Consider the following 230686-nt stretch of genomic DNA (forward strand, 5'->3'; position numbering starts at 1 on the left):
GCGGAGCAAACGCGGCGACCGACACACGCACACCTCGATCACGACAAATCGATCCGGGACCGTCGAGCTTGCCAGCCAAGTCAGGCGCCCGCACGGATCGACGCGCGACCATGTCAAGACATGTTCACACACGTGAACCATCACGCCAGTACGACATACATACATAGGTCGTCCAGAAAACGGGATGAAGGCGCATAACTCGCTGAGCGACCCAGCTGACCTATGCGGGAAAACGCGTGCACAGCCGGGCGGGTCAACGGCGAGCTGCACCGTCGTCTTCAGGACATCGGTGCGTGGCCTGTGGCAGAAGGAGTCGCTGCCAGGCGATATGCGTATATTGGCGACCGTCGTTGGCGATGCCGGTGTTCGTGATAGGCAGGTCTGTGGCTGATGGCGGCATACCGCCCGGCCGGTGCGGTTCCTCCGTAGATGTCGGTGCCCGCGGATGGTGGAAAGGTGTGCGATGGCGTACGACCTGGAGCAGTTGGGTAGCACGGGTTTCCAGGATCTCGCCGCTGCGCTCCTGCTGGATGCGTTCGGTCCGGGTGTGCAGGTGATGGGGTCGGGCCGCGACGGCGGCAGGGACCTCTACTACAAGGGCCAACTCATCTGGAAGGCGACTGAGGACCAGGCCAGCGAGGTCTGGGAGGGGTACACGGTCTTCCAGGTTAAGCACAAGGAGACGCTGGAGTCGCGGCACACTGCTAACGCCGCTTGGTTGTGGTCACAGGTGCGTGAGGAACTCGATGCCTGGGCTGATCCTTCGGGCAGGAGTCCGGTTCCCGACTTCCTGGTCTTCATCTCTAACGTGCCGCTCACGCCGGTGCCGGATTCGGGCGGCCATGACTTCATCAATGCCAGCATCAGCCAGTACGTGGCAAGTCTGGAAGACGGCAGCCGCGACGTCGGGACCGGTGCCGAGCGGCGGGCCCGTCTGCATCGGATTAAACGCATCCGGAAATGGCGCGTGTGGGATGGCAACCAGATTCAGGCTCTGCTGAACACCAGCCTGGCGGTCAGGCAAGCGTTCCCCGGGTTCCTCACCGCGGCCGATGTGTTCGCCAACCTGTCGCAGATCAGCGGGTTTGTCTCGCCAGAGAACCTCGAATCCGCGCTGCGCGCGCACGCCCGTACGACGCTGGTCGGCGAAGGCATGATCTACTTCGACGAGGCTGGCGCCGGCGACACGACCGGGCTGCCCGTCCATCAGGTCGTCATCGACCTGCCGGTCACGCTCGGCCACGACGTCGGCAGCGGAACCGTGATCCAGGACGTACTCGATCGCGGTGAGCGGATGCTGAGACCGAAGCTGACCACGGTCGAAGGCCCACGCCACCTCATCATCGCGGGTGCTCCGGGCAACGGTAAGACCACCATCTCCAAGTTCCTCGTCCAGGCATACCGGGCGGCCATGCTGTCGGGGGCGGAGGACCTGAGCACCCACCATCAGGCACTGATCGGCGGGATGCGGCAGGCGCTTAGCAGGTTCGGGCGGGCTATGCCGCGCCACCGCCGCTGGGCGATGCGCATCGATCTAGCCGAATACGCTCGCGATCACGGCCAGAACATCGACTCCACCCTGATCCGCTACATCGCCGAACGGATCTCCCTGCGCTCGGACGCAGGCAAGGTCCAGCCGAACAACCTGCTGGCGTGGATGAGACGCTGGCCCTGGTTCCTCATGCTGGACGGCTTGGACGAAGTCACCGACCCGATCGTACGTAAACGGCTCATCGAGCGGGTCACCGAACTGGTCACCAACGCCGACGCCGACGACTGCGACCTGTTCGTCGTGCTCACCACCAGGCCCATGGGATTCACCGAGACGATCGCGCCGACCCAGTTCAAACGCATCGACCTGGACTACCTCCAGCCCGCCGAAGCCGTCCGCTACGGCACACTGGTCACCAAGATCAGACTCCGCAATGACCTCGACCGCATTGACAGGGTCACCCGGCAACTGGAGAGCGCCGCAGCCGACGACGCCCTGCGGAACCTGCTGCGCACACCCCTGCAAGTACTGATCATGACGATCATCATCGGCGCGGCAGGCAAGCTTGCCCCCGACCGATTCAGCCTCTTTTGGGGCTATTACGAAACCATCTTCCGGCGCGAGCGGGACAAGCACACCGGGTTCAGCCGGATCCTCCAAGAACACGGGCAGCAGATCCAGCAACTTCATGAACGCATTGGCTTCGAACTGCAGGACCGCAGCGAGGTTGGCGACCGCTCTGACGCCGCCCTCACCGACCAGGAACTGCGCAACATCACCTGGGGGGTGCTCGACCAGGCGGGATTTAAGCCCTCGGGCGCTGACTCGGACCTGCTGACGAAGATTGTCAACGCCGCCACCCGACGCCTGGTGCTGATCGCCCCCCGCGGTGACGAAGGCTACGGCTTCGATGTGCGGTCCTTGCAAGAGCTCATGGCCGCGATGCATCTGACCACCGGTCCGCTGGATGTCATCATCCACCGTCTGCGGATCGCTGCCGCCAGCCCGCACTGGCGCAACACCTGGATCTTCGCCGCTGGCCGTCTGTTCTCCGTGCCGCAAGAGCACCAGCACCAGGCACTGATCGAACTCGTGGAAACGATCGACGAGCGTGCTCACGAACGGCTCGGCAGCATCGTCCCCATCGGCCCAAGACTGGCGCTCGACCTCATCGACGACGGGATGACCCGTTCTCTGCCCAGGTGGCGAGACCGTCTTATCGCCCAGGGCCTGCGGACTCTGTGGGCCCCGCCGTCGACCGACCTCCTCGACACGGTCCACATCCTGGCGCGATTCGCCGACACCGGTGAGCCCCAACGGCACACGGTCGCTGAAGGCCTGCGTGACGCGCTTGCCGGTCCCGCAGTGGCCCGACTGACAACCAGGCTGGTCCAGCGCGACATGAAGGTATACAACAGCGGGAGCGCTCCTTGGCTGGCTACGGTGCGTAAGCGCGAGGGCGCGAACCTGGCTCCCGAAGCCCCTGACGGTTGGGCGGACTTCGCCGAGGAGATCGCTACCTACCCGCTCACCGAAGAGGCCCGCGGCAAGGTGAGCGATGCCGTCGCCGCGATCCATGTGATCCTCCGCCACAACGAGCTACAACGGGCGAAACGACGTAAATCACGCTCAAAGGGGAGCCTGGTGCCGACCGAGCTGGAGGTGTCCGCCATTCTCACCGCTCTCGCAGATGAGCAGGGGGCAGCCGCGCTAGCTTCGGCGCTGCACCATATTGCCGCCCATGAGCCAGTCCTCGTCCAGGCGCTCCAGGAAGAGATCCTGCCGCTCGTTCACCGAGCAGCGATCGGCGAACACCTGCGCTGACCGCGATGCCTTGCTCCCGCGCCTCGTGCCCCGAGGGCCCGACCGGCCGCGGTGAAGTAGTCCATGATCTTGCTGGCCAACATCCTGCGCCGCCTCGACGAAGGCTCCAAAATGGGAACAGGTGCCCGAACCGCTCCGTTGAGCGTCTCTTAGTTCAGAGAAGCCCAGCTCGACCAGGGCGTACGGCACACGATCATCCAACGACTCGAACTCCTCGACCTCGCCACCGGACGGCCTGCGGACTGACCACCACTGCGACCGCCTGATCACGGGCCGATCATGCCTATGGTGAGCGCGAGCCGGCAGGCGGCGGCCAGGCGAACCGCCGGACCGGGGTACCCGCAGTCGTCGAGTTCGGCGTCCAGTTCGAACATCGCAGGAGCCCGCCACGCGGCTTCAGGTACGGGGGCTGCGACCTGATGCATCAGGGCTTCGGTCGGCGGATCGTCAGGTCAGGTCGCGATGCTCGTCTCTGGCGCTGGCCGTTCAGGAGAGGATGATCGGCGTGGACGCCGATACCGTTCAGAGCCTGCTCACCGAACTCACCACCCAGTATTGGGATGACACACGCGTGCGGCGGGAGCCGGTGCGGGCCTGGCGGATGTCAGCCGTCGAGCGTCTCCATCACGGCGCCGGCGGCATCTCCGAGACGGTCATTTTCAAGGTCGCTGAGGCGCCATTGCACGGTGAGGCATGGCTGCTGAAGTACGCCGCCGAGCACGGCGTCCCGACCCCTCGCTTGCTCGCGGTCGCTGAACGGCCTCGCTTCGCGGGGATGTTGCTGGAAGATCTCGGGCCAGCGTTCCGCGAGCCCACACTGGCCGACGCAGCCGCCGCCGCTGTCGCCAGCCATGCCGTCCCCGGCCCATCACTCAATGTCCCGCTCTTGAACGCCGCTGGCCTGGCCGACCTTCCTCAGCAGGCGATGACCAGCCTGTCCGAGCTCGTCAGCTCGGGCCGGTGGGACACCAATGTCCTCGACGTCCAAGACGGACTTCGGGTTCTGCTCGCCTCTGCCGCCGACCTCGCGTATGGGGCGGAGCTGCCGCCGTTCGGGCTCTGCCATTCCGAATTCCACCCCACCTCGCTGCACATCGACGCTGACGGCCAATGGCGGCTGCTGGACTGGGCCCGCGCGTTCACCGGTCCTGGACTGCTCGATCTGATCTCCTGGCAAGGCACCACCACCGTCCCCGACACGGCGAAGTTCCGGGCTCTGCTGGATGCCTATGTCGTCGCTGGAGGACCTCCTGAGGTTCTCGCTGACCGGGGTGGGCTGCCGGTCGAGCGGTGGAGCATCCTCTGGCACCGGATCTGGATCATCGACTGGTACCTGTTCCAGGCCCTCCACGGGCTCAATGATCCCGACACCGACGCGATCAGCCAGCTCGTCATCCGACGCCACCTCACCGAAGCTCTGGAATGTCTGGACACGCCATCGGCCTGACCCCGGGGCACCCGAACGGCGTGGCGGCGGCTGGTGTCTCGGAGGCCGAGGAAGAGCCGGCCGGCTTCGCGTCACTAGCAGCGATCATGCCCGCGGTGGCGTAGTGTCCCCGCCCGAAGGCAGCGGCACGATCGGAGGCGACAGCGATATGGACAACGACAACGAGCCTGCTAACCCCGCTATCGGGTGTCGTGTCGGCGTCTTCACCCTGTGAGCGGGTCCGGCTTAACAGCTCGCCTCGGCTTCTCCGACCCGGTCGCCGCGCATCTGCGGCGGATCACCGGCCCGCTGCGAGACAACCGCCGGTTCCGCCGTTACTTCATCGCGAATCAGGTGAACGCCGCGGGGACGACGATGGAGGTCGGAGCGCTCGCCTTCACCGTGCTGGCCAGCGGTGGCGGCCCGAGTGGGATCGCCATGGTGCTCATGGCGAACATGGTCACCGGAATCCTCCTCAGCCCACTCGCAGGAGTGGTCGCCGACCGGCTGCCCCGCGCGGCGATCATCGCGGTCGTCCAGGCCATCATCGGCCTGGTCACCGTCACCGAATGCGTTGTGATCTTCGCGGGCCGGGCCCAGGTGTGGAACCTGGCGGCGCTGGCCGCCGCGAACTCGGCCGCCGCGTCGTTCTGCTCCCCGGCACAGAGCGGGCTGATGAGCGTCATCGTCCCCAAAGACCAGCTCGGCGAGGCGAACGCGCTCACGCAACTGTCCCGGCACACCATCGTCACCATCGGGCCCGCGATCGGCGGCACCATCGTGGCCACCGCCGGGGCCGGTTACGGCGTCGGGTTGAACGCGATCTCGTTCTTCGCCTCCGCGCTGCTGATCGCCGGGATCCCCGCGCCGCGCATACCGCGTCAGGCGGCCAGCATCCGCACGGACCTGATCGAAGGATGGCGGGCGGTCCGTACCCGCTCCTGGATCTGGACCTGCCTCATCGGTACGGCGGTCATGGTCCCCGCCTGGCACATCGGCTACGGCATCCTCGGCCCACCCTGGGCGAAAGCACACTTCGGAGGGGCGTGGGCGTGGGGTCTCATCGCCTCCAGCCTCGGCTGCGGCATGGCAACCGGCGCAGCAGTGTCACTGCTGTGGCGTCCCCGCCGCGCCGGGTGGGTGAACTGCCTCGGCGCCGCCGCGCTCGCGATTCCGGATCCACTCATGGCCGCCGGCGCGCCGCTACCGGTCGTCATGGCCGCCGTGGTGGTCGCAGCGGCCGGCTTGTCGATTTCGACCGTCGTGTGGCAGACCGCCGTGCAACAACTTGTACCCGTCGACCAGCAGGGCCGGGTCTCGGCCTTCGTCAGCATCGGCGAGATCTCACTCGCACCCGCCGGATACCTGCTCGTCGCACCAGCAACCGGCGCGATCGGCGTACGCGGCACACTGATCGGCTGCGGACTCGTCCTGGCCGTCGCGAACCTCGCACCGCTGTGCAGCCGTGACGTCCGAGCCCTCACGCTGCTCGATGCCCCACCCCGCGAAGACAAAGAGACCACCGACGTCGTGAGCGCCGTGTCCTGATCTCCACGATAGGCCCCGTTGTAAGTCGCCGGCTGTGGTAGAGCCTCCCGCCACGGGTCGTTATGTCATGGGCCGTCAATGACTCGCAGAGTGGCCATGCTGCGTGGATCCGATCCGGCGCGCGGCTGCTTTGATGGATGCCTGGCGCGGCCAGGAGACGATGCGTGCGTATCGAGTCGGGATGATAAGTGATGCCATGACGGCCGGGAGCCAACCAGATACTCGGCCGTCTGGTCATCGAGTCATATGAGGGGAACTCATCGGCTGACGTTGGCGGGTGGCATTCCGGGGCAGAAGCCGATCGGCGCCTGGCAGCGTCGGCCGCTTTCCGCTGGACGTCTTCGCAGTCTTGTCTCCGGCTCACCAACCTTCGCTCACGCTCCCACATGGTGTCCGTCCACCACTCGCCACTCGCCGCGAATTCACCGGTCCGGTACAGCACCGGGCCCTCAACCAGAAGCCGCCAGCGAGCGGTCTCCTGGCCAGGCGTAGCCGCGGCTGGCGTCGGATGGTTGCAGTGACACGAACAGCGCGGATCTTCCATGGCGCAGGTCATGACTTGATCAATACGGCGTACTTGGTAACAGCCGTGATGAGGTCGGGGAGTTCGGCTGGCACCGGGAGCGACGGGACGTCACCGACCGGCACCCAGCGGTACCCACGGGCCTCGGCGGCGTCGAGAGCGATGTCCGTGGTCAGCGTGCGGGCCGCGTAAACGGCGTCGAGATGCCGGTGCGGGCCGATCTTTTTGTCCTGGACGGGCACGTCCATGATGGTGAACGGCAACAGCACCTCCTCGATCTTCGGATGAGAGAACCGCCGTTCGGTGATGAGTTCGATCTCCAGCCCTACTTCCTCACGAACCTCACGAAGTGCCGCCTGCGCAAGGTCTTCGCCCGGCTCAACGTGTCCACCGGGATAGATCCAGCCCTTTCCCTTCGCACTGTTGAGTAGGAGTACGTGGTCGTGGGAGAGGATGATCGCAGAGGCGGTGAAGTGGCGGATCACAGTATCTCCTGAGCGCTCGGCGAGTAGAGGTATCCCAAGTTTGCCTGCTGGCAATGCAACTCACCCGAAGGACAAGCCAGCACGGCCGCAGGAGGGAAGCGACGAGCCGACCGACGATCAGCACCATCCCGAGATGACAGACTGGCGCCCCATGATCCGTACGGTTTCGAAATCCCCGAGTCACCTGTGCCCCGATCCCGGCCGCCGACCAGTTCGGCCTCAACCGGCCCATCATCCCCTCACCGCCGTCTCGGACCGGCGTGGCCCCCGAGCCAGTGGAATCCTCGTGTCTCTGAGCCGTACGGCGGCCCTGGAAGGGTTTGAATAGAGACCGTGGACATGCCCCTGCCCGTCGTGGAACTGGCGCAGCAGGCCGTCGGGGAGATCATCTCGGTGACTGACCGGTCATGGCCACGGGAAAACTCAGCGGTGTGGGAAATCACCACGGCCACGGCCCGCCAATACTTCGTCAAGCGACACCCTTCTCCGCGGTTTCACAAGCGGGAGGTCACCGCCTACCAGGAGATCGTGCCGTTCTTAGGAGGCGGCAGGGCTGCTGAGCTCATCGCCGCCGATCAGAATCTGGCGGCCATCGTGATCACCGGTCTGCCGGGTGCGATCGTGAAAGGCCTTTCGCTTTCGCCCTCGATGGATCTGGAGGTATATCGGCAGGCCGGGGGGCTTCTACGCCGGATACACAGTGCGCCGATCACAGTGCCCGACGTTCGGGGTATCGGGCGTGTCGTGGGGCGGTGCGAGGAACATCTTCGTCGCGCCGATGGACTACTCAGCGCCCGGGAAGTCGCGTTCGTTCGAGCGTGCGCCACGACCTTGTCCGTGATCGAGCCGCGACTATCGGTGACGGCAACACACGGAGACTTCATGCCTCGCAACTTCCTATGGGACAGGCGAACCCGCCGACTGGCACTGATCGACTTCGAACGGTCCGAGCCGGGCCCCGCGGTACGGGACCTGATCCGCCTGGAGTACGGCAGCTGGGACACGCGACCAGAGCTTCGTGAGGCATTCCTGGACGGGTACGACCGGCCCCTTTCCGACGACGAATTGCAGGCGTTGACCTGCCTGGCAGCGCTGGATGCCCTCAGCGGCCTGCAGTGGGGTACCGAGCACGACGACATCGAGGTCACCAGCCGCGCCCGTGCCACCTTCGCCCGGCTGATGAAATGACCGCGCTTGGAGTTGAGCTTACGCCGCGCCGTTGACCGTCTCTGTCCCATGCGATCATGGCTGCTGAAGCTACAACTCCACTTCTGGACGGTAACGACCTGATTCTTTTCAAGCGCACCGTGCCGGACAACCGCCATGCTGGGCCACTCCGGTAACCGTGTCGAGCCTGACGTCACCCGCTGCTCGCGAGAGCTTCCATGAGTCCCTGGACGGCATTCTTACTGCGAGTCGGTACGGGTCATGCCGAAGACATTTCGCCCAAGATATTCATGACCAGCAGGTTCGAGAAGTTTGATGTCACCGCGGCAGATGCGTTTTGCCGTCGACGGCGTCCAGCCAGGTGGTCTCGCTGTCGACGAGATGGTCCACAGGTTATGACGTGCCCAATCGTCCAGCTCCGCAGGCGGCGACCGGGCCAGTTCGCGCCACCCAGCCGTGGACCAGGTCAGCGAGCTCGACGATTGCGGCCGATACCTCCGGCACCCGGCAGGGCCTGAGGACAACAGCGGAGGCGACCATGTCGACCGCCCGTGAAGAATCTGGGAATCCCGACGCCCGGTCGGCCTTACGCCTATCGATGTCGTCGCGGGCGAGGACCACCCACACCGCGATCTGGCCGCCCCAGCGCAGCCGTGGGGAGGCCGCCGCGACAGAGCGCGGGCGATCTGCAGCTCGGCCCGGTATTTGTTGGACACCATCGATTCGACTTCCGGCGCACGACCTGGTGTCCGGGGACCGTAGAAAACGTCCGGGGGTGTCAGGCGCCGCGACACAGATCGGTGTCTGGTGCGCGCCGCCACGACCGCAGCCCCTTCATCAGCCACGTCGTGCACGCGCTCTGGCAGTAAGATCCGCCGCGAGATGTATCCCCAGTCACCAGATCCGACATGGCCGGGCCTGCCTGAGCGGACCGCCCGGTACACCCACTGCACGCCGCCCGACGCGATGATGAGTGAGCCCGCAGGGAACGATCTAGCTGACGCACTCCGGCATACTTTCAGTCAGTTCAGCCTCCGCAAACACGCCTCTAAGGTCGTAGACGGCCAATCACCGAGCGGTCGAGCACTTGATGCGGCGTTGCTATTCGCCGTGGCTCCGGGCGTGGTGCATGTGGTCGGCTCCTCGCCGCTGGCCGAACAAGCCCGCAGCCTGCTCGGCGACGGCGCCGTCAATGCCTGGCAACTTCACAAGCTCCCCGAGACCACCACACCCCTATCCACCCTCCGCCCCCACCTGGAATCGCGGTATTACAACCTGCTCGACCGTCACGGGTTCACCAGCGTCGAAGAAGCCACCGCCACCCCCGACGCCGGACTACTCCAACTCCGCAACGCTGGCCCCCGATTCGTTGAAGCCCTTCGCGCCATCGTCGCCGAACCGGACACCCGCAAAATGGCCGTCACCCGACCGGCCGACATACAGGACGCCCACCAGCGCCGCCACCACCTACTCGGGCGGCTACGCACGGCCGCCGCCGCCCGATACCCCGACCTGGTCGATGCACTCGCCCGCAGCAGCATCCCTCTGGCCGCCCTCGACAAGATCGCCACCGCGCTCAACAACGAACCCATCCCACCTGCCGACCCGACCGTCACTTTGCTATTGGAGACCGCAGGCGAACAGCAGATTCTCGACCACTACCTGAGCACCCACCAAAGCGACGACGCCGACATTTGATCGGGTTCGCCTACGGGCGGATCAGCCCAGCGAACCACCTTCCCGATTCGCCACAGGTCTGCAGGGCTGATCGCCACTGCCGCCGACACCGGTCAGCGAATCGCCGTTCCGCCGTAGCGAAAAGGACGATTTGGTGCCGTACGTGGAGGCGACGACCTGGAGGATCGACTGGCCGACGCCTTCATGCCGCCCCTCAGCCGCATGACCGACGGGCGACTCGCCATCGGCACGTGCGGATGCCCGGCGGGATGAAAGCGCCGAGGCGGCGTCCCTGTCGGTCGGCCTACGACGCTCCTGGCATCGCCAATCCCCGTCCCCGGTTCCGGAACCGCGACGGGATATGGCTGGTCCGGTCCATCCCGGGGCGATATATCACCGTGGGATGGCTTCGCCAACGCCCGACCACGAGGGTGTGTGTGGCGCCTTAGCCTCAAACCGGCCGACGATCCCTGGGAAGGGAGACCAACTTGATGGATCAGTATCCAATCGAGCCGCCTGGAACCGTGGATGACCAGCTCAAGGCCCTGGGCATTACGCTTCAGCCGTGCCCGTCCTGGTGCACTCGCAATCACTTCGGCGCCGAGCCGACGCCGTTGTACGTCGACGACGGCTTTTTCCACTATGGCCCGACAACCACCATCTCCGACAACGCCGCCGGCCTCAGCGACGACGGCCAAGACGCCGACCTGCAACTTGAGCTGACCTCATGGGTGCCCACCCTCGCCGCCGCCCCCGGCCCCACCCACGTTTGCCTGTCGGACGGCGGTGATTCCGTGTACTACTTCACCCCAGACCGAGCCCGCCAGCTCGCCGCGGAACTGACCCGCCTCGCCGATCAAGCTGAGGACCGATCGCAAGCCTGACCGGAACAAGAGGGTGCAATACGGCGTGGACATGCCGCCCCTTCTCTGGATAGGCCTCAGGCGATGGCGGCATCACTGGATGTGGATGAGCCTGTCGTCGAGTCGGCATGTGAGTGCGGTGTTGCGTCGTACATCGGTACGTGCAACGGCATGTCCAGTGCGCTCTGCGGACCGACGATGACGATGGCGTGTTCGGCCTGCGTGTGCGCCTGTGACCCGTGTTAGCGGATGTGAACGATAGATGGCGGACGTTGATCTCGGTTCGGAATCATCGAAGGGGGAGGGACCGCCGGTTTCTGCACGACATCCTGTGCTTTGTCAGTGACCCCGCACGACTCGGGGTTGGTGCGGCCGGATCGCTATGGGCCACCGGGCACTCGGCCCGGCCGGTCACGGGGTGGGCGCCGCGAACCGGCTTACGACCTGGTCGACGCCGGGACGGTTCTGTATTTGAGCGACGACTGCCCGATACTGCTTAGGATCTTTCAGCTTCACTCGGAAGGCGTCCGGAAAGTCCTCGTACCGGAGTTCGCCGATCGAAGGACTGTTCTTGAACAGCTTCCTGGCCTGCTCATAGACCTGCTGTCGATTCAAGAAGTGCACCCACTGGATCTGCGGCATCCGTCGCAGCTCCGACTCGATCTGCCGCTTCTGGTCCGGCGTCGCATCGATACCGTTGCACTTGGCGCTGGACGCGGTCTTGCTGCACAGATAGACCGATACGTCGGCATTGTCGGGCCAAGGGGACGGCGTCGGCGCGGCCGGCGCCGACTTGTGCCCGTTGGAGCCGACCGCCCATCCGACCACGCCACCGCCGAGGAAGATGACAACGGCAACGACCACCAGCACGATCACCAGACGGGAGTCGTTCCGCGTCGGCGGCGGACCAGGAGGTGGACCCGGCGGCTGCAGCCGGCGCCGGTAAGGGGCGTCACCCTGTCGATCGTCCACAGACCTTCACTCCATAGATAGTGGTCGGGCCGCGCTTCCGCACCGGGCCCGTCCGATGGAGCAGCCGCCCCCACCCCTGCGCGTCGTCCGCACCCGACCACGGTATCCACCGGCACCGGGACCGGTCCCGGTGCCGCCAATGCGGTCTCGGGATCCGCGCACACGCCGCTGCGAGCAACAGCCCGGTGCCAACAACCGCGATCACGTTCCAACCGGCGTGAGCCGGCTGATGACGTTGCACGGACCGGGTCAACCAGCGTCCGCCATCTATCGTTCACATCCGCCAATTACGCACGGGTCACAGGCACAGCGTGAGCCACGGCACGCCACAGACGAAATGACCACACGGTCGAACATAGTTTCGACTAGCCTGTGTGTATGCCAGCACTTCTCAACCAAGAGAATCACCACCGAGACGACCTCGGCTGGCCGACCAGCCGTAATCGTCTGGCGCGGAAGTCGCTACCCCCTCCGTGTGCTGTCCAGTTGGGAGGGGCGGCTCTATCGGATCGCTACCACCCTGAACGGCGATCCCGCCATCGCTGAGATCGCAAAGGACGACCGTGGCTGGTGGCTACGTCAGTGGTGGACGTTCTGATCCAGTTGGCGCATGTCTGGCAAGTGGCCGGCGTAGGAGCGCGCATAGGCGGCGGATCTCGTTGGCCGATATCGGGATGAGGTAGTCGCCGGACCGAAGTCGCATCGGGTCCCGCGAGGGTGGCGCGGGTGAGGGCCACCGGTTCCGCCCTGTACGCCGCCGTCGTGGCCCCCGCTCTGGCTCGCCTCCCGCTGTCTGCTCGCCATCCTGATTCCCGTCCACCTGGCGACCTGGCTGTTTTCAGCATCGTACGGATCCGGTCCCGGGCGAACCGCGCCGTATAGGCCACCGGTTTGTGGGAGTGTCTCAAGTACGGACACGGCAGCAGCGTCGACCTGAACGTACGTGCTGTGGTTGACCCGCGCCGGTCGCCCTCCGATCGTTCGGGCGTCTACGACGCGTCAGAAAGGGCCTTCGATGAGCCAGGCCAATTCCCCGTATGGGGTCGCCGCTCCCGGTGATTCGGGAGTGCCGCGGTCGCTCGCGCGGGTGCTGGCGGATGTCGCGGCTGAGCGAGCCGCTCAGGACGAGTTGTGGGGAATCCAGGACTTCCCCGACGGCACGGGCCACGAGCATGCCGCCGCAGCTGAGGCGGCGAAACGTGACTGCGGTGCGGCGTGGGCGGGCGCCCGGCTGACCTGGCGGCACCTCCTGATCGAGGAGTTCTTCGAGGCGCTGGCCGAAACGGACCCGACGGCCTTGCGCACCGAGCTCGTTCAGATGGCCGCGGCCGCGGTGAAATGGGTGCAGGCTCTCGACCGCCGCGATGGCCACCTGACCCATCGCACCAAGCGCGGGCCCGGCAGGCGAGAGAAGCTGGTACGCGACCGCGTCCCAGACCTCATCGGCTCCGCCAGCCGCCGACCCGACGTACGGGTCGCCGGCGACGGCGAGTACACCATGCTGCTGCGCGCCAAGCTGTATGAAGAGGTCGGGGAGTTCATCGCCTCCGGTGAGGTAGCCGAACTCGTCGACGTCCTGGAGGTCGTGTACGCGCTCGCCTCCGCTCAAGGTCTCGGGCAGGGCGAGTTGGAGCGTCTGCGTGCCGCCAAGGCCACCCGCCTCGGCGGGTTTGAGCAGCACTACGTTCTCCGTCCACCCGAAACGCCCGCGCAAGCTCCGTCTCTTCCTCTCGTACAGCGGAGCGTGCGCGCGATCCTGCTGGACGGCGATGACCTGATTTTGTTCAAACGCACTGTGCCAGGACAACAGCCGTACTGGACCACTCCAGGCGGCCGCGTCGAACCGGAGGACACCGGCCTGGAGGCGGCACTGCGCCGGGAACTACTCGAGGAGCTCGGCGCCACCGTCACCGGGCTCCGGCAGGTCTTCACCTTCGCCGAGGAGACTCCAGGCATCGACTACGTGCACACCTTCTATGTCTGCCGGCTGGAATCAATGGATCTGACCAAACGATCTGGCCCGGAGTTCACCGACCCCGCCAAGGGGCGCTACGACATCGAGCGGATTCCGCTCACTCGCGCTACGGTCGACGCCATCCCTCTCAAACCTGCGGCGTTGGCGAACTACCTGGCTGCCCACGCCACTGACATCGCCACGCTTCTGCCACCCATCCCGCCTGCGTAAAGGGAATGTCGGGGAGAAGGGACATACTGGACTGGTCGCCCTGGGCACCTTCCCGTGCTGGATAACGATGCCGAATCCGGATGCTCCTGCCCCGGCCCTGCCGTTGGTCACCCTGGATGAACTGCCGTCGCAGCGCCGAGACGCGCTGCTATGGCGGCACGCACTGGAGCTGGACTACGACGAGGTCGACGCTCTGGTCCGGGAACGCTCGACGAAGTCTTGTCAGTGGCGGTGGCTGCCCCCATCCACGGAGCGGGTCGCGGTCCTCGGGGACGACGGCCGCTACCACCTGCTCATCGACGGGGCTTTCCTGTGCACGCCACGTCGTCGTCCCCGGCAAGCGGCGTTCCGGCGGCGGTGGCGTCCGCCGCCGGATGTCTGGCACGAGCAATGGTGTGGTTGGTGGACCGACGGAAGCCGCTACCGGGTCCAGGCCCCGGCCGACGCCAGGCGTGAAGACCTCGGCCGACCGATCGGATGGGGCGTCCAGCATGTCGGGTGGAGCGTCACACTCACCGAGCAGCGCACCGACCCAAACCTGGTGCCCCGGCGCGAGCGCTGCCCGATCGCAGAACCACGCGGCCAGTGGCCACCGCCCCAGGATCTGACCACACCGCTGGGGCGCACTCGCGCCCGGTTAATCGAAGCACTCGGCGCCGACTGCCACGCCTGCCGGCGATGCCCCGGCACCATGGTCGACCACGATCCGTTCACCGCTTACGCCCGCGGTCTGTTGTGCCGGAACTGCAACACCCATGTCGATGAATGCCCTCACCTGTCCGGCTGCCCGTGGGCGGACTACCTAGCCGATCCACCCGCCGCCCCACTGCGGCTGCTCTACCCATCCTGGCGTTCGGTACTTAACCATCCCTCGACCCGCCGCAAGATCGAGCGACTCGGCATCGACCCATTCGCCGACCTGCGTGTCCACGGACCGCGGTCCGACACGACCCAATACCAACGTTCCGTATGACCAGTGGCCGACACCGGCGCTTGTGGGTGCTCCTGCCGGGGACCATTACGGAGAGGAATTCGGGCGCCGAACCATGCATACGATGCGGAATTGTTCACCGATGTGGTGGTTATCTACTTTGCGGGCTCCGCATACTCAGTGATCAACTGGGGATTGCTGACCTGCGTGTCCGGATTCGATGAGCAAGCGCGGAACGGCGGGTACCGCCGACCTTGAGCAGTCGAGCCTTGCCTCGCCCCAGTAGTCTGCTGCACTCGGTGAAGTTACCCGGTTACGATCGCCGCGTGACGACGCCGCCAACGGTCGGACCGGCAAACACCGCCATCCGGCCGAGCTGGGAGCAACTGCCCGCTTCGCTCCGCGAAGGGCTCGCCGACCTGCTCGGCGAAGTCGCTTTCGCCGAAGTCCAGGGCGGTGGCTTCACCCCGGGCCTGGCCGCGCGCCTGCAGCTGGCCGACGGGCAGCGCGTGTTCGCGAAGGGCATCCCCACCGAGCATCCACTCGCTGGGAAATACCGCGATGACGCCGTGACGACCCGGCTCCTCCCAGCCACGGCACCTGCTCCGCGGCTCCGCTGGGACGGTGACATCGGCGACTGGGTGGTGCTCGTCTTGGACGACCTTGACGCCCGGCATGCTGATCTGTCCGCCGGCTCACCCGATGTGCCGCGTGTGATCGCCACGGTCGCTGGCCTGGCCGACGTGCTGACCCCCTGCCCTTCCGCCAGCGCGGCGCCCGCCGAGATCGACCTCGCCGAGTTCGTCCACGGGTGGCATGAGCTCGCCGAAGCGCCGCCAGCCGATCTGCCGGAGTGGCAACGCCGCCATCTCGATGCGCTGGCGGACCTGGAGACGGGGTGGCTCGCGGCGGCCGCCGGCGAAACTCTCGTCCACGGCGACGTCAACGCCTCGAATCTCCTGGTCGGGGCGGCGGACGTGTATCTGATCGACTGGGCACAGCCAGCGCGAGGCGCCGCCTGGCTCGACGTCACCGACCTCGTCCCGCACCTGATCCTGGCCGGGCACACGCCCGCAGCCGCCGAGGAGACACTCATCGACGTGCCGATCTGGCGCAGCGCCGACCCGGCGGTTATCACCAGCTACGCGACCGCGTTCGCCGGTTACTGGGAGCGCAGCTCACGTCAACCCGCGCCGCCAGACGTACCGTACCTACGCGGCCATCAGGCCCGAGCGGCGCGCGCTGCAATCGCCTGGGTCGCGTATCGAACGGGCTGGGCGTAGCACCAGGTTGTACGTCACATAGGCCGACCGGCGTGCCAGGACGCGATGCTCTTTTTGTAGCCGTCAGGCATCCGGAGCGCTGGCACCTCAGCCTGGGTGAACAGACCGATCTCCTTGTGTTCGTGGCTGAGCACGGGCGGCCGGTCCGCGTCGAGCCGGCACCCGTAGGTGACGATGAGGACGTCCACGCCCTCGGCGATGTGGTACACCCAGCTGTCCAGCATCGCCTGGACCGTCACCGGCCAGGACGTCTCCTCGGCGATCTCTCTCGCCACGCACACGGCCGGGTCCTCACCGAGCTCCAGCTTGCCGCCTGGCAACTCCCACTCATCGCGCTCGTTCCGTAGCAGCAGCACCCTGCCGTCGTGATCGACAACCACGCCTTTCACGCTGACCGGGAAGCGATGCGCCGCGTTATCGGTGGCGGCCACCACCGCCGTGATCTCGCCCATAGCCGCATCCCAACACGCCCCATGGACGCACGCACAGCCACTGGCAACCGCAGACCAGCAACCGAAGGAATCATGACCATTGACCTTCGCGCCCACACCTGGCGCGATACGTCGATCGAGCTTCTCGTCGCCCGCGGGCTCGTCAGGTTCACCGGCCCGCGCGACCGCAGCCACATCCTGGCGCTTGTGCTTCCCCATGGTGGCCGTGCGAGGGGAGGAACGGGCCGCGGGCCACCATTACACAGGCGGCCGATCGCAGGTGCCACGCGGCGTCGAACTCACGCGCGATCCGGCGGCTGTCGGCCGAGGGCGCCCAACATAGCCCATTCCGGGACGCTGTGACCTGCCTGTGCATCACGATTGGACGTGATGTCATACCCGTCGTCATCCAGCGCGCAGGCAGCCCGGCAGCGTCTCGCCACTCAGCTTCGCGAGATGCGGGAGGATGCCGGGATCTCCGGCGTGGAGTTCGCGCGCCGCGCCGGATGGCGATACTCCACCACCGTCAACAAGATCGAGCGTGCGCAGCGGCCGGCGTCTTCGAACCACATACGGCTGTGGTGCCAGATCTGCGGGGCCTCACCTCAACGGGAGGCCGAGCTGCTGGCCGAACAGCGCGATGTCGCCCGCATGTGGGTGTCGTTGCGCGAACACCACGCACTCGGCCTGAACGCGCGGCAGAAGGCCACGGTCGGCGACCTGTACGCGCGGATCAGCGCTGAGCTCAGCTACCAGACGAAGGTGATTCCCGGTCTGCTGCAGACCGAGGACTACATGACCGAGATGCTGCGCGGGGTACGCCGTGACAGGCGGCTGGAGGTGGATGATGTCGCCGAGGCGGTCGCCACTCGCATGCAACGACAGCGGAATCTACGCCGCCCCGGAGCGCGATTCGTCTTCCTGCTGGAAGAGGCCGTGCTGCGGTATGTGTACACCTCTGCGGAGGTGCATCGCGGGCAACTCGAGCACCTCATGGAGGCTATGCGGTTGCCGTCGGTCTTTGCGGTGGCGGTTATCCCCATGGGCATCGACCGTCACGGCATCCGGGCACGTGAGTCATTCGAGATCGACGTGTTCCCGGACGGCAGCGTTGAAGCGCAGGTGGAACTGCTGTCGGGGTTGCTGACACTCACGCACCCGGACGATGTCGCGCTGTACCGGCGAGCGTGGGACGACCTGTTCGACCTCGCCGTGGTGGGGCACGATGCCAGGGCGCTGATCCGGTCGTGTCTGGCGTCGTTGGAGGAGTGAGCCTCACTCCGGTTTGAACTCGGCGTGGGGTGTGGCCCGGTTCCAGGCGAGTTCGAACGCTCCGGCGATGTCGCGGGCGATGCGCGGGTCGGAGCTGAAGGTGTACATGTGCGGGTTGGAGTCGTCGCCGCGTTGGAAGTTCCACCGGATCACGCGGTCGTCGAACACCCAGCAGTCAGCGGCGGGTACCAGCAGATCAGCGGCCTGATCACGCCATAGCCACCGGATGTCTTCACCTACTGCGATGTTCGCATGGGTGACGGCGTGTTCCCACCGCATGTACTCCGACATCGGGCGGGAGATGATACGCACGCGCCGCCAGCGGACCCCACGGCTCACTGCCGACTGCACGATGTCCCCGAACTCTCCGAGATCGTGGTTTGTGGCGTCGCCGGTCTCGCGCCACTTGTCGAATCCGTCCGCCTCGGTGCGGTCGTAGGCGTCCCTGGTCTCAAAGCGGATCACCGATTGCTCGGCCGCCGCCGCGAGGGTCTCGAAATCGTGTGGCCCGCGCCCCTTCCTACCGGGCTCGTAGGTGTCGTTGACCGCTTCCCTGATTGCGGGGAACAGCCGGTCGGGTACCCATACGTCTGTCTCGTCCTCGCCCTTGCCGACGTCCTCACTGAATCTCGCCGTCAGCTGCGGGTCGGTTACGGTCTTGCCCCGGATGTAAGCGCCGCCTGGGGCACGCCATATAGCCGGGCACTCGGCCTTGTCGGAGTTGGGGTCGCCGCCGACGAAGTCCACCATTGGTGTGTCTCCCAAGGAAGTGGTGCCTGAGTCAGCATTGACTTTCACTCCTGGCCTCTCGACCGGTCAAGCGATTTGGGCGCCCAATCACGCCCAATTCATCGACCGGCCGTTACGCCCCTCCCTAGCGTCTCTGCCACACAGCGACGCGAGTCAGGGAGCATCCGGTGCAGGCACACCAGGGCAGCTCGGCCGGTGGTCGGTGGGTCCCGACGTTCGCCACTGACATCGAGCCGGGCGACAAGATCCGCCGAGGTGGTGTCGAGCGGTTCGTGGTGGCCCGCGACTATCCGTCACGGCATCAGCCGACGTACCGCGTCGAGTACACGACGGGCGGCGAGAGCATCGGGAAGCTCGCCATCGTGTCGATCTGGGACCCGGACGGCTCGGTCTCCCAGCGTGTGCAGGACATCAGCGCGGCGGCGATTCGATGACCGGTTCGGGGAGCCTGCCTGAAACCGATCCGCTGGTCCGGCAGCATGGCACGGCGGAAGAGATGACAGATCTCGGATCGCCCGCCGGAGCTGGCCCTCGAGAAGGCCAGGGGCCGCCCAGAGCCGCGGCGGCGCACACATTGGAATCGGAAGAGGACACCTCATGAGCGTCGGCATCACCATGGGCAGCAGCGAGAGTCTCCGCAAAGACATGGTCGACCGGCTGGCCGCCGATCATGCGGCGAAGGGGCTGAGGCTGCGCCCCGACGTGGAGACGGCGATGCGGACCGTGCCCCGTGAGCTGTACACGCCCGGCGTCCCGGTGGAGGAGGCGTATCAAAACACCGCCGTCGTCACCAAACGGCGGGCGGCCTCCGGCGGTCAGGAGAGCATCAGCTCGGTGTCGGCGCCGTTCCTGATCGCGGAGATGCTCGGTCAGGCAGCAGACGCGCTGGATGGCCTGGAAGGCCGTCATGTGCTGGAGATCGGCAGCGGCGGCTACAACGCTTCGCTCCTGCGAGAACTCGTCGGCCCGTCCGGGTCGGTCACTACCGTCGACATCGACCCTGACGTAACCGACCGGGCGGCCGCGTGCCTGGCGGCAGCGGGCTACAACGACGTCACCGTGGTGTGCGCGGACGCCGAGCAACCGGTCGAATCGGGCCGCCGCTATGACCTGATCATCGTCACGGCCGGTGCTTGGGATATCCCGCCCGCCTGGCGCGACCAGCTGACCGAGGACGGTGTCCTCGTCGTACCGTTGCGGACGCACGGGACGACCCGCTCGTGGGCGTTGCGTCGCGCCGGCGATCGGCTGGACAGCGTGAGTCATCGCCAGTGTGGGTTCGTGCCGGTGCAGGGTGCCGGAGCCCACGAGATGCGGTACGTCGACATCGCTGACGGCGTCCACCTGCGGCTCGATGAGGGTCAGCAGGTCGATCCCACCGCCGTCGCCGGTCTGCTCACGCAGCCCCGTCAGGAGGCATGGGCGGGGGTGAGCCTTCCGCCCCGCACGGTTCTGCACGACCTGGACCTGTGGCTGGCCATCCGCCTCACACGCGAGGTGGAGCAGTTCGTCGTGCTGACGGCCCAAGACACGGCGATCAAGGCCGGCACCGTCGCCCCCTCGTGGCAGTTCGGCACGCCCGCGACCGTCCACAACGGCACGTTCGCTTACCGGTCGGAGCTGAGCTGGACCGGGCGAATGTTCGACCTCGGCGCATACGCCCACGGACCGGCGGCCGCCGCGGCGGCCGGGCGGATGGTCGAGCACATGCGCGCGTGGGTGGACGCCGGCAGCCCGTCGCCGGTGTTGTGCGTGCTCCCCGCGCTGACCCCCGCCGGTGACCTGCCGGGCGGGGCAGTCCTGGACAAGCGGCACAGCCGCATCGTCCTGGACTTCACCCCCACTTCCGAGAAGGGAAGCCACTGATGGACGACCTGAACCTGAACCTGAACCTGCGCCTGGTCGACGCCGGGCCGGCCGCGAGCGCGTACGCCACCAACACCGACGACAACTGCGGCTCGGGCAACACCGGCTCGGACGCCTGCACGGGCGGCGGTCGCTGACACCCGGTCCAGCTCGCCGGGCCCGGCCACCTGCTGCGGGGCCGGGCCCGGCCCCTTCGTGACCACCACCCCGAGAACGGTGAACGTATGTTCCACGTCGCCGATGCCGCGTTAATCAGGGCCGCCGCCTACCCCCACGATCTGACCCTGCCCGCCTGGCCCGACCTGACCGCCGACAGGCCCCAAGAGTGGCTGACATGGCTGAGCCAGGTATGGACGCTGCCGGGATTCGCCGCAGCCGTCACGGCCGCGGCGCCGCAGCTGGCCCGGCAGGTCACCTGCGCCGTGGCCGGCGAACCGGTGGCCGACCGCAGGCTCCGGCGCCTGGTCGAGACCGCGGTCCGATATCTGCTGCGGTGGACGACCCGGCCGACCCCGTTCGGGCACTTCGCCGGGGTCGCACCGGTCGAGTTCGGACCGCACGCGAACGTCCGGTGGGGTGAGGCGCATCGCGCCGTAGACCGGCCCGACGAGAAACTCATCGCCGAGTGCGCAGCTCTTACCGAGCGCGATATGGACATCCTCCGGAAAGTCGCGGTGGTGACGAACTCGCTCGGGTATCCACGCGGCGGCACGTGGGTACTCCCTTGTGCCCGCGCCGCGGACAATCGGATATGGGATGTCGAGGTCGACCTGACCGGCCCGGTCCGCCTGGCAGTGGAGGGCGCCGCGTCACCGATCATGTTCACCGACCTCGCCGTGCGGATCGCCACGGGGACATCGGCCGACGTGGCGGAGGCCGAGCGGTTTCTGGCCGCGTCGCTGGAAGCTGGGGTGCTGCTGTCGGCGGCCCGGCCACCGATGACCGCAACCAACCCGGCCGCGCACCTCGCCTGGTACGGCAAGGTGCCCAAGCCCGGCGCGCAGGACGCAATCGATCTGCGGGTCGACTGCTCGGTGACGCTGCCGCCGGCCGTTGTCCAGGAGGCGCGGAAGGCCGCGTCCACGCTCGTCGCCGTAGCGTCACGCCGACCTGGCTGGGTCGACTACCACCGCAGGTTCATCGAACGGTGGGGCCCGGGCGCGGCCGTACCGCTGCGCGAGGTCCTGCGCGTCCTGGGGTTCCCCGCCGGGTACCGGGGCACCCGCCGCGACCCGACGGCGTGCACGGCCCGCGATCGCGTCCTTGCCGAGCTCGCCCAGCAGTCCGCCCTAGACGGCTGCACCGAAGTGATACTCGATGACGAGCTGATCGGCCGACTACGCGACGACGACGACCGGCCGCCGATCCCGCACACCGAGCTCCGGTTCACCCTCGCCGCCGAAACGCCACACGATCTCGACCGGGGCGCGTTCACGTTGACGGTGGTCAGCGGGGCCCGCCACGCCGGGGTCGCGGCCGCCCGGTTCCTGCACCTGCTCACCCCCGCCGAGCTGGACCGTTTCCGCCGCGTCTACGCGAGCCTGCCGACCGCGATGCCCGGCGCGGACACGGTGCAACTATCCGTGCCTCCCCTGGAGACGCGGCTGGCCGCCGTCGCCCGCGCCCCCGAGCTACTGCCCGTCCTGCCGGTCGGCGACGCCTGCCCGGACCCGCAGTTGACGGTGGAGGACCTGGCGGTGGCCGGCGACGGGCAGCGGCTGTGGCTGGTGTCCCGCACCACCGGCCGACCGGTCGAACCGCTGCTGCTCAACTGTGTGCTGCCGGCCATGCAACAGCCCCTCGCCTGGTTCCTGGCCGAAATCTGGACGGCGTGGACGGCTCCGTGCAGCAGGCTCGACTGGGGGCACGCCCGCAGCCTGCCGTTCCTGCCACGAGTACGGCGCGGCCGGTCCATCCTGCACCCGGCCCGCTGGCTGATCAGCCAAGCCACGCTTCCCACCCGCACCGCGACGTGGCCGCAGTGGCTGCAAGCGTGGCAGCGGTACCGCGCGCGTCACCGGCTGCCGCGCGAGGTGCTCGTCGGCGACGACGATGTGCGGCTCCGCCTGGACCTGGACGAGCCCGCTCACCTGGCGGTGCTGCGCAGCCACCTCGACCGGCAAGGTCATGCCGCCCTCACCGAGGCCCCCGGACCGTCCGGTTGGCTCAATGGCCGACCCGCCGAGCTCCTGCTCACCCTCACCGACACCCAACCCCGCCGGTCCCCACGCGCCGCGCGGCCCGCCAGCACTGTGCACCACCGGCCCGGAGCGTCGCCGTGGCTGGACGCACGCCTGTATGGCCGGTGCGACGACATCCTCACCCACCTGGTTAAGCGGCATGAGGACCTACCGGCGGGCTGGTGGTTCCTCCGCTACCCCGACCCCGCTCCCCACCTGCGGCTACGGATCCCGTTGCAGACCGTCACGTTCGCCGACGCTGCCCGTGACCTCGCCGAGTGGGCGGAGCAGCTCTACGCCAGCGGCCTCCTTTCCGACTACGCCCTGCACACCTACCGGCCCGAGACCCGCCACGGGACCGGACGGACCCTCGCCGCGGCTGAGGCGGTGTTCGCCGCCGACTCGGCCGCCGCCCTCCAGCGGCTGTCCAGCGACCGGCAGGCCGCCACAGCTGCGGGCATGATGGCCATCGCCGACGCCTTCACCGGTGGAGAGGGTCTGCGCTGGCTCGCCGAGCACATCCCCCACCGCAGCGGCCCACGGCTGGAAGCCGCCCAGCTCGCCCTCGCCCGCGGCCCCTACGGCGGCGATGACCTGCCCGCGGCTCTGGTCACTTACCGGTCCCTCGCTGACCGCGACGGCCTTGACCCGGACCAGGTGCTGGCGGACCTGCTGCACCTGCATCACGCCCGGGTGATCGGCGTGGACACCGCCTCAGAACGACAGTGCCTACGTCTGGCCCGCGCCGTCGCCCACACCGACCTCGCTCGGGGGAAGTCATGACGGCGGGACAGTCCCTCGCCGACGGGGCGGCGGGTATCGCCCTGCTGCGCCTGGAGACCGGCAGATGGGATGCGGCGTATCAGGCGCTGGAACAGGCGGTCGCCGGTGGTGTCAGCATCGCCGACGGCGCCAGCCTCTACTACGGCGCGCCCGCCCTCGCCTTCGTCCTCGCCGGATCCGACCATCCAAGCCTCGCCCAGGCACGGGCCGTCGCCGCCGCCGGAACCGCGACGGTGACACGCCGCCGGCTGGAGACCGCCCACCGCCGCATCGACCAACACCACCCGCCGCCGCACTACGCCGAGTTCGACCTGATCCGCGGGCTGACCGGACTCGGCGTCTCCCTGCGCCGCATCGGCAACATCGATCTACTCCGAGACGTACTGGACTACCTGGTCCGGCTCACCGAGCCCATCGACGGGCTGCCCGGCTGGTGGTGCCCGACCAGCCCCAACTACCAGCAGCCGCCCCCGATCGGAGGCCACAGCAACCACGGGATCGCCCACGGCATCACCGGCCCACTCGCACTCCTCGCTCTCGCGATGAATGACGGTGCCACCGTCGACGGACACACGGAAGCGATCACACGCATCTGCCAGTGGCTGGACACCTGGGAGCAGCACACAAGCGGCGGCGTCTGGTGGCCGCAGATCATCACGCTCGACGACATACGCCGCGGCGAACCGAGCCAGCAGGGCCCGCTACGGCCGTCCTGGTGCTATGGCACGCCCGGCATCGCCCGCGCCCAGCAACTCGCCGCGCGCGCTCTCGGCGACACCAGCCGGCAGCACAACGTCGAGACCGCGTTCGCCGGTTGCGTGAATGACCCGGCCCAGACGGCCCAGGTCATCGACCGGAGCCTGTGCCACGGCACCGCCGGCCTTCTGGCGGTCGGGCACCGGATCGCCGCCGACGCCCTCATCCCGATACCGCTCACACCGCTGCGGCACCTGCACCAACACGCGGCCGCCGCCGCGGCCGGCGAGCCCGCCGGGTTCCTCGACGGGTCGGCTGGTGCCGCCCTGGCGACCGTCGGCACCTCGACGACCTCGTGGGACGCCTGCCTACTGCTCAGCTGACCCTGCGAAAGGACCCACCGTGGACGAGCCCCTCCGCGAGACCCCCTGGCGGCAGGTGAACATCGCGTACCCCGGCGACCGCGAGGAGCGGGAACGCCGCGCCATCGGTCACCTCGCCCGGGTCCTGCCAGCTGCCGAGGCCGACGGCCTCATCGCCTCATGGTGGTGGATCCGCAAAGGGCCCTGGCGCGTCCGCTACCTCCTCGCCGAGGAGACCGGCGGCCACGACCCGGTGCACCCACTACTCACCGCCGGCGTCCCCTGGATTAGCGACATCTACGAACCCGAAGTCCACGCCTTCGGTGGCGAGGCGAGCATGGACGCCGCCCACGCCCTGTTCGCCCACGACAGCCGCCACCTGCTCTCCTACCTCCGCACCGACCCGGTCGACCGGCGGGAACACTCGCTCGTGTTGTGCACCGCGCTCATGCGCGCCGCAGGCCTGGACTGGAACGAGCAGGGCGATGTCTGGGCCAGGATCGCCGAACAGCGCGACGGACTCCAGCCACCTGCCCCTGACCGCCAGGCGTGGGCCTCCTTCGTCGGCGACGCCCGCCACCTCCTGCTCGGCACAGCCCGCGCGGACACCATCGAGGGCGAATGGCTCGCCGCGTTCGCCGACACCGGCAGAACACTTCGAGCCCTTCGCGAAACCGGCGAGCTCTCTCGAGGTGTACGTGCGGTGGTCGCAACGCACGTGATCTTCCATCTCAACAGGATCGGGATCCCCTCGACCGTCCAGGCTGCCCTTGCCCAAGCGGCGAAGGACGCCGTCTTCGGCACGAGCTCGCGGAGATCCTCGCGCTCGTCGACGCCGAGTCCGCAGTGATGGCCTGGCCGCCCTCGCCGCGTCCCTCCGACTCGCGGCCGACCTCCTCACTGGCGCACTCGCCCACCGAGCGCCCCGATCGTCGGCACGACCATGAGAGCCAGCGCCACCTGTCCACCTCGCCTCGAATACACCCAGAGTGTCGGCGCCATCTCCTACAGTCAGGAACACGGACCCGACAGGGAGCGCCGATGAAACCCAGCATGATCTATGACCTGACAGCCACCACCACCATCGCGAACCAATCTGTAACTGACGCGTTCCGGAGAGGCTCAACAGCCGTCGGCAAGGTGATCTGGTGAAGTTATGGAGATGGCTGCCGTGGTCGCGTTCCGCTCGCGTCAAGACCGCGGCGGACCCACTGGGTCCGCGGCTGGCCGAGCACAAGTGGACCGCCAAGGCCGCCGAGTTGTCGCAGACCGGGCTGGTCACCATGGCGTTGCGGCTGCCTGCGCTGCTCTTGGCGGTGATGCGGCTGGGGCGGCAGGCGGCTCCGCGTGACCTGGCCGTCACGGTCGTCTTCAACGTCGTCTCCGGAGTGTTCACGGCGTTCGGGCTGCTGGCCACCACGGGTGTGCTGTCGGCGTTGTTCGCCGCCGACCCGACGCCAGCGCGAGTGGCCGGCGCCGCGCCGGCCCTGCTGCTGGTCGGGGCGGCCGTTTCGGTGCGCGCTGGGTGCTCGGCGATCGCGCAGTGGGCCCAGGGTCGGCTGCGACCGCAGGTCGAGCAGATCGTCGAGCGGCGGCTGTATGAGGTGACGACCGCGGTGGACCTGGCGGCCTTCGATGATTCGGAATTTCAGGACGATCTGCACCGCGCGCGGCTCCGCGGTATCGAATCGGCTCCGTCCATGGTGGACAACGCGGTCGACTTGTTCACGGCCTCGGTGGGGGTCGTGGCGGCGGCCGGTGCTTTGGGCGTGCTGCACCCGGTGCTGTTGCCGCTGCTGTTGCTGACCGCGCTGCCGGAGGGATGGGCGGCGGTGCGCGCCGCGCGGCTCGGTTACCTGTCGGAGCTGGCGCTGGTCGAGGTCTACCGCCGTAGCTGGATCATGACCGAGCTGATGACCGAGCGCTCCCACGCCGCGGAGGTCCGCTCGTTCACCGTTCGAGGCTTCTTGTTGCGCCGGTACGCTCGGCTGGCCGACCACATCCGCGCCCGGAAGCTGGGGCTGGCGCGCCGCCAGACGCTCGCCAGGATCTACGGGGATGTCCTCAAGGGCGTGGCCACCATGGTGATGTACGCGGCGCTGGGCCTGCTGCTGTGGAGGGGCATCATGCCGCTGGCGGTCGCCGGGACGGCGGTGCTGGCGATCCGGACCGGGCAGAACTCGCTGATCAACCTGGTTCACGCGCTCAACCGCTGCTACGAGGACGGCCTGTACTTCGCCGACTATCTGAGCTACTGCCAGATGGCCGAACAACGCATCCACCGCAGCCGCGCCGCCATCGCCACGTCGACCGATGCTCAGGCGGCAGGCCGGGTCGAAGCGCTGCGACGGTTTCAACAGATCACCGCCGACCAGGTCACCTTCGCCTACCCCGGCAGCGACACCCCAGCCGTGCGGCAAGTGTCGGTACGGTTGGGTCGCGGTGAAATCATCGCGCTGGTCGGTGAGAACGGATCCGGCAAGACCACACTCGCCAAGATCCTGGCGGGGCTCTACACGCCACAGGCCGGCCAGGTCCGCTGGGACGAGACACCCGTGACCGACCTCGAACCGCAGATCGCACGCCGCGCCATCGCCGTCATCGCCCAAGACCACACGCACTGGCCGATGAACGCCGCCGACAACATCGCCATGGGCGACGATCTCACCGCCCCGGGCGTGCGCGAAGCGGTCGAGCACGCCGCCACCACATCCGGAGCCGACCAGGTCATCGCCACCTTGCCGAACGGTCTCGACACCTTGCTGGACAAACGATTCGACGGCGGCCAAGAACTCTCCGGCGGCCAGTGGCAGCGACTCGCGGCGGCGCGCGGGTTCTACCGGGACGCTCCCCTGCTGATCTGCGACGAACCCACCGCCGCACTGGACGCCCGCGCCGAACACCACCTGTTCGAACAGATCCGAGACCACGCGCGCGCCAACGACCGCACCGTCCTGCTGATCACCCACCGGCTCGCCAGCGTCCGGCACGCCGACCGGATCTACGTCCTCGACGGCGGCCAGGTCACCGAACACGGCGACCACCACGAACTGATGAACCTGGGCGGCCTGTACGCCGAGCTGTACACCCTGCAAGCCTCCGCCTACCAACACCGCGGCATCAGCACACACACGGCCGGCGACGAACACGCCACCTCCACGATCGAGCCGTAAGACGAACCATGAACCGAGCATCGCCTGGGAGGCGTGGTGTCCGGCGACGATGAGCGGGAGGGTCCGCCGCGGCCGGACGCCCGGGTGGCGCACCCCGTGCTGGTCTACAACTACTGACTGGGCGGCAAGGACAACTTCGCCGCCGACCGCGTGGCGCCCAACCCCGAAACGAGCGCGAGGTATTGACCCAGCCCGGACCATGTCCGAGGAACTGTCACGCCGCTGCCGAGGCCGGGTCATCTTCGGTCCCTTCACCGCGTTCGACCCGAGGAGGCGTGTGTGGTCGAGGCCGAGATCGGCAGGCCTTTCCCACCTTCGACCTGTCGCCCGAGGGACGCTGTCAAGTCCTGGCCTTCGCCTTTGGATTACCCGAGTGGACGGGGCTGACCCGCAACACCGGAAGCGGTGTACTGCCCGAGAACTTCAATGAGTATCTCGACGCTCTGTTCATCGACGAAGACAGGTCTGACTGGGCCTGGGAATACTACGTCGGCGACGCCCAGCCGACTGATCTGTGGCGACGCACCATCGAGGAATGGCTGGATCCGGGCCTGCCTGGCTGGCGAACACGCCCCTGGGCAAACCGATCCAACGGCTCAGGAACGCCATGAGGCCCGGGGCTTCGACAGCCGCGTGCCTCACGGGTGACGATTCGTCTTGGGGCCGGCTACCTGGTGACGGTCGGCCTACCTCACCGCCGGGGACGACGGCGCCCAAGCCATCGCTTCGGGCCGTCCACCGCGAGCCACCACCACGCCACGCTCAGCACCTCGCCCCACCCGGCCGCCCGCGACCGTTTGCGTTCTTTCACCCTCATCCCCGACGACTCCCATCTCTGATCAAGCCCATCCAACCCCAACACACGCTGCCAGGCCCCTGACCCGGCGTGGCGTGTGGAGCACGCGCCCGCCGGGGATGAGATGATCACGACGCTCCGCGCCGGGCACGCACCTTCCGGCGCGGACCGCGCTATGGGGGAAAGCCGCCGGGGCGTTCGTCCCGATCCACTGCAATCCACCGCCCCGGACGGCGCCCACGCCGCCCCAGGGTTGTAGGGCCTGGGGCCGCTGACCTCACGGGACCGGGGCATGCTTCGGCCGGCCGCGCTGAACGGCCGCTGGCGACGCCGCCGCTGATCAGCGGCTCGGCGCCGTCAAGGACATGACGATCACCTTGACGGTTAGCCGAATTACCCTGGCCAAGGCGTTGCTGGGCGCGGCCGAGACCAACGCTGCGGCTGTCGAGTCCCTTGCTCGAGCACAAGGTGACCACCGAGCAGATCGTCCAAGCCGAGGGACTGGCGCTGCACGCCGCCGCGTTCAGCAGAACGCCCGACCCGGTGATCGCGTGGGCGCGGGCGGGTACGTCCGGGGTCTGTGGGTTCCGGCCCGCGCCCAAGGAAGCCCCCCGCACGTGGTCCCGCCAACCTGGGAATACGGCTCTGGCGGGAGGACCGTGGCCTTCCACTTCATCTGGAAAAGGGCGCAGTGATTGCCGGTGTGCACGGGGAGACATGCCATCACCAGTTAGGTCACCCCGACCAACCGGTGGTACGGAACGCCTAGATGTACTTGGCCACGCTGCGTTCAGAGGGGCGCGGGCAGGCGTTGGGGTCGATGAAATTCGCTCGTCGTCGATGCGCGCAGCGGCGGCTCTGCGGGCTGAGCTCGATGGTGCCGTTTTGGCGTACACCCCAACACCACACGCCGGCGGTTAACGTTCAGGAGGATAGGGATTGTTGGAACGCGTGTCGCCGTCAACGCGGAGCGGCGGGCTGCGGGGCTGCGGGCTTCAAGCGGCAGGAGTACGGACATCCATGCACACAACTTCGGACATCGACACCGGAGCCCAGGCGGGCGGGGGTGTTGAGAATGGATCTTGGTTCTTCAACACACCCCTGTCACTGGTCTGGTGTTCGCTCTACAACCTGTCCTGATGCTGGCCGGTCCACCGGGGACTCTCCACAATCCAGGCAGGCCCGGTCACCAGTGCGCGTCCCGAGATAAAACTCCGCAGCCGTCCGCCGATGATCACACGGCGGGCACCCTGCTTCTTCCCACGCCTTCCGGATCCTTGCCACTTCGCTCATCTGCACACCCATGATCTGAGCGTCACATCGTCTGGCCCGGCGCGAAAGAGTCACCTTGGCCAGAGATCACCTGATGAGCACGTTGCCCGCCCGTCCCATCGATACCTTGCGGCTCGATCTCTCCGCTGGGACTACCCTGATTTTCACAGCCGATTCGGACTGGCCTCACCCTTGTGGCCCTCATGATGATCCTGATTCCCTGAGGGGTCTCGTTAGCGAGCGTCGTCACAACCCACCGTCACCAGGGCGATGACGCCATGGCCACCGAACGTCGGGTCTGTGACATGGCTGGGAGTCGGGCTTAGCGAGATCCTTCACTCGGACTCAGAGTCCGCCGTCTACCGGTCGATACCTCATCGTCAACATCCGTGCCTCGTGGGCGAGCATGAACTTCAGCACACGTAGCACCTTGTCCGCCTTTCCGAGAGCATGGAAGATCTCGCGCGGTAGCGCCCCTGCGTGGTCCGGTGGCCGCCCCAAAATGTCGGCGGAGATACTTATTGTGGATGGGTGACGCACACCGTCTTCCATCGGGGTTATGGCATCGAGCTCAATCTCACCGAAGATGACCTGGGACATCCGGACCGCCCGGGACTACTGGATGAGCTCTACCAGAACTACAAGCCGGACTTGCTGTACTGCGTGGATGCTTACGACCACGGAGGCGTTGCCTGTCCTGGATTCATGACTATCCGAAAGGTCAGCGGGCGTGCGCACGCGATGCATGTCAATATCGGTGAGCTCAAGGAGACCGAGGGTGAGAGCGATCTTCATAAAGCGCTCAAGGAGTACACCGCGCGGACCGCGGACCGCGAAGGTTTTGCGACACGAATCGAGGATCGGCCCAGACACGGCCGCCGGCGTACCGACGTAATCGTCCAAGGCGCCAACGGCAGGGAGCTCGGTTACGAGATCCAGCTGTCTGCTATCGCCACCGGCTCGGTCGATAGCCGTACGCGCATCGCGCGCACCGACGGCCTTACTCCCTTGTGGCTGGTCAACGACGAGAACGCCATCCCGATCGATCGAGCGCCCTGGGCCCGGTTGAACGTCTTCAGCTGGAAGGACGTCGGCCGGCGCGAAGCGCTGCCCGTGCGCGGCGGAGTCAAGACGTTGCGGCTGGCGTCTTGTGACTGGAACAGCCCCGAGCCGTGTCCTAAGCAGGGGCGGGGACGTTGCGGCGGGCGGCACGGCGTTTGGGTGGCGACAACTGGCCTGTATTACGACGACGTGATCTACCGGACCGCCGTTGGCGAACTCGTACCGCTGTACTACGAACGCTCCGACGGCCGCCGCGGGTGGCACATGTGGGTCACGCCCACAGACAAGGAGGAGTTCCTCCAAGGCCGCCCCGAGCCATCCCCGGACGCTGCCCGAGCGCGAGCCGTGGCGCGGGAAAATCGGCCGCTCGTTCCGAAGGCACGCGATCCCGAATGCCACTACGGGCAAGACACCGGAATTCGCGCGGAGCTTGCCCGCCCCCGCGACAGCGGTGATCCGATCGACGCCGCTGACTGGATGTCTGAGCCTCCATCCCCGCAGTTCACGGCAACTCAGGAGGTGGATGGGTTCCGAATCCCCGGCGATCTGATCGCCGCCCAGCGCGCCTACTACATGGCCGAAGCTCGCTGTGAACAAATCTTCTCAGCCCATCCACGCCCCACCGACATCGCAGCTGGCCGGGCAGAGATCACCGATGAGCAGCGCGTCGAACTTGCCGCTGCCCGTGGTGAACGCCTGCGGCTCGTCGAGGCACTCAACGACCACCCGTGGTGGGCCACGGTCGACAACCGTCTTCGGGCCAAGCAAGCACTCCGGACCGCCGCGCAGAAGTGACGACATCGGCTCAGCCGAGCGTCGCCACAGCATCACCCATGCCGGGTGCCTCGGCGGCCAGATGGCCCCAGAACCCCACACCCTTGGCAGACCGGCCTGGTCCGTGGTTGAGCAACGTGGTGCACTGCGACCGGCGCTGCCGCCTATCCTGGGTGCGCTTCCCCAGTCCGCCGAGCGCGTGCGCGCCGCCTACTTGGAGACGAAGGCGTCCGAGCTTGGGGCTGTAATGCGGTGTTGGTTGAGGTGGTGAAGGACGGTGTGGTGGGCTTCCCATCCGTCGGGGAATTTGACGGGAACGTTGAGGTGAATGGGATCGGTGGCGGGGTGTGCATCGAGGAGGTCGGTGATGCCTGCGCGGCTGACGACGATGCAGGCGTGGCGGTGGCGCGTGGTGAGTACGCATAGGCGTCCCGCGTCGAGGTGAAAGGTGGTGGCGTCGCGTCTGCCGGAGAGGGGGTGGGCGACGATGACGACTTCGTATTCGCGGCCTTGGAGGCGGTTGGCGGTATCGACGGTGATGCGTTCGGCTCCGGGTACGCCGGTGCTGGGCAAGGTGCGCCGGATCTGGTCGGCTTGGTCGCGGTGGACGACGCCGATGGCGATGTCTTTGGGGCCGAGGAGCCGTTCCTCGGGGTGGTGCTCGCAGCGTTCAGCGGCGCCGCGGGCGAGGAGGCGGGCTGCGATGTGGGCGGTCGCAGCGGCGATGTGACTGTCGGTGCGTTGGGTGTGGCGAGCGGGGAGTTCGTGGAGCGCCCATCCGGTGCGGCGTGCCTGTTCGAGGGTGTCGTCGAGCGGGCTGGGGAGGGCCGCGGTGGTGAAGGTGAGGGCACGGGCGCTGTGGGAGGTGCCGGCGGCGAAGGGATTGTAGGGGTAGAAGGCGGGGGCGATGAGCGTTGTCGCGGATGGGGGGAGTCTCCAGGAGACGGGGAGCGTGCGTTCAATCACGGTGTCGCGGTTGTGGGCGAGGAGGACGTCGACGGCGTTCTGTCGAGGGTCGTAGGCGAGCCCGGTCCAGCGTTCGGTGTCGGCGATGGTAAAGGGGTCGAGTTGGCCAGGATCGCCGACGAAAAGACCGCAGTCGAACTGGGAGGCCACTAGCAGGAGCGCGTCGGACCGCATCTGGTAGGCCTCATCGACGATCGCCCAGCGTCGGCGATGGTCTTTGACACGGGCCCATTTCGCGGCTGTACCGAGCACGATCTCGCATGCTTGCAGATTGCCGATTTTGGTGTCGATGGTGACGTTGCTCAGGGCCTCGAGTGGGGAGGGTGCATTGGCGTATTCCTCGCCGCTGATCCGGCCGATGCGTAGGGCCGGGTCGTCGGCGGCGAGGAGGGCGGCCAAGTCGTCGATCTGGTTGTTGGTCTGCGCGATGATCATGATCTGTTCGCCTGCGGCGACGAGTTCCTGGGCAGCGCGCCGAACCAACGTGGTTTTCCCGGCTCCCGGTGGTGAGTCGACGACGACCCCGCGACCGCCGTTGGACGAGACGGCCGAGAGGTCGCTCAGGATGGTGCGGACCGCAGCATCGGCGGCCGTAGCGGGGTCGTGGTGTTGTGCCTGTGCGGGATCCGGGAGGGGGGTCATGGTTGTGGGCTTTCGTCTGTTGTCGGCTCGAGGGTCGGGTCGTCGTCGGGTTCGGTGTCGTGGTCAGGCTCAGCCTGGTCGGGTAGCGCGAGCGCGTCGGGTGGGCCTCCGTGGGTCCACGGGGTCTGCTCGCGGCTGGGGAATTCCACCGCTCCCCACTGGCTCGGCCAAGGCGTGTAGCAGACCTGCTCGTTCATTTCGGGGACGCTGCCGGGCCTGGGGTTGTTGACCGATCCCATGCCGGAGACGACCTCGAGGGTGATCAGGTGGGCCGCGGGCGGATCGGGGGTGACGGCGCAGACGCGGACGTGGACCCGCTTGTCGGGGCGTGACCATTCGACGTAGTCCTGGTCGCGGACGAGCGGGGGCGGATCCTGGGTGACGATGGTGAAGCGTGGCCGCAGGACGCGCCGTCCCTTTTTGCTGAGGTCTTGCCGTAGCGGGTTGCGTTCGACGACGGTGCCGGCGAACGCTGCGCCGGTGGTGCGGCGTTCGGCGAGGACGAACGTGTCGTCGAGGGCTTGTTCGTCCTCCAGTATCTTCTGTGCCTGTTCGAGACGGGCCAGGCGGCGGGCGGCGTCGACGGCCTTGTCCCGTGCTGGCTGGGGCGCTCCGCCATCGGCGATGTGGGTGCTGAGTCCGGTGAAGCGGTCTCGATCGTCTTGCCAGCGTCGTTCGCAGCGGGGCGCGCGGGGAATGGTGCGCAGCAACGCTACGCCTTGCCACATCAGATCCCAAACGTGGCGCAGTTGGCTGGCCAACGCCTTGTGGATGTCGTCTGCGGCTTGGCGGGCTGCGGTGATGTCGTGTACGGCGTTGGCTCGGGTGTATGCGCGCATGTGGGGCAGGAGTTCGTAACGGTCGAACAGCGGGTCGGTGACCGGCCCGGCCGGTGGGTTGTCGACCGGGTCTTCGGCGCGCCGTGCGGCCTGAGCGCCAGTCATCCCATCGGGCGGGTCGATCCAGGCGAGGAGGGAGGCGAGGTTTTCGTCTTCCAACCGGCTCTGTCCGGTGGCCCAGTGGGCGGAGAGCTGTTGGGTGAGCGGCAGCAGGAGGGACGAGCCGGGGTATTCGGCACGGTCGGCGAAGAATGTCAGCCACCTGCCGAGCAATTCCACCGTGGGTTCGGGGTCGGGGGCGCCGGGTTGGGGGCGTGGCGGGAATCGGGTGGAGCGGCCAATCCGCGCAAGGTAGTCGATCGTCGCGCGGTTGGCGACGATGATCTGCGGCGCGTCGGCGCAGCGGAGCCGTGGCGGTTTGCCTTCGCGTTCAGGCAACTGTTGGGCGGTGCTTTCTCGCTGCCGGATATAGGGCAGGACGACCTCGGCGAGGCGTAGGTAGAAGTCGCGGCGCTGGTCGCGGTTGCGGGGCTGCGGGACGCTGAGGACGGTGGGACGGTGCCGGTTGGTGCCGACCATGCACGCCAGCGGCGCGACCGCCTCGCCGGCCATCTTGAAAGCGACCAGGATCAGGGGTTCGTCGACCAGATGGTGGTGGCGCATCTGCCGGAGGGGTTCGGCGTAGCCGCTGCGGGCGGCGCGCAGGCGGGCGAGCGCGGTCAGGCTGCTCATGCGACCCGCCCGGGAAGCTGGGAGCGGAGCCGTTCGGCGTGCAGAAGGGTCCGGGCGACGTCGACTTGGTCGTCGCTGGGGGTCTGGCTGCCTTCGGCGAGTGCGAGCGCGGTGTGGGCGTTGTCGACGCCCCCGAGGACATCGGTGACTTCTGCTCCGTACAGGTCGAGGGATCCGCTGGTGCGAGCTTCGTCACGGCACAAGCCGGCGAGCTCGCAGTGCGCTGTGCACCCGGGGCGGTACCGCGCCGGGATCTGCCGCAGATCGCCGGCCAGTTCCTGCGGCGGGCGCGTCGGCGTGTCCTCGACGACGGCCAAGTCGAAACTCAGCCCGGGTGGCAGCAGATCTAGCAGGTCGGCGACACGGTCCATGCGCTGCAGCTGGCGGCGCAGCATGGTGATCTCCTTGCGGGCGTCGATCAAGGTGGCGACCGGGGTGTTACCGAAGCCTTTGGGAGTCACCAGGAACACCGAGGTGGAGATCAGCGCGGGATCGAGGTTGAGGTCGGTGAACATGTCCTGCAGTGCGATCACGTAGGTGGATGCTTGTTTGGTCGCGGCGGCGATCTGAATGCCGTCGGCCCGCCCGTCGATGACGGGGAACGACTTGATCTCTACGACGTAGAAGAGGTCTTCGACCTTGAAAGCGACCAGGTCGGGTTCGAGGTAGACGTACTGGCCGCCGACGCTCAGTCGCAGCATGGGATGGTCATAGAGGGTCGCAGGCGACGGCCTTCTGGTGGCGGCCCGCCACAACGCCGAGCAGGTGTCTCGGTAACGGGCCTGCTGCCCGATGCGATCAGCGACGCTGTCCAACGCGATGTAGGCAACCTCCTCGATCGGCAAACCCAACGCCTGGCGCAGCTGTGCCAGCAGAAGCGAGCCGCCGTGTTCCTTCACGAGGGCTTCGAAGGCTTTGCCGCGGCCCAGCGCGAACGGTGACTGCCCGAACGGCCAGGGGAAGCCGGCGTGGGCGGCGATCTTGCCTTTGTCTGCGCCGCAGGCGTCCAGCAGGGCCCGGCGTGCACAGCCGGGGTTGGCGGCCATGCCGACCAGCGTGCGCGCCGAGTGAGAAAGCGGCTGCTGGCCGCCGCGTAGTGCATCGAGGCGTTCAGTCGTAGATTTCACAATGACGTGACCTTGGAGTGCGCAACAGAGTGGGGAAGGAAGACGCAGTCGACGGTATGCATTAGGCACACCGGTGCAGGAAGGCACCAATCCGATACTTATGGGCCTATGGTCGCCTGCCGCTTCAGCAGGGTGAGCCGTGTTCCGAAAAGACGCTCGGGATCGGCGAGCTGTCGCCGAGCGCGAGTGGCGGCTTCGGCACGTTCGTAATGGTCCGCCTCAGCGTGGATGGTCAGTTCCGTCTGTGCGGCTTTGGCCACGTGCTCGGGGTCCAGCGGTGCGGAGGCTCCATCCGTCGGGGGGAGAGCACCGGGGATGCTGACGGCGAAGCTGCGAAGCAGCCGTTCGGCTTGCGTGGTGGCATCGGTGGCCGACTCTTCCAGTTGCCGGTGTGCGGTAATGGCCGCAGCTATTTTGATCGCGGCGGTGAGGAAGTCCACGCGGGGGCTGTAGGCGCCGATGATCCGCTGTTCCAAAGGCCAGGTGCTCACGGTCAGCAGTGCCCTCGCCGGAGCCAGGTGATCGGCGGTCAGGGCGGGGCACAAATAATATGGGCGGGCGTTCGGCGAGGCGCGGTAGGAGCGTTCCTCGTCGCGTCGCAGGCTCGCCAGCCGGGCCGCCGGGAGGTCACCGGAGAAGAACGCGCCGTGGACTGCGGTGATCAGCTTTGGCGCGGCGGGCACACTGAGCAGGCTCAGTACGTGATGGACCCGTTCACGCGCGGGCAGCAGCGGGCCGACCCGCCCCTCATCACCCAAGGTCGCGCTGCGCTCAGGCGACCTCGCGGCAGCTGACTCGCGGCCGGAGCGCTGATCAGCATCAGCGTCCTGGTTCTCGAGTTCGATCTTTTCTTCCCACAAGCCGTTGAGACGGCGCAGCTGCGACCTGAGCCGCTTTTGCAGTGCCTCGTCACGCTGCCGTGTAGCTGCGCGCAGGGCACGGCGAGTGTCGGCGATCGCAGCCTCGACATCGTCGGCGGTCTCGTAGGTGTCTCCCATGATCCAGACCTTACCAGATTTCCAAAGTCTTCCAAGGAACTCCAAAGTTGCTGTAGCGTTGCGTGCCGCCGGGACTACACCAATGGTCTCGAATGCGACGGGAGCGGATCATGAAGTTGCTGCACACCTCGGACTGGCATCTTGGAAAAGCCGTGTACGGCAACCACGACCGGTACGCCGACTTCCAGGCGGTCCTGTCCGAGATTGGCGACGTCGCCCGCGACACGCGGCCAGACCTAATCCTGCACACGGGCGACCTGTTCGATCGGGCCCAGCCCGCGGCCCCCTACCTCGCTCTGGGGGTGCGGGCCCTACTCGACCTGGCCAAAGTGGCGCCCACCGTGGTGGTCCGCGGCAACCACGACTCCGAGGCGATGCTGCGCTCCTTCGATCTCCTGGTCAACGAACTCGCCGCAGCGCAGGGATCACCGGGACGGCTCCGGTTCATCACAGCTGCGACGACACCGGCAAACGGCGGACCCCTCGACCTGCCGGCCAGCGGCGGCCAGCGGATCCGGCTGGCGGCCCTGCCGTTCGTGCACCGCAACCGGGCCGTGGAGGGGTTCGACCTGCCCGAGCAGGCCAGCGTGATCTACGCCGACCACCTCCGTGACATCCAGCGTGAGCTGGGGCGCAGCCTGTGGGAAGGCTCTGAGCGCGACCGGGACGTCCTGGTGTTCGCGGCCCACCTGTACGTCGAAGGTGCTCTGCTCTCGTGGAGCGAACGGCCCTTGGATGTCACCGACGACTACGCCTGCTACGCCGACGCGCTGCCGGAGGTTGCGTACTGTGCGCTCGGCCACATCCACAAGCCGCAGCAGATCAGCCGGGCCGGAGTAACCGCCCGCTACGCAGGCAGCCCTCTCCAGCTCGACTTCGGGGAGGAGGGCGAGACCAAGAGTGTCGTACTGATCGAGGCCAACCCCGGCCGACCCACCAAGACCGACGTCATCGCGCTGCAGTCCGGCCGAAGACTGAAGATCTTCACCGGAGACATGAACCAGCTGGCGGCCCAGGCCGACCAGATCAGTGACGCCTTCGTGAAGGCGATCATCGACGTCGACGACCCCAGCCCCGGTCTGTCCGCTGCCGTGCAGGCCGTCATCCCACGCGCCACCATCGTCGACCTCATGCCTCGTTACCCCGGATCGGAGGAAGTGGCGGTGCTCGGCGCTCACAGCGATGTCGAGCCCGAGCCTGACCTCACCGAATTGTTCGGCGAATACCTCGATACCCACAGCAGCATTCCCGGTCGTGGCGCCGTCCTTCGGCAGACCTTTGCCGAACTGCTCGCCGCCGCCGACTATGACGAGCCCGTCATCGACCCGGTCGCGCGTCTGCTCCAGGCCGCGATTCCGACCCAACACGACTGACCAGCGCAATGCCGTCGGCCGGGCCGCGCCCCTGGCCTCCACATCCCGGCGTTCGTTCACGTCGGCACCCCATCAAGGCTTACGCGACCTACTTGTCAGGAACGCAGATGCGACCCAAGCAACTGACCTTCGCCGGCCTGCGCAGCTACCCAGGCCAGGCCCAGACCCTCGACTTCACCGGAAAATCGCAGGTGGGAATCCTCGGCGACACCGGCGCCGGGAAGACGACCATTCTCGAAGCCATTACCCTCGCGCTCTACGGCACCCCCACGTGGGCCAAAGAGGGCGCCAAGGAGCTCATTGCCGAAGGCGAGCCCTCCATGGTCGTTGAACTGACATTCGAACACGACGGCCAAACTTGGCGGATCCGCCGCGTCTACTACGCCCGAAATCGCCCGCACACCCACCTGCTGGAGAACCTCGATACGGGCGAGACCACCGACAATCGCGGCGCGGTCAACCGCCGTATCGAAAGACTCCTCAAACTCCGCCGCGAAGACTTCCAGTCGGCGGTCCTGCCCCCGCAGGGCAAGTTCGACCTCCTACTCAACGCGAGTGAGACCGAACGGTCCCAGATCCTTAAGGGGATCTTCGGCACCACGTCGCTGACGGCCACCCGATCCCTGGCCGACCAGCAGCGCCAGACCATCCGAGACCTGCTCGATCAAGCCGTGGCTGCACGCGCCACCTACCTGCTCAACCCGGCAGAGGAGGCCAAGACCGCGACACTCGCTGCGCAAGCCGCGCAGCGGCGCACCGATCATTTGGAGGGGGCGCTGGTCCGGATGAGCGCCCTACAGAAGAAGGCGGCCGCCCACCGCATCCGATCGGCTGCCCTGACCAGCGCGCGCAGTGGCCTGGATACAAGCCTCGCCAGACTGGACATCAACGTTCTCGACGCCATGGTCTCCGTCGAGGAGGACCTCGCTGAGGCCGAGCGGCAGCTCATCTCCGATGAGGCCAGCGCCGGTGCCCAGCGCACGCAGGCGCAGCAGCGCCTGCGAGCCCTCGCCGACGAGGGCGCCACGGTCGAGAGCGTCACTTCTGCCGCCACGGTGCTATCGGAGTTGCCGCGGCGTCTGTCCACTCTGCAAGCCGCCCAAACTCGCCTGGAAGGCGAGCAGGAACAGATCGACCACGACGGCGAACGCCTCGAGGCCGAGCAGGCCCACATCAGCGATCTGCATTTCAAGGCCCGGCAACTCACCGAACAGGCCGAATCCGCCAGGAGCAGCGCCGACCGGACCGGAAAGGCCACGACGGAACTGGTGCGGGCGACATACGCGGCACTCAGCGCCGCGGCGGCCGTGGCCCGCGCTCGGGAAGCCGAAAGCCAGGCCGCCGCTGCGCATCTGGAGGCTGACCAGCGTCTCCCCGGCCTGCGAGAGGCCGTCAGCCAAGCTGAGCAGAAGGCGACCGAGGCCCTCCACCAAGTCGACGCCGCGGTACGTGAGGACGCGGCTTACGCCGCAGGCCACGGTCTGCACCCCGGCGACGCCTGCTCGGTGTGCACCCAAGCACTGCCCACGAGCTATCTCCCTCCCCCACCGGCCGATCCAGCGCGACTGACCGCAGCGCAAAAAGCCCGTATGGCCGCCGACCGGGCCGTCAAGAACGCTGGCAAACAGCTCGCGCGCAGCGAAGCAACCCACGAGGCCGCCGACCGTGAACTTCAAGCGGCACGCAAAAACCTTGATGAGGCGCTGCGTCGCCTCTCTGACCAAGCAACCCATGCCAAGAACGCCGCCGCCCAGCCCCTTCTCTCCCCAACGGACGCCGCAGTCGCCATCGATCATCACGCATTCGGCCACGACCTGGATGCCGCCCTGCACGCCCTACAGCAACGGGGCGCCTCCCCCGAGCACAGCGAGCTCACTCGGGAGACGGACGCGCTATGCCGCCCGGCCCAGGATCTCACCGAAGCCCTCTCTACCGCAGCCACCGCGGCTCGAGACAGCGCGCAAACCGCCGAAGCCGACGTAACCTCGGCAGCCCGCCTCCTTACCTCCGAACAGGCCAACCTCACCCGCCGACAGCAGACCCACACAGCGACGTGCCAAGAGTTGGACTCAGAGATCGACACGCTGCAGGAGACCCTGTCTCACCTACCGCCAATGGTCGCGACCGTCCTATCAGGCCCCATTCTCAGCATCAGGTCGGACCACATCGACGCCGCAGGACGGGCGCTCGCCGGCCTCAACGAGCGCCTTCAGAAGGCAACCGGCAACCTCAAGACCGCAGACGCCACTCTGGCTGACGTCGCCACTGCCCGGCTCGACCTCCAAGAACGGCGCCAAATCTCAATCCAGGCACCGCTCACAGCGCTGCTCACCGAGGCATCCGCACTCATCGCCGCAGCCCAAACCGCCCAAAGCGTCCTGGACCCTACTCTGCCGCCCCTACCCTCGCCCCCAGCCGCACAGCTGACCGTCGCGAGCCTCCGCGAGACCTGCGCCACCACAACGGCCATCACCACCGACCTCCTCGCACGGTTGAAAACCGCCGACGATGCCGCACAGACCGACCTTGCCACCAGCCAGGCCAACCTTATCCAGGAGGCACAACAGATCGGAGCAGACGAGGAAGGCAAGCCGCTGGCCAGTTTCCTCAACGACATTCCGCTGGACGAGCCAGCTGCGCTCGACCCACTATCGCAAGCGATCGGAGCGGCCAAGCAGACCTTCACCGATCAATCCGCCCGAGCCGAACACGCCACGACCCAAATCGAACCCGCCGGCAAGCTCGACCACGCCATCGCACAGGGCCGGTCCCGGCTGCAAGACCTCGACGAAATCTACGCGCTGCTGGCAGACGGGAAGTTCCCCAAGCACCTCACCGAGCGCCGCACCCGCGCCCTGCTGATCGTCGCCAGCGACCTGTTCGCCCGCCTGTCCGCAGGACGATATGGCTTCACGGACAACTTTCGCATCATCACCCGCGCCACACGCACTGTCCGCAGTGCCAAGACCCTCTCTGGCGGCGAAACCTTCCTCGCTTCTCTCGCCCTCGCCCTCGCGCTCGTTGAACTCCACGGCCGCAACGGCGCCCGCCTTGGCTCGCTGTTCCTCGACGAAGGCTTCGCCGCCCTCGACTCCACCACGCTAGCCTCCGCCCTCGCCGTCCTCCGCGACGAAAGCAACGGAGACAAACTCGTCGTGGTCATCAGCCACCTACACGCCGTGGCCGAAGCAGTCGACGACGTCCTGTGGGTCCAACGCGCCGCCACCGGATCCCAAACCCGCTGGCTGACCGGCCCCGAACGCGACGCCCTCGTCTACGACAACGCCCAGTCCGGCCTGCTCGGCCTCAGCGATAGCCAACCCGCAGGAAACATGGCCTCCACACGAACTTCAGGACAGTCCTAACCCTGGCAGGCGCCATGAACCTCAAGCCGCGAGCCGCCGCACCCACATGTACCCCATCGCATTCGGTACGGCGCGGACGCTGGCAGGTGGTCGACTGCAGTGGCGGTGTGAACGGCGGCGGTCAGGCTGGGGTACTTGACGTCCAGGCAGCTGTCTCTGCTGAGGGAAGCCCTATGTCGGGGCAGGGTCGTTGATCGAGGTTGAGGTGGTGTCGGTCGCGCGGGTAGCGGTCGCGTAGAACTCCAACGGTCCGGCGAGCCAGGGTGCGCGTTCGACGGACTCGGCGGCACAAGCCCAGATAGCTCGCCGATTCCACCGCATCGCCCATGAGCTGCGTTCGATACGCACGTGTAGCTACATTCGCACATACCCATCGAGCAACAGTTCGAAGCCAGGCCATCGCGTTCTGTCATACCTGTTGTTCAGACTGGCCTGTGCTGTCCCCGGGACCGATCCGGTACCCGATTCTCTGGAGTTTCCTCGGAGGAAGCGTGCTGTGATGGATGAACCACGCCACTGGTGGCGGGACGTGGTCCCCAAGGACTGGCGCGTCTTCGCCGATCGGGATGACATCTCCCGCGACAAGTTCACCGCGATCCTCGCGGCTCTGGAAGAGCTCTCGACCCGCGGACCGATGTCGACGCTCAGCGAGATCCTCACGCACCTGCGCGTGGTCGGATACTTCGACCCTCTCACTGAACCGGAGCTACGGAGGGCGCTGGATGATCTGGCGGGGGATGAGTTGTGCACGACGTTCCGCGATTACGCGGCACCGTTGCGCAGCTACCAGGAGATGCTCGGCCGGCAGGAAGGGTGGGCCCTGACCCCCCGAGGCCGATATGTCGTGGCGGCCGTCCGCAGCGCCGTCGTTGACGCGCATCGCGCGTTGCAGCTGCCGACCCGACTGCTGGACAGCGTTGAGCACACCATCCGCCGGATGCTCACCCATCTTGCCGATGACAGCGGGATGCTGCCAGCCGATCTTGACGATGTCCGCACCCGGATCGAGGAGCTGCAGCGAGTGACAGCTGACTACTACACGGCCCTGGCCCACATGGTGCAATCGGATGTGACCGACGACGCGGTGTTCGAGGACAACCGAGATCGGGTGATCGAAGCACTGCGGCAGTTTCCCCGCGAGTACGAACGCGCGCTTCGCAGAGTCGAGGCCGCTCTGGTGGAGCTGGAGGGGGCCGGATACCGGCGGCTGGTCGAGGAAGCTGTCGCACATGCCGGTCTGCTGGACGCTCGGGATCAGCAGCACTGGATCGAGGAGCGAGTGCGGCGGCTATCGGATCTGGCTGCCTGGTTCGAGCGGGACGGCACGGTCTACCGGCTGATCTCTTCGGCTTCCCGGGCTGTTCACATGCTGCTGGTGGCAATCGATCGGCGTTACGCGGCGCGGCGACGCGGATCGGATCTTGGTGCTGACTTCCGTTCGTTGGCGCGGAGCCTGTATCGGCAGGCGTCCGATGCAGACGCTCGGCGTGTGTACGCGGCGGCTTATGGCGACTGGCCTTCTTGGCACGCTCAGGTCGGTCCGCGTGAGGACGATGTGGCGCACGCCACGATGGCTGCGGCCAGCGTGCGGCGGCGCAAGCTTGACGTGGTACTGCGTGAGCATCAACGGCATGGCCGTGTCGGCGGCCGTCCGCGCAAGGTTGCGGACACCACCGCGGACCGCGCTGCGGCGTTCGCCGAGGCCGCTGCCCTCGCCGCTCGGCGGCAGCGTATTGGCGACCGGTTGGTCACTGCCGGCGAGGTGCCTCTTGGGCATTTCGCCGGCCTGGACTCGGAGGCCGCGACGATTCTGTTCGGCGCCGTCGAGATCGCCCTCGGCCAGCTCGATCCGGCCAGCGGGATCGGAGCGGCGCATGCTGAGGGAGCGAATGTGCTGGTGAGCGTCCGGGTGGAAACGCCGAGCACCGCTACCACTGTGCTGCTCGCCGAAGGATGTCTGACTGGTCCGGACCTGCGGATCCAGGTCAGCTCCACCGATTTCGTTGGCGGCCTGGTAGCGGATGCTTCCGTTGCTGATGCAAACGCGGAGGACGATACAGGAAAGCTGGGTGTGGCATGAGCCTTGGCCGGTCGCTAGACCCCGACCTGCGGGAGGCCGGACGGCTCCTGCTTCGGTCTACCCGGATTCGGGCCGAAATGGATGCGGAGCTGTACCGGAACGCGGTCGAGCGCCGGGATGAGCTCGTCGACTTCTTCAAGGAGCAATTGGGCTGGCGCGTGGAATTCCACGAGGCGGGCGAGCAACTGCGACTGCACAAGCGCCGCTTCGACGTCCCGGCCGACCGTGGACCCAGGGTAGAACGCGGCGGAAGGCCCGGCCCGCTCGCGTCGGCCACGGTCTTGGTCGTTGAAGCCCTCGTGTGTGAGCAGCTATGGCAACGGCCTCAGATGAGCCTGCAGGAGCTGCTACAAGCGGTGGCGCAGGTCTGTGCGGCCGAAACGTCCGCTGGCACGCTGCCGGCTTTCCCGATCGTCTCACCGGACGGTACGGCCTTGCAGGAAGCCCGCCGCAACCGTCAGCACATGCTCGACGCGTTGATACTTCTGGAACGTCAGGGCATCATCACCTCCGACACCGACCTGGACCAGGCCGCCGACGACCAGGATGCTGACCTGGTGGTCACCGCCTCCCGGGACCGCCTTATGGCCAAGGTCTCCTGTTTTTCGCCAACCCTCCTTGGCCTGGATGACCTGCCACCCGCCGAACACGTCGCCGCGCTGTCCGCTGAGACCCTGCCCATGGGCACCACGGCCGGCGCGGACCTCGACGAGAGGGACACGACCGTGGAGGAGCGGAGGTTGCGGGCGATCCGCAGGCTGGTCGACGATCCAGGATGCGACCCGCTGGATGATCCTGGCGGCAGCACCGCCTACCTGAACACGCTGACCGGCCGGGACCGCGGCCTGACTGTCGTGGCCGCGCTGGACCTGACGGTGACAGCGCGCAGGGACTGGTGGGAGGTCACGGATCCCCTGGCCCAGGCGAGCGGGATCGACTTCCCCAACGGGCGCCGCAGCGAACGACAGGCCGCACTAAAAGTCCTCGCTTACCTCAATGAGCGCCCGGACCCGCGAGCACCGGTCTCGGTCGACGAACTCGTGGACCTGTTCACTCAGGTCCGGGCACGGCTGCCACGCTGGGCCGCCGGGTACGGGCAGCGGCTGGCCGCTCTGGCCCGGCACGCCGCCGACGAACTGATAGCCGTTGGGCTACTGGCCGCCGACTCCGACCATCCCGACCGGTGGCACCCCACCCCCGGTGTCGCCCTCTGGCACGTCCGCGAGCGGCCCGCCGAACCAACCGGTCGTCACCAGCCGCACTCCCCCGGGCACCTTGTCCCTCTCTTCGACGACCTCGGGCATCCATTCGCCTCGCAGGTGACCACCGAACCTGCCCGTGAGTCGGGCACCGCGAACGCGCCCACACATCCATCACGATAAGGACTTTGCCATGACGCTCACCGAGCATGGGGCCCGACGCTCCGTCCCTGCCACAACGACCAGGCTGGGCGTGCCGGGCGCCGACGGTCGCTGGCAGCCTGTACGCGCTGGCGTGGTTAACTCCTGGGCCTGGGCCGAGGAGACGCTGCTGTTCGCCGACGGCTGGGCCGCGCTCGCCGGCCCCAACGGCTCCGGCAAGTCCCTGACCGCCTCCATGTTCCTCACGCTGTTACTGGACGCCAACACCAATCAGACGGCGCTGTCGGTGTCCGGCAAAGCCGCCGGCACGCTGATCAGTCGGCACACTGACCGGCGGGAGAACGACGACCGGACCGGTGCCTGGTGGCTGGAGTATGGCCGCCGCACCATCAGCGCCGACTCCAGCACCAACGGAACCGCCGCGGATATTGGTCGCGGCCAGGTCGAGCACCTGACGACTGGGCTGTGGTTGCGATCGACCGGGGGCACCCTGGAGCGGGCGTTCTTCGTTGCACCCGGCCGCGTTGGTCATGAGATCCGTCTGCAGGCCGACCGGGAGACCCTACGGATCTCCGAGCTCGCCGAACACCTGGCCGAACTTGGTGGCGAGCTGTTCATTTCCGTTGCCAAACTCCGTTCCCAGATCCCGGCGGCGTTTCCCGCCGCTGGGGACGAGCGGGACTATCGGCGGGCCGTTCGAACCCGTCTGTTCGCCCCGCTGGATGAAGTGCAGTTCGACGCGCTCATGGGCGTGCTGCGCAGCCTGCGCAGTCTGCGCACCGCCGAGGCCATCCCGCCTGAGGAGATGCGCAGAAAGCTCACCACCGCACTGCCCTCTCTTGACCCCGACAGCCTGACCGTAATCGCCGATGCGATGCAGCGCATCTCCGATCTGGAAAAACGTCTCGGCATTATCCGTCGCGAGACCGAGCTTCTGACCGAGACCAATACGCTGTACGGCCACTATCTGGCGGCGGTGACCCGGCTGGAGGCGGCCAACCTCGATGACGCCCACCGCGAGTACACCCAACTCGACGCCCGTGATCGGAAAGCCCGCGCCGAGCTTGAACAGGCCCAGGACGCGGCAACGTCCGCCGAAGCCGAACACGCGCAGAGCCTCCTGGTAATCTCCGCGCTCGAAGGGCGCAGCGCGGCAGTGGAAAGCGCGCTGCGTGACCACGCGGGTGCTGAACTGCCAGTCCGTATCGCGCGCGCCTCCGACCTGGTCCAACAGGCCGAGCAAGCCCGCGAACGCGCCGAACAGGCGGCCCAGGACGCGGCCACTGCCGCGGCCACTGCCGCGGCCACAGCAGCCGACACCCGTACGGTCCAGCAGCACCTGACCAGCCTGTCAGGCATTTTGCGCCGCGACGGCAGCGATCTTGGAGCGGACGCCGTGCTGGAGCATCTGCTGGTCATCGGACAGCAGCTCTCCCTTCCCTTCCCAGTGGCCGACACCGCCACAGCAACCTCTGTCGGAGGTGCGACCGGCGCAAAGGCGGCGGCCCCATGCGCTGAAACCGAACTCGACCAGGTGTGCGCACCGCCGCTCGCCTGGGCAGACCAGCGCCGCGAGAACATCCGCGCGGTCCAAAAGGCCCTGCAGTCCCACGAACGAGCCCAGCACGCCCAGCAGGCGGCCGCTGAGGAACTCCGCCGCGCTGACGCCGAAGCCGATCGGCGACGCGGACAGGCCGAAGATGCCACTCTCGCGCGTCAGGACGCGGAGGCCGTCTTCAGCACGGACCTTTCTTCGTGGGCAGCTGCGGCCTCCCACTTGGGCCCTGTGCCGGCCGACCTACAGGGGATCCACGACGGCTCCGGCGAGCGCCTGGAGACAGGACCGATCCTGGCCTGGCTCGAGCACGCCGAAGCTCAGGCCCGGGCGAAGATCGACCTGGCAGGGCATCGCGAACGCACCGCCAGCGCCCAGGCGCGGGCCGAGTCCGCGCTCGACCACGCTCGGCAGCTCCGCGATGACCAAGCCGCAGCTCAGCAAAAGGCGCAAGACGCGCGCGCTAGCCTCGCCGAGGCGCTGCTGCACACCGAACACGAACGCGCTGAGGCACGGCGGCAGGCCGACCAGGCTCGCGCTGTTCATGACGAGCAGGTGGCCGCTGCGCACACGCACGTCGCCCATGCCCAGCAGGAGCGCGACAAGGCGCATGCCGCAGCGACCCGTGCCGCACGAGACTGGCTCCGTCAAGCCCACCGCTGGGCAAGCCAACTCCAGCATCTCCCCGCCAGCGTGTTGACCGGGGCCTGGGGACTCCCCCACCCCGACGCTGCCGACGCCGTGGTGGAGCAGATCGATCCATCTGCGGCGGCCCTGCAGGTTGCCACTGCACACGGCCAGGTCAACGCGCGTCTGGAACGACACGCCGAAGCCGCCCGACAGCAGGTCACGCTCACCGCCGACCAGGTCAGCGCAGCCCAGATCGCGTTGGACGCCGCGCACCAGGCGGCACCCATCCCACCAGCGCCGCCCTGGCGTCACCGCGACAGCCAGGACGGTATCCCGCTGTGGGCGCTGGTCGAGTTCGCTCCCCACCTCACCAGCACACAGCAGAATCAGCTCGAAGGCGCGCTACTGGTCTCCGGGCTGCTGGATGCCCTCGTCACCGCCGACGGCCAGATCATCACTGGAGATCTGACCATCACCGCAGATCAACCCACGACCGGCCGTAACCTCGCCGACCTGCTGATCACTGACGACACACCCGGCATCGAACCGGCCCGCATAGACCAAGTCCTGCGCGCCATCCCCGTCGACACAACCCTGGGCGATCCGGCCGACGGCATTCTGAACACCGGCGTTCTGACAGCGGTCGCGCCCGCCGGATACCGGGCTCGGTTCATCGGCCGAACCGCTCGTGAACGTGCCCGCCTGGCCCGGGTCGCTGAACTCGAAACAGCCCTCGCCCAGGCCGAAGAAGCGCTCAACGCCGCCCGGCAAGGCCTCCAGGATCGGGAAGACGACCTGACGGCGGCTGCCGACGAGCGCGACAGCTTCCCCACATCCACGCCCCTCGAAACCGCCAGTCAACACGCCATCCAGCTCCAGAATGCGCTGGACCGCGCCGAACGGCAGGGCGCGTCCGACATAGCCACCGCCGCCCTCACGCTCCAGAACCTCATGGCCGAACTCGATGCCGCCGATGTCGCCCGGGCCGGGCGGCTAGCCGCCGTTGAGGCCACGACCGAACAGGCCGAGCGAGCCGAGCAGACCGCCGAAGAACGAGCGGCCAGTGCCGAAGCCCAGGCTACGCAGTTGCACGAAACCGCCCAGCACATGCAAGAAGACTCCCAGCTCGCGGCGGAGCACCAGCAACAAGCTGACACGGAATACGCCGCGTTCCCTCGGGCAGCCCTCACCCACGTCGAGAGTCGCCAGCTGGCTGAAGACCATGCCGAGACCGACCTGGCATCGGCCGAACACGCCGCCGGGCAAGCCGGCGATCGGCATGCCAGCGCTACTCAGACTGTCCACAGCACTCTGCACGAGCTGCACAAGCACGCCAGGCTCGACGACGGCTCACAACTCCCGATCGAACCCACAGCCCTCGCCGACCGCGATGACCGCGTCAGGGGCTTCGCTCACCAGATCGCACTCTGGCGCAATGCCGCAGACCGGGCCCGCAAAGAGATACGACGCGCCACCGCGGACACCGCCGCCGCAGCATCGGCAGCCCGAGGCGCCCGTACCGCCGACGAGCAGGCCACCCACGCCGAACACAAAGCCGCCAAAGAGACCGCTGCCGTACAGCAGATCCGTGACCTGCACGGCGCCGAGTACGAACAGCTCACCCACAGCCGCGACGACATCGGCCGGGAACTCGACCACGCGCGTGCCGACGCCGACCGGCACCAGCAAGACCAGCAAAACGCGAAGCTCAACGCCGTCCGCGCCGAAACAACCCTTAACGACATCACACCCCAGCGCGCCGCCGCGCAGCAACATCGCGACCTGTGCCTTGAAAGGCTCACGCTGCTCATCGACGAGGATCTGGCCACCATCGCCGACCACGTGCCAGCCGACAAGGACGGCCAGCCCGCTGACCTCGCCGCCGCCCTGCTTTGGACCCGCGGCCTCCTTAGCGGGCACCCTGCGCGGCCCGACCGGCTCCATGTACTCACCCAAAGTCGAGGCCGAGCCCTTAAGGCTTTGGAGAACAACGTTCAGCGCACCAACTCTGAACTGGTCAGCTTCAACCGCCAGATCACCCTGCCCAGCATCGGCGACACCGATTGGAGACGCGCCCTTGTCGCCGACCCCTCCGTCATTCGCGGTGAAGATCTGCCGCACGCCATGCAGACCCTCGCCAGCGCAGCTGCGCAACTCGAGAACGACTTGCGCGGCGACTTCAAGGAGGCCATGCGCACGGGTCTGTTCGCCGAACTCCGCCGCGACATCCAACTCCGCCGTGAAACCGCGCAAGAGTTGGTCAAGCGCATCACCGACACCCTCGCCCACGTTCGAACCGGTGTCGCCCGCGTCGGAATCAAGGTTGCCTGGGCCGTCCGCAAAGAGCCCGACGCCCAACGCATGATTGAACTACTCGAACTCCCACCCTCCGACGAAGTTTTCGCCGAGATGTACACCGTCCTGCGGGAACGTATGGACCACAGCGAGGGCGAAACCTGGGCCGAACGCGTTGCCAACACTTTCGACTACCGCAACTGGCACGAATGGGAAATCTCGGTCACCCACTCCACCTTCAGCACAGACAGCGGTGCTGAGACCTTCCGCAAGATCGAAGGCCGCGCCAACCCCCTCGATACCCTGTCCACCGGAGAACGACGGCTGGCCACCATGCTGCCGCTCCTGGCTGCCGCCTGGTCGATGTACTCCGGCGACGACTACCACGGGCCACGCCTGATCTCCATCGACGAACTCGAAGCCGCCTTCGACGACATCAACCTCCGTCAAGTCCTGTCCCTGCTCCGCGACTGGGATTTCGACGTTCTGGCCACCACCCCGTCAATAACGCCGCTGATCAAACGCGAAACCGGTCGCGCGATCATTCACCAAGTTGTTACCAGCGGAAAGAACCGCGTCACCATCCCCTGGATCTGGGAAGGCCACGGCGCACCTCAACCGCTCACCCTCGACACCCACACCTCGACGAAGCCAGCGTCATGACCTCCACTCGCGACCATCTAGCCGTGGACCCCACCCTCGCGCCCTTGTGGGAAGCCCTCCACGCGAGACTGTGCTCCGGCGACCTCCCGGACACCATCGCCACGCTCCGCGTTGCTGGCCTGTCCCCGGCCGGGGTCGCCACGCTTCGTTCCATGCTCGACGATACCGGGCGACGCCGCCGCGGCAGCTCCGCCGTGTCCACCGATCCCGCTGGCGCGACCGTCCAGATCCGGCGCTTGACCAGCGTGCTGAACCTTGCCCCGGCCGATCTCGTACCCCTCACAGAGCAAGCCGTGGGCAAGCCCATCATCAACCGCGCCCACCAACGCCAACACGCCTCCGCTCGCCGCCGTGACCTTTGGGACTACGCCACACGAACACTCCACCGCGTCCCAGGCCTCGTCGCCCGGCTTCGTGCCGCCGGCGTCGCAGAAGACGACACCGCAACACGGTTCCTTATCGATGGCCTTGCTTACGCGCTCGACCGACTTCCCGCCCATCCACCCGTCAGCCTCCCCAAGCTGGCCCATGACTGCACCGGCGACCCGCACTACTTCGACCTCGACACCCTCAACGGCGCACGCCTAGTCACCGCCATCGCGGAACTCGCCTCCTGCCCCGAGCCGACCCGCCCCGATCTCATCCGAGCCCTGCTGCTCCGGCACGGCGTCATCGCCGACCGCCTCTCGGCCACCGTTCTCCTCCACAGGGTCAACACGATCGGCGACGGCCCGATCGACCGCCGCCTCCGCGACTCCCCCAATCCAGTCCCGCTCACCCTCCTCGACCTCACTCTGACGCCACCGACGTTCGCCCCCGACCAAACTCTGACCATCGTGGAAAACCCCTCCGTCCTCGAAGCCGCACTCCTTCTCCCAGACCCGCCGCCATTGGCCTGCACCAGCGGGCAGCTCGGAAGCGTCGACCACGCGCTCCTGCAACTCGCCACCGACCAGAACATCCCCCTGCGCTACGCCGGGGACCTCGACGACCACGGCCTGCGCATCGCCGCCAACGTCACAGAAACCTATGGTGCAAAAATGATCACCTATCCACCCTCTTCTACCGGCAACGGAACCAGACCAACACCTCCGCCGCACCACCGCGCCGGCTCCGACGGCGACGATCAGGAACCGGCCACCACCAACGCGGACCGCGGTATCACCCCGCCTGGCGGCAGAGCTGCGATCTTCCAAGAGCACGATGAGCTTCTCCGGGCAATCTTCGATCACCGACCGCCATCGCTATGAGAGTCCTCAACGCGGCTCTCATCCGCCTCGTTGGATCGCTGTGTCGCAGGACCCTGGGGCCGGGTAACTACCTCTCGGTTTCCGCCCGTGCATTCCCAGCTGGGCCTCCCGCCGGGAAAACGGCACGGCCGTTACCTGTCAATCGCATGGATGATCGAGTCGCGTACGAAGAGTTTCGCCACACGGTCGGCGTGTCGCTGTGGAGCTGCGACGATGAGAAGTTCTTGTGCGCGGGACCCGGCTGTGTACAGGACCCGTCGGGCCTCGCTGTCCGTGCCCAGTTCCCAATCGTCGAGGACCGTCCGCTGCCCGCTTTTCATCTGCGGCAAAACGAGTGCGACTCCTCGATACTCGCGTCCTTTTGCCCGGTGGACGGTGGAGGTGGCGAGCCCGTCATGTTGTCCTGCGGAGATGAGTTTGGCCCAGTCGGCCGCTGACGGGGCCTTGATGATATTGCCGAGGTTCGCCTGCGGGGTGCGGCAGCCCCAGTCAGTCGAGGCCAGACAGGCTCGTACGGCCTTGGCGTATGCGGCGGCGGTCATGCCGGCCGGGTCGAGGCGGGTCGCGATCCTGACGGCGAGGTCGCGAAGCCAGCGCGGGTCGATGCCCTCCTCTTCGCAAACACGGTCATGTGTCCGGTGGCCGGGATCGATACCAAGAACGCTGTCCACGATCAGCTTTTCGACTTTGATGATGGCGGCTTGTCGGCTCTTGGCGTCGAAGGTTTGCGAGCGAAGCTGACGGCCAGCGTCGGCGATGGCTAGGACACGGTTGGACGACAGCGTGAACGCGGTCTTGCCGACTGCTTTGAGCCCGTCCTTCTCCCGGTGGGCGAGGATCACGAGGTCTGCTGCTGCGATGCCGTACCGCTGTCCGAGCGTGATGACCTGTGCGGCGATTGTGGACGGCTGTGTGTAGCTGATGAGGATGACGGGGGTGGTGACGCTTGCGTGGGCGCCTGCGGCGCTCTCGGTCATCGGGCCTGAACGCAGCGCGTTGTTGAAGCTGCACACTGCAGGCGAGCTGCGGAAGTTCTCGGTCATTGCCACGGTCGAGGGCAGGCTGGCTCCGTAGGCGGCGACCTTGTCGGGCAGGGCGCGCCTGAACTCGAAGATCGATTGGTCGAGGTCACCGACCATAACGATGGTCACTCCGCATTGTCGGAGGAACTCCAGGGCCGCGAGTTCCTCTTCGCCACAGTCTTGGGCTTCGTCGACGATGATCTCAGCGAAGCGGACTCCAACCAGCCTCCTCAGCGTGTCCGGGCCTTTGCGGGAGGTCAGGAATCGGGAGGTCAGCACCCGGGCCGCATCGCAGGTCACCGTTCCGGCCCTCAGGAACCGGAGATAGGTCTGCCCTGCTCGCTTTTCGATCTCGTCGCGGTGAAGCGCCAGAAGCTTTTTGAACTCGTCGGTTATGGGCGGGGGGATCTCATCGATCTTGAGATGGGCTTTTCCATCGTGGGCGTAGTCGAACCAGGACAGTTTGATGGGCAACTGATAGCCGGTGTGCCCCGTGGTGAACTTGGCGCTCCTCAAATCGTCCCAGCTTTGGACGTAACGCGGGTGGATCCCGTAGACGTGGGGAAACAACGGCGTCACGATGAACCGGTGGAGGAAGCCGTCGAACGTCCCGAGGAAGTTCGGGGCGCGGACGGCGTCGGTGCGGTCCGCGCACCGGATCTTGATTTCCTCGATAGCGGTGTTGGTGAAGGACACCAGGGCCACGCCCTTGCGGGGTTCCTCCTGGGTCCGCCTCAGGAACCGCTCGACGATCGCTCTGGTCTTGCCCGCGCCCGGGCACGCCATCGCGAAGGTGCTGACCGGCGAGGTGGCCAGGGCCAGCTGCGTATCAGTGAGCGGCGTTGTCATGTGCCACCCCGGAGAGCTCGCCCAGGACAGACAGGATCGCTTCGCGCAGGTAGAGGGGCGCGGTGAAGGGGTGACCTTCTTCGATGGTGATGGCCACGTCGTGGGCGAATTCGCCCTTGCTGATGAACTTTTTGTTTGTGCAGAGCTTCCGGTAGAACGCCACCGTCGGATCGGAATCTGAGGTGATCGAGTTCCAGGCCTTCGCTGACTTGGGATGCTGTTTCAGGTAGGCGCCGCGCAGGACCGTTTCGTTGCCGTCGGGAGTCAGGAGATCAGCTTCCAGGGTGTGCGGAGCTTCACCGACGAACAGATGCCCGGCCGCGCCGAGGGACTTGGCGTGTTCGAGTAGCCGGTCTCGCCGATTGGCGCTTTCGGTCTCCCCGACGTCACCGCTTTCGTGTTCTTCCGCGGTGATGTCCTCGTGTGCGCCGTCCGTTCCGGGGCCAGCCGCGGGTCGTGGAGGGGGAATTTGCAGGTCCGTGGTGTGGTCGGGCGACGTATCTGGATCGGGTGGTAGGGGTGGGTCGGCGTCGGTGATGACGACAAGGTGATCCAACAGCCGGGAGCCGTTGATGTCTCCGAGGAGGAGAGAGATGTACGGGGCGAAGTCGACGCTGCCGACGTTGACGATGGTGACGCTGTGGAAGGCGCGCCGCAGGCGTTGCTGGTTCTCCTCATCCCCTACCAGGACGCAGTGGCGGGCGATGACGGGCAGCAGGACGGCTTCTGCGATTCCCTCGACGAGCAGGACTCGGCGTGCGAACAGGATTCCGGCACGGGTCGCGTCGAGGTATTGGTTGATCTTTCTGAAGTCGTGTGTGTCGAGTTTCGCGTTGGCCAGTGGAAGAGCACGGGTCCAGCGGTGGAGCGGTCTTTCTGCTGCTCCGCTCCGGCCTTCCTCGATATCGATCTGCGTGTCCCCGGCCCGAAGAACGACCACGTTTTGGATGTCGACGCTGCTAGCCAGGTTCGCCGAATGAGTCGTGGCGATGACCTGGATACGGCCGGCAGGGCCGACGGAGTCGTCCTTGACCGAGCTGGTCGCCTGCTCTTGCAGGTAGTCGAGGAGGACCGCCTGGAGCTGAGGGTGGAGGTGGGCTTCGGGTTCTTCAACCAAAAAGAGTGTCAGTTCGGCATCCTTGGCATTGCGCAGCTCCAGGATGACGGTAGCGATGAACAGCAGGTTGGCATAGCCGAGTCCCGATTCGGCAAGGTCGGCGGGGCTGACGCCATGCTCAGCCATCTTCACACGCAAGCCCCGCGTGAGCCGCGCGAGCTCATAGTCTTGGAAGGTCACATTGACCTTCTGGCCACGGACCGACAGCGTCATGTCATCCAGATGCTCCTGGATAGCACCCGTCGTCGTGGTGAGCACCGGGTGCGCAGCCAATCCCGCAAACACCTCGTTGACATCCTCGACCAGTGACTTCTGCTCATCATCGGTCGTCAACTGCTCGATCACCCGCAACAGCCGGCCGTTATCCGCCGAGTCGAGTTCCCTGCGCGCGTCCCGCAGCGGCGCCAGGTACACGTGCGCGATCTGCTCCCGCTTTTCCGGCTCGCCGTCAGGCCCATCGAACGGCCCCGCTGTGAACACCGGCCGCGCTCGCCGCCCAGACTGGACCACGGGATAAACGGTCTTGTAGTGGGCCTGGTTGGTCAGCACATTGAGGGCCGTCGTGTAGTGAGCGCACTGGATCGCCGTTAATCCGTCGAAGATCGTCGTGAACTCGACCTCGGATTCCTCGCTGCCGTGAGAGCGATCACTCTGATCGAACCACCGAGTGCTCCGCGGGTTGAGCGGACTGGTGCACAACCGGATCGCCTCGATGAGGTTCGATTTCCCAGAATTGTTCTCCCCTACCAGAAGCGTGATGTCCGGCCTCAGCTCTACAGAGGTGTCCTTGCACGACCGAAAATTCTTGACGCCCAGGCTCCGCAAGTACATGCCTGAGCGACTCAGTTCGTTCCCCACCCGCCGTTCCTCCCCGCACATGCCCCCGCAACCTGGTACAGGAGGGACATCTTGCCATCTCCAAGCTCTCAACATGGACGCGATGCCGGATTTGAAGCGCACTATATACACTAGGCAGACATATCGCCTGCTTACACTCGACCGGCCGTCTGCACCGCTTGATCACCCCGTGACGAAGGTGCGCGTTACTCCAGATAGAGATCCGCGTGTCACTGTCGCGATGTATGGAGGCATCCCTCGCTGACGCTCGCGACACTCAGATCGGGCCTTGGCCGTTGACCGACGGGCTCCTTGACACCGCGGTGGCTGCCCGGCGCGACGGAGACGAACGATTTGGACTGGAAGTCGGAATTGCCGCCTGCGAAAGGTCTGCCGCAGACGGGTTTCCCGAAAGACGTGGCGGCGGTGGCGTAATCGTCATCGGCGTACGCGAGTACCATCAGCCCGATCGTGATCTGCGGCTCCAACCGGCGTTCCTTGGAGAACCCCGGCTCCCGGGCTCCTCAGTTTTACCGAGCCATCGGCATCGCCGGGTCAACCGTTCGCGGGCCCACGCGTTGACGTTGTCGTCGCCCATCCCGTGCAACATGCCGCTACAGCAACGCGCCCGGGCGTCACCCGGCGGACCAGCAATGGTGACCATCGCATACTGAGGGACAACAGATCGGCGCTTACCATGCCTCATCGCGGCGCCTGGGCAGGAACGGAACACGATCATCTCGCCGCAGTACTGGTTTATGGATCATGTTGTCACAAGGTGCCGTGTCGGGCGTGCGGCCGGCTTCATCGCTGGGCCAAGATGAGCGGGTGAACCAACTCGAAGAAGGCATCGCGCTTGATCTAGATTTCGGCAAGCTCGCCAAGGTCGCCGCGACGGGGGCCGACGTCCTTCCCGTCGTCTTGCAGGACCATGACAGCGGTGACGTCCTCTTCGTGGGATACGCCAACGAGGAAGCCGTGAAGGTCTCGCTGCGTGAGCGGATCGCGGTCTTGTGGTCGACCTCGCGCAACGAGCTATGGCGAAAGGGCGCAACCTCCGGCGACACGTTGACACTGGTCGACATCCGCGTCAACTGCGAACAAAACTCCCTGCTCTACGTGGTACGCCGGACGACCGGCGGAGCCTGCCACACCCAGTCGTCCTCGGGTGCACCACGACCTACTTGCTACTACCGCGCGATCGTCGACGAGGCGTCGCTAGAGCACGTCCGATGAACGGGCGCTAGAGCCTGTCCTCAAAGACAGTTGAGCAGCGTGGCCAGGTCGATCATGCCTTGGTAGGCCCGGGCGGTTTTGTCGTAGCGGGTGGCGATAGCGCGGTATTGCTTGGGGCGGGCGGTTGGGTAGGCCGGGCGGCGAGGTTCCTGCCCCGGACAGGTCCTTTACCGCACGGCCCGCCTGCGAACCCGCCGTACAAAGTTTCCCCGTAACGGTGTTCATCCGACCGTGAAGCGGCCGTCGATCACAAGCTGGCCGTCGAAAACACGCAGGTCACGCCCGTTCCCATCTGTCTGGCATCGCCATGGGATTCACACCTGCGCAGCGCTCTTCTGGCCAAAGCCGCCGGTTATTCCCCGTCTGTTTAACCAGCCGGCCCCAGCGTTCCCGGCGACCGAAGCGTTCAGCGATCGCTTTACCAGAGGGAAGGTTTCCGGCCGGTGTGCGGTTGGCGATCGCCCACTGCCATGCGGCACGTTGCAGCTCCGACGTCGAGCGCCTCGGACGTGAACGCCCTCGATTCACCTGCGCAGGACCATGCGGATGAAACTCGTCTATGTCCTGTACGAGCGCCGCGCCGTTGCCCGTCTGGTCGTCGTGTGAGGCTGTGATCGGTTCGGCCGCGGACGTATGCGTGCCGTATGAGCCAGTGTCATCGCCGGCCAGCCTCGTATGAGGTACGTATGACCCAACCTCGTCTGATGCGGGGCTCATGTCAGGCATCTGTGTCGCGAGCGGCGCCTTCCGGGCGGCAGCGTGCCGTACCTGGCGCATCAACAACTCATACGAGCCGATCAACGCACAACTCGGCCACGCCGCGATCAGCCGACCCACCGCAGAAGGCTCGGCGACCGCTACGTTCGCCGCCAGACTCGCCGCGCTCCCAATGACCAACAGGCTCCAAGGCAAGAGCCCGCTATGCTGCCCATTCCGGGAGTCGGCCAGCAACGTCATTCGACGAGGCCTCGATCATCCAGTCCACCGAGACCGGCAACAGGGTGGACGTCCATGACGTCTCTCCGTACCGCCGGACCAGGATGAACATGTGCTTGTACGACAGCACCGCCGCGATCCCAGCCAACACCACCATACTGAGAGTCGTCGTCCACCGGATAGACCGATCCGCCCAGCCGGGCTGAGGATTCGCCATGATCCCTTACGCCTCCGGGCCGTCGACCAGCGAGGCGACGTCGACATGCCCGAGAGGGATGACGATGGTGGGAAATTGGTTCGCCTCCGGCCTCGGACTCGAACCCCCATCACGCCCAGAGCAGGCGACCCGGCTGATGGACCTCCGTCGATATCGCGCGCCCGCAGTTCTGGGCGACGATTGGGCGACGCCGACTTCCTAGAGCCTCGCTGAACGGGGTTCAACTGCGCTCAATCGGCATCGCTGACCTGCGCTTTCGCTATCGTCGCTGGTCACCCGTTTCTACGGGCTACCCGGGCACGGTAGTGGTCATCTACTGATCACGAAACGACCGCCGATCACTAGCCGACCGTCGTAAACATGCAGGTCACACCCGTTCCCATCTGTGCGGCATCCTCCACGTGGTTCATATCTGCGCAGCGCTCTTCTGGCCAAAGCCGCCGGTTGTGCCCGTCTGTTTGACAAGCCGGCCCCAGCGTTCGCGGCGACCGAAGCGTTCGGCGATCGCTTTACCGGAGGGGAGATTTCCGGCCGGTGTGCGGTTAGCGATCGCCCACTGCCATGCCGCATGTTGCAGCTCCGAGGTCGACCGTCTCGGTCGCGCACGCCCTCGATTTACCTGCGCAGGCCCGCGCGGATGAGCCTTATCTGTGTCATGTATGAGTTCCTCGGAGCTGTCCGTCTGGGCATCGTAGGAGGCTGTGATCGGTTCGGACGCGGACGTATGAGTGTCGTATGCTGCGGGATCTTCGCTGACCAGCATCGTGTGCGGCGCGTATGATCCGACCCCCTCTGCCGCGGGCCTCGCAGCAGGCACTTGTAGCACGAGCGGCGCCTTCCGGGCTGCGGTGTGCCGTACCTGGCGCATTAGCAGCTCATATGAACCGATCAACGCGCAGCTTGGCCACGCCGCGATCAGCCGACCCACTGCTGAGGGCTCGGCGACGGCCACGTTCGCCGCCAGGCTCGCCGCGCTGCCGACGACCAGCAATGTCCAGGGCAAGAGCCCACTCCGCTGACCGTTCCTGGAGTCAGCCAGCAACGTCATGGACGAGGCAATGATCATCCCATCCACCGAGACCGGCAACAAAGCCGACGTCCACGACGTCTCCCCATACCGCCGCACCAAGATGAACATGTGCTTGTACGACAGCACGGCCGCAATCCCAGCGAGCACCACCACGCTCAAGGTCGTCGCCCACCGGATCGCCCGATCAGCGGCCCGCATCACTGATCACCAGCTTCGGCCGAGTGCTTATTCGGTGATGACGCCGCACGCCGCTGCTCTGCCGCGCGAATCGCGTGCACCCCTCGCGGCGGTCGCGGCAACGAAACAACCGACTCGACCACTAGCTGACGAAGTATCGGCTGGTCAGCGGGAGTTTCCCATGTTCTGCGTCCCCTGCCGGGGGCACCCACCTGATCAAGGAAAACCCCGGCTGACCAGCATGAACACCGGTCGCCGGGGTTTCGCATGTGTGCAGCCGCAAGCCACCAGAAGCAGCCCTCGGCCGCTGGTCGCGGGATATACGCGGGATGAAACCGGGGGCATCTGCCCACGTCAGCCAGAGAAAAGCGGATGACCCTGGGATGAGCCGTGGCCTGCAACGCTGGCCGGCGCGGACATCGTTCTCGCTGACGATCACGGATCCGCGGGTGCAGCGGTCAAGGTCGACGACATCCTCGACGCCACGCCTATGACCAGCGAAACCTCACCCATCATGTCCGTGGACGCAACCCCCGCCGTAGCCGAAACCTTCAGCGGTGGGCTCCGATGCGCGATCTCGGCAGAGGCGATCAACCTGTCAGCGGCAGATCCGGATGCCAGGGCGTACGTTTCTTGGCGGCGTAGAGGCGCGGGGGGCGAGGTTGATTCGGGTTGCCGCGTTCGCAGGCACGGGAAGCCACGTTCGGTCGTTCCCGGCAGGGCTTATCGCTCGCGAGTCTGGCGCCTCGGCTATGACCTCGTTTCGTCGGTGCGCCGGATGACAGCCTTGGCCACAGGCTTGAGTGGACGCCAGTCCACGCCGCTACCTCGCCAGTAGCGGTCGCAATCGGCTTCGATCTCGGACTTGAGCTCGTCAAGATGGGCGTAGAACGCTTGCTCAGCCTGGCTGAGGCCTTTGCCCTTCATCTGCTCCCTCAAGTCATCGAGCCTCTTCTGGATTTGCCGCAGCGCGATGCCGGCGGCCGCACTGAACCCGCGCTCGAAATGTGCGTCACCGTGGTCGCTCATCGTCTCTTGAACTGAGTCGCGGGCGGCGTCCATGATGAACTGGCCTGCTTCCCGGATCCGCCCTGCACGCGCCTTCGTACACACGAACCCGATCCGGGTCAGTACGCGTTGCGCCTCCATGGTCGTGAACGTTGTGCGGTCCCATCCAGTGACGTGCCCGAGGACCTGCTTGGGCGGGAACATCTGCCCGTTGACCTCGACCATGTGCTTCTGAATCAGTTCAGCATCCTCACCCGCCATGCGGGCCTCCACCTCCTGCTTCGTGAGGTCGAAGTCCCGGCCACCTACCTTCATCAGCACCCCTTCGTTCGTTTACTATAACTTACTGTAAGTAACAGTAAGTTGTATCCGTTCACTTGGTCAAGCATGAGAGCGTCGGATCGGCTTCTGAGTGGTGGCCGCCGATCGGTCGCGTGAGGCAGTCGTGAAGCAGCCGGGGCGCCAAGCCCCGCACAACTCGGCATGACAGGACGTGCGGCGAGCCGCATCGCCAGGTCATGAACGGGGCTGCCTTTCGCGGATTGGTCATCAACCAAAGAGTGAAGGGGGGCCGAAGCTCGCAGACACTTGGGGCCTTCTCGCGGATGAAGCCACGGCCTCACGTCGCGAGCGCCTTTTCGATCAGGCGGTTGATGCGTTCCTCGTCGCCGTCGAGGCAGCCTGCGTAGACCTTCCACAGGACCTCCATGCTGTGGCCCAGGCGGCGTGCGACCTCCTTCGGGGGGACACCGGCGTTGAGAAGCAGCGTCGCGCAGGCGTGCCGGAGGTCGTACGGGCGGCCTGCCAGGGGTGTGGCCTGTTGCTCGGGGGAAAGGCCGATAAGCCGGGCGGCGTGCCGGATGCGCCAGACCGCCGACGCGGAGGTGGTGCCGCCGGTAGAGGTGGCGAACAGCCGACCGTCCTCCGCTGTGCCGAACTGCTCCAGGTGCTCGGTGAGGATGCGGACCAGTTCCGGCGGGATGGGGACGACGCGCTTGTCACCAACCGGGCGCCGTTTAAGGCCCTTGTCGTCGTGGCCCTCTCCACTGTCGGTGTAGAGCTTGCCTGGCCTGGGCCGTGACTTGGTCAATGTCAGCCTGCCCCATGCGGAAGCCGGGAGATCGCACGAGCAGTCGCGGGTGCAGGCACACAGGTCGGGTAGTTCGCAGTCTTGCCGCCGGAGACCGATCGCCTCGGAGGGGCGAGGGCCGCCGTAGTACATGCACGCGTACATCGCGCGCATGCGTGCGGCGCGGCCGGACAGTCGACCGACGTAGGTCACCGCGGCGAGGAGCTGCCGGGCCTGCGCGGGGTTGGCGACCGCGTTCAGGAGCAGCTGCGCGGCGGCGCGGGGAACGGGAGGAACCGTTGTGGCCGGCACCCGCGTGATGGGGACAACGGCAATATTTGGATCATGTCGGGACATGTCACTTCTTGTTACGCGACAGCCACGGAACCGTTAGTCTTCCTCCTCGTGATCATGAGACTCACCATCCAGAGCCGGTGCAGATATCGGTGAGGCCCGCGACACAGCATCGTCGGACACGGCGGTGCTTCGGCCCGCGTCAGGAGCCGGTATCGGCGGCTTTAGGTTTCCTCTGCCCTGCGAGCCGATGAGGATTTGATCGATGTCAGCGGCCCTTTCAGCTCGTCACCGCGCGGAACTCCAGCCGATGGATCGGGCGGTGCTCATCCTGCTGGTCACGCTGGTCGTTACCGGTGGCGGGTGTTTTGCGGCGACCGCAGCCGCCCAGCCGGCATATCGCACTGTCGTGGTCATGTTCACCGGAGTGGCGGCGGCCGTGGTCTGTGCCGCGGTCGCGGTCGCGACCTATTTCCTCCATGACGCACGCGCGCTGCGCAAGCGCGTCGAGGTGATGGAGGCCGACATCGCCCGCCTGGCCGATGATGTCCTGCCGGCGATGGTGAAGCGTCTGCGCGAGGGCGCGTCGGCGGACACCGTGCTGGCGGAGATCGCCCTCCCGGCAGACGAGGCGCAGCGGCGCGTGCTTCGTACCGCCGCCCAGGAGGTCGGCCGGGGTGAACGTATGCGGGACGCCGCGATGGCGGCCTGCGCGAACGCCGCGGCCCGGGTTCAGGCCCTGGCGACCACCATGCTCGCCGATCTGCGCGAGATGGAGCACCGTCACGGTGAAGAGGTCCTCGGTGACCTTTTGCGGCTGGACCACAGCACCGCCCAGGCGGGCCGGCTGGCCGACAGCATCGCCGTGCTGACCGGGGCCCGCTCGGGACGGCGCTGGACCAAGCCGATCGTGATGGAAAGCGTTCTGCGTGGTGCGGTCGGCCGTATCAGCGCGTACCAGCGGGTGCGCGTGCACTCGACCAGCACCGTCGCGGTCGCCGGGTACGCCGCCGAAGGTGTGATGCACGCGCTCGCCGAGTTGATGGACAACGCCACCATTTTCTCGCCTCCCTCCGACCTGGTGTACGTGTACGTCGAGGAAGTACAGGCGGGCGTCATCGTCACGATCGAGGACGCCGGCCTGGCGATGACTCCCGCCGCACTCGAACGAGCGAGGCGGGCGGTCTCCACCGAGCCTCTCGACCTGACGACGCTCTCGGGAACACGGCTGGGGCTCGCGGTGGTGGGCTGCCTGGCGCGCAAGCACGGCCTGACCGTGTCTTTCCGGCCCTCCTCACGCGGCGGCACCGGAGCCGTGGTCCTGCTCCCGCAGCAGCTCATCACGCAGGTGTCCGGTGAGGCCGCCGTTATCCGTCCGGCCTCCGCGACGCGCGTCGGCGGGCCTGTACGTACGGGCGGCGCCACCGCCTCCCGCCCAGCGCGAGAGGTGGCGCCCATGGAGGCGGAGACCGCGGAGCGGGACCTCCGGTCCGGGGCGAACAATTCCTCTCGGCTGCCCCAACGCCGACGGGGGCAGACCTACTCCTCGTCCACCTCCGCTAAGCAGGCCGCATCGAGGCCCGTTACCGCGAAGCGAACCGCCGACGCGGGAGCGCGATTCCGTGCCTTCCGGCAGGCGACCCGCGGTCAGGCAGCCGCGTCCTCCCCGGACGGCACCGACGACGGCAATGACCGCTGACGGTCCGGGCCTGGCCACACAACAGATTGGAGGCGGGGCGGGGACCTTCCAGTCCGAAATCACCGGATTCTCGCCCATATTTCTATGAAAACCGCAGATCCCAAGCTCGACTGGTTGCTGGAGAATCTGCTCGCGCGGACGCCGGGGACACGCCATGCCCTGGTTCTGTCGAGTGACGGCCTGAAGCTGTGCCACACGTCCAGACTGACCGTGGATCAGGCCGACCAACTGGCCGCCATCGCATCGGGCATCCAGAGCCTCGCGCATGGCGCGTCGGCCGAGTTCGGTGATGGCAACGGCGGTGTGCGGCAGTCGATGACCGAATTCCACGGCGGCCTGCTGTTCATCGTGGAGGCCGGAGAAGGAGCCCACCTCGCCGTCATCGCGAACGACGAGTCCGACGTCGGTCTCATCGGCCACAACATGGACGAGTTGGTCGAGCAGCTCGGCGAGCATCTGGTCGCCGCACCCCGCAAAGGCCGACCAGGCAGCCGGTCATAATGAGCCCGCGGTTCGACGGCGAGGAGCCGGACCGGCTGTACACGGTGACCGGCGGACGCAGCCACGCGGACGAGAACCGGCTCGACATCGTCACGCTGATCGTCAGCGAGTCCGGTCCCGAGCCGGGGATGCAGTCCGAACACGCCAAGATCCTGGCGATGTGCACCGGTCCGCTGTCGGTCGTGGAGATCTCCGCCGAGCTCGGGCTGCCGGTCACCATCGTGAAGATCCTCCTTGCCGATCTGCTCGACACCGGCCACGTCACCGCTCGCACTCCCGTGCCGACCTTCCGCCGGTCGCAGCTACCCGACGTCGAACTCCTGAAGCAGGTACTCATTGGACTCCAGAACCTCTGATCAGGCCCTCCTCACGCCGTTGCGGAAGACCGCCACCACCGGCCTGAAGATCGTGATCGTCGGCGGGTTCGGCGTCGGCAAGACGACCATGGTCCGCTCGGTCAGCGAGATTCGCCCGCTGAGCACCGAGGAGACGATGACGCGAGCCGGCGTCGGAGTCGACGACGCCTTTGACGTGCGGGACAAGACGACGACCACGGTCGCGTTCGACTTCGGGCGGATCAGCCTTAATGACCAGATGGTCCTCTACCTGTTCGGTGCGCCCGGGCAGGAGCGGTTCTGGTTCTTGTGGGACCGGCTGTTTCTGGGGGCCTTGGGAGCGGTCGTCCTCATCGACACCCGCCGCCTGGAGGACTCCTGGTACGCCATCGACCGTCTCGAGCATCAGGAGACGCCGTTCGTCGTCGCGTGCAACGACTTCGGCGGACCGGTCTACACGCTGGACCAGGTACGGAACGCACTCGACCTGTCCGCCCACATCCCGCTGATCGAATGTGACGCACGCCGCCGTGACTCCAGCAAGACCGTGCTGATCGAACTGGTCAACCACATTCACGCACTGTCCGCCGCCGCGGAGAACACGCGATGAGACCGATCCGGGCCTCTGCCCGGCGTTGGTCACCTCGCCGAAACGAGCGGGCGAGGCCCACAAGACCATACGGAGAAACCTCATGACCGACTCACCGCAGGTGGCAGGTTCCGCACCGCCGGGTTACCCCGACCACGCCGACGCCGTCCCCCTGTACGGGCCGCGCTATCAGACCCGGCCGGTCGAGCTGTACCGGGAGATGAGGAGACAGCACGGTCCGGTCGTCCCGGTGATGCTCCAGGGCGATATTCCCGCCTGGCTCGTGATCGGTTACCGGCAGCTCCACCAGGTGCTGAACGATCCGAAGCTGTTCAGCCGTGACTGCCGCCGCTGGAACGTATGGGACCGGGTGCCGCCCGACTGGCCGTTGATGGCCTTCATCGCCTATCAGCCGTCGGTGCTGTTCACCGACGGGGCCGAACACGAGCGGCACGCCGCGGCGATCAGAAGTGCGCTTTCCGGCGTCGACCAGTTCGAGCTGCGGTTCCAGTGCGAGCGGATCGCCGACGGCTTGATCGACTCGTTCGCCGGCAACGGCAAGGCCGACCTGATGACCCAGTTCGCCAGCCTCCTGCCGGTGCTCGTCGCAGCTTGGATGTTCGGCCTGCCGGAGGAGGAGGCCCCGGAGCTGGCACGCGACGTGGTCGAGGCGATGAACGGCTCCGCCGAGGCGTACCAGCGGTTCGCCGCCACGATGAATCAGCTCCTGCAGACCAAGCGTGAGAGCCCTGGCCCCGACATCCCTTCACGCATGCTGGCCCACGCCTCGAACCTGACCAACGAGGAGCTCACCCACGACCTCATCATCACCTTGACCGCGGGCCAGGACGCCATGGCCAACTGGATCGGCAACACCCTGCGGCTGATGCTCACCGACAACCGGTTCGCGCTGACGCTGGCGGGAGGGCGCCGCAGCGTCGGGCAAGCGCTGAACGAGGTGCTGTGGGAGGACACCCCCGGGCAGAACAGCCTCGGGCGATGGGCGACCCGCGACACCCAGCTCGGCGGGCGGCACATCCGCACGGGCGACGGGCTCGTCCTCGGCCTCGCGGGAGCCAACGCCGATCCGGAGATACGGCTGGACCCGCACACCGGCCCCGGAGGAAACCACGCCCACATGGCATTCGCCCACGGTGAGCACCGGTGCCCGCATCCGGCCCCGGAACTCGCCGAGGTCATGGCCCAAACGGCCGTCGAGGTTCTTTTGGACCGGCTCCCGGACACGGTACTCGCGGTCGAGCCCGAGGACCTCGTCTGGCGGCCGTCCATGCAGATGCGCGGCCTGACGGCTCTCCCCGTCATCTTCACCCCCGCCTACGTCGCCGGACGCTGAACCGGCGCTCGATCAAGAACGGAAGCAGGCATGCCACACCTCATCACGCGTCCGCGCTCATACCTGCGGAAGACCGCACACCGGCTGCAGAGCGTGTTCGGCTGCGCCCTCCTCGCGGGTACGGCGATCCTCTCCTCCGCGACCGGCGCACGAGCCACCGAACCTCACGTGGTCGAGTATGGTCCGCTGCCAACAGGGCCGCTCTCGGGCGCCTGTGAGGTGGAGTTCGACCTCAAGGGGCGGCTCTGGGTGGAGCAGTACCTTGCCGGCCAGTTCGCCCGGATGGACCCCGCGACCGGCCGGTTCACCGAGTTCAACACGCCGATGCCGCTGTCGGTACCGGGCGGGGAGGAAGTCGGCCAGGACGGGGCGATCTGGTCCACCGAGGTCACGGGCAACAGCCTGCTCCGTATCGACCCCGACTCCGGCGCCATGCGAGAACTCCGCCTGCCCTGGGCGAACGCCCTCAGTGTGAAGGCGCTCGAGCTCCCGTTGCACGTGGGCCTGGGCCTGGCGAACGACATCAGCAAGGGCCCCGACAACGCGATGTGGTTCACCCTCGGCGGGCTGAACTCGGTAGGCCGCATCGACATGGCGACCCACACGATGACCAAGTATCAGCTGCCCACGGTCCTCGGCGCCGAGCAGGCACTGTTCGGGATCATCAAGCCCGGTCCGGGCCGCACCATGGTCACCGACATGCCGCTGGAGAACAAGGTCTACTCCATCAACGTCGACACCAAAGAGATCACCTCCTACACGATGCCGACGCCCCTGTCATTCCCCCTCGGCGTCACCACCGGCCCCGACGGCGCCATCTGGGTCACCGAAGAACTGGCGATGAAGCTCGCCCGCATCGACCCCGCCACCGGCAAAATCACCGAATATCCGCTCCTCGGAACGGACGGTCTGCTCAGCGGGCTCCTCAACGGCATCAGCATCGGCAACCCCCTCCCGATCCCCGGCCCGATCGTCACCGGCAGCGACGGCAGGCTGTACTTCCCCCTGAACTTCGCCGGCAGCATCGGACTGGGCAACCGCATGGCCGCCTTCGATCCGGCGACACAAAAGATCGCGACCTACCCGACCCCGTCATCGCTGTCGAGCCCCTGCGACATCAACAACCAGCAACCAGGGTCGATCTGGTTCGCCGAACTCACCGCCAACAAAGTCGGCCAGCTGATCATTTCCTAGACGTATGCCAACTTGGCCAGGAGCCATCGGCCGCCGACGCGGTTCATCGTCACCTGGATCAGGGCGGACGGCCAGGAGGCATCCTTGACGTCCGCGGAAGCCGCGGGCAACGGCGCGAGGTCCCGAAGGCCCGTAGGTCGAGCAGGAATCACCGCCTACCGTACGATCGACGGGGGTCAGGCCAGCGACAGTGCACCGGCGGTGACCAGGGCGAAGACTTTGATCACTTCGACAGCGACGTAGCCGAGATGGAGCCGGGACGGCGCGACCTCACCGCCTGTGATGACGACCGCCGCACGTCGATCCAGCGCGGGACGCAGCACGGTCATCTGGACGATCAGGCAGGCCGCGGCGACGACGGCGGGAATCCATCCGCCGACGTTGACATGTCCCGTGGCCAGCGCGGCCAGAAAGAGAACGGCCAGGGCTGACTCGGCGATGTTCAACGCCTTGAACACCAACCGTCCGATCCCCAGGCCGAGGGGCACGGTGATGCCCGGTGCCCGGAACTTCAGTGGTGTTTCGAGGAAGGAGATCGCGATCACCATCCCGAACCACGTGAAGGCAAGAGCCGCGGCGAGACCGCTCATCTCAGGACCCCTCCGGTTCCGGCCGGGCGCCGGCGCGGGCGATGGGATCATCATCGAAGGTGATCACACACACGCCCGGCCGTACGAAGGGCTCCAATGTGGAAGCGGGCCTGGAGGGGTCGAGACGAGCCAGTAGCTCGGTGAGCAGGCCCTGATGGGCGGCGCACACCACGTCGGGATGGGCGCGGGCGATGTCGCGGAACGGGCAGTCGTGCAACAGCACCCGGCCGTCAGAGGCCGCTTCGGGATCAAAGCCCATCTCGGTGAACATTCCGGTGACCCGGCGCCGCGCCTCGGCGGACGATGAGGCAGGCGATGGGGTGGTCTCCGGCAAAGAGCCGAGCCGCCGGGCGGCCCAGTCCGCTCCCGCCCGCTCCGCGCGTCGTCTGCGCCGCGCCGGCGTGGTGTCGAAGTGGGCGGCCAGCACATCGGCGAGTTCCTGGTAGGCCCCACCCGGCGCCCCGCCGTTTCTGAAGGCGGGCGCGTAGAGGGTCCGTGGCCGTCCACGGCCGTGCGGCCGCTCCCCGGTGGCGGTGACCAGTCCGGCCTCGATCAGTACGTCGAGGTGAAACCGGATCGTGGTCACGTGCTGGCCGGTCGCGGTCGCCAGCGCGCGGGCGTCCAACGGATGCGGGGACGCTCGCAGATGCTCCAGCACCGCGACTCTCGCCGGTAGCGCGAGCGCGCCGTGGGCGCGTGCCCGTTCCTGGACGCTCACGCGGACTCCTTGACCGCGGCGACCATCGGCGTGTCCGTGCCGAGGCGGCCCAGCTTGGACGCCCCGCCCGGCGAACCGAGCGGCTCGGTGCGGCCGGGCAGAACCTCGGTGAAGAACGCGGCGTTGTCCTCGGTGAACGCCGACCACTGCCGCGGCACGTCGTCTTCGTAGTAGATGGCCTCCACCGGGCACACCGGCTCGCAGGCCCCGCAGTCCACGCACTCATCGGGATGGATGTAGAGCGCGCGGGCCCCCTCATAGATGCAGTCGACCGGGCACTCCTCCACACACGCCCGGTCCAGCACATCCACACAAGGCTCCGCGATCACGTAGGTCACCGGACTCCCCCTTCCCTTCAGAGCCTCTTTTTAAAGGACTATAGTCCTCTAAAATCATGCGCGGACGCGGGGGTGGGACACCCGAGGGCTGGACCTGCCGGGCCGCCGGCGGCTGACCGGCGAGGAGCCGCCCGCCTTCAGGTTCGATCCGTCCGCGAGACTCCTGAGGTGGGCCGAGATCTGAGATGGGCTCGGCACAGATCGGGCTCCACGAAGGGGTCGAGCCGGTCCACGCTGATCCCGGCCTCCCACGCGTCCATGGCCCCCTGCATCAGACCGAGGTGGATCGGACAGGTGACCTGCGGCCGGCTCATCGCGAGCTCCAGGAACGGGCAGCTGTGCAGGCCGATCGACGGCGGCTCGCCGGCGTCGTCGCCCTCCTCTACCTCCGGGCCGAAGCCGAGTTCGTCCAGCAGCGCGACCAGGCGCTTCACCGGCTCCTCGGTCGCGCCCGCGGGGTCATGGTGGCTCCGGCCCCAGGCACGGCCCGCCTCGACCGCGCGACCGCTCGGGTCGGGATCCTCGCCGAGAGACTGCGTCAGGATTTCGGCGAGGACCCGGTAGCGCCTGGGGGTGTTCGGGTCCATCCGGCGGACCGCGCGGAACAACTGCGGCGGCCGCCCCGGCGAGCGGTGCTCTGGCGTCACTCGTTCGACCTGCCCGTTCTCGGTGAGCACGTCGAGGTGGAAGCGGACCGTGTTCGGGTGGACCCCCACCCGGTCGGCGATCTCGACGATCGACTGGGGCGAGGACGCCTCTCGCAGCACGGCGAGCACGTCCTCGCGCCGTCCCGGCCTGCCCCGCGAGCTCTGCCCGTGGAGCCGCGAGGTCACGCTTTCCCCGGCGGCACACACGGCCGGCCGATCCCGTACGTCATGACCTTTAGTTTATACAATAGAGTCTTGTAAAAACACCGTCGAGGAGGAGAACCCGTGGCCGAGCGCACCGCCGACACCCACCGGTCCCAGCAAGAGGAGCCCGACCAGGAGCTGGACGTTCGCCCGCTCCGCAAGCCGGACAAGCATCCGACGATTTTCGCCGCGTACGCCGAACTCCCGGTCGGCGGGTCGTTCGTGCTGGTCAACGACCACGACCCCAAGCATCTGCGCGAAGAGTTCGAGACCGATCACGCCGGGGGCTTCGGGTGGGAATACCTCAACCGCGAGCCGCGGGACTGGCGGATCCGGATCACGAAACTCGCCGGCACCCCGCTCCCCCGGATCCTCACCGACACCGCCGATCCCGCCTCGCACAGCGGCGAGGCCGACATCACCGGTGCGGTCTGGAAGCTCCAGGTACGCGACCGCGACCTCGACTCCAACATCATCGCCCTGCCCGCCGGCGGCACGATCGAGGCTCACACGGGCCCCGACCACGACGTCCTGATCCACGTCCTGGCCGGCAGTGGGCGGCTGGCGACCGAACGCGGAGATCTCGAGCTCACCCCCGGCGCGTTGGTGTGGCTGCCGCGCCGGTCGCGGCGCCAGTTCACCGCGGGTCCGGAGGGTCTGCGCTACCTCACCGTGCATCAGCGGCGGCAGTCGCTGCTGCTCGACACCAGCCGGATCGGAGCGGGGCGATGACCAGCGGCCACCACCGCCCGGCCGCCCTGGCCGCCGGTAGCCGGTTACGGCCCAGTCGTGCCCTGACTCGTCCGTGCCCGGCGACGCGGAGACGTCAGATGAGCCCTCGTTCCATGGCGACGACGACCGCGGCGGCTCTGCTGTCGACGCCCAGTTTGGCGAAGACGTGTTTCAGGTGGGTCTTCACCGTCGTCTCGCTGATCAGCAGGGTTCTGGCGATTTCCTTGTTCGCCGATCCCTGGGCCACGAGACGCAGGACCTGCAGTTCGCGTGGGCTCGGCTCCTGGGCCGGGGGCTTGTTGATGAGAGCGGACGCGATCGCGGGGGCCAGCACCGCTCCCCCGGCGGCGGCCGTACGGACCGCCCTGTGCAGTTCTTCCCTTGGCGCGTCCTTGAGCAGGTAGCCCGCCACCCCGGCGGCCATGGCCCGCGTCACGTGCGCGTCCGTGTCATACGTGGTCAGCACGATCACCTTGATCTCCGGGTGGTCCGCACGGAGCCGCTGGATGGCGCCGAGTCCGTCCAGGCCGGGCATGCGCAGGTCCATCAGCACCACATGCGGCCGGGTCCGCCGTGCCATGGCCAGCGCCTCGAACCCGTCGGAGGCCTCCGCCACCACCTCGATGTCCGCCACCTGGTCGAACATGCCGCGCAGCCCATCGCGGACCACCGGGTGATCATCGACGATCATCAACTTGAGGGGATGCGCAGGCACAGGGCCGTCCCTTCTCCAGGTGCGGACTCAACCGTCAGGGTGCCGCCCACGCTGCCGGCCCGCTCACGCATGGCCGCCAGCCCGTAACCCGCGCTCCGCACGGCCGGGTCGAAGCCCGTCCCGTCATCGAACACGTCCAGCGCGACCTCGTCGTCCATGTAGGTCAGCGTGATCGCCACCCGGCCCGCCCGAGCGTGCTTGGCCGCGTTCGACAGCCCTTCCTGCGCCGCCCGCAACAGCGTCGTTCCCACCTCGCCGGGCAGGGGCCGGGGCGTGCCCTCCACCGACACGGTCGCCGGCACCCCCGACGTCTGTGACCACCGCGCGGCCACCTCCGCGAGTGCCGCCTCCAGGCGCGCGTCGGCGAGAGGGCCCGGCCGCAGCGCGTCGACCGAGCGTCGCGCCTCCTGGAGGTTGTCGCGCGCCAGTTGCTTGGCCAGCGCGATCCTCTTCCGCACGGCGGGCAGATCGGGCATCGCCTGCTCGGCCGCCTCCAGTTGGGTGGTGATGCCGCTCAGCCCCTGGGCGAGGGTGTCGTGGATCTCCCTGGCCAGCCTCGCCCGCTCCTCCAGCACTCCGACCATCTTGTTCTGCGCGCTCTGCCTGGACACGTGGTCCACGAACAGCCCGATCGCCACCACCAGACCAGAACTCCCGATGAGCCGCCACACGGCGCCGGGCTCGTCCAGATAACCCCTGGCGGCGAAGGTGCCGAGGACCGTCGCCACCGCTCCCGCGTACGACCAGGGGCTGGTCAGCATCACGTACGGCTGGGGCATCAGCCCGAAGATCACCACGTCGAAGGACCGGTTCCGCATCACCAGCGCGGCATAGAGCGCGCAGAGGACCGCCAGGTGGACCGCCATCGGGTTGAGCCGCCCGAGCAGCTGCGGCCGCCGTACGACGAAGAGGCCGTGCCAGCCGGCCATCAGCGCGACAATCCCCAGCGTCAGCACGTCGGGGGCCGCGTTCTCGCCGAACGAGAGGATGAGTCCGAGGACCAGGCAGGCGTAGTAGAGCACGTGGAAGGCGCGCAACCAGCGCGCCTCCCAGACGTTCACGCCCCTCACTCCCATCGGAACAGCGCGGCAGCGAAAGCCGTGGCCGCGACGATTATCCCGGCCAGGATCAGCAGAGGAAAGACCGCGACGGTGCCGGACCAGGCCTTGCCCAAGGCCTCCACAGCCGGGGTCAGGGGCAGGTAGTCGCCGATCCGGCGCATCGAGTCGGGCAGGGCCTTCCTGGGCACGGCCGCGCCCGCCAGGAAGATCATCGGGAACATGACCAGCATGCCGATCAGATTCGCGCCCCGGGTGTTGCGCACGATGGCGGCGATGACGAAGCCGAGCGAGCAGACCATCGTCGAGCAGAGCAGGAAGGCGGCGGCCAGCATGAGGACGTTGCCGGGCGCGTCCGCGCCGAAGACCGTGATCGCCGCGACCACCAGCAGCAGCGAGCCGGCCAGACCCGCGACGATCTGCGCCATCAGCTGGGCGCCGAGCAGCAGAACGGGCGAGATCGGCGTGGCGGCCAGCCGCTTGAGCACCTTGCGCTCGCGGTAGGAGGCCACGATGCCCGGCAGCGCGCCCATGCCGCCGATGGCGGCGATCATCGCGATGTATCCGGGGACCGCGCCGCCGTCGCCGTTCTTGAGCACCAGCAGCATGAGAGGGAAGGCCATCATGAAGAACAGCGAGGCGGGGTCGCGGAACAGCAGCCTCAGCTCGGTGGCCGTCAACGCGGTGAACGCCTTCATCCGCCGGCTCCTTCCAGGGCGAAGTAGGCCTCTTCCAGCGAGGCGGTCCCGGTCCGGGCTATGATGTCGCCCGGGGCGCCCATGGCCACCACGCGGCCGCGGGCGAGGACGGCGACCTTGTCGCAGAGCGCCTCGGTCTCGTCGAAGTAGTGGCTGACCAGCACGACCGTGGTGCCGGCCGCACTCAGCCCGTTGACCAGCCGCCAGGTCTCCCGGCGCGCGATCGGGTCCAGGCCGGTGGTCAGCTCGTCGAGCACGACCACCTCGGGGTCGCCGACCAGGGCGAGCGCGAGCATCAGCCGTTGCTTCTGCCCGCCGGACAGGTCACCGAACGCCTTTCTCGCCAGCGGTCGCAGGCTCCAGCGCTCCATCACCTGCCGCCAGTCGGCCGTGTCGCGGTAGAAGGAGCCGAACATGCGCAGCGCCTCGGCGACCTTGATCCGCTCGGGCAGCGAGCTCTCCTGCAGCTGCGCCCCGATCCGCCGGGCCAGGGCCCGGCGCCTGCGCGCCGGGTCCTCGCCCAGCACCCGCACCGTGCCCGCGTCGGGTCGCTTCAGCCCGATCAGGCACTCGACGGTCGTCGTCTTGCCGGCGCCGTTGTGGCCGACGATCCCGAACGTCTCGCCGGCCATGACCGTGAACGTCACCCCGTCCACGGCGTGGGTGTCACCGTAGCTCTTGCGAAGGTCCGTCACCTCGATGGCTTCCATGCCTCAAGGTTCGTGACGAGCCGGATCGCGCGGCATCACCCATCACGTCGCCCGGCATCCTCCATCCGGAGGACCCGGCACGTCGCCTCCACCCGAGCCGAGGGCGCACCTGCGGCAGCCGCAGGAGAAGGCGCCCGGGGTTTCGTGTCCGGCACACCGAGCAGGACCTCGATGAAGGCCACGAACCAAGGAAGAGGACCCGGCGGAGGTCACGGCCGGCGGGATCGTCGCGGTCGGCCGTCTTCCCCGCTCTCCCGGCCGGGTCCGCGTCTTGAAAGGATCGGAAATGGCTGAGCAGTTCGCCGTCGGCGACCACGTGAGATGGAACTCCGAAGCCGGGTACGTGGAAGGCGTCATCGTCAAGAAGCACACCCACGACGTCGGATACAAAGGCTACGTACACCACGCCAGTGAGAGCGACCCGCAATATGAGATCAAGAGCGACAAAACCGATCACATCGCCATGCACAAAGGACGCGCGCTGACGAAGCTCTAGAGCCCTACCCGTATCAGGTGCCGACATGAGCATCATCGAGGATGTCCGCGAAGCGGTCATCGCCATCCCGGCCGGTTCCGTCGCCTCCTACGGTGATGTCGGCGAGAGGATCGGCGCGGGCCCACGGCAGGTGGGACGGGCGATGAGCCTGCTCGGCGACGACGTGCCGTGGTGGCGTGTCGTCCACGCCGACGGAACACCCGCCTCATGCCACGGCGGAAAGGCACCGGCGCTGCTCAACGCCGAGGGCACACCGATGCTCGGCGGACGAGTGGACATGAAACGCGCACGGCGGTCCTCCAGGCGGTGACCGCGGCCCCCAGGCGGCGACTCGGCTAGTGCCGACGTTGGGCGGGAACGGCGTAACCCGGAATCGACGGCCAGCGTACGGTCAGCACGACCGATTCCTCTTCGGCGTACCAGGAGTGATCGACGCCCTGGCCCCACACCACGTAGTCGCCCTGGTCGGCGAGGAGAACGCTACGCCCCGGCACCTCCACCCGGAACCGGCCGCTGATGAGTACGAGCAGCGCGGTGCGCTTCTCTTCGGTGACCCACTCCGCGCGTCGATCTCCCCGCGGATGTACACCCCATTTGATCTCGACGTCATCGCTGTGCCGGACATCGCCCACCGGCTTGAAGTGTCCGAGCAGCCAGCCGCGATCACCGGCGGCGTCCACGGTGGCGTTGCCCACGTATACGTTCTCACTCACGGGCCGCGACGTTATCGCCTCAAGCGGTGCCGACGGTCCACAGAGATCCGGAATGGCGTTCCGCATACCAGCAGCGACTAACGCAGTAGACGCAGTCCGGCAATGAGGAACTCGACCAGGCGACGCGCGTCGTAGCGCGGGTCGTTGTCCGCACCGATGCAGAGGTTCCCGACGCCGCGCATGAGTTCGTACGCGTCGATGTCGGGCCGGATCTCGCCGGCGGTGGCCGCGGCGTCGAGCAGCCGCGCGCACACGGGCACGAGCCGGTCGAGGAAGTAGGTGTGCAGCGCCTCGAACCCGGCCTCGTCGGACCGCAGCACGGCGGCGAGCCCGTGCTTGGTGACCAGGAAGTCGACGAACAGGTTGACCCACCGCCCCAGCGCGTCATGGGGAGTCGCGCTGCTCGCCAGCAGGGCCGGGCCGGCCTCGGCGCACGACTCGACCTGGTGCCGGTAGACGGCGATGATCAGGTCCGCTCGCGTCGGGAAGTGGCGGTAGATCGTGGCCACCCCGACTCCCGCCCTGGCCGCGATGTCGCGTACCGGCGCCTCGACACCCGAGGTCACGAAGACCGCCGCGGCCGCGTCGAGCAGCGTCCTCTCGTTACGCCGGGCGTCGGCCCGTTTGCGCGGGGCCGCACGCCCCGCGTCCCCGTCACGGTCGTTCACCGCGCACGCTCCCTCCATCGCCGGGCTTGCCAAACCGGAACAAGGATCCGTATTGTTATCGGAACAGGGTTCCGTTTGCCCATGATGCCAGAGCGACGGCCCAACGACCAAGACAGCCAGAACACCACCGAGCAAGCCACGGATTGTCACCGTTCACCAGCAGTGAAGGAAACACGGTCATGCAGTACCGCACCTTGGGCCGCACCGGCGTGCAGGTCAGCTCCCTCGCGCTCGGCGCGATGAACTTCGGCAGGATCGGACGCACCACCCAGGACGAGGCCACCGCCATCGTCGACGCGGCCCTCGACGCCGGGATCAACCTCATCGACACCGCCGACATGTACGGCGACGGCGAGTCGGAGGAGATGGTCGGCAAGGCCATCGCCGGGCGCCGCGACGACATCGTGCTGGCCACCAAGGCCGGCATGCCGATCGGCGACGAGCGAAACCATCGGGGCGGTTCGCGCCGATGGCTGGTCACCGCGCTGGACGACAGCCTGCGCCGCCTCGGCGTCGACCACGTCGATCTCTACCAGATCCACCGGTGGGACCCGGCGACCAGCGATGAGGAGACGCTGTCGGCCCTGACCGACCTGCAGCGCGCGGGGAAGATCCGCTACTTCGGCTCCTCGACCTTCCCCGCGTACCGGATCGTGCAGGCCGAATGGGCCGCGCGGGAGAACCACCTGAGCCGCTACGTCACCGAGCAGCCCAGCTACTCGATCCTGCAGCGCGGGATCGAGTCCGACGTACTGCCCGTGACCGAGCAGTACGGGCTCGGCGTGCTGGTGTGGAGCCCGTTGGCCTCGGGCTGGCTGTCGGGCGCGATCCGCGAGGGCCGGGAGGTCACCACCCACCGCTCGGCGTTCATGCCGGAGCGCTTCGACCTGTCCGTCCCGTCCAACCGCGCCCGGCTCGACGCCGTCGAGCGGCTGGCGAAGGTCGCCGACGAGGCCGGGCTGACGATGATCCAGCTCGCGCTCGGTTTCGTGACCGCGCATCCCGCGGTGACCAGCGCGATCATCGGTCCCCGGACGCTGGACCACGTGCACTCGCAGCTCGCCGCCGCGGACACGGTGCTTCCCGCCGACGTCCTGGACGCCGTCGACGCGATCGTCGCGCCCGGCGTCGACCTGGCCGCCCACGAGAAGTTCGACACTCCCCCCGCCCTGCTCGACCCGGCGCTGCGCCGCCGCTGATCGCTCCTCCGAGAACGGTGAGGCCCTCCGCGCCCGGAGGGCCTCACCGTCCCGTCCGGAGGTCAGGGCGTCAGGGCCCCGATGGCGTCGTACACGCCCTCGACGACCGATCCGAACTGCGGGCCCATCATGTACAGCCCACTGGTGCCCAGGGGCTCCTTGAAGGAGATGACCGAGATCTGGGTGCCGGTTCCGGTCGACGAGTCGTAGTCGTACAGCATCGGCCCGCCGCTCGCCCCCTCCGTCAGCGTGCACCACAGACCGTGGTCCTGCAGGCCGGGAACGCCGCCCGCACCCGTGCTGCCGGTGCCGGCCACGTCGCTGAAGCTGGAGCCGGCGCACACCGCCAGGGAACGGCCGCCGTAGTACTGGCCGAACTGAGGATTCGGCCCCTGCGGGTAGCCGAACGCGGTGATGTTCTGGTTCGCCGGCGCGTTGAACGCCACGTGCTGGGATCCGACGACGTCGGCGAGCCTGCTGCCCGGGTGCTGCGGATCGGCGACGGTCATGGCCGCGACGTCATAGCCGAACGCGTTCAGATCCAGGCTCTCGGTGTCCCGCCCGGCCTGACCGCGCACCCAGTCGTCCCAGTACGGGGTGGTGTAGACGTGGCTGGCCACCCAGACGCCGTACGGCGCCGCCTGCGACAGCGACGTGTCGGTACCGGTGGCGCCGTGGTTCGTGATGCCGACGTAGCCCGGGATGAAGATCCACTTGGACATCTGAACGCTCGTGTACGAGGGATCGCCGGTCTTGGAAAGGACGTGCGGTGCCTCGGTGCAGTGGCCGGCGGACATGATCGTGCTCCGGTTCGCGCTGTCCACCGAATCGGCCGAGCAGACGCCGGTCCAGCTGTCGGTGGTGGTTCCGCCGCTCACCGTGCGGGTGAAGGCGGTGACGTCGGCCCAGGGGTCGTCCGGGTCGGCCGGCTGGGGCAGCCGCCGGCCCAGATAGTCGTAGTCGCCGGGCTCGTCGTTGACACCGGTCTGGGTGGGCGCCGTGCCGGACTCCACGTAGAAGAGCTTGCCGACGGTCTTCGCGATCGCGCCCGTGCCAGTGTAGAGCTTTCCGGCGTCCCCGGCGTCGGGCACGTTCTCCCGCTTGTTCGGCACCTTTCCCGCGTAGTCGGTGTGCTCCTTCGTGTCGTTGTTGGCCGTGTACGCGGCGGCGCCGAAGGGCCGTTGGAGTTTCGCGGCGCTGTCGAGATTCGGGCCCAGCCAGAATCGCAGCGTCGCCAACTGGTCGTCGGTGGTGGCCGCCGCGCCGTCCAGCGCCCGGTAGACGGAATTGTCGTCGGCGTGTGCGGATGGCGTGGCGAGGGTGAGTGTCGTCAGGCCGGTGGTCATGAGCAGGGCGGCGATCCGGGGGATCCTTCTCATTCTGCGCTCCCATCTCCTGGTGGGGCGCACGCTAATCACCGTACGGCGGGCCGGTAATGGATCCCCGCCCAACAGCACACGGGGCGTCTTGTCCGATTTACCAGTCCCCGGAACGTATCCGGCATGTCACCGCAGGTGGGATGTTTGGTATTGGAGATAAATGTCCAGCATCATCGATGCATGACGCGGGCCTCCCGGCTGGTACCTCTCGACGAACTCGCGGCGCTCAGCCGTACGACGCTCCGCCGCGTTCGCATCCCGGATCCGTATCTCCCCGTCCGGGGAGTGGTGCTGCACACGGTCGGCGACCCGCCTCCGGAGGGGGATCTGCTGGTGCTCTGCGCGACCCCGGAGGCCGGGCTTCCCGGCTGCGCCGGGGTCGTGGTGCGCGAGTCCGCCGTGAACGCGGCGCTGGCGCACGCCTCGGAGAACTGTGCCGTCTTCGCCGTGGCCGACAGCGCCCGCTGGAGCGACGTCTATGACCGCGTGCGGTGGGCGGTCGGCGAGTCGTTCGGCAAGCTCGCCGAGCACGACGCGTTCCACCTCGCCGACGCGCTGGCCACGGCTCTGGGCGGGGCCGTGGCGATCGAGGACGCGCGCCGCCGGGTGGTGGCGTTCAGCACCGTGCCCGGTCAGCCGGTCGACGAGGTACGGCGCAAGGGCATCCTCGGCCGGCAGGTGCCCGAGCACGTGGAGCGGGAGAAGTGGTACGCGCGGCTGTGGCGCAGCTCCGGCGTCTGCGAGTTCACCGACGGTACGGAGAGCGCGGCCCGGCTGGCGATCGCGGTACGGGCCGGCACCGAACCGCTCGGCTCGATCTGGGCGGTGGGCAACCGGCAGGTGCTCTGCGCGGACGCCGACGACGTCCTGACCGCCTCGGTCGACGCGGTCGCGGCCTGCCTCATGCACCAGGACCACTTCGCCGACCGGGGCCGGGAGACCCGGGCGTGGCTGCTCGGCCGGCTGCTCGGCTCGGACGCGTCCGAACTCGACTTCACCCTCCCCGGGCCCTCCGTGCTCGTCGTGCTGACGAGCGACGACGAGGTGGGCGAGCGGGAACTCCTCGACACCCGGCTCGCGGACGTGCTGAGCCTGACGGCGCACCGCTTCCGCGGTGTCGGGCTCGCCGCCGTCCTCGACGGCCGGGTGTACGGCCTGCTGCCGGTCACCGAACGGGACCGGCTGGAGTCCTACCTGAACGGCGTCATCTCGCGCGTCACCCTGCCCTCCGGCCGCGTCGGGGTCAGCGACCCCATCGAGCGGGCCGACGAGCTCGCCGTCGCCCGCCGCCGCGTCGACCGGCTGCTGACCCTGCGGCACCGGCCGAAACAGAGCGGCGTGGAGATCATCCACGCGAGCGCCGAACGGGACAGCCTCGTGCTGGCCGAGCTGGCCGACGCCGTACGCGGGCTGGAGGCGCTGCGGGGCGGTGTGATGGGCCGGGTGATCGCGCACGACGGCGAGCACGGCACCGCGTACCTGCCGACGCTACGGGCCTGGTTCGAGACGTCCGGTGACGTGCCGGCCGCCGCGGCGCGGCTGCACATCCACCCGAACACCTTCCGGTACCGGATGACCCGCGCGGCCGAGCTGTTCGGCCTGCGGCTGGATCGCCCGGACGAACGGTTGCTCCTCCACCTCCAGCTCCGCCTTGCCGAGCTGTGACCGGAACCCGGCGCGCGGGCGGCGGAGTGCCGGACACCGGCCGGATCTCGCTTTTCACCTTCCTGCGAAGAGTCACCACGCCGGTCTTGGCGGGCGGCACAGTCCGCAACGTGCATCTTGTGCCCAGATGACAAAGACACCCATGCCTACCGGGCACAATGCTCGCGGCATGCTGTCGGTGCCCCCGAGGAGAGCTGGTATGAAACGACTCGCGGCGACGTCCATCGTCGCCTGCTCCACGCTGGTCCTGGCCGCGTGTTCCTCCGGCGGGACCAGCGCCGGGAACGGCGCCGTGGTCAGTGAAGCGACGTTCACCATGGCGACGGCCGGCGACCCGGGCTCGCTCGACCCGGCCACGGCCGTGCAGGGCAACACCAACCTGCTGCTCTCGTTCGCCTACGACACGCTCGTGCACACCGACCAGAACAACACCATCGTCTCGGGCCTGGCCACGAAGTGGTCGGTCACCCCGGACGCGGTCACCTTCACCCTGCACCAGGGGGCCACCTGCTCCGACGGTTCGGCGGTGACGCCCGAGGTGGTGGCCAAGAGCGTCAACCACACGGTGGATCCGAAGACGAAGTCCCCCATCGTCGGCGTGCTCGTGCCGGCCGACGTCAAGGCCACCGGCGACAACGCCAAGGGCACGGTGACCCTGCGCACCAAGAAGCCCAGCCAGTTCCTGCTGCAGAGCGCGGTCGCCATGTTCATCGTCTGCGGCAAGGGGCTGGACGACCCGAAGACGCTGGCCGGCAAGACCTCCGGCTCCGGGCCGTACGAGCTGACCGACTCGGTGCAGGGCGACCACTACACGCTGGTGGCGCGCAAGGGCTACACCTGGGGTCCCGGGGGGAGCGGCACGGGCGACAAGGGGGTGCCCGCCAAGGTCGTCCTGAAGATCGTCGCCAACGAGTCGACCTCGGCCAACCTGCTGCTCTCCGGCCAGCTCAACGCCGGCATCTACACGGGCGCCGACCGCAGGCGGGTGGAGCACGCGCCCGGCGTCCTGACGAGCACGCTGCCCGACGGCAACGGTGAGTTCTTCTTCAACCAGAACGGCGGGCGGCCGGGCGCCGACCCGGCGGTGCGCCAGGCCCTGGCCCGCGCGGTCGACCTGGACCAGCTCGCCAGGGTCGACACTCAGGCGACCGGCAAGAAGTCGACCGGGATGACCACGCTGTCGCCGCGGCCGTGCAAGGTCGACAGCGTGTCCGGGCACCGGCCGTCGTACGACCCGGCCGCCGCGCAGGCGGCCCTGGACGCCGCCGGCTGGAAGGCCGGGCCGGACGGCGTGCGCGCCAAGAACGGCAAGAAGCTGAGCATCCGCGTCGTCTACGACAACGACTTCGGCCCCGGCACCCAGGCGGGCGCGGAGTTCATGGCCGACGCGTGGAAGAAGATCGGCGTGGCGGTCGACCTCAAGGGGATGGCGGACGCCGCGTGGAACGACGTGATCTTCAAGAGCGGAGACTGGGACGTGTCGGAGGTACCGATCGGGGTGAGCCTGCCCTCGCAGCTGCTGGCCTACCTGTCCGGGCCGACCGTGCCCAAGGGCACCAACTTCGCCGGCATCCACAACGACCGCTACGACAAGCTCACCGCGCAGGCGGCCGCGGGCTCCGTCGCGAACGGGGCGTGCACGACCTGGGCGCAGGCCGAGTCGGCGCTGTTCGACGACTACGACGTCGTGCCGGTCGCCGAACGGACCCAGCTCGTGGCCAGCAAGAACGCCAAGGTCGTGATTCCCGGCGGGCTCGCCCAGCCGACCATGTTCCGCATGCTGAAGGGCTGACCGGTGCCGGTTGTGCGCAGAGTGGTGAGGTTCGTCGTCTCGATGGGGGTGCTCCTGGTCGCGTCGTTCGCGATGATCCACCTCATCCCCGGCGACCCCGTGCGTGCCGCGCTCGGGCCGACCGCGCCCGCCGCGCTGGTCCAGCAGCGCCGGGCCGACCTGGGCCTGGACGACGCACTTCCGGTGCAGTTCGGCCGCTATCTCAAGGAGGTCTTCACCGGCCGCTTCGGCACGTCGTTCATCTCGCGCCAGCCGGTCGACCAGATCATCGGAGCGCGGCTGGTGAACACGCTGGAGCTCGCCGCGGTGGCCACCGCGCTGGCGCTGCTCATCGCGATCCCGCTGGGCATGCTGCTGGCGGTCCGCACCGAGAACGGCCGCCACCGGGGCAGTGAGCTGACCTTCACCGCGGTCACCGGCGCGGTGGCGGCGGTGCCGGAGTTCCTGCTCGGGGTCGGCCTGGTCGTGGTGTTCGCGGTCGCCCTGCACTGGCTGCCACCGGCGGGCCGGGCGGGGCCGGACTCCTACATCCTCCCGGCCGTCGCGCTCGCCGCGGGACCGGCCGCGGTGCTCGCCCGGATGGTCCGCGTGGAGACCCTGCGCGAACTGGGCAAGGACTATGTGCGGATGGCGCGGGCCAAGCGCCTGCCCGCGCTCCGGCTCTACGCCCGGCACCTGCTGCCGAACACGCTGACCGCCGCGCTGACCGTGGGCGGCATGGTGCTGGCCTCGCTGATCGCCGGCACCGTCATCGTGGAGAACGTCTTCGCCTGGCCCGGTCTCGGATCGAAGATCACCGAGTCGGTGGTCTCCAAGGACTACCCGGTCGCGCAGGCGGTCATCCTCATCTACGGGGCGTTCGTCCTGACCGTCAACCTGCTCGTGGACGTGGCGCTGGCGGCGCTCGATCCGCGCTCGGAGATCGGGCGGCGATGATGCGACGGATACTGCGCTCCCCCGCCGGGCTGGCCGGCGTCGTCCTGGTGACCGCGCTGATCGTGCTGGCCGTCGTCGCGCCGCCGATCTGGGGCGACCGGGCGGCCCGGATCGACGCCGCGGAGATCCTCCAGGGCCACTCGCCGGGGCACCCGCTCGGCACCGACAGTGTGGGCCGGGACATCTTCGCGCGGGTGCTCGTGGCGACGCGGCCCTCGCTCGTCCTCGCGTTCCTCGCGACCCTGATCGGCGTGGTGGTGGGCGTGCCGCTCGGCGCGCTGCCCGCGGTGCTCGGCGGCCGGGTCGGCCGGTTCCTGGCGAGCACCGTCAACACGCTGGTCGCCGTTCCCGGCCTGCTGCTGGCCATGTTCACCAGCGTCGTACTCGGCCTGGGCGCGCGCGGCGCGGTCATCGGGATCGGCGTCGCGACCGCGCCCGTGCTGGCGCGGCTCACGCTCACGCTCACCTCGTCGGTGGTCGGCTCCGACTACGTCGCCGCCGCGCGGGTGCTGCGCGTCCCGCGCGGGCGCATCCTGACCCGGCACATCCTGCCGAACGTCGCCGAGCCGCTGATCCTCAACATCACCATGATCATGGGATCCGCCCTGCTCGGGCTGGCCGGGCTCTCCTTCCTCGGCCTGGGTACCCAGCCGCCGAGCTACGACTGGGGCCGGATGCTGTCCGAAGGGCTCGGCCGGGCGTACGTGAACCCGGAGGTCGCCCTCGGCCCGGCCGCCGCGATCATGCTCGCCGGAATCGCCTTCAACCTGCTGGGGGAACGTCTCGCCCGCCTCGCCGCGCGTGAGACGGCGCCGGCCGGTCGGGCGGCGCCCGCGGTCGAGGAGCCCGCCGCCGACCCGGCCCCCGAGGGGACGGGCGACATCCTGGAGCTGGACGGACTGTCCGTGACCTTCCCCGGTGCCGGCTCCGCGGTGCGGGACGTCTCGCTCCGGGTGAGTTCGGGCGAGGTCGTCGGGGTGGTGGGCGAGTCCGGCAGTGGAAAGAGCCTCACCGCCCAGGCCATCGGCGGGCTGGTGCCCTATCCCGGCACGGTGCGTACCACCCGCCACCGTCTGGACGACCGCGATCTCGACACCCTCGACCGGGCGGAGCGGCGGCGGCTGCTCGGCACCACGCTGGCGATGGTCTTCCAGGATCCGATGGCCTCGCTCAACCCCGCGCTGCGGGTGGGTACGCAGCTCGCCGAGGTTCCCCGGGTGCACGCGGGCCTGTCCCGGACGGCGGCGCGACGGCGGGCGATCGACCTGCTGGGCCGGGTGCGGATCTCCGATCCGGCCCGGCGCGCCAGGCAGCGTCCGCACGAGTTCTCCGGCGGGATGCGGCAGCGGGCCACGATCGCGATGGGCCTGATGGGCAGCACCCGGCTGCTGATCGCCGACGAGCCCACCACCGCCCTCGACGTCACCGTGCAGCGGCAGATCCTCGACCTCATCGGCGAGGTGAGCGCCGACACCGGCGCCGGCGTGCTCTTCATCTCCCACGACGTCGCCGTCGTCTCCCAGATCTGCGACCGGGTCGTGGTGATGTACGCGGGCCGGGTGGTGGAGGAGCTGCCGGTCGGCGATCTGACCTCCGGACCGGCCCACCCGTACACCCGGGCGCTGCTCGCCTCCCTGCCCGACATGAACACCGACCGCGACCGCCCGCTGGCCACGATTCCCGGGCGTCCGCCCGGTCCGGGCGAACTGCCCACCGGCTGCGCGTTCGCGCCGCGGTGCGCGTACGCGACCGACACCTGCCACGGGGAGCGGCCCTCGCTGGAGAACCTCCCCGGCGGCCGCCGCCTGGCCTGCTGGCACCCGAGGTCCGGGCCGGTGGGCGCGGAACACGTGCACGACGAGGAGGACGGCCGGTGAACATCGTCGACCTGACCGTGCGGTACGGCGCCGCGACCGCCGTCGACCGGGTGAGCCTGGAGATACCGCCCGGCACCACCGTCGGGCTCGTCGGCGAGTCGGGCTCGGGCAAGTCGACGCTGGCCAAGGCGATCGTCGGGCTGGTGCCGATCGCCTCGGGGCGCATCGACGGGGTCGATCCCCGGCGCCGCCAGATCGTCTTCCAGGACCCGTACGGCTCGCTCAACCCGCGGATGACCGTCGGCGCGTCCGTCGCCGAGGGCCTCGGCCTGCCCCGCGCGGAGCGCGCCGCCGAGGTACGGCGGCTGCTCGCCCAGGTCAACCTGGATCCCGCGCTCGCGGACCGGTACCCGCGGGAGCTGTCGGGAGGTCAGCGGCAGCGGGTCGCGATCGCCCGCGCCATCGGCGCCCGCCCGGAACTGCTCGTGGCCGACGAGATCACCTCGGCGCTGGACGTGTCGGTGCAGGGCGCGGTGCTCAACCTCATCCGCGAGCTGCGCGCCGAGCGCCGCCTGTCGGTCCTGTTCATCTCGCACAACCTCGCGGTGGTGCGGTACGTCGCGGACATCGTCGCCGTCATGCGCGCCGGCCGCCTGGTGGAGGTCGGGCCGACCGACCAGGTGGTGGGGGCGCCGCGGGACGAGTACACCCGTGCGCTGCTGGCGGCCGTGCCCAACCTCGGCGGCCGACCGGCGGTGACCCGCTGAGGGTGCGTCTCCCAGCCCACCGTTTCAAGGCCCGTCTCAGAACTCTCCTGTCCTGCCACGGACGGGGGCCCTGAGACGGGCCTCGCCGATCAGCGCCGGGCGCCGGGTCCGACCGGCCACATGTCCACGATCTTGCCGTCGGAGACGACGGTGATCTCCCGGCCGAGGTTCACCGCCGTGCACACGTGGTTCGGCACCACCCGGACGAGGTCGCCCACGGCGGGCGGGCGGCGCAGGCCGCGGACCACCGCGTGCTCCTCGGTGAGCGCCGCGACCGTCGCCTCCGGCGCCTCGGCGATCCAGCCGTGTCCGGTCAGCCAGGCCGGCCGGTCGCTGGACAGCGCCTTGGAGCCGGCGTCGAGCACCGCCTCGCCCGCTCGTGGCACGCTCACCACGCGGGTGGCCACCACGAGCGCGATCTCGTCCTCCGGCACCGCGGCCAGGTGCATCTGCTGCCGGTCGCCGAAGACGTACGTGCCCGGGCGCACCTCGGTCAGCGGATGCGCCAGCCCGTCCAGCGCGGTGGGGGTCGAGCCCCCGCTGAGCACCGGGGGCCGGTCGAGCAGCCAGGTGAGGACGGCACCGGCGGTGGTGAGCGCGGCGCGCTCGTCCGCGGCGGCTCCGGGCACCTGGCCGGGCGAGGTGTAGGCGTGGCCCGGGTGGCAGAACGCCCCCGCCACGTCGAGTCCGATCCGCAGGCAGTGGGTGACGAGATCGCGTATCTGGTCCGGTGTCACCCCGCTGCGCCGCCCGCCGCAGTCGACCTCGATGAGCACGGTGAGCGAGTGGTCCGCACCGCGGATCGCCGCGGCGAGCTGGTCGGCTCCCGCGACGCTGTCCACGCCGACGCGTAGCTCGACACGCTCGTGCAGCGCGCGCAGACGTGCGGCGCGGTCGCCGCCGGCCCAGCAGGGGTAGGCGATGAACAGCCGGTCGCAGCCGCCGTCGGCGAACAGCTCCGCCTCGTCCAGGGTGGCGACGGTCAGCCCGCGCGCCCCGTGCGCGAGCTGGCGGCGGGCGAGCGGGACGCACTTGTGCGTCTTGGCGTGCGGGGTCAGGTCGATGCCGGCGGCCTCGGCCCGGCCGGCCATGCGGGCGAGGTTCGTCTCCAGCCGGTCGACGTCGACCACGAGCGCGGGCGTGTCCAGCTCCGGGATGGGCATCACGCGGCGGCTCCCGCGCGCCGCAGCCGCCGTCCGGGCCTCGCCTCGGTGAGCCGGTCGTCGTGGAGCACGACGGTCCCGTTGACGGTGACGTGGCGGACGCCCACGGCGTAGCTGTGCGGCCGGTCCCAGGTCGCGGTGTCGGCGACCCGGTCCGGGTCGAGGACCACGATGTCGGCGTACGCGCCGGGACGCAGCCGGCCCCGCCCGGACAGCCGGAGCGTGTCCGCGGGAAGGCTGGTCATCCGCCGTACCGCCTCGGTGAAGGAGAACAGTTTCCGCTCCCGGCAGTAGTGTCCGAGCACCCGGGCGAACGTGCCGTAGGTGCGGGGGTGGACGGCGTCGTCGGTCCAGGGCGGCTCGGCGGGTTGCGCCATCGCGTCCGAGCCGATGCCGACCCAGGGCCGGCGCAGCCCGAGCTCCAGGTTGGCGGGGTCGGCGAAGAAGAAGACGCCCTGGATCCAGGGGTCGCGGGCGACGACCTCCAGCAGCGCCTCGGCGTCGTCCATGCCCCAGTCCGCGGCGAGTTCGTCCAGGCGCCGGCCGCGTGCCGGGGTGCCGTCGCGGAGGTCGCGCGGCAGCAGCACTCCGGAACCTCCGCCGGAGGCCAGGAACAGGTTCTCGAACTCATCGGACTCGCGGCGCAGGTCCGCGGTCATCGCCGCGCGCCGGTCCGGATCCGCCAGCCGCCGGGCGAGCCGGGCCGGGCCGCCGTCGTGGTAGCGCGGAGGGATGCAGGCGGACAGCGGGTTGCCGCCCGCCTCGTAGGGGTACATGTTCGCGCCCACCGCCCGGCCGTCCGCGCGGGCCGCCTCGATCCGCTCGACGGCCTGGGCCATCTTCGGCCAGTTCTTCCGCCCGGCCGCCTTGAGGTGGAAGACCTCGGCGCGCACGCCGGTGCGCTCCCCCAGCGTGAACAGCTCGTCGAGGCTCTCCAGGAACCGGTCGCCCTCGCTGCGCAGGTGCGAGATGTACAGGGCGTCGTGGGCGGCCAGCACCTCGGCGAGCGCGATGAGCTCGGCGGTGCCGGCGTACCGTCCCGGCGGGTAGATCAGCGCGGTGCCCACGCCGAGCGCGCCGTCGGCCAGTTCCTCGGCCAGCACGCCGCGGACCCGGTCCAGCTCGCCCGGCTCCAGGGGGCGGTCGGCGAATCCCGCGCCGAGGTAACGCAGGTTGGCGCCGCCGACGAAGGAGGCGATGTTCGTGGCGACACCACCGGCCGCGATGGCGTCCAGGCCCTCCGCCAGCCGGGCGAACTCCGCCCGGCCCGGCGACTCGTAGATGTCGCGCAGGTAGTCCGCGTAGCGGGCGTCCGCGGGGCCGGGCGAGTCGCCCTCCCCGAAGACCTCGGTGGTCACTCCCTGCCGGATCTCCGAGGCGACGGAGCCGTCCTGTTGAACGGTCAGCCACGAATGGCTGAGGACGTTGATGAAACCCGGCACGACGGCGAGGCCGTCCGCGTCCAGCACGACGGCATCGTGCCCGGCCGGTGCCGTACCGATTCCGACCACCCGGTCACCCTCGACGAGCACATCGGCGCGGACTCCGGGCCGGCCGTCCCCGTCGTAGACGGTGCCCCCGCGTATCACCATCGAAAGAGCCACCCGCCCAGCGTGACGGCCGCGCTCCCCGATGGCTTCGTACGCCGCCACCAATGCGCGGGCCCCCCTCTGGTGTGCGGGAACGATGCGCCGATCACCGTCCGTTCGGTGAAGTATGTTCATGACGACTGAGCTGAGCGCGCTCATCGAGGCCGAGATGGAGCGGTTCGGGGTGCCCGGCGTCGCGGTGACGGTCGTCGCCGACGGCGCGGTCGTGCTCTGCGACGGTTTCGGCCTGCGCGACATGGCCGGCCGGCGCCCGGTGACCGCGCGTACGCTCTTCCCGATCGCGTCGGCCACCAAGACGTTCACGGCGGCGCTGTGCGCCCTGCTGGTGGACGAGGGGGTGCTGGCGTGGGACCGGCCGGTCCGCGACTACCTGCCCGGATTCCAGCTGGTGGATCCGGCGGCGACCGAGCGGCTGACCGTCCATGACATGCTGTGCCACCGCTCCGGGCTGCCGCGGCACGACCTGCTGTGGTACTCCGCGGCCGGGGAGACGACCCGTACGGAGCTGATCGAGGCGCTGCGCCACCTGGAGCCCAGCCGGGGGTTCCGGGAGACCTTCCAGTACAACAACCTGTTGTACGCCTGCGCCGGGGAGATCGCCGGACGGCTGTGCGGCGGCTCGTACGAGAGCGTGGTGCGCAAGCGGCTGCTCGACCCGCTCGGCATGCACCGCACCAACCTCTCGATCGCCGAGACGGCGGCCGACGATGACGCCGCACGGGGGTACGCGGCGCCGGCGCCGGGCGAGCCGGTCGCCGAGGTAGAGTACGCCCCGCTGGGCCCGATCGCGCCCGCCGGCGCCATCAACTCCTGCGCCGAGGACCTGGTCCCCTGGCTGATGACCCTGCTGGGGCGCGGGGTCGACGATCGGCCGCCGCTGCTGTCCGCCGACGTCCTGACCGCCATGCGCACCCCGGTGATCTCGCTGTCGGACCCGTCGCTGTTCCTCGTCGGCGACCCGGTCGGGTACGGCCTCGGCCTCATGATCGAGGACTATCGCGGCCACCGCGTGGTCTTTCACGGCGGCAACATCGACGGTTTCTCCAGCCAGGTCGCCGTGGTGCCGGAGGCGGGCTGCGCGGTCGCCGTGCTGGCCGGCCGAGAGGGGACCGCGCTGCGCGACGCGCTGCCGCACGCCATCCTCGACCGCCTGCTCGGGCTGGATCCGCGGCCGCACGGCGCGATCCTGCTCACGCGGGAGGAGGCGGTGCTGCACGGACACGCGCAGGGGCGGGAGCGGCTCGTCACCGGCTCCGCCGCGCTGCCGCCGGTCCGCCCGCTGCACGACTACGCCGGCCGGTACCGCGACCCGGGCTACGGCGAACTGGTCATCACCGAGTCCGGGGACGGCCTGGACGGCCGGTACCGGGCGCTGGCCGGCCCGGTGGTCCACCGGCACCTGGAGGTGTTCAACCTCATGGTCGACCTGCTCGGGGTGGCGACCCCGCTGCCGCTGCAGTTCTTCCACGACCTCGAGGGCGAGGTGACGGCGGCGGCGCTGTCGCTGGAGGAGGCGGTCGCCCCGATCCGCTTCGAGCGGGTGCCGGAGACCGGCCACCTGACCGGGGAGCTGCTCGACCGGCTCGCCGGAACCTACCGGCTCGGCCCGCTGACCGCGACGGTCGGCCGGCGCGGACCGGACGGGCTGACGGCGAGGATCGGGCCGGGTGTCCCCGCCGAGCTGGTGCCCGTGCGCGACCTGGTCTTCACCATGAACGGCGGCCGGGTGGAGTTCACCGCCGACGGCCGCCTCCTCACCGGCGCCGGCGACTTCACCCGCGACTCATGACCGCTCCTCACGCGGCGCTCACCGAGGCCGCCCTGGTCCGCGACCTGACCGAGCTGATCGGCCGCCCGGCGGAGGCGGACGCGCTGCGCCTCACGCACCGGCTGGCGCGGCGGCTCGGGCTCGACGCCGAACTCCACGAGGAGGACCTGGCCGCGCTGCGGCGGGCCGAGGGGTACCCGGGAGAAGAGGTCGAGCGGGACTCGTTGCAGTCCCTGTTCGTCACGGTCCCCGGCCGGGACCCGGGCGCGCCGCGCCTGGTGATCAACGGCCACGTCGACGTGGTCCCGCCGGGCACGGCGCCGTGGACGCACCCGCCGTTCTCGGCGACGGTTCGCGACGGCCGGGTGTACGGGCGGGGCGCGGCGGACATGAAGGCCGGGGTCGTCGCGGCCCTGCACGCGCTCGCCGCGGCGCGTGGAGCCGGTGGTCCGCCGGGAGACGTGGTGCTCCAGGTCGTGGCGGGTGAGGAGGACGGCGGGATCGGCGCCTTCGCGGCGCTGCGCCGGGACGCCGACTTCGCGGGCTGCGTCATCCCCGAACCCACCGGCGGCGCCCTGGTCTGCGCGACGGCGGGCGCGCTCACCTTCCGGCTCCGCCTGACCGGCCGGGCGGCCCACGCGTCCCGCCGCCTCGACGGTGTCTCCGCGCTCGACCGGTTCTGGCCCGTCCACCAGGCCCTGGCCGCGCTCGAGGAACGACTCAACGCCGACCGGGGGCACGCGCTGATGGCCGGCCACGCGCTGCCGTACCCGCTGTCGATCGGCCGGCTCACCACCGGCGAGTGGTCCTCGACCGTCCCCGACGAGCTGGTGTGCGAGGGCCGTCTCGGCGTCCCGATCGGCCGCACCCTGGCCTCGGTGCGCGAGGACTTCGAGGCCGCGGTACGCGAGGCCGCGGCGGGCACCGGGCCGCCGCCGGAGGTGACCTGGAGCGGCGGCCAGTTCGCCCCGGCCGAGACCCCGGTCACCCACCGGCTGGTGGAGTCCGTGCGGCGCCACGTCGCCGACGTGACCGGCCGCCCCGCGACGCCCGTGGGCGTCCCGTACGGCACGGACCTGCGGCTGTACGCCGCCCGCGGCATTCCGGGCGTGCTGTACGGGCCGGGCGACATCGAGCAGGCGCACGCGGTCGACGAGTACGTGCCGGTGGCGGACATCCTGACCACCGCCCGGGTCCTCCTCCGGCTGGCACTCGCCTTCGGCTCGACCGGCTGACGGCGGCGCGGACCGGAACGCGGCCGACCGCACCGCCGCCGGGACGACGACGGCGACCGCGCTACAGCAGCGTGCGCCAGTAGTACCAGAACCGGTTGAGGATCAGCAGTGCGATGAGCACGTACCAGGCCAGGGGCACCAGCCAGTGGTGGCGGGCGACCGCCCGGACCGCCGGCCGCCACGTCCCCGGGACCGGTATCACCCCGCGCTGGACGTTGTGCAGCGTCGTGTACCAGAACACCGGGATCGTCGCGGCCCACACCAGCATGCAGTACGGGCATACGGCGCCGATGTGGTAGAGCGTCTGGTCGATCAGCCAGTGCACGAAGACGGCTCCGAGCACGACGCCCGCCTGGAGCCCGAGCCAGAACCAGCGGCGGAAGGCCGCGCCGGCGAGGAGGGCGACGCCGATGACGATCACGGCGGAAAAGCCCGCGATGCCGAGAAACGGGTTGGGGAAGCCGAAGGCGGACGCCTGCGGCGTGCGCATCACCGAACCACAGCTGATGATCGGGTTGATGTTGCAGCTCGGCTGGTAGTCCGGGTTCTCCAGGAGACGGATCTTCTCCAGGGTGAGGATGGCCGAGGCGGCCAGGCCCAGCGCTCCGGCGAGCACCAGCAGCCAGGCCAGCGGGCGGCCTCCGGACACCGGGCCCGGAGGCGCGCCGGCCGCCTCGTGGGCACGGGTTGCCGGGGAGGTCGACGTGGTCACGAGCCCTCTTTCGTCGGAGAGGGTGACCACGGGCGCGTCTTCGATTCCCTCGCTTCGCTCGATCATGGCGCGACCCCCGGCTACCGCGAGCCGCCGGAGACGGACCGCTGGATGAGCGCGGTGTACTCCGCCGGTGAGATCGGATTCCCCGTGGCGTCGAGCACGGCCAGCGTGCGGCCGTTCAGCTTCAGCGTCGGGGTGCTGTCGACCCCGCTGCGGGTGAAGGCGTCGCTGACCCGGTGCGCCCAACCGGCGTAGGTGCCGTCCTTGACGGCCTTGACGAAGGCGGGCGTGGTCAGGCCGGGTACCTTCGCGGCGAGGGCGAGCAGGTGGTTCCGGTCGGCGAACGCGTCGGCGCGTTCGTCGGGCTGGTCGGCGTACAGGACGTCGTGGAACGCCTTGAATCGCGCCGTGCTCTCGTTGAGCGCGGCACCGGCCGCCTGCAGCGCCTCCATCGAACCGCGGCCGCCCAGGTTGCCGTCCAGGAACGTCCCCATGTGGTACCTGATCTTGTAGACGCCCGTGTCGGCGAACCGCTGGATGGCCTTGCCGTCGGTCCTCTCCAGCTTGCCGCAGTACGGGCAGCGGAAGTCCTCCCAGACGTCCAGGGTGTTACGTGCCGTCGCCCTGCCGTAGACGATCAGCGTGCCGTCGGCTCCGGAGGCGTTCGCGGGCACCGTCACCTGGCCGTCCTGGGCGCCGCCGTTCGCGGTGCCGATCGCGAGGGCCGTTCCGCCGCCGAGCAGGATCGCCGTGATCCCCGCGGCGATGCCGGCCCTGCGCCACCGGGCGCGTGTCCGCCTCCGCCGGAGCTGTTCGGCACGCAGGCGCGACCGCGCGGACCGCCCATCGGATCGGAAGCCCTTCGTCCTGTTCTCGTTCTTGTTCTTTGTCTTGTCGCTCATGGCCGTCCTCGGCTCGAAGAGATGAGAAAGGGACGCATGGCCTGAGCGGGAAACCCGCACCTGGCAGGCGGACGGTTTCCCGGAGGGACCGCCGGGCGGACCTCGCCCGTCGCGAGCGGGGCCCGGAGGGCACGCCGCAAGCGAAGACGAGAGTCAGCCTGGGTTCGGCCGATCGCCGACGTGACGCCGAGGCGCCTCCCGGGCGCCGTGCGGCGGGAGTCGCGGGCGGTCTCTCAGCAGGCCGGAGCGAGAACCGGCGGGCCCCGGCGGGCCGACGTACGCCGCAGCACGTACCGCGGACCGGGGCACGGCCGCTCCAGCGGCGGCACCCGCCACGCGGGCGGCAGAGGAGCCGGAGCCGGGGCGGTGAGCAGTGCCGACAGTGCCGTCAGCCCGGTCCAGGTCAGCGCCGCCGCCGCGCGCAGCACCACGAAGACGGCCGCCTCACCGCGCCGCAGCCACGCGGCCATCACGAGGGCGACGACGGTGTGCAGCGCCAGCAGCAACAGGACCTGACCGGCGGCGAGAACGGCCAGCGAGTGCGAGGGAGAGGCCGTGGCGGCGCCGAGCAGGCCGGGCCGTACGGAGCCGCCGCCACAGACCAGCAGCCCCGGCCAGCCGCCGGAGCCCGCGCCCGGAACGCCGACGGCACACCGCTCCTGCACGCTGTTGAACAGCGCGTTCAGCGCCAGCTCGGCCGGGACCAGCATGGCCGCGATCTGCAGGAAGCAGCGCTCCGCGCCGGTCAGCAGCAGCGCCAGGACGAAAACGGCGGCGCCGGCGAGCAACAGCGTGTCCACCGGCATGGGCCTGCCGGTCACGACCAGCCGGCCGCCGGCGGACAGCAGCACCGACAGCACGGTGAACACCACCGCGCGCGACGCCCGCAGCCCGGAGCCCGCCCTCATGGGGCGAGTATGACATCACGGACGAACATCCAGAAGACCGGGATCCGCTACCGGAGATGCCCCCGTACGGCACCGCCGACCTGAGCCGACGCCCCCCTGTCCGGTGTCCGGTCAGAGCACCGCCAGTCCCACCGCGGTCTGGATGACGATGGCGAACACGCACACGACCGCGAGGTAGGCCATGATCCGCTGGTTCGGCTCCACGTAGCCCTGTTCCGAGGAGGAGGGCGGTGACGTCGTCTTGCGGTGCGACGGCGCACCGTGGCCGTACCTCGGGCGCAGGCGCGCCAGCGAGCCGCGCCGGCCGGGCAGGTGCCACAGGGCGTCCGTCTTGAGCTGCTGGTGGCCCGCGACGTTCGTACAGGCGTACAGGCGTCCGCGGGCGCCGTTGCGGCACGGGTCGCCGTCGCGCGTCGCCACGCCGCACCTGGTCGGGCAGAAGCACAGCTCGTACATGCACCAGACCAGCACGGTCAGCGCCCACAGGCGCCACGTGCCCGTGTACAGGGCTAAGGCGCCCAGCGCCGCGATTCCCGTCCACCACGCCGACTGCGCCTGGCCGCGGGTTCGTTTCGCCATGACCATCCTCTGCGTGCGGTACCCGTCTGGCCCTCCGCCAGCAAAGCACCCTCATGGCGCGGCGCAGCACCCCTTGACCGGAAGAGGTGAAAACACATCACATGTGGCATATGAGACAGGAGGAACGAGGCTGACGGTGTAACGCAAGCGACGACACGGCGGCGAGCGAGCGGGAAGGATGACCTCCATGGAGTGGACGGTCCACGGACGGCGGGCGATCTACGAGAGTTCGTGGATCAGTCTCGATCTGGTCGACGTCGAGCTTCCGGACGGCAGCCGCTTCGAGCAGCACGTCGTACGGATGGCGCGGCCCGTGGCGGCCGTCGTGGTCCTGGACGAGCGCGACCGTGTGCTGCTGATGTGGCGGCATCGGCACGTCACCGACACATGGGGCTGGGAGATCCCGGCCGGGCGGATCGAGGAGGGCGAGACCCCCGAGGAGGCCGCGGTGCGCGAGGCCGAGGAGGAGACCGGCTGGCGGCCGGGGCCGCCGCGGCTCCTCGTCGTCTCACAGCCGTCCAGCGGCTCGGTCGACTCTCGCCACCACATCTTCCGCGCGGACGGCGCCGAGCACATCGGGCCGCCGACCGACATCACCGAGGCCGAACGCATCGCCTGGGTGCCGCTCTCCGAGGTCCGCGGCCTCATCGCCGAAGGGAAGATCGTGAACGGCCCGACGCTGATCGGCCTTCTCCACGTGCTCTCCGGTCCCGGCCGGACGGCCCGTCCCCCCGGCGTACCGGGCTGATCGTCACGTAGCGTCACGGACGATCGGCCCTGGGGCGCATGCGGTTCGTGGTGAGAACCTCCTCGCGGCCGCGGAGGATTACCGGCGCCGGGGCGCGGGCACAGCCTTGGAGGAGGCAGCCCAAGAACGGGGCCGGGCACGCGGGGCGGTCGCGGTGACGCACACCCACTCCGCTTCCGGTTCCGTTCCCACGAAGAGCGCGTGGGTCACCGGCGGCAGGCGGCGCTCCCGCCGAAGCCACTCGAGCGCGGGTGATCTTTTCAGTCCGTGCCCGATGAATCATGATCAATATGCCTGGATCTCTTGGGCATAGCGGTCAAACCCATAGTTTCGCGCGCAGGCGGCTACCTCGAATGACAGACGCGTCACGGCCGTGGCGCGTACGGTCCATAGGAAGGCGAGCCAACCATTCGAGGAGCCTCCTTGGACACGGTTCAGCAACTGCACGACATCTCGGATAGCGACGTCGCGGAATGGCATGACGTCCTCGCCGCGTCGGTGGCCCGTGACCTGCCCGGCGAGCCGATGCCCACGCTCGACCACGTGCACGGCGACCTGACCACCCCCGGTGTGGACAGCCGCGACCTGCGGTGGGCCGTGCGCACCGCCGGCATGCTGACCGGGGTCGCGCGGCTCCGCCTCTTCGACGGGCCGGGGCGCGACCACCTCGGCCAGTTCACGATCGACGTCCATCCGGACCACCGGCGGCGCGGCATCGGCTCACGCCTGCTCGAGACCGTCGCCCACGCGGCACGCCGGGAAAAGCGCCGCAGCCTCGTCGTCGAGGCCTCATCCGACACCCCGGGCGTGGCGTTCCTCGAGGCCAAGGGGTTCACCTGCGTGCTCTCCCTCAGCCTGCTCCTGCTCGACGTACGCGAGGTGAGCGGCATCGCGGAGATCGTGTACGCCGAGCACCCCGGCTACCGCCTGACGCGCTGGCTCGGCGTCGTGCCCCACGATCTGGCCGACACCTTCGCCACCGCGAAGTCCGCCATGGGCGACATGCCCGCCGGAGACATGGACACCACGACCACCTGGGACGCCGACCGCGTCCGTGACATGGCCGAAGTCGTGGAGAAGCGCGGCGACACCCTCCTCACGGTCGGCGCCCTGCACGGCGACAAGATCGCCGGATTCACCGAGCTGGTCATCCCGGTCGGCGACGGCACCCGGGCGATCCAGTCCGACACGGCCGTGGTGCCCGAGCACCGCGGCAACGGGCTCGGCCTGTGGGTCAAGGCCGCGATGCTCGACTGGCTGCGCGCCGAGTGGCCGGCGGTCGAGGAGATCGAGACCGACAACGCCGAGGACAACGAGCACATGCTCGCCGTCAACGAGCGGCTGGGCTTCCGTCCGCTGCGCAAGACACGGCAATACCATTACGAGCTTTGACGATCGCCGCCCGCGCCGCGACCTCCTCCTGAGCTTGACGGTCTACAGTTACGGAGAGTTCAGGGAGGCACAGGTGCTGTACTGGTTCATGTCCACCGTCGTCCGGCGGCTTCTCAAGATCCTGTTCCGGCCGGTGGTCGCGGGCCTGGAGAACGTCCCGGCCGAAGGCCCGATCATCTTCGCCAGCAACCATCTGTCGTTCGTGGACAGCGTGCTGATCCCCCTCGTCATGCCCCGCCGCGTCACGTTCCTGGCCAAGGCCGAGTACTTCGAGAGCAGCATCCTCGGCGCGTTCCTCAGCTCGATGGGCCACATCGCGGTGCCGCGCACGGAGCAGCGCGCGGCCGTCGCCGCGCTCGACATCGCGCTCAAGACCCTCGACGAGGGCAACGCCTTCGCCATCTACCCCGAAGGCACCCGGTCCGAGGACGGCCGCCTCTACCGGGGGCACACGGGCGTGGGCTGGCTCGCACTGAACGCCCAGGTGAGCGTCGTCCCGGTCGCCGTACGCGACACGCAGCGGATCATGCCGGTCGGCGCCCGGCTGCCGCGCATCCACCGGCCGGGCGTGACGTTCGGCAAGCCGATCGACTTCAAGCCCTTCGCCGACATGCCACCCGCACGCGGCCGCCGCGCCCTGGTCGACGAGATCATGCGAGAGATCCAGAAACTCTCGGGCCAGGAGTACACCGGCACCTACAACGAGCGCTCCAAGGTCTCCGCGGCCTAAGTGTCGTCCTGGGCGTCGACCAGGGCGAACATCGCGTCCGCGAACCGGCGGGTAAGGCGGGCCAGTTCGGTACGGTCGCGCACGTTCCAGCCGGCGAAGACCTCGTCGAGGACGCGTCGCCGGCCCTGGTTGATCGCCTCGACCACGCGGTGGCCCTCGGGGGTGACCGTCGCGGTCTTGATCCGCCGGTCGTGCGGGGCCTCGTCACGGCGATGCGCGCCGCCGTGCTGCACGGGATCGGCCGTACGCCGCGCTGTGAGACCTTTCCCGCGCCGACGGCCGGCGAGGACGAGGTGGTCGTGACCGTCACCGCGGCGGCGCTGAAGCCGTCCGACCGCTGGATGGCCGCGGGCGTGCACTACGCCCCGTCGGTGTTCCCCACGGTCGTCGGGCTGGACGGCGTGGGCCGGCTGCCCGACGGCACGCGGGTGGCGTTCTTCGGCCTCCGGCCGCCGTACGGCGGGATGGCCGAGCGGACTCTCGTACGGCGCGGGATGTGGCTGCCGGTGCCCGAGGGCGCCGACGACGTCATGGCGGCGGCGGTGCTCAACCCGGGCGGCGCCGCGTGGAAGACCGTCGTGGTGGAGGGTGACGTGAGGGCCGGGCAGACCGTCCTCGTGCTCGGCGCCACCGGGGCGTCCGGCCGGATCACGGCGCAGCTGGCCAAGGGCCGTGGCGCACGGGTCGTCGCCGCGGGACGCGACCAGCGCGTCCTGGACGAGCTCGTGGCGCGTGGCGTGGACAGCGCGATCAGGGTCGACCGCCCGCACGACGAACTGGCCGCGGCGATCGCCGCCGAAGGTCCGTACGACCTGGTCGCCGACTATCTGTGGGGCGCGCCGGCCGAAGCGGTCTTCGCGGCGCTCCCCCGCACCCGGCCGGCCGCCGAGCGGACGCGCTACATCCTCGTCGGCATGAGCGCGGGCGAGACCGCGTCCCTGTCCGCCCTCGCGCTGCGCCGGGCGCCCGTGCAACTCGCCGGCAGCGGCGCCGACGGGGCCGCGTCCATCGCCGACGCCGCGACCGGCTACGCGGAGGTGCTCCGGCGGGTCCGCGCGGGCGAGATCACGCTCGACGTCGCACCGGCGCCGCTGGCGGACGTGGAGGCGGTCTGGTCGAAGGCCGGCAGCGACCGGCGCACCGTGTTCGTTCCGTAGCGGTGATCGAACGTCAGGTCGCATTCCGGCCAGCGCGCACGTCGGCGGGCGGCCAATCTCGACGTCATGAAGGACATCGAAGGCAAGGTGGCCCTGGTCACCGGGGGTAGCCGGGGCATCGGCGCGGCCGTGGCCGTACGGCTCGCCGAGGGCGGGGCCGACGTCGCCCTGACATATGAGCGCGAGGCCGAGCGCGCGGACGCGGTGGTCGACCAGATCAAGGGCGCCGGCCGCCGGGGGCTGGCGATCCAGGCCGACAGCGCGGACGTCGCCGCGGTCACCACGGCCGTGGATACGACCGTCGCGACGTTCGGCCGGCTCGACATCCTGGTCAACAACGCGGGGGTCTTCCTCGTCGGGCCGCTCGACGACCTCGGTCCGGCCGAACTCGACCGTACGCTCGCGGTCAACGTCCGGGCGCCCTTCGTGGCGTCGCAGGCGGCGGCGCGCCACATGACCGCGGGCGGCCGGATCATCAGCATCGGCAGCAACATGGCCGAACGGGCGGTGTTCCCCGGGTTCACGCTCTACGCGCTGAGCAAGACCGCGCTCATCGGCATGACCAAGGGACTGGCCCGCGACCTGGGACCCCGCGGCATCACCGCCAACCTGGTCCACCCCGGTCCGACCGACACCGACGCCAACCCCGCGGACGGCCCGAACGCCGACATGATCCGGGGCTTCACCGCCCTGGACCGCTTCGCCGAACCGGGCGACATCGCGGCCACCGTCGCCCACCTCGCCGGCGACGGCGGCCGGTACATCACCGGAGCCGCGATCAACGTCGATGGCGGCTTCACCGTCTGACGACCACGTCGACGGCGGTGCGTGTCCGGTGGACGCGCACCGCCATGCGCCCTCAGAACGTCACAGCGGCTGCTCGAACCAGACGACCTTGCCGGTCGAGGTGCGCTGGGTGCCCCAGCGTTCGGCGAGGGCGGTGACCAGTTGCAGGCCGCGGCCGTTCTCCGCGGTCACGTCGGCGCGCCGCAGTGTCGGGAGCTCGTACCCGTCGTCGCGGACCTCGCACAGCAGGGAGTCCGTACGGATCAGGCGGAGCCCGATGTCGCCCGCCCCGTGGCGTACGGCGTTGGTGACCAGCTCGCTCACCAGGAGCTCGACCGTGTCGGCCAGGTGGGACAGCCGCCAGGTCGCCAGGGCCTCCCGGACCAGCTCGCGCGAGTGGCGCACGCGGACCGGGAGCGCGTCGAACGTCCAGGAGATCACGTCGTCCTTGGGTATGCCCTTGAACCGCACCGCGAGCAGCGCGATGTCGTCGTCGCGCGGGCGGCCCGCGCCGAAGCCGTCGATCAGCGTCTGGCACACGCTCTCCAGGGGCTGCGGCGGGCCGCTGAGGTATTCGCGCAGCGCGGCGAGCCCGACGTCGATGGCCTGGCCCCGGCGTTCGACCAGGCCGTCGGTGCAGAGCACGAACTGGCTGTCGTCCTCCACCTCGAACTCCGCGGTCTCGAACGCGACGCCGCCGACGCCGATCGGCGCGCCGGAGGGCACGTCGAGCAGCTCGCTGTCGCCGAACGGCGAGACCAGCACCGGGGGCAGGTGCCCGGCGTTGGCCACCTCGCAGCGCCGCGCCACCGGGTCGTAGACGACGTAGATGCAGGTCGCGATGTACTCGTCGCCGAGCCGGCAGGCGAGGTCGTCGAGCTGGCGCAGCAGCCGGCCCGGCGGCAGGTCCTGCGCGGCGAGGGTGCGCACGGCGGTGCGGAACTGGCCCATGATCGCCGCCGAGGTCATGCCGTGGCCCATGACGTCGCCCACCACGAGCGCCAGCCGGCCGCCCGGAAGCGGGATCGCGTCGAACCAGTCGCCACCGACGCGCACGGTCTCGTTCGCCGGGACGTAGCGGTAGCAGATCTGCGCCCCGGCGACGACGGGCGGGGTGTCGGGCAGCATGGTCTTCTGCAGCTCTCTCGCCGCCCGGCTCTCGCGCCGGTAGAGCCGCCCGTTGTCCACGCAGACCGCCGCGCGGCGGCAGAGCTCCTCGACCATCGTCACGTCGAACTGGTCGAACGCGGGCCGGTCGGGCCGCCGCAGCAGCGTGAGGTTGCCCAGCGCGGTGCCGCGGGCGATGAGCGGGGAGACGAGGAGCGCCCGTCCCTGCAGCAGCGGCCGGAAGTCGCGGTCGGCGAAACGGGCCGACATCCGGCGCGCGAACCGCTCGCTGACCTTCGGCACGCTGACGCTGTGCCCGGTCAGCAGGCTCTGGGTGAACGGCGTGGCGGCCGGCAGCCGGAGCTTCTCCCCGCGCGGCACCAGGTCGTCCCAGCGCCCGTACGCGTCGTCGTGGCTCACCGCCACGCGTACGGCCGTGGGCGACTCGTCGGGGGTCAGCGGGGGCAGCTCCTGGTCGGAGACGATCGACTCGAGGAGCTGGACGTCGGCGAAGTCGGCGAAGCGCGGCACCAGCGCGGTGCACAGCGCCGCCGCGGTCTGCACCGGGTCGAGCGTGTCGACGATCCGGGAACCCGCGTCATTGAGGAAGTCGAGCCGGTCCTGGGCCGTCGACCGGTCGAGCGCCCGCGCGGGCACCGCCGGGCGCCGTGACTCGCCGACCTTGGTGATGCGCTGCTCGGGCGAGGGCGGGGTGCCGAAGTAGGCCGCGAACGGCAGCCGCGCGGTGACACTGACGTTGACCGCGGGATAGCCGCGGGTGAGGACCTGGCGGACGATCGACTCGGCGGCGCCGGGCGGCATGGCCGGCAGCATCTCGGTCAGCCGCCGGCCGAGCATCGACGGGTCGGCGCCGCCCGGAGGCAGGAGAGTCGGCTCGACGCGGAGGAGGCGTACGCCGCTCTCGCTGGTCAGCGGGGTCGGAGAGGGCGCCTTGACGAGAACGTCGCCCAGCGCGAGGCCGGGCCCGCCGTCGCGCAGCCGGTTGGCGTCGGCCGCGATCGCGAGGACGCGGGCCCGGTCGGGGCCGCTGAGCGGATAGACCCACCACGCCACCTCGCGGAGCGTGCCGTCGTCCATGGCCGGCACCAGGAAGGCGCCGGTCCAGGCGTGCCGGATGCGGGAGCCGCCGGGCTCGAACGCGTCACCGTGCTCCTGCGGCATCCGCAGGAGCGTACGCAGCGGGCGGCCGGCGGCCTCGTCCTGGGCTAACCCGAAGATCTCGACCGCGGCGTGGTTCCAGTGGGTCACAAGGCCGAGGTCGTTGAGGATGACCACGGCCATGGGGGCGAGCCCGAGGAGATGCTCGTGCAGCAGGCGGGGTGAGCCCGCGCCCGCGGGACGAGCGAGGCCATGGCGACGTTTCACCGGCAAGGACACCTCCCCGAACGGGTGCTTCACACAGCCCCCTGCACCCGTTGTGAGTGGCACGCTACAGACCGCGCGGCATATTCGCCTCGGTTTTCGCGCCAACGTCATGAGACCGGCCAGGCCACCGGGCCACGCTGGCCCCGCCAGGCATTTCTCGCACCGCGAGGCCCGTTCCGCACCGCACGCGCCCTCCCCCCTGAGTGTCCGCTCATTCAGGCGCCGTCCTGGTAGCGTTCGCGGCGAATCCCGAGGTGGAGGAAGCATGCCCGGCTCGATGCGCGACCGGATCCTGGCGGCGGCCGTCTCCGTCATGCGCGAACGCGGGGTCGCGCACACCACGACCAAGGAGATCGCTCGCGTCGCCGGGGTGGCCGAGGGCAGCATCTACAACCACTTCGCCGACAAGGCCGAGCTCGTCGCGGCGTCCATGACCGAGATGGCCGGCGGCATCCGCGACGCTCTCACACGCCTGTCGCAGCGGGTCGGCCAGAACTCGGTGGAGGACAACCTCGCGGAGTTCGCCGAGGCCCAGATCCTCTTCTTCACCGACCTGTTGCCGATCACCGGGCCGGTGCTGGGCGACCACGACCTGCGCGCGTGGTTGCGCGCCGGCGGCCCGCAGACGTCGCACGGCGAGCCCGCCCCGGCTCCGGTTCTCGGCCACGCCGCGGTGATCGCCTACCTGGAGGCCGAACGCGACGTGGGGCGGCTGGCCGCCTGGGCCCGGCCGCCCTGCCTCGCCGCCCTGCTGATCGGCGCGTGCCGGCAGTACGCCTTCGTACGGCTGCTGACGCCGCCCGAGACCATCACCGAGGTCGCGGGGCTGCCCGCCGACCCGGCGGAGTACGCCCGCGACGTCGCGCACACCGTCATGGCGGGCCACCACGCCCGCCGCGCCCGTCCGCGGTGATCGCGGCGATCAGCACGCGATACCGGCCCGCGCCGCCTACCCGGAGTGGTCGGCCGGGCGCCACAGGTGTCCCATCTCCACGCCCGGTCTTTCCATGTTGTTCCAGGTCACGTACGATTTGTGGTGGAAGCGCCGGAAGGTCGCAACTTCCGGACCAGCACAGACCGTGACCAAAACCACTTTTCACGGGTGGCGTATCCGCGTTAGAATCGTTTCTCGCGGCCAAACGCCGCGAATCGGGCGTAAGACCGCCCCGGCGCCCTCCAGCGCGGCCCGCTCCCTCGGGCCTCTGGTCGGTGACCATGTCCGTTTCCCTTGGGCGATGAAGCCGACAGCCGCACAGGGCCCCGCTCTGTGCCCGGAGTCCGTACCTCCGTCCGTGCCCCCGACCCGGCTCGGCTCCGGTCCCTGACAACCGCAGGGCGAAGGCTCGCCCAGCTCAGCACCCTTACGGAGCGAGTATGACCACAGCGGCACCCGCAGCGGGCCGCCAGGACGACGAGCGCTACGAGCGCGACGTCAGGCCGCTCATCGACCCGCTGTACGCCAGCGCGGTGCGTATGACGCGCAACCCCACTGACGCCGAGGACCTCGTGCAGGAGACCCTCGCCAAGGCCTACGTGAACTTCCACCAGTTCGAAGAGGGCACGAACCTCAAGGCCTGGATGCACCGCATCCTCACCAACAACTTCATCAACACCTACCGCAAGAAGCAGCGCGAACCCCAGCGCGCCGGCACCGAGGAGATCGAGGACTGGCAGCTCGCCCGCGCCGAGTCGCACACCTCGACCGGCCTGCGCTCGGCCGAGCACGAGGCGCTCGACCGGCTGCCCGACTCCGACGTGGTCAAGGCGCTGCGCGCGCTCGCCCCCGAGTTCCGTACGGCCGTCTACCTGGCCGACATCGAGGGCTACCCGTACAAGGAGATCGCCACGATGATGGGCACGCCCATCGGCACGGTGATGTCGCGGCTGCACCGGGGCCGCCGCCAGCTCCGCGAGCAGCTGCAGGCGTACGCCCCCCGCGTGAGCGTCGTACGCGCCGCGTGACCCCCGTGGTCTCTCAGGAGGACTGGACGCGGAGATAGCCGGTGAGCTGCTCGTAACGCTGCCAGCCCTCCTGTTGCCTTCCGTCGCCGAGGGCATACCACATCGCCGGCGACCGCGTGTCGCCGATCCGCTGCCCGGGCACGCCGGGCGGCCCCGGCGCGGCGCCGCTCACGGCCAGGCCGATCGGCGCCGCCGGCCCCACCCAGCGCGGCCCGGTGGTGAGATCGGTCAACCCCGGGCTGAGCTGGACGAAGCACGAGACCAGCGAAAACTCCGCCGCCAGCGCACCGACGACCCTCGACAGCGACCCGACCGGCGTCTCGCGCGGGTCGGCGTAGCCGATGACCAGCGTGACCGCCTCCTCGGCCGCGTCGCCCACCTGGGAGAGCAACATCGTGCCGACCACGGGCCGGCCGGCTCCCCCGCCCACCACGGTCAGCCAGATCGCGGACGAGACACGTGAGCCGAACATCTCGCCCAGGTCCTCGAGCCGCCACACGGCCGTCGCGGGCTCGGAGGTGCCCCATCCGCCGGGCGCCTCCCCCGTGAGCGACCGGCACAGCTGCTCCGCCGCCCCGCCGATCGCGCCGCCCTCCGGGTGCCGTACGCGGAAGGTCAGCGTCAGCTGGGCGCCGACCGGCCCGGCGGGAGGCGTCGTGTAGTTCGGCGCGTACGCCCGCGCCCGCGGGTCGACCACGAACGCCTCGCCGTCCCACAGCAGCGGCACGCCCGTGAGCCCGTCGTAGTGGCCACCGTCGGCGCGGACGACCCAGCGGCTGTTCGGCCCGGTCAGCACGAGCCGCAGCGGCATCGTGATCCGCGACTCGGGCGATGTGACGACCTGCAGGCCACGGCCGGTCTCGCTGCACAGCCGCAGCCCCTCGGCGAGCCAGGTGGTGAACGGCACGACCGGCCGCTCCTGCAACACCACCATCGCCTTAGGGGTCAGGGCGTCGACGGCGGGGTGGCTCACCGGGCCTCCACCGGGGGCCAGACCGCGCCGCCCTGCCAGTGCACGAGATCGTCGGCGAACCTGCGCGCGACGCGCCGGGCCTCCGGCAGCCCGGCCGCGGCCCGTATCTCCACCCACCAGACCGGCAGCCGCACCCTGTCCGCCATCTGCGGGCCGAGCAGGCGTGCCACCTCACCGGGTACGCGCACCAGCTCCGGCGCCTCGATCGAGACCAGGAGCCGTCCCTCGGAGTCGTAGAGATGGCGGGCACCGGGACCGGCCTCTCTCATCCGCAGCGCCTCGCCGAAGGCGATCATGCCCTCCACGACCGTGGGGATGTCGGGCTCGTTACGCACCAACGCGACGACATCGCTGGTCAAAGCCACGAACCTCCTCTGTTCTGGTCGAGGTCAGGCATCGACGGCCCGGGCGAAGGCCTCGACCGCGACGCGTATCGCCGCGGCTCTCGTCTCCTGTCCGATCCGGGCGGACTCTACCGCCGTTCCGGTCGCGAGGTGACGGTCGTAGGGCATGTGCACGACCGGCATGCCGCCGCCGCTGAGGAGCTGCGCGGCCCGCGTCAGGTCGGCGTCGACGTGCGGCGTGTGCGTGACGAAGGCGATCACGGTACGGCTCAGCAGGTGCTGGTAGCCGTTGCGGGCCTGCCACTCGAGAGCGCCGCGTGCGCTGAGCGCCCCGTCGACCGTGCCGGGCGTCACCATCACCTGCGCGTGCGCGTCGGCGAGGATGCCGCGCTGCAGTTCCGCCAGCAGGCCGGCGCCGCAGTCGATCACCAGGGCCGCGAAGTAGCGGGTCATCTCGCTCGCGATGGTGTTGAAGGTGGGCAGGTCGAGCGCCTGGGTGATCTGCCCGTCCGCGGTTCCCGACAGCACCCAGAGCCCCTCGGCCGTACGCCCGAGGAAGGACGCCATCTCCTCGAAGCTCCGCGGCCGGGCTCCGGCCAGGTCGTGCAGTGACCGCTCGGTACGCACGCCGAGGCGCAACGGCAGTGAGCCGAGGCCGGAGTCGGCGTCGACGGCGAGCACGCGATCCTGGCGGTACTGCGCGAGCGCCGTGCCGGTGAGGCCCGCGATGGTGGTCTTGCCCGCGCCGCCGCGGATGCTCGTCACCACGATGTGCCGGCAGGAGGGCACCGGACGGCTCAGGACCCTCTCCACATCCGCGGTCCTGCGGATCTCACCGGCGGCGGCGGTCCCCATCGCCCGGCGCACCCCGCGGGACATGCGCCGCATCAGCGGGTCGCCGTGGACCGACCGGCGTACGAGGTCCTGCGGCGCCGGCCGACCGGGGGTGGGCTGTGGCGGTGCCGAGCCCGCCGGCGGTCCGGGGTCGCGCCGCCAGGCCTCGGCACCGGAGTGTTCCCACGCCTGGGGCGGCTGCTGCGCCTCGTCCTCCGGCGGCGGCTCGGTGCCCCACGGCGTCTTGGCGACCAGGCCCCAGTGGGTCTGGGACGCCAGCTCCCACGCCGACGCCGGGTTGGGGCCGGCGTCCTCCTGCTGTTCGCGTGCCTGGTCGGGCCAGCCGCTCGCCGCCGCCTCGTCGCGCGGATTCTCCGGCGGCGCGGGCGGCTGCTCCCACGTGGGCGGACTCCAGGTGACCCGCTGCGCGGCGGACGCGTCATCGCCGGGCCCGGGCGCGGGCGGCCGGGCGGTGTTCTGCTCGCCGCCCGGGAACGCGCTCGGGGGCGTGGCGGGCACCTGCGCGGATGGCGGCTCGGCCGCGGCCGGATCCGGCGCGGACTCCACCTGCGGTCGAGGTTCGTCCCACAGCGTCATGGCAGGACCGGCGGGCGGCCGGTCGTCACTCGCACGGGGGGCCGCGCTCTCCCGGTTCGGCGGGGGCTGCGCGGGCGGGGGCTCCGGCTGTGGTCTCGGCTCGTCCCAGCGCGTCGCGGAGGGTGTGGGGGCCGGCCGGTCGTCGTTCGGACCGCTTTCCCGGTCCGGCGCGGGCCGCGCCGGTGGCGGAGGCTGAACGGATGGTTCGCGCGGGCTTTCCGGGGGCGGCACCGCGTGGCCGTCCGTGGGCGCGGACGACGTGCCGGAATCGGGAGTTACCAGGCCGGACAGTGGCATACCGAGCTCGGCAAGCACGGTGGCCTGCCAGTCAGGCTCGGACAACGTCTTCCCCTCGGCGCGCAGCAGGCTGACAACACGGATTGCTCCCGATCCTATCGGCGTAAGTCCCCTCTGGCCTCCACAAACGGCACCCCATCATGATTACCGTGCGAGATCGATGCGCTACAGTATGCGACTGAGGAGCCGCCGAAACAGGCGGTCTTTTTCGGGGGGAAAAACCGACATGCGACGAATATTGGCTACTTCCATAGCCGCGGCCATTCCAGCCATGCTTCCGGTAAGCGCGGTCCACGCCTATTCCAAGCCGGCGCCTCCGCCCACGGCGAGTGGCCATTCCAAGGTCCGCACTCACGGTCACGGGCGCACTTCACACGGCCGGCCCGTCTCCGAAGGAGAGACGCGCGACCGGCCGGTGAACGACGTCAAGGTCGACGCGGACGACGGCGGCGGCCCGTCCCGCTCGCAGGGCGACACCGGTCCGCGGAACGCCGCGCCGGAGCACGGCCGCGCCCACGGCGCCACCGGCTCGCACGGCCGGCCGTCGCGTTCCAGCCACAGCAGGCCGGACTCACGGCCGGGCACGGGCGCCGACACCTCCTTCGCCGACGCCGACGACCCCGCGCTTCCGCCGGAGGCCGCCGACGCGATCAAGGAGGCCGACGAGCTGCAGCACTCCGCCGGCCAGGCCGCCGGCCAGGGCAACAACCAGGGCAACGGACAGAGCAACAACCAGGGCAACGGCCGGCCCAACACCGCGCCGAACTCACCGCAGCAGGGCTCACCGCAGCAGGGCTCACCGCAGCAGGGCTCGGCGCCCGAAGGCGCCACCGGCGCGCCCGGTGCCGCTCCGGCCGCTCCGGCACAGCCCCGCGGCACGAGCCGCGGCGCGACCCGTCCGCAGGGCCCGGTCTCCGACCGGAGCACCAACAAGACGTCGGGCCGCAGGCCCGGCCGGGCGCGCGTTCCGCAGCAGATGCCGGTCGCGTTCTTCAGCAGCAACCCGGCGACGCAGGGCTCGCGCCTGGTGCTGCACACCAGCGCCGGCAACGCGCCCGCGCGCACCGTCACGCTGCAGTGCTACCCGACCGGCGGTACGCACCCGAAGGCCGCCCAGGCCTGCGCCGACGTCGCCCGAGCCGGCGGCGACCTGGCGCAGATGCCCACCAACACCAAGCCGCAGGCGTGCTTCATGATCTACTCGCCGGTGACGGTCACCGCGCAGGGCCAGTGGCATGGCCAGGCCGTTCGCTACACCAAGAAATTCCCGAACAGCTGCGTGATGCGCGACAAGACGGGTTCGGTCTTCGACTTCTAGAAGAGAGGCTCCGGGCGGCCTCTGAGCCGGGCTCGATGAAAGGTTCGAATAAGAGCCGCACGCCTGGGTAAGCGGGCGCTTGACGGACGAAGGGAGCCGGTCATGGCGTCGAAGGTTCACCGGCCGGTGCACTGCCGGGTGCATGAGGTCATGACGCCGAGACCCGTCTCCCTTCCTCTGGACGCTCCGCTTACCGAGGCGGCACGCCTGATGCGCGACGAGGACGTCGGCGATGTCCTCGTCACCCATGACGGCCTGCTCTGCGGCCTGCTGACCGATCGCGACATCGTCGTGCGCGCGGTGGCCGAGGGACGAGACCTGTCCGGCACACGCCTCGCCGACGTCTGCAGCGCGGGCGTCGTGACGGTCGGCCCGGACGAGGCCACCGAGGTCGCGCTGCGCATCATGCGCGATCGCGCCGTCCGGCGGCTGCCCGTCGTCGAGGACGGCCGGCCGGTGGGCGTCGTCTCGGTCGGGGACCTGACCCCCGGCCGAGACGAGGCCTCCGACCGAAACGAGATCGCCCGCTGACGGCGATCGGCCCAGAGGTCCCGCTGGGCACACCATCACCGCCGTCCGTACTCCGGCGCGGGTGGGGACGGCTCCCGGCCCCGCACAGCGGGTTACCGTGAACCCGTGACGTTCGAACCGCAGATCAGTAGCGAGCTGGCGACCCAGGTGGCCCGCCTCGGGCTCGTACACGAGGCGTCCGCGACCGTGGCGCTGCGGCGCGTCACCGAGCTCGCCACCCGCGCCGTCCACGGATGTGCCGGTGCCACCGCCGTACGCTGGAGCACGGGTGACGCGTCCGAGCCGCTCGACCAGGCCGGCACCCACCCCCACCTGGCGTACCTCACCGAGATCCAGTGCGCGCGCCGGGCCGGTCCCATCCACGACGCGGCCGGCAGCGAGACGCCGGTCTTCTGCGCCGACACACTCGCCGAGACCCGCTGGCCGGACTACACGCCGCTCGCGCTGCAGCGCGGCGTCCGGTGCTTCGCCGTCACCGTCTACCGCACCGGCCCCGTGATCGTCACCCTCACGATGTACGGCGTGGTGCCCGGGGCGCTCGACCGGCGCGAGCTCAGCCTGGGCGCCCTGCTGGCCGCCCAGGGCGGAGCCGCGGTGTCCAACACCCGCCTGTACGAGGACGCGCACCGCACCGCGACCCAGCTGCGCCAGGCGGTCGAAGCACGCTCGATCGTCGACCAGGCCAAGGGCGTACTGATGCACGCGATGGGCTGCGACGCGGACACCGCGTTCGCCGAACTCAAGCGCATCTCCCAGACCCGGCACGTCAAGCTCACCGCGATCGCCCAGCGCATCGTCTCGGGCCATCGCACCGAGGCCCGGGAACGCCGTTAGCCGGGACCCGGAAACACCGTTAGCCGGACATTCGCCCGCTTTCGACGGCGGAGCTAGAGTGAACCCCTATCCACCGGAGGGAAGCATTCCCGAACAGCGACAGCCCGAGTCTCTTCGCCCTGAGGCACTCCGCTCCGAGATCGCCGCCCTGGAGGGCCGGGCCGGGGAGTTGCGCAGCGCGGCGTTGCTGCCGGACGCCGACCGGGGCGCGCTGCTGGACGCCGCCCTGACCGATCTCGAACGCGCGATGACGGCGTTGCGGACGGCGGTGGCCGACCAGAGCTCCATCCAGGCGAAGAACGAGGTGGCCGACGGCGAGCGGCGGCTGCTGCGCACCGTCTTCCAGGACGCGCCGGTGCCCCTCTTCCTGCTCGAACGCGACGGCACCGTGCGCCGCGTCAACCGCCAGGCCGGAGCGCTGCTCGGTTCCTCGGCCGGTTACCTCACCGGCAAGCCGTTCCCGACGTTCTGCGACCTGGCGACGCGGGCGACGGTCGGCTCGCACATCGCCGGGGTGTTCCACTCGGGCCGGCGGCGGCGCTCACGGGTGCGGCTCCTGTCGGGTCACGGCCCGGTCGAGGTCGATGTGACGTTCGCCCGGATCTGGGTGAGCGGCGAGCCGGACCCGCTGGTGGTCGCGGCCACCAGCCCCTCGACGCGCGAGCCGGCCGCCCAGGATCTGCCGCAGCAGGCCACCGCGACCCACGATGCCGTGGCCACGGTCGTCCACCGCATGGACGTCCTGGCCACGGCCACCGGCATGCTCCTGGACGACGACTCCTTCACCGAGTCCGTCGCCGTGCGCCGCTGTGCGCGGCTGCTGGCCGCCGAGCTGGCCGACTGGGTCCTCATCGACCTCGAACGCGACGAGCGGCTCCTGCGGCAGGTGGTGATCGGCCCGGACGACGAGCGCAGCACCGAAGTCGCCCGGACGCTGGAGGACCTCGACCCGGCCCCGGACACGCTGCCGGCCACCGTCCACGTTTCGGGCCGGTCCGTACTCCAGGCCCACCTCGACGATCTGGGCGTCCTCGGCACGAGCCCGGCCGGGCCTCCGGTGTGCGGGCTGATCGAGGCGTCCTCGCTGATCTGCGTGCCGCTGGACGACGGCGAGCGGTGCCACGGCACCCTGACGCTCGCCGTCTCCGGCGAACAGGGTCCGTTCGACCTGATGGACCTCGGCCTGGTCGAGCGGCTCGCCCGCAACCTCGCCCTGGTCATCCGGGCGGGGCGGCGCTACCGCCGCCGGGCGGTGGCCGCCGAACGGCTGCGCGCCGGCCTGCTGCCCCGCGAGCTGCCGGCCGTCCCTGGGGCGGAGGTGGCGGGCCGCCACCATCCGGCGACCCGCGACACCGGTTTCGGCGGCGACTTCTACGAGGTGTTCCCCACCGGCTCGGGCTGGGGCATGGTTCTCGGCGACGTGTGCGGCAAGGGCGAGGACGCCGCGGCGGTGACGGCCACCGCCAAGAACGGCATCCGGCTGCTCGCCCGCTGGAACCCCAAGCCGGCCGAGGTCCTGTCGATGATGAACGACGCGCTCATCGACGACGAGCGCTTCGTCACCGCCGTGATGGCCTACCTCGAGCCGCGCGACGAGGGCATGGCGATGACGGTGGCCAGTGCCGGGCACCCGCCGGCGATCCTGGTCCGCCGTGACGGCGTCATCCGTACGACGAGTGGCGGCGGCCTTCCGCTGGGCCTGTTCGAGGACGACTTCGGGGTCGGCGTCGAGCAGCTCGACCTGGAGCCCGGCGACACGCTGTTCCTCTACTCCGACGGCGTGCCCGAGGTCGCCGACCCGTCACAGACCCGGTTCGGGCCCGAGCGCCTCATAGAGATCCTCGCCGCTCACGGCGACCAACCGCTCGCCGACCTCGTACTGGCCGTCGAGACCGCCCTGCTCGACTTCTCCGGCGGTGACCTGCGCGATGACGTGTCGATGCTCGCGTTCCGGGTGACCGGCTGACCGCCGCCCGTTGATCTTTTTTCGACAAGATCCGCGTGTTCGGGTTTAGACCGGTGCCCGGCAGGTAAAGGGAGAATCAGGTAACCGTGCCTAAGACGCAGGCACACCACGGGAGGGCGGCATATCCGCCCTCGACTTCCGGAGGGTGTGCATGCGTACTTCCAGCCTTTTCGTTCCCGGCCTTTCCGCCGGCGCGAGGCTGACGCACGCCTTCTCCTCCTCCACCGCCGACGCGGACGTACGTCCGGCGGCGGGGCGCACGCTCACGTTCTCCTTCTGCCCCGTGACGCGGCGCTCATATCTCTCCCTCGGCCGTCGCGACGCCCTGCCCCAGCCGGCCGGGCGGGGCCCGTCTCGGGCGGCCGCGCAGACGAACCCCCACTTCAGGGATATTCAGGAGTCAGCCCGATGAACATAGTCATGGTCTCCGTTCACACCAACCCCGTCGCCACGGAAGCCTCGTCCCACGAAGGCGTTCGCGTCCACGTCGCCGAGTTGGCCCGCGAGCTGGGCCGCCAGGGACATCGGGTCACCATCTACACGCGCCGCGACGGCCTCGGTTCCGGTGACCAGGTCCGCCTCGCGCCGCGGGTGAACGTGGAGTTCATCTCCGCCGGCAACGCCCTGCCGATGCCCGAGCAGGAGGTCCTCCCCCATATCCGCGAATTCGCCGACAAGCTCGCCAAGCGCCTGGTCGCGAACCGGCCCGACGTCATTCACGCGCACCACTGGCTGAGCGGCCTCGTCGCGATGTCCGCCGCCGAGGGCCTCGACATTCCGATCGTCCAGAGCTTCCACGGCCCGGCGTCCCTCCGCGGACGGGCCGCCGGCGAGGTCTCCCCGGCCCGGCTGCGTGTGGAGCGGGCCATCGGCCGCGGCGCCGACGCGCTGATCGCGACCACCGAGACCGAGTGCACCGAGCTCACCCGGCTCGGCGTCACCCGCAAGCACATTGCCTGCGTGCCCTCCGGGGTCGACAGCGAGCGGTTCACGCCGCAGGGACGCGCCCTTCTCCCCCGCGGCGAGAAGCCCCGCATCGTCATGCTGTCGCGGCGGTTCGCCGAGGACGGCGTGACCACCGTCATCAAGGCGCTGGCCCGCATCCCCGGCGCCGAGCTGGTCGTGGCCGGCGGGCCGGCACCCGGCGAACTCGACGGCGACCCCGGCGTCCACCGGCTGCGGATCACGGCGAAGGAGGCCGGCGTCGACGACCGGGTCACCTTCCTCGGGCGGGTCGACCCCGCCGACGTTCCCGGCCTGCTGCGATCGGCGGACCTGACGGTCAGCCTGCCCACGTACCAGTCCTTCGGCCGGGTGCCGGTCGAGTCGATGGCCTGCGGTACGCCCGTGGTCGTCACGGCCGTCGGCGGCCACCTCGACACGGTGATCGACGACGTGACCGGCGTCTACGCCCGGCCGGGCCGCCCGGCCGAGCTGGCCAAGCGGATCCGCGGCCTGCTCGCCGAGCGCACTCACCTGACCGCCCTGGGGATCGGCGGCGCCGACCGGGTCCGGGCCCGCTACTCCTGGGAGCGGATCGCGAACGAGACCCTCAAGGTCTATGAGTCCACGATCCCGGCCTCCGAGCCCGAGCAGGACACGCACGAGGAGGAGAACCTGGAGCTGGCCATCGCCAGCTGACGCCCCGTACGCGCACCGGCCCTCCCGCTCGCCCGCGGGAGGGCCGGTGCGTATGCGGGCTCTCAGCCCGGCGCCCTGACAGGGCGGCGGGCCGGGCGGTCTCTCAGTAGGAGCGGCCGTACAGGATCCGCTTGCCGTACGCGGACGGCTCGCCGCAGCGGAAGCAGACGCCGTGCTCCTCGGGCGCGTCGGTCGGGATGACGCGTGGCGTCGCCGCCGTGTCGGCCTTGATGGCGTCCTCGCAGTCGGTGCGGCCGCAGTGGAACACGCGCGCCCAACCCTGGGAGACCTGCTCCGGGAAGGCGTCCCAGCTCTCCACGTCGGCGGTGTGCTCGTCGCGGAACCGCTCCGCGCGGGTGTAGAGGAAGGCCTGGAAGTCGTCCAGGATGCCGGGCATCAGCTCGGCGGCGCGGTCGAGCGGGATCTGCTCCTTGCCCTGGTCGCCGAGGCGGCGGGCCAGTGTCACCACCCCGCCGTCGAGGTCGCGTGGGCCGATCTCGAGCCGCACCGGGACGCCGCGCAGCTCCCACTCGTTGAACTTGTAGCCCGGACGCAGCTGCGGCCGGTCGTCGACGTGCACCCGGACCCCGGCCCGCTTGAGCTCACCGGCCAGGTCGCGGGCGGCCGCGGCGGTGCGCTCGGCGGCGTCGTCGCGTCCGATCGGCACGATCACCACCTGGTACGGCGCGATCCTCGGCGGCAGCACGAGGCCCTTGTCGTCGCCGTGCGTCATGATCACGCCGCCGAGCATGCGGGTCGACAGGCCCCAGGACGTGGTGTGGGCGTGGACGAGCTTGCCGTCCTCGTCCTGGTAGGTGATGTCGAAGACCTTGGCGAAGTTGGTGCCGAGGTAGTGGGACGTGCCGGACTGCAGGGCCCGGCCGTCGCGCATCATGCCCTCGATCGTGTAGGTGCGGACCGCGCCGGCGAACCGCTCGCTCGGGGTCTTCTCACCCTCGACCACCGGGATCGCGGCCAGCTCACGCGCCAGGCCGGCGTACGCGCCGAGGGCCCACATGGTCTCGCGCATCGCGTCCTCTTCGTCGGCGTGCGCGGTGTGGCCCTCCTGCCAGAGGAACTCGGTGGTGCGCAGGAACATGCGCGGGCGCAGCTCCCACCGCACGACGTTGGCCCACTGGTTGAGCAGCAGCGGCAGGTCGCGGTGCGACTCGATCCACTTGGCCATGTACTCGCCGATGACGGTCTCGGAGGTGGGCCGCACGACCAGCGGCTCCTCCAGCTCCTTGCCGCCGGCGACGGTCACGACGGCCAGCTCGGGCGAGAAGCCCTCGACGTGCTCGGCCTCGCGTTTGAAGTAGGACTCCGGAATGAACATCGGGAAGCAGGCATTGCCGTGCCCGGCCTCTTTGATGCGCCCGTCGAGGTCGGCCTGCAGCAGCTCCCACATCCGGTAGCCGTACGGCCGGATGACCATGGTGCCGCGCACGGGGCCGCGGTCGACGAGCTCGGCCTGGATGACGAGTTCGTTGTACCAGGCGGAGAAGTCTTCAGACTGAGGAGTGACACCTTCCCGACTCACGCTGCCGAGCGTACCGGGCCCGGGCACCGCATGTGGACGACGCGCCTCGGGTGAGCCCCCTTATGCCCTTCACACGGCCGGGCGGTCTAGCGTACAGAGCGTGCCAGACGAGCCCACGCCCGAGGCCGAGTCCTCGGCGGAGAACGATGCCGAGTCCTCAGCGGAGAAGGAACCCCGGAAACGCAACCGGTCCTTCCTTCGCGAACTGCCCATCCTCATCGGCGTCGCACTCGTGCTGGCGCTGCTGATCAAGACGTTCCTGGTGCAGGCGTTCTTCATCCCCTCCGAGTCGATGGAGCGCACCCTGCACGGCTGTCCCGGCTGCACCGGCGACCGGATCCTCGTGGAAAAGATCAGCTATCGCGTGGGCGACCCGCAGCCCGGCGACATCGTGGTCTTCCGCGCTCCGCCCGCCTGGGAGCCGGAGACACGCGTCGCCAAGCCGACGAACCCGGTCCGCCGCGCGATCAACTGGGTCGGCGCGGCGTTCGGCGTGCCACAGCCGAACGAGAAAGACCTCGTCAAGCGGGTGATCGCCGTGGGCGGGCAGACCGTACAGTGCTGCGACGCGCAGGGCCGGGTGATCGTCGACGGGAAGCCGCTGGACGAGCCGTACGTCTACCAGGACGACCACCGGCGGTTCGGGCCGATCAAGGTCCCGCCCGGGCGGCTCTGGGTCATGGGCGACCACCGCTCGGACTCGGCGGACTCCCGCTTCCACCTCGACGACGGCCACAGCGGCACGGTCCCGGTGGGCAACGTGATCGGCCGGGCCTTCGTGATCATCTGGCCGCCCTCCCGCTGGAACAGCCTCCTGTCGACCCGGTCGTGACGACGGCGTGGGCGCTGGCCGCCATCACGGTCGCGGCGGTCGCGGCGGCCCTGTGCCTGTCCCGTCCGGGCCGGACGGGCGGCGGCGGGCGGCTCGGGCATCCCGCGGCCTGGCTCGGGGGCGTGACCGCGCTGATCTACCTGAACCAGGTGCTGTTCACCGTCTACGTCATCCGGGTCCGGCACGGCGATCCGTCGTTCGTCGCCCGGTACCTGCCATCCGGCTGGTTCGCCCTGGCCCGCGGCCCGGTGATCGACGCGGTGGCACGGCACTTCCCCCACCCCGGCGTGCTCGCGCCGAGCGTGCTGCGCGTCCAGGCGTTCTTAGAGCTGCCGTTCGTCCTGCTCGCCTATCTGACGGTCTGCCGGTGGTTCTCGGCGCCGGTGTACCGGGCGGCGCTGCGGCTCGCCTGGCCGGTGTCCGCCGCGTACACCGCGACGTTCTGCCTGATCGAGTGGTCGCTGCGCAACCCGTACACTGTGGACGACATCGTGATCCGCATCGCGGCGGCGCTCGTCGTGCCGCTGCTGATCACGCGTCTGTCCCCCGGAGCGGAGCGGCCGGAGCCCGGCGTGGCGGGGCTGCTGGTGTTCGCCGTCAGCGCGATGGCGTTCGGCCTGCTCGTCCTGGTGGTGTACGACACGGCGCTGCTGTACGACCTCGGCGATGTCGGGAGGCGGCTGCCGGTGGCCCTGGCCGCGCTGGCAGTGCTCGCCGCGGCGCGTGCGGCGGCCCGTCTCGGGCCCGGGCGCGCCGCCGGCCCGTGCGTCGACTCGGTGGCGCGGTCGTTCGGGTGGTTCCTGGTGCTGTTCTTCGTGCCCGCGCTGCCGGTGCGGTACGGCCTGATCGCCGGGTCCGGCTACGTCTCGGCGGCGGCCGGCCTGGTGATCGTCGGGGCGGCCGCCTGGTACGGCGTCCGGGAGGCGCTCGCGCGGGGCGGCGTGTCGCCGCTGGGCTGGGCCGTGCGGATGGGCGCCGCCGTGGCCGCCGGGATCTGCGGCGCCGCCGTCGCGCTCCTGGCTCCCACCGGACACACCGAACTCCGGCTGCTGGAGGTGGCCGGGGCGTTCTTCGTCTGCGCCGTCGGCGCCTGCGCCCTCCTCGACCCGCGGGCCGGACGCGCCGGGTCCTGACCGCGCCGCCGCACCGGCCGTGGCGGGCGTGGCCCGCCACGGCGTACAGGGGCCGTCAGGCGTGCAGGGGCCCGACGTCGATCCGACCCGTGCCGTTCACCGGACCGCCGGTCCAGGGCGCGGCGTTGGTGCCGTCGTCCGCCGGCATGGTGAAGATCAGTGACACGGGCACGAAGGGCGTCCCGCCCACGACCGTCCAGTGCAGGTCGAGATGGCCCACCACGCCTGGAGCGATCGTGATGCTCGTACTCGAACCCGGGGCGTCGGCGTCCGTCGGCAGGGGCCTGCCCTGCGCGCCCAGGAACTGGAAGTTGGTCAGATCGTCGCTGAGCACGCACGTCCTCCCGCCGTAGGCGGTGAAGTCGAGCGTGGAGTAACGCTGGCCGGCGCCCGCCTGCACGGGGCCCAGCGACGTGGTGAAGTCGGTGATCTTGCAAGGGGGTGCCACGTCGGCGGCGGCCTGGGTGGTGGTGGCCGCGCCGGCCACGCATGCGGCCGCGACCCCGGCGGCCATGAGAGCGAGAGTCGATTTCGCGCCTGTCACTGCTGTGCCTCATTCCTTCGCGCGGGGAGGAATGCCGAGCGCCCCCGATGTCGACGCCCGGCTGGAATCAGCCGGCTAAGGAATAGGACGTCGAGGGGCCGGAGAAAGTTGACTTCTCCCGACATCTGGAGAATGCGAACGTCCTTCGGCCGGCCGGCGCGAAAAATCGCTTGGGCGCCTCCTGGCGATGGCCCAGACTTGGCCGGTGTGGGCCACATCGAAGTCGCGCATCTCGACCACGCCCTGCCCGACGGGCGGGTCCTGCTCTCCGACGTCTCGTTCCGGGTCGGCGACGGGTCGGTCGCGGCGCTGGTCGGGCCCAACGGCGCCGGCAAGACGACCCTGCTCCGCCTCGTGGCCGGCGACCTGGAGGCGCAGAGCGGCTCGGTCGTGCGCAGCGGCGGCCTCGGTGTGATGCGGCAGTTCATCGGCAACATCCGCGACGAGTCGACCGTGCACGACCTGCTCGTGTCCACCGCGCCGCCGCGTGTACGCGACGCGGCGGCGTCGCTGGAGCGGGCCGAGCTGGCCATGATGGAGCGCGACGACGAGGCCACCCAGCTGCGCTACGCCAAGGCCCTCACCGACTGGGGCGACGCCGGCGGGTACGACGCCGAGGTGCTCTGGGACGCCTGCTGCGTCGCCGCCCTCGGCGCGCCCTACGACCGCACCCGCTACCGCGACGTGAAGACCCTGTCGGGCGGCGAGCAGAAGCGCCTCGTGCTGGAGGCGCTGTTCCGCGGCACGGACGAGGTGCTGCTGCTCGACGAGCCGGACAACTATCTCGACGTCCCGGGCAAGCTGTGGCTGGAGGAGCGGCTGCGGGAGACGCGCAAGACGGTGCTGCTCGTCTCGCACGACCGCGAGCTGCTCGCGCGCGCCGCGCGGCAGATCGTCACGGTCGAGTCCGCGACCGTCTGGACACACGGCTCCGGCTTCGCCACGTACGCCGAGGCGCGGCGCGCGCGCAACGAACGACTCGAGGAGCTGCGGCGGCGCTGGGACGAGGAGCACGCCAAGCTCAAGGCCCTGGTCCAGATGTACAAGCAGAAGGCCGCCGGCAACGCCGACATGGCCTCCCGGTACCACGCGGCGCAGACGCGGCTGCGCCGGTTCGAGGAGGCGGGGCCCCCGGAGATCCCGCCGCGCGACCAGAACCTCAAGATGCGCCTGCGCGGTGGCCGTACCGGCAAACGCGCCGTGATCTGCGAGGGACTGGAGCTGACCGGCCTGATGCGGCCCTTCGACGCCGAGATCTGGTACGGCGAGCGCGTCGCGGTACTCGGCTCGAACGGCTCGGGAAAGAGCCACTACCTGCGGCTGCTGGCCGGTGACGACGTGGCGCACACGGGCGTGGGCCGGCTGGGGGCGCGCGTCGTTCCGGGGCTGTTCGCCCAGACCCATGCCCGGCCGGATCTGCGGGGCCGCACGCCGGCGGAGATCCTGATGACCGAGCACGCCCGGCTGCGCAACGAGGCGATGTCCGCGCTGTCCCGCTACGAGCTGAACTTCTGCGGCGACCAGCCGTTCGAGACGCTGTCGGGCGGGCAGCAGGCGCGGTTGCAGATCCTGCTGCTGGAGATGAGCGGCTGCACACTGCTGCTGCTCGACGAGCCGACCGACAACCTCGACCTGGCCAGCGCCGAGGCCCTGCAGCAGGGGCTGGAGGCCTACGAGGGCACGGTGGTGGCGGTCACGCACGACCGGTGGTTCGCGCGGTCGTTCGACCGGTTTCTGGTGTTCGGCGGCGACGGCACCGTGTACGAGACGGCCGAGCCGGTGTGGGACGAGACCCGCGTCGACCGCCCGCGCTGACCGACCGCCCGCGCTCGCGGACCGTTCCTCGCCGGCCGGCGGCCCGGGTGTCAGCCGACCGGGGCCAGATCCAACTCGATCTTGACCTCGTCCGCCACCCTGAGCTGGCCGAACAGCGCGGAGTAGGGCTTGATCCCCCAGCGCGACTGGACGACGGACGCCTCGGCGGTCAGCCGCTCGCCGGAGATCCGGCCGTGCACGGTGACGGGCCGGGTGACGTCCATGATCGTCAGCTCGCCCTCGACGGTGAACGCCGCGGGCGTGCCCGCCACGCCGGTGGACCGGAACCGGATCACCGGGTGGGCACGCGTCTTCAGGATCTTCTCGCGGACGGTCTTGACGATCTCGATCCGGTCGGCCGCGGTGAGCGGCACGACACCGCCGCCGCCCTCGACGACCTCGAACGAGGCGGGATCGATCTCGGCGGTCACCACGGAGGCGGACGGATCGTCGAGGTCGATGACCGCCTCCCCGGACCAGCGTGCGGCCTCGATCGTCAGGTCGTGCCCCGCCCGGCGGCCGAGCCCGCTCCGGCCCGTGCGCAGCCGGAGCGTCCCCGATGCGGGACCCAGTGCGTAAGTGCCGCTGGTCAGCGCCATGAGCACCACATTACGACCTGGGAGCCGACCGCGCTGAAGGCCTGGGCCTGTCTCGAAGTCCCCGTCCGTAGCGAGCGGCGTCCAGGCGTCGCGTCGCAAGGCGGAGGAGGGAGTCAGCCCGGGTTCGGCTGTCGCCTCTTCGGGGGCGACAACGCGGCTCAATTCCGTACGGTCGACGCCGATCGAGCTGCCGAGCGACCCGGAGCAGGCCGTTGCCTGGGCAATCCCGCCAGAGCCGGCGAAGTCGCAGCGGCGGATGGACACCAACCCGGCACCGGCCCGCCCGGAGACGGCCCACGCACCGGGCATCGAGACGACGACCTTCGAGCAGTGGGCTCACGGGGAGGCGCGGGCGGACCAAGGCCGGCCGAGAGGGCCCGCGCCTCGCGTCGGTACGGGCCTGCGGCCCTCAGTGCTCGGCGAGCAGCCCGATGGCGCGGACGATCTCGGCCAGCGTGTGGAACTCCTGGCCCTCCGGCAGCCCGGAGACGGCGTCGACGACCGAGTCGGGGGCGCGGTGGGACCGCAGGTGGGTCAGCAGCCGTGCCCGGTCGGCGGGGAACACGGTCGGTGGCAGGTTCCGGGTCAGCGCGGCGCGACGCGCGACGTCGGCGGGTGACATGCCGCGCGGTGGCGTCCGGTGGCGCTCGGGCGAGGCGTCACCGCCTCCCGGCCGGCCCTCCCGGGCGCGGCCGGCGCCGTTCCTGCTCAGGCTCTCGGTCTCCTTGTGCAGGTAGTCGTCCCGGACCGGACCCTGCTTGTCGCTCTCGCGGTGCATAGACCTCACCTTTCGCGTAGCCCTCTCAGGCGCCCCCACGCGCTGGCGTTCCGGACCGACCTCCTTCGGGGCACGACAGCGAAACGGAGCGCCGAAATGCTCCACCTGACACCGGGCGGTCGCCGCGCGACCCCCTGTGAGCCGCCGTACCCGAGCCGGACAGGAGCGAACCCTCACCCCCCGCCGGCCGGCGATCGCGCCCACCCGATCAAGCGCTCGGCCGGTCCGCCCCGGCCGGGGGCTCGGGCAGAGGCCGGCGGCTGGGCGCGGCGACCTCGGCGGGCCCGAAGACGGCCAGCGCGGCACGGCTCTTGGTGATCTCCACCGGACCGTCGGCCGTGCCCGGCTCGCCGTCGCAGGCGAGGCGCAGCGAGCCCTCGGCCCCGCCCACGCTCAGGGAGGCGGTGCGCCAGGTCTTGTAGTCGGGCATCAGGTGCAGGTGCCCGACGAGCAGCGCGGCGACGGCGCGCGCCTTGCCGATATGGCGCTTGGCGCCGATCAGGCGTACGTCGAGCAGGCCGTCGGCCAGGTGCTCGCGCCAGGTCGGGGCGACGCCGTAGGAGCCGTACCGGCAGTTGCCGATGAAGGCGAACCACACGCGCAGCCGCCGCCCCTCGACGTACACCTCCGTCGGCTCGGTGTGCCGCAGGACGCGGATCGCGGCCACCGCGAGCGCCGGCCACTTGCCCAGGCGGCTCTCCATGCGCCGCCGCAGGTCGACCAGCTCGGTGTACGCGCCGAAGCTCGCCGTGTTGAGGAACACGCGCCGTCCCGCGCGGGCGACGTCGACCCGGATGACGGCGCCCGACCGGTAGGCCTCGACGGCGTCCTTGGCGGTCTCCAGGCCGATCGCGCGGGCGAAGTGGTTCAGCGTGCCGCCGGGGATCACCAGCAGCGGCAGGCCGCGGTCGAGGGCGACCTCGGCGCCGGCGTTGATCGTGCCGTCGCCGCCGCAGACCCCGAGCACGGTCGCCCGGTCCGCGGCGTCGCCGAGCGCCTTGCCCAGGTCCTCGCCGGCCTCGACGATCTCCGCCTGCGGCAGCTCGGCGCGGAGCAGGCTCGTGACGTCGCCGCCGCCCGCGTCTTTGTTGATCACCACGACGACGCCGGCGCCGTCGGGTGAGATGCCCTGGACGGCTTCGGCCGGCATCGACCACACGGCTCCGGCCGGCGCGGGACGGGTGGGCCAGACCAGCCGGGTCGTCGCGGCGGCCACCGCGCCGAGCGCCAGGCCGGCCATGACGTCGCCCGGGTAGTGCGCGCCGGTGTAGACACGGGAGAAGGCCACCCCGGCGGCGGCCGCGGCCACGGGAAGCACGACGGACGCGGGCGCCTCCAGCGCCAGCGCGCCGGTGAAGGCCGCGGCCGCCGCCGAGTGCCCGGAGGGGAAGGACGGGGAGGACGGCAGCCGCCACCGCACCCGCGCCGCGGGGAGCGCGGTGCCGCGCCCGATGCTCGTCGGCAGGCCGGCCAGCTCGATCAGCGGACGGCGGCGGCGGAACATCTGCTTGCCCACGAGGTTGGCGATCGGGCTGGTCAGGCTGAGCGCGAACACGCCGCGCAGCGCCGCCCGGCGCAGCCGCGGCTGCCGTGTCAGGGCCAGTCCGCCGGCGACCCCCAGCCACAGCAGGGAGTGGTCGGCGGCTCTGGACAGGCGAGGGAGGACGTACTCGAAACCGCGGAGCCGTGCCGCGGCCACCGCGTCGAACGCGCGCTGGTCGAGCCGGACCGCTCGTTGCAACAGGGGCATGCGAGCCTCTATCCCCCGTCGCGGTCAAGATATGTCGGGGGTTATCCAAGGTCAGTGGCGTCGGCGGCGGCCGTCGGCACACCCGGGCTCGGTATCCCGGTTACAGCCCGATCACGCCGAAGATCACATTCTCGCCATGCATCTCACTGAACGTCGATGCCGGGGCTCTGTCTGCAATAGGCTCATCCGCATGAGTCACCCGGAACGGCTCGGAGCCTCGGGTGGCGGACCGGCGCACGCGATAGCCGAGCCCCCACAGCTCAACGGGCATCGTTCGCTGGCCGAGTTCGCCACCAAGCAGGGGCTCAAGCAGAGCGCCGCCCGCCCCCCGATGGGCTCGTACATCAGTCAGCTCTGGCAGCGTCGCCACTTCATCTGGGCGTTCGCGTCGGCCAAGAACATCGCGATGTACACCGAGTCGCGCCTCGGTCAGGTGTGGCAGGTCCTCACACCGCTGCTCAACGCGGCGGTGTACTACCTGATCTTCGGCCTGCTGCTCGGTGTCAGCCGCGGCCTGCCGCACAACACGTTCATTCCGTTCCTGGTCTGCGGTGTCTTCATCTTCACCTTCACCCAGCGGTCGGTGCAGACGGGCGCCAAGTCGGTCGGCGACAACCTGTCGCTGATCCGTGCCCTGCACTTCCCGCGGGCCAGCCTGCCGCTGGCGTACACCATCATCGAGCTCCAGCAGCTGCTCGTCTCGATGGTCGTGCTGTTCGTCATCGTGCTCGGCTTCGGCGAGCCGCTCACGCTCGACTGGCTGTTGCTGGTCCCGGTCCTGATGATGCAGGTGCTGTTCAACGTCGGAATGAGCCTCGTGCTCGCCCGCATCGGCGCGTTCAACCGCGACATCCAGCAGCTGCTGCCGTTCATCATGCGGACCTGGCTCTACTTCTCCGGCATCATCTACAGCCTGTCCGGGCTGATGAACTCGTCCAAGATCCACGCCCACCCGTGGATCGGGAAGGTCCTCGAGGCCAACCCCGGATACATCTACGTCGAGCTGTCGCGCCTTTCCATCCTCGACAGCTACCGGGGCTACGTGCACGAGACGCTGCACGAGCAGACGAATCACCTGTGGTGGTACGGCCTGGGTTGGTCGGTCGTGGTGTTCGTCATAGGGTTCTGGTTCTTCTTCCGCGCCGAGGAGAGGTACGGCCGTGGCTGACGTCAAGGAGAAGCTCAAGGTGGCCGAGCAGCCGGCGCCGCGGGTGACCATCGACCAGACCCGCGAGCCGATCGTCGTCGTCGACGACCTGCACATCAAGTACCGGGTGTACGGCGCCGGCGGCAAGGGCAACGCCGCGAGCGCCTTCATCCGCGTGCTGCGCCGCGAGCACAGGCCGACGATGAAGGTGGTCCACGCGATCCGCGGCCTGTCCTTCGTCGCCTACAAGGGTGACGCGATCGGCGTCATCGGCACCAACGGCTCGGGCAAGTCGACGCTGCTCAAGGCCATCGCCGGCCTGCTGCCGCCGGAGAGCGGCGGCGTGTACACCTCCGGCCAGCCGTCGCTGCTCGGCGTGAACGCCGCGCTGATGAACGACCTCACGGGCGAGCGCAACATCATCCTCGGCTGCCTGGCCATGGGCATGACGCCCGAAGAGGTCAAGAAGAAGTACGACGAGATCGTGAAGTTCGCCGGGCTCAAGGAGGGCTTCATCCAGCTGCCGATGCGGGCCTACTCCTCCGGCATGGGCTCGCGGCTGCGGTTCGCCATCGCCGCGTCCAAGTCACACGACGTGCTGCTCATCGACGAGGCGCTGGCCACCGGCGACGCGAAGTTCCGCCGCAAGAGCGCGAAGAAGATCGACGAGCTGCGCGAAGAGGCGGGCGCCGTCTTCCTGGTCGCCCACCAGCTCGACTCGATCCGGGAGATGTGCAACCGGGTGCTGTGGATCGACGAGGGCAGGATGGTGATGGACGGCGACCCCGACACCGTCGTCGACGCCTACACCGAGGCCACCGGCAAGTAATCCTCTCTTTCGAAGCTCTTCTGAAGCCCGAGCCCTGGAGGGCTCGGGCTTCACGCTTTGTGAGCCGCCGCTCACCGGAAGAGCAGGTTTGACGAACGAGTTTCCGGGCCGCTCCGGGCGGTGCCGGAACTGCCCCTTTATGACGGCCTGCCGCCGATCTACCTTCGAGGGAGACGCTCCTTCCCGAGAGAGGCCGGGGGTTGGCACCGAGCAGCGAGCAGCCCGGCGGGCATGGTGGCCGGCACCGCCGGCGAGCGGACCGGCCGTGAGGCGCCGCGACGAGGCGGGCACGGCGGCGAAGGCGGTCGAGGCCCGGGGCCTCGTCAAGGTGTACGAGGGGCGCCGTGACCGGCAGGTCCGCGCGCTCGACGGGATCGACGTGTCCTCGAACCAGGGTGAGTACCTGGTGTTGCTCGGCCCCTCGGGCTGCGGCAAGACCACGCTGCTGCGCACCATCGCGGGCCTGGAGCGGCCGACCGAGGGCGAGGTGTACATCGGCGGCCAGCTCGTCAACGGGCTGCCGCCGAGGATCCGCCGGGTCGCGATGGTCCTGCAGTCCTACGCCCTGTATCCGCACAAGACCGTCCACAGCAACATCGAATTCCCGCTGAAGGCCGAGAACGTCCCGCGCCACCTGCGCGAGCGCAAGATCCGCTGGGCGGCCGAGCTGCTCGGCATCCCGGACCTGCTCGGCCGCAAACCCCGGCAGCTGTCCGGCGGTGAGCGCCAGCGGGTCGCGCTGGCCCGTGCCCTCGTCCGTGAGCCGGCCGTCTTCCTGCTCGACGAGCCGCTGTCGGGGCTGGACGCCAAGCTGCGCGCCACGACCCGCGACGAGCTCAAACGCTTCCAGCGGCAGATCGGCACCGCGACGATCTACGTGACGCACGACCAGGAAGAGGCGATGGGGCTCGGCGACCGCGTGGCGGTGCTGGACGCCGGGCGGCTGCGCCAGGTCGGCACGCCCCGCGACATCTACGACGAACCGGCCGACACGTTCGTCGCGACGTTCGTCGGCTCTCCCCCGATGAACCTCGTGCAGCGCGCCGACCGGCTCGTCGGCTTCCGGCCCGAGCACTTACTGCCGGCGGAGAACGTCGCGTACGACTCCCGCGTCACCATGCCGCTGCGGATCGAGCGCATCGAGTACCTGTCCGGCGACCGGCACGTGTACGGCACGGTGACGAGGATCGGCGCGGAGACGCGGGTGATCGCGCGGCTGCCCGCCACCGTCATCACGCCGCTGACGCCGGGCGAGACGCACGAGTTCGCGGTGCCGGGCGACCGGCTGCGCTTCTTCGACGCCGAGTACGGCATCCGTACCGCGCCGGTACGGATCGGCGGTTGAGCGGCACGCGGGCGCGCGCCGGTGACCGGGCGCGCCTCACCGACCGCGAGGGCTTCTTGGCCTGGGCGTTCCTGCTGCCCACGGTCGTCTACCTGACGGCGCTGGTGGTGGCGCCGTTCGTGCTGACGGTCGCGTTCGCGTTCTCGCGCTCGACGGGCGACGCACCGTCGTACCGGTTCGCCGGGCTGCGCGACTTCCGCGCGGTGTTCGGCGACGACGTCTTCTGGCGGTCGCTGCTCGACACGCTCGCCCTGACCGGCGTCGCGATCGTCCTCGTCGTGGTCCTCGGGACGGTCCTCGCGCACGTCCTGCGCGCCGGCTTCCGCTTCCGCCGTACGGTGCGCACGCTGGTGCTGCTGCCGTGGACGACACCGGTCGCGCTGTCGGCGATCTCCTGGCGATGGCTGCTCGGTTCGGCCGGGGTGGACCGGATGCTGCGCGCCGCCTCCCTGCTGCACGGCGGCGGGTCGCCGCTCGATCGTACGGGGCCCGCGGCGGTCGCGGTGGTCGCCGTGCACGTCTGGCGGCTGACGCCGCTCGCCACCGTCATCGTGCTGGCCGGGCTGAACTCCGTGCCGCCCGGCGTGTGGGACGCCGCCCGTCTCGACGGGGCCGGCGTCTGGCGGCGCTTCTTCGGCGTGACGGTGCCGCTGACCCTGCCGGTGACCGCGGTGGCCGCGGTGTTCACGGCGGCGATCACCTTCGCGGACGTGGCCGTGGTGCGGGTGCTGACGGGCGGCGGGCCGCACGACTCGACCCAGGTGCTGCCCACGCTGGCGTACCTGCGCGGCGTCGAGGGCGGCGACATCGGCGCCGGGGCGGCCGCGTCCCTCTTCCTGCTCCCGCTGTTCCTCGCCGGTGCGGCCGTGGTGCTCCGCGTCGTACGGCGGGCGGAGGCGGACCGGTGAACGGGCTGGCGGCGCGCACGGCGGCGCGGGAGATGCTGCGCCAGCGGCGGCTGGCGGCCGTGCGGCAGGCCGGGGTGCGCGTGACGGTCTACGCCGCCGCGGCGGTCGCCGCGCTGGTCTGCGCGGCGCCGTTCCTGTGGAGCCTGGTGACCGCCTTCGAGCGCGGCGTGCCCGGCGCGCGGCACCGGCCGACCACCGAGCACGTCCGCGCCCTGTTCCACTCGACGCGGTTTCCGGCGTTCGTGGTGAACACCCTGGTGGTCGGCGGTCTGGTCGTGGTCGTCACGCTGGCGCTCGCGCTGCCGGCGGCGTACGCCCTGTCCCGGCTGCACCGCTCGTGGGGCACCCGGGCGGGGATCGCGATCCTGCTGGTGTACCTCGTGCCGCCGCCGCTGCTGTTCCTGTCGCTGTCGCGCGTGGTCGCGACGCTGGGCCTGGCCGACTCGATCTGGTCGCTCGTCCTCATCCACCCGACCGTGACCGTGCCCGTGTCGGTCTGGCTGCTCGCGGCGTTCCTGCGTGCCGTGCCGGTCGACCTCGAGGAGCAGGCGATGGTCGACGGGCACAGCCGCTTCGGTGCGTTCGTCCGCGTGGTGGCGCCGCTGGTGCTCCCGGGAGTGGCGGCCGTCGCCGTCCTCACCTTCACGCTGGCCGCCGGGGAGTTCACCTACGCGCTGACGTTCATCTGGTCGGACGCGAACATGCCGGTGGGCACCGGGCCGCCCGTACGGCTCGGCGGCGGCGACCCGATGCTGTGGCGGTCGATGCAGAGCGGCGCGGTCTTCGTGGCCGTGCCGCTCGCGATCGGGTGCGGGCTGTTCCTCGACCGGTTCGTCACCGTACTCGCGGACGGCGCACACCGGGACTGATGGCCGCCCCCGGGCCGGTCAGGCCTCCACGACGCGCGGGCCGCCGTCGGCGGTCCGGCGGGCCACCGGGGCCATCCACACGTAGTACAGGGCCGAGGCGACGATCAGGCCGATGATCCAGGAGATGTCGGCGCCGCCGAGGTGCTTCACCATCGGCCCGGTGAAGAACGTCGAGCTGACGAACGGGATCTCGACCACGACGCCGATCACGTACGCCCCGATGGTGCGCCAGTTGAACCCGCCGTACACGCCGTCCGGGCGGAAGATCGCGTCGATGTCGTACCGCTCCTTGCGGACGAAGTAGAAGTCGATCAGGTTGATCGCCGTCCACGGGATGAGGAAGTACGCCAGGAACAGGATGAAGTTCTCGAAGTTGTGCAGGAAGTCGGCGCTCGCCGCCAGGGCGACGACCGTGCCCACGACCGCGGCGAGCAGCACGAAGGCCAGCCGCACGCCGGCGTTCATCCGCATCGGGCGCAGCGCGGTCAGCGTGGTGGTCGCCGACATGAACATGCCGTAGAGGTTCAGCACGTTCACCGCGACGATGCCGAGCACGATGATCAGTGAGAACGGCCAGTGGGGATCGGCCAGGCCGACCACGAACGAGACCGAGCCGCCCTCGAAGGACTTGGCAGCCACCGCGGCGCAGATGCTGCCGAACGCCATCATCCAGACGGTGCCGAGCACGCTCCCGGCGTAGGTCCACCAGAACGCCGCCCGGACCGACGTGTCCTGCGGCAGGTAGCGGGAGTAGTCGGCGACGTACGGCGCGTAGGTGATCTGCCAGGTCGCGGCGATCGCCACCACGAGCAGGAACGTACCCGCCCCGACGTGCCCGGAGTGCCAGACCCGGCCCACGTGGTGCCCGGTCAGCAGGCGGTAGGTGAGGTAGAGGAAGCCGACCGCGGCGATGAGGCTGACCCACTGCTCGTACTGGTGGATCAGCCGGTATCCGTAGGCGGCGAGCACCGTGCAGACCGCCGACACGATGATCGTGGCGGGCGTCCGGCCGATCCCCCACCAGTCGGCGAGCGCCGAGCCACCGAGCACCGCGCTGGTCGCGAAGAAGCCGACGTACATCAGGACGACGAGCAGCAGCGGCAGGATCGCCCCGTAGAACCCGAACTGCGCGCGACTCTGGATCATCTGCGGGATGCCGAGCTTGGGTCCCTGCGCCGAGTGAAGCGCCATGAAGATCGCGCCGAGCAGGTTGCCGATGACCAGGGCGACGATCGCCCAGGGCAGCGGAAGCCCGAGCACCACGCCGAGCGCCCCCGTCACCGCGGTGGTGACCTGCATGTTCGCGCCGAACCACACGGTGAAGAGCCGCCACACCGACCCGTGCCGCTCCTCGGGCGGGACGAAGTCGATCGACCGTTGTTCGACCCCGAGGGCCCCGCCCTGTCCGGCGCTCTGGGTACCGCCGCCGACCTGCTGTTTCGTCATGCGCGCAGCCTCACGCTCGCGTCAGCGGTCCCGCAAGAGCCCTCCCGGGCGAACCGTCTGAGATCCGAGACAACGGCGCGAGCCGAGGTCATCGCGGCGGCGCACGCTCCGCTCACGCCTCGCGCCGGTGGAACGCCTCGAGGATGTCCCGCTCCTCCTCCGATAGTCGCAGGGCGCCCGCGGCCACGTTGGCGGCCAGGTGGTCACGGTCGCCGGTGCCCGGGATGACCAGCACGTGTGGTCCGCGGTGCAGCGCCCACGCCACGCGCACCTGCGCCGCGCTCGCCCCGTGCGCCCGCGCGACGGCCAGCACCTCGTCGGCCTCGGCCCCGCGCACGCCCGCCTGCCCTCCGGTCCCGGCGATCGCGTAGAACGGCACGAAGGCGACCCCCTGCTCTTCGCAGACGCGGACGAACTCGTCCTGTTCGGGGCGTACTCCGAGGCCGTACATGTTCTGCACGCAGACCACCGGCGCGATGGCCTGGGCCTCGGCGAGGTGGTGCGGCCGGACGTTGGACAGGCCCAGGTGGCGGATCAACCCGGCCTCCCGGAGTTCGGCCAGCGCACCGAAGCGCTCGGCGATCGAGTCGGTGCCGACGATGCGCAGATTGACCACGTCGAGATGGTCGCGGCCGAGCTGGCGCAGGTTCTCCTCGACCTGGCCGCGCAACTGGGCGGGCGTGGCGTGGGGCGACCAGGCGCCCGACGGGTCGCGACCCGGTCCGACCTTGGTGGCGATCACGAGATCGTCCGGGTACGGGGCCAGCGCCCGATTGATCAGCTCGTTCGCGGAGCGCAGCGAGGAGAAGTAGAACGCGGCGGTGTCGATGTGGTTCACCCCGAGCTCGATCGCGTGGCGCAGCACACCGATCGCCTCGTCGCGGTCGCGGGCCACGGCGTCGGGTGCGAACGCCTCTCCGGTCTGGGGCAGCCGCATCGCGCCGAACCCGATCCGGTTGACTCGCAGGTCGCCGAGGGTCCAGGTACCCGCGGCCGCCGCGGGCGTCGTCTCTGAAGTCATGCGGGGATGATCCTCACGAGGTAGCCTGCCGGGCAATTGATTCCGAAATACATGAATCTCGGGGGGACTGTGCTCGCTGAGCTGACCTTCTCGGTGAGCGATCTGGTGCAGATGCGGTTCGCCCGCTCACCGATGTGGGAGGTCGGGCCGAGCAACCGCCTGCTGCGGTCCGGATCCGCGCACCCCGTGCACCGGGCCTGGGCCGAACAGGTACGACCGCGGCTGGCGAGCGCCGGCCTCGACCGGGGATGGCTCGCCGAGCTGATCCCGCCCCGCGGGTACGTTCCCGACTTCCTCAACCCGGCCCCGGCCGTGCCGGCTCCCACCCTGGCGGACGAGCTGGCCCGCATTCAGGCCGCTCCCACCGGCCGCGTACGCCAGGATCTGGACCGGCTGAAGAGCGAGCGGGGACGTCTCGGCCCCCGGCTGACCCGGCTGTACGCCGACCCGCCGGCCCACCTGCCCCGGGTCACGGAGGAGATCGAGGCGTACTGGGAGCTGGCGCTGGCCCCGTACTGGTCACGGATCCGGGCGGTGCTCGACGCGGACGTCTTCCACCGTGCTCGCCAGGTCGCCGAGCAGGGCGCGAGTCGCCTCCTGAGCGATCTGCACCCCTCGGTGAGCTGGACCGACGACGCGCTGCGGCTGGCCCGCCGGCAGCGGCCCCTGTCCCGTAGCGCCGCGGGACAGGGGCTGGTGCTGATCCCGTCGGTCTTCACCGGGCCGGGGCTGTTCACCCTCGTGTCGCCGCCCGATCCGCCGCAGCTGGCCTATCCCGCGCGTGGCACCGGCACGCTGTGGCGGCCACGGTCCGTGGCCGGGACCGCCGCCCTCGCCGCCGTACTCGGCCGATCGCGGACCCTCCTGCTGGCCGAGCTGGAGACACCGGCCTCCACCACCGAGCTCTCCCGGCGGACGGGGCTGTCACCCGCCGGGGTCTCCCAGTGCCTCACGGCGCTGCGCGACGCGGGCCTGGTCAGCGCCCACCGCGCCGGCCGCTCGGTGCTCTACGCCCGGACCGCCGCCGCCGAGTCCCTCCTCGCGGCCCCCACCGACCGGTGAGCACCGGGCCTGGGCGTACCGGCGAAAGTGTCAGAGCCGGGGCGTACGGTGCGCGGCATGACGACATGGGCGGAGTTCGAGGCGAGGGCACCGGAGCTGGCGACGCTCGGCGAGGCCCGGTTCCGCGCCAGCGGGCTGGTGCTCGTCGGCACGTTGCGGGCGAACGGCTGGCCGCGCATCACCCCGGTCGAGCCCAGGCTCGTCGACGGCGAGTTGCAGCTCGGCATGATGTGGCAGTCGCTGAAGGCGCTCGACCTGCTGCGCGACCCGCGGTGCACGGTGCACAGCACCACCTCCGACAAGGACGGCACCGAGGGCGACTTCAAGGTGTACGGCACGGCCGAGCACGTGACCGACCCCGCACGCCGCGAACGGCACTGCCAGGTGACCGAGCAGGAGATCGGCTGGCGGCCGGCCGACGACGAGTTCCACGTGTTCTCGATCGACATCCAGGAGGTCGCCTACGCCCTCTTCGCCGGCAACGAGGACGACCCGAAGATCTATTCCTGGCGTCCGGAGGGTGATCTTCGGCGGCTGCACGTGCGGTCCTGATAGGACTGGGGTAAGCGTCCGGCCGACCGGGTCACCCGGCCCGCGTGCAGGGGGCCGGACGCGCACCAACCGCGATCCCAGGAGGTTGCCATGGTCGGCAGGCCGCCCCTTCCGCACGATTTCCTTCCCCCGGTCGAATCCTTCTCGGTGACCAGCGACGACATCGCGGACGGCGAGCGTCTGTCCAACGCCCACGTCTTCAACGACTGGGGTTTCAGCGGCGACAACATCTCGCCGCACCTGAGCTGGTCGGGCTTTCCGGCCGAGACCAAGAGCTTCGCCGTCACCTGCTTCGACCCCGACGCGCCGACGGGCAGCGGCTTCTGGCACTGGGTGCTGTTCGACATCCCGGCGTCGGTGACCGAGCTTCCGTCCGGCGCGGGCGGCGGTGACTTCAAGGGCCTGCCGCAGGGGGCCGTGCACGCGCGCAACGACTACGGCAACAAGGAGTTCGGCGGCGCGGCTCCGCCTCCGGGCGGCCCGCACCGCTACGTCTTCACCGTGCACGCGCTGGACACCGAGTCCCTGGGCCTTCCCGCCGACACCGCGCCGGCGGTGGTGGGCTTCAACATCACGGCCCACACGCTGGCCCGCGCCCAGATCGTCCCGGAGTACGAGAGCTGACCCACGGGCGGTGTGGGCCCGGCGCCCGCACCGCCCGGCAGGCCGCCGTACGAACCTGATCGGCGCCGGTCACGTCCGGACGTGACCGGCTCTGTCGGAGGGCGAGGCCGGCGCACCGGCCCCGGAAAGGTTTCCGGGGCCGTACCTGTCCGGCACGGCCCCGAAACCAAGCCCCGGCGGCGCACCCCCCGGGACCCATGTGACCGGCGGGCCGGCTCCCCAGCCCCGTTGGTCACCTCCGGACCCCCAGGGACGCCGGCCGTCGTCACATCTGGACCTGGGCCGCCGTTCACACACCGGCCCAGGCCATCTCATGATGGACGGCGGCGCCATCGTTCCGCTTCGCTTCCGCTATCGGTCGGGTCGGCCGATCCGATGCCGCGCGCGGAGGGACCGGTCAGATCGACGGACCGGCCGCCACCACATCGTGCGCGCTGGTGTCCCCACCCACGACGACCCCCTGGAAGGGGAACCGCTCGGCGCCGAACGCCGGCCTCAGGTCGGTCAGCCACTTGGCGGTGGGGTCGTACTTGGCGAAGAAGGGCTTGTTCACGAACTCCGGGTCGCGGCACTGGGTGAAGTGCAGGACGAAGACCTTCTCTCCGCCGATCTCGGCGATGCCGTCGACGCAGACCTTGCCCGGCGTGGCGGACATGGACGGCCCGCGGACCGTACGGCAGAGGCCGGAGACGTTCTTGTAGGCGTCACGGAACACCTCGTAGGCGCGCTCGAGCGTCACCGCGAAGTAGTCCTGCGGGCCCGTGTCCCGTTCGATGAACATGTAGTACGGCACCATCCCCATCCGGAGCTGGCGGCGCCACATGGTCTCCCAGGTCTCGGAGGAGTCGTTGATCGTACGGATCAGCGGGGCCTGCGTGCGGATGACGGCCCCTGTGTCGCGGATCCGGCGGACCGCCTCGGAGACGATCGACGGCTCCAGCTCCCGCGGGTGCGTGAAGTGGGCCATGAACGCGAGATTCTTGCCGGCGTTGGTCACCTGCTCGAACAGGCGGAGGGTGTCGTCGGCGTCGGGGTCGGTCACCCAGCGCTGCGGCCAGTACGCCAGAGCCTTGGTGCCGATGCGGATCGACTCGAGCTGCTCGACTTCGAGAAGGGGCTCGATGTAGCGGCGCAGCACCGGCTCACCCATGATCATCGGGTCGCCGCCGGTGAACAGGATGTTGGTCACCTCGGGGTGGCTCTCGAGGTACCGCTTGAGCCGGCCGATGTCGTCGGCCGCCATCTTCAGGTCGGGCTCGCCCACGAACTGGGCCCAGCGGAAGCAGTACGTACAGTACGCGTGACACGTCTGGCCCTGCTTGGGGAAGAACAGCACCGTCTCGTGGTACTTGTGCTGCAGGCCCGGCATCGGCTCCTCGCGGAGGCTCGGGATGTTGAGCTGCAGCTGACCGGCGGGATGAGGGTTGAGCCTCATCCGTACCTGGTGGGCCAGGGCCTCGATCTCCGCCTTGGGAGCGTCTCGCCGGATGAGGTCGGACAACCGCGCGACGTCCTCGGAGGGAAGCATGTCCTCTTGGGGGAAGACGAGCCGATAGATCGGATCGTCCGGAGCGGCGGACCAGTCGATCAGCTCGTCCAGGACGTAGCTGTTGGTACGGAACGGCAGAACCGTCGCGACCGCCCTGGTGCCCAGGCGCTGCTCGGCGGTCAACCCGGCGCGGGCGGTGAGCTCATCCAGGTGTTTCGCCGTGAAGGCGCGGAATCGGCGGCCGGTGGTTCGCACAGCGGCCGGCGCCGCGTCATTGACCAAGGTCACGTGTTGTTACTCCTTTGACATCGAGGGAAAGCGTGCGACGCGCCGCATCCGCCCCAGGCGGACATGCGGACGCTCGCCGGCAGGTTGTTTCAACTCCTTCGCACTCGACTACGGCGCCGCAGGTCGCGACGCCTCAACGCTCCCCGCCCCATTGAACCCTGAATCTCCCGTTTCTTACGAATCTGATACCCGTACGGGTGCTTATCGATACGCGGACACAAGGGCCACTGACCTCTCAACGTCACAATCAGCTCAAAAGTGTCAGCTCGACACGCACTGTCAGGGTCGATCCTGGTAAGCGGTCTGCGACATACTGTGTAACCCCAGTCCCGCTACGCGACAGAAGTCACTGTGCTCCCGCTACGACACCAACGGCCCACGTGGAGCGATCGTGGGTAGACATCGCAAAAAGCAAAGCCGGCAACGCCGCCGGGCGAGAATCGCGCTGGTCGCGGCCGGCCTGCTGGTCCCGCTGACCGGCGGCGCCGTGGTGTTCGCGGCCACCGACGGCTCCGGCGCGCCCGCGGCCCAGGCGCCGGGGACGAGCGACGGAGCGGTCCGCCGGGCGTACACCGGCGGCTCCTCGCGCTCACGGCCCACCGCCCAGGCACCGGCCTCGTCTCCACCGGCCCGGACGCCGGCCGCGTCCGCGTCGCCCTCGCCGTCCACCGGACCGCGGATCGGCTTCGCCCCGTACGCCGACGTGCTGTCCTGGCCGCCGCCGGACCTGTCCAAGACCGACGTGAAGGCCTACACCATGGGGTTCGTCTCGGCCGGCGGCGGATGCTCGGCGGCCTGGGGCGGGCTGTCCCCGGTCGACGCCGCGTTCGCGGTGCGGCGGGTCAAGGACGTTCCGGGCAAGGTCATCCTGTCCTTCGGCGGTCCGCACGGCACCGAACTCGCCCAGTCCTGCGACAGCGTCGGCTCCCTGGTCAAGCAGTACCGCAAGGCGTTGGACGCCACCGACCCGGCGGGACTCGACTTCTACCTCTCCGACGGCACGCTGTCCGACGCCCTGTCCGTGCAGCGCCGCACGCAGGCGCTCGCCCGGATCCAGCGCGACGACCTGCCGCTGTCGATCACGCTCCCGCTGCACCGGTCCGGCCTGTCCGCGAGCGCGCTCGGCGCGCTGCGCTCGGCCCTCACGGGCGGTGTGCGCGTCTCGGTCGTCAACCTCGTCCCGGCCGACGGCGCGGGCCAGTCGGTCACCGCCTCCGCCACCGCCGCGCACACCCAGCTGATGCGGCTCTACCACCTCGGTGACGCCCAGACGTGGCAGCGCATGGGGGTGACACCGATCATCGGCGTCGCGGGCGTGGACGCGCAGTTCCGGCCGGCCGACGCCCGGCAGCTGCTCACCTGGGCCACCGCCCACGGCCTCGGGCGGCTCTCGATGTGGACCGTCACCCGCGACAACCCGTGCACCGCCGACACGAGCGTCGCCGGCGACACGTGCAGCGGCCTGGACGAGGATCCCGGAGTCTTCACCAAGATCCTCCAGGGCTTCTGACGCACCGGCCGCCGTCGGCCGGAGGTTTTCCACAGGCGTCCGGCCGCCCTTCCTCGGGCGGCCTCACCCCCTCGACAATGAGATTGGGCTGAGCCCCCCCGGGCGGGCGGGGCCCACATGAGGGCGGGGCCCACATGAGGGCGGGGGCGGTCGGTTCGCATCCGGGCAGGTCACGGGGCTGGTCGGTCGTTGGGCTTCGGTTCTGAGTCCTTATGCTTGGACTCTGGGCGGGGGGAGCCTAAGCCGTGACTGTGAGCTCGTACGGGGGTTCACGCGAGCCGGGCATGGTGCCGGTGTTCGCGTGGCTGCTTGCCGCCATCGCCGGGATCACGTACGCGTCGTGGCTGCTGCAGTTCTTTCTCAACCCCGAGCTCGACCCGGTCAACGGCTACGTCAGCGAGCTGTCCGCGAGCGACCAGCCGTACCACCTTCTGTTCTCCGCCGGTGACTTCGTCTCCGGCCTGCTGACGATCGTCGTGGTGGTGGCCGTGCTGCGCGCGGTACGCCCGCGGGGCCACGCGCTGGCCGGCTGGCTGGCACTGGTCCTGTTCGGTGTCTTCTCGATCGCCGACTCGCTGTTCGCGATGGACTGCGCGCCCAACTCCGACACGACGTGCGCCCTGCGGGAGCGGGCCGGGAAGGTCTCCTTCGCCCATCAGTTCCACAGCGTGACCAGCGTGTGCGTCGTGACGGCCGGCATCGTCAGTCTCGTCGCCCTCACCATCGCCGCGCGCCGGCACCGCCGCTGGCCGGTGATCGCTCGCTGGAGCTGGCTGCTGCTGGTCGTGGAGACGGTGACGGCCGTGGCCACGCTGCCGCTGATGTACTTCGGCGTCCTCCTCGGCGTGATCGAACGGGTCCAGGTCGCGATGATCTCGATCTGGCTGTTCGTGATCGCCGCCCAGCTCCACGCCGACCGCCGCCGCGCGCCGGCTCCCGCCGCACTGTCGGCTTCCGGGTCCCCGCCCACCCGCGCCGCGGCGCCGGTTCCCGAGTCGCCGCCGGTTCCCGGCATCGCCTCCGCCGCGCCGCCGGCCCCGGACACGCCGCCGGGTGGCGCCGGCCCCGTACACGCCAGGCCGGAGTCCGCCCGGCCTTCGGTACGCGGGCGCCGTCGCCGGCCCGACGACGGCGCCCGGGAGAGGACCGCGCGGACGTGAACGGATCGCTGCCCGGTGAGATCCTCCTGGTCGGCGACGACCGCCTGCACGTGGTCGAGGAGGGCACCGGCACTCCACCCGTGCTGCTGACCTCCGGGCTCGGCGGCGCGTGGTTCGACTGGAACGCGGTCGCCGAGCTGCTGCGCGAACGGCACCGCGTCATCGCCTTCGACCGTCCCGGCCTCGGCGGCAGCCCACCGACCGGTCACCGGCCGGGCGGCCTGTGCGCCGAGGCGGACCGTCTCGCCGCCCTCGCCCGCCGCACCGGTGAGGCGGTGATCGTGGTGGCGCACTCGCTCGCGGGCTTCCACGCGGAGGCGTTCGCGCGCCGGTACCCCCTGCTGGTCGAGGGCCTCGTCCTGGTCGACCCGAGCGCCGAGCAGCAGAGTCCGCCGCACGCGCGGCGGCTGAGCCGGCTCGCCCCCGCCGCCGGGCTCGCCGGTCACGCCATCGGCATGACCGGGCTGGCCCGGTTCGCCGGGCCGCGCATCCGCGGCGCGGTCATGCGGCGGATCGCCGAACGCGGCGACGTGGCGCCGCCGGAGCTCTCCCGCGCCGTCTACGGCCGGGCGCACGTGCTCGGCACGCTCCTCGCCGAGAACGCCGCGTACCGCCAGCTCGCCGCCGACCTGCTCTCGCTCCGCGAGTCGGCCCCGTTCCCCGAGGTCCCGCTCTGTGTGATCACGGCGCTCGGGGACGTACGCGGCGACGGCCGTGAATGGCGGCGGGCCCACGCCGACATCGCCGCGCTCAGCCCGTACGGGCGGCAGATCGTCCTCCCCCACACCGGGCATCTGGTGCAGATCGACCGGCCCGAGGTGGTCGCCGAGGCGGTGGACCGGCTGTGAAGAGGCTCCTGCTCGCGGTTTCGGCCCTGCTCGTCCTCCTGGCCCTGCTCGTGGTCGCGGGCTGCACCGATCCGGTACGGAAGGTCTCGGAGAGTTCGCTGCGCAACGCGACCGCCCGCGGCGCGACGGAAGAGATGCGCGGCCTGGGATACGAGATCAAAAAAGGCATGCGCTGCCGTACGCTGTCGGCCGACACGATGTCCGTCGTCCGGGTGCAGTGCGTGGGCCGCACGACGCGGGACGAGCCCGTACGGGTGGACGCGGTCGCCTCCGACGCCGGTTCCGCGCACCCCCGCCAGGAGTTCGTGATCAGGGTCGGTGGCCGGGAGGTCGTCCGTACCCCGTGCCTCGGCCAGGGCTGCCAGGACCGTGACCGGTGAACCGGAACCCCGGCCGTCACGGTAGCTTTCGCGCATGCAGCGCCGAGCCAGCGGAACCAGCCGCGTGAGCGAGCCGACGAGTGACACGGCCGCCATCGACGGCAGGCGCATCGTGGTGGACGCGATGGGCGGCGACAACGCGCCGGGCGAGGTGGTGGCGGGCACGGTCATGGCCGCCCGCGAGCACGGCGTACGACCCATCCTCGTCGGCCAGGCCGTCCGCATCCGGCAGATCCTCGCCGCGCACGACGCCCTCGGGGAGATCCCGATCGTGAACGCCGATGACGTCGTGGCCATGGACGAGGGCGCGCTGGCCGGGCTGCGGCGCCCGCGGTCGTCGGTGGCGGTGGCCTGCCGGCTGATCCGGCGGGGGTACGCCTCCGCGCTGGTGTCGGCCGGGTCGACCGGCGGCGTCGTCGCGACGTCCCGGCTGCGCCTGCGCGGGCAGCCCGGGGTGGCCCGTCCCGCGATCGCCGTGGTCCTGCCGACCCGGCCGCGGCCGACCGTGTTCCTCGACGCCGGCGCCACCGCCGACGCCAAGCCCGAGATGCTCGTGCAGTTCGCCATGCTCGGCACGGCGTACGCCCGGGTCCGGCTGGGCGTCGAGGCCCCGCGCGTCGGGCTGCTGACCATCGGCGAGGAGGCCGGCAAGGGCGACAAGCTGACCCGGCGGGCGTACGAACTGCTCTCCGGGGACGTGGAGGGCGTGGAGTTCGCCGGGAACGTCGAGGGCTCCGACCTGCTGACCGGCAAGGTGGACGTCGTGGTCACCGACGGGTTCACCGGCAACGTCGCGCTCAAGACGATCGAGGGCGCCGTACGCCTCGCCATCGCCGAGATGCGCGATGCCCTCACCGCCAGCCGTACCGCCAAGCTCGGCGCGCTGCTGCAACGGCGGCGGCTGCGGCTGCTGCGTCACCGCCTGGACTCCGAGACGTACGGCGGCGGGGTGCTGCTGGGGCTGAACGGCACGGTCGTGATCGCACACGGTTCCTCCCACGCGCCCGGGGTGGCCGCGGCGTGCGTGCTCGCCCGCGACCTGGCCGAGAGCCGCATCGTCGAGCAGATCGGCGAGCGCATCGCCGCGAACCGCCCGCACCGGCTCCCCCGCCGCGAGGAATCCCGCTGACCCGCCTCCGCCCCGCATGGTTGACTCACCGGTAACCACTGGCTCGCCGGCAACCACTGGGAGGTCTCGATGGAGCGGTCGTACGACGTTGTGCTCATGGGCGGAACCGGGTTCACCGGAGGGCTCACCGCCGACTACCTGGCCTCGCATCTGCCGGGCGAGGCCCGGTGGGCGCTGGCCGGACGCAGCCGGTCGCGGCTGGAGGCGCTGCGCGACCGGCTCGGCGTGGACGTGCCGCTGCTCCCGGCCGACGCGACCGACCCGGACTCCCTGCGCGAGCTGGCCGCGTCGACGCGCGTCGTCCTCAGCACGGTCGGCCCGTACATCGACCACGGCGAGCCGCTCGTCGCCGCCTGCGCCGAGGCGGGCACCGACTACGCCGACCTGACCGGCGAGCCGGAGTTCGTCGACCTGATGTACCTGAAGTACCACGCGCGGGCGACCGAGACGGGCGCGCGGCTCATCCACAGCGCCGGGTTCGACTCGATCCCGCACGACCTGGGCGTCTACTTCACGGTCCGGCAGCTGCCGGCGGGCGTGCCGCTGCACGTGGACGGCTACGTACGGGTGAACGGCAGGATCTCCGGCGGCACCTACCAGTCGGTGATCAGCGTGGCGTCGCGCGCCCGGCAGATGGCCGAGGCCCACCGGCGGCGCCTCGGCGCCGAGCCGCCGCGGGAGGCCCGCCGCGTACGGGCCCTGCCGGGCCGCCCGCACCACAACGCCGGCCTGGGCGCGTGGGCCCTGCCGTTGCCCACGATCGACCCGGACGTCGTACGGCGCTCGGCGACGGCCCTGGACGCGTACGGCCCGGACTTCTCCTACAGCCACTTCGTCGCGCTCAAGCGCCTGCCGGCCGCGGCGGCGCTGACGGCGGGCGCCGCGGGCCTGCTGACCGCGGCGCGGATCCCGCCGGTCCGTGAGTGGCTGCGGGGCCGCATGGGGTCCGGCGAGGGCCCGTCGGAGTCCAGGCGGGCGAGGAGCTGGTTCGAGGTCCACTTCGCGGGCGAGGGCGGCGGGCAGAAGGTCGTCACGCGCGTACGCGGCGGCGACCCGGGCTACGGGGAGACCGCCAAGATGCTCGCCGAGACCGGCATGGCGCTGGCCTACGACGATCTCCCGAAGACCGCGGGCCAGGTCACCACGGCCGAGGCCATGGGCGACGCCCTGCTCGACCGCCTTCAGAAGGCGGGCATCACCTTCACCGTCGTGGGCCGGCGCGAATGATCCTCTCAGCAGGGCCGTGGGCGTGTGCGGCGGGTCGGAGGATATTCGGTCGGGCCGGCGCGGTTCCGCCGATAGGCTTTGAGGGAATTCGCAGCGTGAGCTGCCGTACGCCCGTCACCTGAGGATCTCCATGCCCGACCCGCAGAAAGTTCTCGCCGCTCGCGTCCAGGCCGCCCTCGGGCAGGCCTTCGGGGAGCCCGACGCGGATCCGGCGATCCGGCCGTCGCAGTTCGCCGACTTCCAGGCCAACGTCGCTCTCGCGCTGGCCAAGAAGCTGGGCCGCAAGCCTCGCGACATCGCGGCCGAGCTGGTCGCGCGCCTCGACGTCGCCGACGTGTGCGACAAGGTGGAGATCAGCGGGCCCGGGTTCGTCAACCTGACGCTGCGGAACGAATGGATCGCCGGCCGGGCGCAGCTGATGCACGGTGACGAGCGGCTGTCCGTCGAGCCCACCGCGTCGCCCCAGACGACCGTCGTGGAGTACTCCTCGCCCAACGTCGCCAAGGAGATGCACGTCGGTCACCTGCGCACCACGATCGTCGGTGACGCGATCGCGCGGGTGCTGGAGTTCCTCGGCCACGAGGTCATCCGCGACAACCACCTCGGTGACTGGGGCACGCAGTACGGCATGCTCATCGAGCACCTGCTCGACGTCGGCGAGGACTCCGACGAGGGCATGCTGCTGGAGACCGATCCGAACTCCTTCTACCAGGCGGCGCGGGGCCGGTACGACACCGACGAGGAGTTCGCCGGGCGGGCGCGGCGGCGGCTGGTGAGCCTGCAGGCCGGCGACGCCGAGACCATGCGGCACTGGCAGCGGCTCGTCGACCTGTCCAAGGTCTACCTCCACACGGTCTACGGACGGCTCGGCGTCACGCTCACCGACGACGACATCCGCGGCGAGAGCTTCTACAACGACATGCTCGGCGCCACCGCCGACGAGCTGGCCGCGGACGGCATCGCGACGATCAGTGACGGCGCGCTCTGCGTGTTCCCGCCCGGGTTCACCGGACGGGACGGCGGGCCGCTGCCGGTGATCATCCGCAAGAGCGACGGCGGCTACAACTACTCCACCTCCGACCTGGCGACGGTCCGCTACCGCGTGGACAAGCTGACCGTCGACCGGATGATCTACGTGGTCGGGTCCCAGCAGTCGCTGCACTTCCAGATGCTGTTCGCGGTGGCGCGGATGGCGGGCTGGCTGCCCGACCGCGTACGGGCCGAGCACGCCAAGATCGGCAACGTCCTCGGCTCCGACGGCAAGATCTTCCGCACCCGGAGCGGCAAGTCGATCAAGCTGACCGAGCTGCTGGACGAGGCCGTCGAGCGGGCCGGCGCGGCGTTCGACGAGGTGCCGCACGACGAGCCGTTCGACGAGGTCGCCCGGCGTGAGGTGGTCGAGGCGGTCGGCATCGGCGCGGTCAAGTACGCCGACCTGTCCGTGGCGCGGGACAGCGAGTACGTCTTCGACTTCGACCGGATGATCTCCTTCCGGGGCAACACCGGCCCGTACCTGCAGTACGCCACCGCGCGGATCCGGTCGATCTTCCGCAAGGGCGGAGTCGCGCCGGAAGACGCCCTCGGCCCGATCGCCATCGACCATGACGCCGAGCGGGCGCTCGCCCTGCACCTGCTGGGCTTCGGCTCCGCGCTGGAGACGGCCGGGGAGACCGCCGAGCCGCACCGGCTGTGCGCCTACCTGTTCGACCTCGCCTCGGCCTACACCACCTTCTACGAGAACTGCCCGGTGCTGAAGGCCCCCGACGACGACACCAGGGCGTCGCGGCTGGCGCTGTGCGCCCTGACCCTGCGCACGCTGTCGAAGGGCCTCGAACTTCTGGGTGTTACCACTCCGGAACGCATGTAGCCCCCACTGCGTCGCATAAACCGGGACGATATGCGGCGAGGAGGGCACGTGCACGAGCGAACCGGCAAGCGCAGCAGTCTGCTGCTCACGGGCCCGGTAAAGGAGAACCGGTGAGCGACAACTGGTGGGTCGACTACAAGCAGAACCGCCGGATCGAAGAGCTCCAGGGGGACGTACAGGCCGCCTACAGCTACGCCGCGTCCCGGTCGCGGGCGTTGCAGTCGCGGCTGTCGCAGGTCCAGGGCACGCTCGAACGCCGTCTCGACCGGCTGGCCAAGTCCTTCGACGCGTTCGTCGAACTCTCGGACGTCCGGCTGGAGATGGCGATGTTCGACCGGGAGGCGGACGTCCGGAACCGTACGCGCCGTCTCCTCAACGGCCTGGCCCAGGGTGCCGGCGACCCGCCGCCGCTCGACGTGGACGACTGCCCCGGTTACTGGCTGAAGCCGGCCGCCGACGGCCTGGCCGCCCTCATCAGGGGTGACGACGAGACGGCGGAGAAGTTCACCGCCGAGGCGATCGCCCTCGACGAGGACCGCACCACGCTGTTCCTCACGCTCGGGCTGGCGACCGCCGGCCGGTACGTCGACGCGGTGCCGTGGCTGTCGCGGTCACTGCCGTCTCTCGGCACGACGGTGACCGCGGTGCAGCGGCAGCTGTGGATCGCCTGCGCCGACGGCGCGTTCGGCGCGCCGGGCGCGGCCCACATCGAGCGGCGGCTCACCGAGGTCATCGACGAGATGCCCGGCGAGGCCGCCGACCTGGAGCGCGAGCGGTGGCGTCAGGCGGTCGACGGCAAGGCCGACGGCCGCAAGGGCCGCGCCAGGCTGCCGCGTGAGCTGCAGAACATACCGGCGCTGACCGAGCCTTCGGTCATGGCCGGACGCCTGGCGAACCTTCGGCGAAAGGTCGAGGAGGCGCTCCAGCCGGTCGACGCGAAGCCGGCCGCCGACTTCGTGAGCCTGCTGATCACTCTGGTGGACGAGGGCGCCCCGGAAGAGCGCGAGCTCATGGCGCGCGCCCGCGAGCTGCGCGACATCATCGAGACGGGCGGCGCGCAGCAGCCGCCGGCCTGGGACGCCCCCGCCGGTGAGACGCTCGAGCTGCTGCGCGGCGACCTGTTCTCCCGGTCCGCGCCGGGCCCGCGCGCGCTGGCGGCGAGAGTGGGCGCGCGATGGCTGCGCTCGATCGCCGAAGGCCTGGCCGAGCGCGCGTCCGTGGCGCCGCCCAAGGCGGTGGACGTGCGCCTGTACGGCCATCCGCTCCGGGTCGGGGTGGATGGCGCGCCCGCGCTGCCCGAGGCCCAGGCGAGCATCGACGAGGCCGCCACGATCAGCCCCACGGGTGAGCGTCTCGGCATGGCCGTGGCGATCGCCGGTGTCGTGGTGCTGGTGCTCACGATCGTGGCCGGGGTGCCGGCGGCGGCCGTCGTGGGCGCCGTGGGGATCCTCGTCGGCGCGGGAATCTGGATCAAGCTGCGACTCGATCGGTCGCGGGCCCGCGAGGAGGCCGAGCACAACAAGGAAAGGCTCGCGCGGCAGACCGAAACCATTACCGACGCACTGAAGAACTGCCACACCGTTCACAACAATCTCCGCAAAACCGTGGAGGCGGATCGCCAGGCGATCGTCACCGTCTTGACCTAGGAGATTTACGGGTATTCGTGCCACTGTGAGAGCAACATCCCGGAGGCACGTATGGGCAGGGACGTAGCGGCGATCACCGTCTCCACACAAGATCGGCGGCGTTATCGCGAAAAAGTGCAGCGCTGCCTGGAGGCGTTCGCAGCGATGCTGCGAGACTCCCGGTTCGCACCCGAACCGCCCAGTATGGGCATGGAAATCGAGCTCACTCTCGTGGATGACCGGGGACGGCCGGCGATGCGGAACGCGGCCGTCCTCGACGCGATCGCCGACGATCAGTGGTCGACCGAGCTCGCCCAGTGCGACATCGAGGTGAACCTCCCGCCCTTCCCGCTGGCCGCCAAGGCGCTGGGCGCGCTGGAGCAGACCGTCCGCGACACGCTGAACGACGCCGACGCCCGTGCCCGGCAACAGGGCGCCCGGCTCATGCTGGTGGGCATCCTGCCGACCCTGCGCGAGGCCGATCTCACCGAGGAGACCCTGTCCGCCAACCCCCGCTACCGGCTGCTGAACGAGCAGATCATCACCGCACGCGGCGGCGAGGCCCTGCACCTGGACATCGACGGACACGAGCGGCTCCGTACGCACTCCGACAGCATCTCGCCCGAGGCGGCGTGCACGAGCGTCCAGTACCACCTGCAGGTGACCCCCGAGGACTTCGGGGCGTACTGGAACGCCTCCCAGATGATCGCCGGTGTCCAGGCCGCCCTCGCCGCGAACTCACCGTTCCTGTTCGGGCGCGAGCTGTGGGCCGAGACCCGGATCCCGCTGTTCGAGCAGGCCACCGACACGCGGGCCAAGGAGCTGAGGGAGCAGGGCGTACGGCCGCGCGTGTGGTTCGGCGAACGCTGGATCACCTCGGTGCTGGACCTGTTCGAGGAGAACAGCCGCTACTTCTCTCCCCTGCTGCCCGTGTGCGACGACGGCGACCCTCTGGACCAGCTGGCCCGCGGCGACGCGCCGGGCCTGAACGAGCTCACCCTGCACAACGGCACCATCTACCGCTGGAACCGCCCCGTCTACGACATCGCCCAGGGCCGTCCGCACCTGCGGGTGGAGAACCGCGTGCTGCCCGCCGGGCCCACCGTCGCCGACACGCTGGCGAACGGCGCGTTCTACTACGGCCTCATCCGCGCTCTGGCCGACGAGGAGCGCCCGCCGTGGCACCGCATGCCGTTCGCCGCCGCCGCCGGCAACCTGCGCCGCGGCGCGCGGTACGGGATGGACGCCATGGTGGTGTGGCCGGGCGTCGGCGAGGTGGCGGTGACCGACCTGGTGCTGCGCCTGCTCCTGCCGCAGGCCGCCGCCGGCCTCGACCGCTGGGGCGTCGACGGGGTCGTACGGGACCGGCTGCTCGGCATCATCGAACAGCGGTGCCTGGCCCGCCGCAACGGCGCGACGTGGCAGGCCGGCACGGTGCGCGCGATCGGCGGAGACCGCCAGGAGGCGCTGCGCCGGATGGTGCGGCGCTACCTCGAGCACATGCACACCAACGCCCCGGTCCACACCTGGCCGATCGGCTAGTTACTGAAGATAGCCCTCGACCTCACCGGCCGAGCGGGACGAGGCCTCGTCCGGGTTCTCACCGGCGTCGCGCCGGGCGCGTCGCTGGCGCAGGAGGTCCCAGCACTGGTCGAGGGCCTCCTCCAGGCTCCGCAGCCGCTGATGCTCCTCCTCGGCGGCCAGGTCGCCCTTCTGCAGGCGTTCGCGGAGTGTGTGCTCCTCATCCACCAGGCTGTGGATCCGGCCGAGAATCTCGCTGTCCTGCATCTTCAGATCACCTCAAGACGACAGTCTGACAGCTGCCGTGCCCACGGCATACTCACACCGCCGGTGGGCATACTCGACCCCCGCCGCGGCCCCACTGCGGCCGCGGTCCCTCCTGACCATCGGCCGGACCGGGCCCCGTGCTCAGCGGACCCGGCCTGTTAGCGACCGGGCCTCACAGCGGGCTGCGGCTGCCGACGAGACCGTTGAGGAAACCGCCCGAGCTCTCCGGCTGCGGCCGGGAGGCGGACGCCGACTCCTCCTTTGGAACGGCCTCCTTCGCCTTGCCCGCCGCCTTCTTGGCGGTCGTCTTGGCCTTGCTCGTGGCCTTCTTCGCGGTGGCCTTCACCCCGGTCGGCTTCTTCGCCGCCGCCGTGGTCCGCTTCGCCGTCGTCCCCGCCTTCGCGGTGGTCTTCTTCGCCGCGGAGGTCGTGCGGGCCGTGGTGCTGCGCCCGCCCGCGGCCGGCTTGGCGGCGGCCGGTGGCTTGATGGCCGAGATGGTCTTGGCCGCGTTGGTGAGCGCGTCGGCAGCGGTCATGAGCGCCTTGGTGGCGGTGTTCATCGTCTTCATGGCGGTGTTCATCGCCTGCGCCGAGGACGTCGCCTTGCTCGCCGCGTCGGTCATCTTCGTCGCCGCGGACGACACCTTGGTCGCCGCGGACGACACTCGCGTCGCGGCGGCCGCAGGAGTGACCGACGGCTTGGCGGCCGACGTGGACTTGGCCTTCGTCGACTTGGCGGCCGGCTTGGACGTGGTCTTGCGCGCCGTGCTGCCGGTCGTCTTCTTGGCGGCGGCCGTGGTCTTCTTCGCACCGCCGGACTTCGTACGGCTCGTGCTCGCCGTTGAACGGCGGGCGGACGAACGCGTCATCGTATTAGTGGGCACTGATCCATCCCCCCGTGTCGATCAGCTTCGGGGGGATCTATTCCACAATTGGCGAAGATCTACACGCCTACCGGGTGCCAGACGGTCTTTGTTTCCAGGAATGTGGTCATCCGGACAGTGCCCGGATCGGCCGTCCAGTCGTTTCCGGCGGGCCGGAGGACGCGCTTGAGGTTCTCCGCGGCGGCCTTCTCACACTCGGCCGCGAGCTCCTCGCCCGCGCCGGTGAGGTCGAGCCCGTTCACGTCCATGTGCGAGGCCAGCCACGGTGCCAGCTCGGCGCGGTGGCCGGTGAGGATGTTGACGACGCCGCCCGGCAGGTCGGAGGTGGCGAGCACCTCGCCGAGGGTGACCGCGGGCAGCGGCGCCGGCTCGGCGGCCACGACCACCGCCGTGTTGCCCGTCACGATCACCGGCGCGAGCACCGAGGTCAGACCGAGCAGGGGGCCGTCGGGGGCGATGATGCCGACGACGCCGGTGGGTTCGGGTGTGGAGAAGTTGAAGAACGGGCCGGCCACCGGGTTGGCCGCGCCGGTGACCTGCGCGACCTTGTCCGCCCATCCGGCGTACCAGACCCAGCGGTCGACGGCCGCCTCCACCTCGGCGCGCGCCGCGTTCTTGGCCAGGCCGGTGGCGCGCAGCTCGTCGGTGAACTGCTCACGGCGTCCCTCGAGCATCTCGGCGACCCGGTAGAGGATCTGCCCCCGGTTGTACGGCGTGCGGGCGGCCCAGGGCGTCTGAGCCTTGCGGGCGGCCACCACCGCGTCGCGTACGTCCTTGCGGGAGGCGCGTGAGGCGTTGGCGAGGAGGTTTCCCTTGGCGTCGTTCACGGTGTAGGACCTGCCGGACTCCGATCGCGGGAAGGCTCCGCCGATGTACAGCTTGTACGTCTTGCGCACACTCAGCCGGTCGGTCATCGCAGGTAGGCCTCCAGTCCGTGACGTCCGCCCTCACGGCCGAAGCCGGACTCCTTGTATCCCCCGAACGGCGAGGCCGGGTCGAACTTGTTGAAGGTGTTCGCCCACACGACCCCGGCGCGCAGCCGCTCGGCCATCCACAGGATCCGTGAGCCCTTCTCGGTCCACACGCCCGCCGACAGCCCGTACGGGGTGTTGTTGGCCTTGTCCACGGCCTCCTGCGGCGTGCGGAAGGTCAGCACCGACAGCACCGGGCCGAAGATCTCCTCCCGCGCGATGCGGTGCGACTGAGCGACGCCGGTGAAGACCGTCGGCGCGAACCAGAAGCCGCGGTCGGGCAGCTCGCAGGGCGGCGACCAGCGGGTCGCGCCCTCCTTCTCCCCCACCTCCGACAGCATCCGGATCTTCTCCAGCTGCGCGGCGGAGTTGATCGCGCCGACGTCGGTGTTCTTGTCCAGCGGGTCGCCGACCCGCAGCGTCGCCATGCGGGTCTTGAGCCGGTCGAGCAGCTCCTCGGCCACCGACTCCTGCACGAGGAGCCGCGAGCCCGCGCAGCAGACGTGGCCCTGGTTGAAGAAGATGCCGTTGACGATGCCCTCGACGGCCTGGTCGAGCGGGGCGTCGTCGAAGATGACGTTGGCGGCCTTGCCGCCGAGCTCCAGCGTGAGCCGCTTGCGGGTGCCGGCGACGGAGCGGGCGATCCGGCGGCCCACCTCGGTGGAGCCGGTGAAGGCGACCTTGTCGATGCCGTCGTGCTCGACCAGGGCCCGCCCGGTCTCTCCCGCGCCGGTGACGATGTTCACCACGCCGGGCGGCAGGTCGGCCTGGCGGCAGATCTCCGCGAACGCCAGCGCGGTCAGCGGGGTCGTCTCGGCGGGCTTGAGGACCACGGTGTTGCCGCAGGCCAGCGCCGGAGCGATCTTCCAGGCCAGCATGAGCAGCGGGAAGTTCCAGGGGATGACCTGGCCGGCCACGCCCAGCGGGCGCGGATCACGGACGGCGTACTCCAGCTTGTCCGCCCAGCCCGCGTGGTAGAAGAAGTGCGCGGCGACGAGCGGGAGGTCGACGTCGCGCGACTCGCGGATCGGCTTGCCGTTGTCGATGGACTCCAGCACCGCCAGCTCGCGAGAGCGCTCCTGGATGATCCGGGCGATGCGGAACAGGTACTTGGCCCGCTCGGCCGCCGGGAGCCGCGACCAGACGCCGTCGTAGGCCCTGCGGGCGGCGGTGACGGCGCGGTCGACGTCGGCGGCGCTCGCCTCGGCGATCTCGGCGAGGACCTCCTCGCTCGCCGGGTTGACCGTCTTGAACGACGTGTCCGCGTCGACGAACTCCCCGTCGATGAACAGGCCGTAGGAGGGTTTGATGTCGACGATGTCGCGCGACTCGGGCGCGGGCGCGTACTCGAACATCTGCTAGTCCAGGGTGAAGTAGTCGGGACCCGCGTACACGCCGGTCGTGAGCTTGCGGCGCTGCATGAGCAGGTCGTTGAGGAGCGATGAGGCACCGATACGGAACCACCGGGGCGTCAGCCAGTCGGGCCCGGCCGTCTCGTTGACCAGCACCAGATTCTTGATCGCGTCCTTGGTCGACCGGATGCCGCCGGCCGGCTTGACCCCGACCTGGCGGCCCGTACGCGCGCGGTAGTCGCGTACGGCCTCGAGCATGACGAGGGTGACCGGCAGCGTGGCGGCCGGGCTCACCTTGCCGGTGGAGGTCTTGATGAAGTCGGCGCCGGCCATCATGGCCAGCCACGACGCCCGGCGCACGTTGTCGTAGGTGACCAGCTCGCCGGTCTCCAGGATCACCTTCAGGTGCGCCTCGCCGCACTCGGCCTTGATCGCGACGATCTCGTCGTAGACCTTGGCGTAGTCACCGGCGAGGAACGCGCCCCGGTCGATCACCATGTCGATCTCGCTCGCGCCGTCGTCGACCGCGCGGCGGGTGTCGGCGAGCTTGGCGTCGAGGGGCGCCCGTCCGGACGGGAAGGCGGTGGCGACGCTCGCCACGCCGATGCCGCTGCCCGTCAGGGCGCGTACGGCCTCGGCCACCAGGTCGGAGTAGACGCAGATCGCGGCCACCTTGGGCACGCTCGCGTCGCCCGGGTCGGGGTGCATGCCCTTGGCGCACAGCGCGCGGACCTTGCCCGGCGTGTCGGCGCCCTCGAGCGTGGTCAGGTCGACCATCGAGATGGCGAGGTCGATCGCCTCCGCCTTGGCCGACTTCTTGATCGACCGGGTCGCGAGGCGCGCGGCACGCTCCTCGGCGCCCACCTGGTCGACGCCCGGCAGCCCGTGCAGGAACCGGCGCAGCTCGGCGGTGCCGGTGACAAGGCCCGGCAGAGTCTCCGTTGACACGCACACAGCATCGCCCATGGGACCCTCGGGCACAAAACGGGCCCGGTACGAGCGCACCGGACCCGTTTTGGCAGGTTGTGTGGAATCAGCCGGTGGCGAGGTAGACGCCGTTACCGGTCGGGTCGTCCGGATCGCCCTCGGGGTAGGCGACACCGCCCGCCCACACGGTCGAGCCCTTGACGGCCAGCGCGGTGAGGTTGATGTCGTGGCCGGACGGGCGCGGCGCGGTCACGTCGGTCACCGAACCCCCGACGACGTGCGTCAGCTGCGGGTCCCACGCGCCTCGCAGGAGCCACACGCCGGAGCCGCCGTCGCCGGTGACCCGGGTGTAGCCGCCGTACCCCTGCGAGAAGGTCCGGGAGGACCACTTCTTGCCGTTCCAGTGCAGCAGGATCGGCCGGGTGCAGGTGTCGTCGCCGTCCACGCCGCAGGACCACTCGACGCCGCCGGACGCCCAGACGTCGCCCACCGACGGGGCGTAGATGTCGCTGATCACGCCCATGGCGTCCGGTTCGGGCAGCGTGAGCTTCGGGGTGGCCGCGAGTTTCCAGGCCGAGCCGGTCCAGTGCATGACGGCCGGCTGGCTCTTGTAGGTGCCGCCCGCGTACACATGGGTGCTGGAGACCCCGGCGATCGTACGAGCGGGCGCCGGGAGGGCGACCTTCGCCCAGCTCTTGCCGTTCCAGTGCATGGCGGTGCGGGTCCCATCACCGCCGACCGCCCAGACGTTGGAGGCGCTGAGGGCGCTGGCGTCCAGGACGTTGTAGCTGTTCGCGCCCACCGTGGTGCGGTTCCACGCGGTGCCGTTCCAGCGGGCGGCGAACGCGCCGGCGTCGGTGGTGCCGAACGCCCAGACGTTCTTGCTGGACGAGGCCGACAGCGCGCCGATCTCGCCCAGCGCGCTGCTCGGGCTCTTGGCCGTGGTCCACTTCCCGTTCAGCAGGTGCTGGACGAGCGGGACGTTCTTGCCGTTCGAGGCCTGGTAACCGGCCGCCCAGGTGCTCCCGGTCGGCGCGACGCTGATCGCGTTGATGCCGTCCTCGCCCGGCAGGGTGTTGGTCTGGGTGACGCTCCAGGTGGCGGCCGCCTTGATCCTGGGCTCCGCCTGGGAGGTGGCCGCCGTGGTGACCGTGGCGGTGGCGGCCAGCGCCGCGGTGAGCGCGGTCAAGCTTCGTCGCATGGGGGTTCCTCTCAGTGGTACTGCTCGACGACGCCGTCCCAGGACTGGTCGTCACCGCCGGGCACGGGCGCGATCTCGCCGACGGCCAGCATGGTCGTGCCGCCGGGGACCCCGGCGACCTGCCGGATGCTGGGCGCCTGACGCCCACCGGTCGTGGCGACGGGGGCGGTGGTGGTCGTGCCGTCCGCGGCGACGTGGACGAAGGTGCCGTTGAAGCCGGAGTACCAGATGCCGCCCTGGCCGTCGGCGCCCGCGCTCAGCGCGAAGTCGCCGTCGGCGCCGAGCCGCAGGCTCCACTCGCTCCCGTCCCAGTGCATGATCACCGGCTGGTTGTGCTCGGCCTCGGCGAGGGTGGCGTTCCCGGCCTTCTTGACGCTCTTGAGCTCCTCGCCGCCGCCCCAGTAGAGCCGGCCGACCGCCCAGACGTTGTCGCTCGACTCCGCGACGACGTCGTTGAAGTAGGAGAAGCCGCTCTCACCGGCCGGGATCGGCACCTCGGGAAGCGGCGAGGCCGTCCACGACGTGCCGTCCCAGTGCTCCGCCGCGGGCTGGTCGTCGACGTCGCCCACGGCCCACACGTCGTGCGCCGCGACCGCGCCGACCTTCCGCGCGGTGAAGGGCATCGCGACCTGCTTCCACTTCCGCCCGTTCCAGTGCAGGGCCTTGCCCTCGCCCGTACCGCCCTCGTCGTCGTTGCCGACCGCCCAGACGTTCTTCGGGCCGAGCGCGGCGATGTCCGCGACGTCGTACGAACCGGTCGGTGCCGAGGTCCAGGACGTGCCGTTCCAGTGCCACGAGGTCTGGACGCCGTCGTAGGTCGCGCCCATGACCCAGACGTTCTTCGGAGAGGATCCGCCGACGCTGTTGAAGGATCCCGTGCTGCCGGGAACGGTGACGGCGGACCAGGTGGTGCCGTTCCACCGCAGCAGCGCGCCGGTGCTGCCGGCGCCCTGCTGCCGCGAGCCGACCGCCCAGGCGTCCTGCGGGCCGGTGGCCGCGACGTCGTACAGGCCGTAGCCGTCGTAGCCGGTGTCCGGGCTCAGGTAGGTGACCCGCCACCCCTCCTGATCGGCGGCGCCGGCCGGTGCCGACCCGGCGGCGACGATCAGGGCGGCCAATCCCGCGCCTATCAGCGTCTTTCGCATCCAATGTCCTCCATTGCCCAATTTCCCGACGCCCGGACGAAACGGGCGTACGAGAACTTGACGCCGCCGGAAGGTGAATGGTTGGCAAACGTTATGAGGACGAAGGTGGAAATTCACTGATATGAGCTTCTCGGCGCTCCGGTCAGTACGGCGAGAGCCTCAGTACGGTGAGACGCCGCCGAACATCTCTCCGACGCGCGGGGCGAACGCGATATCGCCGTCGATCTCCAGCCTGCCGTCGAGGGCGAGGGCCGGAGCCTGCTTCTCCCCCGTCAGAAGACGGAGAAAGTCCGCGGCGCCGATCCGGATGCTCACCACGGGACGGCGTGCCGGCTCCGGCCGTACGCGCGCCCTTCCGTCGCGGATCTCGATCGTCCAGGGCGTCTCCTCCTCGCCCCGGCGCAGGCGGAACTCCAGCTCGCCCTCGAAGCCCATGGCCATCCGTGGATCGAAGGCACGGACCATGCCGGCGAAGAACACCCGCTGCGCGGCCGGCCCGAACCGGCGCTCCAGCCTGTCGTCGGAACGGGCGGCGACGAGCCGGGCCAGCGTCCGCCGTCCACGGGCACGGATCTCCGCACGGGCCGCCGTACGGGCCGTCGCCCTGAAGTCGCGCGCCGTCGCCCGCGGCCTGCGCGCCCGCGCGAGCTCGGCCGCCTCGTCGATCCGGTACGGGGCCTGCCGGCGGGGCGGCTCCCGCCGCGCGAGAGCCGCCTCGACCGCCGGCGCCAGGCGTTCGGCCCTGGCCCGCTCGCGTTCGTCCCGCCCTTCGGCGAACCGCGGGATGACCTGCTCGCCGACCAGTTCGAGGCTCTCGCAGACGTGTTCGTGCCGGTTGGGACCGGCCTGGAGCACGAAGATGACCTGGTCGACCCCGACGGCCTCGTACCGCCGTACGAGCTCGGCCACCTGCGCGGGCGTCCCGACCGCCCCGCGCAGCGACCCGAGGCCGGCCTCGGTGATCCGCACCGCGAGCGGCGCGTCGGCGGCGCCCACGATCCGCCGCGAGTAGCCCCGTTCCTCGCGGTGGCGGACGAAGTCGTCCCAGATGCTCGTACGGCCCGGCTCGTGCGGGGAGGTGCCGTAGTAGTGGGCGAGCGCGAACCCGAAGAAGTGCCCCCCGTCGATACCGCGCTCGATCGCCGTCGCCTCGTCCTCGTGACACATCATGGGCAGCACGACCGCGACGCCGGGATTCACCGCGAACCCGGCCGGAACGCATTCCTCGGAGTTCAGCAGACGGTAGTACTCATCGACCCAGACGCCGGCGTCCTCGGGCTCGGCGAAGGAGAAGGACAGCGCCCCGATCCCGTTCCGGGCGGCGAAGTGGATCGTCTCGCGCCGCGAACAGGCGACCCAGAGCGGCGGGTGCGGCTTCTGCACCGGCTTGGGGATGACGTTGCGCGGCGGCATCCGCAGGTACGGGGAGTCCCAGCCGGCGAAGGGCTCCTCGACGAACATCCGGGTGATCGCGTCCATGGCGTCCTGCCACATGGCGCGCTTCTCCTCCCGCGGCACCCCGAATCCGCCGAGCTCGGCCATGGAACTGGCCTCACCGGTGCCGAAGTCGACCCTGCCCCCGGAGACGAGATCGAGCGCGGCGACCCGCTCGGCGACACGCGCGGGATGATTGACGGGCGGCGGCACCTGCACGATGCCATGCCCGAGCCGGATCCGCCGCGTCCGCTGCGAGGCGGCGGCGAGGAACACCTCGGGCGCGCTGGAGTGGGAGTACTCCTCGAGAAAGTGATGTTCGACCGCCCAGACGTAGTCGAACCCCACCCGATCCGCGATCTCGACCTGCTCGAGCGCGTCCCGGTAGAGCCGCTCCTCCGCCCCGTCGTCCCACGGCCTCGGCAACTGGTGCTCATAGAAGATCCCGAACCGCACCTTGACCACCTCCGGGCCCATGACCGTCGAAACATCGCTCGACCTGGCCCATACCCGGCCGGCGTCGCTCCGACTGGGCACAGCGTCAACGTGTCATCGATCGCTCACCGATCCGGCTCGCCCATCCGTCGGGCAGCCTCCGCCATCAGCTCGTCGGGGGTCACGCCACGCGCAGGAGGCGACGTTGTCAGATCTGGACGGTACGGTCTGCGCATCTCGGCCAAGGAGGATCCGTGGCGATCAAATGGAGCCTGACGATCGACTGTGCCCAACCGGCGAGGCTGGCGGAGTTCTGGGCGTTGGCCTTGAAATATGTGCCGGCGCCGCCGCCGGTGGGGTTCGGAAGCCGGGAGGAATGGTTCACGCATTACGGCGTTCCGGAGGAGGAGTGGGACCAGGGCGCGTCGCTGTCCGACCCGGATGAGACGGGCCCGAGCCTGTCGTTCCTTCAGGTGCCGGAGTCGAAGGTGGCGAAGAACCGGCTGCACCTGGACGTCCAGGTCGGCGGGGGCCGCAACACTCCGTGGGAGGTGCGGTGGCCTCGCGTGATCGAGGCGGTCGAGCGACTGACCGCCGCCGGTGCGACGGTGATACGCGAAGAAGAATTGCAGGGCAAACCTGACCACGTGGTCATGGCCGACCCCGAGGGAAACGAGTTCTGCGTCCTTTGACGCTCGTTCTCCACCACACGCCTGGCCGTACTCACATACCGGGTACCGGCCGGAGGCCGCTCAGGCCGCAGCGGCGCCAGTGTTCCGTCCCTGCGCGCCATGGGACGCTTATCGGTAGTCGGCCGTTCACTGCTTGTCCGGACATGGACCTGTTCTTTCGATCCCGGCCCACGGCGCGGAGGATGGCGTTGTGACGTCGCGCGTGGTCATTTCAGTAGGCGGCTAGCGATGCGCCGGTTGTCCAAGCCGCGTCTGGTGACGGTCCCACATCAGGCGAGCCGGAAAGGGCAGCCGGCGACACGGTTCACGTGGTGGCGGTTACGGTCCCGTGCATGCGCGGTGGTCGACGCACTCTGCGCCGCCGCGGCGGCGGTCTTGTACGTCGTCAGCCTGGTCGACGGCATCGTGTCGTGGCCTTCGGATCGAGTGCTGGTCACGGACGCTCGGATAGGGCCGCCGGTGGCGGTCATCGGATTCTTCGCCGGTCTGTGGTGGGTCGTCTCCGGGGTCATGGTGTTCGGGTTCGCCCGTGGCAGGCGAGTCGTCAGGCCGGTGGACCCACCGCCTCCGTCTCGTCGACGGCGACTCGCTCTGGCCCTGGTCGTGGCCATCACGCTCGCGATCGTGACCGGCAATGCCCTCCTCGGGATCGACAAGGGCCAAGCCCGTACTCTGCCCGGCCCCAAGTATCAGGTTTCGACGTCCGGCTTGAATGACGACGCGTGGACGACCGTCTCAGCGGGCGAGTATCGGAGGTGGCAGGCGCGGTTCATCCGAGGGGACGGCATCGTCCTTCCCGCACTCGGGATCATCTTTCTCATGTGCGAACTGAGCCTGCTCAGGATGCACCGAACGGTGATCCGCACGCACGGTGAGTCGTGACCGTGGGCGGGCGGCGCTCGGCGGCTGGGATCGTGTGGCCGGTGGATGCCTTCGATCGGTCACGGATCGCCGGTTCACGCTGGTACCGACCTGAGGACGCCCGGGCCGCGGCCGACACGCTGCGCGGTTCTCGCTGGCCGCCGGCGACGCCTGAATCGACGCGCGCCCTTCCCCTGTGCCCGGCTTGGCGTGCCCGGCTCGGCGCAGCGGGCCGCCTGCCCCCGCCGCGTCAGGCGGGGTTGTCGAAGAACGGGGACACGGGTTCCCGGTCACGGCGTCGTCCGGGGGAGACGGGTTCCCGGTCACGGGGCCGTCCCGGCGAGACGGGCGCCTCCGTGGTCACCGGAGCGCTGGTGGCACGGCCGCGCACGCGGGCCAGTTCGCGTTCGAGCTGCTGGTTCTTCCTCTCCAGCGACACCATCGTCTCCTCCCGCTCCTCCCGCAGGTCGTGCAGCTCGCGGCGGACCCGCATCTTGCGCAGCAGGGAGAGCCAGGACACCGCCAGCCCCGCACCGGCGAAGAAGGCGACGATCACGCCGACGACGAACACCTGCGACTCGGTGTGCACTCCGGGCACGTGGTAGCCGAAGACCTCGAGCGAGCCGGATGACGAGTTCTGGACGATGACCTCGATGCCCACCACCACGGCGACGACGGCCACAATGACTCCCAGGAAGACCATACGGTCCTCTCCTCTCCTCGATCGGGCGCGGGCCGTGCGAGCGGGGGGCTCCGGCGGCCTCTGACACCCTCCAGCCAAATGGGCAATTCGGTCAAGGCCGGAAATCATAGGAGATAACAAAACATCGAACATCTTCGACGCTACGCATACGGCCGGTAGCTCATCGCTGTTTCCGCAGTAGCGGTATCCTCACCTAGAGCAACTGTCGCCCGCGCCGTCGAACGCACTTTCGCCAATAGCCGTGATAAACGAGAATCGCCGAATTCTGTGCGCATAAATCGCCGCGACAACATCATGCCGCCGTTTTCGCATGAGTCAGGGCCGATCGGCTATTTCCGGGGGTTCCGGTTGCCAGGTCACCGTGAGGTGGTCGCGGCGGCCGATGAGTTCCAGCCGGGCGGTGATGCCCTCCTGCACCCGCCGGAGCTGCTGCGGGTCGGCCGCCTCGGCGCGGAGGATCAGCTCGGTATCGGTCGCGCGCAGCGTGCAGCGGCCCCATCCGAAGTCGATCGACGCGTCGGCGCCGGACCACTCGGCGCGCACGACCTTCGCGGGGCCTCCGTGGCCGTGACCGCCCTCGCCGTGACGGCGCGGGTGGCGGAAGGCCGGCGCGCTCAGATGGCCGGCGTGTTCGCCGAGCTGCGCCAGGTAGCGGCCGGCCCGGTCGGTGCGGACACGGGCCTGTGCGCTCACCACGGCCGTCACCTCCCGTCCGCGACGCGGGTGAGCGCGACCAGCCAGGCGGCGATGCCGCCGGGGTGGAGAGGTGAGATGGAATCGCAGCCGGTGGGATCGAGGGAGTCGATGCGCCATCCGTTCGCGAAGCTCTCCCGGATCTGGTCCCGGCCGAGTCCGTGCGGCGCTCCGCTCTCGCCGGGCCGGCGGTCGGCGTAGCACAGCAGGAAGGCGCGGCCCGTCGGCGGCACCACCGTCCGCAGGCCGGCCAGGTAGGCGGTGCGATCGGCCTCGGCGAGGGCGTGGAACACCAGTGAGTCCAGCACGGTGTCGAACGTCTCGCCCAGCTCGGGCAGGTTCCGCAGGTCGTGACGCAGGAACCGGGCCGTGAGCGACCTGCGCCGCGCCTTCTCCCTCGCCGTCTCCAGCGCGCCGGCGGCCAGGTCGATGCCGGTGGCGTCCAGCCCGAGGGCCGCGGCCATCAGCGTGTGCTCGCCGGTCCCGCAGCCGACGTCCAGCACCCGACCTTCGATCGCCCCGCTCTCGGCGAGCGCGGCGAACGCGGGCTGGGGACGGCCGATGTCCCACGGCGGCGGGCTGGCGTAGAGGTCGTCCAGATGACGGGGCGCGGGATGCGCGGAGAAATCTGACACGTACGTCTCCCTTCAGGCGACGACGATCGCGGACGGATACCCCGAGCAGGTATCGCGCTACAAGGATTATTCGATACATAGTGTCTATGTCAATAGACAACTCGTCGATAAATCGGCGGTATGTATCATCGGAGGGTGCCGAAGCTGTGGGAGGACACGATCGAGGCGCACCGCCGCGCGGTGCGCGACGCAGCGGTGGAGGCCGCCGCGCGGCTGGTGGCCGACCAGGGCTTGGCGTCGCTCACGATGTCGCAGGTCGCCAAGCGAGCCGGCATCGGCCGGGCGACGCTGTACAAGTACTTCCCCGACATCGAGTCGGTCCTGGCCGCCTGGCACGAGGACCACATCGCCGATCACCTGCGCCGGCTCACCGACGTCGCCGAGCACACCGATCCGGCCGAACGGCTGCGGGCGGTGCTGTTGAGCTTCGCCTCCATCACCCACCAGCGCCACGACGGCGACCTGGCGGCGCTGTTGCACCGCGACGAGCACGTCGCCCGCGCCCACGAGCGTCTGCACGCCTTCATCCAGGCGCTGGTGGCCGACGCCGCGGCGGACGGCACGGTCCGCGACGACGTTCCCGCCGGCGAACTGGCCACCTACTGCCTGCACGCCCTCACCGCGGCCGGCGCCATGGCCTCGGCGGACGCCGTCGGCCGGCTCGTCGAGGTCACCCTGGCCGGACTGCGGCCCGCGCCGGGATGAGCGCGTTCCTCCGCGACGCCGGGCTCCCGCCGTACACGGCCGTCGCCACGGCGGGTCCGGCCGTCAGCGGTGCAGTCCGGTGCGCAGCGCGGCGATCCAGTGCGCGGTCGCCGCACCGGCCAAGGCACTGCCGGGCGCGTGCGCCTCGAAGAAGTGCCAGGCACCCGGCACGTGGTGCGTCTCGACCGGAACGTCCGCTTCGATCAGCCGGCGTGCGTAGTCCAGCGCCTCGTCCCGCAGCGGGTCCAAGCCGCAGGTGAGAACGTACGCGGGCGGCAGGCCGCTCAAATCCGTGGCGCGGGCGGGGGCTGCGTACGGCGAGACGTCGAGCCGGTCGGACCCCAGGTAGGTGTCCCACATGTGCCTCATGCCAGGTCCGTTGGGGATCCGCCCGTCGGTGATCCGCCGGATCGAGGCGGTCCGCGTCCGATCGTCCAGGCAGGGGATCAGCAGGCACTGGTAGGCGATCCGCGGCCCTCCGCGGTCCCGGGCCAGCAGACACAGCGCCGCGCTGAGACAGCCCCCGGCCGAGGCGCCGGTGACGGCGATCCGTTCGGGCGCGACACCCAGGTCGGCGGCGTTGCCGGCGAGCCAGCACAGCGCGGCGTAGCAGTCTTCGATCCCCGCCGGGAAGCGATGCTCGGGCGCCAGCCGGTAATGGACGTTCACCACGACCGCGCCGACCTCGGCGCAGACGTCGCGCGCCATGGGGCTCGCCCCGTCCAGCTCGCCGTAGGCGAAACCACCGCCGTGGAGGTAGAGGACAGCGGGAAGCACGCCGTGCGCCCCGGCGGGCCGGAGGATCTGCATCGAGATCTCGTTGCCGTCGGGGCCCGGGACGGACAGCCGCTGGACGGTGACCCGGGGATCACGCGCCGATGCGAGGGGCGCCATCAGCGCGCGAAAACTCGATCGTGTGGCCTCGATGTCGGCGAACGGGTTCTCGGGCCGTCGCGGCAGGGCCGCGAAGACGCCGGTGAGCTCTGGATGGATGTACATGCCGGTCCAATAGTCTCATTGATACGGTTTCAGTGTGACGAACGTAAGGTCTCATTGAGACCATGTCAATGGGAGGTACGCGTGGTGCTGAGCATGTCCGCATACACCGTCCTGGGGCTGATCGCCCGGCACGGTCCGATGACGCCGTACGAGCTGAAAGCCCGCGTCGAGCAGAGCGTCGCCTACTTCTGGCCCATCCCCCATGCCCAGCTCTACCGCGATCCGCCCAGGCTCGCCGAGATGGGCCTGCTGACCGAGGAGGCCGAGGCCGGCGGGCGACGGCGCCGGGTCTTCCACCTGACCGATGCCGGCCGTGAGGCGCTGCGGGCATGGCTGTCCGCCGCCGAGGTTCCCCAGGCCGAGACCCGTGACCCGGCACAGCTCCGGCTGGCCTTCGCCGACCTCGGCGACGCCGTGGACCTCACGCGGCTGGCAAGGGCGCAGGAGTCGCGACACCGCGAACTGCTCGACCTCTACCGAACCCGGCACGCCGCCCTCGACCCCGCCGACGCCGCCACCCGATCGCGCTCGCGTGTCCTGGCCCTCGGCATCCTGCAGGAACAGGCTCAGGTCGCCTTCTGGGCCGCCCTCGCGGCGGACCCCGACGCTCTGGACGTCATCCCCGATGAAGACCGATGACTTCGAGAACCCCGACGAACCCGACCGGCCCGCCCCGATTCACCGTCGAGTTCGGCGAGGGAAGGCGTGCGGGCCACGGGCCCGAGCGGGGGCTAGATCTCCGGCGAGATGACCACCGTCACGATTCCGGCGGTTTTAAAGCCGGCGGCGCGATGAGGCCAGCCCCTCCAGTACCGCGCGCTCGACCGGTGTCGGCGCCGCGCCCGACAGGTCGAGCAGGCCGGCCGGATCCAGTGGAGGCTGGGCCATGAACCGGGGCTCGGTCCCGCGATGCGGCTGGGCCGCGTGGACGAGGAACGGGTGGCAGAGGAACACGTCGCCCACCGATCCCGTGGCGAGGGCCTCCGGCCGCCCCTCACTCGCGCGGACCGCGTCCCGGCACAGGTCGAGCCACTCTCGCCCCTCCTCCCCCGCGTCGGCCAACAGCGCCGGGACGTCCCGGTGGGAGCCGACCCGGATCCGCGTCGGCGCGTCCGACGGCCCGACGTCGGAGAACAGGAACAACATGAGGAGCGCCCGGGCGCGAGAGCGCAGGTTGACGCGGTACTTGCCGTCGGGGCCGGGGAAGCTGCCCTCCAGGTGCCAGCCGTCGTCGCCGGGCGGCTCGTCGCTGGGAAAGCGCACCGGGAAGGTGCCCAAACCCTGCCGGGGCACCCAGCGTCCCGGCCCGACCAACTGGTCGAACGCCTCGTACAGCGCCGGGGTGTTGGCCGCCTCGCGGAACGGCGGTGTGCCGAAGCCGTCCAGCCGGATGACCGGCCGCGTCCAGGTGGACCGGTCGGCGGGGTCGCACCCGGTCGCCGCCCACAGCTCCTCCAGACAGCGCCCGGCCACCTCCCGCGAGAACGCGCCCTCGATCCGCACGAAGCCGTCCTCGACGAAGGCCTCGACCTGCTCGTCGCTCAGCATCGCGACTCATCTCCCGCCCGAACCGACCGCTCGGGCAGGAGATCCTCGCCCGCCGCCCACGGTCGCCGCAACGGGTTTTCACTCGGCGGCCAGCACCCGGGCGATCGGTCGCCGGCAGACCACGCGGATCGGGACGGCGGTGAGAGCGGCCACGACGAGGAGCGCGCCGGGCACGACCAGGGGCAGCCGGGCGTACGGGATGAGGATCGACCCGGCGGCGCCGCCCGCCGTACGCGCGGCGTAGTAGATGGCCAGGCCGAGCGGGATGCCGAGCAGCGACGCCCCGAATGCCGGCAGCAGCTGTGCCGCCGACAGGCCGAAGGTGACCTGCCGCGGCGTCGCGCCCAGCGTGCGCGCCAGGCCCGCGAAACGCTGCGCGTCCAGCGACGTCGCCCAGGCGATCAGCACCGCGTTCACGGCGGCGAGCGCGAGCAGCGCCAGGGTCAGCGCCAGCACGACCTGACTGACCTGCTCGGTGACCGGGTTGTCCGCGCCCGGGACGAACCCGGGCCCGGCCAGCCGGGCGTCCTTGCGGGCGATGTCGCCGTGCAGGGCGATCGCGGCGACTACCATCGCGACCGTGAGCGCGAGACTCGCCGTCGCCAGGATCACCCGGCGCGGGCGGCGCGCCGCGACGCGTACGCCGAGCAGGAACGGCACCGGCAGCCGGGCCGACAGCGCGATCAGCAGCGGTGAGCGGCGCGGTGTCCGCCGGGGACCCGACAGGGCCCGTACGGTCGTCGTCCGGGCGCCGCGGATCGCGGGGAACACCGTCGCCGCGCCCGTCACGACCACCGCCACCAAGGCCACGACCAGCGCCGACGCGACCGTCAGGTGCGGGGATCCGGCGGGCAGCAGCCCGCTGCTCGGCCGTACGAGCAGCGGCGCCGCCGCCCGGCCGGCGACCAGTCCGGCGGCGGTCGCGGCCAGCGCGAGCAGGACGTGCTCGGCCAGCAGCACCACCGCGACGAACCGGGGTGAGGCCCCGACCGCCTTGAGCAGGCCGACGCGCCGGGTCTGGTCGGCGAGGCGTCCACCGACGAGCACGGCCACGCAGGCGACGCCGAGCAGCGCGAGCGCCCAGGTGCCGGTGAGCAGGGCACTGTCGACGAGATGCAGTTCCGCGGTCGCGTACGCGCCCATGTCCTGCCAGGAGCGGACGCCCCGGTGCGCCGCCGCGAAGGCCGGCGCGGCCGCGGGGTCGGCCAGCCGCAGCGGCATCACCTGCGCCGTCGGCGTGCCGATCCGTCGCAGGTCCGCCCGCGTGACCCAGATCAGACCCGGCGTGGAGGACGGGTACGGGACGCGGCCCGCGCTGACCGCGATCCCGGCGACGCGGAAACGGTGGCCGGAGATCGTGATCTCCTCACCCGGCCGTACGCGCAGGGCGCCGGCGAAGGCGCGTTCGACCACGGCTCCCCCGCGGCGCACCCAGGACCCGGCGGTGACCTGGGGACGGTCGACCGCTCCCGGATCGGTGTCCCGCCCCTGCACGGAGGCGTCGACGCGGATGTCACGGACGCGCAGGCCGCCGGAGACGACCGGGTACGGGCCGCCCGACGCCGTCACGCCGGGCGCGTGCGCGAGCCGCGTGAGCGAGGCCGCGTGGTCCGCGGTCGCCACCGCGTCCGGACCGGCGGTGGCGGCGCGCGTACGATCCCAGGGCCGGTCGGCGACGCCGCGTACGGTCAGGCCCAGCGTGAGTGTGGTGGTCGTCGCCGCGATGGCGATGAGCAGCAGGAACGCCTCGGCACGGCGGTGGCGCAGGTCGCGCAGCGCCAGCCGGGCCACCAGGGTGATCACACTCACGAGCCCTCCAGCCCGGCCAGGGTGCCGAGGCCGCCGCCTCCGCCGTTCAGCCGGGTCTCACCGGCGAGCACGCCGTCGCGCATGGTGATCACGCGGTCGGCGGTGGCGGCGGTCCGCGAGTCGTGCGTGACGATGACGAGAGTCTGGCCCTCGGCGCGCAGCGATCCGAAGAGCCGCAGCACCGCGGCGGTCGCCGCGCTGTCGAGGTTGCCGGTCGGCTCGTCGGCCAGGACGACGAGCGGGCGGCCGATGAGCGCGCGGGCCACCGCGACCCGCTGCCGCTGCCCGCCGGACAGCGCCGCGGGCAGGTGAGTGGCCCGGTCGGCCAGCCCGACGCGTTCCAGGAGCGCGGACGCCCGCCGCCGTGCCGTACGCGGCGGCACTCCGGCGAGCAGGGCCGGCAGTTCGACGTTCTCCCGCGCGGTGAGCTCATCGACGAGGTGGAACGCCTGGAAGACGAAGCCCAGGGCCTTGCGCCGCATGCGGCTCAGGTCGGTCTCCGACATGCGATCGAGCCGCCGGTTCGCCAGGTGCACCTCGCCGCCGGTGGGCCGTTCGAGCCCGCCGAGCAGGTGCAGCAGGGTCGACTTGCCGCAGCCGCTCGGCCCGACGATCGCGACGGTCTCGCCGGGCCGCACCTCCAGATCGACCTCGTCGACCGCGCGGACCAGCCCCGCGTCCCGGCCGTACTCCTTGCGCAGCCTCACGGCCCGCAGCACCGTCATTTCGACTCCCAGTAGTGGGCGCAGGCGTCCAGCCAGCGCAGATCGGCCTCGAGCCGGAGGACGACGCCTTCGAGGAGCAGCGCCGCGGCCGAACCCTCGGGCTCCGCGAGCGCGGCCCGCTGTGCGTCGGCCAGCCGGCGCAGCAGCTCGCGGCGCTGGAGGTCGACGAGCTCCACCGGATCGGCCAGGCGGGCCGCGGCGGCCGCGATCAGCTTGAGATGGAACTCGGTCGGCCGGTTCCAGCTCACGTCCGCGAGCCAGGTCCGTACGCGCTGCTGGCCCTCGGCCGTGAGCGCGTAGACCTTGCGGTCGGGGCGGTCGGCCTGGCCGACGTGCTCGGCGGTGACCATCCCCGCCTTCTCCAGGCGCGTCAGGGTCACATAGACCTGCCCGGCGTTGAGCGCGTCGCGGAGCGGCCCGAGGGCCTCGTGGAGCCGGGCCCGCAGCTCGTAGCCGTGGGAGGGCTCCTTGGCGAGCAACGCGAGTACGACGTCCTGCACGGCAATCACCTCTAACGGTTAGCTACATAGGTAACGGTTAGCTGCGGCGGGCGTCAAATCGGGACGGCCGCCGGCGCGACACGCGTCGCCGGCGGCCGGAGAGGGCACGCGGTCAGGCGGTGACCGGATTCCGGCGGCGTACGGGCAGGACGAGAGCGACGGCGACCACCAGCCCGGCCAGCAGCGCGACGCCGTGGATGTTGCGGACCGCGGTCAGGGCCACGCCCGCGACCAGCGCGCCGGCCGCCGTCCAGCGGCCCACGGCGACACCGCGCTCGGCCGCGACCCTGGCGGCCATCGCCGCCACGAGACCGATCACCAGCAGCGGGAACCAGGCGGTGGCCAGCAGCGCGGCGCACCACAGCAGCACGATCGTCGGGGCGAATCTCGGGAGACGTCCGTCACCCCGCCAGAGCGCCACCGCCGCGGCGCCGGCCAGACCGCAGATCGCGATGGAGTTCCCGCCGCCGTGCGGCTGCCAGGCGTAACCGGCGAACTCCCCCACCAGGCCGGCGGTGAAGTAGCACAGCAGCCAGCGCGACCGCGACACGGCCTGCTCCGCGACGGCGCCGACGAGGACGAGGAACAACAGGTTCGAGACCGTGCCCGCCACACCGCCGTCCTGCACGAAGAGCGAGGTACCGGTCCGCCACCAGTCGCCGTGCAGCCCGGCGGGGGCGCGTTCCAGGTGCGCGAGCATGCCGGGCACGAGGAACTGCGCCACGTTCGACAGCGCCGTGACACCGAAGACGACCGCCGTCACCAGGGGGAACCGCCGCAGACCGTGAGTTGTCATGCGACTCACTCTCCCCTCCGGCGGCGCGTGGCGGCAGAGCCATCGATCCACCTCCCGGCAGGACGAATGTCCGTACGCGGGACGGGCGCCGGCCCGGCGAGGGTCCGATATTAAGTCTGTTTTGTCCGACCTTGATGGCATCCTTGAGGACGTGCCCAACCAGCAGGGAATCAGTGCCGTCATGGTCGGCCGCGCCACCGAGCTGGCCTTTCTCGAGACCGCCCTGCGAGAGACGCCGGCCGCTCTGCTCGTGGGCGGCGAGGCCGGGGTGGGCAAGACACGCCTGATCCGCGAGTTTCTCGAGGCGGCGCGCCGCCGCCCCGGCGGGCCGCGCGTGCTCATCGGCGGATGTCTCCAGATCAGCTCCGAAGGCCTGCCGTTCGCGCCGTTCAGCGCGGCGCTGCGGCAGCTGGTCCGCGAGATCGGCGTCGACGGGGTGGCCGCCCTGCTGCCCGGCGGCTCGCCGGGCGGGCTGGCACGCCTGCTGCCGGAGTTCGGTGAGCCGGACACCGAGGCCGCCACGACCGAGGCGCGCACGCGCCTGTTCGACCACGTGCTGCTGCTGTTCGAGCGGCTGACGGAGCAGACGCCCGCCGTCCTGGTCATCGAGGACGCGCACTGGGCGGAGCGGTCAACGCGCGACCTGCTCAGCTACCTGATCCGCAACCTGCCGCCCGGCCTGCTGGTGATCGTCACCTACCGCTCGGACGAGTTGCACCGCGACCATCCTCTCCGGCCGCTGCTGGCCGAGCTCGGCCGGGCGGGCTGGGTCCGCCGCCTCGACCTCGACCGGCTGCCGCGCCGCGCCGTGGCCGAGCAGGCACAGGGCATTCTCGGCCGCAAGCCCGCCCCCCAACTGCTCGACGAGGTGTACGAACGCAGCGAGGGCAACCCGCTGTTCGTGGAGGCCCTGCTCGGCCGCGACGGTGAGATCAACTGCGAGCTGCCCGAGTCTCTCCGCGACCTGATCCTCGGCAGCGTGCAGCGGCTGCCCGAGGAGACCCAGGAGATCCTGCGTGTGGCCAGCGCGGGCGGCGACCGGGTGGAGCACGCGCTGCTCGCGGCGGTGAGCGGGCTCGACGACACCGGGCTGTCCCGGGTGCTGCGGCCCGCCGTGGCCGCGAACGTCCTCGTCGTGGACGGCGAGGCGTACGGCTTCCGGCACGCGCTGATGCGCGAGGCGATCCACGGTGACCTGCTGCCGGGTGAGCACACGCGCACGCACACGCGGTTCGCCGAGGCGCTGGAGGCCGACCCGTCGCTCGTGCCGCCGGGGCGCGTCGCCGCCGAGCGGGCCCACCACTGGTACTCCGCGCACGACACGACGTGGGCGCTGGTCAGCGCCTGGCAGGCCGCGCAGGTCGCCAAGGAGGCCACCGCCTACACCGAGTGGCTCCGGATGATCGACCGGGTCCTCACGCTGTGGGACCGGGTGCCCGACGCCGCCGAACGGCTCGGCGTCGGCCACACCGACGTGCTGGAGCGGGCCATCGAGGCCGCCGACCTGGCCGGTGAGACCGAACGCGGCGTCGCGTTCGCCCGCGAGGCGCTCAAGGAGATCGACGATCCGCTGCGGGCGGCGGCGGTGCTGGAGCAGCGGGGCCGCCTCAAGATCCGGCAGGGCCACCGCACCGCACTGGACGACCTGCGCGAGGCCGCGCGCCTCGTGCCCGTCGACCCGCCGAGCGTCACCCGCGCCCGCGTGCTGTCCACGCTGGCGCAGCACCTCTACCTGCTGCCGAACCGCGCCGAGGAGGCGCGGGAGCTGGCCTCGGAGGCGCTCGCGGTGGCCCGGGAGACCGGTGACGCCACGGTCGAGGCGCACGCGCTGACCACGATCGCTGCCTGCGACATCCCCGAGACCGAGGCCGAGCGTCACCTGGCCGTCCTGGCCGAGGCCGCGGAGGTCTACCGCCGGGGCGCCGACGACTCGGCGATGCTTCGCGTGGCCACCAACGAGTCGCACGTCCTGGAGAGCATCGGCGAGCACGAACGCGCCATCGAGGCCGCCCAGCGGGGCATCGCCCTGGCGCGCAAGCACGGGCAGGCCCGTACGTCCGGGGCGTTCCTCACCATCAACCTGGCCGAGCCGCTGCTCAACCTGGGCCGCTGGGACGAGGTCCTGGAGGTGACCGAGCACGCGCTGGAGCTGTCCCCGCCGCCGCTCACCCGGGCGTCGCTTCACGCCGCCCTCGGCGACATCGCGCTCGCCCGCGGCGACCTGGCCGGCGCCGCGCGGGCCGCCGCCGCACTCGACTCCGTCCTCGCGCCGACGTTCTCCCGCACGCAGGAGCTGTTCCCCTCCGTGTGCCTGCGGCTCGGCCTGACGGTGGCCGAGGGGGACCTGACCGCCGCGCTCGACGTCGTGGAGCAGGTGGTCGAAGAGCTGCATCCGTCGGTCAACGCCCGCTACGGCTGGCCGCTGATGGCCGGCGCGGCGCACGCCTGCGCCGAGGCGCCGGGCGAGCGTTCGGGCAAGCTGCTGGCCCGGCTGCGCGACGAGGCGAACAGGACTCCGGTGCACGGACGGCCGCAGCGCGCGCGGCAACTCGTGTTCGAGGCCGAGGCCGCACGCGCCGAGGGCCGGGACGGCCCTGAGCGGTGGGACGCCGCCGCGGCGGCCTGGGACGACCTCGGCGAGCCGTACCCGCTGGCCTACGCACTGTGGCGGGCGGCGGCCACGGACGGCGACCGCGACCGGGCCGCGCCCCGCCTCCGGCGCGCCGCCGAACTCGCCGACCGCCTCGGCGCCAGGCCGCTGCGCGAGCGGATCGAGGCGTCCGCCCGCCGGGCCCGCGTGCCGCTCGGCGGCCAGACCGGCGGTCCGTCCCTCGGCCTGACCCCGCGCGAGCTGGAGGTGCTGCGTCTCGTCGCCGAAGGCCGCAGCAACCGGGAGATCGCCGGGGAGCTGTTCATCTCGGCCAAGACCGCCAGCGTGCACGTGTCCAACATCCTGGCCAAGCTGGAGGTGTCCAGCCGCGGCGAGGCCGCCGCCACCGCCCATCGCATGGGCCTCGTCTGACGGCTCGGCGGTCAGGCGGGTTCGAAGACCAGCGGCTTGCTCAACGTCGAACGCACCGGCGAGCGCGCGATGCGCTCGGCGATCGCGGACCGGTGAGCCTCGAGGCCCGGGTCGAGGACCAGCTCGTACCGGAACCGCGTCTCCGACTCCTCGCGTTCCAGGAGCACCCGCACCCCGACCTCGGCATCGGCGATGCCGAGGTCGGCCAGCGCCATCCGCGCCGAGATGGTCATGCACGTGGCCAGCGCGGCCTCCAGCAGTTCGTGCGGCCGCATTCCCGCCGAGCCGCCGACGCCCTCCTTGAGCGTGTCGGCGACGCCCTCGTTACCGCCCGCCCGGAACCTCACCTGCCAGGGCTTCGCAAGCGCCGCGGCCTCGACCATCGCTGTCACCTCGTCATACCAAGAACCCGACCTGCCGTGATCATAACCAACCGGTTCATACTCTGAGAAATAGTGTCCATATAATGGGCATTCTCCTCGGGGATCCCCGGCCAGGCTCGAGGTGGCCGGCCGCGGCGAGGCCGCCGCCCACCGCACAAAGCCCGGTGTGATCGGACCTCATTTCCCCTTCACGCTGGTCGTCCCCGCGCCCTCCGCCAGAACGGACGGGAGCCCCCGAGGCGGGACGTAGGTGGCGAACTGCCACAGCGTAATGCCGGTGAAAAAGCGGTAGAAGCGCTTGCGGCCGAACCCGGTGTAGTCCCCGCTCACCGTGAGCCAGTTACCCTTTTGAACCGCCGTGTAGCTTTCCGATTTGGTGGCGATGTTCAGGACCAGCGCCCCGCCGTCGGCCGTCTTCAGCGCGTACGGATACGCTGGTAGAAAGCCAGGTAGATCTCGAGCATCGGACCGGTCTGGTTGGAGCGCAGCAGCGCGTCGGAAAGCTGTGCGTTCGCCTGATTGATCCCCTTTGTGTAGCGGTCGAGGATGGTGCGGGCCTGCGCCTCCGTCAGCACTCCATCCGCAGGCGAGGCACTCCGCGACGGTGAAACCTCGCCGGCACCACCACCGCATCCGGCGATGAGCGAACCGGCGATGGCGACCCCCGTGATGACCCGAAAAAGCATGCTTGCCCCCATGGCTTACCAAATTGGCAAATAAGCGTCAGGATCATAGCTGAGATGTGCCTCTGAGGACCTCTTAGACCGACTCACCCCGGATCGGCGCCGTGGATAGGGCATACGCCGGATGTGGGGGTACGCGCCTTACGGCGACAGTGGACGGTGTCGGAACAAAGAGCAGGAGGACACCATGCATCCCGAGATCGTCCGGGCCCTGATGACGACGCGTGTCCATGACGACCACCGGACCGCCGCGGCCTGGCGGTGGCGTGCCCGCGTACGCCGCCGTCCCCGCGCCCTGTCCCGTTATCCGCGCCCGCGTCCCGTCTGGTCGACCAAGACCGCATAAGTCGCCATGACTGGCATGCTGGAGGACGTGCGCGCACATGAGGTGAGCCCCGCCTTCGTGGGGCGGGAGCCCGAACTCACCACGCTGACCGACGCCTTCGAGCGCGCCCGTGCGGGCGATCCCGGCGCGGTCCTGCTCGGTGGCGAGGCCGGCGGCGGCAAGACCCGCGTGGTCGGCGAGTTCGCCCAACGCGTGCGGAGTGACGCGCACGTCCTCGTCGGCGGCTGCCTCGAACTCAGCACGGCCGGCTTCCCGTACGCGCCGTTCACCGCGGCGCTGCGCCAGCTCGTACGGGAGGCCGGCGCCGCGGAGATCGCCGCCCTGATGCCGCGGGACGGCGCACGCGACCTGGCCCGGCTGCTGCCGGAGTTCGGCGAGCCGCCCGCCGACCGCGACCCGGACAGCGCGCGGGCCCGGCTGTTCGAGCAGATGCTCGCGCTGCTCGAACGCCTGGCCGAGCGCCGTCCCCTCGTCCTTGTCATCGAGGACGCGCACTGGGCGGACCGGTCAACCCGTGACCTGCTGGTCTTCCTCCTCCGCAACCTGCTGCACACCGCCGTGCTGGTGATCGTCACGTTCCGCTCCGACGAGTTGCACCGCGGCCATCCGATGCGGCCGGTGATCGCCGAGCTCGAGCGGTTCGAAGGCGTGATCCGGCTCGACCTGCCCCGCCTGACCCGGACGGAGACGGCCGCCCAGCTCGCCGGCATCCTCGGCCACGCTCCGGATCCCAGAATCGTCGAGATGGTCTACGAACGCAGCTCCGGCATCCCGCTGCTCGTCGAGGCCACCGCCGAGCACCCCGCCTCCGGGATGCCCCAGTCCGTACGCGACCTCGTGCTGGCCGACGTCAACCGGCTGCCCGAGAACACCCAGGACCTGCTGCGCCTCGCCAGCACCGGCGGCGTACGGTTCGGGCACGCGCTGCTCTCCACGGTCTCGGGCCTGGACGACACGGCCCTGTCGTCGGCGCTGCGGCCCGCGGTCGACGCGAACGTCCTCGTCGCCGACGCGCAGGCGTACGCCTTCCGGCACGCGCTGATCTGGGAGGCGATCCACGACGAGCTCCTGCCCGGCGAGCACACCCGCGCGCACCGCCGGTTCGCCGAGGCGCTGGAGGCCGATCCGTCCCTGAGCCTGGCCGGGCGCCCCGCCGTCGAGATCACGTCGCACTGGGTCCGCGCGCACGACCACGAGCGCGCGCTGCCCTCCGCCTGGCGTGCGGCGCGGGAGTCGGCCTCCGCGTTCGCCTACGCCGAACAGCTCCAGCTGCTCGAACGCGTGCTGGAGCTGTGGGACCGCGTGCCCGACGCCGAGGAGCGGATCGGCACCGACTACGTCGACGTGCTCCGGCGCGCGGCGCAGGCCGCCGACGCCTGCGGCGAGCCCGAGCGCGGCCTGGCGTTCGTCCGCGCGGCCCTCGCCGACCTCGACGAGCGGACCGATCCCGAGCGCGTCGCGCTGCTGCTCCGCCGGCGCGCCTGGCTCACCCTCGTGCTGGGCCGTACGGGCGGTCTGGAGGACCTGCGCCGGGCGCAGAGCCTGGTGCCGGAGGCATCGGTCGCACGGGCGGAGGTGCTGGCGCTGCTCGGTCGTACGCTGGCGTTCCTCGGCCGCCACGACGAGGCACGCCCGATCAACGAGGAGACCCTCGCGCTGGCGGACCGGTTCGAGGACGACTGCATCGCGGCCGGCGCCCTGAACAACCTCGCCATCTCCGAGTCGGTCGCCGGCCGGTTCGACGCTGCGCTGGACCTGCTGGAGACCGCGCGTACGCGGGCCGAGCGCGCCCACGACGGCGGATCGGTGCTCCGGTCGATGGTGAACACGACCGACGCCCTGGAGGCGAGTGGCCGGTCCGAGGCGGCGCTCGCGACGGCGCAGCAGGCGCTCTCGCGGGCCGACGCGCTCGGCCAGGCGCGTACGCAGGGCATCTTCGCGTCGAACAACCTGGCGGAGGCGCAGATCTCCCTCGGGCGCTGGGACGACGCGGTCGAGACGTTCGAGCGGGCCATGGAGCTCGCACCGACGCCCGGCCTGCGCGTACAGCACCTGGTCAACCGGGCCCAGATCGCCGTCGCCCGGGGCGAGAGCGACGTCGCGGCCCGGATCGTGGAGGAGCTGCGGGCGCTGGCCGCCGCCGACGACCCGTACCCGCAGCAGGTGCTGCCGCTGGCCTGCCTGGTCATCGAGTGGCGGCTGGCCGAGGGCGACGTGCCGGGCGCGATCGAGGCCACGAACCGTGCCATCGCCGAGCACGACCTGAACCAGGACGTACGGCACACCTGGCCGGTCCTCGTCGCGGCCATGCGGACCTGTGCCGAGCGGCGCGACGAGGCCCTCGCGGAGGAACTGCGCGCCATCGCCGCGGCGACCGCGGCGTACGGCCCGGTGATGGAGGCGCGGCGCGCCGTGTTCGACGCCGAGTCCGCTCGGGTGGAGGGCGTCGTCGACCGGTCGCGGTGGGCCGCCGCCGCGGCGGCCTGGGAGGCGCTGAACCACCCGTACCCGCTGGCGTACGCGCTGGCGCGCTCGGCCGAGGCCGCGGTGGCCGACGGCCGGCGGGACGAGGCGTCGTCGCTGGCCGGCCGGGCCGCGTCGCTCGCCGACCGGCTGGGCGCCCGGCCGCTGCGCGCCGAGATCGACCGGCTGGCGCGGCGGTCGCGGCTGACCGTGGCGGGCTCGGCGGCGGGCTCGCCGGCCCTGGGCCTGACCCCGCGCGAGCAGGAGGTGCTGCGCCTGGTCGCGGAGGGGCGCAGCAACCGTGACATCGCCGAGGAGCTGTTCATCTCGGCGAAGACGGCGAGCGTGCACGTGTCGAACATCCTCGGCAAGCTGGGCGTGGCCAGCCGGGGCGAGGCGGCCGCCACCGCCCACCGCCTGCGCCTGGCCTAAGGTCTGTCTCGCACACAGCCGAAAAGATGAGCAGGGGTGGCCATGCATCCGTTCCGCCAGGCCGTCGAGGCCGGTGACCTCGCCGCGATCGAGCCGCTCTTCGCCGAGAACGCGGTGTTCAACAGCCCGGTCGCGTACCGGCCGTACACGGGCCGGGCGATCGTCGTGGCGATCGTCCGCGGCGCCGCGCGGGTGTTCGAGGACTTCCGCTACGTACGGGAGATCACCGGCGCGGACGGCCGTGACCACGCCCTGGAGTTCCGGGCGTCGGTGAACGGCAGGCAGGTCCACGGCTGTGACTTCCTGCACCTGGACGACGACGGCCTCATCGACGAGCTGACGGTCATGGTGCGACCGCTGTCGGGCACGAACGCGCTCGCCGAGGCGATGGGCGCGCAGTTCGACCGCATCACGCAGGAGGCGACGAACGCCTGAGCGGCGGGCTACTCCGGGACGCGGGCGACGCAGAAGACCGTCTGGCCGAACGGCGGCCGGATGACCTTCTCGATGGCCCGGGTGGCCGGGACGACCGTACGGTCGTAGATCTTGACGAGCTTCGGGTCGGGGTAGCCGGCGCCGCCGCGGCGGACCGCAGCCCACCAGGCGATGCCGCCGAGGAAGTTGATCGGCTTGAGCACGTCGATGTCGAGCCCCGCGCCGGTGACCGTGGCCTGGAGCGTCTTCGGGGTGTAGCGGGTGACGTGGCCGACCTTGCGGTCGAAGTCGCCGTAGAGCTGCATGTAGCCCGGGACCCAGATCACGATGCGGCCGCCCGGCTCGACCACGGCGGCGAGGTCCTTCAGCGCCTGGACGTCGTCCTTGATGTGCTCCAGGACGTTCATCATGACGACCGTGTCGACCTTGCGCTTGATCTTGATCTCGGCGGGCAGCGCCAGGTCGAGCACCTCGACGTCGTCCCGGCCGGCGTAGCGCTTGGTGAGCTGCTCGACGCAGTAGGAGTCGTTGTCGCTGACGACGAGGTAGTCGAGCCGGCCGGCGAACTGCTCGGAGAAGTGGCCGAGCCCCGAGCCGACCTCCAGCAGCGACTTTCCGACGTGCGGCGAGACCATGTCGTACTCGTACTGCCGGTAGTTGCGGGCCTCGTCACCGCCGAGGTGGTTCTCCAGTTGTCCCTCACCGGCGGCGGGCTGGTGCTCGCCGTCGAAGGTCTCCGGGGTCTCCCGGCGGCTGCCGAGCAGCCCGAGGAGCGTGCTGGCGACGGAATTCTTCTTGGCCTCTGGCATGCGATCACTCGCTGATGTCGACGATTTCGTTGGCCCCGGCAACGGCAACGGGCGCGCGTCAGTCTATCCACAGCGAGCACCCCGGCCGTACGACTCGCGCCGTTCCGCCGCTCCCTGCAAGGTTCCTGACGGTTCCCAGCGAACTCCCATAATTCTCCATCTCGCCTCTGAACGGCGTCGGGTTCAGTGGGAGGCGTCATTCATGAAGGGACATCAGGTGAACAAGAAGGTTCTCGGTGGCGTTTCCGCCCTGGCGATCGGCGTGGTGGGCACCGGTGTCTACCTCGCGGTCCCGGCCTCCGCGGGCTCGACGCAGGCCGTGCCCGCCGCGGCCTCCAGCCGGCCCAAGGCGAACGCCGAGCAGCGCCGGCAGGCCCGCAAGGCGCTGCGCCGCCGGGCCGGCGTGCACGGCGACGCGACGGTCCGTACCAAGAAGAACGGGTTCGTCCAGGTGACCTGGCAGCGCGGCGTGCTCACCGCCAAGAGCGGAGACGGCTTCACCGTGCGCAGCCTCGACGGCACGACCTGGCAGTGGCAGACGGGCAAGGGCACGAAGTTCCACAAGGACGGGCAGAAGGCGGACCTGTCCAAGCTGGCCGTGAACGACTTCGTCGTCGTCTTCGGCCGGGCCGGGGCGGGCGGCAGCCGTACCGCGGGCCGGGTGTTCGCGCCGAAGAAGGTGCCGGCCAAGGCGACCCAGTCGCCCACGCCGCAGCACAGCTGACCTCAGCGGGCGGGTGACGCCTCCGGTGACCGTCACCGGAGGCGTCACGCGCTCCCGCGGCCCGCGGCCCGCGTACAGGCGCGATGATGGGACTCGATGGAGAATCCGCGCATACTCGTCGTCGACGACGAGCCGAACATCCGCGACCTCGTGGAGGTCGCGCTGCGTTTCCACGGCTTCGCGGTGACCACGGCCGCCACGGGCGACGAGGCGCTCAAGCGCGCCCGGGACGCCGGCCCGCAGCTCATCGTGCTCGACGTCATGCTCCCCGACCTCGACGGGTTCGAGGTGTGCCGGCGGCTGCGGAGCCGCGGTGACGAGACGCCCGTCATCTTCCTCACCGCGCGCGACACCCCGACCGACACCGTCACCGGTCTCACGCTGGGCGGCGACGACTATGTCACCAAGCCGTTCTCGGTGGACGCGCTGGTCGCCCGGGTCCGCGCCGTGCTGCGGCGCTCCGGGCGCGAGCCGGCCGACGAGATCCTCCGCGTGGCCGATCTGGAGCTGGACGAGGCCCGCTGGACCGTGCGCCGGGCGGGCGCAGCGATCGAGCTGTCGCCCACGGAGTTCCGGCTGCTGGCCTACCTCATGCACCACCCCGGACGGGTCCTGACGCGCGCCCAGCTGCTGGAGAACGTCTGGGGCTGGGAGCACTCGTCCTCCTCCCCCGTCGTCGAGACCTACGTCAGCTACCTGCGCCGCAAGATCGGCCCGGACCTGATCCACACGCAGCGCGGCGTCGGGTACGCGCTGCGGCCCCCGTCGTGAAGTCGCTCAACGCACGTCTCATGGCGGGCATGCTGGCGGTCACCGCGATCGGCATGGTTCTGATGGCGGTGGTCAGTACGGCGGCGCTGCGCGGTTACCTCATGCACCGGGTCGACGGCCAGCTCCAGGCGGTCCAGAGGAAACCCGCCCTGGCGCGGATGGGCGACAGCACGACCCCGGGACGCTACATCATCCTCAACATGGCGCCGGACGGGACCGTACGTGCGGTCAGCGGCGACGACCCGGACCCCTCGGCAGCACTCGACCAGGCGCGGCGCATGGGCCCGGGGATCTTCTTCGACGAGGCGGCCGGCGGCCGGCCGTTCGGGATGGGCGGCATGCGGGCGGTCGCCCGGGTGGGCCTGCGCGGGCACGTCACCGTCGTCGTCGCCCCGCTCGGCGACATCCGCGCGTCGCTGGCCTGGTTGATCGTGATCGAGCTGCTGACGACCGCGGTCATCCTGGGGGTGCTGGCGCTGCTCGGGCGCTGGCTGATCCGGCGCGGGCTCGCCCCGCTGTCCCGGATGGCCACCACGGCGCACGCGATCGCGAGCGGCGGCGACCTGCGCGCCCGTATGGAGGAGTCACCGTCGGAGGTGGGCCTGCTGGCGGGCGCGATCAACGTCATGCTCGGCCGGATCGAGCAGGCGTTCGTGGCGCGGGTGCGTTCGGAGGCGAAGGTGCGCGAGTTCGCCGCGGACGCCTCGCACGAGCTGCGCACCCCGCTGACGACCATCCGCGGCTACTCCGAGCTGTACGAGCAGGGCGCGGTCGACGCCGATGAGGCGATGCGCCGCATCTCGGCGGAGTCGGAGCGGATGCGGCGGCTGGTCGAGGAACTGCTCGAGCTGGCCCGTCTCGACAAGGGCTCCGCGCTGACGCGGGAGCACGTCGATCTGGCCGCCCTCGCCCGCGACGCGATCGCCGACGCCACGGCCGTGGAGCCGGAGCGCCCGCTGACGCTCGACGCTCCCGCGCACCTGTTCGCCCTGGCCGACGAGGGCCGGATCCGGCAGGTGCTCGCCAACCTGCTGGCCAACGTGCGCGCGCACACTCCGGCCGGGACGCCCGCGACCGTACGGCTGGCCGAGCACGCCGGGGCGGTGGTCATCGAGGTGGCCGACGAGGGCCCGGGGATGGCGCCGGAGGAGGCGGCGCGGGCGTTCGACCGGTTCCACCACGCGTCCGGCGGTGACGGCACCGGACTCGGGCTGGCGATCGTGGCCGCGATCGCGGCCGCGCACGGCGGGCGTGCGATGCTCCGGTCCTCACCCGGCGCCGGGACCGGCGTCCGGGTCGAGCTGCCGCGCGGCGGGCAGATGCTCGAAGGCGTAGTAGAGCGCGGTCAGCCCGAACAGGACCAGCGCGGCCAGCGGTGACACGAGCGCGATCAGCGTCGTGAGGACGTAGGCGACGAACCCGATGCCGAACCTCGGGATCGACCGGCGTACGGCCTCCTGCTCCAGCCGCGCGTCGAGCATGTCCCGGCGGAAGGCGACGTACCACCAGATCGTGGAGAAGCAGATCGACATCGCGATCATCAGCAGGCCGTACGCGACCATGACGGTCGTCGCGTCGCCGCCGCGCATGTGCTCGCCCAGCTCGTCGCCGATCACCTCGGTCAGGAACGGCACCACCGCCACGAACATGAGCAGCAGCAGGTTGAGCACGAGCAGAAGGCGATCGACGCGGACGACGTGGTTGAACAGTGTGTGGTGGTTCAGCCACATGATGCCGATGCTCAGGAAGCTGACCACGTACGCCAGGTAGGCGGGCCAGATCTCCACGAGCCGGTGCGAGAGCGGCCCTTCGCCGCCGGGCACCTTCAGCTCCAGTGCCAGCAGAGTGATCGCCACGGCGAACACTCCGTCACTGAAGGCCTCGGCCCGTTTCCCATCCATGTGGGCAGTTTGTCGCATGCCCTGGCTACTGGCGGGTAGAACTCAAGAGTAACTTACTGTGAGGTGATCTTCGTGACACACGTGGACGAACGCACCGCCCGCCGCGTGGCCGAGGAGGCCCGGCAGACGGAATGGGAACTTCCCAGCTTCGGCAAGGAACTCTTTCTCGGGGACTTCCGGCTGGACCTGATCCACCCGCACCCCGAGCCTTCGGAGAAGATGCGCCGCAAGGGGGAGGAATTCCTCTCCCGCGTGCGGGAGTTCTGCGAGACCAAGATCGACGCCCGGACCATCGAGCGTGAGTCCCGCATCCCGGACGAAGTGGTCAAGGGCCTGAAGCAGCTCGGCGCCTTCGGGATGAAGATCCCCGAGGAGTACGGCGGGCTCGGGCTCAGCCAGCTGTACTACAACCGGGCGCTGATGCTCTTCGGCTCCGCCCACCCCGCGGTCGGCGCGATGCTGTCGGCCCACCAGTCCATCGGCGTCCCGCAGCCGGTCAAGCTGTTCGGCAGCGAGGAGCAGAAACGCGCGTACCTGCCTCGCTGCGTGAACGAGATCAGCGCCTTCCTGCTGACCGAGCCGGACGTCGGCTCGGACCCGGCCCGGCTGCGCACGACCGCGACCCCGGACGGCGACGAGTACGTGCTGGACGGCGTCAAGCTGTGGACCACCAACGGTGTGGTCGCGGACCTGCTCGTCGTCATGGCCCGCGTGCCGAAGTCCGACGAGCACCGCGGCGGCATCACCGCCTTCGTCGTCGACGCGAACGCGGACGGCATCACGGTGGAGAACCGCAACGCCTTCATGGGCCTGCGCGGCATCGAGAACGGCGTGACCCGCTTCCACCGGGTGCGCGTACCCGCCACGAACCGGATCGGCAGGGAGGGCCAGGGTCTCAAGATCGCCCTGACCACGCTGAACACCGGCCGCCTGTCCCTGCCCGCCATGTGCGCGGGCGCGGCCAAGTGGAGCACGATGATCGCCCGCGAGTGGTCGAGCGCGCGGGTGCAGTGGGGCCGCCCGGTCGGCGAGCACGAGGCCGTCGCGTCCAAGATCTCCTTCATCGCCGCCACGTCGTACGCCCTGGAGGCGATGCTCGACCTGTCCAGCTCGCTCGCCGACGAGGAGCGCGGCGACATCCGGATCGAGGCGGCGCTCGCCAAGCTGTACGCCTCGGAGATGGGCTTCCTCATCGCCGACGAGCTCATGCAGATCCGCGGCGGACGCGGGTACGAGACGGCCGAGTCGCTGGCCGCGCGCGGCGAGCGCGGCGTGCCGGTCGAGCAGCTCGTCCGCGACATGCGCATCAACCGGATCTTCGAGGGCTCCTCGGAGATCATGCGGCTGCTGATCGCCCGCGAGGCCGTGGACGCCCACCTGTCGGTGGCCGGCGACATCATCGACCCCGAGGCGGACCTGCCGAAGAAGGCCGCGGCCGTCCGCAAGGCCGGCGGCTTCTACGCCAGGTGGCTGCCGACGCTCGTCACCGGCGCGGGGCAGCTCCCGACGTCGTACGCCGAGTTCGGCCCGCTGGCCAAGCACCTGCGTTACGTCGAGCGCGCCTCGCGCAAGCTGGCCCGGTCGATCTTCTACGCGGCCGGGCGGTGGCAGGGCAGGCTGGAGCGCAAGCAGGGCTTCCTCGGCCGCATGGTCGACATCGGCGCCGAGCTGTTCGCGATGAGCGCGGTCTGCGTCCGCGCGAAGACCGACGACCGGCCGGAGGCGTATGAGCTGGCCGACATGTTCTGCGCGCAGGCGCAGGTGCGGATCGGCGAGCTGTTCGACCGGCTGTGGCACAACACCGACGGCCTCGACGCCGCCTTCGCGCGACGCGTCATGGACGGCCGCTACGCCTGGCAGGAGGAGGGCGTAATGGACCCGTCCATCCCCGGCCCGTGGATCGCGGCGGCCGAACCGGGACCGTCGAAGGTCGACAACGCGCATCGCACGGTCGCCTAGCCGGTTCCGGCGTCTCCGAGCCCCGCTCGGCAGGGCCCGCTCCCCCCGCCGGGAGCGGGCCCTATCCGAGGAAGCGGTCAAGGTGCTCCAGCACCGCCTCGGGGCGCTCCTCGGCGAGGAAGTGCCCGCAGTCCTCGATCATCGCTCCGGTCACGTTCTCGGCGTAGTCGCGCCAGACCTCCACCGCGTCGATCCTCTGGAGGAAGCTGTGCTCGCCCCACAAGGCCAGCAGCGGCATGGTGAGCCTCCGGCCGTGGTCGGCGTCGTCGTGGGCGGCGTCGACCGGGAACGCGGCGCGGTAGTCGTCGAACCCGGCGCGCAGCGCGCCCGGCCGTTCGAACGCACGGACGTACTCGGCGATGTCCTCCTCCGGCAGCGGCACGTGGGACCAGTTGTCGATGAGGAAGCGCAGGTAGGCGCCGGGGTCAGCGCCGACGAGAAGCTCGGGCAGATCGGGCTGGAGATGGAAGAGCCAGTGCCAGGTGCCACGGGCGAGGTCCGCGTCCATCCGCCGCCACATCTCCCGCGTCGGGATGATGTCCATGACCACGAGCCGTTCGATGTCGCCCGGGTGGTCCAGCGCCCAGCGGTGCGCCACCCGCGCCCCGCGGTCGTGCCCGACGACGGTCGCCTTCTCGTGGCCGAGCCACCCGATGAGCTGGTGCAGGTCTTCGGCCCTGGTGCGCTTGTCGTGACCGTCGCGCGGCATGTCACTGCGCCCGTACCCGCGCAGGTCGGGGACCACGACGGTGTACGCGCGGCTGAGCGGGCCGACGAGATGGCGCCAGCAGTGCCCGGTCTGCGGCCAGCCGTGCAGCAGGACCAGGAGCGGGCCGGAGCCGGTGGACCGGTAGTACATCCGGATGCCGTTGACGGTCGCGATCGCCATATCTAACCCCTTTATACGGTTAGATGCAGTCTAACCCCATAATGGGGTTATGGGTGATTGGGTATGGGACGGCGGGCGGCTGAGCATCGACCTGCTGAACACCGTCCGCGACCGCGCGAAGGCCCCCCGGGAGACCCTGCTGACCCCCTCCGACCTGGCCGCCTGGCTTTCGGAGGCGGACCTGCTCGCGGGTGCACGCGTCGACGAACAGGCGCTGGGGAGCGCCCGCCGCCTGCGTGCGGCGATCGACACGCTGGCGTTCCCACCGGAACGCCCGGAGGCCTCGGCGGCCGAGGAGGCGGTGACGGTCGTCAACGCGATGGCGGCCCAGGCACCGGGCGGTCCGCGCCTGGCACGCGACGGCGACCGGCTGGTCGCGGTCCCGCCGGCGCCCTCGGTGGCCACCGCCCTGGCCCGCGTCGCGCTGGACGCCGTCGACCTGCTCACCGGGAACGAACTGGTGCGCGTCTGCGCGGCCCATGACTGCGGCATCCGCTTCGCGGACCGCTCCCCCGCGCGCAACCGCCAATGGTGCTCGATGCGGCGTTGCGGCAACCGCACCAAGGCACGCCGCCACTACACCCGTTCGAGCGGACGCTGAGCCCCACTGGCGGCCCGGTGCCCCGCGGTCAGATCGGGGGGACGCGGGACCTTCGCATCCGGGTCTGCCGTGACTCACGTTCGGTCAGGCGTTCCCAGGCCGCGTCGCGCTGGGCCTCCAGCTCGCGGACGCGCCGCTCCAGGGCCACGATGTGGCGGATGGCGGTGAGGGTGATGCCCTCCTGGGCCAGCTGGATGACGCGGCGGATACGGCCCAGCTCGTGGTGGGAGTAGCGGCGGTGCCCGCCCGGCGTACGGCTCGGGCGGACCACCTCGTAGGTGTCGAGACGGTGCAGGAATCGTGGTCGGGTACGGAGGATTTCGGCGGCCTGGCCTACCGTGTAGCGCGGCCGGTGTTCGTCTTCGGTGAGCATCGCGCGAGACATCGCAGCACGGTCCGCGCCCCGGTGCGGCCGGCACACGCCTGCGGTTGTGAGCTCTTTACCTGTCACGGGCCGGCCACGGGGCCGCGTCGCGGGCCAGGAGGGCCGCCTGGACGCGGTTCGCGCAGCCGAGCTTGGCCAGGATCCGGGTCATGTAGGTCTTGATGGTCGTCTCGCTCATGTGCAGCCGCCGGCCGATCTCGGCGTTCGACAGGCCCTCGCCCACCAGGCGTACGACGTCCGACTCGCGGGCGGTCAGCGCCGCCAGCCGTTCGGCCGCCTCCCGGCGGCGGTCCGTCGGGGTGACCATGCCGAGCACCGTGCGGGTCACGGCCGGGGACAGGTACGCGTCGCCGTCGTAAGCCGCGCGGACGGCGCGGACCAGCTCGTCGGGCCCGCAGTTCTTCAGCACGAACCCGGCCGTCTCACTCCGCAGGGCGCGCACGACGTTCGCCTCGGCGCCGAAGGAGGTGAGGACGACGCAGCGGACGCCGGGTGCCCGCCGGCGCAGCTCCTCGATCGCGCTCAGGCCGTCCATCACCGGCATGGTGATGTCGACCAGCGCCACGTCGATCCGGTGACGGAGCGCCGCCTCCACGGCCGCCCGGCCGTCCGCCGCCTCGGCGACCACCTCGATGCCGTCCGCCGAGCCGAGGATCGTGCGGATGCCCGCGACGATCAGCGGCTCGTCGTCGGCGACCAGGACCCGGATCACCTCAGCCCGCCCCCACCAGCATGCTCATCGGCAGGACCACGAACATGAGCGCCGCGGCGGCGAACCCGAGCAGGGCCGTACGCGCCGTACCCGGTACGGGCGTCTCGGCGTCCTCGCTCTCCGCCGCGAAGGGCAGCATCGCCACCAGCCGGAACTCCCCGTTCTCCGCCCGGTGGTCCAGGAATCCCCCGGCCGCCCGCACCCGCTCGTCCAGCCCGGTCAGGCCGTGGCCGGCGCCGTCCGCGACGTGGTCCGCGAGCGGGTTGACGACGGTCACCAGCAGGCCGTCCGGCTCCCAGGCGAGGTTCACCGCGACCGGCCGCCCCGGCGCGTGCCGGGACGCGTTGGTCAGGCCCTCCTCCACGACCCGGTACGCCGCCTGCTCCGCCTCCGCGTCGAGGGCACGCGGCTCTCCTTGCCGCCGGGACGTCACGGGCAGCCCCGCCGATCGGAACTCCGCCACGACCTCCTCGATCGCCGTGGCTCCGCGCGACCGGGCCCCCTCGCCCCGGAGCGTGCCGAGCAGCGCGTGCAGTTCGTCCACGGCGCCACCCGCCGCCGCGCCCAGCCGCCGGACCGCCTCGCGCTGCGACGGCGGCACCGACACCTCCAGCGCGGACGCCTGGATCGTCACCAGGCTGAGCCGGTGGCCGAGCGAGTCGTGCATGTCCCGCGCGATCCGCAGCCGTTCGCGCAGGCGCTCGCGTTCGGCGAGCAGCTCACGCTCCCGGCGGAGCCGGCGGTTGTTCCGGTCGAGCGCCGACAGCAGCCGCTCGTGCTGGGCGAGGTAGCGGCCGACGAGCAGCGGAAGGGCGACGAACACGGCGTACGCGCAGACGAGGCCCGGGATCAGCCGGGGCTCCGGGGGCCGGACCAGGAGCTTGCCGCCCAGGCCGCCGAGCGCCACCCCGGCGACGACCGCCGTGCCGGTACGGGACACGATGCGGCGACCGGCCTGGTAGGCCGTCCACAGGAGCAGCGCGTACGCGCCGCCGGCCAGCACCACGAGTGCCAGCGCGACCGTGAAGGCGGCGGCCGGGAACCGCTGGGACAGCAGGACGACCAGCCCGAGCACGAGCGCGCAGAGCAGGATCCCCCACGGATGGAGGGCGTTCCCGTGCGCGGCGGCGAGCAGTGCCGTGTCCGCCGCGACCACGGCGGCGGCGAGGAGGTGTCGGCCCATGCGCAGCAGGCTACGTGCCCGGGAGCCGCGGCCGAGTGCCATCGGGCGGCGCCGACCTTGGTCGGCGGGATCGTCGACTTTCGAGGACTGCCCCGCGACCGGCCCGTTCCTAACGTGAACCGGGTGATCGAAGTACGGAACCTGAGCAAGAGGTACGGCGAGACCGTCGCGGTCGAGGACCTGTCGTTCACCGTGCGCCCGGGGCGGGTGACCGGCTTTCTCGGGCCGAACGGCGCCGGCAAGTCCACCACCATGCGGATGATCCTCGGCCTGGACCGGCCGACCGGCGGGCGGGCCCTGATCGACGGCGAGCCGTTCGCCCGGCTGGATGAGCCGCTGCGCCGGGTCGGCGCGTTGCTGGAGACCACGGCCGCGCACGGCGGGCGGCGGGCCCGCGACCACCTGCGCTGGCTCGCGCGCAGCAACCGGATCCCCGAGCGGCGCGCCGCGGAGGTCCTGCGGATGACCGGCCTGGAGAACGTCGCGCGGCGGCGCGTGAAGGGCTTCTCCCTCGGCATGGGCCGGCGGCTCGGGCTGGCCGCCGCCCTGCTCGGCGACCCGGCGGTGCTGCTGCTCGACGAACCGCTCAACGGCCTGGACCCCCAGGGCATCCTCTGGATGCGCAACCTGATGAGGGAGCTGGCCGCCGAGGGCCGCACGGTGTTCGTCTCCAGCCACCTGATGGGTGAGATGGCGCTCACCGCGGACCACCTCGTCGTGATCGCCCGTGGCCGCCTGCTCGCCGACACGACGGCCGCCGCGTTCGTGGCCGCGCACAGCCGCGCGTACGTGCGGATCCGGACGCCCGAGCCGGAACGGATGCGCGACGTGCTCGCGGGCGCCGGCATCGCGGTCGGCACGGCGCCGGACGGCGCGCTGGAGACGGAGGGCGCCGAGCCGGCGCGGATCGGCGAGCTGGCCGCCGCCCACGGGCTGGTGGTGCACGAGGTCTCGGCGCTGGAGTCGTCGCTGGAGGAGGCGTTCATGCGGCTGACCGGGGAGGCGCGATGAGCGCGGCACAGGCGGCCCTGCGGGCCGAGCTGCTCAAGCTCCGCACCACGCGATCCACCGTGTGGACCCTGGTGCTGACCTTCGTGCTCTCCGCCGGGCTCGCCCTTCTGGTCGGGCTCAGCATGCGCAACGGCTTCGACCGGATGGCCCCCGACGCGCGGGCGGCGTTCGACCCCGTCCTCATCAGCTTCTACGGCCTGATGATCGGTGAGATCGCCGTCGTCGCGTTCGGGGTGCTGTTCGTCGGGAGCGAGTACACGAGCGGGATGGTCCTCGCCTCGCTGACGGCGGTGCCTCGGCGCGGGGTGTTCTACGGGGCCAAGGTGCTGGCCGGCACGCTCATCGCCGCCGGGTTGTCGCTGGTGACCGGATTCGCCGCCTTCTTCGCCGGGCAGGCCGCGCTGGGTTCGCACGGCGTGTCCCTCGGCTCGGCCGGGGCCCTGCGGGCGACGCTGCTGGCCTGCGTGCACCTGACGCTGATGGGGGTGTTCGCGATGGGCGTGGCGGCCGTCGCCCGCGGCACGGCGCTGCCGCTCGGGATCATGATCCCGCTGCTGTTCCTGGACTCTCAGGGGCTCGGCAACGTGCCCGGCATCCGTACCGTCGCGCAGTACCTTCCCGACCAGGTGGGATTCGTGATGATGAGGACGGTGCGGCCCGACCGGTCGTCGGTCGGCTACCGCGGCTTCGGCCCCTGGACCGGGTTGGGAGTGCTCCTGCTGTGGACGGCGGCCGCCGTGGTCGGCGGTTACCTGGTGCTGCGCCGACGCGACGCCTGACCGCGGTCGTGGGTGCGGCCGAGCTCGGCCTCCAGCTCGGCGATGCGCCGGTGGGCCGCGCGCAGCTCGCTCTCGAGCTCGAGGATGCGGCGGATGGCCGACAGGGTCATCCCCTGGTCGGTGAGCCGCACGACGTACTGGACGAGCGTGATCTCGTGGCGGGAGTAGCGCCGTTGTCCGCCGGGCGACCGGCGGGGACTCACGACCTCATGCTCGTCGAGCCGGCGCAGGAACGCCTGCTGCACGCTGAGCATCGCCGCCACCTGGCCGACGGTGTAGAGCGCGGCCTGGCTGTCGTCGATCGGCAGTGAAGACATGATGCCCCCATCATGCACTGGGCGGGCGTCTCCTTGGAGGACGCCCGCCCGGATCCGGACCCGTCTTACTTGAGCGCCTTGCGCCCGCGGGTCTGGATCTCCACCTTGCGCGGCTTGGCCTGCTCCAGCACCGGAATGCGGACCGCCAGCACGCCGTCGTCGTACGCGGCGTCGATGGCGGACGAGTCGAGGTGCTCGGACAGGTAGACGCGCCGGGTGTAGGTGCCCATCGTGCGCTCCCGTACGAAGATCTGCTCGTCCTCGGCGATCTCCTCCTCGCGCCGCGCGCTGACCGTGAGGACGCCGCGGTCCACGGTCACCTCGATGGAGCCGGGGTCGATGCCCGGGAGGTCGAAGCGCAGGATCACCTCGTCCTTGCGGCGGATGCCGTCCATCGGCATCACGGCGGGCTGCCGGCGGGTGAGCCGGTCGAACTGGCGCTCGAACTCCTGCATGAACGGGTCGATCGACGTCAACAGCATGGAAGTCACCTCCAGGTGTGAACTCTCGTTATGAGCTAACCTCAAACTCAAGTTGTATATTTCCACGAGCTTGAGATGTAAACAAGCTCTCTGGAAGGTGACATGGAACTTCCCCGGACACGGCGAAGGGCGGGGTGCCTCACCTGGCACCCCGCCCTTCGCGGACCGCGGCCCCGAGGGGCCGCGAACACCCTTACACGCGCTCGATGATGGTGGCGTTGGCCTGGCCGCCGCCCTCGCACATCGTCTGCAGGCCGTACCGGCCGCCCGTACGCTCCAGCTCGTGCACGAGCTTGGTCATCAGGATCGACCCGGTGGCGCCCAGCGGGTGGCCGAGCGCGATGGCGCCGCCGTTCGGGTTGGTCTTCTCCAGCGACGCGCCGGTCTCCTTGGCCCAGGCCAGCGGCACCGGGGCGAACGCCTCGTTGACCTCGAACACGTCGATGTCGTCGACCGACAGGCCGCCGCGCTTGAGCGCCTTCTCGGTCGCCGGGATCGGGCCGGTCAGCATGTAGACCGGGTCAGAGCCCTCGACGACGAGAGTGCGGATGCGCGCCCGCGGCGTGAGGTTGTGCTGCTTGACCGCCTCCTCCGAGGCGATGAGCAGCGCACCGGCGCCGACGGAGATCTGCGAGGCCACCGCGGCGGTGAGCTCCCAGCCGTCGCGCAGCGGCTTCAGGCCGGCCATCTTCTCCAGCGAGGTGTCCGCCCGCGCGCCCTCGTCCTTGGTCACGCCCGCGATCGGGGCGATCTCGCGGTCGAAGTGGCCGCTCTCGATCGCGTGGACCGCGCGGCGGTGGCTCTCGAGCGCGAACTGCTCGAGGTCGCCGCGCTTGTAGCCCCACTTCTCGCACATGAGCTGCGCGCCGCGGAACTGGGAGATCTCCTGGTCGCCGTACCGCTGGTTCCAGCCCTCGCCGTACGGGAAGGGCATGCCCTTCTCCAGCGCCATGGCGACGCTGGAGCCCATCGGGACCATGCCCATGTTCTCCACACCGGACGCCACGACGAGGTCCTGGGTGCCGGAGAGGACGGCCTGGGCGGCGAAGTGGACCGCCTGCTGCGACGAGCCGCACTGCCGGTCGATGGTCACACCCGGCACGCGCTCGGGCAGGCCCGCCGACAGCCAGGCCGTACGGGCGAGGTCGAGCGACTGCGGGCCGACCTGCATGACACAGCCCATGATCACGTCATCGACCGCCTCGGGGTCCACCCCCGTCCGCTCGACGAGCTCCTTCAGCACATGTGCACCCAGGTCGGCCGGGTGCACCGCCGCCAGCGCACCCTTTTTCGTGCCGACCGGGGTACGGACCGCTCCGACGATGTACGCCTCGGCCACGTCGCCTCCCAAACTCTCGTTGCGGGTTCCGTCCCAAACAACCGAACACTATTCGGTCAGTACGAGGTTACCTCGCCCGGCCGTCACGTCCATGTGACTCTGCTCTCCCGCCCGTGGCAACCTCGACCAATGCTGAGCTTTAGAGCGCGGACTCTTTAGAGTGTGCGCCATGGACAACCCACCGCCGGACGCACAGGAGCTCACCGTCGGCCAGGTGGCCGCCCGCAGCGGCGTGGCCGTGTCCGCCCTGCACTTCTACGAGAGGAAGGGCCTGATCCACAGCCGGCGTACGGCGGGCAACCAGCGCCGTTACCCGCGCGACGTGCTCCGGCGGGTGGCGTTCATCCGGGTGTCGCAGCGCGTGGGCATCCCGCTGAGCGACATCCGGGCCGCGCTCGCCGAACTGCCGGAGGGCCGCACGCCCACGCCCCGCGACTGGGCCCGGCTGTCGGCCGCCTGGCGCGGCGAGCTGGACGCCCGGATCGCGCAGCTCCAGCGGCTCCGCGACGACCTGACCGGGTGCATCGGCTGCGGATGCCTGTCCCTGCGCCACTGCCGGCTGTGCAACCCGTACGACCGGCTCGGCGCCGAGGGCCCCGGCCCCCGCCGCCTGCTCACCGACGGGCCACCGGCCTCCTGAGAGAGACCCCTGCCGCACATGAGTTCCGGGCGGCCGCTCAGAGCCCATACCTGCCGCGCGGCACCCAGGCGGCGGCTCAGCGCCGTGCCGGCAGATGCGGGCCAGACCGTCCAGGACGCGTTCCGGCCCCGCCTCGAACACCCGTTCCTGGCGGTCGGCGGCGTGCGGGGTCTCCGCCTCGGTGATCACTCTGCTGAAACGCGGGTAGAGGCCGCTGTTCACGATCCCGGGCCGTATTCGCCCTGCTGTTCCATCCACTGCTCGTGGCTCAGCCCGGACCGCCGTGCCGCCTCCCGATCAGCCGTTGGCCGCGCTGGTCCGCCCGGACGGCCACGTCGCGTGGGTGACGCCGGACGGAACCGATGCCGGCGGCCTCCGCGCGGCGCTCGTCACCTGGCTCGGTGCGCCCGCGGGATCCGCCGGCCGCCGTGCGCGCGCTTGACCGCGACGAGGACGATCAGCCAGACGGGGAAGGCGAAGTCGAAGTGGCCGGCCACCGCGACTCCGGCCAGGATCACGGTCGCGACCGCGGCCGTGCCCGCCAGCGCGATCCATCGCATCCGCGCCGCCGACCAGGCGGCCTCGCGCGGCTCGGGCGCCGCCGGCAGGTCCGCGGTCAGCACGCGCAGGTCGCCGATGGTCTTGGCCGAGGTCGCCGCCGTGCTCCGCTCGTCGAACTCCTCCATGGTGAGCCGCCCCTGCGCGTAGTGCTCGCGCAGCAGGTCCACGACCTCGTCACGGTCCCGGTCGGCGGCCCGAAGCGTGTCGTTCATGTCCTCGATTCAACCGCCCGCGCGCGGCGGCGTCATCGGCGCTCGGGTGGGATGTCCTCCACCCTGAGGTGGAGGGGCTGCGGTGATCGCCGAGATCCGCTGAGATCCACTGAGATCGCGGGAAACGGCTACGCTGGTACGGGCATAGCGCACCAGAGGAGAGAGCCGTTGAGTGGTCTCGTCACGCTGGCACTGCTGGCGATCCTGGGAGCGTTCATCGTCACCCGGATCATGCGGCGCATCGGCCTGAGCATGTCGCGTAACAGCACATTCGGCTTCATGTTCGCGTTCGTCGTGCTCGTACTGATGCTGTGGGGTCAGTCCTTCCGCAAGTGATCCGCTCGAACTCCCGGCGCGCCGGACGCGTCATACCCGATGCCAGGCCCCGGTACCGTCCATGGGAGGCGACGATCCGTGCCCCACTCCAGGTCACAGGCGCATACGACGACTACGGCCTGTCACCTGCGTCGTCTCGTGAACTTCGCCGAACCCCGCCAAGACGACGTCTGCCTCGACGTCTCCGGTGCCTCCGGCCTGGCCTCGGCGATCCGGCCGTGGGTGGGCGAGCTCACCAGCGCCGCCGCGGGGGCGCTGCCGTCCGGAACCTTCACGCTGGTCGTCGCGCCGCTCGGGCACGTCCGCGGTGACGACCAGGTCGGCCTGGTCCACGACCTGCTCCGGGTCTGCGGCGGCCGCGTGGTGCTCGCCGACCTCGTCCGTACGCGCGCGGGCGACGGCGACCGCATCGAGCGGCTGCGAGACCCGGCGCGCAGCCGGATGCGCACCTTCCGCGAGCTGCTCGACGTGGTCGAACGCGCCGGTGGCCGGACCCGCAGGATGGACATGTTCACCGTCGAGCGTCCGATCGAACCCTGGCTGGCCGAGGCGCACGACCCCGACCGTATCCGCCGGGAGCTCACCGCCGAGCTCGACGGCGGCCCGCCCACCGGCGCGCGCCCGCGACTGATCGGCGCCGAGATGTGGTTCACCCAGTCGTGGGCGTACTTCGCGGTGGAGCCGACGGGTCGTCCAGGCCGGGTACGAGGACGGCCGCGCCGTTGACGCGGTCGCCGGCCAGGTCCGCCAGCGCCTGGTCGGCCCGGTCGAGGGCGTACGGGGTGACGGCCACCTTCAGCCCCAGCCGGCCGGCGAGCCGGAGGAACTCCTCGCCGTCCGCGCGGGTGTTGGACGTCACGCTGCGCAGCTGCCGCTCCTGGAACAGGTCGGCCTGGTAGTCGAGTACGGGCACGTCCGTGAGGTGGATGCCGGCGATCGCGAGCGTGCCGCCGCGGTCGAGACGCCGCAGGGCGGCCGGCACCAGCTCCCCGGCGGGCGCGAAGATGATCGCCGAGTCGAGCGGCTCGGGGGTGGGGTCGAAGGAGTCCTGCGCCGTGTCCGCGCCGAGCCGCAGCGCCAGCTCACGCGCCGCCTTAGCGCGGGTGAACACGTGGACCCTGGCGCCCTCGGCGAGCGCGATCTGCGCGGCGAGGTGCGCCGATCCGCCGAACCCCCAGATGCCGAGGCTCCCGCCCGGCGGGAGCGCGGAGCGCCGGAGCGCCCGGTACCCGATGATCCCCGCGCACAGCAGGGGCGCGACCTCGATGTCGGGCCGGTCGCCGGGCAGCGCGTAGACGTAGGCCTCGGGCGCGACGGCGTACTCGGCGTACCCGCCGTCGGCGTCCCAGCCGGTGTAGAGCGACGAGGGACAGAGGTTCTCCGCACCGCGACGGCAGTAGGCGCACATGCCACAGGTGTGACGCAGCCACGCTGCGCCGACCCGGTCGCCCGGCGCGAACCGGTGCCCCTGCCGCACCACCTCACCGACGATCTCGTGTCCGGGCGTGACCCGGGGCAGGTGCGGCACCAGGTCGCCCTCGGCCACGTGCAGGTCCGTACGGCACACGCCGCAGGCGCGCACCCGGACCAGCACCTCCTCCGGCCCCGGTTCGGGAATCTCGCGCGTCACGGCCTCGATCGGCCCGGTCTCGATCGGACCGGGCCGGGTGACCTCCCATGCCAGCACGCCTTCAGCGTACGACCCGCCACCCCGGACCCCCCGGAAGCACACGGGTGAACCCCCGCACCGTGCGCAATGGCAGGATCCCGGATGCGAGAGCTCAACGAACTGATCGACGTCGACGATCCCGCCTGGCCCGCGCTACGGAAGGAGTTCGCCGGTGCGTCCGTGCCCGTCGAGGTACTGCCCGGCGATGCCGACCGGGGACGAGCGTGCCCGCTTCAGCTCCAGGTCAACGCGGCGTCGTTCCTCGGCGCGCTGGTGCTGCACTCCGGCGGTCTGCTGCTGGACCACGGGTGGCTGCGCGTCTACGGCGGAGGCTGCCGTGATCTGCCGGGGCCGGCCGCGGTCAACCACTTCCCCGCCGGCTTCGATCCCGTATGGCGCCCACTCGACGGCCTGGTGATCGGCCATGACGCTCTCGGCGGCGTGTTCGCCCTGAACCTCCACGACCCTGCCGCCGCCGGCCGCCCCGGCGCGCCGGGGCAGGTGGTGTACTTCGCACCGGACTCTCTTGCGTGGGAACCCCTGGAGATCGGCTACGCGACCTGGGTGACCTGGCTGTTGTCGGGCCGCCTCGACCAGTTCTACGACGGCCTCCGGTGGCCCGGCCGGCAGACCGAGTCCGCCGGCCTGGGGCCCGGGCAGGGCATCGCGGTCTATCCGTTCCTCTGGTCGGAGGAGGCCCGTGCCGACCTGGCGGCCACCACGAGACACCCCGTCTCCCTGCGGGAGCTGCTCGGCATCAGCGCCGACTCCTGCCGGCAGCTCGGCCTGCGCGACCCGGGGTTCCTCGGCGCCGTGTGAATGACGCGCCGCGGTCAGTGCTTCAGCGGGATCTCGAACCACACGGCCTTGCCGTCGCTGGTGGGGCGGGAGCCCCAGCGGGCGGCGAGCTGGTCGACGAGGTACAGGCCGCGGCCGCCCTCGTCGGTCTCGCCCGCGCTGCGGATGCGGGGCAGGCGCATGTCCTTGTCGAGGACCTCGACCCACACCGAGCGCTCGCCGCGGCGCAGCCGGAGCGTGAACTCCTTGGTCGGCGGCTCGGGCCGGCCGAGATCGGGGAGCTTCTCCCACGGGTCGTCGAAGCCCGCCGGGCCGTCGAGGCCCAGCGCGCCCTCCAGGACCAGCTCCCGGCGCGGGGCCGGCGTGTTGGCGGCGTGCAGGACGACGTTGGTGACGACCTCGGAGACCAGCAGGCAGGCGAGTTCGGCCTGTTCGTCCAGCATCCCCCAGTTGGCGAACGTCTCGGCGGCCATGCGCCGGGCCTCGGAGACCATGATGGGCTCGGCCTGGAAGGTGCGCTGCTCGACCTGGAGCCGGACCGGGTTGGTGCGGACGACCACGATCGCGACGTCGTCGTCGATGTCGCCGGGCACGGCCTCGAACGCCGCGTTGGCGATCGCCTCGACGTCCTTGCGGTCGGCCCGGCGTACGGACTCGCGCAGCATCTCGCGGGCCTGCTCGCGGGTGTAGTGCTCGCCGTCGTCCTTCGGCCGGCGCTCGATCAGCCCGTCGGTGTAGAGCACGAGCGTGGTGCCGGGAGGCAGCTCGCGCGTCTCCTCCTCGTACAGGATCTCGCCGCCGAGGCCGGGCTCGCGCACGCCGAGCATGGCGCCCTTGCCGACCGCCTCCATGTCGATGACCTCGCCGTCGATCAGCAGCAGCGGCGGCTCGTGCCCGGCGTTGGCGAAGGACAGGATGCGTGACCAGGCGTCGTAGACGAAGTAGGTGCACGACACGAGCGGGTGGCGCCGCTCCGACGTGTCGGCCGGCTCGCGGTAGCCGCCGGGGCCGACCATCGTGCGGACCCATTCGTCCAGCTTCATCAGGATGTCGGCCGGCGGCTTGTCGTCCTGGGCGAAGGCGCGCAGCGCGGCGCGGAGCTGCCCCATCACGGCGGCGGCGCGGGCGCCACGGCCCTCCACGTCGCCGATGACCAGGCCGACCCGGCCCGCCGACAGCGGGATGACGTCGTACCAGTCGCCGCCGACCTGGGTCTGGATGCCCTGGCCGTGCGACTCCAGCGGGCGGGCCGGCTCGTAGCGCCAGGCGATCTCCAGCCCGTCGAGGTGCGGCGGGCGGTCGCCGGGCAGCAGGTTCTTCTGGAACGCCAGCGCCGTCTCGCGTTCCTCCTCGAACAGCATGGCGTTGTCGATGGCGAGCGCGACCCGGCTGGCGATCGCGCCGACCAGATCGCGGTCGAAGCCGTCGTAGTGCGGGTCGGGCCGCCGGCTGATGCCCGACAGGGCCAGGCTCATCACGCCGAGCACCTCGCCGCGGGCGAGCAGCGGCGCCGCGATCACCGACGTGATGCCCAGGTCGTCGCCGAGCTGCTTGCTCGCGGCGCTGGGCGCGGTCATCCGCTCGGCCACGACGTCCTCGACGACGACCGCGTCGCGGCGCGCGAGGGCCTTGGCACAGAAGTGGCCCGGCGGGTAGACGACCGTCTCACCGACCTCGGCCCACGTGCCCGGCGGCGGCGCCCAGTCGCCGCCGTGCCGCGAGACACGGCGGATGAGCTTCTCGCCGCCGTACAGGTCGATGAAGCAGTGGTCGGCGAACTGCGGGACGAGGGTGTCGGCGACCCGGCGCAGGGTCTGCTGGAGCTCCAGGGACGCGGCCAGCCGCTCACCGATGCGCTCGAGCAGGCCGTAGCGGTCCTGGTCACGCTGGTTGCTGCGCAGCGCCTCGCGGGCGAAGATCACGATGCCCTCGACGGAGCCGGAGGGGTGCCGCAGCGGCACGGCGTACGCACGCGTGTAGACGGTGCTGCCGTCCGCCCGCAGGTTGCAGAACGTGCCCTCCCAGACCGCGCCCTTCAGGACGTGACGGGCCAGCTCCCTGGCCTGGTCGTGGTCCTCCTCGGCGATGCCGAGCGACAGGATCGACCGGCCGATGTACTCCGAGCCGCCGAAGCCCAGCAGCGTCTCGGTGAAGGCGTTGCAGTAGATGACGTTGCTGTACCGGTCGCAGACGATGACCGCCATGTCCGCCTGGCCGAGCACGGTCTCGGGCGGCAGCAGCGGGTCCACGGGTGGTTCACCCCAGCGCTTCATACGCCCGCCACCTCGCCATTGCCGTCCCCTTCCCTGTTGAACGACGGACGACGGCCCCGGATACGTGGATCGGGCAACTCAGCGCTTGGAGACGAAGACGTGGGAGGCGATGCGGCTGGGAAGCTCGGCCGAGGGGCTTTCGGAATCATCGTCGCGCGTCACCCTGACACCGTCGTCGCCTGCGGCAAGCGTCACCTCACGTCCCGGTTGTATCCCAACCTGCTTGAGTCTAAGCATGAGTGCGGTGTCGCTCTGGACCTGCTCGCTGATGCGCCGGACGACGACGGGGGTGCCGGCGGCGGTCGCGACGTCGGTCATGAGGGCGAGGGGTTCGCTCGGGGCCGGCTCGGGTACGTCGGCGCCGAGTTCGTTCAGGCCGGGAATCGGGTTGCCGTGCGGACACGTCGAGGGGTCTCCGAGCAGGGCGACCAGCCGCCGCTCGACGGACTCGGACATGACGTGTTCCCAGCGGCAGGCCTCGACGTGGACCTCTTCCCACGGGAGACCGATGACGTTGACGAGGAGGCATTCGGCGAGCCGATGCTTACGCATGACCCGGACCGCAAGGGAACGGCCGGTTTCGGTCAGGTCGAGATGCCGATCACCCTCTACTCTCACCAGCCCGTCGCGCTCCATGCGCGCCACCGTCTGGCTCACCGTCGGGCCGCTCTGCGACAACCGCTCGGCGATTCGGGCACGAAGCGGCACGATGCCTTCCTCTTCGAGCTCGAAGATCGTCCGGAGATACATCTCCGTGGTGTCGATCAAGCCGTGTGCGGTCAAGGTTTCCTCCAGTTCGCTCCTGATGCTACGGCCGATCGCGACTCTGCGGGGAGCGGGCGACGGCAAGAGCGATCCTTATCTGTTCATATACCCGAACGTGAACCGGCGATGTGGTCTTCCCACCAGTGAGAAGAGCGTTCTTGACGATAGATTGGATCTGTCATGCCACGTTTCGAGGGGGCGGGACGCTGGGTCCCGCGGGGAGCCGGGCTCGACGGCCTGCGCCACGCCGCGCAGGACTGCCAGGGCTGCGACCTCTACGAGAACGCCACACAGACCGTCTTCAGCTCCGGATCGGCGTCGGCACGGGTCGTCCTGATCGGCGAGCAGCCCGGCGACCAGGAGGACCGCCAGGGCGCGCCGTTCGTCGGCCCGGCCGGGAGACTGCTGGACAAGGCGCTGGTCGAGGCCGGGATCGACCGCTCCGACGCGTACGTCACGAACGCCGTCAAACACTTCCGGTTCAAGCAGGAGGGGCCGGGCAAGCGGCGCATCCACCAGACGCCGGACGCGGCCCAGATGACGGCCTGCCGCCCGTGGCTCGCCGCGGAGCTGCACATCATCGACCCCGACGTCATCGTGCTGCTCGGCGCGACCGCGGCCAAGGCGCTGCTCGGCCCGTCGTTCCGCGTCACCCGCCAGCGCGGCCAGCTCATCCCCCGGCCGCCCATCGACGACGAGACGTCCCGGCAGAACGCCTGCTACGTCGCGACCGTGCACCCGTCGGCGGTGCTGCGGGCCGACGACCGCGACGCCGCGTACGCCGGGCTGGTCTCCGATCTCAAGGTCGCCGCCGAGGTGCTGGGCTGACCCGACGGCCGCGGCTCGGCGGACGGCCGGCTACGGCCGCTCGTCCGCCGACGCCCGTACGGCGGTGTAGCGGCGGAACGACGGCACCGCGAGCCCGGTGACGACCACCAGGCCCGCGCACACCAGACCTCCCCCGGTCCACGACGCCGTCGCCCCGGCGATCGAGGCGGTGACGCCGGCGCGCAGGTCGCCGAGGCGCGGCCCGCCCGCCACGACGACGGTGAACACCCCCTGCAGGCGCCCGCGCATCTCGTCCGGGGCGTAGGTCTGCAGGATCGTCTGCCGGAACACCGCGGAGACCAGGTCGGCGGCGCCGCCGACGGCCAGCAGCAGCACCGCGAGCCACAGCGAGCCCGCCAGGCCCGAGGCCGCCACGGCCAGACCCCACACCACGATGACCGCGATGAGGGCGACGCCCTGCCGCTGGATCCGGCCGATCCACCCGGACACCAGCCCGCCGATCACGGCGCCGATGGCGATCGCCGCGACGAGCCAGCCGACCGCCTCCTCGCCGCCGAAGCGCGTCTCCGCGACCTCGGGGAACAGGGCACGGGGCATCGCGACGCCCATCGCGATGATGTCCACGACGAACGACATCATCAGCACCGGGCGGGTGAGCAGGAAGCGCAGCCCCTCCACGACCGAGCGCAGGCCGGGCCGCCGGATCTCACCGCCGATCGGCGGCAGCGCGGGCAGCCGCACCGCGGCGTACAGGCCGACGGTGAACAGCACCGCGTCGATCCCGTACGCGACCGCGTACCCGCCGTGCCCGATCACCACGCCCGCCAGCACCGGGCCGATGAACGTGGCCACCTGCGAGGCGGTGAAGTTCAGCGTGTTGGCGGCGGGCACGAGCCGGACCGGGAGCAGGCGCGGGATCACTGCGCCGCGGGTGGGCGAGCTGACCGCGAAGCCGACGGCCTGGACCACGACCAGCCCGATGATCAGTGCCACGCTCCCGACGTGCAGGAACGACTGCGCCAGCAGGCCGAGCGTGGCCGCCCAGGTCACGAGCGAGGCCACGATCAGCAGCTTGCGGCGGTCCATCATGTCCGCGACCGCCCCGCCCCACAGGCCGAAGACGATGAGCGGCACCAGGTTGGCCGGTCCGAGCAGGCCCACCCACAACGAGGACTTGGTCAGGTCATAGACCTGGACCGAGATCGCCACGGAGGTGAGCTGGAAGCCGGTGAAGGACACCGCCTGCCCGATCCACAGCCGCCGGAAGGCCGGCTCGCCGAGCGGGCGGGTGTCGATGGCGGCCCGCCGCGCCAGGTTCCGGGCACGTCGGGACCATGAAGGAGGCGTGTCGTCGGGTGCTTCGGGTGAGGCCGTCGCCGGGCTGCGGGGGCATGACTGGGGGTCAGCGCTCAAGGGCTCAGTCTCTCCAACACCCATTTGTCCGGTTCGTGCACATCGGGACGACGGTATCGCAGGCGGTCGTGCATCCGGTTCGGCCGCCCCTGCCAGAACTCCACGCTCACCGGCACCACGCGGTAGCCGCCCCAGAAGTCCGGCAGCGGCACCTCGCCCGGCCAGCGCCGGGCCAGCTCGGCGTACCGGCTCTCCAGCTCCTCGCGGCTCACCACCGAGGACTGGTGCTCGCTCGCCCACGCCCCGAGCTGGGAGCCGTGCGGCCGCGTGTGGAAGTAGGCCGCGGACTCCTCACGGGACAGCCGCGCGGCGGTGCCCTCGACGATCACCTGCCGGTGTATCGGGTGCCAGGGGAAGACCAGTGACACACGGGGGTTCTCGGCGATCGTCCGCGCCTTGCGCGATCCATGGTTCGTGAAGAAGCGAAAATCTTCTGGGCCGTACCCCTTGAGCAGGACCGTGCGGGCGCTGGGCGTACCGTCGGCGGTGGCCGTGGAGAGGATCATGGCGTTGGGCTCGGACAACTCGGCCGCGACGGCGTCGGCGAACCAGACGTCGAACTGGCTCAGCGGGTCGGCGGCGAGGTCACGCTCGTCCAGCCGGGCATCCTTGTAGGACTTCCGGAGGTCGGCGGGGTCGGTTCGCTCCACGACAGGACATCCTCTCGCGTCGCCCTGGGGGCGACACGGCAGGGTTCCCGCATAGAGTTGCTGGAAACGAAAAAATTGCGCATATCACACCCCCCCGGGTACTGAGCAGCGTGCAAGAAGAGGTTCAATTATCAGTCGGGTCTGTACACCACAGGGGACGAAAGGCAGGACAGAACATGTCCGACTTCAAACCCGGCCTCGAGGGCGTCGTCGCCTTCGAGACTGAGATCGCCGAACCGGACAAGGAGGGCGGTGCTCTCCGATACCGGGGCGTCGACATCGAAGATCTCGTTGGCCACGTCTCCTTCGGTGACGCATGGGGTCTGCTGGTGGACAACAGCTTCGACCCCGGACTGGCGCCCGCCGAGCCGTACGTGCTCCCGGTCCACTCCGGTGACGTGCGGGTCGACGTCCAGAGCGCCCTGCCCATGATCGCGCCGTCCTACGGCATGCGCCCGCTGCTGGACATCAGCGACGAGCAGGCCCGCGAGGACCTGGCCCGCTCGTCGGTGACCGCGCTGTCGTTCGTGGCGCAGAGCGCCCGCGGCCTCGGCCTGCCGATGGTCCCCCAGGAGCGGATCAACGAGGCCCGCACCATCACCGAGCGGTTCATGGTCCGGTGGCGCGGCGAGCCGGATCCCAAGCACGTCAAGGCGATCGACGCCTACTGGGTGTCGGCCGCCGAGCACGGCATGAACGCCTCCACCTTCACCGCCCGCGTCATCGCCTCCACCGGGGCCGACGTCGCGGCCTCGATGTCGGGCGCGATCGGCGCGATGTCGGGTCCGCTGCACGGTGGCGCGCCCGCCCGTGTCCTGCCGATGATCGAGAAGGTCGAGCAGATCGGCGACGCCCGCAAGGTCGTGACCGACATCCTCGACCACCACGAGCGGCTCATGGGCTTCGGGCACCGCGTCTACCGCGCCGAGGACCCGCGTGCCCGCGTGCTGCGCCGCACCGCCAAGGAGCTGGGCGCGGCCCGCTACGACGCGGCCAAGGCGCTGGAGGACGCCGCGCTGGCGGAGCTGCGCGAGCGCCGTCCGGACCGTCCGATCGAGACGAACGTGGAGTTCTGGGCCGCGGTCATCCTCGACTTCGCCGAGGTGCCGCCGCACATGATGCCGGCCATGTTCACGTGCGCCCGCACGGCGGGCTGGGCCGCGCACATCCTGGAGCAGAAGCGCACCGGCCGCCTCGTACGGCCCAGCGCCCGCTACGTCGGCCCGTCGGCTCGTTCGGTGTCCGAGGTGGACGGCTCCGCCGAGCTCACCACCAAGGTCTGAGAGCAGGCGACAAGCACGGCCCGCGGATGCCCCGGCACCGCGGGCCGTACCCGTCCCTCCCCCACCATGGGAACCATGTACACCGGCCCAGGCGATGAGGACCCCGACGAGCGCGACGCCGCCCTGCTCCGGGAGGAACGCGAGCGCGAAGAACGCCGCACGCGCCGCGACCGCGCCTCCCGTGGGGTCGTCGCCTGGGTGATGGCCGCCGCGCTCGCGCTGCTGTCCTACGACTCCGGCGCCGCGGCGGTCGACGCCCGGCAGGACGGCCGGCCCTGGCGATACCCGGCGTGCGTGTCGCTGATCTGCCTGCTGGGGCTGCTGTGGCTGGCGGTACGCACGGTGCGGCGACGACGTCGTGACCGGGTCTCACATCGCGGACCGGGCTGAGACCGGCCGGGTCGCTTGATTAGGCTTCGTCAGGTGACCGACATCGTGATCCCAGACAGCCTCAAGCCCGCGGACGGCCGATTCGGCTCAGGCCCGTCGAAGGTCCGTCAGGAACAGCTGGCCGCGCTCGCCGCCTCCGGCGCGACCTATCTCGGCACGTCCCACCGGCAGAAGCCGGTCAAGTCGATCGTCGCCCGGGTCCGCGAGGGCCTGGCGGAGCTGTTCGCGCTGCCGGACGGCTACGAGGTGCTGCTGTCCAACGGCGGCACGACGGCGTTCTGGGACGCCGCGGCGTTCGGTCTCGTGCGCGAGCGGTCCCAGCACGTGGTGTTCGGGGAGTTCTCCTCCAAGTTCGCCAAGGTCGTCGAGAAGGCGCCGTGGCTGTCGGACCCGTCGGTGATCGAGTCCGCGCCGGGCACGCACGCGCTGCCGGCCGCCGAGGACGGCGTCGACGTCTACGGCCTCACGCACAACGAGACCTCCACCGGCGTGGCGATGCCCATCGAGCGGCCCGCCGGCGCCGATGGCCTCGTCCTCGTGGACGCCACCAGCGGCGCCGCCGGCCTGCCCGTCGACGTCGCCCAGACCGACGTCTACTACTTCGCGCCGCAGAAGGGCTTCGCCTCCGACGGCGGCCTGTGGCTGGCCCTGGCCTCACCGGCGGCGCTGGCCCGCATCGAGGAGATCGCCGCGTCCGGACGCTACGTCCCGGACTTCTACGACCTGAAGGTCGTGGTGGACAACTCGCGCAAGGACCAGACCTACAACACCCCGGCCGTGGCGACGCTCATGCTCATGGCCCAGCAGATCGACTGGTTCCTCGCCCAGGGCGGCCTGTCCTGGTCGACCGGCCGCTGCGCCGACTCCGCCCAGCGGCTCTACACCTGGGCCGACAAGACCTCCTACACCACGCCGTTCGTGACCGACCCGGCCCAGCGCTCCCAGGTCGTGGGCACGATCGACTTCGAGGGCGTGGACGCCGCCGCGGTCGCCAAGGTGCTGCGCGCCAACGGCATCGTCGACACCGAGCCCTACCGCAAACTGGGCCGCAACCAGTTGCGCATCGCGATGTACCCCGCCATCGACCCAGCCGATGTGGAAGCCCTGACGGCGTGCATCGACCACGTCGTAGAGCGCTTGTGAGTGGCCGGCGAAGCGGCCTGTGAGGGGGCCCTTCACCTCGCCAGGGCGAGGTGAAGGGCCCCCTCACAACACTCGGGACGGCACCGTCACAGCTCCGGGGGTGGGGCGGCGCCGTGGCCGGCGTCGGGCGGGCCCCAGGGGAGGCCGTGGCGCTCGCAGGCGCGGCGTAGCTCGGCCAGGTCCGGCGGGAAGGACACGCGGCGCAGCACCCGGCCCGCCGGGCTCCACACGACCAGGCGCGGCGCCTCCGCCTCGTCGATGCCCACGCCGCCCAGCGCCTGCCGGGTGACGCTCCACTCCGTACGGCCGAGGCGCGTCACCGAGGAGATCCCCGAGGCCGAGACGCGCAGCTGCGGGCGGTTGCGGTCGTACAGCCACGCGCCCGCGAGGCCGAGGACCAGCCCGATCGGCGCCGCCCACGCCACCGCCGGCCAGAACCCGCCGAGGTCGGCGCGCAGCCACAGCGAGCCCAGCACCGCGACCAGCTCGCACAGCGTCGCGGTCACGGCGTAGGCGAGCGCGCGCGTGCGGGTCGGGACGTCGAGCCGGGCCTCGGGCAGGGCCTTCTTCGGCTTCTCCTTCGCCGGCTCGGCGGTCTCCAGGCGGGTCATCGAGCCGTAGAAGGCGGCGTTGACGTACGCGTCGTACTCGGCGTCGGTGATCGGGAGCTGCACGCGCCGCGCCGCGTCGCGCAGGTCGGTGCGGGAGATCCGCAGCATCGACAGCGGCGCCGCGAGGAACTCGTCGCCCTCGTCGTCGTACATCCGCAGCCAGGCGTGCCCGTCGACGGTGAGCAGTTCCATCCCGCCGATGCGGTCGCGCGGCATGCGCAGGATGACGTCGCCGGCGCCGTCGGCCCAGCCGATGCCGTCGTCGTCGACGACCAGGCGTCCGCCGGGGACGCGGGAGAAGATCTCCGGCAGCCCCGCCAGGCCGTACTCCGAGGGCCTCGGGACGGCCTGGTCGGGCGTGACGACGTGGTAGCCGCGCTCGTCCAGCGCGTGGGTGAGCTGGAAGGCGTCCAGACCGCGTGCGGGCAGCCGGGCGAGCACCTCGAGCCGGTGGCCGAACAGTGTGACCACGGTCTGGTCGGCCGCGGGCCGTCCCGTCACCGGGTCGATGGCCGTGCCGGGACCGACGACGGCCGCGGCCACCGCGCCGCCCCGCACCCGCCACTCGCCCACCGTCGCGTGCCGGATCCTCAGCTCCGAGGGCATGATGGTCCAGGTCAGCGGCGCGCTCCGCAGCCGGCGGCGGCGGGCGGCCATCATCGCCACACCGCCCACGAGCGCCCACAGGCCGCCCATCAGGCGTCCGGCGATCTCCACGCCGCCCTCCAGGGCGATCCGGGTCACCATCGTCAGCGAGAGCAGCGTGACGAGGACGCCGAGAGCGGTCGTGCGCCGTCGGCCGGTTGTGGCCGTGGCGAGGTGTCCGGTGTCGGTGCGGGTGGCGGTCCGCGGCTCGTGCGCCACGGCGAGCAGGGCCGCCTCCTGGTCGCGCAGCCGCTGCTCGGCCCGGCGGCCGAGGGCGCGCGGCGCCTCGTCCTCCTGCGGCAGGCCGTCGTCCTCGAAGAGCGACCGGTCGCCGTCGATCACGTGGGTGGTGATGCCGAGGCGCCGTGCGGTGATGTAGAAGCTCAGCAGGTCGAAGCCCATCTCGGCGAGCGGGCCCGCCACGGTGGCGCCGAACCGGTGGAAGATCGTCAGAACGCCGTCGTCCGCGGTCACCGCGAACTCCTCGACGCGGCTCAGCTCGTACGCCTCCAGCACCGTGCCGTCGGCGGCGAGGCGCTCGAGGCCGCGTGCGGACAGCCGCCAGCGGCCCGGCCGCCGTTCCCGCAGGCCCAGGAGCCAGGGCAGCGCGTAACAGGCGATCACGGCGGCCAGCCACAGCCCCGGCGGCCGGATCGGCAGCAGTGCGATGACCAGCGAGAGAAGGGCGAAGGGCCCGGCCGCCACCGGACGCAGCCGGCGCGCCGGAGCGCGAAGGCCGATCAACTCGAGGTTCACGAGAACAGATCGTGACATGTCAGCGCCCATCCCGTCATGACCCTCGTCTGCGAGCGAACAGGCCGGCGATCAACAGAACCACTCCGGCGACCAGCACCAGACTGACCACCGGGAACTTCTTCGAACCGCTGGTAGACCCGCTACTCGCACCGTCCTTTCCCGATGAGTTCGCCGGGGAACCGCTGTTGGTTCGCGCCGGCAGCGCTTTGGCCGGAACCGGCACCTGCCACAGCGGCTGCTTCTGGCCCTCGGAGCTGAGCAACAGCGACCGGCCGTCGGCGGTGAACGTGATGCCCTCGCCCTGTTGCTGGTTCGGAATGGACACGTCAGTGATCTTCTTGCCGGGCGCACTGTAGATCTCCGCGCCCCAGTAGCCGCGGATCACGAACGTCCGGCCGTCGGGCGCGAACGCGCCGTCGGTCGCGTAGAACGGCGCGTCGCCGACCTTGTGCATGATGTTGTAGCCGCTCGTGCTGAGGTGCTTGGGGCCCTCGTACAGGGAGTCGCTGAACGCCTTGCTCGCGATGTACAGCCGCCCCGTACGCGGGTTGATCATCATGGTCTCGGCGTTGCGCGGGCCGTCGGCGTACTTGATCCGGTACGCCGTGGCGCGCAGCGTCTGGCTGCGCAGCACCGACGGCTCGGGGATCCGGTAGACCGTGACGTACGGCCAGGCACCGTCCATGTTGTCGCCGATGTCGCCGACGTAGATCCCGTTCGGTCCGAGCGCGATCGCCTCCCAGTCGCGGTTGCGCGCGCCGGCGAGCGTCAGCGTGGCCCGCGTGCGGCAGTCCGGGCCCAGGGCGTAGATCTGCGTCGGGCCGTCGGAGTCGTTGAAGGTGTAGACGATGCCGGGGTGGCGCCGGCTGGCGGCCAGGCCGCTGGACTCGCCGATGCGCGGGTCCTTGATCGTGCAGAGCTTCTTCGGCTCGTCGTCGTCGGCACGCGCGGTGCCGGGGATCACGGTCGCCGCGACGGTCAGGAGGGCGGCAAGGGTCCTGATCATGGCTCGCGGCGACATGCTCTGGGTCTTCACCGCTCCCCGGGCGCGTGAAGCCTGGCGCGGGCGACTCAATGGAGAATCGTGCCGACGACCACGGCGGACAGAAGGACCGCCAGGACGGCCGGCAACAACCATCGCGGAGCACGGTTCACGCCATGAGCCTATGCGGTCCCCCGCTCCACCGGACCCCGGGTACGAGTCCGGCGGCGACCCGGGCGATCAACCCCGGCGTGGTCGCGTCAGCCGCCCAGGATCGATCTCAACGGGAAACGGCCGGGAGAGCTCGATCAGTTCGCGAGACGAGGCGATCTGCTTGTACTCGGTGCCGACCAGCTCGAACACGGTCAGCTTGGGAGCGGGTGCCAGTTCGAGGACCCAGTAGTGCCGGATTCCGGCTTCTGCGTACGCATGGAGCTTCTCTCCGAAGGCCCGATGGCGGCTCTGCCTACTGCCGCTGATCTCCACCGCCAGCGCCACGTCGGCCGCCTCGTGCGCCGGCGGCTCGGAGCCGAAGGCGTCCCGTGTCACCACCGCGATGTCGGGGACCTTCAGCCAGTCGTCACGGTGGTCAGCGACGATCTCCACCTCCGGAAGCACCTCCAGCCCGGCGGTCCTGGCGGGCTCGCGCAAAAGGACCGCGATCTCCAGCAGGGCGGCTTGATGGTAGGAGGCAGGGCGGGGGCTCACGATCAGGACACCATCGTCGATCTCGTACCGGTGGAATTCGTCGTCCGGCGACCGGCGAATATCGTCGACGATCCACGGGCCGTGATGGTTCGCGACCAATGCCGATACCAAGCGCACTCTTTCGCTCACGCTGAGTCAGATTAGGCCCGATTCCAGGCGTCGTCTGCCGGTTCCCAACAGCCGATATCCCCCGTGCGCGGCGGCTCGGGCACCATGTCCGATGTGAAGGACGGACAAACGGATGCCTCCACGGGGCTGCGGGAGCTGGAGGCGGTGCTCGAGCGGATCACGTACGCCAACGAGGAGACCGGGTACACGATCGCCCGGGTCGCGACCGACCGGACCGGTCCGGACCTGCTGACCGTCGTCGGTCCGCTCCTCGGCGCGCAGATCGGCGAGAGCCTGCGGCTCACCGGGCGCTGGACCACGCATCCGAAGTACGGCCGCCAGTTCGAGGTCCGCTCGTACACCACCGTCCTGCCCGCGACCGTCCAGGGCATCCGCCGCTACCTGGGATCCGGGCTGATCAAGGGGATCGGGCCGGTCATGGCCGACCGGATGGTCGAGCACTTCGGCACCGACATCCTGCGCGTCATCGAGGAGGAGCCCGCGCGCCTGGTCGAGGTGTACGGGCTGGGCCCCAAGCGCTCGAAGCGGATCGGCGAGGCGTGGGAGGAGCAGAAGGCCATCAAGGAGGTCATGGTCTTCCTGCAGGGGCATGACGTGTCCACCTCGCTCGCCGTGCGCATCTACAAGAAGTACGGCGACCAGTCCATCGAGGTGGTGCGCAAGGACCCGTACCGGCTGGCCGCCGACGTCTGGGGCATCGGGTTCCGCACCGCCGACACCATCGCCCGCGCCCTGGGGATGCCCCACGACGCTCCCGAGCGGATCAAGGCCGGCCTCCGGTACACGCTCTCCCAGGCCGCCGACAACGGGCACTGCTACCTGCCCGAGCCGAACCTCGTCACGGAGGCCGTGAAGATCCTCGAGGTGCCGCGTGAGCTCGTTCCGCCCTGTGTGGACGACGCCGTCGCCGCGGAGGAGGTCGTACGCGAGCGGGTTCCGGTGGGCGACGGTGAGGTGCCCGCCGTCTACCTGCCGCCGTTCCACCGCGCCGAACGCTCCCTCGCCGGCGGCCTGCTGGACCTGCTGCGCGCGAAGGAGGACCGTCTCCCCGCGTTCCAGGACGTCGACTGGGAGCGGGCGCTCGCCTGGCTCCGCCGCCGCACGGGCGCCGACCTCGCGCCCGAGCAGGAGGAGGCGGTGCGCCTGGCGCTGACCTCACGGGTCGCCGTGCTCACGGGCGGGCCGGGCTGCGGCAAGAGCTTCACCGTACGGTCCGTGGTCGAGCTGGCCGCCGCGCGGAAGGCCAAGGTGCTGCTGGTCGCGCCGACCGGGCGGGCGGCCAAGCGGCTCGCCGAGCTGACCGGCCACGACGCCGCGACCGTGCACCGGCTGCTCAAACTCCAGCCGGGTGGTGAGCCGGAGTTCGACCGCGACAACCCCCTCGACGCCGATCTGATCGTCGTGGACGAGACCTCGATGGTCGACGTGATCCTCGCGAACAAGCTGGTCAAGGCCGTGCCGCGCGGCGCGCACCTGCTGCTGGTGGGCGACGTCGACCAGCTGCCGTCGGTCGGCGCGGGCGAGGTGCTGCGCGACCTGCTCGCCGCCGATTCGGTGCCCCGGGTCCGGCTCACCAAGATCTTCCGGCAGGCGCAGGAGTCCGGGATCGTGGTCAACGCGCACCGCATCAACGCCGGGCAGGCGCCCCACGTGCGCGGGTTCCCCGACTTCTACCTGTTCCCGTGCGAGGAGAGCGAGCCCACGGCGGAGCTGACGGTCGACATCGTGGCCCGCCGCATTCCGCGAAAGTTCGGCCTCGACCCGCGACGCGACGTGCAGGTGCTCACCCCGATGCACCGCGGGCCGGCCGGCGCGGGCAACCTCAACGCCCTGTTGCAGGAGGCGCTGACGCCGCACCGCGACGACCGGCCGGAACGCCGCTACGGCGGCCGGGTCTTCCGCGTCGGCGACAAGGTCACCCAGCTCCGGAACAACTACGACAAGGGCGCCGCCGGGGTCTTCAACGGCACGGTCGGCGTGGTCACCGCCCTGTCGCTGGAGGAGCAGTCCCTGACCGTACGCACCGACGAGGACGAGAGCGTCCCGTACGACTTCGCCGAACTGGACGAACTGGCCCACGCTTACGCGGTGACCATCCACCGCTCGCAGGGCAGCGAGTACCCGGCGGTGGTCATCCCCCTGACGACCAGCTCCTGGATGATGCTCCAGCGAAACCTGCTCTACACCGCGGTGACCCGGGCGAAGAAACTGGTCGTGCTGGCCGGCTCACGCCGCGCCCTGGCCGCAGCCGTCCGCACCGCCGGCACGGGCCGCCGCCACACGTCCTTGACCCACCGCCTGGAGAGCCGCGCCGAGAGCGCGTGAACCGCGCCGTGTGAGGGGACCGTTCACCAGGCCAGGGGCGGTTGAGGGGACCCCTCACAAGGGCGAGCCCCTCACGGCGGGTACGTTCGGGTACGGGTTTCGCGAAATGGGGGGTACATGGAGCTGGTTCACTCCGGCAAGGTTCGGGACGTTTACGCTGACGGTGACGATCTGATTCTCGTTGCTTCAGATCGGGTCAGTGTTTACGACGTCGTCCTGCCCACCCCGATCCCGGGCAAGGGGGCGATCCTGACCCAGCTTTCGCTGTGGTGGTTCGATCGGCTTGCCGACGTGGTGCCGAACCATGTGATCTCCGAGGACGTGCCGGCGGAGTGGGCCGGGCGGGCGATCCGGTGCCGGCGGCTGGAGATGTTCCCGGTCGAGTTCATCGCCCGGGGCTACCTGGCCGGACTGGGGCTGAAGGAGTACGAGAAGCAGGGCACCGTGTCGGGGGTGCCGCTGCCGCCGGGGCTGGTCGAGGCGTCGCGGCTGCCCGAACCCGTCTTCACCCCGACCACGAAGGCGACGACCGGGCACGATGAGTTCATCACCTTCGACGACGTGGTGCGCGAGATCGGCGCCGAGACCGCCGAGCGCCTGCGCGACCTGACGCTGGAGGTCTACCGGCGCGGCGCGGACCTGGCCCGTGAGCGCGGCGTCATCATCGCCGACACCAAGCTGGAGTTCGGACGCGCCCCGGACGGCACGATCGTGCTCGCCGACGAGGTGCTGACGCCGGACTCCTCCCGGTTCTGGCCGGCCGACGCCTGGGAGCCGGGCCGTGCGCAGCACTCGCTCGACAAGCAGTTCGTCCGCGACTGGTCCTCGTCGGTGGCCGGCTGGGACCGTACGCCTCCGGGCCCTCCGATCCCCGACGACGTCGTGGCGGCCACCCAGGCCCGCTACACCGAGGTCTACGAGCGGATCACCGGCTCGCCGTGGCGTCCCTGAGCGGCCAGCGGCAGAGCGTCTCGTAGCGCACCTCGCCGCCGAGGTGACTCTGGACGAGGTGGATCTCGCCGGCCGTCCACGGCATCCCCTCGTACGCCGCGAGCCCCTCCACGACCGCCCTGAGGTCGCGTGGGGCCCGCGTACGGGCGACGGTGAGGTGCGGGTGGAAGCGGAGGGCGCGGCCGGTGTCGATGCCCTCGCGGCGCCCGGCGGCCCGGCAGGAGTCCGCCAGGCGCTGGAGGTCGGTCTGGATGCCGGTCCACAGCGTGCGCGCCGACCGTGCCCTGGGGAACGCCCCCGCGCCCGCGAACGCCAGCTCCCGCCGGGGGTGACGCGCGGCGGCGCGTTCGAGGCGGGGGCGCAGCCGCGCGGCGGTCGGCTCGTCGACCTCGCCGTAGAAGGCCAGCGTCACATGCCAGGTGTCCCGGCCGGTCCACCGCAGGTGCGGCCAGTCACGGTACGGCGCGAAGGCCGCCGCGATCTCGTCCAGCACGTGCGCCGGCGGGATGAGCGCGACGAAGAGTCTCACGCCATCAGGGTCTCACTCCGTCTCGGCCACACGGGGCCGTAGCGCGTTCAGCGCCGAGCGCGGCGCCATGATCGCCACGACGACCGTCACGGCGGCCAGGGAGACGACGCCGCCGATGATCAGGCCCGAACGCGGCCCGAAGACCTCGGCGAGCCAGCCGAGGAGCGGCGCGCCGATCGGCGAGCTGCCGGCGAAGACCAGCATGTACAGGCCCATCACGCGCCCGCGCATCCAGGACGGCACGCTGAGCTGCATGACGGCGTTCGCGGTCGTGTTGAAGGTCAGCAGCGCGACGCCGGTCGGGATGAGCGCCACGAGGAACAGGACGTACGTCGGCATCGCGCCGCTCACGATCTCCAGGACGCCGAACGCGGCGGCGGCGATGAGCATGAGGCGCATGCGGGGCCGCTTGCGGCGGGCGGACAGCAGCGAGCCCGACACGGCGCCGACCGCGAGCATGGTCGAGGCGAGGCCGAACGAACCGGCGCCGCTGTGGAAGACCTCCCGGCTCATCAGCGCGGTCGTCATCTGGAAGTTCATGCCGAACGCCGCGACGAAGAACAGGACGATCAGCAGCATGACGAGGTCGCGGCGGTCGCGGACGTAGCGCAGGCCCTCACGCAACTGGCCCTTGGCCCGCGGCACGCGCGGCCGGATGTACAGCTCCTCGTCGCGCATCAGGTAGAGCCCGAGCAGCACGGCCAGGTACGAGGCGGCGTTGACGATGAAGACCGGGCCGGTGCCGATCGCGGCGATCAGCCCGCCCGCGATGGCCGGGCCGAGGATGCGGGCCGTGTTGAAGATCGCGCTGTTGAGGGCGATGGCGTTGGACAAGTCGTTGGGCCCGACCATCTCGACCGCGAACGTCTGGCGCGTGGGGTTGTCCACCACGGTCAGCACGCCCAGCCCGAACGCGAGCGCGTACACGTGCCACACCTGCGCGCTGCCGGTGAGCGCGAGGACGCCCAGGACCAGCGCGAGCATCCCCATCGCCAGCTGGGTGATCATAAGGATCCGGCGCTTGGGGAACCGGTCGGCGATCACACCGCCGTACAGGCCGAACAGCAGCAGCGGCAGGAACTGCAGGCCGGTCGTGATGCCGAGCGCGGTGCCGCTGCCGTGGGTGAGGTTCAGTACCAGCCAGTCCTGGGCCACGCGTTGCATCCACGTGCCGGTGTTGGAGACGACCTGGCCGGCCGAGAACAGCCGGTAGTTGCGGTTGTGGAGGGAGCGGAAAAGGCTCAGCCGTGGCTGAGCCTCTCCAGGATCGGTGCCGCCTGCCGCAGAATGGTCTGCTCCTCCGGCGTCAGCTCCGCGAGCCGCTGCGCCAGCCAGGCCTCCTTGCGCCGACGCTCCTCCTTCAGCAGCTTGTCGCCCGCCGCCGTCAGACTGAGCACCACCTGCCGCCGGTCGGTCGGGTGCGGGCTGCGGGTCAGCAGGCCGTCCGCCTCCAGCCGCGCGATCGTCCGGGTCATCGAGGGCGGCTGCACCTTTTCGTGCGCGGCGAGCTCGCCAGGGGTGAGAGCGTCGTGCCGGGCCACCGCGCCGAGCGCTCCGATCTGCGTGGCGCTCAAGGAGTGACCGCCCTCGGCGCGCATGCGGCGTGAGAGTCGTGAGATCGAGACGCGCAGGGCCGCCGCCAGGCCCGCACGGCTTCTGGTCTGTGACGTTTGCATGTTCATTAGCTGGAGTCATTACTCTTGCTAACGATATAGGACGATTGTCTATTCCGCCACTTCGTTAGCGAGACGAAAGACTTCGGCTCTCTCCTTCTTCGTGGGGACGACGGCGCGCTCTCCTGACCGCCGGGCGGGCTCCCGCGCACCACCGGGCCGCCCGACGCCGGCCACCTCGGCCGGACGTGACGGCCCCAGCGCTCGTCACGGCCGGGATGACCTGGTCTGAGACGGGGACAGAGCGGCGTCTCCGCCGCCCCGTCCCCATGGATCAAAGCGTATGTCGGATAGCTCCCGGTTAGTACTCCGACCCGGCCTCGCTACCGTACGGCCGACGCCCCCGCGAGGAAGATGGTGATCGCGTCGTCGATGAGCGCCTCACCCTGGGCCGTCGTGACCCGCCGGGACGTGACGAGCGCCGAGATGCCCTGGGTGGTCGCGGACAGCAGCAGCGTCAGCCGGCCGACGTCGCCCGCGTCGTACGCGCCCGCCTCCACACCCACGTCCATGATGCCGGTCATGGTGGCGAACAGGCGCTCCGCGGCGGTCCGGACCGCCTCCGAGGGGCCGTCCACCTTCGTGGCGAACATGAGATCGAGCAGCGCCGGCTCCCGCACGGCGAACCTCAGGTACGCCGAACCCGCCGCGCGAAGGGCGCGCGCGTGGTCGCCGGGCGCGCGTGAGACCGCCTCGCGGATCTCGTCGGCGAGCCGGATGAAGCCGCGTTCGGCCAGCGCGTCGAGCAGCGCGTTCCGATCGATGAAGTGGCTCCGCGGGGCCCCGTGACTGACACCCGCCTCGCGCGCCAGCTCCCGGAGGGACAGCGCGTCGATCCCACGCTCACGAAGCACCGTCTCCGCCCGGTCGAGCAGGACGGCGCGGAGATTGCCGTGATGGAAAGGCCGCTCGGACACGGCTCCAACGGTACCCTCAAAGTAGACATTGACTAGATTCTAGACGGTGTCTAGTCTGCGGGTGCGGCTCGCGTGATCCGACGACGCGGCCCCCACCCAGCGGAAAGAGACCCGGAGATGACCGAGCAGAACACCGCACTTTGGCTGCGGAAACGAGGCGCGCCCTTCGAGGTGGGGCCCGCCCCCTACACGCACCCGGCGGCGAACGAGGTCGTCGTCCGAGCGCGGGCCGTCGCCGTGAACCCCGTCGATGGCATACCGCGCTTCCTGTACCGCGTGGTCTTGCCCTGGCTCACCTTCCCGGCCGTCGTGGGCTCGGACGTCGCCGGCGAGGTCGTCGAGGTCGGCCCCGGCGTGACGCGGCTGCGCCCGGGCGACCGCGTCCTCGGGCACGCGTTCGGCGTCGAGAAGTCGCAGAACCGCGCGGCGGAGGGCGCCTTCCAGCACTACGTCGTGCTCCTGCAGCACATGGTCTCCCCCATCCCCGACTCGTTGTCCTTCGAGCAGGCGGCCGTGCTGCCGCTGACGCTCTCCACCGCGGCGACCGGCTTGTTCCAGGAGAACCACCTCGGGCTGGCGATGCCCGGCGCCGGCCCCGTCGACCGGCCGGAGACGGTGCTCGTGTGGGGCGGTTCGACGAGCGTCGGGAGCAACGCCATCCAGCTCGCCCGCAGCGCCGGCTACCGGGTCGTGGCGACCGCGTCACCGCGCAACTTCGACTACGTCCGATCGCTGGGCGCGGCCGAGGCGGTCGACCGCCGCAGCCGCACCGCCGTCGACGAGATCGTGGAGCGGATCGGCGACGGCCCGCTCGCCGGCACGCTCGCGATCGGGACCGGGTCGCTCGCCCCGTCGGTCGCGATCGCACACCGGACGACGGGCAGCAAGCGCGTCACGTCGGCGCAGCCCGAGCGGGTCACGCGCCTGCGGGGCCCGCGGGCACGGCGACCCGGCGTACGGGTGAGCGGGATCTGGGGCGGCACCCTGAAGGACAACGAGGTCGGGCCGGCGATCTACGTCGACTTCCTCCCGGCCGCGCTCGCCACCGGCGCCTACCGCGCCGCACCGGACGCGACCGTCGTCGGCGACGGGCTCGCGCGCATCCCCGACGCGCTGCGGCGGCTCCGAGACGGCGTCTCCGCGCAGAAGCTCGTCATCACCGTCTGAGCGCGGGCTCTGAGCCCGCGCAGCGGGGCCGGGGCCCCACTGCGCGTCTCGGCGGTGGCCCCGGCTCAGCTCACGCCGAGGATCGCCTTGATGGGCACGATGGCGTAGTAGGCCACGAACAGGGCCGCCACCAGCCACAGCAGCGGGTGCACCTCGCGGGCGCGACCGCGGACGGTCTTGATGACGACGTACGAGATGAAGCCGGCGCCCATTCCGTTCGTGATGGAGTACGTGAACGGCATGATGACCATGGTCAGGAAGGCCGGGATGGCGATCTCGTAGTCGGAGAAGTCGATGCGCCGAATCTGGCTCATCATCAGGAAGCCGACCACGACCAGCGCCGGGGTCGCCGCCTCGAACGGCACGATCTGCACGATCGGGGCCAGGAACATCGCCACCAGGAACAGCACCCCGGTGACCACGTTCGCCAGGCCCGTACGGGCGCCCTCGCCGACGCCGGCCGCCGACTCCACGTAGCCGGTCGCCGACGACACCGACCCGGCGCCGCCCGCCACCGCCGCGAGGCCGTCCACGAACAGGATGGTCCCGATGTTCGGCGGCGCGCCGCGCTCGTCGAGCAGCCCCGCCTCGCTGCCGATGCCGACGACCGTGCCCATGGCGTCGAAGAAGTCGGCCAGCACCAGGGTGAACGCGAACAGGATCGCGGCCAGCACGCCGACGCGGGCGAACGCCCCGTACAGGGTGAAGTGGCCGACCAGCGACAGGTCCGGCGTGCCGGCGATGTGGTGGATGCCGGGCAGCTTCGGGACGTTCAGGCTCCAGCCCTTGGGGTTGACCACGCCCGGCTTGACGACGGTCGGGCCGGCGTGGGCCAGGGCCTCGACGATGATCGCCAGGATCGTCGTGCCGATGATGCCGATGAGGATGGCGCCCTTGACCCGCCGGGCGACGAGCACCGCGGTGACGAGCAGGCCGAGCACGAACACCAGCGCCGGCCAGCTCTGCAGGTTGTTGGAGATGCCCAGCTGCACCGGGACGGTCGTGTTCGCCTCGTTCGGCACGCGGCGGACGAAGCCGCCGTCCACGAAGCCGATCAGCGCGATGAACAATCCGATGCCCACGCCGATGGCCGCCTTCAGCCCCTCCGGCACCGCCCGGAAGATCGCCGTACGGAAGCCGGTGAGCACCAGGATGGCGATGACGATGCCCTCGACCACCACGAGGCCCATCGCCTCGGGCCAGGTCATCGCCGGGGCCAGCGTCGCGGCGACGAAGGCGTTCAGGCCGAGCCCGGTCGCGATCGCCAGCGGGAACCGCCCCGCCACGCCCATGAGGATCGTCATCACACCCGCCACGAGCGCGGTGGCGGCCGCGACCTTGGGGATGCCGAGCACCGCACCGGTCTTGTCCGGCACGGTTCCGATGATCAACGGATTCAGCACGACGATGTACGCCATGGTGAAGAACGTCGCCAGACCACCACGGATCTCCCGACCGACGGTGGAGCCGCGTTCGGTGATCTTGAAATATCGATCCAGGCCGTTCCGCGGCTCGGCGGCCACTGTCGTCGTCGTCACGTCCTTCTCTCTCCTAGTCCAGGGCCCCGAGTCGAAAAATGACGTACGCAGAGTGACAGACCAGACAATGCGGGCGGAAGACCTTCGCGACGTGATCTGCGGCTCTGCCCCTGATACCGGGCGGCCGATACGCTGATCTCATGACGCGGCAACCCGACCCGCCCCCGATGGAGACCAACGAAGTCCTCGTCTCGGCCATCGGGGCGGCGGCCTTCGCGGTGGCGTTCGTGATCCTGCTGATCGTGCCGCTGGCGCCGGACCACCACTGGTGGCGCTGGGTCTGCCTCGTCGGCTTCCTCATGGGAGTGTTCGGCTGCTGGTACATCCCGCGCCTGCAGCGCGGCCGGGCCGCAGCGGCCGAACGCCACGCCGCCAAGCGCGCCGAGAGCGCCCCGCCCGAGTAACCGCCGGTCAGCCCAGCTCGGCCTCGGCCAGCAGGGTGGGCAGGGCGTCCGGGTCGCGCAGCGCCGCCTCGGCGAGCAGGCGGTCGCTCCAGCGACCGCACGCCCACGCCGCGCCCCGGGCCAGGCCCGCCGGAGCGCTCGCGTGGACCGTGCCCTCGTCGTACCACCACGGCACCGCCACGCCGTCGACCATGAGCTTCTCGTGACACACGTACGTCTCGGGCGCCTCCGGCAGGACGGCGCGCAGGACGTCCGGCACCGGCCGGGGGGTGCCCGCCGACTCGATCGAGCCCGGCACCTCCTCGCTCCCCAAGGCCAGCTCCAGCGCGTCGGCGACCTCGACCGGCACGAACAGCAGCGGCTGCCCCGTCAGCAGCGGCAGCAGGTCGGGCCGGTCCACGACGATCACATCTCCCGCCGGCACCACCTCCGGCTCGCCGTCCACGAACGCGCGGACCTCCGCCGGCGCCGGCACGTCCAGATCGGCCGCGGAAAGGGCGCGCCACAGGTCGCGCAGCCGCTCGCGCGAGACCGTACGCGCGGGGTCGGCCAGCCGGTCGAGCAGTTCGGCCGCGCCGTCCGGCTCGTCGAGCAGCGCGAAGAGCGTCGTCCGGACGCCGAGCGCCCGCAGCAGCTCCGGGTCCAGGCCCGGCGGCGCCAGGTCGTACAGGTCCTCCAGGTCGCCCGGCAGGCACAGCTCGCCGGGTCGCCGCCCGTCCAGGACCGGATGCCGCCGTAGCCACCACGCGGTGTACGACGGGACCGTGGAGGTCCGCCCGTCCGCGAGGATCACGCGTGCGGGTTCGGTGACCGCGGCGCGTAGCGGCGGCTCCGCCAGCAGCGCGAACGCGCCCGGCCAGTCGGCCACGAACTCCAGGTCGCGCACCGCGGTGAACTCGGGCACCACGAAGCCCTCCCCGAGCTCGTCCGCCCACTCCTCCTCACCGTCGAGGTCGTGCTCGGGCTCGATGACGTCCTCGTCGCGGACGAGCGCGAAGGTGCGCAGCACGCCCGTGGCCTCGAGCGTCTCGGCGCCGTGGCGTTCGACCAGGCCGGCGTCCACGACGCCGAACGGCGCGTCCTCGGCCACCACGCCGGCCAGCGGGGCGCCGGGCAACAGGAGCTCCCCGGCCGGGTACGGCTCGCCGTCCTCGCCCGGCAGCGCCAGCTCCGCCAGCCACGGTTCCTCCCCGGGCCGCAGGCGGGCGCGGGCGACGAGCGTCAGGACGGCGGTCCAGATCGGCTCGGGGTCCTCCTCGTCGTAGGAGGCGGCCACCGCCGCGCGGGTCGCGGGGTCGGTCAGGACGGCGCGCGGCCCGGCCTCCACCGCGCCGAGCCGGAGCAGCAGCGGGTGCGCGGCGTCCGGGTGCACGATCCGCAGGCCGAGCGCGTCGAGCCCGTCCGGGTCCGTGACGAGCAGCCCGCGCGGGCCGCGCACCGTACGGCCGTCGGCGAGCGGCACCGGCAGCCCGGTCAGCGCCTCGCGGTCGGCGCCCTCCAGCGCGGCGTACAGCCGCCGCCACCAGGCGGGGTCGCCGGCCCCGGCGTCCACGCCGGCGAGCGCGTCGACCACGTCGGCGACGCTCAGGCGCCGTACGCCGAGCGCGGCGAGGGCCGGATGCCGCGCCGGCCAGTCGGCGGGCAGCAGGCCGGGCACGACCTCGGCGAGAACGTCCGGCAGCGCGGCGGGACCGTCCACGACGGCCGTGTCCCGTCCGCGGACGAGGACGGCCTCCTCCTCCGGGCCGAAGGCGAGCTCGGCGGGGTCGTCGCCGACGATGTGGCCGCCCTCGGACGGCCGTGCGGGCACGGGCAGCAGCGGGGTGTCCGGCAGGCGCGCGAGGACGGCACGGCGGAGCCGCGCGTCCAGCTCGCCCTTGGCGACCGGCCCGGGGACGAGGTCGAGCAGCCGGGGCGTCGGCGGAAGCAGCGCCGGATAGATCCCGGCCGCGCGTTCGACCAGGAAGTCGGTGAGCGGACCGGGCGCGACGTGCCGCCGGTCCGGCGCGAGCGGGAAGCTCGCGAGCAGCAGCGCGGGCAGGCCGAGCGGCTCGTCGCTGGGGGTCGGGGCGTGGATCACGGCCGGGACCCCTGCGGGAAGCTCGCCCTCGGGCACGGCCCAGCGGACCTGCCAGCCGGCCCGCTCCTCCACGGGCCGGTCGGCGAGCAGGGCCGCGTCGGCGGTGCCGCGCGCCTCCGCCGTGTGCCAGGTACGCCCGTCGATGGTCACCGTTCCGGTCGTCACGCCGCGCCGTTCCCCGCCCGGGTGCCAGGTCGCGGTGAGCGTACGGGGTTCCCCGGCGTCGATGACGACCTCGGCGAGGGCGGGCAGGGCGAGCAGGAGCGCGGGCCCGGCCTCGTCGAGCAGCCGCCGTACGAGCGTCTCGGCGGCGGCGTCACGCAGCGGAAGCCGCACAACGGTGTCGTAGCCCTCGGGCAGGCCCGCACCGTCAGCCCCGGCCAGGCCCGCCCCGCCACTCCCGGGCAGGTCCGCACCGTCACCCCAGGGCGGGTCCGCACCATCACCCTCGCGCAGGTCCGCGCCCCCGCCCTCAAGGAGGCCCGTGCGGTCGGCGGGCCACGGCAGGCGGAGCACGGGCACGTCGCCGCCGCGCCGGTCGAGTTCGTCCTTCAGCTCGGGGACGGCCGCGACCTCGCGGCGCGTGCCGGCCGCCGACCAGGCGACGCCCCGGACGGCCCCGCCGGGACGGCGAGAGACGATCGACGGCTCGTCGCTCACCGCGACGACGGCCGCGAAGCCGACGCCGAAGCGGCCCGCCGACCCGGTCTCGTCGCGCTTGGCCGACGCCCGGAGCGTGCTCAGCGCCTCGACGCCGGCGGCGTCCAGCGGGGCACCGGTGTTCTCGGCCGTCAGCACCCCGTCGCGCAGGGTGAACCGGATCCGCCCGGGAACCCCGGCGCGCAGCGCCGCGTCGGCGGCGTTCTGCGCGAGCTCCACCACCACGCGGTCGCGGTAGCCGCCGCGGGCGTGGTCCTCCTCGGTGTTCGCGTCCTCGCGGAAGCGGGCCGGGGACGCCGACCAGGCCGCCAGGACCCGGGCCCGGATCGCGGCGGTGCCGTACGGATCCTCCATCGCGCGCCTTTCACCGCCCGCCGCCCCATGGCGCGGGCGGGTGTCCGCGGCCGGTCTCACGGCCCCGCCGTGAGACGGCCCCGCCCGTGGGCTCAGCTGTGGCCCAGGGCCTCTTCGTCGGTGAGCGACGCGGAGGGCATGACGTCGTAGCCCATCTCGTCCACGATCGGCGGCGCCGACTCGGCCGCGGCCGGCATCACGACGGCCTCCGAGTGCGCGCCGCACCCGTGGTCGAGGGACACGACCTTGCCGTCGTCGGGGGCGTACTCGTTGGCGCACACCCCGAACGCCTGCCGCATCGAGCCCGCCAGCGGTACGAAGAAGCCGCAGGTGGCGCAGTGCGCCGGTGCCGAGCGGGCCATCGGCGTCGCCGGACCGGCGTCGCCGGAGTGCCAGCGGGCCGCGGCCTGGTCGCGACCCTCGGCGGACAGCACCCGGTGGCGGCCGAGGCCGAGCTCCCAGAACAGCTCCTCGTCGGTCTCGCCCGAGGTGCCCGACACGTCGGTGAACCCGGGCACGAGCCGATCGTCGTCCGCCTGGGTCGGCAGCAGGTCGCCCGGGCCCAGGTCACCGGGGCGCAGCCGGTCGCTCCAGGGCACCCAGGCCGGCGCGAGCATCGCGTCGTCGCCCGGAAGCAGCACGCTCTCGCTCACCGTGACGTTCTTGGCGCGCGCGGCGCGGACGACCGAGACGGCCCAGCGCCACCCGCGGTACGCCGGATCCAGGCAGGCGAAATAGTGGGTGACGACCCGGTCGCCTTCGGGTAGCAGACCAAGGTGATCACCGACGTACTCCGGAACCGAGGTCTCCTCGGCCGCGGCGCGGGCCAGGTCGACGGCTGCTGCCGCAGCCGCGTCGACCACGGGTGTACGGCTGCGCCTCGCGGCGGCCGGGCTGCTGGAACGCACTGGACTCACATAAACGATTGTCGCCCATACAGGGGCATGGGTTTGCCCCGAAGAGGCAGACTTACGTCATGAGTTTGCGGTCACGGGCGGGAGGCGCCGGACGGGCGGTGCGCACGATGACCCGGAGCATCGGGCGTACGACACGCCGCGCCACCCACGCCGGCGGCGCCGGCCGGACGGGGCTGGGCAACCTGATCGAGTTGGGCGCGGTCAACAGCGCCGGAGACGCTCTGATCGCGGTGGCCCTCGCGGGCACCATGTTCTTCAATCTCGACGTCAAGCAGGCACAAGGCCAGGTGGCGCTGTATCTCCTGGTCACGATGGCCCCGTTCGCCCTGGTCGCGCCGCTCATCGGACCCACGCTCGACCACATGCGTCACGCGCGGCGCATCGCCATCGCCGGCACGATGCTCGCCCGCGGCCTGCTGTGCTGGGGCATGGCCGGCGCCGTCCTGCACAAGGACCCGCTGACCCTGCTGCCGGCGGCGTTCGGCGCGCTGGTGCTGTCCAAGGCCTTCGGCGTCTCCCGGAGCGCCGTGACGCCGCGCGTGCTGCCCGAAGATCTCAATCTGGTCACGGCCAACGCCCGCGCGTCCTTCTGCGGCCTCGTCGCCGCGTCGATCACCGCGCCGCTCGGCGCCGGGCTGGTCGCGGTCACCAACGCGGGCTGGGCGCTGCGCATCGCCACGGTCGTGTTCCTCGCCGGGGCGGTCCTCGGCATCCGGCTGCCCGCCCACGTCGACACCCCCGAGGCCGAGCCCGCCCCCGACGCGGAGGACGCTCCCGCGCAGGCCGGTGCGGACACGGCCGGCCGCTGGCGCACGCTGCTGCGCGTCGGCCCGGTCGTCGGCGAGGCGATCCGCGCCAACGCCGCGCTGCGGGCGCTGTCGGGCTTCCTGATCCTGTACCTGGCGTTCCTGCTGCGCACCAAGGAGTTCGTGCACCCGGTCTCGCCCAACATCGCGCTCGGCATGCTGGCCGCCTCCGCCGGGGCCGGCGGGCTCGTGGGCACGGCCATGGGCGCGCTGCTCAAGGCGCGGGCGCCGGTGGGCATCGTGTTCAGCACGCTCGCGTTCGCGACGGTGACGGCCGCGGTGTGCGCGGTGTTCTTCGGCCTCGTGGCGGCGCTCGTGGTCGCGTTCGTGGGCGCGCTCGGCCAGTCGCTCGGCAAGCTCGGCCTCGACGCGATCGTCCAGCGCGAGATCGGCGAGGAGGTCCGTTCCTCCACGTTCGCCGTGTCGGAGACGATCCATCAGCTCGTCTGGGTGCTCGGCGGCCTGGCCGGCCTGGGCATGTCGATCATCGCCTCGAACGGCCACATCGCCCTGGCGATCGTCGCCGCCGCCCTGGCCGCCACGCTGGTCATGCTCATCTACCGGCGGGCGGCCCGCCGCAGCGCACGCCGCCGCGGAGGCGACCGCACGGAGGGCGAGCCGACCGTGGCCGACACCGCGGCCTGAGCGCGCCACCGGGCCCCGCGCAGGCGGGGAACCCGCCCCGACCCGCACAGGGGCCGCGGTGCGCCGACGCCGGGAGGTCAGTGCTGGTCGAAGTCGTCGGCGACCGCGCGCAGCACCTCGCCGATCTTCCTGGCCATCTTGCTGTCGGGGTGCTTGCCCCGGCGGTAGGTGGTGGAGACGCCCTCGAGCAGCTTGATGAGGTCCTCGACGAGGATGACCATCTCGTCCGGCTTCTTGCGCTTGGACTTGACGACCGAGGGCGGCGCGTCGATCGTGCGTACGCTCAGTGCCTGCTGGCCCTTGCGGCCCTCGACGACGCCGAACTCCACGCGCTGACCGGGCTTGAGCGAGTCGGTCCCCGCGGGCAGGGCGGAGGAATGCACGAAGACCTCACCGCCGTCGTCACGGGTGAGAAAGCCGAACCCCTTGTCGGCGTTGTACCACTTGACCTTGCCACTGGGCACAGGTGACCTCGTTGCTAGCTCTTGTCCGGACAGGCCATATCAAGGTTATTGCCTCGACGAGGGGCCTGGGTTGATCAGTTCGGTCAAAGTCTCCGGGAAAACCCGCAAATCGGGCAACACGATATCGGCTCCGTACGCCAGAAGCGCCTCCGCGTCGTACGGGCCGGTGGCGACGGCCACGCTGCGCGCTCCGGCCGCCCGGGCGGCGTCGACGTCGGCGACGTGATCGCCCACGTACGCGGTGGCACCGAAACGGCTCAGTGCCGTGCCCTTGGCGGTACTGAACAGTCCCCCCGCCACCTCGTCGACCTTCAGGCCGAGGGCCCGTACGGTCTCCTCGGCGTGCACCTGGTTCTTGGCGGTGACGACGATCACGCGCCCGCCGCACGCCTTCACCGCATCGACGGCCTCGGCGGCGCCGGGCATGGTGACCGTCGCGGGCACGGCGATCTCGCCGTAGAAGCCTCGGTAGATCGTGGCCATCTCGTCCACGCGCTCGGCGGGGAACCAGTTCGCCAGCTCCATCTCCAGCGGCGGTCCGAGCCGGGACACGACGGCGGCGGTGTCGATCGGAACGCCGGTCCGCTCGGAGAGGGCGACAAAGGCGGCGGCGATACCCTTCCGGGTGTCGGCGAGAGTCAGGTCCAGGTCGAAGCCCACGGAGATCACGGCCCCCAGGGTACGTACGGCCCCGGGGACCGCGTGCCCGCGCCCTCCCGGCAGTGGCGATGCGACGGGATCCGAGTGGGAGGGCGCGGAGTCTGCGCGAAATCTGGATCTATGGATTTCGTCACCGGCGGAACTCGCATTAGAACGAGCCCGAAACAACGGTTAACGCGATGCGGATATACCCAGTGCCGATCATCCAAACCACGTCACCGGCAGATCGCTCCCCCGAGTAGGAAATGCATATGACGAAAAGGCAGGAAGAATCAGAAAAGACGACTAAGGCGGACAACGCGGAGTCCGGCAGCGCCGGGAGATCGGACCCCGCGGCCCAGACGGAGCCCACCACCACGCATCGAGGGCCGGGGCACCGCTCACGCGACGGTGAATCCCTGCGTACGGGCGTGCGTCGCGCGTCCGGCACGGCGGCCGACCTCGTCCGGATCCTGGCAATGATCATTTGCGTGCTTCTCGCCCTGCACATCGCGTTCGTGGTTTTCTCCGCGAATCGCGACAACTCGATCGTCCGAACGGTGAACGACGGGGCGGACTGGTTCGCGTGGCGATTCCGCGACATGTTCGTGCCCAAGGACGAACGTGTAGGGGTCCTCGTCAACTACGGAATCGCGGCCGTGGTGTACCTCATCGTGGGCCGCGTGGCGGCGGGCCTCATCCGCCGCATCCGCTGAGCGAGGCCGGACGCGGATCAGGGCGTCGCGACCTGGAGAACCAGCTTGCCGGTGGTCGCCCCCGACTCGATGCGGCGGTGTGCCTCGGCCGCCCTTTCCAGGGGCAGCGCCTCGACCCGCACCCGCAGGGTCCCCTTCGCCGCGGCCTCCACCGCGCGGCGCAGCGCCCGGCCCGCCTCCTCGGGGAATGCCGCGGAGAACGCCGCCAGGTTGAACCCGGAGACGGTCTTGTTGGCGAACCACAGTTCGTTGGCCGGGACGCCGACGTCCTCGGCGCCCGACGCGTTGCCCATCACCACCAGGCGTCCCATGGGCGCCAGCCGTTCCAGGCTCGCACGGCGAGCCGGGCCGCCGACCATGTCGACCACGATGTCGAACTCTCCGGCGTCGGCGAGCCGGTCGCGGAGGATCACCTCGTCGTAGCCGAAGCTCCTGGCGGTCTCGATCTTGGCCTGGCCGCCGACCGTGCCCACCACGCGGCCCGCGCCCAGCAGGCGGGCGACCTGGCCCAGTTGGCTGCCCACACCGCCGGCCGCGGCGTGGACCAGGACGCTCTCGCCGGGCTCGATACGCGCCACCCGATCGAGCACGAGGAAGGCGGTGGTGCCGTTGGACGGCAGTGCCGCGGCGACGGCCGGCTCGATGTCCAGGCCGTCCAGCGGAGCGACCAGGGCGGCGGAGGTGACCACCACCTCGGCGTAGCCGCCGCCGTCGACGATCGTCAACGCGGCCACCGGCTGACCGGCCGCCAGGCCCTCGACGCCGGCGCCGACGGCGCGGATCCGGCCCGCGACCTCGATCCCCGGCACGAAGGGAAGCGGCACGTCCACCACGCCGCGCCGGTAGAGGATCTCGGCGAAGTTCGCGCCGGCGTACGCCACGTCGATGGAGACCTGGCCCGGGCCGGGCTCGGGGATCGCCACCTCGTCGACGCGGAGCACCTCGGCTCCGCCGAACTCCGGAATGGTCACTGTCTTCATCCGCCTGTCGCTGCTGCTCATGGCACGATCCTGCGGTCGCGGCGGCGGACTCGGCAGTGTTCGCTCATCCTGGGTGTGCCACCACCAGGCTGCGCTCGCGCATCAGCTTCTCCAGCCGCTGGAGGGTGTCGGTGCCCGGCCGGGGATTGTGCAGGATCAGATGGTGCCCGGGATGCTCGGGCAGCGGCAGCAGCGTGGCATCGAAGATCAGCGTCCCGGCCTCAGGATGATCGACGGCCTTCACCGCGCTGGTGTGCTCGGCCACGTCGTGGCGCGCCCACAGGTCGGCGAACTCCGGGCTGACCGCGGTCAGGTCGGCGGCGATGCGGTCGAACTCCCGATCGTCCGGATAGCGCGCCGCGTCGGCCCGGAAGGCGGCGGCCACGTCGGGCGCGGTCTCGGCCCAGTGCCGGTGCAGCACGCGGTAGCGGGCGTTGGTGAAGAAGGAGACCAGGCAGTTGTGGTCGCTCTCGCCGTAGCCGAACACCGCGCGCGCCGCGTCGTTGACCGCGGTGAAGTTCCAGTGACGGTCGCGGACATAACCGGGACGCGGCAGCCAGGACTCCAGCAGCCGCAGCACCTCGGGCGAGGCGGGGACGGAGGCCGTGGAGGAGACCCGCGGCGGGTTGAGCCCCGCCAGCAGGTACAGGTGGGCACGCTCGGCGGCGTCGAGCAGCAGCGCCCGGGCGATCGCGTCGAGGACCTCCTCGGACACCTTGATGTCGCGCCCCTGTTCGAGCCACGTGTACCAGGACACCCCGACTCCGGCCAGCACCGCGACCTCCTCGCGCCGCAGGCCCGGTGTGCGCCGCCGTCCGCCGTCCGGCATACCGACGTCGGCGGGCGAGACCCGCGCCCGTCGGCTGCGCAGGAACTCCCGCAACTCGGCGCGGCGACGGTCGCGGGACAGGGGAGATTGAGCACCGGCCATGGGCTCAACTCTAAGAGCCCGCGCGGAACCCATATGGTCATGGCCGCCACCGTGCCGCGAAGGCGCGGGCCGGGTTCCGGATGAAGATCGCGTCGGCCAGAGCGGCGCCGAGTTCCCGTTCGATCCGCGGGCGCAGGCCGGTGAGCAGGAACGGCATGCCGGGGCCGTCGGCCCCCGACCGGGCCGCCGCGGTGACCGTGTCGGCGCCGAGCAGGATCTGGGCGGCGTGACCGGCGTCGGCCAGACTCTCGATGCCGTCCAGCAGGCGCCAGTCGGTGGCGTGGTGCGCGCGGGACGGACCGTCGAACGCCAGGAACGCGCCCGCCTCGGCGACCGCCCGGTGCATCCTCGTATCCGGAAATCGGTGCAGGTGTCCGAGGATGACGCGCCGCGGAGAGACCCCGTGCGTCCCGCACAGCAGGTCGAGGACGTCCATGGCGGCGGTTCCGGCCTCCAGGTGGACGCCGATGGGCGCGTCGGTGACGTGATGCGCCTCGGCGGCCGCGGCCATGACGTGCCGGGCGTGGTCGTCGAGACGGTGATAGGCACCCGCGACCTTGATCAGTCCGGCCTTCACGCGAGCGCCGGTCAGTTCGTGGACGAACAGCTCGGCCAGGTCGTCACGGCCGCCGGCCGGCTCATCGCGGGCATAGTGCTTGGCCTGGTGCATCCCGGTGGCGCCGACGAGATGGACGCCGGACCGCCGGGACAGACCGGGCAGCTCCTCGGTTCGGGGGCCCATCCCCCACGGTGTCCACTGCACCACGGTCTTCCCGCCGAGCGCGGCGAAGGCGTTCAGCTCGGCGAGCGCGGCCCCGGCGTCGTCCAGCTCCTGGCCGGGCAGGACCGGCGAGCGGATGAACAGGTGGTCGTGGGCGTCACAGACGCCGAGTTCCTCCGGCGCGACGTCGCCGAGCACCGTACGGACCAGCGCACCGGCCTCGTCCCGGCGGACGTCCGGCGGGCGGTATCCCTCCTCACGCTCCGACAGCGCCCGCTCCATCGCCATCCCCCCGTTCCTCGGCCGTCTTTCGCGTAACGTCTCATCCGTTACACCGGCCGACGCTAGCAGATGTAACGGGCAAGGCGTTACAGTGGCTGCATGGCCGGAGAAGACCAGCTCGCCTTCCGCTTCGACTGCGGTGCCACCTGGCTGAACCTGCTCGCCACCACGGGCCGCAGGTTCAGCGCGAAGCCGATCGAACGGCTGGCCACTCCCGACCGGCTCGCGGAGTGGCTGGAGCGCTGCGAGCTGTCCCCGGTCCGGCGGCCCGGCCAAGGCGACCTCGACCGGGCCCGGGAGCTGCGGGAGACCCTGCGTGCGCTGGCACTGGCCACCGTCGACCGCCGGCCGCCGCCCGCGGACGCCGTCGCGGACCTGACCGCGTTCCTCGCCGAGCATGACGATCCGATCCGGCTGACCACGGACGACCGGCTACGCCGCGAGCCTCCGGCGACGGCGGCGCGGGCCCTCGCCCGGATCGCCCGTCAGGCGGTGGACCAGCTCACCGGCGCCGACCGGCTGGCGCTGAAGAGCTGCCCGGAACACGACTGCCGGGGCGTCTTCCTCGATCCGCCGGGACGCCGCCGCTGGTGCCCGTCACCGGCGTGCGCGAGCCGGGGCCGGGTCCGCGCCCACCGCGCCCGCCGCGCCGCCGAGAACGGCGATCGGACGCCGGGGCGCGAGAGCGGCACGGTCACCGGATCGGGACGTTCTTGACCGTGCCCCGGCTTCCGACCTGAACGTCCAGCTTGTCAGTCCCGGCCGGAGGAGCGGGATGGTAGACGTAGGCCCGGTCGGTGACGTTGGTGTCGAGCGAGCCGGCCTGGCGTTCCACCCCGCCAGGTACGCCTGGACGGTCTTCGCCCGGCGCAGCGACAGGTCCAGGTTGAAGGCGTCGCCGTCGTGGTCGTCGGTGTGCCCGGTGATGAGGATCGGCGGCTTGCCGGGATCGGCCTGGGCGCGCGTCTGGTCGACGGCGTCGTCGAGCACCTGCGTCGCGTCGCCACTCAGCTTGTCGGAGTTGTAGGCGAACAACACGTCCGCGCGCAGGCCCAGGGTCTGTTCGCCGCCGGTGCTGGTGGTCTTGTTCGCGCCCTCGACGGTCTCGTGCAGGTCCTGGACCTGCGACCAGATACCGCCGGACGGCGGGTGTTCGTATTTTCCATCGTGAACATGCGCAACGCATGCTCACTGCGGAGACACCGGAATCGACGCGGCCGACGAGGAGCCGCTCGCCGGCTCAGGCGGTCTCGGTGTTCGCGACGTCCTCCAGGCCCAGCTCCTCGATCGAGGTCTCGCGCATCTTGAACTTCTGGATCTTCCCGGTGACCGTCATCGGGAAGTCGTCGGCGAACCGGACGTACCGGGGGATCTTGTGGTGGGCGAGCTTTCCCCGGCAGAAGTCCCGTACGTCCTCCGCCGTCAGCGCCGAGCCCGGCCGTGTCTTCACCCAGGCGCACAGCTCTTCGCCGTACTTGGCGTCCGGAACGCCGATGACCTGCACGTCCTCGATGTCCGGGTGGGCGTACAGGAACTCCTCGATCTCCCGCGGATACAGGTTCTCCCCGCCGCGGATCACCATGTCCTTGATCCGGCCGACGATGTTGACGTAGCCGGCCTCGTCCATCGTCGCGAGGTCGCCGGTGTGCATCCAGCGGGCGGCGTCGATGACCTCGGCGGTCCGTTCGGGGTCCTCCCAGTATCCGAGCATCACCGAGTACCCACGGGTGCACAGTTCCCCCGGCGTGCCGCGCGGCACGGTCAGCCCCGTCGCCGGGTCGACGATCTTCACCTCGGTGTGCGGGTGCACGCGGCCGACGGTGGAGACCCGGCGGTCCAGCTCCTCGTCGTACCGGGTCTGGGCGGACACCGGCGACGTCTCGGTCATGCCGTAGCAGATCGTCACCTCGCGCATGTGCATCTCGGCGACGACGCGCCTCATGACCTCCACCGGGCAGGGCGAGCCCGCCATGATGCCGGTGCGCAGGGACGTCAGGTCGTAGGAGGAGAACTCCGGCAGCGCCAGCTCGGCGATGAACATCGTCGGCACGCCGTACAGCGAGGTGCAGCGCTCGGCCTGCACGGCCTCCAGCGTCGCCTTCGGGTCGAAGACGGGCGCCGGGATGACGATGCACGCGCCGTGCGTGGTGATCGCCAGATTGCCGAGGACCATGCCGAAGCAGTGGTAGAACGGCACCGGCACGCAGACCCGGTCGATCTCCGTGTAACGGCACAGCTCGCCGATGAAGAAGCCGTTGTTGAGGATGTTGTGGTGCGACAGCGTCGCGCCCTTGGGAAAGCCGGTGGTGCCGGAGGTGTACTGGATGTTGATGGGGTCGTCGGGCGACAGGGCCGCCATCCGGGAGTCGAGCCGCTCGGGATCCAGCGCGGCGCCCGCGATCGACAGTGCCTCCCACTCCTCCGTGCCGAGGTAGATCACCCGCTCCAGCGCCGGCAGGCCGGAGCGCACCTCCTCGACCATGCGCCGGTAGTCGCTCGTCTTGTACGAAACGGCGCTGACCAGGAGCTTCACGCCCGACTGCCGGAGCGCGTAGGTCAGCTCGTGGGTGCGGTAGGCCGGGTTGACGTTGACCAGGATCGCGCCGATCTCCGCGGTGGCGTACTGCAGCAGCACCCACTCGGGGTTGTTCGGCGACCAGATGCCGACGCGGTCGCCCTTGCCGATCCCGGCGGCGATCAGGCCCCGCGCGAGAGTGGCGACCTCCTCGTCGAACTCCTGGTACGTCCAGCGGCGGCCGCTCGGCACGTCGACGAGAGCATCGCGGTGGGGAAGGACGGACGCCACGTGCCGTAGGTTCTGCCCGATGGTCTGGCCGAGCAGTGGAAGGTCGGAAGTGCCGTGACTGTATGAGGGACGGGACATGGACCCACCTCCTCGTGTATTTCACCGCATCTGCCCGCTCGCCACCAGAGCGGCAGAGGCCCGTGCGGCTCACCGATGTCAGTAAGTGCTTTCATGGCCTACGCTTTCCGGGGAGGAGCACATAATGCAGAGATCCACGCGTGAGCGGATCGTTTCCGAGGCGCTCCGGCTGTTCGCCGAACGCGGCTACGCCGCGACGTCCGTCGCCGAGATCGAGGCCGCCTCGGGCCTGTCCCCGGGCGCCGGTGGTCTCTACCGCCACTTCCGCTCCAAGGAGGAGGTCCTCACGGCCGCGGTGCGCGAGCACATCACCCGCACCTCCAAGCAGGTCTCCGCGACCTTCCAGCACGCCGACGACGTACGCGCCCGGCCGCTCATCGAGCGGCTGCGGCTGGCGGCCACGCTCGGCATGGCCAAGATGCGCGAGGAGGCCGACCTCATCCGGGTGCTCTTCCGCGACCTCGACAAGTTCCCCAACCTCATCACCGAGATGAGAGAGGGCATCGTCAACCCGCTCTACGACATGATCGGCAAGTGGCTGGCCGGCCAGCCGGAGATGGCCGGCGTCGAGGCCGACTGGGACGCCATCGGCCTGGCGCTCGGCGGCTCCATCGTCAACTACTGGCTCGCGAGCGACGCCCTGCACGAGCCTCCCCAGCGCGTCGACGAAGAACGCTTCATCAACGGCTGGGCCGCCCTCGCCCTCGGCCTCGCCGGCCAGCCCGCCCAGGCCGTCTGACCATCGCGCGAAAGCCCCGCGGAAACGGACGCTACGGCGCGCGTGGGTCCGGACCCGGATTACCGTTGTGGGGGTGAGCACGGAGACCTATGCCGACTGGCTGCGGGCGCGCGACGACGAGGAGTTGCGCGCGCTGTTCGCGTGCCGTCCCGAGCTGATCACTCCGGTGCCCGCGGACATCACGGCGCTGTCCTCCCGCGCCTCGGCCCCCTCCGCCCTCTCCCGCGCCCTCGACCGCCTCGACCGGTTCGCGCTGAGCGTGTTCGAGGCCCTGCTCGTGCTGCCCTCCCCCACGACCTACGACGACCTGGCCGCCGCCGTCGGCGCGGACGTACGCCCCGCGCTCGGCCGGCTGCGCTCGCTCGCCCTCGTGTGGGGCGACGACGGCGAGCTGCGGGCCGCGCCCGGCGCCCGTGGCGCGGTGCCGCATCCGGCCGGCCTCGGCCCGCCCGCCAAAGAGGCGTTCGCCTCCTACCCCTCCGACCGCATGACCGCGCTGCTCGACGACCTCGGCCTCGACTCGGTACGCGCGATCTGCGAGCGGATCGGCGCCCTGGTCGAGGACGCCGGCCCCGAGGCGCGCGCCGCGCTCGACCGGCTCGCCTGGGGCCCGCCGATCGGCAAGGTCGACGGCGCCCGCCGTCCCGTCACGCTCGCCACCGCGAACTCCCCGATCGAGCGGCTCCTCGCCCGCGGGCTGCTCGCCGCCACCGACGACCGTACGGTGACGCTCCCCCGCGAGGTCGGCCTCTTTCTCCGCGGCGGCCGGGTCTTCCGCGAGCCGGCGACCGCCCCGCCGCCGCTCGGCGGCAGCGTGCGCGAGCGGAAGCTGGTGGACAGCACCGCGGGCGGCCAGGCCTTCACCACCGTGCGCACCCTCGAGGACCTGCTCGAACGCTGGGGCGTCGACCCGCCGGGCGTGCTGCGCAGCGGCGGGCTCGGCATCCGCGACCTGCGGGCCACCGCCGCGCGCCTGGACCTGCCGGAGTGGACGACGGCGCTGCTGATCGAGGTCGCGTACGCCTCCGGGCTGCTCGCGCGCAGCGGCGACTACGACGGTTCCGGGGTGGGCGGACGCGGCGGCGACGCCGTGTGGCTGCCCACCCCGGCGTACGACCTGTGGCGGCTGCACGACGTCGAGCGCCGCTGGGTCACCGTCGCCGGCGCCTGGCTGCGCATGGACCGCGTCCCCGGCCTCGCGGGCGAACGCGACGAGCGCGACCGCCTGATCAACGCCCTGTCCGACGAGGCGATCCGGGCCAGCGCTCCGCAGGTGCGGCGCGCGACGCTCGAAGCGCTCGCCGACGCTCCGGTGGGCACGGCGCCGGCCGCCGAAGGCGTCTACGCCAACCTCGTCTGGCACCAGCCGCGCCGCGGCGGCGTGCTGCGCGAGCGGCTCGTCGGATGGACGCTCCGCGAGGCCGAGGCGCTGGGCGTGACGGGCTTCCGTGCGCTGGCCGAGCACACGCGGGTGCTGCTCGCCGGCGGCGACGCCGAGGCGGCCCTGCGGGCGGTGCTGCCCACGCCCGTCGACCACGTGATGATCCAGGCCGACCTGACCGCCGTCGCCCCCGGGCCGCTGGTGGCCGACCTCGCCCGTGAGCTGGCGCTCGCCGCCGACGTCGAGTCGACCGGCGGGGCCACCGTCTACCGCTTCACCCCCGAGTCCGTACGCCGCGCGCTCGACGCGGGGCGCGGCGCGTCCGAGTTGATCGAGCTGCTCACGCGGCACTCGACGACCGCCCTGCCGCAGCCGCTGAGCTACCTGATCGAGGACGTCGCCCGCCGGCACGGGCGGCTGCGCGTGGGCATCGCGTCGGCCTACGTCCGCAGCGACGACCCGGCCGTGCTCGAGGAGATCATGGCCGACCGGCGTGCCGAGCAGCTGCGCTTGCACCGGCTCGCCCCGACCGTCCTCGCCTCCCGGGTGCCCCGCTCCGAGCTCCTCGACGGGCTCCGCGTGCTCGGGTACGCCCCGGTCGCCGAGTCGCCCGAGGGCTCGGTCGTGATCACCCGACTCGACGCCCGGCGCGCCGACACGGCCGGGCACGGCGCGTACGAACCGGCGCACCACTCCGTCCTCGGCTCCGGCCCCGACGGCTCGGTGATCACCGCGGCGGTGCGCGCGCTGCGCGCGGGCGACGAGGCCGCACGCGTCGCGGTCCCGAACGGCTCGCCGCCCCGCTCGCCGGCGGCGGCGATGGTCCAGCGCCTGCGCGAGGCGACCGACCGCGGCGGGCGCGTGTGGATCGGCTACCTCGACCAGCAGGGCCAGGCGTCCAGCCGCATCATCGAGCCCGCGCGCATCGAGGGCGGTTTCCTCACCGCGTACGACGCGACCCGCGCCGCCGTGCACCGGTTCGCGCTGCACCGCATCACCGGTGTCGCCGACGTCGACGGTGCCGGCTGATCGCCGGAGCGCTGAACCGGACGCCGTTCTCTCGCGTCCTACCAACGGGCCGACATCCAGGAGAGTCACCATGACGTGGCAGGACCCCCCGGGCCAGCCGGGCTGGCACGACGCGTACGGGCAGTACGGGTACGGCCAGCAGCCCTACGGACAGGATCCGTACGGGCAGAATCCGTACGGCCAGAGCCCGTACGACCCGTACGGATACGGCCCGTACGGTCCGGGCAGTGCCCAGCGGAGCAACGGCTCGGCCGTCGCCGCGCTCGTGGTCAGCATCATCGAGGGTTTCCTCTGCTGCGGCGGCGTACTGTGGATCCCCGCTACGATCATGGCGGCGATCGCGATGAGCAAGAAGGACTCCGATCCCGAGGCCGCCCGCAAGCTGACCATCGCCGCCTGGGTCTGCTGCGCCGTCAACGTCATCCTCTGCATCGGCCTCCTCATCGCCCTCTTCGCCATCGGTGAGTTCTCCGACCAGTCCAGCACCAGTCCCTGAGGAATCCGCGCGGGAAGCAGCGCGGGGGCTCCGGCTGTTGGAAACTGTGACCCCCGGCTCCGAAAGGCATCCCGTGACCGACGGCCCGCTCATCGTCCAGTCCGACAAGACCCTGCTGCTCGAGGTCGACCACGAGGCGGCGGCCGAGTGCCGTAAGGCGATCGCACCGTTCGCCGAGCTCGAACGCGCGCCCGAGCACGTCCACACCTACCGGATCACACCCCTGGCGCTGTGGAACGCACGGGCGGCCGGTCACGACGCCGAGCAGGTGATCGACGCGCTGATCAGCTTCGCGCGCTACCCGGTCCCGCACGCCCTTCTGGTGGACATCGCCGACACGATGGGCCGGTACGGCCGGCTGCGGCTGGAGAAGCACCCGACGTACGGGCTGGTCCTCGCCTCCTCCGACCGCGCGGTGCTGGAGGAGGTGCTGCGCGCCAGGAAGCTCCAGTCGATGTTCGGCACGCGGGTGGACGACGACAGCGTGGCGGTGCATCCGAGCGAGCGCGGCACGCTCAAGCAGGCGCTGCTCAAGCTCGGCTGGCCGGCCGAGGACCTCGCCGGCTACGTCGACGGCGAGGCGCACCCGATCTCCCTGGTCGAGGAGGGCTGGGCGCTGCGCGGCTACCAGCGCGAGGCGGCCGACTCCTTCTGGCACGGCGGCTCCGGGGTGGTCGTCCTGCCCTGTGGCGCGGGAAAGACGATCGTCGGCGCGGCGGCGATGGCGCACGCGGCGGCGACCACGCTGATCCTCGTCACCAACACCGTCTCGGCGCACCAGTGGAAGCAGGAGCTGCTGCGCCGCACCTCGCTGACCGAGGAGGAGATCGGCGAGTACACCGGCACCAAGAAGCAGATCCGTCCCGTCACCATCGCGACGTACCAGGTCATGACCACCCGGCGGAAGGGCGCGTACACGCACCTGGAGCTGTTCGACGCCCGCGACTGGGGCCTGATCATGTACGACGAGGTGCACCTGCTGCCGGCGCCGATCTTCCGGATGACCGCCGACCTGCAGACGCGCCGCCGGCTGGGCCTGACCGCCACGCTCGTGCGCGAGGACGGCCGCGAGGGCGACGTGTTCTCCCTCATCGGGCCCAAGCGGTACGACGCTCCGTGGAAGGAGATGGAGGCGCAGGGCTGGATCGCCCCGGCGGACTGCGTCGAGGTGCGCGTGACGCTGACCGACTCCGAGCGGCTCGCGTACGCCACGGCCGAGCAGGAGGACCGCTACCGGTTCTGCGCGACGACGCCGACCAAGTCGTCGGTGGTGCAGGCCCTGGTCGAGCGCCACCGCGGCGAGCAGACCCTGGTCATCGGCCAGTACATCGACCAGCTCGACGAGCTCGGCGAACGCCTGGACGCCCCGGTGATCAAGGGCGAGACGAAGGTCAAGGAGCGCGAGCGGCTGTTCGACGCGTTCCGGTCCGGCGAGATCTCGGTGCTGATCGTCTCGAAGGTGGCCAACTTCTCCATCGACCTGCCCGAGGCGGCCGTCGCCGTCCAGGTGTCGGGGACGTTCGGGTCGCGCCAGGAGGAGGCCCAGCGCCTCGGCCGCGTGCTGCGCCCGAAGGCGTCCGGCAAGGGTGCGCGGTTCTACTCCGTCGTCGCCCGCGACACCCTCGACCAGGACTACGCCGCCCACCGGCAGCGCTTCCTCGCCGAGCAGGGCTACGCCTACCGCATCGTCGACGCCGACGCCGTCCTCGCCGACGAGGAGCTCTGACCGGCGCCGCGCCGGCTCGGGGTCGCACGGGGCGCGGGCGGGGGCGTCACCGATCCGCTGGGGCGCGGCGTGGGCGTCCGGCGGACGACGGGCGGTTTGCGCACCGGAGGCGGGACGCTCGGCGTGATCGAGGGACGGCCCGTGGGCGACGGCGGCCCGATCGGCACAGCGGCGCGATGGCGCGGCCACAGCAGGAGCCCGGCCAGCACGACGAGCGCGACCGCGGCCGCGACCGCGAGGGGGCCGAGCCTCGTCCAGGATCCGCGTTCCGGCCGTCCGGCGTTCCGGTACCGGTCGATGAGCCCGGCGTCCGGCTCGATCTCCTCGGCCGCGCGCCGGTAGTGCTCGACGAGCATGTCCTCGAGATGGTCATCCATGCCGCGAGCCCTCCTCCGCCAGTTCGCGCCGTAGCGCGGCCATCGCCCGCGCCGTGTGGCTCTTGACCGTGCCGCGGGAGACGCCGAGCGCCTCGGCGATCTCCTGTTCGCTGAGGCCGCACCAGTACCGCAGCACCATCACGGCCCGCTGCTTGACGGGCAGCCGTGCGAGGACGTCGTCCAGCGGCGTTCCGTCCGCCTCGCATGGCCGCCGTGCCGCGAACCGGTCCACGTCCTCCGCGCCGCCGACCGGCACGTCCGGCCGTCTCCCGCGACGCGTGCGGTCGTCGATGGCGAGGTTGACCAGCACCTTCCGCGCGTACGCCTCCGGCCGGCCCCCGCGCCGGACCCGGTTCCAGCGCCGCGCGACCCGCTCGTACGTCGTCTGGAGGAGGTCCT

209 protein-coding genes and 1 pseudogene (2 of these 210 only partly in view) are annotated in these 230686 nt (G+C 70.5%); 111 read left to right on the forward strand and 99 right to left on the reverse strand.

Going from position 1 to position 230686, the window contains the following annotated elements:
- Positions 1-25 carry the start of a hypothetical protein gene (locus OG417_RS45205; protein WP_329243053.1) on the reverse strand. It extends 701 nt beyond the left edge of the window, so only the first 25 of its 726 coding nucleotides appear in the window; its start codon is at positions 23-25; its stop codon lies off the left edge, out of view.
- Positions 26-463: 438 nt separating this feature from the next.
- Here OG417_RS45205 and OG417_RS45210 point away from each other — a divergent pair, with 438 nt between their 5' ends.
- From OG417_RS45210 to OG417_RS45220, 3 genes are all read left to right on the forward strand, one after another.
- A complete protein-coding gene (locus tag OG417_RS45210; protein ID WP_329243057.1) occupies positions 464-3316 on the forward strand; it encodes an NACHT domain-containing protein in 2853 nt (950 codons plus the stop codon).
- Between the two features lie 496 nt (positions 3317-3812).
- Positions 3813-4763: a phosphotransferase gene (locus tag OG417_RS45215; protein ID WP_329243060.1), complete on the forward strand. Its 951-nt coding sequence runs from the start codon at positions 3813-3815 to the stop codon at positions 4761-4763.
- A gap of 210 nt (positions 4764-4973) precedes the next feature.
- Positions 4974-6290: an MFS transporter gene (locus OG417_RS45220; RefSeq protein ID WP_329243063.1), complete on the forward strand. Its 1317-nt coding sequence runs from the start codon at positions 4974-4976 to the stop codon at positions 6288-6290.
- A 552-nt stretch (positions 6291-6842) separates the two neighbouring features.
- Here OG417_RS45220 and OG417_RS45225 read toward each other — a convergent pair.
- Positions 6843-7298 carry an NUDIX hydrolase gene (locus OG417_RS45225; protein ID WP_329243065.1) on the reverse strand — a complete coding sequence of 152 codons (456 nt, stop codon included), beginning with the start codon at positions 7296-7298 and terminating at the stop codon, positions 6843-6845.
- A gap of 339 nt (positions 7299-7637) precedes the next feature.
- On the opposite strand from OG417_RS45225, the gene OG417_RS45230 reads away from it, so the two are divergent.
- The 3 genes from OG417_RS45230 (at position 7638) to OG417_RS45240 (ending at position 11026) form a co-directional block, all read left to right on the forward strand.
- The gene (locus OG417_RS45230; protein WP_329263026.1) at positions 7638-8486 is read left to right on the forward strand and encodes a phosphotransferase enzyme family protein; all 849 of its coding nucleotides are present in this window, start codon (positions 7638-7640) and stop codon (positions 8484-8486) included.
- Between the two features lie 1101 nt (positions 8487-9587).
- Positions 9588-10163 carry a hypothetical protein gene (locus tag OG417_RS45235; protein WP_329243067.1) on the forward strand — a complete coding sequence of 192 codons (576 nt, stop codon included), beginning with the start codon at positions 9588-9590 and terminating at the stop codon, positions 10161-10163.
- A 470-nt stretch (positions 10164-10633) separates the two neighbouring features.
- Positions 10634-11026, forward strand: coding sequence for a DUF6907 domain-containing protein (locus tag OG417_RS45240; RefSeq protein WP_329243070.1), 393 nt, complete (start codon positions 10634-10636; stop codon positions 11024-11026).
- A gap of 390 nt (positions 11027-11416) precedes the next feature.
- Here the strand turns inward: OG417_RS45240 and OG417_RS45245 are convergent, their stop codons facing one another.
- Positions 11417-11881 (reverse strand): permease-like cell division protein FtsX, encoded by a 465-nt coding sequence (locus OG417_RS45245; protein WP_329243074.1) that lies wholly within the window; start codon positions 11879-11881, stop codon positions 11417-11419.
- Positions 11882-12920: 1039 nt separating this feature from the next.
- Here OG417_RS45245 and OG417_RS45250 point away from each other — a divergent pair.
- From OG417_RS45250 to OG417_RS45260, 3 genes are all read left to right on the forward strand, one after another.
- Entirely contained in the window at positions 12921-14162 is a 1242-nt protein-coding gene (locus tag OG417_RS45250; protein WP_329243077.1) for an NUDIX domain-containing protein, read from the forward strand.
- 67 nt (positions 14163-14229) lie between these two features.
- Positions 14230-15135: an endonuclease domain-containing protein gene (locus OG417_RS45255; protein ID WP_329243080.1), complete on the forward strand. Its 906-nt coding sequence runs from the start codon at positions 14230-14232 to the stop codon at positions 15133-15135.
- A gap of 284 nt (positions 15136-15419) precedes the next feature.
- A complete protein-coding gene (locus tag OG417_RS45260) occupies positions 15420-16376 on the forward strand; it encodes an RIO1 family regulatory kinase/ATPase domain-containing protein (RefSeq protein WP_329243083.1) in 957 nt (318 codons plus the stop codon).
- 14 nt (positions 16377-16390) lie between these two features.
- On the opposite strand, the gene OG417_RS45265 is transcribed toward OG417_RS45260, so the two are convergent.
- Entirely contained in the window at positions 16391-16828 is a 438-nt protein-coding gene (locus tag OG417_RS45265) for an NUDIX hydrolase (RefSeq protein WP_329243086.1), read from the reverse strand.
- Between the two features lie 369 nt (positions 16829-17197).
- Between OG417_RS45265 and OG417_RS45270 the strand changes: the two genes are divergently transcribed.
- A complete protein-coding gene (locus tag OG417_RS45270) occupies positions 17198-18079 on the forward strand; it encodes a helix-turn-helix domain-containing protein (protein WP_329243088.1) in 882 nt (293 codons plus the stop codon).
- Positions 18080-18082: 3 nt separating this feature from the next.
- Here OG417_RS45270 and OG417_RS45275 read toward each other — a convergent pair whose 3' ends face one another.
- Positions 18083-18829, reverse strand: a complete 747-nt coding sequence (locus OG417_RS45275; protein WP_329243091.1) for a DUF6879 family protein — start codon at positions 18827-18829, stop codon at positions 18083-18085.
- A 167-nt stretch (positions 18830-18996) separates the two neighbouring features.
- On the opposite strand from OG417_RS45275, the gene OG417_RS45280 reads away from it, so the two are divergent.
- The 9 genes from OG417_RS45280 to OG417_RS45320 all read left to right on the forward strand — a co-directional run bounded on the left by OG417_RS45280 (position 18997) and on the right by OG417_RS45320 (position 31814).
- The gene (locus tag OG417_RS45280; protein ID WP_329243094.1) at positions 18997-19263 is read left to right on the forward strand and encodes a hypothetical protein; all 267 of its coding nucleotides are present in this window, start codon (positions 18997-18999) and stop codon (positions 19261-19263) included.
- A gap of 163 nt (positions 19264-19426) precedes the next feature.
- Positions 19427-20695, forward strand: coding sequence for a methyltransferase, FxLD system (gene fxlM / locus OG417_RS45285; RefSeq protein WP_329243097.1), 1269 nt, complete (start codon positions 19427-19429; stop codon positions 20693-20695).
- Positions 20695-20832, forward strand: a complete 138-nt coding sequence (gene fxlA / locus OG417_RS45290) for an FxLD family lanthipeptide (RefSeq protein ID WP_329243099.1) — start codon at positions 20695-20697, stop codon at positions 20830-20832. The genes fxlM and fxlA overlap by 1 nt, the downstream gene beginning before the upstream one ends.
- 87 nt (positions 20833-20919) lie before the next feature.
- Positions 20920-23658 carry a lantibiotic dehydratase gene (locus OG417_RS45295; RefSeq protein WP_329243102.1) on the forward strand — a complete coding sequence of 913 codons (2739 nt, stop codon included), beginning with the start codon at positions 20920-20922 and terminating at the stop codon, positions 23656-23658.
- A complete protein-coding gene (locus tag OG417_RS45300; protein WP_329243105.1) occupies positions 23655-24737 on the forward strand; it encodes a lanthionine synthetase C family protein in 1083 nt (360 codons plus the stop codon). The genes OG417_RS45295 and OG417_RS45300 overlap by 4 nt, the downstream gene beginning before the upstream one ends.
- 19 nt (positions 24738-24756) lie before the next feature.
- Positions 24757-25566, forward strand: a complete 810-nt coding sequence (locus tag OG417_RS45305) for a thiopeptide-type bacteriocin biosynthesis protein (RefSeq protein WP_329243109.1) — start codon at positions 24757-24759, stop codon at positions 25564-25566.
- A gap of 298 nt (positions 25567-25864) precedes the next feature.
- The gene (locus OG417_RS45310) at positions 25865-27889 is read left to right on the forward strand and encodes an ABC transporter ATP-binding protein (RefSeq protein ID WP_329243112.1); all 2025 of its coding nucleotides are present in this window, start codon (positions 25865-25867) and stop codon (positions 27887-27889) included.
- Positions 27890-28164: 275 nt separating this feature from the next.
- Positions 28165-28500 (forward strand): hypothetical protein, encoded by a 336-nt coding sequence (locus OG417_RS45315; RefSeq protein ID WP_329243115.1) that lies wholly within the window; start codon positions 28165-28167, stop codon positions 28498-28500.
- A gap of 1988 nt (positions 28501-30488) precedes the next feature.
- On the forward strand, positions 30489-31814 hold the full coding sequence (locus OG417_RS45320; RefSeq protein WP_329243118.1) for a competence protein CoiA family protein: 1326 nt from the start codon (positions 30489-30491) through the stop codon (positions 31812-31814).
- Between the two features lie 189 nt (positions 31815-32003).
- On the opposite strand, the gene OG417_RS45325 is transcribed toward OG417_RS45320, so the two are convergent.
- The 4 genes from OG417_RS45325 to OG417_RS45340 form a co-directional block, all read right to left on the reverse strand.
- Positions 32004-33401, reverse strand: coding sequence for an AAA domain-containing protein (locus OG417_RS45325; protein WP_329243121.1), 1398 nt, complete (start codon positions 33399-33401; stop codon positions 32004-32006).
- A complete protein-coding gene (locus OG417_RS45330; protein ID WP_329243124.1) occupies positions 33398-34972 on the reverse strand; it encodes a hypothetical protein in 1575 nt (524 codons plus the stop codon). The genes OG417_RS45325 and OG417_RS45330 overlap by 4 nt, the downstream gene beginning before the upstream one ends.
- Positions 34969-36099, reverse strand: coding sequence for a hypothetical protein (locus OG417_RS45335; RefSeq protein WP_329243127.1), 1131 nt, complete (start codon positions 36097-36099; stop codon positions 34969-34971). Before OG417_RS45335 ends, OG417_RS45330 begins: the two co-directional genes overlap by 4 nt.
- A 98-nt stretch (positions 36100-36197) precedes the next feature.
- Positions 36198-37097 (reverse strand): hypothetical protein, encoded by a 900-nt coding sequence (locus tag OG417_RS45340; RefSeq protein ID WP_329243130.1) that lies wholly within the window; start codon positions 37095-37097, stop codon positions 36198-36200.
- Positions 37098-37207: 110 nt separating this feature from the next.
- On the opposite strand from OG417_RS45340, the gene OG417_RS45345 reads away from it, so the two are divergent.
- From OG417_RS45345 to OG417_RS45370, 6 genes are all read left to right on the forward strand, one after another.
- A complete protein-coding gene (locus OG417_RS45345) occupies positions 37208-38470 on the forward strand; it encodes a metallophosphoesterase family protein (protein WP_329243133.1) in 1263 nt (420 codons plus the stop codon).
- 107 nt (positions 38471-38577) lie between these two features.
- Complete coding sequence (locus tag OG417_RS45350; RefSeq protein WP_329243136.1) at positions 38578-41835, forward strand: SMC family ATPase; 3258 nt, start codon at positions 38578-38580, stop codon at positions 41833-41835.
- A gap of 499 nt (positions 41836-42334) precedes the next feature.
- Complete coding sequence (locus OG417_RS45355) at positions 42335-43915, forward strand: DUF2397 family protein (RefSeq protein ID WP_329243139.1); 1581 nt, start codon at positions 42335-42337, stop codon at positions 43913-43915.
- Entirely contained in the window at positions 43912-45297 is a 1386-nt protein-coding gene (locus OG417_RS45360; RefSeq protein ID WP_329243141.1) for a DUF2398 family protein, read from the forward strand. Before OG417_RS45355 ends, OG417_RS45360 begins: the two co-directional genes overlap by 4 nt.
- A 10-nt stretch (positions 45298-45307) precedes the next feature.
- Positions 45308-50419 (forward strand): SbcC/MukB-like Walker B domain-containing protein, encoded by a 5112-nt coding sequence (locus tag OG417_RS45365; protein WP_329243144.1) that lies wholly within the window; start codon positions 45308-45310, stop codon positions 50417-50419.
- Between the two features lie 152 nt (positions 50420-50571).
- A complete protein-coding gene (locus OG417_RS45370; protein ID WP_329243147.1) occupies positions 50572-51669 on the forward strand; it encodes a TIGR02679 domain-containing protein in 1098 nt (365 codons plus the stop codon).
- Between the two features lie 131 nt (positions 51670-51800).
- Here the strand turns inward: OG417_RS45370 and OG417_RS45375 are convergent, their stop codons facing one another.
- Positions 51801-53540 carry a UvrD-helicase domain-containing protein gene (locus OG417_RS45375; RefSeq protein ID WP_329243150.1) on the reverse strand — a complete coding sequence of 580 codons (1740 nt, stop codon included), beginning with the start codon at positions 53538-53540 and terminating at the stop codon, positions 51801-51803.
- Positions 53521-55515 (reverse strand): ATP-dependent nuclease, encoded by a 1995-nt coding sequence (locus tag OG417_RS45380; RefSeq protein ID WP_329243153.1) that lies wholly within the window; start codon positions 55513-55515, stop codon positions 53521-53523. The genes OG417_RS45375 and OG417_RS45380 overlap by 20 nt, the downstream gene beginning before the upstream one ends.
- Positions 55516-56322: 807 nt before the next feature.
- Between OG417_RS45380 and OG417_RS45385 the strand changes: the two genes are divergently transcribed.
- Complete coding sequence (locus OG417_RS45385; RefSeq protein ID WP_329243156.1) at positions 56323-56730, forward strand: phosphoribosyl-AMP cyclohydrolase; 408 nt, start codon at positions 56323-56325, stop codon at positions 56728-56730.
- A 919-nt stretch (positions 56731-57649) separates the two neighbouring features.
- Here the strand turns inward: OG417_RS45385 and OG417_RS45390 are convergent.
- From OG417_RS45390 to OG417_RS45405, 4 genes are all read right to left on the reverse strand, one after another.
- Complete coding sequence (locus tag OG417_RS45390; RefSeq protein ID WP_329243160.1) at positions 57650-57883, reverse strand: DUF2637 domain-containing protein; 234 nt, start codon at positions 57881-57883, stop codon at positions 57650-57652.
- 406 nt (positions 57884-58289) lie between these two features.
- Entirely contained in the window at positions 58290-59072 is a 783-nt protein-coding gene (locus OG417_RS45395; protein ID WP_329243163.1) for a DUF2637 domain-containing protein, read from the reverse strand.
- A 768-nt stretch (positions 59073-59840) separates the two neighbouring features.
- The gene (locus tag OG417_RS45400; RefSeq protein WP_329243166.1) at positions 59841-60413 is read right to left on the reverse strand and encodes a hypothetical protein; all 573 of its coding nucleotides are present in this window, start codon (positions 60411-60413) and stop codon (positions 59841-59843) included.
- A gap of 304 nt (positions 60414-60717) precedes the next feature.
- On the reverse strand, positions 60718-61479 hold the full coding sequence (locus OG417_RS45405; RefSeq protein WP_329243169.1) for a tyrosine-type recombinase/integrase: 762 nt from the start codon (positions 61477-61479) through the stop codon (positions 60718-60720).
- A gap of 397 nt (positions 61480-61876) precedes the next feature.
- On the opposite strand from OG417_RS45405, the gene OG417_RS45410 reads away from it, so the two are divergent.
- The 6 genes from OG417_RS45410 to OG417_RS45435 all read left to right on the forward strand — a co-directional run bounded on the left by OG417_RS45410 (position 61877) and on the right by OG417_RS45435 (position 67133).
- Entirely contained in the window at positions 61877-63160 is a 1284-nt protein-coding gene (locus OG417_RS45410; protein ID WP_329243172.1) for a sensor histidine kinase, read from the forward strand.
- A gap of 84 nt (positions 63161-63244) precedes the next feature.
- Positions 63245-63661 carry a roadblock/LC7 domain-containing protein gene (locus tag OG417_RS45415; protein ID WP_329243174.1) on the forward strand — a complete coding sequence of 139 codons (417 nt, stop codon included), beginning with the start codon at positions 63245-63247 and terminating at the stop codon, positions 63659-63661.
- Complete coding sequence (locus tag OG417_RS45420; protein ID WP_329243177.1) at positions 63661-64017, forward strand: DUF742 domain-containing protein; 357 nt, start codon at positions 63661-63663, stop codon at positions 64015-64017. Before OG417_RS45415 ends, OG417_RS45420 begins: the two co-directional genes overlap by 1 nt.
- The gene (locus OG417_RS45425; protein ID WP_442875618.1) at positions 63998-64606 is read left to right on the forward strand and encodes a GTP-binding protein; all 609 of its coding nucleotides are present in this window, start codon (positions 63998-64000) and stop codon (positions 64604-64606) included. Before OG417_RS45420 ends, OG417_RS45425 begins: the two co-directional genes overlap by 20 nt.
- Before the next feature lie 82 nt (positions 64607-64688).
- On the forward strand, positions 64689-65939 hold the full coding sequence (locus OG417_RS45430; RefSeq protein ID WP_329243182.1) for a cytochrome P450: 1251 nt from the start codon (positions 64689-64691) through the stop codon (positions 65937-65939).
- 30 nt (positions 65940-65969) lie between these two features.
- Positions 65970-67133: a Vgb family protein gene (locus OG417_RS45435; protein ID WP_329243185.1), complete on the forward strand. Its 1164-nt coding sequence runs from the start codon at positions 65970-65972 to the stop codon at positions 67131-67133.
- Between the two features lie 176 nt (positions 67134-67309).
- Here OG417_RS45435 and OG417_RS45440 read toward each other — a convergent pair whose 3' ends face one another.
- From OG417_RS45440 to OG417_RS45455, 4 genes are all read right to left on the reverse strand, one after another.
- Entirely contained in the window at positions 67310-67723 is a 414-nt protein-coding gene (locus tag OG417_RS45440; RefSeq protein WP_329243188.1) for a hypothetical protein, read from the reverse strand.
- Between the two features lies 1 nt (position 67724).
- Positions 67725-68441 carry a helix-turn-helix transcriptional regulator gene (locus OG417_RS45445; RefSeq protein WP_329243190.1) on the reverse strand — a complete coding sequence of 239 codons (717 nt, stop codon included), beginning with the start codon at positions 68439-68441 and terminating at the stop codon, positions 67725-67727.
- Positions 68438-68779, reverse strand: coding sequence for a ferredoxin (gene fdxA / locus OG417_RS45450; RefSeq protein WP_329243193.1), 342 nt, complete (start codon positions 68777-68779; stop codon positions 68438-68440). Before fdxA ends, OG417_RS45445 begins: the two co-directional genes overlap by 4 nt.
- A gap of 137 nt (positions 68780-68916) precedes the next feature.
- The gene (locus OG417_RS45455; RefSeq protein WP_329243196.1) at positions 68917-69612 is read right to left on the reverse strand and encodes a helix-turn-helix transcriptional regulator; all 696 of its coding nucleotides are present in this window, start codon (positions 69610-69612) and stop codon (positions 68917-68919) included.
- A gap of 99 nt (positions 69613-69711) precedes the next feature.
- On the opposite strand from OG417_RS45455, the gene OG417_RS45460 reads away from it, so the two are divergent.
- Positions 69712-70362: a DUF2249 domain-containing protein gene (locus OG417_RS45460; protein WP_329243200.1), complete on the forward strand. Its 651-nt coding sequence runs from the start codon at positions 69712-69714 to the stop codon at positions 70360-70362.
- Between the two features lie 94 nt (positions 70363-70456).
- Here the strand turns inward: OG417_RS45460 and OG417_RS45465 are convergent, their stop codons facing one another.
- From OG417_RS45465 to OG417_RS45480, 4 genes are read right to left on the reverse strand one after another with little or no spacing between them, the layout of a single operon-like run.
- Positions 70457-71053 carry a response regulator transcription factor gene (locus OG417_RS45465; protein ID WP_329243203.1) on the reverse strand — a complete coding sequence of 199 codons (597 nt, stop codon included), beginning with the start codon at positions 71051-71053 and terminating at the stop codon, positions 70457-70459.
- Positions 71053-72138 (reverse strand): sensor histidine kinase, encoded by a 1086-nt coding sequence (locus OG417_RS45470; RefSeq protein WP_329243205.1) that lies wholly within the window; start codon positions 72136-72138, stop codon positions 71053-71055. Before OG417_RS45470 ends, OG417_RS45465 begins: the two co-directional genes overlap by 1 nt.
- 5 nt (positions 72139-72143) lie before the next feature.
- Positions 72144-72833, reverse strand: coding sequence for an ABC transporter permease (locus OG417_RS45475; protein WP_329243208.1), 690 nt, complete (start codon positions 72831-72833; stop codon positions 72144-72146).
- A complete protein-coding gene (locus tag OG417_RS45480) occupies positions 72830-73543 on the reverse strand; it encodes an ABC transporter ATP-binding protein (protein WP_329243211.1) in 714 nt (237 codons plus the stop codon). The genes OG417_RS45475 and OG417_RS45480 overlap by 4 nt, the downstream gene beginning before the upstream one ends.
- A gap of 286 nt (positions 73544-73829) precedes the next feature.
- On the opposite strand from OG417_RS45480, the gene OG417_RS45485 reads away from it, so the two are divergent.
- Positions 73830-74039 (forward strand): DUF2945 domain-containing protein, encoded by a 210-nt coding sequence (locus OG417_RS45485; RefSeq protein WP_329243214.1) that lies wholly within the window; start codon positions 73830-73832, stop codon positions 74037-74039.
- 25 nt (positions 74040-74064) lie between these two features.
- Positions 74065-74349, forward strand: a complete 285-nt coding sequence (locus tag OG417_RS45490) for an MGMT family protein (protein WP_329243217.1) — start codon at positions 74065-74067, stop codon at positions 74347-74349.
- Positions 74350-74374: 25 nt separating this feature from the next.
- Here the strand turns inward: OG417_RS45490 and OG417_RS45495 are convergent, their stop codons facing one another.
- Together OG417_RS45495 and OG417_RS45500 are read right to left on the reverse strand one after the other, a co-directional pair.
- Positions 74375-74752 (reverse strand): signal peptidase I, encoded by a 378-nt coding sequence (locus OG417_RS45495; RefSeq protein ID WP_329243220.1) that lies wholly within the window; start codon positions 74750-74752, stop codon positions 74375-74377.
- A 77-nt stretch (positions 74753-74829) separates the two neighbouring features.
- On the reverse strand, positions 74830-75420 hold the full coding sequence (locus tag OG417_RS45500; protein ID WP_329243223.1) for a TetR/AcrR family transcriptional regulator: 591 nt from the start codon (positions 75418-75420) through the stop codon (positions 74830-74832).
- A 179-nt stretch (positions 75421-75599) separates the two neighbouring features.
- On the opposite strand from OG417_RS45500, the gene OG417_RS45505 reads away from it, so the two are divergent.
- Positions 75600-76619, forward strand: a complete 1020-nt coding sequence (locus OG417_RS45505; protein WP_329243226.1) for an aldo/keto reductase — start codon at positions 75600-75602, stop codon at positions 76617-76619.
- 62 nt (positions 76620-76681) lie between these two features.
- Here OG417_RS45505 and OG417_RS45510 read toward each other — a convergent pair whose 3' ends face one another.
- Positions 76682-77998: a hypothetical protein gene (locus OG417_RS45510; RefSeq protein WP_329243228.1), complete on the reverse strand. Its 1317-nt coding sequence runs from the start codon at positions 77996-77998 to the stop codon at positions 76682-76684.
- A 180-nt stretch (positions 77999-78178) separates the two neighbouring features.
- On the opposite strand from OG417_RS45510, the gene OG417_RS45515 reads away from it, so the two are divergent.
- The 5 genes from OG417_RS45515 to OG417_RS45535 all read left to right on the forward strand — a co-directional run bounded on the left by OG417_RS45515 (position 78179) and on the right by OG417_RS45535 (position 84975).
- Positions 78179-79663 (forward strand): PucR family transcriptional regulator, encoded by a 1485-nt coding sequence (locus tag OG417_RS45515; RefSeq protein ID WP_329243231.1) that lies wholly within the window; start codon positions 78179-78181, stop codon positions 79661-79663.
- A 199-nt stretch (positions 79664-79862) separates the two neighbouring features.
- On the forward strand, positions 79863-81455 hold the full coding sequence (locus OG417_RS45520; RefSeq protein ID WP_329243234.1) for an ABC transporter substrate-binding protein: 1593 nt from the start codon (positions 79863-79865) through the stop codon (positions 81453-81455).
- 12 nt (positions 81456-81467) lie between these two features.
- Entirely contained in the window at positions 81468-82391 is a 924-nt protein-coding gene (locus OG417_RS45525) for an ABC transporter permease (RefSeq protein WP_329243237.1), read from the forward strand.
- Positions 82388-84268: a dipeptide/oligopeptide/nickel ABC transporter permease/ATP-binding protein gene (locus tag OG417_RS45530; protein WP_329243240.1), complete on the forward strand. Its 1881-nt coding sequence runs from the start codon at positions 82388-82390 to the stop codon at positions 84266-84268. The genes OG417_RS45525 and OG417_RS45530 overlap by 4 nt, the downstream gene beginning before the upstream one ends.
- Positions 84265-84975, forward strand: coding sequence for an ATP-binding cassette domain-containing protein (locus OG417_RS45535; RefSeq protein WP_329243243.1), 711 nt, complete (start codon positions 84265-84267; stop codon positions 84973-84975). Before OG417_RS45530 ends, OG417_RS45535 begins: the two co-directional genes overlap by 4 nt.
- Before the next feature lie 89 nt (positions 84976-85064).
- Here the strand turns inward: OG417_RS45535 and OG417_RS45540 are convergent, their stop codons facing one another.
- Together OG417_RS45540 and OG417_RS45545 are read right to left on the reverse strand one after the other, a co-directional pair.
- Positions 85065-86138 carry an alanine racemase gene (locus OG417_RS45540; protein ID WP_329263030.1) on the reverse strand — a complete coding sequence of 358 codons (1074 nt, stop codon included), beginning with the start codon at positions 86136-86138 and terminating at the stop codon, positions 85065-85067.
- On the reverse strand, positions 86138-87742 hold the full coding sequence (locus tag OG417_RS45545) for an N-acyl-D-amino-acid deacylase family protein (RefSeq protein WP_329243246.1): 1605 nt from the start codon (positions 87740-87742) through the stop codon (positions 86138-86140). Before OG417_RS45545 ends, OG417_RS45540 begins: the two co-directional genes overlap by 1 nt.
- 118 nt (positions 87743-87860) lie before the next feature.
- Here OG417_RS45545 and OG417_RS45550 point away from each other — a divergent pair, with 118 nt between their 5' ends.
- Together OG417_RS45550 and OG417_RS45555 are read left to right on the forward strand one after the other, a co-directional pair.
- Positions 87861-89537, forward strand: coding sequence for a serine hydrolase (locus OG417_RS45550; RefSeq protein WP_329243248.1), 1677 nt, complete (start codon positions 87861-87863; stop codon positions 89535-89537).
- Positions 89534-90751 (forward strand): ArgE/DapE family deacylase, encoded by a 1218-nt coding sequence (locus tag OG417_RS45555; RefSeq protein WP_329243252.1) that lies wholly within the window; start codon positions 89534-89536, stop codon positions 90749-90751. The genes OG417_RS45550 and OG417_RS45555 overlap by 4 nt, the downstream gene beginning before the upstream one ends.
- Before the next feature lie 61 nt (positions 90752-90812).
- Here the strand turns inward: OG417_RS45555 and OG417_RS45560 are convergent, their stop codons facing one another.
- The 4 genes from OG417_RS45560 to OG417_RS45575 all read right to left on the reverse strand — a co-directional run bounded on the left by OG417_RS45560 (position 90813) and on the right by OG417_RS45575 (position 93855).
- Positions 90813-91529: a vitamin K epoxide reductase family protein gene (locus OG417_RS45560; RefSeq protein WP_329243254.1), complete on the reverse strand. Its 717-nt coding sequence runs from the start codon at positions 91527-91529 to the stop codon at positions 90813-90815.
- A 14-nt stretch (positions 91530-91543) separates the two neighbouring features.
- Positions 91544-92368, reverse strand: a complete 825-nt coding sequence (locus OG417_RS45565; protein ID WP_329243257.1) for a thioredoxin domain-containing protein — start codon at positions 92366-92368, stop codon at positions 91544-91546.
- Between the two features lie 233 nt (positions 92369-92601).
- Positions 92602-93276, reverse strand: a complete 675-nt coding sequence (locus OG417_RS45570; protein ID WP_329243260.1) for a hypothetical protein — start codon at positions 93274-93276, stop codon at positions 92602-92604.
- 111 nt (positions 93277-93387) lie between these two features.
- Positions 93388-93855 (reverse strand): hypothetical protein, encoded by a 468-nt coding sequence (locus tag OG417_RS45575; protein WP_329243263.1) that lies wholly within the window; start codon positions 93853-93855, stop codon positions 93388-93390.
- A gap of 187 nt (positions 93856-94042) precedes the next feature.
- On the opposite strand from OG417_RS45575, the gene OG417_RS45580 reads away from it, so the two are divergent.
- The 4 genes from OG417_RS45580 to OG417_RS45590 all read left to right on the forward strand — a co-directional run bounded on the left by OG417_RS45580 (position 94043) and on the right by OG417_RS45590 (position 96725).
- Positions 94043-94603: an NUDIX hydrolase gene (locus OG417_RS45580; RefSeq protein WP_329243266.1), complete on the forward strand. Its 561-nt coding sequence runs from the start codon at positions 94043-94045 to the stop codon at positions 94601-94603.
- 22 nt (positions 94604-94625) lie between these two features.
- A complete protein-coding gene (locus OG417_RS54675) occupies positions 94626-94916 on the forward strand; it encodes a GNAT family N-acetyltransferase (RefSeq protein ID WP_442875790.1) in 291 nt (96 codons plus the stop codon).
- A gap of 110 nt (positions 94917-95026) precedes the next feature.
- On the forward strand, positions 95027-95995 hold the full coding sequence (locus OG417_RS45585) for a GNAT family N-acetyltransferase (protein WP_329243270.1): 969 nt from the start codon (positions 95027-95029) through the stop codon (positions 95993-95995).
- 34 nt (positions 95996-96029) lie between these two features.
- Positions 96030-96725 carry a lysophospholipid acyltransferase family protein gene (locus tag OG417_RS45590; protein WP_329243272.1) on the forward strand — a complete coding sequence of 232 codons (696 nt, stop codon included), beginning with the start codon at positions 96030-96032 and terminating at the stop codon, positions 96723-96725.
- On the opposite strand, the gene OG417_RS45595 is transcribed toward OG417_RS45590, so the two are convergent.
- The gene (locus tag OG417_RS45595; RefSeq protein WP_329243275.1) at positions 96722-96958 is read right to left on the reverse strand and encodes a hypothetical protein; all 237 of its coding nucleotides are present in this window, start codon (positions 96956-96958) and stop codon (positions 96722-96724) included. The two genes, OG417_RS45590 and OG417_RS45595, sit on opposite strands and share 4 nt — an antisense overlap.
- Here OG417_RS45595 and OG417_RS45600 point away from each other — a divergent pair.
- Together OG417_RS45600 and OG417_RS45605 are read left to right on the forward strand one after the other, a co-directional pair.
- Positions 96938-97882, forward strand: coding sequence for a quinone oxidoreductase family protein (locus OG417_RS45600; protein WP_329243277.1), 945 nt, complete (start codon positions 96938-96940; stop codon positions 97880-97882). The two genes, OG417_RS45595 and OG417_RS45600, sit on opposite strands and share 21 nt — an antisense overlap.
- A 66-nt stretch (positions 97883-97948) precedes the next feature.
- Positions 97949-98689 (forward strand): SDR family NAD(P)-dependent oxidoreductase, encoded by a 741-nt coding sequence (locus OG417_RS45605; RefSeq protein ID WP_329243279.1) that lies wholly within the window; start codon positions 97949-97951, stop codon positions 98687-98689.
- Positions 98690-98749: 60 nt separating this feature from the next.
- Here the strand turns inward: OG417_RS45605 and OG417_RS45610 are convergent, their stop codons facing one another.
- A complete protein-coding gene (locus tag OG417_RS45610) occupies positions 98750-101161 on the reverse strand; it encodes an ATP-binding SpoIIE family protein phosphatase (protein WP_329243282.1) in 2412 nt (803 codons plus the stop codon).
- A 265-nt stretch (positions 101162-101426) separates the two neighbouring features.
- Here OG417_RS45610 and OG417_RS45615 point away from each other — a divergent pair, with 265 nt between their 5' ends.
- A complete protein-coding gene (locus tag OG417_RS45615) occupies positions 101427-102074 on the forward strand; it encodes a helix-turn-helix domain-containing protein (RefSeq protein ID WP_329243284.1) in 648 nt (215 codons plus the stop codon).
- A gap of 461 nt (positions 102075-102535) precedes the next feature.
- Complete coding sequence (locus tag OG417_RS45620; RefSeq protein ID WP_329243287.1) at positions 102536-103123, forward strand: sigma-70 family RNA polymerase sigma factor; 588 nt, start codon at positions 102536-102538, stop codon at positions 103121-103123.
- Between the two features lie 13 nt (positions 103124-103136).
- On the opposite strand, the gene OG417_RS45625 is transcribed toward OG417_RS45620, so the two are convergent.
- From OG417_RS45625 to OG417_RS45635, 3 genes are read right to left on the reverse strand one after another with little or no spacing between them, the layout of a single operon-like run.
- Positions 103137-104096 carry a DUF6177 family protein gene (locus tag OG417_RS45625; protein WP_329243290.1) on the reverse strand — a complete coding sequence of 320 codons (960 nt, stop codon included), beginning with the start codon at positions 104094-104096 and terminating at the stop codon, positions 103137-103139.
- Positions 104093-104461, reverse strand: a complete 369-nt coding sequence (locus tag OG417_RS45630) for a hypothetical protein (protein WP_329243294.1) — start codon at positions 104459-104461, stop codon at positions 104093-104095. The genes OG417_RS45625 and OG417_RS45630 overlap by 4 nt, the downstream gene beginning before the upstream one ends.
- 24 nt (positions 104462-104485) lie before the next feature.
- On the reverse strand, positions 104486-105871 hold the full coding sequence (locus OG417_RS45635; protein ID WP_329243295.1) for a nucleotide-binding protein: 1386 nt from the start codon (positions 105869-105871) through the stop codon (positions 104486-104488).
- 712 nt (positions 105872-106583) lie between these two features.
- On the opposite strand from OG417_RS45635, the gene OG417_RS45640 reads away from it, so the two are divergent.
- From OG417_RS45640 to OG417_RS45660, 5 genes are all read left to right on the forward strand, one after another.
- Positions 106584-107486, forward strand: a complete 903-nt coding sequence (locus tag OG417_RS45640) for an SSI family serine proteinase inhibitor (RefSeq protein WP_329243298.1) — start codon at positions 106584-106586, stop codon at positions 107484-107486.
- Between the two features lie 102 nt (positions 107487-107588).
- Positions 107589-108017 (forward strand): CBS domain-containing protein, encoded by a 429-nt coding sequence (locus OG417_RS45645; RefSeq protein WP_329243300.1) that lies wholly within the window; start codon positions 107589-107591, stop codon positions 108015-108017.
- Between the two features lie 105 nt (positions 108018-108122).
- Positions 108123-108851 carry an ANTAR domain-containing response regulator gene (locus tag OG417_RS45650; protein ID WP_329243303.1) on the forward strand — a complete coding sequence of 243 codons (729 nt, stop codon included), beginning with the start codon at positions 108123-108125 and terminating at the stop codon, positions 108849-108851.
- Positions 108852-108909: 58 nt separating this feature from the next.
- Positions 108910-110817: a SpoIIE family protein phosphatase gene (locus tag OG417_RS45655; protein WP_329243306.1), complete on the forward strand. Its 1908-nt coding sequence runs from the start codon at positions 108910-108912 to the stop codon at positions 110815-110817.
- Between the two features lie 408 nt (positions 110818-111225).
- Positions 111226-112458, forward strand: coding sequence for a glycosyltransferase (locus OG417_RS45660; RefSeq protein ID WP_329243308.1), 1233 nt, complete (start codon positions 111226-111228; stop codon positions 112456-112458).
- Between the two features lie 103 nt (positions 112459-112561).
- Here OG417_RS45660 and proS read toward each other — a convergent pair whose 3' ends face one another.
- Positions 112562-113998, reverse strand: coding sequence for a proline--tRNA ligase (gene proS, locus OG417_RS45665; protein WP_329243311.1), 1437 nt, complete (start codon positions 113996-113998; stop codon positions 112562-112564).
- A gap of 100 nt (positions 113999-114098) precedes the next feature.
- Here proS and lepB point away from each other — a divergent pair, with 100 nt between their 5' ends.
- Both lepB and OG417_RS45675 read left to right on the forward strand, forming a co-directional pair.
- Positions 114099-114830, forward strand: a complete 732-nt coding sequence (lepB, locus tag OG417_RS45670; protein WP_329243313.1) for a signal peptidase I — start codon at positions 114099-114101, stop codon at positions 114828-114830.
- Positions 114827-115963 (forward strand): hypothetical protein, encoded by a 1137-nt coding sequence (locus OG417_RS45675; RefSeq protein WP_329243316.1) that lies wholly within the window; start codon positions 114827-114829, stop codon positions 115961-115963. Before lepB ends, OG417_RS45675 begins: the two co-directional genes overlap by 4 nt.
- A gap of 55 nt (positions 115964-116018) precedes the next feature.
- Here the strand turns inward: OG417_RS45675 and OG417_RS45680 are convergent, their stop codons facing one another.
- Positions 116019-116477 (reverse strand): DUF4232 domain-containing protein, encoded by a 459-nt coding sequence (locus OG417_RS45680; RefSeq protein WP_329243319.1) that lies wholly within the window; start codon positions 116475-116477, stop codon positions 116019-116021.
- A 237-nt stretch (positions 116478-116714) separates the two neighbouring features.
- Between OG417_RS45680 and OG417_RS45685 the strand changes: the two genes are divergently transcribed.
- A complete protein-coding gene (locus tag OG417_RS45685; RefSeq protein ID WP_329243321.1) occupies positions 116715-118322 on the forward strand; it encodes an ABC-F family ATP-binding cassette domain-containing protein in 1608 nt (535 codons plus the stop codon).
- A 50-nt stretch (positions 118323-118372) separates the two neighbouring features.
- On the opposite strand, the gene OG417_RS45690 is transcribed toward OG417_RS45685, so the two are convergent.
- From OG417_RS45690 to OG417_RS45700, 3 genes are all read right to left on the reverse strand, one after another.
- A complete protein-coding gene (locus tag OG417_RS45690; RefSeq protein WP_329243325.1) occupies positions 118373-118921 on the reverse strand; it encodes a YceI family protein in 549 nt (182 codons plus the stop codon).
- A 409-nt stretch (positions 118922-119330) separates the two neighbouring features.
- The gene (locus OG417_RS45695) at positions 119331-119699 is read right to left on the reverse strand and encodes a DUF2795 domain-containing protein (protein ID WP_329243328.1); all 369 of its coding nucleotides are present in this window, start codon (positions 119697-119699) and stop codon (positions 119331-119333) included.
- A 208-nt stretch (positions 119700-119907) separates the two neighbouring features.
- Positions 119908-121449 carry a bifunctional phosphatase PAP2/diacylglycerol kinase family protein gene (locus tag OG417_RS45700; RefSeq protein WP_329243331.1) on the reverse strand — a complete coding sequence of 514 codons (1542 nt, stop codon included), beginning with the start codon at positions 121447-121449 and terminating at the stop codon, positions 119908-119910.
- Between the two features lie 190 nt (positions 121450-121639).
- Between OG417_RS45700 and OG417_RS45705 the strand changes: the two genes are divergently transcribed.
- From OG417_RS45705 to OG417_RS45725, 5 genes are all read left to right on the forward strand, one after another.
- The gene (locus OG417_RS45705; protein WP_329243334.1) at positions 121640-122617 is read left to right on the forward strand and encodes an ABC transporter permease; all 978 of its coding nucleotides are present in this window, start codon (positions 121640-121642) and stop codon (positions 122615-122617) included.
- The gene (locus tag OG417_RS45710) at positions 122610-123425 is read left to right on the forward strand and encodes an ABC transporter ATP-binding protein (RefSeq protein WP_329243337.1); all 816 of its coding nucleotides are present in this window, start codon (positions 122610-122612) and stop codon (positions 123423-123425) included. The genes OG417_RS45705 and OG417_RS45710 overlap by 8 nt, the downstream gene beginning before the upstream one ends.
- A 265-nt stretch (positions 123426-123690) precedes the next feature.
- Positions 123691-124770 carry an ABC transporter ATP-binding protein gene (locus tag OG417_RS45715; RefSeq protein WP_329243340.1) on the forward strand — a complete coding sequence of 360 codons (1080 nt, stop codon included), beginning with the start codon at positions 123691-123693 and terminating at the stop codon, positions 124768-124770.
- Positions 124767-125678: a carbohydrate ABC transporter permease gene (locus OG417_RS45720; protein ID WP_329243341.1), complete on the forward strand. Its 912-nt coding sequence runs from the start codon at positions 124767-124769 to the stop codon at positions 125676-125678. Before OG417_RS45715 ends, OG417_RS45720 begins: the two co-directional genes overlap by 4 nt.
- Positions 125675-126547, forward strand: coding sequence for an ABC transporter permease subunit (locus OG417_RS45725; RefSeq protein ID WP_329243343.1), 873 nt, complete (start codon positions 125675-125677; stop codon positions 126545-126547). The genes OG417_RS45720 and OG417_RS45725 overlap by 4 nt, the downstream gene beginning before the upstream one ends.
- Positions 126548-126565: 18 nt before the next feature.
- Here the strand turns inward: OG417_RS45725 and OG417_RS45730 are convergent, their stop codons facing one another.
- Positions 126566-127993, reverse strand: coding sequence for a purine-cytosine permease family protein (locus OG417_RS45730; protein WP_329243346.1), 1428 nt, complete (start codon positions 127991-127993; stop codon positions 126566-126568).
- 112 nt (positions 127994-128105) lie between these two features.
- Positions 128106-129014 (reverse strand): oxidoreductase, encoded by a 909-nt coding sequence (locus OG417_RS45735; RefSeq protein WP_329243349.1) that lies wholly within the window; start codon positions 129012-129014, stop codon positions 128106-128108.
- 69 nt (positions 129015-129083) lie between these two features.
- On the opposite strand from OG417_RS45735, the gene OG417_RS45740 reads away from it, so the two are divergent.
- The 3 genes from OG417_RS45740 to OG417_RS45750 all read left to right on the forward strand — a co-directional run bounded on the left by OG417_RS45740 (position 129084) and on the right by OG417_RS45750 (position 131252).
- The gene (locus tag OG417_RS45740; protein ID WP_329243352.1) at positions 129084-130076 is read left to right on the forward strand and encodes an ArsR/SmtB family transcription factor; all 993 of its coding nucleotides are present in this window, start codon (positions 129084-129086) and stop codon (positions 130074-130076) included.
- Between the two features lie 57 nt (positions 130077-130133).
- Positions 130134-130628: a pyridoxamine 5'-phosphate oxidase family protein gene (locus OG417_RS45745; protein WP_329243355.1), complete on the forward strand. Its 495-nt coding sequence runs from the start codon at positions 130134-130136 to the stop codon at positions 130626-130628.
- Between the two features lie 90 nt (positions 130629-130718).
- The gene (locus OG417_RS45750; RefSeq protein WP_329243359.1) at positions 130719-131252 is read left to right on the forward strand and encodes a YbhB/YbcL family Raf kinase inhibitor-like protein; all 534 of its coding nucleotides are present in this window, start codon (positions 130719-130721) and stop codon (positions 131250-131252) included.
- A 397-nt stretch (positions 131253-131649) separates the two neighbouring features.
- Here OG417_RS45750 and OG417_RS45755 read toward each other — a convergent pair whose 3' ends face one another.
- Positions 131650-133029, reverse strand: coding sequence for a KamA family radical SAM protein (locus tag OG417_RS45755; protein WP_329243362.1), 1380 nt, complete (start codon positions 133027-133029; stop codon positions 131650-131652).
- A 391-nt stretch (positions 133030-133420) separates the two neighbouring features.
- Between OG417_RS45755 and OG417_RS45760 the strand changes: the two genes are divergently transcribed.
- The 9 genes from OG417_RS45760 to OG417_RS45800 all read left to right on the forward strand — a co-directional run bounded on the left by OG417_RS45760 (position 133421) and on the right by OG417_RS45800 (position 144317).
- Positions 133421-134539 (forward strand): hypothetical protein, encoded by a 1119-nt coding sequence (locus OG417_RS45760; RefSeq protein ID WP_329243365.1) that lies wholly within the window; start codon positions 133421-133423, stop codon positions 134537-134539.
- A 245-nt stretch (positions 134540-134784) separates the two neighbouring features.
- Entirely contained in the window at positions 134785-135699 is a 915-nt protein-coding gene (locus OG417_RS45765) for a DUF998 domain-containing protein (protein ID WP_329243367.1), read from the forward strand.
- A complete protein-coding gene (locus OG417_RS45770) occupies positions 135696-136547 on the forward strand; it encodes an alpha/beta fold hydrolase (RefSeq protein WP_329243369.1) in 852 nt (283 codons plus the stop codon). Before OG417_RS45765 ends, OG417_RS45770 begins: the two co-directional genes overlap by 4 nt.
- Complete coding sequence (locus OG417_RS45775) at positions 136544-136927, forward strand: hypothetical protein (RefSeq protein ID WP_329243372.1); 384 nt, start codon at positions 136544-136546, stop codon at positions 136925-136927. The genes OG417_RS45770 and OG417_RS45775 overlap by 4 nt, the downstream gene beginning before the upstream one ends.
- Positions 136928-136961: 34 nt before the next feature.
- Entirely contained in the window at positions 136962-138056 is a 1095-nt protein-coding gene (gene plsX / locus OG417_RS45780; protein ID WP_329243375.1) for a phosphate acyltransferase PlsX, read from the forward strand.
- Between the two features lie 69 nt (positions 138057-138125).
- The gene (locus OG417_RS45785) at positions 138126-139283 is read left to right on the forward strand and encodes a saccharopine dehydrogenase family protein (RefSeq protein WP_329243378.1); all 1158 of its coding nucleotides are present in this window, start codon (positions 138126-138128) and stop codon (positions 139281-139283) included.
- Between the two features lie 130 nt (positions 139284-139413).
- Positions 139414-141150 (forward strand): arginine--tRNA ligase, encoded by a 1737-nt coding sequence (gene argS / locus OG417_RS45790; RefSeq protein WP_329243381.1) that lies wholly within the window; start codon positions 139414-139416, stop codon positions 141148-141150.
- 110 nt (positions 141151-141260) lie between these two features.
- The gene (locus OG417_RS45795) at positions 141261-142796 is read left to right on the forward strand and encodes a hypothetical protein (protein ID WP_329243383.1); all 1536 of its coding nucleotides are present in this window, start codon (positions 141261-141263) and stop codon (positions 142794-142796) included.
- Between the two features lie 51 nt (positions 142797-142847).
- Positions 142848-144317 carry a glutamate-cysteine ligase family protein gene (locus tag OG417_RS45800; RefSeq protein ID WP_329243386.1) on the forward strand — a complete coding sequence of 490 codons (1470 nt, stop codon included), beginning with the start codon at positions 142848-142850 and terminating at the stop codon, positions 144315-144317.
- Here the strand turns inward: OG417_RS45800 and OG417_RS45805 are convergent, their stop codons facing one another.
- From OG417_RS45805 to OG417_RS45840, 8 genes are all read right to left on the reverse strand, one after another.
- Positions 144318-144563, reverse strand: coding sequence for a DUF2630 family protein (locus tag OG417_RS45805; RefSeq protein ID WP_329243389.1), 246 nt, complete (start codon positions 144561-144563; stop codon positions 144318-144320). It lies immediately after the preceding gene.
- Positions 144564-144735: 172 nt separating this feature from the next.
- Positions 144736-145431, reverse strand: coding sequence for a hypothetical protein (locus OG417_RS45810; RefSeq protein ID WP_329243393.1), 696 nt, complete (start codon positions 145429-145431; stop codon positions 144736-144738).
- Positions 145432-145505: 74 nt separating this feature from the next.
- Positions 145506-146360, reverse strand: coding sequence for an aldehyde dehydrogenase family protein (locus OG417_RS45815; protein WP_329243395.1), 855 nt, complete (start codon positions 146358-146360; stop codon positions 145506-145508).
- Complete coding sequence (locus OG417_RS45820; protein ID WP_329243397.1) at positions 146357-147772, reverse strand: aldehyde dehydrogenase family protein; 1416 nt, start codon at positions 147770-147772, stop codon at positions 146357-146359. The genes OG417_RS45815 and OG417_RS45820 overlap by 4 nt, the downstream gene beginning before the upstream one ends.
- A 3-nt stretch (positions 147773-147775) precedes the next feature.
- The gene (deoC, locus tag OG417_RS45825; protein ID WP_329243400.1) at positions 147776-148735 is read right to left on the reverse strand and encodes a deoxyribose-phosphate aldolase; all 960 of its coding nucleotides are present in this window, start codon (positions 148733-148735) and stop codon (positions 147776-147778) included.
- Positions 148736-148802: 67 nt separating this feature from the next.
- Positions 148803-149897: a hypothetical protein gene (locus OG417_RS45830; protein ID WP_329243403.1), complete on the reverse strand. Its 1095-nt coding sequence runs from the start codon at positions 149895-149897 to the stop codon at positions 148803-148805.
- A gap of 11 nt (positions 149898-149908) precedes the next feature.
- Entirely contained in the window at positions 149909-151042 is a 1134-nt protein-coding gene (locus OG417_RS45835; RefSeq protein WP_329243404.1) for a hypothetical protein, read from the reverse strand.
- 159 nt (positions 151043-151201) lie between these two features.
- Positions 151202-153013: an LLM class flavin-dependent oxidoreductase gene (locus tag OG417_RS45840; protein WP_329243407.1), complete on the reverse strand. Its 1812-nt coding sequence runs from the start codon at positions 153011-153013 to the stop codon at positions 151202-151204.
- A 152-nt stretch (positions 153014-153165) separates the two neighbouring features.
- Between OG417_RS45840 and OG417_RS45845 the strand changes: the two genes are divergently transcribed.
- Positions 153166-153603 (forward strand): VOC family protein, encoded by a 438-nt coding sequence (locus tag OG417_RS45845; RefSeq protein ID WP_329243410.1) that lies wholly within the window; start codon positions 153166-153168, stop codon positions 153601-153603.
- Positions 153604-154206: 603 nt separating this feature from the next.
- Positions 154207-154485, forward strand: coding sequence for a hypothetical protein (locus OG417_RS45850; protein ID WP_329243413.1), 279 nt, complete (start codon positions 154207-154209; stop codon positions 154483-154485).
- A gap of 229 nt (positions 154486-154714) precedes the next feature.
- Here the strand turns inward: OG417_RS45850 and OG417_RS45855 are convergent, their stop codons facing one another.
- From OG417_RS45855 to OG417_RS45865, 3 genes are all read right to left on the reverse strand, one after another.
- Complete coding sequence (locus OG417_RS45855) at positions 154715-155167, reverse strand: LapA family protein (RefSeq protein WP_329243415.1); 453 nt, start codon at positions 155165-155167, stop codon at positions 154715-154717.
- Positions 155168-155482: 315 nt separating this feature from the next.
- The gene (locus OG417_RS45860; RefSeq protein ID WP_329243418.1) at positions 155483-155863 is read right to left on the reverse strand and encodes a DUF2218 domain-containing protein; all 381 of its coding nucleotides are present in this window, start codon (positions 155861-155863) and stop codon (positions 155483-155485) included.
- Positions 155864-155868: 5 nt separating this feature from the next.
- Positions 155869-156495, reverse strand: coding sequence for a class I SAM-dependent methyltransferase (locus OG417_RS45865; protein WP_329243421.1), 627 nt, complete (start codon positions 156493-156495; stop codon positions 155869-155871).
- A gap of 135 nt (positions 156496-156630) precedes the next feature.
- On the opposite strand from OG417_RS45865, the gene OG417_RS45870 reads away from it, so the two are divergent.
- A complete protein-coding gene (locus OG417_RS45870; RefSeq protein ID WP_329243424.1) occupies positions 156631-157200 on the forward strand; it encodes a TetR/AcrR family transcriptional regulator in 570 nt (189 codons plus the stop codon).
- A gap of 63 nt (positions 157201-157263) precedes the next feature.
- Here OG417_RS45870 and OG417_RS45875 read toward each other — a convergent pair whose 3' ends face one another.
- A complete protein-coding gene (locus OG417_RS45875; RefSeq protein ID WP_329243426.1) occupies positions 157264-158199 on the reverse strand; it encodes an alpha/beta hydrolase in 936 nt (311 codons plus the stop codon).
- 93 nt (positions 158200-158292) lie between these two features.
- On the opposite strand from OG417_RS45875, the gene OG417_RS45880 reads away from it, so the two are divergent.
- Positions 158293-158838 carry a PadR family transcriptional regulator gene (locus tag OG417_RS45880; protein ID WP_329243429.1) on the forward strand — a complete coding sequence of 182 codons (546 nt, stop codon included), beginning with the start codon at positions 158293-158295 and terminating at the stop codon, positions 158836-158838.
- Between the two features lie 135 nt (positions 158839-158973).
- Here OG417_RS45880 and OG417_RS45885 read toward each other — a convergent pair whose 3' ends face one another.
- From OG417_RS45885 to OG417_RS45905, 5 genes are all read right to left on the reverse strand, one after another.
- A complete protein-coding gene (locus OG417_RS45885) occupies positions 158974-159747 on the reverse strand; it encodes a phytanoyl-CoA dioxygenase (protein ID WP_329243432.1) in 774 nt (257 codons plus the stop codon).
- A 78-nt stretch (positions 159748-159825) separates the two neighbouring features.
- On the reverse strand, positions 159826-161556 hold the full coding sequence (locus tag OG417_RS45890) for an ABC transporter permease (RefSeq protein WP_329243435.1): 1731 nt from the start codon (positions 161554-161556) through the stop codon (positions 159826-159828).
- Entirely contained in the window at positions 161553-162281 is a 729-nt protein-coding gene (locus OG417_RS45895; protein WP_329243438.1) for an ABC transporter ATP-binding protein, read from the reverse strand. Before OG417_RS45895 ends, OG417_RS45890 begins: the two co-directional genes overlap by 4 nt.
- Positions 162278-162781, reverse strand: a complete 504-nt coding sequence (locus OG417_RS45900) for a PadR family transcriptional regulator (protein ID WP_329243442.1) — start codon at positions 162779-162781, stop codon at positions 162278-162280. The genes OG417_RS45895 and OG417_RS45900 overlap by 4 nt, the downstream gene beginning before the upstream one ends.
- Positions 162782-162893: 112 nt before the next feature.
- The gene (locus tag OG417_RS45905; protein WP_329243444.1) at positions 162894-163577 is read right to left on the reverse strand and encodes a rhomboid family intramembrane serine protease; all 684 of its coding nucleotides are present in this window, start codon (positions 163575-163577) and stop codon (positions 162894-162896) included.
- A gap of 121 nt (positions 163578-163698) precedes the next feature.
- Here OG417_RS45905 and OG417_RS45910 point away from each other — a divergent pair, with 121 nt between their 5' ends.
- A complete protein-coding gene (locus tag OG417_RS45910) occupies positions 163699-166599 on the forward strand; it encodes a helix-turn-helix transcriptional regulator (protein WP_329243447.1) in 2901 nt (966 codons plus the stop codon).
- A gap of 11 nt (positions 166600-166610) precedes the next feature.
- Here OG417_RS45910 and OG417_RS45915 read toward each other — a convergent pair whose 3' ends face one another.
- A complete protein-coding gene (locus OG417_RS45915) occupies positions 166611-166982 on the reverse strand; it encodes an OsmC family protein (protein WP_329243450.1) in 372 nt (123 codons plus the stop codon).
- Between the two features lie 416 nt (positions 166983-167398).
- A complete protein-coding gene (locus OG417_RS45920) occupies positions 167399-167668 on the reverse strand; it encodes a hypothetical protein (protein WP_329243452.1) in 270 nt (89 codons plus the stop codon).
- A 184-nt stretch (positions 167669-167852) separates the two neighbouring features.
- Here OG417_RS45920 and OG417_RS45925 point away from each other — a divergent pair, with 184 nt between their 5' ends.
- From OG417_RS45925 to OG417_RS45935, 3 genes are read left to right on the forward strand one after another with little or no spacing between them, the layout of a single operon-like run.
- A complete protein-coding gene (locus OG417_RS45925; protein WP_329243455.1) occupies positions 167853-168011 on the forward strand; it encodes a hypothetical protein in 159 nt (52 codons plus the stop codon).
- Between the two features lie 6 nt (positions 168012-168017).
- Complete coding sequence (locus tag OG417_RS45930) at positions 168018-170906, forward strand: ATP-binding protein (RefSeq protein ID WP_329243458.1); 2889 nt, start codon at positions 168018-168020, stop codon at positions 170904-170906.
- A 42-nt stretch (positions 170907-170948) separates the two neighbouring features.
- Complete coding sequence (locus OG417_RS45935; protein ID WP_329263033.1) at positions 170949-171341, forward strand: nuclear transport factor 2 family protein; 393 nt, start codon at positions 170949-170951, stop codon at positions 171339-171341.
- An 8-nt stretch (positions 171342-171349) separates the two neighbouring features.
- On the opposite strand, the gene OG417_RS45940 is transcribed toward OG417_RS45935, so the two are convergent.
- Complete coding sequence (locus OG417_RS45940; protein WP_329243460.1) at positions 171350-172150, reverse strand: class I SAM-dependent methyltransferase; 801 nt, start codon at positions 172148-172150, stop codon at positions 171350-171352.
- A 202-nt stretch (positions 172151-172352) separates the two neighbouring features.
- Here OG417_RS45940 and OG417_RS45945 point away from each other — a divergent pair, with 202 nt between their 5' ends.
- The 3 genes from OG417_RS45945 to OG417_RS45955 all read left to right on the forward strand — a co-directional run bounded on the left by OG417_RS45945 (position 172353) and on the right by OG417_RS45955 (position 175024).
- Positions 172353-172874, forward strand: coding sequence for a hypothetical protein (locus tag OG417_RS45945; protein ID WP_329243464.1), 522 nt, complete (start codon positions 172353-172355; stop codon positions 172872-172874).
- 96 nt (positions 172875-172970) lie between these two features.
- Entirely contained in the window at positions 172971-173645 is a 675-nt protein-coding gene (locus OG417_RS45950) for a response regulator transcription factor (protein ID WP_329243466.1), read from the forward strand.
- 29 nt (positions 173646-173674) lie between these two features.
- Entirely contained in the window at positions 173675-175024 is a 1350-nt protein-coding gene (locus OG417_RS45955) for a sensor histidine kinase (protein ID WP_329243469.1), read from the forward strand.
- Here OG417_RS45955 and OG417_RS45960 read toward each other — a convergent pair.
- Positions 174914-175546, reverse strand: a complete 633-nt coding sequence (locus OG417_RS45960; protein ID WP_329243472.1) for a TMEM175 family protein — start codon at positions 175544-175546, stop codon at positions 174914-174916. The genes OG417_RS45955 and OG417_RS45960 overlap by 111 nt on opposite strands.
- Positions 175547-175618: 72 nt before the next feature.
- Here OG417_RS45960 and OG417_RS45965 point away from each other — a divergent pair, with 72 nt between their 5' ends.
- Positions 175619-177505: an acyl-CoA dehydrogenase family protein gene (locus OG417_RS45965; protein ID WP_329243475.1), complete on the forward strand. Its 1887-nt coding sequence runs from the start codon at positions 175619-175621 to the stop codon at positions 177503-177505.
- 61 nt (positions 177506-177566) lie between these two features.
- Here OG417_RS45965 and OG417_RS45970 read toward each other — a convergent pair whose 3' ends face one another.
- Positions 177567-178394 carry an alpha/beta fold hydrolase gene (locus OG417_RS45970; protein WP_329243478.1) on the reverse strand — a complete coding sequence of 276 codons (828 nt, stop codon included), beginning with the start codon at positions 178392-178394 and terminating at the stop codon, positions 177567-177569.
- A 49-nt stretch (positions 178395-178443) separates the two neighbouring features.
- Here OG417_RS45970 and OG417_RS45975 point away from each other — a divergent pair, with 49 nt between their 5' ends.
- Positions 178444-178995 carry a CGNR zinc finger domain-containing protein gene (locus tag OG417_RS45975; protein WP_329243480.1) on the forward strand — a complete coding sequence of 184 codons (552 nt, stop codon included), beginning with the start codon at positions 178444-178446 and terminating at the stop codon, positions 178993-178995.
- A 28-nt stretch (positions 178996-179023) separates the two neighbouring features.
- Here OG417_RS45975 and OG417_RS45980 read toward each other — a convergent pair whose 3' ends face one another.
- Genes OG417_RS45980 through OG417_RS45990 form a run of 3 tightly spaced genes read right to left on the reverse strand, consistent with a single transcriptional unit; the run spans position 179024 to position 181275 of the window.
- The gene (locus tag OG417_RS45980) at positions 179024-179380 is read right to left on the reverse strand and encodes a MerR family transcriptional regulator (protein WP_329243483.1); all 357 of its coding nucleotides are present in this window, start codon (positions 179378-179380) and stop codon (positions 179024-179026) included.
- Positions 179381-179435: 55 nt separating this feature from the next.
- Positions 179436-180092, reverse strand: a complete 657-nt coding sequence (locus OG417_RS45985) for a response regulator transcription factor (RefSeq protein WP_329243487.1) — start codon at positions 180090-180092, stop codon at positions 179436-179438.
- Position 180093: 1 nt separating this feature from the next.
- The gene (locus OG417_RS45990) at positions 180094-181275 is read right to left on the reverse strand and encodes a sensor histidine kinase (protein WP_329243491.1); all 1182 of its coding nucleotides are present in this window, start codon (positions 181273-181275) and stop codon (positions 180094-180096) included.
- 123 nt (positions 181276-181398) lie between these two features.
- Between OG417_RS45990 and OG417_RS45995 the strand changes: the two genes are divergently transcribed.
- Both OG417_RS45995 and OG417_RS46000 read left to right on the forward strand, forming a co-directional pair.
- Complete coding sequence (locus OG417_RS45995) at positions 181399-182286, forward strand: ABC transporter ATP-binding protein (RefSeq protein ID WP_329243494.1); 888 nt, start codon at positions 181399-181401, stop codon at positions 182284-182286.
- A complete protein-coding gene (locus tag OG417_RS46000) occupies positions 182283-183065 on the forward strand; it encodes an ABC transporter permease (protein WP_329243498.1) in 783 nt (260 codons plus the stop codon). The genes OG417_RS45995 and OG417_RS46000 overlap by 4 nt, the downstream gene beginning before the upstream one ends.
- On the opposite strand, the gene OG417_RS46005 is transcribed toward OG417_RS46000, so the two are convergent.
- The 3 genes from OG417_RS46005 to OG417_RS46015 form a co-directional block, all read right to left on the reverse strand.
- Positions 183035-183382 (reverse strand): MerR family transcriptional regulator, encoded by a 348-nt coding sequence (locus tag OG417_RS46005; RefSeq protein WP_329243500.1) that lies wholly within the window; start codon positions 183380-183382, stop codon positions 183035-183037. The two genes, OG417_RS46000 and OG417_RS46005, sit on opposite strands and share 31 nt — an antisense overlap.
- Before the next feature lie 65 nt (positions 183383-183447).
- Positions 183448-183864 carry an Hsp20/alpha crystallin family protein gene (locus OG417_RS46010; RefSeq protein WP_329243503.1) on the reverse strand — a complete coding sequence of 139 codons (417 nt, stop codon included), beginning with the start codon at positions 183862-183864 and terminating at the stop codon, positions 183448-183450.
- A gap of 193 nt (positions 183865-184057) precedes the next feature.
- Complete coding sequence (locus tag OG417_RS46015) at positions 184058-185203, reverse strand: acetyl-CoA C-acetyltransferase (protein ID WP_329243505.1); 1146 nt, start codon at positions 185201-185203, stop codon at positions 184058-184060.
- 169 nt (positions 185204-185372) lie between these two features.
- Between OG417_RS46015 and soxR the strand changes: the two genes are divergently transcribed.
- Positions 185373-185843 (forward strand): redox-sensitive transcriptional activator SoxR, encoded by a 471-nt coding sequence (soxR, locus tag OG417_RS46020; protein WP_329243508.1) that lies wholly within the window; start codon positions 185373-185375, stop codon positions 185841-185843.
- Between the two features lie 283 nt (positions 185844-186126).
- Positions 186127-186285 (forward strand): aromatic-ring hydroxylase C-terminal domain-containing protein, encoded by a 159-nt coding sequence (locus OG417_RS54680; RefSeq protein ID WP_442875619.1) that lies wholly within the window; start codon positions 186127-186129, stop codon positions 186283-186285.
- Here the strand turns inward: OG417_RS54680 and OG417_RS46025 are convergent.
- Positions 186233-186616: a DUF1707 SHOCT-like domain-containing protein gene (locus OG417_RS46025; protein WP_329243510.1), complete on the reverse strand. Its 384-nt coding sequence runs from the start codon at positions 186614-186616 to the stop codon at positions 186233-186235. The two genes, OG417_RS54680 and OG417_RS46025, sit on opposite strands and share 53 nt — an antisense overlap.
- Before the next feature lie 168 nt (positions 186617-186784).
- Between OG417_RS46025 and OG417_RS46030 the strand changes: the two genes are divergently transcribed.
- Entirely contained in the window at positions 186785-186952 is a 168-nt protein-coding gene (locus OG417_RS46030; protein WP_329243512.1) for a hypothetical protein, read from the forward strand.
- Positions 186953-187090: 138 nt separating this feature from the next.
- On the forward strand, positions 187091-187678 hold the full coding sequence (locus tag OG417_RS46035) for a class I SAM-dependent methyltransferase (RefSeq protein WP_329243515.1): 588 nt from the start codon (positions 187091-187093) through the stop codon (positions 187676-187678).
- On the opposite strand, the gene OG417_RS46040 is transcribed toward OG417_RS46035, so the two are convergent.
- Entirely contained in the window at positions 187602-188639 is a 1038-nt protein-coding gene (locus OG417_RS46040) for a zinc-dependent alcohol dehydrogenase family protein (protein WP_329243517.1), read from the reverse strand. The two genes, OG417_RS46035 and OG417_RS46040, sit on opposite strands and share 77 nt — an antisense overlap.
- 84 nt (positions 188640-188723) lie before the next feature.
- Between OG417_RS46040 and OG417_RS46045 the strand changes: the two genes are divergently transcribed.
- Positions 188724-189440 (forward strand): DUF2625 family protein, encoded by a 717-nt coding sequence (locus OG417_RS46045; RefSeq protein ID WP_329243519.1) that lies wholly within the window; start codon positions 188724-188726, stop codon positions 189438-189440.
- 14 nt (positions 189441-189454) lie between these two features.
- Here OG417_RS46045 and OG417_RS46050 read toward each other — a convergent pair whose 3' ends face one another.
- Both OG417_RS46050 and OG417_RS46055 read right to left on the reverse strand, forming a co-directional pair.
- On the reverse strand, positions 189455-191692 hold the full coding sequence (locus OG417_RS46050) for an ATP-binding SpoIIE family protein phosphatase (protein ID WP_329243522.1): 2238 nt from the start codon (positions 191690-191692) through the stop codon (positions 189455-189457).
- 78 nt (positions 191693-191770) lie between these two features.
- Positions 191771-192475, reverse strand: coding sequence for a metal-dependent transcriptional regulator (locus tag OG417_RS46055; protein WP_329243525.1), 705 nt, complete (start codon positions 192473-192475; stop codon positions 191771-191773).
- Between the two features lie 162 nt (positions 192476-192637).
- On the opposite strand from OG417_RS46055, the gene OG417_RS46060 reads away from it, so the two are divergent.
- Positions 192638-193285, forward strand: a complete 648-nt coding sequence (locus tag OG417_RS46060) for a UdgX family uracil-DNA binding protein (RefSeq protein ID WP_329243528.1) — start codon at positions 192638-192640, stop codon at positions 193283-193285.
- A gap of 30 nt (positions 193286-193315) precedes the next feature.
- On the opposite strand, the gene OG417_RS46065 is transcribed toward OG417_RS46060, so the two are convergent.
- Positions 193316-194659 (reverse strand): MFS transporter, encoded by a 1344-nt coding sequence (locus tag OG417_RS46065; protein ID WP_329243531.1) that lies wholly within the window; start codon positions 194657-194659, stop codon positions 193316-193318.
- Positions 194656-195309 carry a pyridoxamine 5'-phosphate oxidase gene (gene pdxH, locus OG417_RS46070; RefSeq protein WP_329243533.1) on the reverse strand — a complete coding sequence of 218 codons (654 nt, stop codon included), beginning with the start codon at positions 195307-195309 and terminating at the stop codon, positions 194656-194658. Before pdxH ends, OG417_RS46065 begins: the two co-directional genes overlap by 4 nt.
- Before the next feature lie 176 nt (positions 195310-195485).
- On the opposite strand from pdxH, the gene OG417_RS46075 reads away from it, so the two are divergent.
- From OG417_RS46075 to serC, 3 genes are all read left to right on the forward strand, one after another.
- Positions 195486-196592 (forward strand): citrate synthase 2, encoded by a 1107-nt coding sequence (locus tag OG417_RS46075; RefSeq protein ID WP_329243535.1) that lies wholly within the window; start codon positions 195486-195488, stop codon positions 196590-196592.
- Positions 196593-196667: 75 nt separating this feature from the next.
- Entirely contained in the window at positions 196668-196982 is a 315-nt protein-coding gene (locus OG417_RS46080; RefSeq protein ID WP_329243537.1) for a hypothetical protein, read from the forward strand.
- Between the two features lie 33 nt (positions 196983-197015).
- Complete coding sequence (gene serC, locus OG417_RS46085; protein ID WP_329243540.1) at positions 197016-198125, forward strand: phosphoserine transaminase; 1110 nt, start codon at positions 197016-197018, stop codon at positions 198123-198125.
- A gap of 86 nt (positions 198126-198211) precedes the next feature.
- Here serC and OG417_RS46090 read toward each other — a convergent pair whose 3' ends face one another.
- The 3 genes from OG417_RS46090 to OG417_RS46100 form a co-directional block, all read right to left on the reverse strand.
- Entirely contained in the window at positions 198212-200137 is a 1926-nt protein-coding gene (locus tag OG417_RS46090; protein WP_329243542.1) for a YqeB family protein, read from the reverse strand.
- Positions 200138-200171: 34 nt separating this feature from the next.
- On the reverse strand, positions 200172-201143 hold the full coding sequence (locus OG417_RS46095) for a hypothetical protein (protein ID WP_329243544.1): 972 nt from the start codon (positions 201141-201143) through the stop codon (positions 200172-200174).
- Between the two features lie 216 nt (positions 201144-201359).
- Positions 201360-201956: a Uma2 family endonuclease gene (locus tag OG417_RS46100; RefSeq protein WP_329243546.1), complete on the reverse strand. Its 597-nt coding sequence runs from the start codon at positions 201954-201956 to the stop codon at positions 201360-201362.
- A gap of 93 nt (positions 201957-202049) precedes the next feature.
- Between OG417_RS46100 and recD2 the strand changes: the two genes are divergently transcribed.
- Entirely contained in the window at positions 202050-204281 is a 2232-nt protein-coding gene (gene recD2 / locus OG417_RS46105; protein WP_329243549.1) for an SF1B family DNA helicase RecD2, read from the forward strand.
- Positions 204282-204398: 117 nt separating this feature from the next.
- Positions 204399-205232 carry a phosphoribosylaminoimidazolesuccinocarboxamide synthase gene (locus OG417_RS46110; protein WP_329243552.1) on the forward strand — a complete coding sequence of 278 codons (834 nt, stop codon included), beginning with the start codon at positions 204399-204401 and terminating at the stop codon, positions 205230-205232.
- On the opposite strand, the gene thpR is transcribed toward OG417_RS46110, so the two are convergent.
- From thpR to OG417_RS46130, 4 genes are all read right to left on the reverse strand, one after another.
- Entirely contained in the window at positions 205207-205761 is a 555-nt protein-coding gene (gene thpR / locus OG417_RS46115; protein ID WP_329243554.1) for an RNA 2',3'-cyclic phosphodiesterase, read from the reverse strand. The genes OG417_RS46110 and thpR overlap by 26 nt on opposite strands.
- Positions 205762-205773: 12 nt before the next feature.
- Positions 205774-207006 (reverse strand): MFS transporter, encoded by a 1233-nt coding sequence (locus OG417_RS46120; RefSeq protein WP_329263036.1) that lies wholly within the window; start codon positions 207004-207006, stop codon positions 205774-205776.
- Positions 207003-207443: a MarR family winged helix-turn-helix transcriptional regulator gene (locus tag OG417_RS46125; protein WP_329263038.1), complete on the reverse strand. Its 441-nt coding sequence runs from the start codon at positions 207441-207443 to the stop codon at positions 207003-207005. Before OG417_RS46125 ends, OG417_RS46120 begins: the two co-directional genes overlap by 4 nt.
- A 314-nt stretch (positions 207444-207757) precedes the next feature.
- A complete protein-coding gene (locus OG417_RS46130) occupies positions 207758-208351 on the reverse strand; it encodes a TetR/AcrR family transcriptional regulator (RefSeq protein WP_329243557.1) in 594 nt (197 codons plus the stop codon).
- Between the two features lie 117 nt (positions 208352-208468).
- Between OG417_RS46130 and OG417_RS46135 the strand changes: the two genes are divergently transcribed.
- Positions 208469-209518 (forward strand): zinc-binding alcohol dehydrogenase family protein, encoded by a 1050-nt coding sequence (locus OG417_RS46135; RefSeq protein WP_329243560.1) that lies wholly within the window; start codon positions 208469-208471, stop codon positions 209516-209518.
- 65 nt (positions 209519-209583) lie between these two features.
- Here the strand turns inward: OG417_RS46135 and OG417_RS46140 are convergent, their stop codons facing one another.
- Positions 209584-211056, reverse strand: coding sequence for an NCS2 family permease (locus tag OG417_RS46140; protein ID WP_329243563.1), 1473 nt, complete (start codon positions 211054-211056; stop codon positions 209584-209586).
- A gap of 140 nt (positions 211057-211196) precedes the next feature.
- On the opposite strand from OG417_RS46140, the gene OG417_RS46145 reads away from it, so the two are divergent.
- The gene (locus tag OG417_RS46145) at positions 211197-211460 is read left to right on the forward strand and encodes a DUF2530 domain-containing protein (RefSeq protein WP_329243566.1); all 264 of its coding nucleotides are present in this window, start codon (positions 211197-211199) and stop codon (positions 211458-211460) included.
- Between the two features lie 7 nt (positions 211461-211467).
- On the opposite strand, the gene OG417_RS46150 is transcribed toward OG417_RS46145, so the two are convergent.
- Together OG417_RS46150 and OG417_RS46155 are read right to left on the reverse strand one after the other, a co-directional pair.
- Positions 211468-214554: a sacsin N-terminal ATP-binding-like domain-containing protein gene (locus OG417_RS46150; protein ID WP_329243569.1), complete on the reverse strand. Its 3087-nt coding sequence runs from the start codon at positions 214552-214554 to the stop codon at positions 211468-211470.
- Positions 214555-214646: 92 nt separating this feature from the next.
- A complete protein-coding gene (locus OG417_RS46155; RefSeq protein WP_329243572.1) occupies positions 214647-215471 on the reverse strand; it encodes a DUF3027 domain-containing protein in 825 nt (274 codons plus the stop codon).
- Positions 215472-215530: 59 nt separating this feature from the next.
- On the opposite strand from OG417_RS46155, the gene OG417_RS46160 reads away from it, so the two are divergent.
- Positions 215531-216922 (forward strand): MFS transporter, encoded by a 1392-nt coding sequence (locus OG417_RS46160; RefSeq protein WP_329243575.1) that lies wholly within the window; start codon positions 215531-215533, stop codon positions 216920-216922.
- A gap of 77 nt (positions 216923-216999) precedes the next feature.
- Here the strand turns inward: OG417_RS46160 and OG417_RS46165 are convergent, their stop codons facing one another.
- Both OG417_RS46165 and OG417_RS46170 read right to left on the reverse strand, forming a co-directional pair.
- A complete protein-coding gene (locus OG417_RS46165) occupies positions 217000-217386 on the reverse strand; it encodes a cold-shock protein (protein WP_329243577.1) in 387 nt (128 codons plus the stop codon).
- A gap of 45 nt (positions 217387-217431) precedes the next feature.
- Positions 217432-218055, reverse strand: coding sequence for an HAD family hydrolase (locus OG417_RS46170; RefSeq protein WP_329243578.1), 624 nt, complete (start codon positions 218053-218055; stop codon positions 217432-217434).
- A gap of 401 nt (positions 218056-218456) precedes the next feature.
- Here OG417_RS46170 and OG417_RS46175 point away from each other — a divergent pair, with 401 nt between their 5' ends.
- The gene (locus OG417_RS46175) at positions 218457-218741 is read left to right on the forward strand and encodes a hypothetical protein (RefSeq protein ID WP_329243579.1); all 285 of its coding nucleotides are present in this window, start codon (positions 218457-218459) and stop codon (positions 218739-218741) included.
- Positions 218742-218758: 17 nt separating this feature from the next.
- Here the strand turns inward: OG417_RS46175 and OG417_RS46180 are convergent, their stop codons facing one another.
- From OG417_RS46180 to OG417_RS46190, 3 genes are read right to left on the reverse strand one after another with little or no spacing between them, the layout of a single operon-like run.
- A complete protein-coding gene (locus tag OG417_RS46180) occupies positions 218759-219742 on the reverse strand; it encodes a quinone oxidoreductase family protein (protein WP_329243583.1) in 984 nt (327 codons plus the stop codon).
- Positions 219743-219785: 43 nt separating this feature from the next.
- The gene (locus tag OG417_RS46185) at positions 219786-220652 is read right to left on the reverse strand and encodes a helix-turn-helix transcriptional regulator (protein ID WP_329243586.1); all 867 of its coding nucleotides are present in this window, start codon (positions 220650-220652) and stop codon (positions 219786-219788) included.
- Positions 220653-220689: 37 nt separating this feature from the next.
- Positions 220690-221661 carry a phosphotriesterase family protein gene (locus tag OG417_RS46190; RefSeq protein ID WP_329243589.1) on the reverse strand — a complete coding sequence of 324 codons (972 nt, stop codon included), beginning with the start codon at positions 221659-221661 and terminating at the stop codon, positions 220690-220692.
- Between the two features lie 93 nt (positions 221662-221754).
- Here OG417_RS46190 and OG417_RS46195 point away from each other — a divergent pair, with 93 nt between their 5' ends.
- Positions 221755-222372 carry a CGNR zinc finger domain-containing protein gene (locus OG417_RS46195; protein WP_329243592.1) on the forward strand — a complete coding sequence of 206 codons (618 nt, stop codon included), beginning with the start codon at positions 221755-221757 and terminating at the stop codon, positions 222370-222372.
- Here the strand turns inward: OG417_RS46195 and OG417_RS46200 are convergent.
- The 3 genes and pseudogenes from OG417_RS46200 to OG417_RS46205 form a co-directional block, all read right to left on the reverse strand.
- Positions 222350-222490 (reverse strand): hypothetical protein, encoded by a 141-nt coding sequence (locus tag OG417_RS46200; protein ID WP_329243595.1) that lies wholly within the window; start codon positions 222488-222490, stop codon positions 222350-222352. The genes OG417_RS46195 and OG417_RS46200 overlap by 23 nt on opposite strands.
- A gap of 14 nt (positions 222491-222504) precedes the next feature.
- Positions 222505-222693 (reverse strand): annotated as a pseudogene (locus OG417_RS54685) (OmpA family protein); the annotation flags it as partial.
- Positions 222694-222895: 202 nt separating this feature from the next.
- Complete coding sequence (locus tag OG417_RS46205; RefSeq protein ID WP_329243598.1) at positions 222896-224539, reverse strand: AMP-binding protein; 1644 nt, start codon at positions 224537-224539, stop codon at positions 222896-222898.
- A gap of 124 nt (positions 224540-224663) precedes the next feature.
- Between OG417_RS46205 and OG417_RS46210 the strand changes: the two genes are divergently transcribed.
- From OG417_RS46210 to OG417_RS46225, 4 genes are all read left to right on the forward strand, one after another.
- On the forward strand, positions 224664-225278 hold the full coding sequence (locus OG417_RS46210) for a TetR/AcrR family transcriptional regulator (protein ID WP_329243602.1): 615 nt from the start codon (positions 224664-224666) through the stop codon (positions 225276-225278).
- A 73-nt stretch (positions 225279-225351) separates the two neighbouring features.
- Complete coding sequence (locus OG417_RS46215) at positions 225352-227688, forward strand: helicase-associated domain-containing protein (protein ID WP_329243605.1); 2337 nt, start codon at positions 225352-225354, stop codon at positions 227686-227688.
- Between the two features lie 70 nt (positions 227689-227758).
- Entirely contained in the window at positions 227759-228184 is a 426-nt protein-coding gene (locus tag OG417_RS46220; protein WP_329243608.1) for a hypothetical protein, read from the forward strand.
- Positions 228185-228257: 73 nt separating this feature from the next.
- Complete coding sequence (locus tag OG417_RS46225) at positions 228258-229910, forward strand: DNA repair helicase XPB (protein WP_329243611.1); 1653 nt, start codon at positions 228258-228260, stop codon at positions 229908-229910.
- Here the strand turns inward: OG417_RS46225 and OG417_RS46230 are convergent.
- Both OG417_RS46230 and OG417_RS46235 read right to left on the reverse strand, forming a co-directional pair.
- Complete coding sequence (locus tag OG417_RS46230; RefSeq protein ID WP_329243614.1) at positions 229862-230287, reverse strand: hypothetical protein; 426 nt, start codon at positions 230285-230287, stop codon at positions 229862-229864. The genes OG417_RS46225 and OG417_RS46230 overlap by 49 nt on opposite strands.
- Positions 230280-230686: the 3' portion of a SigE family RNA polymerase sigma factor gene (locus OG417_RS46235; RefSeq protein WP_329243616.1), read on the reverse strand. The gene runs 121 nt beyond the window's last position; only the last 407 of its 528 coding nucleotides appear in the window; the start codon falls outside the window, past its right edge — the gene reads right to left on this strand; the stop codon is at positions 230280-230282. The genes OG417_RS46230 and OG417_RS46235 overlap by 8 nt, the downstream gene beginning before the upstream one ends.

This window comes from Actinoallomurus sp. NBC_01490 (genome assembly GCF_036227085.1).
GTDB classification, from domain to species: Bacteria; Actinomycetota; Actinomycetes; order Streptosporangiales; family Streptosporangiaceae; genus Actinoallomurus; species Actinoallomurus oryzae.

What these genes read in the sequence shown, in the direction of transcription:
- OG417_RS45265 (WP_329243086.1), bottom strand. Translation starts at nt 16,828, where the DNA reads ATGGGCGAGATCACGGCGGTGGTGGCCGCCACCGATAACGCGGCGCAT.
- OG417_RS45475 (WP_329243208.1), bottom strand. Translation starts at nt 72,833, where the DNA reads ATGAAGGCGTTCACCGCGTTGACGGCCACCGAGCTGAGGCTGCTGTTC.
- OG417_RS45820 (WP_329243397.1), bottom strand. Translation starts at nt 147,772, where the DNA reads ATGTTCGAGTACGCGCCCGCGCCCGAGTCGCGCGACATCGTCGACATC.
- OG417_RS46075 (WP_329243535.1), top strand. Translation starts at nt 195,486, where the DNA reads ATGTCCGACTTCAAACCCGGCCTCGAGGGCGTCGTCGCCTTCGAGACT.
- OG417_RS45815 (WP_329243395.1), bottom strand. Translation starts at nt 146,360, where the DNA reads ATGACCGACCGGCTGAGTGTGCGCAAGACGTACAAGCTGTACATCGGC.
- OG417_RS46025 (WP_329243510.1), bottom strand. Translation starts at nt 186,616, where the DNA reads ATGAACGACACGCTTCGGGCCGCCGACCGGGACCGTGACGAGGTCGTG.
- OG417_RS46005 (WP_329243500.1), bottom strand. Translation starts at nt 183,382, where the DNA reads ATGTCTTCACTGCCGATCGACGACAGCCAGGCCGCGCTCTACACCGTC.
- OG417_RS45895 (WP_329243438.1), bottom strand. Translation starts at nt 162,281, where the DNA reads ATGACGGTGCTGCGGGCCGTGAGGCTGCGCAAGGAGTACGGCCGGGAC.
- OG417_RS45690 (WP_329243325.1), bottom strand. Translation starts at nt 118,921, where the DNA reads ATGGCGCTGACCAGCGGCACTTACGCACTGGGTCCCGCATCGGGGACG.
- OG417_RS45660 (WP_329243308.1), top strand. Translation starts at nt 111,226, where the DNA reads ATGAACATAGTCATGGTCTCCGTTCACACCAACCCCGTCGCCACGGAA.
- plsX (WP_329243375.1), top strand. Translation starts at nt 136,962, where the DNA reads ATGCAGCGCCGAGCCAGCGGAACCAGCCGCGTGAGCGAGCCGACGAGT.
- OG417_RS45295 (WP_329243102.1), top strand. Translation starts at nt 20,920, where the DNA reads ATGTTCCACGTCGCCGATGCCGCGTTAATCAGGGCCGCCGCCTACCCC.
- OG417_RS45270 (WP_329243088.1), top strand. Translation starts at nt 17,198, where the DNA reads ATGTCATACCCGTCGTCATCCAGCGCGCAGGCAGCCCGGCAGCGTCTC.
- OG417_RS45695 (WP_329243328.1), bottom strand. Translation starts at nt 119,699, where the DNA reads ATGCACCGCGAGAGCGACAAGCAGGGTCCGGTCCGGGACGACTACCTG.
- OG417_RS45620 (WP_329243287.1), top strand. Translation starts at nt 102,536, where the DNA reads ATGACCACAGCGGCACCCGCAGCGGGCCGCCAGGACGACGAGCGCTAC.
- OG417_RS45635 (WP_329243295.1), bottom strand. Translation starts at nt 105,871, where the DNA reads ATGACGCTGTGGGACGAACCTCGACCGCAGGTGGAGTCCGCGCCGGAT.
- OG417_RS46180 (WP_329243583.1), bottom strand. Translation starts at nt 219,742, where the DNA reads ATGAGCAGCAGCGACAGGCGGATGAAGACAGTGACCATTCCGGAGTTC.
- OG417_RS45560 (WP_329243254.1), bottom strand. Translation starts at nt 91,529, where the DNA reads ATGATCGAGCGAAGCGAGGGAATCGAAGACGCGCCCGTGGTCACCCTC.
- OG417_RS46010 (WP_329243503.1), bottom strand. Translation starts at nt 183,864, where the DNA reads ATGCTGTTGACGTCGATCGACCCGTTCATGCAGGAGTTCGAGCGCCAG.
- OG417_RS45410 (WP_329243172.1), top strand. Translation starts at nt 61,877, where the DNA reads ATGTTCACCGGAGTGGCGGCGGCCGTGGTCTGTGCCGCGGTCGCGGTC.
- OG417_RS46230 (WP_329243614.1), bottom strand. Translation starts at nt 230,287, where the DNA reads ATGGATGACCATCTCGAGGACATGCTCGTCGAGCACTACCGGCGCGCG.
- OG417_RS45430 (WP_329243182.1), top strand. Translation starts at nt 64,689, where the DNA reads ATGACCGACTCACCGCAGGTGGCAGGTTCCGCACCGCCGGGTTACCCC.
- OG417_RS45605 (WP_329243279.1), top strand. Translation starts at nt 97,949, where the DNA reads ATGAAGGACATCGAAGGCAAGGTGGCCCTGGTCACCGGGGGTAGCCGG.
- OG417_RS45210 (WP_329243057.1), top strand. Translation starts at nt 464, where the DNA reads ATGGCGTACGACCTGGAGCAGTTGGGTAGCACGGGTTTCCAGGATCTC.
- OG417_RS45325 (WP_329243121.1), bottom strand. Translation starts at nt 33,401, where the DNA reads ATGACCCCCCTCCCGGATCCCGCACAGGCACAACACCACGACCCCGCT.
- OG417_RS45970 (WP_329243478.1), bottom strand. Translation starts at nt 178,394, where the DNA reads ATGGCGATCGCGACCGTCAACGGCATCCGGATGTACTACCGGTCCACC.
- fxlA (WP_329243099.1), top strand. Translation starts at nt 20,695, where the DNA reads ATGGACGACCTGAACCTGAACCTGAACCTGCGCCTGGTCGACGCCGGG.
- argS (WP_329243381.1), top strand. Translation starts at nt 139,414, where the DNA reads ATGCCCGACCCGCAGAAAGTTCTCGCCGCTCGCGTCCAGGCCGCCCTC.
- OG417_RS46060 (WP_329243528.1), top strand. Translation starts at nt 192,638, where the DNA reads ATGCCACGTTTCGAGGGGGCGGGACGCTGGGTCCCGCGGGGAGCCGGG.
- OG417_RS45615 (WP_329243284.1), top strand. Translation starts at nt 101,427, where the DNA reads ATGCCCGGCTCGATGCGCGACCGGATCCTGGCGGCGGCCGTCTCCGTC.
- OG417_RS45255 (WP_329243080.1), top strand. Translation starts at nt 14,230, where the DNA reads ATGCCGAATCCGGATGCTCCTGCCCCGGCCCTGCCGTTGGTCACCCTG.
- OG417_RS45935 (WP_329263033.1), top strand. Translation starts at nt 170,949, where the DNA reads ATGCATCCGTTCCGCCAGGCCGTCGAGGCCGGTGACCTCGCCGCGATC.
- OG417_RS45370 (WP_329243147.1), top strand. Translation starts at nt 50,572, where the DNA reads ATGCTCGACGATACCGGGCGACGCCGCCGCGGCAGCTCCGCCGTGTCC.
- OG417_RS45975 (WP_329243480.1), top strand. Translation starts at nt 178,444, where the DNA reads ATGGGTGATTGGGTATGGGACGGCGGGCGGCTGAGCATCGACCTGCTG.
- OG417_RS45955 (WP_329243469.1), top strand. Translation starts at nt 173,675, where the DNA reads ATGCTGGCGGTCACCGCGATCGGCATGGTTCTGATGGCGGTGGTCAGT.
- OG417_RS46160 (WP_329243575.1), top strand. Translation starts at nt 215,531, where the DNA reads ATGAGTTTGCGGTCACGGGCGGGAGGCGCCGGACGGGCGGTGCGCACG.
- OG417_RS46110 (WP_329243552.1), top strand. Translation starts at nt 204,399, where the DNA reads ATGGAGCTGGTTCACTCCGGCAAGGTTCGGGACGTTTACGCTGACGGT.
- OG417_RS45480 (WP_329243211.1), bottom strand. Translation starts at nt 73,543, where the DNA reads ATGGAAGCCATCGAGGTGACGGACCTTCGCAAGAGCTACGGTGACACC.
- OG417_RS45645 (WP_329243300.1), top strand. Translation starts at nt 107,589, where the DNA reads ATGGCGTCGAAGGTTCACCGGCCGGTGCACTGCCGGGTGCATGAGGTC.
- OG417_RS45950 (WP_329243466.1), top strand. Translation starts at nt 172,971, where the DNA reads ATGGAGAATCCGCGCATACTCGTCGTCGACGACGAGCCGAACATCCGC.
- OG417_RS45230 (WP_329263026.1), top strand. Translation starts at nt 7,638, where the DNA reads ATGCCCCTGCCCGTCGTGGAACTGGCGCAGCAGGCCGTCGGGGAGATC.
- OG417_RS45905 (WP_329243444.1), bottom strand. Translation starts at nt 163,577, where the DNA reads ATGACAACTCACGGTCTGCGGCGGTTCCCCCTGGTGACGGCGGTCGTC.
- OG417_RS45880 (WP_329243429.1), top strand. Translation starts at nt 158,293, where the DNA reads ATGTCCGCATACACCGTCCTGGGGCTGATCGCCCGGCACGGTCCGATG.
- OG417_RS46145 (WP_329243566.1), top strand. Translation starts at nt 211,197, where the DNA reads ATGACGCGGCAACCCGACCCGCCCCCGATGGAGACCAACGAAGTCCTC.
- OG417_RS45875 (WP_329243426.1), bottom strand. Translation starts at nt 158,199, where the DNA reads ATGTACATCCATCCAGAGCTCACCGGCGTCTTCGCGGCCCTGCCGCGA.
- OG417_RS46195 (WP_329243592.1), top strand. Translation starts at nt 221,755, where the DNA reads ATGGCCGGAGAAGACCAGCTCGCCTTCCGCTTCGACTGCGGTGCCACC.
- OG417_RS45390 (WP_329243160.1), bottom strand. Translation starts at nt 57,883, where the DNA reads ATGGCGAATCCTCAGCCCGGCTGGGCGGATCGGTCTATCCGGTGGACG.
- OG417_RS45920 (WP_329243452.1), bottom strand. Translation starts at nt 167,668, where the DNA reads ATGCTTTTTCGGGTCATCACGGGGGTCGCCATCGCCGGTTCGCTCATC.
- OG417_RS45680 (WP_329243319.1), bottom strand. Translation starts at nt 116,477, where the DNA reads ATGGCCGCCGGGGTCGCGGCCGCATGCGTGGCCGGCGCGGCCACCACC.
- OG417_RS45805 (WP_329243389.1), bottom strand. Translation starts at nt 144,563, where the DNA reads ATGCAGGACAGCGAGATTCTCGGCCGGATCCACAGCCTGGTGGATGAG.
- OG417_RS45925 (WP_329243455.1), top strand. Translation starts at nt 167,853, where the DNA reads ATGCATCCCGAGATCGTCCGGGCCCTGATGACGACGCGTGTCCATGAC.
- soxR (WP_329243508.1), top strand. Translation starts at nt 185,373, where the DNA reads ATGGACAACCCACCGCCGGACGCACAGGAGCTCACCGTCGGCCAGGTG.
- OG417_RS45360 (WP_329243141.1), top strand. Translation starts at nt 43,912, where the DNA reads ATGAGCCTTGGCCGGTCGCTAGACCCCGACCTGCGGGAGGCCGGACGG.
- OG417_RS45835 (WP_329243404.1), bottom strand. Translation starts at nt 151,042, where the DNA reads ATGCGAAAGACGCTGATAGGCGCGGGATTGGCCGCCCTGATCGTCGCC.
- OG417_RS45550 (WP_329243248.1), top strand. Translation starts at nt 87,861, where the DNA reads ATGACGACTGAGCTGAGCGCGCTCATCGAGGCCGAGATGGAGCGGTTC.
- OG417_RS46150 (WP_329243569.1), bottom strand. Translation starts at nt 214,554, where the DNA reads ATGGAGGATCCGTACGGCACCGCCGCGATCCGGGCCCGGGTCCTGGCG.
- OG417_RS45750 (WP_329243359.1), top strand. Translation starts at nt 130,719, where the DNA reads ATGGTCGGCAGGCCGCCCCTTCCGCACGATTTCCTTCCCCCGGTCGAA.
- OG417_RS45355 (WP_329243139.1), top strand. Translation starts at nt 42,335, where the DNA reads ATGGATGAACCACGCCACTGGTGGCGGGACGTGGTCCCCAAGGACTGG.
- OG417_RS46125 (WP_329263038.1), bottom strand. Translation starts at nt 207,443, where the DNA reads ATGAACATGCAAACGTCACAGACCAGAAGCCGTGCGGGCCTGGCGGCG.
- OG417_RS46045 (WP_329243519.1), top strand. Translation starts at nt 188,724, where the DNA reads ATGCGAGAGCTCAACGAACTGATCGACGTCGACGATCCCGCCTGGCCC.
- OG417_RS45485 (WP_329243214.1), top strand. Translation starts at nt 73,830, where the DNA reads ATGGCTGAGCAGTTCGCCGTCGGCGACCACGTGAGATGGAACTCCGAA.
- OG417_RS45700 (WP_329243331.1), bottom strand. Translation starts at nt 121,449, where the DNA reads ATGCCCCTGTTGCAACGAGCGGTCCGGCTCGACCAGCGCGCGTTCGAC.
- OG417_RS45600 (WP_329243277.1), top strand. Translation starts at nt 96,938, where the DNA reads ATGCGCGCCGCCGTGCTGCACGGGATCGGCCGTACGCCGCGCTGTGAG.
- OG417_RS45530 (WP_329243240.1), top strand. Translation starts at nt 82,388, where the DNA reads ATGATGCGACGGATACTGCGCTCCCCCGCCGGGCTGGCCGGCGTCGTC.
- OG417_RS45940 (WP_329243460.1), bottom strand. Translation starts at nt 172,150, where the DNA reads ATGCCAGAGGCCAAGAAGAATTCCGTCGCCAGCACGCTCCTCGGGCTG.
- OG417_RS45400 (WP_329243166.1), bottom strand. Translation starts at nt 60,413, where the DNA reads ATGAAGGTAGGTGGCCGGGACTTCGACCTCACGAAGCAGGAGGTGGAG.
- OG417_RS45440 (WP_329243188.1), bottom strand. Translation starts at nt 67,723, where the DNA reads ATGAGCGGTCTCGCCGCGGCTCTTGCCTTCACGTGGTTCGGGATGGTG.
- OG417_RS45505 (WP_329243226.1), top strand. Translation starts at nt 75,600, where the DNA reads ATGCAGTACCGCACCTTGGGCCGCACCGGCGTGCAGGTCAGCTCCCTC.
- OG417_RS45465 (WP_329243203.1), bottom strand. Translation starts at nt 71,053, where the DNA reads ATGATCGTCGATGATCACCCGGTGGTCCGCGATGGGCTGCGCGGCATG.
- OG417_RS45350 (WP_329243136.1), top strand. Translation starts at nt 38,578, where the DNA reads ATGCGACCCAAGCAACTGACCTTCGCCGGCCTGCGCAGCTACCCAGGC.
- OG417_RS45275 (WP_329243091.1), bottom strand. Translation starts at nt 18,829, where the DNA reads ATGGTGGACTTCGTCGGCGGCGACCCCAACTCCGACAAGGCCGAGTGC.
- OG417_RS46185 (WP_329243586.1), bottom strand. Translation starts at nt 220,652, where the DNA reads ATGGCCGGTGCTCAATCTCCCCTGTCCCGCGACCGTCGCCGCGCCGAG.
- OG417_RS46135 (WP_329243560.1), top strand. Translation starts at nt 208,469, where the DNA reads ATGACCGAGCAGAACACCGCACTTTGGCTGCGGAAACGAGGCGCGCCC.
- OG417_RS45240 (WP_329243070.1), top strand. Translation starts at nt 10,634, where the DNA reads ATGGATCAGTATCCAATCGAGCCGCCTGGAACCGTGGATGACCAGCTC.
- OG417_RS46095 (WP_329243544.1), bottom strand. Translation starts at nt 201,143, where the DNA reads ATGATCAGGACCCTTGCCGCCCTCCTGACCGTCGCGGCGACCGTGATC.
- OG417_RS45885 (WP_329243432.1), bottom strand. Translation starts at nt 159,747, where the DNA reads ATGCTGAGCGACGAGCAGGTCGAGGCCTTCGTCGAGGACGGCTTCGTG.
- OG417_RS45830 (WP_329243403.1), bottom strand. Translation starts at nt 149,897, where the DNA reads ATGCGACGAAGCTTGACCGCGCTCACCGCGGCGCTGGCCGCCACCGCC.
- OG417_RS45785 (WP_329243378.1), top strand. Translation starts at nt 138,126, where the DNA reads ATGGAGCGGTCGTACGACGTTGTGCTCATGGGCGGAACCGGGTTCACC.
- OG417_RS46000 (WP_329243498.1), top strand. Translation starts at nt 182,283, where the DNA reads ATGAGCGCGGCACAGGCGGCCCTGCGGGCCGAGCTGCTCAAGCTCCGC.
- OG417_RS46050 (WP_329243522.1), bottom strand. Translation starts at nt 191,692, where the DNA reads ATGAAGCGCTGGGGTGAACCACCCGTGGACCCGCTGCTGCCGCCCGAG.
- OG417_RS45945 (WP_329243464.1), top strand. Translation starts at nt 172,353, where the DNA reads ATGAAGGGACATCAGGTGAACAAGAAGGTTCTCGGTGGCGTTTCCGCC.
- OG417_RS45735 (WP_329243349.1), bottom strand. Translation starts at nt 129,014, where the DNA reads ATGACTTCAGAGACGACGCCCGCGGCGGCCGCGGGTACCTGGACCCTC.
- OG417_RS45435 (WP_329243185.1), top strand. Translation starts at nt 65,970, where the DNA reads ATGCCACACCTCATCACGCGTCCGCGCTCATACCTGCGGAAGACCGCA.
- OG417_RS45810 (WP_329243393.1), bottom strand. Translation starts at nt 145,431, where the DNA reads ATGACGCGTTCGTCCGCCCGCCGTTCAACGGCGAGCACGAGCCGTACG.
- OG417_RS45915 (WP_329243450.1), bottom strand. Translation starts at nt 166,982, where the DNA reads ATGGTCGAGGCCGCGGCGCTTGCGAAGCCCTGGCAGGTGAGGTTCCGG.
- OG417_RS45705 (WP_329243334.1), top strand. Translation starts at nt 121,640, where the DNA reads ATGAGTCACCCGGAACGGCTCGGAGCCTCGGGTGGCGGACCGGCGCAC.
- OG417_RS45345 (WP_329243133.1), top strand. Translation starts at nt 37,208, where the DNA reads ATGAAGTTGCTGCACACCTCGGACTGGCATCTTGGAAAAGCCGTGTAC.
- OG417_RS45580 (WP_329243266.1), top strand. Translation starts at nt 94,043, where the DNA reads ATGGAGTGGACGGTCCACGGACGGCGGGCGATCTACGAGAGTTCGTGG.
- OG417_RS45415 (WP_329243174.1), top strand. Translation starts at nt 63,245, where the DNA reads ATGAAAACCGCAGATCCCAAGCTCGACTGGTTGCTGGAGAATCTGCTC.
- OG417_RS45855 (WP_329243415.1), bottom strand. Translation starts at nt 155,167, where the DNA reads ATGGTCTTCCTGGGAGTCATTGTGGCCGTCGTCGCCGTGGTGGTGGGC.
- fxlM (WP_329243097.1), top strand. Translation starts at nt 19,427, where the DNA reads ATGAGCGTCGGCATCACCATGGGCAGCAGCGAGAGTCTCCGCAAAGAC.
- OG417_RS45745 (WP_329243355.1), top strand. Translation starts at nt 130,134, where the DNA reads ATGACGACATGGGCGGAGTTCGAGGCGAGGGCACCGGAGCTGGCGACG.
- OG417_RS45215 (WP_329243060.1), top strand. Translation starts at nt 3,813, where the DNA reads ATGATCGGCGTGGACGCCGATACCGTTCAGAGCCTGCTCACCGAACTC.
- deoC (WP_329243400.1), bottom strand. Translation starts at nt 148,735, where the DNA reads ATGGGCGATGCTGTGTGCGTGTCAACGGAGACTCTGCCGGGCCTTGTC.
- OG417_RS45420 (WP_329243177.1), top strand. Translation starts at nt 63,661, where the DNA reads ATGAGCCCGCGGTTCGACGGCGAGGAGCCGGACCGGCTGTACACGGTG.
- OG417_RS45375 (WP_329243150.1), bottom strand. Translation starts at nt 53,540, where the DNA reads ATGACAACGCCGCTCACTGATACGCAGCTGGCCCTGGCCACCTCGCCG.
- OG417_RS45570 (WP_329243260.1), bottom strand. Translation starts at nt 93,276, where the DNA reads ATGAGGGCGGGCTCCGGGCTGCGGGCGTCGCGCGCGGTGGTGTTCACC.
- OG417_RS45540 (WP_329263030.1), bottom strand. Translation starts at nt 86,138, where the DNA reads ATGCCCATCCCGGAGCTGGACACGCCCGCGCTCGTGGTCGACGTCGAC.
- OG417_RS45300 (WP_329243105.1), top strand. Translation starts at nt 23,655, where the DNA reads ATGACGGCGGGACAGTCCCTCGCCGACGGGGCGGCGGGTATCGCCCTG.
- OG417_RS45510 (WP_329243228.1), bottom strand. Translation starts at nt 77,998, where the DNA reads ATGAGAAGGATCCCCCGGATCGCCGCCCTGCTCATGACCACCGGCCTG.
- OG417_RS45555 (WP_329243252.1), top strand. Translation starts at nt 89,534, where the DNA reads ATGACCGCTCCTCACGCGGCGCTCACCGAGGCCGCCCTGGTCCGCGAC.
- OG417_RS45930 (WP_329243458.1), top strand. Translation starts at nt 168,018, where the DNA reads ATGACTGGCATGCTGGAGGACGTGCGCGCACATGAGGTGAGCCCCGCC.
- OG417_RS45340 (WP_329243130.1), bottom strand. Translation starts at nt 37,097, where the DNA reads ATGGGAGACACCTACGAGACCGCCGACGATGTCGAGGCTGCGATCGCC.
- OG417_RS45960 (WP_329243472.1), bottom strand. Translation starts at nt 175,546, where the DNA reads ATGGATGGGAAACGGGCCGAGGCCTTCAGTGACGGAGTGTTCGCCGTG.
- OG417_RS45330 (WP_329243124.1), bottom strand. Translation starts at nt 34,972, where the DNA reads ATGAGCAGCCTGACCGCGCTCGCCCGCCTGCGCGCCGCCCGCAGCGGC.
- OG417_RS45980 (WP_329243483.1), bottom strand. Translation starts at nt 179,380, where the DNA reads ATGTCTCGCGCGATGCTCACCGAAGACGAACACCGGCCGCGCTACACG.
- OG417_RS46220 (WP_329243608.1), top strand. Translation starts at nt 227,759, where the DNA reads ATGACGTGGCAGGACCCCCCGGGCCAGCCGGGCTGGCACGACGCGTAC.
- OG417_RS45565 (WP_329243257.1), bottom strand. Translation starts at nt 92,368, where the DNA reads ATGAGCGACAAGACAAAGAACAAGAACGAGAACAGGACGAAGGGCTTC.
- OG417_RS45730 (WP_329243346.1), bottom strand. Translation starts at nt 127,993, where the DNA reads ATGACGAAACAGCAGGTCGGCGGCGGTACCCAGAGCGCCGGACAGGGC.
- OG417_RS45800 (WP_329243386.1), top strand. Translation starts at nt 142,848, where the DNA reads ATGGGCAGGGACGTAGCGGCGATCACCGTCTCCACACAAGATCGGCGG.
- OG417_RS46190 (WP_329243589.1), bottom strand. Translation starts at nt 221,661, where the DNA reads ATGGCGATGGAGCGGGCGCTGTCGGAGCGTGAGGAGGGATACCGCCCG.
- OG417_RS45520 (WP_329243234.1), top strand. Translation starts at nt 79,863, where the DNA reads ATGAAACGACTCGCGGCGACGTCCATCGTCGCCTGCTCCACGCTGGTC.
- OG417_RS45990 (WP_329243491.1), bottom strand. Translation starts at nt 181,275, where the DNA reads ATGGGCCGACACCTCCTCGCCGCCGCCGTGGTCGCGGCGGACACGGCA.
- OG417_RS45365 (WP_329243144.1), top strand. Translation starts at nt 45,308, where the DNA reads ATGACGCTCACCGAGCATGGGGCCCGACGCTCCGTCCCTGCCACAACG.
- OG417_RS45575 (WP_329243263.1), bottom strand. Translation starts at nt 93,855, where the DNA reads ATGGCGAAACGAACCCGCGGCCAGGCGCAGTCGGCGTGGTGGACGGGA.
- OG417_RS46080 (WP_329243537.1), top strand. Translation starts at nt 196,668, where the DNA reads ATGTACACCGGCCCAGGCGATGAGGACCCCGACGAGCGCGACGCCGCC.
- OG417_RS46205 (WP_329243598.1), bottom strand. Translation starts at nt 224,539, where the DNA reads ATGTCCCGTCCCTCATACAGTCACGGCACTTCCGACCTTCCACTGCTC.
- OG417_RS45515 (WP_329243231.1), top strand. Translation starts at nt 78,179, where the DNA reads ATGACGCGGGCCTCCCGGCTGGTACCTCTCGACGAACTCGCGGCGCTC.
- OG417_RS45490 (WP_329243217.1), top strand. Translation starts at nt 74,065, where the DNA reads ATGAGCATCATCGAGGATGTCCGCGAAGCGGTCATCGCCATCCCGGCC.
- OG417_RS46210 (WP_329243602.1), top strand. Translation starts at nt 224,664, where the DNA reads ATGCAGAGATCCACGCGTGAGCGGATCGTTTCCGAGGCGCTCCGGCTG.